Raw genomic sequence first — 230686 nt, forward strand, 5'->3', positions numbered from 1 at the left:
TTATTTTCGGGGCACAGAAGCTGGGGCAGCTTCCCCCGCAGACCCTGCCGGAAATTGCGTTTGCCGGGCGTTCCAATGTGGGCAAGTCCAGCCTTGTGAATGCGTTGACGGGGCGCAAGACACTGGCTCGCGCTTCTTCCGAACCGGGCCGCACCAAACAGTTGAACTTCTTCAATCTGGCGGATCGGCTGATGCTGGTGGATATGCCGGGGTACGGATACGCCAAGGCTGCCAAATCCGTGAAGGAAGACTGGCAGGAAATGATGTTTGATTACCTGCGGGGCCGTCCCGGCCTGAAGCGGGTGATGTTGCTGCTGGATGCGCGGATTGAACTCAAGCCGCATGATGAAGAGGTCATGAAACTGCTGGATCGCGCTGCGGTCAGCTTTCAGATCGTTCTGACCAAGTGCGATGCCGTGAAGCCAGCCCCTCTGGCCCGCAAGGAAGAAGCCATACTGGCTGTGGCACGCCGTCATGCCGCGGCCTGCCCGTTTCTCTCCCTCTCCAGCAGTGAGACAGGGCAGGGTATTGAACAGTTGAGAGCGGAACTGGCGGAATTCGCGCTGCCGTCGCAGTCCTTCTAGTTTCGGCAGGTTTGAGAGCAGGAAATTACACCATGACCATCGCCAAGCCTCCCATTATGGAGCCGCATCAGGAAGCGGCCATTCTGGCCGGTGCGCTGCCCTATCTGCGCCGCTATGCCGGTGACACCATTGTGGTGAAATACGGCGGTCATGCCATGGGTGACCCGGAACTGGCGCAGACCTTCGGGCGGGATATCGCCTTGCTGAAGCTGGTTGGCATCAACCCCGTGGTGGTGCATGGCGGCGGCCCCCAGATCAACAGCATGCTCAAGCGGCTGGATATCAAATCCACCTTTGTGGACGGCCTGCGGGTGACAGACGCCAACATGGTGGATGTGATCGAAATGGTGCTGGCCGGTTCCGTCAACAAGGAAGTGGCGGAACTGATCAGTCAGGCTGGCGCGCTGGCGGTTGGTATCTCCGGGAAGGATGGCAAGCTGATTACGGCCCGCAAGCTGCAACGCACCGTGCGGGATAATGACAGCCAGATTGAACGGGTGCTTGATCTGGGCTTTGTGGGCGAGCCCGTGAAGGTGGACCCTCGTGTCATCTATGCGCTTTCCGGTTCGGGCCTGATTCCGGTTATTGCTCCCGTTGGGTTGGGGGAAGACGGCGCAACCTACAATATCAATGCCGATACGGCGGCTGGCGCTATTGCCGGGGCCGTGCACGCTACCCGTCTGCTGATGCTGACAGACGTTCCCGGCGTGCTGGATGCAAACGGCAAGTTGATTCCTGAACTGACAGCCGAGCAGGCGCGTCAGGCCATTGCAGACGGTGTGATTACCGGCGGCATGATTCCCAAGGTTGAAACCTGCATTCAGGCCGTGCAGGCCGGTGCGCGTGCTGCGGTGATCATCAACGGCCGTATTCCGCACGCGTGCCTGCTGGAACTGTTCACCGCTTCCGGCTCCGGCACACTCATCCGGGCGGACTAAGCCCCATGCACGGCGGCTGGCGGTAGTGCCTGAGGCACTGCCGGATGGCTGTCCGTGTGTCATGATGCGTTGACAGGCATCGGCCCTGTCCGCATGGTCCATCCGTATTTTTCGTATCGGGTCGGCCTGCCCCGATTGGTTCCATCATGTCTGACGGTGTCTTATGACTGAAGCTACTCTCCGCGCTCATATTGAAACTCTGTGGGAAGCACGTGACCGTGTGTCTTCCGCTACCGTCGGTGAAGACCGCAAAGCCATTGAAGACGCTCTGGAAGCTCTGGATTCCGGTCGTCTGCGTGTTGCTGCCCCCAGTGAAGATGGCTGGGTGGTGCATGAATGGCTGAAAAAGGCGGTTCTGCTGTCCTTCCGGCTGAATGACAGTGTTGTCATTCCGGGGGCTGCGGCTGGTGCTCCGGCTTATGACAAAGTGCCCGTCAAGTTTCAGGGGTGGGACCAGGCCCGTTTTGAAAAAGCCGGTTTCCGCGTGGTGCCGGGTGCCGTGGTGCGTTATTCCGCCCACATTGCCCCCGGTGCGGTGCTGATGCCCAGCTTTGTGAATGTGGGTGCCAACGTTGGCAGCGGCACCATGGTGGATACCTGGGCTACAGTGGGAAGCTGCGCACAGATTGGCAAAAACTGTCATATCAGTGGTGGTGCCGGTATTGGCGGTGTGCTTGAACCGCTTCAGGCTGCTCCGGTCATTATTGAAGATAACTGCTTCATTGGTGCCCGTTCAGAAGTGGCAGAAGGCGTGATTGTTGAACGTGGGTCTGTTCTGTCCATGGGGGTATTCCTCGGGGCTTCCACCAAAATTGTGGACCGTGCTACGGGGGAAATTTTCATGGGTCGCGTTCCGGCCTATTCCGTTGTGGTGCCGGGCACGCTGCCGTCTTCCAACCCCATTGGCGCGGATGGCAAGCCCAACCCGCAGTTGGCCTGTGCTGTGATTGTAAAGCGCGTTGATGAACGCACCCGTTCAAAAACGTCTATCAACGATCTCCTGCGCGACTAAGCAGCGGGACGGAGAGAGCATGAGCGGATCAGAAGCTGAGCAGACTATACCCGCTACGGCGGCAAAGGCCGATCAGGGCAATGCGCAGGTTCTTCCTACGCCAACTGACCCGATTGCCGTTGCGCAGGCGTTGATCCGCCACCCTTCAGTGTGCCCAGACCCCGGGCCAGCTCAGCAGATGCTTGCCGCTATGCTGGAAAAGCTGGGGTTTGAGGTCTGGCACCTTCCTTATGGGGAAGGGCCGGAACGGACCCCCAATTTTTTCGCGCGATTGGGTAAATCTGACCCGCATATCTGCTTTGCCGGGCATACCGATGTTGTGCCGCCGGGGGCGGAGGCTGCGTGGGCTCACCCGCCTTATGCGGCCGAGATTGAAGACGGCATACTGTATGGCCGTGGTGCGTGTGACATGAAGGGCGGTATTGCTGCCTTTGTGGCTGCTGTTGCCCGGTTCACAGGCAAGGGGCATCAGGTAGGCTCCATCAGTTTTCTGATTACCGGAGATGAAGAAGGCCCAGCCACCTACGGCACCAAAAAGGTGCTGGAATGGATGGCGCAGGAAGGTCAGATTCCTGATTATTGCGTGGTGGGGGAGCCCACCAATCCTGCAGCCATGGGCGATATGGTCAAAATTGGCCGTCGCGGTAGTCTGAATGCCCATATTGTGGTTGAGGGGGTGCAGGGGCATGTGGCTTATCCCCATCGGGCGGATAATCCGGTGCATCGGCTTCTGACCATTCTTGCTGCTTTGCAGGCCCAGCCCTTGGATAACGGATCTGACTGGTTTGAACCTTCCAGTTTGCAGGTGACCAGTGTGGATGTGGGTAATTCTTCCACCAATGTAATTCCTGCTCAGGCCGAAGCGCGCCTGAATATTCGGTTTAATGATCTGCATACGGGGGAAGGACTGACTGGCTGGTTACGTACAGTCTGCCAGCAGCACGCTCCCAACGTGCGTGTGGTCGTCAAGATTAGTGGGGAGTCGTTTCTTACTGCTCCGGGTGCTGCAACAGATGCTCTGGTGAAAGCCATTGAGCACGTAACGCAGCGCACACCCAAGCTGGATACGGGTGGCGGCACATCTGATGCCCGCTTTATTGCGCAATACTGCCCGGTATCCGAGTTCGGGTTGGTGGGGGCCAGCATCCATAAGGTGGATGAGCAGACCTCGGTGGCAGACCTGGAAACACTTACCCAAATATATGAGACCTTTCTGGAAGGGGTCATGGCGTGATTTCTAATTCGGGTAAAATGGGAAGTGGCCGCAGAATTCTACAAGGCATGCTGTTGCTGGCCAGTGGGCGGCGTGAAGGCATAGCATGCTTTGAGGGTACGCCGGATGCGTTCGGGGCAGCTCTTGCGCCACAACTGGCTATGCTGATTGTGGGTGTGCTGCAGGTGTTTGTGGTGCCTGACAAGCTTCTGGGCCTGACCAAAATCCTGCTTTCCCTCTGCGTTGTTTTGCTGCCTGCTGTGGTGTCACAGTTCTATGCGCATCGCTGGGGGCGGGATGTTCTGTGGCTGCGCTATATAACAGCAGCCACATGGTGCAACTGGGTTGTGCTGCTTATTTCCCTTGGGGCCACCATTCTGGCCGGTCTGCTGTTTCCGGCCATTCTTACCCAGCCCGGTTTCATGGGGGCTCTGGTTCTGAGTGTGGCCGTGTATGAAATGTGGCTGCAATGGTATGTGGCCCGTGTCGGGCTTGGCCTGAGCCGTGGGCGGGCGTTGTTGCTGTATGCTTCAATCCTTGCCGCAACGTTGGCGCTTTATGTTTTTGCCGCTCTTTTGCCGCCGCATTACATCGTGCTGAAGGATCTGCTTCAGCCGATGATCAACATGAAGAATAGCTGAGGTTTGGGGTTAGAGCCGACCCAGAGCTTTCCGCTTTTTGGCTTTGACGACCGCTGTGTCCAGTGCGGAAAGAAAGGTGGAGCGGTCTGAACGGGTAAAGCCGCGCCCACCTTGTGTAATGGCCCCCGTGTTCCGTAAATCTTCCATTAGGTTCCGCATAGCCAGCGCCATGCCGATGGCATTTTCATCGAGAATACGGCCGCGCGGGTCAAGAACGCACGCACCTTTTGCTACACAGCGTGCAGCAAGCGGAATGTCAGCAGAAATGACAATATCATGAGCCATGACCTGATCGGCAATCCAGTTGTCCGCCACATCCATTCCCTCTGTCACAACAATACGTTCAATCAGAGAAGAGGCTGGAATAGCGATCATTTTGTTGGAGACAACAAAAGTGTGCAGCCCATAGCGTGCGGCTACGCGGTAGGTTTCGTCCCGAACAGGGCAGGCATCGGCATCAATAAAAATACGAATCATGCTGCGAGTGTAGCACAGGTTATCTGACCTATAAGGAAAGCCTGTATGACGGACTGGCAAAGTGAGATCCCAATCATCCGCCCGTAGCAGACAGGGCACGGTTAACCCTTAGCCAATGTTATGTGTGGTGATTAGCCGAAAGGATCTGGCTCGTATCCTACGCCGGTAAGATACAGGCCTTCAGGGGGAGCGGTGGGGCCAGCCGCACAGCGGGATTTCGCTTCAAGAGCGTGCGCAATGCGTTCAGGTTTCCAGCGACCCTGTCCTACCAGGCTGAGTGTGCCGACCATGTTGCGTACCTGATGGTGTAAGAAAGAGCGCGCTTTGGCGATGATCCACACTTCCTCGCCATGACGTTCTACTCTCAGGATATCCAAAGTACGCAAGGGGCTTCTGGCCTGACAGGCCACAGCACGGAAGGACGTGAAATCGTGTGACCCAATCAGATAATTGGCTCCTTCCTGCATCAGATCAATATCCAATGGTGAACGAAGATGCCACACGTGGGAAGCTCCCAGAGCCGGGCGTGAGGGGCGGTTGAGAATGCGGTAGCGATAGGAACGCCATGTTGCGGAAAAGCGTGCGCTCCAGTCCAGCCCGACTTGGGCGGCCTCAATGACTGCTACAGCATGGGGCTTTAGGTGATAGCTTAATCCGTCCCTTACCCGGTAAGGGAGAAGCGGCATGTCAGTCGGAAAATCCAGATGCGCAACTTGTCCTGTGGCGTGCACACCGGAGTCCGTTCGTCCGGCCGTAATGCTAGTGACTCGCCGGCCGCCAGCCATGCGTGTGGCGGCTTCCTCCAGAAGCGCCTGCACGGAAAGGCCGCTGGTCTGACGTTGCCAGCCTACAAGGCCCGTGCCGTCATATTCAAGTTTGACCGCCCATCTCTGATAAGCTGGGGCTCGGTCGCGCTCGGCCTGAAGTTCGTCAACCAGCAGATCAGACATAAGGGCAGGACCGCGGAAAAAAAGGAATCATTTGGAATGCGCAGATGGAGCATCATCATCCTGCGCAGTAAGCAGAACGGTACCAGCAGGGATCGAATGCCCCCGTAGGAAGGCCTCAGCCTCCATCATGCCCCGACCGGGCTTTTGCAGACGAGTGAGGCGTACAGCACCTTCACCACAGGCCACTGTTAAAGTGTTGTCCAGAAGAGTGCCGGGCCTGGCGGTGTGATGAAACTGCGGAAGAGGGGTGGCCGCTCCGATCTTGATAATCATGCCATCGTTCAGCACAGTGAATGTGCCAGGCCACGGGGTAAGGGCTCGGATGCGGCGATCTATGGCACTGGCGCTCTCCTGCCAGTTGATACGTCCATCTTCGCGTGTCAGCTTCTGGGCATAGGTCACGCCATCTTCCGGCTGCGGGGTAGGGAGCGGAGTTTCCGTCAGCGTGCGCACAACCAGCGATCCACCCAGAGCGCTCAGAGCGTCATGCAACGATGTGGCGGTTGTCTGGCTGGTAATGGGCACGGCCCCGCGCAGCAACATTGGGCCGGTATCTAACCCGGCTTCCATCTGCATGATGGTCACGCCACTTTCCGTATCGCCAGCCAGAATGGCGCTCTGGATAGGAGAAGCGCCCCGCCAACGCGGTAAAAGGCTTGCGTGAATATTCAGGCAACCAAGACGAGGCGTATCCAGCATGCTCTGGGGCAGGATGAGGCCGTAGGCCGCAACCACGGCCACATCTGCCTGAAAGCCATCAAAAACGGCCCATTCCTCAGTATTTTTGCGCAGGGAAACAGGATGCCTTACCGGCAACCCGAGTTTATCGGCGGCTTGATGTACGGGTGAGGCCCGGAGGGCTTTGCCGCGACCAGCGGGCCGAGGCGGCTGCGTGTAAACGGCAACAATATCATGACCGGCAGCATGGAGGGCGTGTAGGGCCGGCACGGCAAAATCCGGGGTGCCCATAAAAATGACGCGCATCGGCCTCGCCTCCGGCTTTAGGAACGCTTCATTTTCTGTTCCTTGGCCAGCCGCCGCAGAATCATGTTCCGGCGCAAGGTGGACAGATGGTCCACAAACAGCACGCCTTCCAGATGGTCGATTTCATGTTGCATGCAGGTGGCCAGCAGACCGTCCACTTCACGCTCCATGAGGTCCCCGTCAACATTCCGCCATTGTACACGGACCTGTTCAGGGCGAGTGACTTCTGCATACTGGTTAGGCAGGGAGAGACAGCCTTCTTCCCGTGCGGCCAATGTTTCTGACTCTGCCACAACTTCCGGGTTGATCATGATAATGGGCTCGCGGGCATCTTTTTCACCCAGATCCACCAATGCAAAGCGCAGGCTAAGGCCAACCTGCGGTGCAGCCAGGCCGATGCCGGGCGCTTCATACATGGCAGAGAACATGCTGGGCAGAATACGGCGGATTTCTGCCATATCTTCGGGTTTGACCTCGCGCGTTTTGCGCCGCAGCACGGCATGCGGGGCAACGAGGATCGGCATGGGCGCGGCCTCGGCCGCTGCAGCGGCAATGGCTGCGTCTGTCAGAGCTGCGTTTGTCATATGCTCGATTTAGCGCCCCCGGCTTCAGGATGCCAGAGGCAACAACAGCATGGCGGCACAAAACGTGTGAAATATGCCGCACTGTGGCACGGAATGTTCACAAATGGTCCAAAAGGAGAGCCTGAGAGCGTGTGGTAAGGCGCGCGCCGTCTTGCGTTGCGGCGCAGGTCTCCCATATCGTGAAGAAACCGGATGCCATCAGGGTCCGGTCCTGTCTCGCTCAGAAAGGAGGAGGCTCTATGTCAGGCAGAGTATTTGGCTCGCCCATGTTTCTGGGGTTTGATCATCTTGAACAGATGCTTGAGCGCGCCAGCAAAGGGGCAAGTGACGGTTATCCGCCCTACAATATTGAGCAGATGGCCCCCAACAAGCTGCGGATCACGCTGGCGGTTGCCGGCTTCCGGATGGATGATCTGCAAATCACGCAGGAAGACAACCAGCTTGTTATCCGTGGTCGGCAGGTGGAAGACGCGGAAGAGCGTATTTTTCTGCATCGGGGGATTGCATCCCGCCAGTTTCAAAAGGCTTTCGTGCTGGCTGAAGGCATAGAGATAGGCGGCGCATGGCTTGATAACGGACTTTTGCATATTGATCTGTTCCGTCCGCAGCCGGAAGTGCGTGTAAAGCGGATCGAGATCATGCAGGCTGGCCAGAAGGCGCATCCTGTTAACGGCGCAGCCGCCCTGAAACCGCGTTCGGCCCGTGTGCTGCATACGGTGGATGAAAGAGAGGGCAACTGAAGGCCTTGCTCGCCCTTTTTGTGAAAGGAAAAGGGGATGGAAGGTGGTTGCAGTATTGGTTTTGGCAAGGATTGAGGAGGGCACTATGAGAGTCACGACCCAGAATGGACGTGTTGAGCTTGTGCCAGATCAGTCGGAAACCCCGGTTGATGTCCACCAGCTTTCTGAAAATCAGTTCCGGTCTCTAGGGCTGGAAAATGTTGCGTACATCCGCCCCGCTCTAACAGAAGATGGCGAGGAAGGATGCGCCATTCATGCCGCCGACGGCTCCCCTCTGGCCGTGGTGGATGATATGGAAACGGCATGGGGAATTATCCTTCACCATGACATGATCCCTGCCAGCCTACAGTAACAATTCCTTTGAACTATAAGCTATCTAGAGTGCGTACACTGAACCATGAATCGTGTGGGTGACATGGGGCATGGATGACGCTATGAACAGCGATATTTTTCAGCCCTATGTTAGAGCATGATCTCGTGCCGACGCTGAGCCTAGGGGATATCGTCGCGCTGGACAATCTGCCCGCCCACAAGGTTGCGGGGGCGCGAAAGGCGATCGAACGAATGGGGGACAGATGATGTTCCTGTCTCCCTATAGTCCCGATTTCAACCCGAGCAAAATGTGAGCCTGAATAAAGTGGACATGCTCTAGCTAACATTCTTGCCGCTGTCGTTTATATATTGTTTATTTAGAATTATTGTTATCCCATTCTATTTTTTCGTATACTATTTTTGCTGGATTATAGCCTAGTAAAGTCATTGTATCTACAACTCCAGGTAAACTTAAACCAGAAGCAATATCATCCGTAGATAAATGGCGAAGCCAAGCATCATCAGAACGTTGTGTAGGTGATGCTGGAGATAAATTCTTTTCAAATAATTCTTGGATTGTCGAATTGCGATTTTCTTTCAGTTCTTTATTTAAGTAGTCTGTAAAATTAAAATTTGGATATTTAAGAAAAGAGCCAACATTTCCTCCCAAAGCATGACAGGGATACTGGTAGAAATGATTGTAATCTACGCTTCCTGAAAGTTGAAGGAAATAAAGAATTTTTGAAAAAAAATTATCAGCATCATTAAGTAAGTCAGAGTGTTTCAATGATAATAATGGGATTCCTCGACTTAAGACTACTCGTAAACAATGATCGTAGATATTGCGCCATGCTTCAATTCCTTGCCAAAAAGGAAAGCCTGTTGCTTTAAAGTGACTATATGCAAAAGAAAAAGGGTTTCTTGATAAAATAATAGAAGAGCATGTATCCAATCCTCCCTCCCATAACAGGGTAAGCCAGTCCGCATTTTTGGAACTGTCTAAAATAATTTCCTTCTTTGAATTTTTGGCTAGATTATAATATGCAGAAACTATCTTTTCCTTTGATTCCAGTGGTTCGGTGGGATAATTGTTCCATACAGTACAGTTATTGATAGAGGTTTGTAAACTACATAAAGAGCACCCATTCACAGTGAGATGAGCATCGTGGTTTCGATATCTGGAAAAAATGGCTAGACGATCGACTTCACCAGCGTGAAAAATATGTTCGTGGCTATTGAGCATATTGCCAACCGCAGTTGAACCGCAAAAGGGTGAACCTAAAATAAAAACAAAACGCATATAGCAATCCTATATTCAATAGATAAAAAGTATTATACAGAATTTAAATAAAATTTCTCTATGGATTTTATATGAAATTAAAAAACCTTTCGAATTCGCCATTTTTTTCATTTCTGGCAATAGGAAAATTGAGGCGAGAGAAAATCAAGAAATAGCATCAGGATCACATATAAAAATCAATATATTGGTAAAAAGCCTAAAAAGGGTACTCCACCTACGAAATTGTTCCGCTATGAAGGAAAAAATTTCATACTTAGCTGGATTGGATAGATGACAGAAATATCAATTTTGGTTAGAGCTAAGCACGATGCAGCTTTAAATAAAACGATTAAAAGTATCGTGCAGCAAAACGTAAAATTATGTAATATATTTATAATAAACTATGGGCTTCCACAGAAAAGTCTTGATGATGTGCAAAATAATCTTAAAGATTGTGGGTATTTACAGATTGTAAATACTCAAGGCTGTTGGGCTTCAGACTTAAATATGGCTCTGGCTGACGTTGTAACGCCTTATTGTATAATTTGTAATGAGGGGACAGAATGGAGTCCTGACTATTTTAGAATGTCTTGTGTTGACTTGAAAACTATACAAAAAAAATATAATTCTATTGCCGCATATGTGTGTCGTGGAACAGAGAATTATGGTTACTATGTTCAGAATATTTTTAGAAATGAAGAAACCCATCATATTCAGCCAGCATTAGAAGAAGGCTTTGTAAATATTAGTGATATGATATTTAGAAATCAATTTTCATTAGATCAAGCTATATTCAGCACAAGTTTTGTTAAAAAAGGAAAATTTAATCCAGAACTGGGACACTATGCATACTGGGATTTCTTTTTGCAACTTATATTTCAAGGAAATATATACGCTACTAATCAACAGCACGCATTTTTACACTATGACTATAAAGAGCCATCCCCTCCTTGGGCTCAAAATAATATTTTGCAACAAGTGGATAAAAATGCAGAGACAGCTTTCCATAATCACATTTTTCGAAACGGAATAATGCCAGAATCAGCCTTTTATAATCGTGTGGCGACTGAGCGAGGATTTGGCCACGTGTATCATTTGGTTCACAATGTTACGGAGAAAATGAGTTGTTTAAACGATACCCTTATTCAGCATGAAAAGAGAATTGACTGTTTGGATAATGAACTAAATTCTATAAAAATAAATTCACATACCATGTCGGCTTTATTGAAAAAGCAAGAAGGAGTGATGGAAGATATAAGGGGAGTGTCTCAATCTATATCTTATAATGCTTTTCTACTTAAGGCGGGAAAGGTATTTGATGGTCTGGGGAAAATAAAAAGAAAATTTTTGAAAGGTGAGCACTAACATGAATGCTAAAAAACAGAATTTTCTTTTGTTCAATAAAATGTGGCGGAAGAAGGTTGAAAGTTTTGTTGAGGGGGCTGATGTTGTTTCCTGTGATGTTTTTGATACACTAATTCATCGAAAGGTTCGCAAACCAATTGATGTGTTTAGAATAGTCTCTGAGCAGATCCTAAAAGAAGAGAAATATCTGGATGAGGTAGAGGTAGTTTTTTCATTTCCCAGTTTGAGAGTATATGCGGAAAATAAGGCAAGAGAGCATGTATTTGCGCAATATGGTCATCATGAAGTATCGCTTGATGAGATATATGTAAATTTTCAAAAAATCACAAATTGTACGGATTCTCTAAGAAATTATTTAAGTGAAAAAGAAATATTTGTAGAGAATAGTATTACCTATGCTAATCCAATAATGCTAGAAATAGTAAAAAAAGCGTTAAGGGATGGGAAGAAGATTGTACTTTGTTCTGATATGTATTCTTCTTCTACAGAAATTTCAGATCGAGTGATTAATGCTGGTTACCCTGCAGGGTTGCCTGTAATTGTATCTTGTGAAAACGGATGCAGTAAACATGATGGATTTTTGTTTGATATTTTAAAAAAGAATTTTTCGACTGATGAAAAAATAGTACATATAGGAGACAATATTCATGCAGACATTAACATGGCACAAGAAAATGAGATTGATTGTCTCCATTTTACTTATAAAGATGAAATAGACGAAATATTTTTCTCTCATTTTTCTAAAGAAGAGAACGATTTCGCGAACTGTTTGTCACACGGGTTTGCCCGGTTTATTTTAATTTCTGATCCAGAGAAAGCCCATGACATTTGGTATCAAAGCGGCGTTACCGTTTTTGGTCCTCTTTTCCTAGGGTATTTTTTCTGGTTACTTGATAATCTCCAAAAAGGAGAATTTTCGAAAATTCTTTTTCTTGCTCGGGATGGATATTTTTTCAATAAAATGTTTGCAAAATGGAGCACTTCTTTAGGGGTAAATATTCCTTCAGAATATATTTATGTTTCAAGAGGCACTTTACTATACCCTAGCTTATCAGATTTGAATTGGGATCGTCTGTGGTTTCAGTTCGGAGGAAGGCGAAATAAAACATTAAATGGCATATGTAAAAAATTGGGTATACCTCTTTATTTATATTTAGAAGAAGCTGAAAGGTCAGGTATTTCAGATATAAATGAGAGCATAGAAAGTGGGGATGCTCGTATACACAAATTTTTCGTTTTGGTAGGAAAAAATTTACTTAAGGATGCTCAAAATAAAAGGAAGATTTCTAGAGAATATCTAGAAAATTATATTTCGGAAGGAGAAAAAATTGCTTTGTGTGATATTGGTTGGGCAGGAAATATTCAAGGTAGTATATCACGTATAATGCGAAGTGGCGGGATTTCCGTTGATTTGGAAGGTTTTTATTTTGGTATTTTTCCCTGGAGTCAAATGAATAATGGATTGAGAGATGTTTTTCATGGGTATTTAGTCAATGGAAGCTCTGTTCAAAATTTAAATGAAGTCTTATTAAATGGGGGTGTTGAACTTTTAGAATTTGCTACGACAGCTCCTCATGGAACAACTTTAAGCTATACAGAAAAAAACAATCAAATTTTTCCTGTGTTAGAGCAGAGTGATGATGATAAACGTGTTCAAACGCTAAGTGCTTCCATACAGGAAGGTGCATGGGATTTTGTTTCCTCTATGATGGATCTTCTTATAACTATGGATAAAAAGATCTTCCTTAGTCGTTCATGGGCTGAAGCATTCATAAATTTTGTGCAGCAACCCACCTTAGAGGAAGCACGTACTTTTGGTATAGTTACGCATTCGGATGCTCCTGGAGCAACTCTTGAGCGTAGTCATCTTGTATCGACACCCGCCTCGGAAACCCCAGAAGACGTAGAAAAAGCTAAGGAGAAATCATTTTGGAAATATGCTTTTCAAAAACTTTATGAACTGCAGGATTTATGACGGTGGGAGCAGGAGAAAGATAATTTCTCCTGCTTGTTCTTTTTGTAGTTTTTTAAAAAGAAGGTTTTTTATCAATATTTTGTTTGTACATTTCAATTATTTCATCTCTGTCTTGTATCCATCTATCTCTGTCTTGTATCCATCTATCTCTATCGACAATTTGCTGCTGAAGCGTTTTAATAAGATTATCTCTGTCTTGTATCCACTGATCTCTATCCTTTATCCATGTATTCCGATCGTTTACCCACTTATCTCTTTCACTTATCTGACATTCCAAAAGGTTTATGGAATTTAACTGTTTTTGCAATAATTCTTTTTGAGATAATATATTTCTGTCGGCATTTTCTAAGTGGTTAAGAGTGTTTTGCAATGGACGAATAAATAGTGGTCTGGCATGATTTTCATTGTTGATGGCAAGAACCGGATATTCTGATTGTTTTTCTCTATATGTGCAAAGGTGTTTGTTAATTATTTCTGAAAAACTTGGCTTATTCAAACGCCAAATGTAATATTCCTTAGAAAAAAGAAAATCGTAAGGTATTAAGTATCTTGTAAAAAACCATGTGTAAAAAATATCTTTTTCGTTTTCTTCTAAAGAAATAAAAGTTTCTACTGGGCTATTCCCAAAAAAAACTACAGGAATATTCCAAAATATGGCTTCAATTCCCAGACTGGAGTTTATGGTCCATAACTCTTTAACGTTAGAAAGAAAGACCAAAGGGTTAGGGTCCCTATCAGTAAGGCCACTGTATAAGGCTTTACCATTGGGATGATATCTGACTAGAATTTTATCTAAATTCAAGCGTGTGCGAGCGTGCTCTATGAGAGATAAATTGTTCCAGCCACGGTTGAAAACCAAAGCGTTAGAATCCGTCTCAATCTGTAGTGCTATTCCTAAAGGATACTGGGGAGTAGAGTGAGTAATAGAAACATTGGCTATAAGCGATCGTATTGTTTCAGGCTGAATGTGTAATTCATTATGTGTAAACCACTCTTTAAAAGGAGTTTTTTCGGAAGCCCATAAGGTGGCAACATTTGTGTCTCCATTTACCCCATGAGTATCCCAATAAGCTGTTTGTTTGTAATAGGGTTTTCGCAAAGGGCCAATTTCATTGAAAATAAGTTGTATATTTTCTTTTTTTGCTGCATCCCTTAATGAGGCGTTATTAACCCAGGATACTAAAACAAGAGATTCACCAAAAGATTTCTTTATTTCATTTATGGTTTTTTTATAAAATAAAAACAAATCATAGCAATTGTTCTTGACGGAAAATTTGAAGCTCTCGCTTATCGAAGATTTATTTTCTATTTCTGAGAGAAAAGGGTAATAGTATATATTTTTGTGATCATTATTGCGGAGGTATGTGGGAGCATATTGATGAAATTTTTTTGACCATTCTCCAAATTCCCACCGATTTTGATCGTAAAAAGCCGTTTTATAGTAAGTCGGCATAATAATAGTTGTGGTTTCGTTCTTAAATTCGTGCAGCCATTTTTGAAGAACCCAAAAGTAATGAGCCGATGCACCCACCGGTGAAATGGGAGGTAAGACAAGGACAAAATGATGAGTCATAATACTATGGGTTCTTGTTCGCAGTTTATGCCAAGTTTTTTCATACACATTTTTTAAGGTAAAATTCTGTCGTAATTTTGAGTTAATGATATAATATTATTGGTACCATTCATTAAAAAAATTGGAAAGGCCAGCGTTACGCTGGCCCCGTATCAACCCAGCCGATATTTCCGTCGTCGCGTCGGAACACCAGATTGATCTGTTGGTTTTTGCGGTTTCGGAATAGCAGGATATTACTTGCAGCCAAATCCAGCCGCATGACAGCTTCACTCACGCTCAGGTGAGGAATGTCCGTAGTGTGTTCCGCAATAATAGCGGCGTATGTTTCCTGTTCCTCGGCTTCGTCCGTGGTTGCCTGTGTTTTGTGCGCGTGACCGTCTGCTTTGGCTTTTTTGCCACTAACGGGCTGCTGTAGCACGTAAGAGCGACCGGTTTCGGGAATGGCATCGCTTTTGGTGGCGCGGGCGTGAGAGGTAACCCGCCGGTGGTAGCGCCGCAGGCGTTTGGCAATATGTTCAGCCGCGTCATCAAAAGCTGCATTGGCGTCCGCCGCTTCACCTTCACCACGTAAGGTCAGACCGCGCCCAGCATGGACGTTGATATCGCATGTGAAAAAGGAGCGCGCCTTGCTGAACGTGACTTTGGCTTCTAGTGCCTTATCAAAGTATCGGTCGGCCAGGTTCCCCATATGGGTATTGACCCGGTGTTTGAGGGCATCGGACAGATCAATCTGTTTGCCGGAAACATGGATATGCATTCGGATGTCCTTTCTTGTCTGTTACAAGCAGGACCGTCGCACCTGAACCAAGAGCCACACTTTGCTGCGGCCCGTTCTCTCAGGCGCTGGCGGCTTTAACCGTCAACCATGCCAGTCTAAGAGGCTGTGCATGATCTGATTCTCATTTGGGCATGCTCTGTGGGGTGTGTCCATTCTTTTGTTACATATTTAATGCACCATCCACACTGACGGTTCCCTCGCAGTTTGGCCTCTTTTGAAAGCGGCGCAAAAAACTGCGCGTGTGGGGTTGCTGCCTCCACGGGCTACCGCATACAAACGAAGCAGCGTTGCAAACCAGACAGGACATCATGCTTCTACGTTCAAGCCCACCTGCCAATATGCCTAAAATGCGTCGGAGTTGGCGGGCCAAACTTGTGGTGCTTGGTGTTCTGGCGGCAGGATACGGCGTCTTCATGTGGCACATGATGCATAGCAAGCCGCCGGTTATCATGGAGCGCGTGGTTATTCCTGTGGAAGTGGTCAAAAACAAGACCGGGACAGAGCAGGCTGCGCCGCCAGCACCTTCCATTCCTCTGATTCAGCCTCCGCATGTGGATATTCCGCCGCCTGTTATCCGGCGCTGACCCCTTTCCCTACAAAAGCGTAATTGCGTGACAGGGGAAGAGGGCGATCGGGCGAGAGTGCCTGTAAGCCAATGATTGCCCGTGAGGAGGAGAGTCCTGAAAAACCCTCCTTTTCGGTTATATCTTAGTTATAACCCATTGATATTGTTAGAGGCAGAAAGGCGTGGAGATGGGGTCTTCGCCCCCTAATGAGCCTGTCTCCTTCATCGGTAACAGCACTTCGGCACGGTGAGATACGCTCTTGGTACGGGCTGTTGGAGGCCGAATGATCCTGATAAGGCGTGTAAGCTGTTTCCCTGAATAATTACAGAGAGAAGCTTTCGCCCAGATAGACGCGACGCACGTCTTCATGAGCCACAATTTCTTCCGGCACGCCCTGCATCAGTACCTGTCCGCTATGCATGATGTAAGCGCGGTCAATAACTTCCAGTGTTTCACGCACGTTGTGGTCTGTAATCAGCACGCCGATGCCACGGTCTTTCAGGTGAGACACAAGATCACGAATTTCGCCCACGGCAATGGGGTCAATCCCGGCCAGAGGTTCATCCAGCAGGATGTAATGCGGCTGGCTGGCCAAAGCACGCGCAATTTCCAGACGCCGACGTTCCCCGCCCGAGAGTGCGAGAGAAGGAGAGCGACGAAGGTGAGAAATACCGAATTCGCTCAGAAGGCCATCCAGCATCACTTCCCGTTTGTCCGGGTCCTGCTCCACCACTTCCAGAGCCGCCATAATGTTCTGTTCAACATTCAGGCCGCGGAAAATGCTGGCTTCCTGTGGCAGGTAGCCAATTCCCAACCGGGCGCGGCGGTACATGGGCAACTGCGTAATATCGGCTCCGTCCAGCGTGATGGAGCCTGTATCTGGCTGCACAAGGCCCACAATCATGTAGAAACTGGTGGTTTTCCCGGCCCCGTTTGGCCCCAGCAGACCAACGGCTTCCCCCCGATGCACTTCAATGGAAACATTCTTCACCACTTCGCGCTTCTTGTAGGATTTGCCTATTCCGTGCGCGAAGAGCCCATGCCCCGGCTTATGCAGGGCATTCAAGGTGGCCGGTTCCGGCCCGATAATGCGTTCTTCCACTGTTTCTTCAGCGGTCCAGGTAATTTCCTGAGTCATCCTTATTTCCTGTCTGACCCATCGCTGTTATTGGGCACCACAACACCGCTCACCCGGCTGCCGGGATGTTCGGTCATGGTCGCTAGGCCTGTATGCATATTAATAATGGCTGCCGCACCCTGGATCTGGTTGGCACCGCGGGTGATATGCACGTTCCCAACAATCCGTGCAATGCCGGTATCCGGCACGTAAACGCCCCGATCCCCGGTAACAATTTCTGTCTGGGTTCTGACCCACACATGGCCAAAGGCGTTCACTTTTTCCAGCTTGCCGGAGCCGCTGCTCAGTGGATCACCGGATGCCTGTTTACCTGCATCCTGCTGCCCATTCTGCGGCTGTGTCGTGTTATCAGGCGGGGCACTGTATCCGACCAGTACGTCGGCGCGGATCTGCCGTCCGTCATTGGTGGTAACGGTTGCGTTGCCGCGTCCAATGGAAATCCGCTGCTGGGAATAATATTCCATGGAATCGCGAGCCGTAAGCAGATCCTGCGGGGTCACCAGCTTCATGGCTTTCCCGTTCATGACCAATACGGCCTGATCCATATCATATACGGCTTTATCCCCCCATGCCTGATCGGTCTGGGTGTAGATATGGACATGCCCGATCGCTTCCAGCCGATAAATCTCGTTTGCACCGGAGGAATCGGGGTCTCCTCCTGCTGTGGTTGGTTGCGCAGGTTGGGAGGGTGCGGGTGAAGCGCCGGGGGCCGTATTGGCTGGGGCAGGTGGTTTCTGGTCCGTTCCGGTATCGGGTGCCGGGGCCGCGCCATCGGGCTGGGTTTTCTTGCGGTAATAGGCAATCAGTTTATCAGCCGTTACCGTAACATCCCCACGGATGGCTTTTGCCTGATCATAGGCGGTGACTTTTTTCTGGTTCTGATCCCAGTCAAACCCACCTACGGCCGTTACCGTAATCTGCCCCCCATGCGAGAGATCAATGGACTGGGCCTGTGCCAGTCCGGGCAGGCAGGACGCCAGCAGGACGGCCCCCATAGCCACATGCGGGCGGGCGAGCAGAAGAGGGGCCGCCTTCAGGCGCGCCAAAGCAACAGACAGCATGATCAGGACGCTTTCCCATCAGCAGGATGACTGCCGCGATCATCATTGAGAATAAGGCGGCCGGGTCCACGGAACTGGGCAATGCCTTCATGCTGGGAGAGGAGGTAGCCTTTTGCATCCAGCACACCAAACGGACCTTCCGCACGCACCCAGGAATCAGACGCAATAATGCTGCGTTTGATATCAATGTCCGCTACGGGACTATGCATCATCAGGCCATCATCACGATACAGGGTTACTTCTCCTGTCAGATCAAGAATATCCGCATGCTGCATGTAAACGCCTTTTTGTGAGCGCACCAGAATCCAGTCTCCGCCCTGTGTCAGAATATCGGCGGCGGGGTTTGTCAGGTCCATCCGTTCCGGGTTGGCTTGATGTGCGCTGTCTGATGTCACCATGAAGGGGCGATCATGTTCATCCACCCCCCGATAGGTGGCGCCTACCAGATTGCCGCTTTCAATCTTGACCTTGGAAATTTCCCGAATGGCGGCGCTGTTGGCGTTGATCAGCCGGTCTACTTCGGGCCACACGGCAATGGAACTCAGCAGCAGCAGGGCGGTGGCGGGCAGAACCCACTTGGCCCAGCGCAGTAGGGTGCGGCGACGGGCGAGGGTTCCTGCATCCGGGGCTACGCGGCGCTGTTGGGCCGGGGCCAGCCGTTCACGCTGCTGGCGGATTGTTTCTTCTGAACGGGCAAAGTCATCCCGTTGAGGTGTTTTTCTGGGTGGTTCTGTCATCCCACACCTGCCCTTAGCAGGTCATGCACATGCACCACGCCCAGAGGTTTGCCCTCGGCACCCAGCACAAACAGGGAGGTAATGGGTCGGTCACGCTCGTTCATCAGGCGCAGGGCGTCCGCCGCAAAAACATCAGGCCCGATAGTGAGCGGAGTGCGGTTCATGACATCCTTTGCCTGCGTGATGGTAAGATCAAGGTCCAACGCCCGGCGCAGGTCGCCATCCGTGATCAGCCCCGCCAGCTTGCCATTATGGTCCAGAATACCAATGCAGCCTAGGGCTTTGCATGTCATTTCCACAATCACGTCCCGCATGGGCGTATTTTCCTGCCCGATTGGCAGGGAACTGCCGGTCCGCATGAGATCCTGCACGGTGCGCAACCGCATGCCCAGCCGCCCGCCGGGATGAAAATTCCCGAAATCGTTCGCCGTAAAGCCCCGTTGCTGGAGCAGCGCAACGGCCAGCGCATCGCCCAGGGCAAGCTGCATGATGGTGCTGGTGGTTGGGGCCAGTCCCATGGGGCAGGCTTCCGGCATGGAGGGGAGGGTGAGCGCAATATCGGCCGCCGTGGCCAGCGTGGAGGTTGCTCTGCTGGTAACGGCCAGCAAAGGCAGCCCACAGCGGCGCGTATGAGCGGCAATATCGCCCAGTTCCGTGGTTTCACCTGAATTGGAAAAGGCCAGAACGGCGTCACCGTCCTGCACCATGCCCAGATCCCCGTGGGAGGCTTCTGCCGGATGCACAAACAGGGCTGGGGTGCCGGTAGAAGCCAGTGTGGCCTGCACCTTGCGCGCAATATGCCCGGATTTACCAATGCCCGTTACAACCAGCCGTCCGGAGAGAGTGCTGATGAGGGACACGGCCTGCGCAAATGCCTGCCCCAGCCCGTTCGGGTCTTGCAGGGCGTGTTCCAGTGCATCCAGCCCCGCGCGTTCTGTTTGCAAAACCGCTACCGCGTTGGCTGTCAGCGTGGCCTGCTGGTTTGCTGCCGTTCGGGAAACGTGCGCCGAGGCGAGAAGCTCTGTCATACGAAAAAGGGTCCGGGTGAAAACGGGTTAAGACCGGTGAGAAAATATATCTGGGTCTTCATACCCCAGAAGATCAAGCTGGGCACGGGCGGGCAGAAAATCGTAACAGGCCTGCGCCAGTTCCCGCCGACCTTCCCGCTGGAGAAGGGTATCCATCTTCTCCCAAAGTGCATGCAGATACAGAACATCGGACGCCGCATAGGCCAGTTGTTCGGGCTTGAGGTCAGGCGCGCCCCAGTCAGAGGTCTGCTGGTGCTTGCTCATTTCCACCCCCAGCAGCTCCCGGCACAGGGCGGCCAGGCCATGCCGATCTGTAAAGGTGCGAACAAGGCGCGCGGCAATTTTGGTGCACACCACAGGACTGACCGTAATGCCCAGCGCATGCTGGAGAATGGCGACATCAAATCGTGCGAAATGCATGATTTTGGTCACGTTCGGATCGGCCAGAATTTTTTTCAGGTTGGGACAGTCATATCCCGTGCCGCCCAGAGAAGGAGGGATAAGCTGCACAAGATGAGCGGTGCCATCTCCGGCGGAAAGCTGCACAAGGCAGAGCCTGTCACGATAAGGCTTAAGGCCCATGGTTTCCGTATCAACGGCCACGGAGCCAGAGAACGTCACGTCATCCGGCAGATCGTTCCGATGTAATGTAATGGCACCTTCGGACGGGGGCCGGGATGAGGTCATGACCCGCTCCATATTTTTCTGTTAATCTGGCCAGAGCGATACCGCCGAGGGAAGGGATTGTCCATTCCGGCGCTCCTGCATCCTGTTTCAGGCGATTTGATGGTGAGCGCAGGATACTTTCTGTCATGATTTCTTTTGGAGAGGCTTCGTTTCGTGCTGGCTGGAGAGTCTGAAAAAATCAGCATATAGTAATTCATTTTTGTTTATAAACATTATGAAAATAATTAACCGGAAATCAATGAAATAAAGAGGTAGCCAATAAGTATTCTGTATTGTTCTGTGGGGTTATTCATTTATATACGCTCATGAAATAAAATGACTCTCTTTTCCTTTACGTATTTTTGAACTTGTGTCACATAAGCGCGCTATCTTTAATCATTAAGTTGAAGCGAAAAGTTGCTTTTCTTGCAAACAGGAAAGGCCGCTTGGCGTTGAGTTGGGTGTTGCGCAAGCCGGAGGCGCCGCACCCACGATAAATTTTGGAGGAAGAAAACCTTATGCAGGATTCTGGCACGGCGCATGCCCATTTTGGATGGTTCAAGCGCCGCAGGCAGATGAAGCCCGATGATATTACAGTGGTGGATAGCGATATGCTGAAACGTGCCGTAGGAGCAGCGGCTCTGGGCAACGCCATGGAATGGTTTGATTTTGGGGTTTATGGCTACATTGCCGTCACATTGGGGCGTGTGTTTTTTCCGTCCAATGATCCCACCGCCCAGCTTCTGGCAACATTTGCAACGTTTACGGTCGCGTTTCTGGTGCGGCCCGTGGGGGGTATGGTGTTCGGCCCGCTGGGGGACCGGTATGGGCGGCAGAAAGTGCTGGCATTCACCATGGTTCTCATGGCGCTGGGCACGTTTTCCATCGGGCTTATTCCTTCCTATCACAGCATCGGGTTAGGGGCTCCGGCGCTCTTGCTTCTGGCGCGGCTTGTGCAGGGGTTTTCGACAGGCGGCGAATATGGCGGTGCTGCCACCTTCATTGCCGAATATTCCACGGACCGCAGGCGGGGCCTGATGGGAAGCTGGCTGGAGTTCGGCACCTTGGCTGGATACGTGGCCGGAGCGGGTACGGTGACGGCCCTTCAATTGGGGCTTGAAGAAAGCCAGATGCTGGCGTGGGGCTGGCGTATTCCGTTTCTGGTGGCGGGGCCGTTGGGGCTTCTGGGGCTGTATATGCGCATGAAGCTGGAAGAAACTCCGGCCTTCCAGGCGTATGCGGAGCAGGCCGAAAGCCGCGAGCATGACAAACCCGGCTGGACGGAACTGCTGCGTGTACACTGGCCACAACTGCTGAAATGCGTGGGGCTGGTGCTGGTCTTCAACGTAACGGATTACATGCTGCTGACCTACATGCCCAGTTATCTGAGCGTCACGCTTGGCTACCCGGAAAGCAAAGGCCTGTTGCTGATCATTATTGTCATGCTGATCATGATGCCGCTGAACGTGGTGGGTGGTCTCTTTAGTGACAGATTGGGGCGCAGGCCCATGATCATCGGGGCCTGTCTGGCGATCCTGCTGTTGGCTGTTCCCTCACTTCTGCTGGTGCAGAGCCACAATAATATTCTTATTTTTCTTGGCCTTATGCTGCTTGGGCTTTCTCTGGTGTGTTTTACCAGTTCCATGCCCTCAACGCTGCCTGCTCTGTTTTATACGCCCGTGCGCTACACGGCGCTCTCTGTTGCTTTCAACCTCTCCGTTTCGCTGTTTGGGGGCACAACACCACTGGTTACAGCGTGGCTGGTGCGTACAACCGGGGATTTGATGATGCCTGCCTATTATCTGATGGGGGCTGCCGTTATTGGCATCCTGACCATGTTGACCGTGCGTGAGACAGCACGCATGCCTTTGCGTGGCTCTCCGCCTGCCGTGGCGACAGAGGCGGAAGTCAAAGCCATTCTTTCTGGCGATCACCCGATTACGGTTGATGCCACCTTGCCGCCTCTGCCCTGAAGGGGCTGGTGAGCAGAAGAAAAATGGAAATCTGAGCGGGAAGCCCAGCCGTGGCTGGTGAGGGAGAGATCAAATGACAGTTCCACGCGTTGGGTGTGGCGCGGCCATCCTGCGGGAGGGTAAACTGCTTTTGGTCCAGCGGCGGCGGAACCCGGAAGCGCATCATTGCGGGCTGCCGGGTGGGAAGGTTGATCCGTTTGAAACAGTGCCCGCAGCCGTAGCCCGTGAAATTCAGGAAGAAATCGGGTTGAGCATCACGCCACAGACGCTTCTATGCGTGGTGGACCAGATAGATCAGGCACAGGGGCAGCACTGGGTTGCCCCTGTCTATCTGGTGGAAGAGTGGCGCGGTGAACCCACGGTGCGGGAGCCGGAGGCACTGGCAGCAGTCGGCTGGTTTGCGCTGGATGCTCTGCCTGCTCCGTTGACGGAGGCTACGCAGCAGACCTTGCGTGCGTTGGCCGAGCGTGGGGCATGTTTGCAAAACCAGCGGCAAAAGGGATAGCCCCGCAACCGGAACATGCGGTAGGGGAGGGGGAAGAGTGAGAGAGATCAAAGGTTCTTATGCGTAATCCCCGTTCCGGTCGTTCGTCCCGTCATCAGCGCAACCAGTCCTCTGGCGGACGGGAAGGGGGCGGCGCACCAGCCGGGAGCTGCTGGTTGTTCGGCACGCATGCCGTTGCGGCGGCGCTGGCTAATCCGCGTCGCGTCTTTCAGCGTCTGCTGGTGACGGAGGGCGATCACCCCGCTCTGCTTGCTGCGCGTGAGGCCGGAGCCAGACTGACTATTGAGCCCGAGCTTGCGCAGCGCGCCAAACTGGATGAGCTGCTGGGGGCAGAGGCCGTGCATCAGGGCGTGGCTGCGCTGGTCAAGCTGCTGCCAAATCTTACACTGGATGAGGCGCTGGAACGGCCGGGGCCAGTGCTGGTGCTGGATCAGGTGACAGACCCGCGGAATGTAGGGGCCATTCTACGCTCTGCCGCCGCCTTTGGGGCCGCCTGCCTTGTGGTGCAGGATCGTAACGCACCGGAAGAAACCGCCGTGCTGGCCAAAGCTGCTTCAGGCGCGCTGGAAACCGTGCCCATGGTGCGGGAAGTCAATTTGTCCCGTGCGATTGAAGCCTTGCAGAAAGGCGGGTGCTGGACCGTGGGGCTGGATGCAGGTGGCGGCTTGCTGGATGGTCCTTCTTTTGAAGGCCGCCGTGTGGCGCTGGTCTTGGGGGCGGAAGGCAAGGGCCTGCGCCGCCTGACGCGCGAAAGCTGTGATGAAATTGCCGGGCTGTATATGCCCGGTGATATGGAAAGCCTGAATGTTTCTGTCGCGGCGGCCGTGGGGCTTTATGAGTTGGCCCGCGTGCGCATGCCCAGCACATACCAGCCTGCGGCAACAAAAAAGCCAACGTAATAGCCAATATCGGCCCCATTCAGCCATTTTGCGACGGGGCCGGTATAGAGCGTGCTGCTTGAAAAGAGCAGGATGGTCAGCACGGCGGTCACGGAAAAAATGGTGGCCCCGTATGTCCAGCCGGGTGGAACCGGATGCACCGTGTGGTTTCCGCAATACCAGTCCGCCAGCACAATGCCGATCCACGGCGCAATCCAGTACATGGTGACCATCAGATAATCTGTGTAAAGCGTGGTGTAGCGGCCCGCGCCTGCTACAGCGAGCACGTAGCCCAGTACGGCGGTAAGAATGGCAGCAGCCACGCGGGGCACATGCAGGCCAGCGGAAATCAGGCTATAACTGGCAGTGTTATCATTGAACGAATTGCCGGTGATGGAAGACAGCGCAATGGCTGCCAGCGCCACGGCCCCCAGAGGCCCCATGGCCTGCTGAAGCGAGGCAATAACGGCGGTGGGCGATGGGTCCGCCACACTGCCCGCCGTAAGTAAACCCAGAATCTGGAACGGAATGGCGGAACCCAGAAGCCCCGCCAACGCCAGAAGCACCACTTTTTTCGGACTGGAAGACGCTGGCAGATACCGCGTGTAATCAGAAGAATAGGATGCCCAAGACAGGTTGAAGCTGACAAGAACGCCTGTGGCCAGCAGAAAAGTCTGCCAGCTTACGGGATGATGGGCCGCTATGGGGGCCGTCCCTTCCACCGCCAGCGTAATGCCCATCAGGGCAAAGGTGATCAGCAGTATCCCGCCCAGATATTTCTGCAAAAGCTGCACAACGTGGTGCCCGTAAATGGAGGCTACCATCTGGGTTGCGGCCAGAACACCAAGAGCCAGCCAGAAAGGGGAGGAAATGCCGCCCAGCAGCAACAGCGCCATCAGGGCTGTGGCGGCGGGCACGTTGTTTACCGCATCCCACCCGACGCAATAGATCCAGTTCAGAAAGGCAGGTGGGCGGATACCAATCTGCCCCAGCGCCCGGCGGGAGGCCTCCATCTGTGTCAGCCCCATGGCGGGGCCAATGGCGGCGGCGAGGGCAACTGGTAGCGCCCCAATTATGTTGCCGAGCACAATGGCGAGCACCCCGGTCTTGAAATCCAGCCCCATGCTGGTGAGCAACGCCCCCGTCACCCAGCCGCCGGGGCCGAGGTTGGGGGAAAAATGGCTCCAGAAGACACGGTCCATCTTCATGGTCTTCAGTGCCGCGGGCACGGGTTCGCGCACGGATGCGGCTGAAAGCTCTTCCATCAGGCCACCGGGAGAAGAAGCGGAAACGGGGGTGGACTGATGGTTCATGCCGGGGAGGGTCCTCAGGCTAAAAGGGTCATGACAGGTCCGGCTCTGGCATGGTGCCCGCAGCCCCGGTGGGCTGATGGGTGTAATAGGCTTCCGCCAGCCGTATAGGCAGAAGGTCCATAAATCTGGACCCGGCTGCAAGCCATAATGGAAAAACAATGCGTCTTTCGTTGCGGCGCAGGCCACGCAGAATACGGCGGCTGGCGTTATCCACATCTGTCATGCCCGGCATGGGGAAGCGGTTTTGCGCCGTCATGGGGGTGTTGAGGAACCCGCACACCACGGAAGAACACAGAATACCTGCCTGCTTCATATTCCCGCCAGTGGCCACCATAAACCGGTCAACCGCCGCCTTCGCCGCGCCATAGGACGGCGTGCCGGGATAGGAGACCAGTCCCGCAACGGAGGAAATGGCGCAGATTCGCCCGCGCATGCCATCCGCCGCACGGGGTTGGCGGCGCATCAGCGCCATGGCGGGCAAAACAGTGTTCAGAACGCCATCCATATTGGTCGCAAAAAAGCGTCGTACCTGTTCGTCAGGCTCGTAAGGGGCATCATCCGGGGTTTCGGGCTTGCGGGTGCCCCCGGTAATGCCTGCGCAGGCCAATACCAGATCAAGCTGCCCGGTGCTTTTCACCCACTCCGCCATGGCATGCTGGTCGGCGACATCGCATCGTGCGATGTCCACACCTGCTCCGCGCGAGATGCACTGCCGGGCGGTTTCCATCAGCCGGGTCTCATTCCGTCCGCCCAGATGCAGCATGCGTCCGGGCCGTGCCAGAGTGAGGGCCAGTGAGCGCCCGAGGCCGGAGGAGGCTCCGGTTATCAGAACGGTATTATGTTTCATGGTCGCTCTCTTAACGCGAGACTGTTAGAAGGACTGCACGCCACAGGGCAAAGCGGGCATGCATGGCGGCCAAGGCCGTGCTTTCCCAAGCGTTTGCTGGCGGGTGAGCAATACGGGAGTTGGAACGCGGTATGGTGCAGGGCAGAACGTCTGAAGCAGGGGCGAGGTTGAAACGGCGCGGAGTCTGTTTTGTGATTTCCGCTCCGTCCGGGGCAGGAAAATCGACCATTGCCAACGCCTTGCGGGCCTCCGAGCCCCAGTTGCGCCACTCCGTTTCCGTCACGACGCGCCAGCCACGGCCAGGCGAGAAGGAAGGCGTGCATTACCACTTCCGCAGCATGGAGCAGTTCGAGGAAATGGCAGCAACGGGCCAGTTGCTGGAATGGGCCATTGTGTTTGGCCGTGGCTATGGCACGCCCCGCGCTCCCGTAGAGGAAGCGCTGGCTGCGGGGCAGGACATGGTGTTCGATATAGACTGGCAGGGCCACCAGCAGGTGCGTCAGGCACTGCCGGATGATGTTGTCAGCCTGTTTGTGCTGCCTCCATCGCTGGAAGAACTGGAGCGACGTCTGACCTCCCGTGCGTCTGACCATCCGGATGAAATTGCCCGGCGTATGGCGGCCGCGCGTGATGAAATTTCCCACTGGCACGAATTTGATCATGTGGTGGTGAACAAGGATCTGGACCGTGCCATTTTTGAAGCCCGCGCCATTCTGACAGCCGGACGCCTGAAAACCCGGCGGCAAACCGGGCTGGAAGAATTTGTAGGGACGTTTGGAGCCTGAGCCTGATGGATTTTTCGGCTGTTTCCATTCTGTGTGTTGGCGATGTGATGCTGGACCGTTTTTTATACGGCAGCATGGAGCGCATTTCGCCAGAAGCGCCGGTGCCGGTTCTGTTGCTGGACAAGCGGCGGGAAATGGCTGGCGGGGCCGGGAACGTGGCCAGTAACGTAACGGCATTGGGTGGCCGTGCCATTCTGGTGGGGCTGGTGGGGAATGATGAGGCCGGAGGCCTGTTAAGGAGCGCTCTGGCAGCACGCCCGAATGTGGTGGATGCTACCGTGAGCACCACCAGTCGGCCCACAATCTGCAAAACCCGGTTCATAGCCGCCCATCAGCAGGTGGTGCGGACGGACGAGGAAAGCCGTCTGCCTTTGCAGGCGAGCGAAGCTGCGGATTTATGCGCGGCTCTTGAAGCACGTATTGAAGGCGTGCAGGCCGTTGTGGTGTCTGATTACGGCAAAGGGGTTTGCAGCCCGCAGGTGCTGGAAACCGTGTTCCGTGCCGCAAAGGCCCGGAATATCCCGGTGTTTGTGGACTCAAAATCTCCAGATTATCGCCTCTATTGCGGGGCCACCTGCATTACACCCAATGCCCGTGAACTGGCTGAGGCTTCAGGTCTGCCGGTGGAAACCGAGGCGATGGTAGAAGCCGCAGCCCGCAAGGTGATGGCGGATGCGGAGGCCGACGCCATTCTGGCCACGCGTTCTGAAAAAGGCATGATGCTGGTGCAGCGGAATGGCGCGGTTGTCTCCATTCCCACCCGCGCACGGGAAGTGTTTGATGTCTCCGGCGCTGGCGATACGGTGATCGCCACCATGGCGCTGGCGGTTGGCTCCGGCCTCTCGTTCGAGCAGGCCATGCGGGTGGCTAATGCCGCCGCAGGGGTTGTGGTGGGCAAACTGGGTACCGCCACGGCGGATATTCAGGAAGTGCTGCATGAACTGGATGAACAGTCCGGTCCTGATGAAGCCCCTCATCTGTTGCCGCTGGCAGCGGCGCGGGCACAGGTTCAGCGTTGGCAGGCGCGTGGGTTGAAGGTGGGGTTCACCAATGGCTGCTTTGATATTCTGCACCCCGGCCATGTCAGCCTGCTGGCGGAAGCCCGTGCTGCGTGTGACAGACTGGTGGTGGCCCTGAACACGGATGCCAGCATCAGCCGCCTGAAAGGGCCGGAACGCCCGGTCAACACGCTGGATTCCCGTGCGCGGGTGATGGCTGCCGTGCGGTATGTGGACGCAGTTGTGGCGTTTGAGGAAGATACGCCTCTGGAAACCATCAAGGCGCTGATGCCGGATGTGTTGATCAAAGGGGCGGACTACAAACCGGAAGACGTGGTGGGGGTCGATGTGGTCACCGCCGCCGGAGGCAGGCTGGTGCTGGCGGATCTGGCACAGGGCCATTCCACAACATCCACCATTGGCCGGATTCGCGGTGCGTGATGCCACAGGGTCTTCAAAGAGCCCCCATCGGTTCGTCAGTTGCTTCCGGGCAGGGGACTGCTTTGCAGACAGTGCGGGACCGTTTTCAGCGCTGGCTGTTTGAGCAGGCTTTGCCGTTCTGGGCCTCAACCGGCTGTGATGGAACGCTGAGCCACCCGGCCATGCGGGGAGCACAGGAAAGCCTGACCCTGGCCGGTGTGCCTGCATTGCCCCCTTTCAAGCGCGTGCGCGTGCAGGCCCGGCAGCTTTTTGTGTTTTCATGGGCCAGTTTGCAGGGCTGGAAGCAGGCGGAGGCGTGCGCAGCAGGGATTTTCGACTTTCTGCTAAAAGCACGCACCCCGGATGGAGGATGGGTGTGCCGCCTGACGCCGGAGGGAAGCGTGCTGGATGCCACAGCGGATCTGTATGATCTTGCTTTCGTGGTGTTTGCTCTGGCGTGGTACGGCAGACTGGACAAGAGCGGTCATGCCGTGGCGTTGGCACGGGAGACCCTGTGCTGGATTCAGGCCCATATGGGCGCGCCTACTGGTGGCTTTTTCAATACGCTGCCGAAAAAGGATGCTCCCCGTCAGCAGAACCCCCATATGCATCTGCTGGAAGCCGTTCTGGCCTTGTATGAAACCACCCGAGACACGGCAGATCTGGCAATGGCGCATGATCTGTATGCGTTGTTCAGCACGCGTTTTCAGGATGCTGAAACAGGCATATTGGGGGAGTTTTTTACGGAGAACTGGCAACCTGCCACCGGAGAAGCCGGAAACTGGGTGGAGCCCGGCCATCATTTTGAATGGGTATGGCTGCTGCATGAATACACACGGTGGAGCGGGGTGCAGACAGCGCACCAAAGTCAGCGCCTCTACGCGTTTGCGCTGCAGCATGGGGTGAATGTTCACACCGCTTTTGCGTATGACGGCATAGGGCGGGATGGGACAGTCCTGAAAGCCTCGTCCCGTTTGTGGGTGCAGGGGGAGGCTCTGCGTGGTGTGTTGACCGTCAACCCGCAGGACACCGCAGATCATTTGGCCGCGCGGATGGCGGACACTCTGCTGACCCGCTATTTCACCGGCTGCCCGGAGGGTACGTGGCTGGACCAGTTGGATGCGGCAGGCCAGCCAGCCGTAACGGCCATCCCAACCAGTTCACTCTACCATATCGTCACCGCATTTGATGCGCTTGATCAGGCGGCCTCTCGCTTGTGAATCGAGGAAGCGGTGGGGGCCTTTGATCAGGTGAGTGTACTGATGAGAGGCCTGATAGCCCTTATAATATTTAAGCTAGGCATCGCTTGACTTTGGGTGCGGAAACCAACCCCCTTGTGTGGCGTGAAAGCTGCCACAACGTATGCAGACGTCATAATGAAGACCTGTTAGAACCAACGGCGTGAGTATGACCAAAACAGCCCCCGCGCGGCCGGAAGACGAAACGCTCCTGTCGCTCTCTCTTCGCCAGCCGCCTGCCAACCTTGAAGCGGAGCAGGCGCTGCTTGGCGCGTTGCTGACCAACAACCGCGCGTATGATCGCGTGTCTGATTTTCTGACCGGCGCACACTTTGCCAACGAAGTGAATGGCCGCATTTATGATGCCATTGCCCGCCGCATTGAAAATGGCCAGTTGGCAGACCCGGTTACTTTGCGGGCGGAACTGGAAAACTCGGGTATCCTCTCCGAGGTGGGTGGCATGGCCTATATGGGCAAGCTGCTGACCTCCATGGTGGGGATCATCAATGCCGGGGATTACGGGCGCGCCATTCATGATGCATGGATTCGGCGGCAACTGATTGATATTGGCGAGGGCGTGGTCAACAACGCCTTCGGTGCAACGTCTGATCTGTCGGGCCCGGACCAGATTGCAGCAGGGGAAGAGGCGCTTTTCCGGCTGGCAACTGAAAAAGGGCAGGATGGCGGTTTTGTCGGTTTTGACCGTGCGCTGGCCAACGCCATTCATACGGCGGAGCAGGCGTTCAAGAACGAAGGACACGTCTCCGGCCTGACCTCCGGCTTGCGTGATTTTGATAAGAAAACCGGCGGCCTGCACCCCTCTGATCTTCTGATTCTTGCCGGACGTCCCGCCATGGGGAAGACGGCGCTGGCCACCAAGATTGCGTTCTCTGCTGCACGCGCTCTGATGCAGGATGCCGAGGATAAAGGGCCGGGGGTGCAGCCCAAAGGGGCCGTTGCCATTTTCTCGCTGGAAATGTCGGCGGAACAGCTTGCCGCCCGTATTCTGTCAGAGCAGTCTGAGGTTTCCAGCGAACGTATCCGTCGTGGTGATATTGGGCAGAAGGAGTTTGACCGGTTTGTGCGCGTGAGCCGCGAACTGGCGCGCCTGCCGCTGGTGATTGATGATACACCGGCCATTTCCCTTTCCGCCATGCGGACACGCTGCCGCCGATTGAAGCGGACCAAGGGCCTAAGCCTTGTGGTGGTCGATTACCTTCAGCTGATGCGTCCTTCCGTGGGAACGCGTCCTGAAAGCCGCGTGCTGGAAATTTCGATGATCACGCAGGGGCTGAAAGCCATTGCAAAGGAACTGGAAGTGCCGGTTATTGCACTTTCCCAGCTCTCGCGTCAGGTGGAAAGCCGGGAAGACAAGCGCCCCATGCTGTCTGACTTGCGTGAATCCGGCTCGATCGAGCAGGACGCCGATGCCGTGATGTTTGTCTATCGTGATGAATATTATCTGCAGCAGCGCATGCCCAAGGAAACGGCCTTCGATTCCATGGATAAATACTCAGCGGCCCTTGATGACTGGCAGCGCAAGATGGGGCTGGTGCATAACAAGGCAGAATTGATTCTGGAAAAACAGAGACATGGACCAACCGGCACCGTACATCTGTATTTTGAAGGCGAATACACACGCTTTACAGATCTGGATACCATTCACGAAGACCAGATCCGGTAATTAATGGTATGGGAGAGTGCACATGCTCTCAGTCCAGACCTGTTGCCGTATCATGACCTGTTTGTGGAAACTGGAAAGAAAAAGCCGGGCTCAGAAGGCCCGGCTTTTTTGTCAGCTTTTGGGTAAGGCAAGAGAAGCGGGCATCGATATGGGAATTTGGTGTTCCTGAAACGCTTGCCACAGATCATACAGCGCCTCACTCCGTACGGCAGCCGTATCCAGCCCCGAGCGGGCGCGGGCCGTGCCGGTCAGCAATGCTGAGCCATCTGTTACGGATGAGATGCTTGCGGTCGGGGCCAGTTGCGGGTCAACATTTTTGCAGGCGGCAAGTGTGGCCACCACCACATCCATGGCTTTTTGCAGATCAGAGGCAAACGGTAGCTGAAGGGTGACGGTAAACACGCCCGGTTTTTCAGCTCGCGTGGCGTTGCGCACGGCAGAGGTTATGAACTGGGAGTTCGGCACAATCATGGTGGAGCCGTCCGCCAGCTTGATGTTGGTGGATCGCACGCTGATACGGGCAACCTCACCATGGGCGCCGGCAATATCCACCACATCCCCAATGGAGACGGGGCGTTCGGCCATCAGGATAATGCCAGAGACAAAGTTCTGCACAATGGATTGCAGGCCAAAACCAATCCCCACGGAGAGGGCGCTGACCACCCATGTCATGCTCTTCATGGTGACACCAAGGGCAGACGCTATGCTCAGCCCCACCAGAATCCATGCGGAATAGGTAATGATGCTCAGGATGGAGGCCTGCGCCCCGATATCCAGCCGGGTGGTTGGGAAGAAGCGCTGCCGGAACCAGTTTTTAAGAGTGCGGATAGCGTAGTGCCCAATGATCGGCAAAATCGCACACAGTAGGATGGTATCCAGCGAGATGTGGAAACTGCCTTCCGCCGTGCTTGTGCCGTTTTGCCCCCGAAAGACATACAGAATGCGGTTGCCGACCTGAGCCGGGTCAAAATCCGCACCAGCCGTTGCCACGGAAAACGCCACAACCAGCAGAAACACGCTGATCAACCCCGGAACGACAACACTGGCCTGATCCACCAGCCTAGCGGCGAGGCCAAGTTGCACCAGATGCTGCCCGATTGGCCCATGGGATGGAAAAACGCTGCTGCCCAGAGCAGTAGCCAGAAGAGCCAGGAGCAGCAGGCCTGTCATGGTGATGGCCATGACCGAAACCCAAGAAATAATGGTGTAAGCCAACGGAATATAGCCAGAAAGAACGGCCAGCCAGCAGACAATACAGATGGTCATGGCAACCGTGCGCAGGAAAGGTGCCACCGTGGGGTGGCTACCCGAACCTTCTTCTGCGGAAATGCGCAGTTGGCGGGGAATGGCAAACAGCAGCGGGCTGACTGCCAGCGTGTAAAGGCCGTCCAGCAACTGTACTGGCAGAATGCTCAGGCCGCTTTTGGTGTCCACATAGCGCAGGATACCGCGCACAATCAGCGCAACGGCAAACCAGATGGGAAACAGCCGCAGATTGTGTGCAACCTTGTCCGGCATGGGAAACACCCGCCATTCCGGCTTGCTGGCCAGCAGGCTGATGCCCAGTTCAATAACAAAGCCGCACAGGGGCACCTGAGTGGCCACCATATCGGCCAGTGTATCCAGATCTTCCCCCAACGCCGGATTATTGAGCGCAATGGTGCCCCACACAATACGGAAGGCAAAAGCCCATGCGGCAACACTGATAGCGGCACACACAACAGTAGCGGCGATCGGGCGGATGCGGCCCGTGGGCAGAAACCGGGCTACCAGCATGCGCACCGGATTATGGCAGAAAAAATAAAGTGTCAGCAGCAGGCCGCCTGCAATCAGGCCGCCTAAGGTCCAGAGGGCATGGGTGCCCCGGAAGGCTTCAACCAGAACCGCACTTCCTTCCTGCGCAAGGCTGGTAAGGCGGTCCACATCATCCCCGGATGTGGCAATAAGTTGGGTCCAGAACGTGATGCCCAGAGGAGAGGGGAAACGTTGGGTAAGGGTGGCCTGCTGAATGGCCGTGCCGTGCTGGCGCAGTTCATCCACCAGTTGCTGGGCTTCAAGCTGGTAGAGTTTCAGCCGCGTAATCCGTCCGGAAATATCGCGCTGCTTGGCCGTCAGAGCCCTGCGCTGCTCCGTGATGGAAGCTGCCTCAGGCGGTGCATCCTTGGCGGGGGGCTTTCCCAGAATATCCAGAAAACTCTGATACACGGACTCGTACGGTTTAATCTTGGCAAGCAGTGCGTCTGTGCGGGCTGAAACAGTGGAGGCGCGTTTGAGAAGAGATGCAAAAACGGCTGCGTTTTCGCCCTTTGAGTAGTTTTTCAGGCTGTCCTGATAGATGCTCCGGATCTCGTTATTGATCTGATCCAGCGTGGCATCCGTGGCGACGGCGGAAATATCCGAGATAAGGGGAGTAGCCGGTGTGGCGGGCTGAGAGGCCTGTTTGGTATCAGCCTCCGCCGCCCAGACCTGTGTAGGAGAAGAGAGAGGGGAGACTGCCAGCCCCAGAAACAGGACGGCAAGAGCAGGAAAAAATGCACGAAACGGCTTGATGATCATCAGTCTTCTCTACACCTCACCACACACAATACTCCCTTGCCAAACGTGGCAGCTAACAAGGGGGTTGCGCTCTCATAAGGTGAAAAAAGCGGATAACGCTATGGAATACCTCAGAATCAGCGTTGGCAGTGGGCGAATGAGCAGGAAAAAGGCCCTGCTTTTCCAAACCCCGTTCCCGTTCTTGAGCGGGGTGCGGGAAAGAGAAGATGCCAAAGGCGAGCAGGGTAAAAGAACAGAAACGCTCTTAAAAAGCCTGCTTATTTATGGTTGCTGTGCAGATGATCGTGATAGCCGTATTTTTCCCACTGGGCCGGGGTGGTCAGGTGCTTGGGTTCGCTTTTGAACATGCCACAGGCTGAGAGCGCAAAAGCACATACCAGCATCATAACCGCGTGTTTCATGGTCTCTTTCCTGAAAGGATCTGTTCCTGCTTCTATCTCATTCGCAAGGAAGGCGGGCAAGCAGGCACGATAAAAAAGCGAAAGAAAATCTATGGAAGGGCCTTGGAAGAAGGCAGAAAGAAGGCCCCCTTATTTACGCAATTCCATGGTGATGGGGCCTTCCCGGCGACCATGGGTAAACTGGTCCACCATGGCGTTGCCGCTGTGCATGAGGGACGAGGCTGGTCCTTGCCAGATCAACTGCCCCTTGTAGAGCATGGCGGCTTCATCCCCGATCCGTTGGGCAGACGCCATGTCATGCGTGATGGCAATGGCGGTGGAGCCCAGCTTTTTCACGCAGTCCACAATCAGGCCATCGATGACCGCGCCCATGATCGGGTCCAGCCCGGTGGTGGGTTCATCAAAGAACAGAATGTCCGGCGTTGCGGCAATGGCGCGGGCAAGCCCCACGCGCTTCTGCATCCCACCAGAAAGTTCGGAGGGGTAGAGATCACCCACGGAAGGGTCCAGCCCCATCTGTGCCAGAATAGACCCGGCATGGTCCCGCGCCTGTGGGCGCTTGAGCCGCTTACGGGCCAGCAGGCCGAAGGTCACGTTCTCCCACACCGGCAGACTGTCAAACAAGGCTGCGTTCTGGAAAAGCATGCCAATTTCACCGCGCAGAGCTTCCCGGCGTTTGTCCGTGGCAGTGAGAATGTTTTCGCCATCAATCTCAATGGTGCCGGAATCGGGAATGATCAGGCCCAGAATGCAGCGCAGCAGCACGGATTTCCCGCTGCCAGACCCGCCGATGATGACAAAGGATGTGCCCTGCGCCACGTCCAGATTGACGCCATCCAGCACTTTTTTGGTGCCGAAGGATTTGTGCAGATCGCGGATGCGGATCTTGGGAAGGTTCGCGCTCATTGTGAGAAAAACAGATCTGTCAGGAGGTAATCAAAGGCCAGCAACAGAATGGAGGCCACAACCACCGCCGCTGTTGTGGCGGAGCCAACGCCTTCTGCGCCGCCCTTGCTGTTGTAGCCGTAGTAGCAGCCCATCAGCGCAATCAGGAACCCGAACAGAGCGGCCTTGACCAGCCCGACCGTGACATCAATGGCTTTCAGGGAGTTCAGGGTAGAGGTGATATAGGCGTTGGGGGAGAAGCCCAGCTTCATGACACATACGGTAAAACCGCCAGCAACCCCCAGAACATCCGCCACCAGCACCAGCAGAGGCAGGGCAATCAGGCCCGCCAGCAGGCGTGGGGCCACCAGATATTTCATGGGGTTGGTGGAGAGGGTGGTCAGGGCGTCAATCTGATCTGTGACGCGCATGGTGCCAATCTGTGCTGCCATGGCGGCCCCTACGCGGCCCGCTACCATCAGGCCCGCCAGAACGGGGCCGAGTTCACGGGTTACGGCCAGCACCACAATTCCAGCAATGGCGCTTTGCACATGATACTGCGCAAACCCAGTATAGGATTGCAGCGCAATAACGCCGCCTGAAAACAGGGCTGTCAGCGCTACCACGGGCAGCGAGAAAAAGCCGGTTTCCAGAAAAGCGCCCAGAAAGACGCGCCCGTAAAATGGAGGGCGCACAATGTGGGAAAGGCCTTCAAGCGCGAACAGAGCCAAAGAGCCCGCGGCCCGTATCAAGGCAAGAGTGCCGCGACCCAGTCCGGCCACGAGATTGAGCAACATATCCATCCGGTCTGGTTGTCCGCTCCTGTTGGCGAGTGTCAAGGCACGTTCTAGCTGCCGTAGCCTGACAATGGGGGGTGCGTCAAAGTCTGAAGTCTGTTTTCAGCCTCGTCCTTCTCCGTTTAGCCAAGAAAGAAGGCCATAAAGCGTATGCAAAACGTGCCTATTGCAGGGCTGCCCCATTGCAGGGCGCGGCGTGTGAGGGCATTGGTGTGGCACAGAAAATATGCCTCCCCATAAATCCGGTAAGGGTTAGGGGCGGCAAAAGTCAGAAGGCGGGAGGACAGAAAGTGCGCATAGCCATGATCGGCGGCGGATATGTCGGGCTTGTATCTGGAGCGTGTTTTGCCGAATTCGGCATCAATGTTTCCATTGTTGAAACCAATCCGGCGCGACTGTCCGCCCTGCGGGATGGCCGTATTCCCATCTACGAACCGGGGTTGGATGCACTTGTGTCCTCTAACAGTCAGGCTGGGCGTCTGACATTTGGGGATGATATTGCCCAGGCGGTGACCGGGGCGGAAGCGGTGTTTATTGCGGTTGGCACGCCCCCTCGGAATGGTGACGGCGCTGCGGACCTTCAATACGTGCACGCTGCTGCGCGCCAGATTGCGGAAGCCCTGACGGGCTATGCGGTAATTGTCACGAAATCCACCGTGCCCGTGGGCACCAGCCGCCGGATTGCGGAAATTATTCGCCAGACGCGCCCTGATGCCGATTTTGATGTGGCTTCCAACCCGGAATTCCTGCGCGAAGGCAATGCTATTGGGGATTTCATGCGGCCTGACCGGGTGATTATCGGGCTTGATCAGCGTCAGCCGGAACGGGCCAGCCGGGCGGAACAAGTGCTGCGGCAGGTGTATCGTCCGCTTTCCGTGGTTGAAGCGCCGCTGTTGTTCACAGGGCTGGAAACAGCGGAACTGACCAAATACGCGTCCAATTCCTTTCTTGCCATGAAGATTTCCTTCATCAATGAAATGGCGGATCTGTGCGAAAAACTGGGTGCGAATGTGCATGATCTTGCCCGGGGCATGGGCATGGACAAGCGTATTGGCCGGGATTTTCTGCAGCCCGGTCCGGGGTACGGTGGCTCCTGCTTCCCCAAGGATACGCTGGCGCTCTCCCGCATTGCTCAGGAAGCGCATAGTGCATGCCGCTTGGTAGAAACCACCGTACAGGTGAATGAAGCCCGTAAGGCAGGTATGGCCGGGCGTATTGCGGCTGCGTGTGGTGGGTCCGTTGCAGGCAAGACGGTTGGCGTGCTGGGGCTGACTTTCAAACCCGAGACAGACGACATGCGCGAATCTGCCTCCATCCCGATTCTGCATCGTCTGGCAGAAGCGGGCGCGACGATCCGCGCGTATGATCCTGTTGGCATGGCTGCCGCCAAGCCGCTTCTGCCGCAGGATGTGGTGTACTGCACCGATGCGCTGGAAGTAGCAGAAGGGGCCGATGTGCTGGTGGTGCTGACGGAATGGAACATGTTCCGCGCGCTCTCTCCGGCAGAACTGGCCAAGCGGATGCGCAATGGTGTGATTGTTGATCTGCGCAATATTTTTGATCCGGCTGCTATGCGGGCGGCGGGCCTGACCTACGAGTCTGTTGGTCGCCCTTGAGCCTTGGATGTTTTAGCCTTACATCATTCTGAATGAGAACAAGGATAGAACATCGTGGCTAAAAAACCGTCCCGCCAGTTTGTCTGCCGGGCCTGTGGGGCGGTGTATCCCAAATGGATCGGCCAGTGCGAAGCGTGTGGAGAATGGAACACGCTGGTGGAGGAAACGGCTGAACCTCTAGCGGCGTCCTCACCCCGTGCGGCTGGCAAGGGGCGCCGGGTGAAGCTTGAAGGGTTGGAGGGCATGGCTGCTCCTCCGCCCCGTACCCAGACCGGCATTGTGGAACTTGACCGTGTGCTGGGGGGCGGACTGGTCCCGGCTTCGGTCGTGCTGGTGGGGGGAGACCCCGGTATTGGCAAGTCCACGCTGCTGCTTCAGGCGGCGTGTCGTCTGGCGGGCAAGGGCGAGCGTGTTCTCTATATTTCAGGCGAAGAAGCGGTCGATCAGATTCGTCTGCGTGCTCTGCGTCTTGGCGTTGGCACCGCCACGCTGGATCTGGCAGCGTCCATCAATGTGATGGATATTGTGGCCACGCTGGAAGCCGAGCCTGATGTGCGGGCGGTGGTAATCGATTCCATTCAGACCATGTGGCTTGAAACGGTGGAAAGTGCCCCCGGCACTGTTTCTCAGGTGAGGGCCTGTGCGTTTGAACTCATTCGTCTGGCCAAGCGCCGTGGGTTCAGCCTGATACTGGTTGGGCATGTTACCAAGGAAGGCGCGTTGGCGGGCCCGCGTGTGCTGGAGCACATGGTGGACGCCGTCATGTATTTTGAAGGCGACCGAGGACACCAGTTCCGTATTTTGCGCGCCGCGAAGAACCGTTTTGGCGCAACGGATGAAATTGGCGTGTTTGCCATGACGGACAGAGGGCTTGAGGAAGTGAGCAATCCTTCCGCCCTGTTTCTGGCCGAGCGGCGCGGCAATATTGCCGGATCTGCCGTTTTTGCCGGGTTGGAGGGCACGCGCCCCGTACTGCTTGAAGTGCAGGCGCTGCTTTCTCCCAAAAGTGGAGATGGGGCGCCCCGCCGGGCCGTGGTGGGGTGGGATAGTGGCAGGCTGAACATGCTGCTGGCCGTGCTGGAAACACGCTGTGGCCTGAAACTCTCCGGCATGGATGTCTATCTGAATGTGGCCGGGGGACTGAAAGTGGCGGAGCCAGCGGCAGATCTTGCCGTGGCGGCAGCCCTGATTTCCGCAGCCAGCGGTGTGCCTACCAGTTCTGGTGAAGTCTATTTTGGTGAAGTGGGATTGTCAGGAGAAATCCGGCAGGTGGCGCAGGCAGATGCGCGCCTGAAGGAAGCCGCCAAATTGGGGTTTGATCGTGCCGTGCTGCCCCGCCGTATTGCGCGCGGCAGTGCGCGCAGCAAACCACCAGAAGGGCTTGCCCTGCGCGAGATTGGCCACCTGTCAGACCTGATCAGCGCGGAAATGGAAGCCGAATAGCTCTGTCAGGTCAAAAACCGGATTGTCAGAGGCACTGGGCATCGCTATAGTGCGCACCACAGAACGCGGATGTAGTTCAATGGTAGAACGGCAGCTTCCCAAGCTGCATACGGGGGTTCGATTCCCCTCATCCGCTCCAACTGTAGTTTCCCCAATGAAAACAATGACTTGCAAACATCAGCAGGAAGCAACTTATACCGTGCTGGTAGTAGTTCAGCGGTAGTCCTTTTATGGCCAAGAAGGACGCTGATATGTTTGGGTTGAAGCAGACTGGTGGGAATGGTTAGCCCGTCTCACTAATCCCCGTGACTGTCAGAGGAACGTGGGTGAAGCCTTCGGAACAAAGTCAGGCATCAAACAGGATGCCATCATGTCTCTCCAAACACGGGACAAGAATGAAGCCATCCAGCGCCGTGGGGCTGTATTGGAAACCCTCCGCTCTCAGGTGAATGATGAGAAGCTGGTAGCCATAGGCAAGCGGCCCCCCTTGGAGGCACGCACAGTCACGGAGCGGGCTGTGAATGATGCCTTGTTAGCCAAGAAGGCGATTGAAGAAGCCAGCACGCTTATTCCCCAGACAGAAATGCTGACGGCACAGTGAATGAGAACGTGTCAGCCAAGGAGCGGGACCACCTGCACCTGTGCTGGCCAGTCAGACACAGGGAGTGGCTCCATTATCGGGACGCTTCACGCTTGCCTGCGGTTTTTCCCCTAGGTGTCGGAGAGAGGAGGGATAGCCTGCGCGCTGCAGGCATATCCCTCATGGTCCAAGAAAAGCTGATTGCTAAAACCCGTTAGCGCAGAAACGGAATATTGGTTTTGGCAACATCAATAATCTCATCACCCCGACCGTTCATGATGGCTTTGAGAGCGTAAAGACTGAAGCCGGTAATCTGGGATTTTTCAATTTTGGGTGGCATGGCCAGTTCCTGCGTGTTGGTGACGGCATCCAGCACGGCAGGGCCGGGGTGGTTGAGGATGTTGTCTACAGCAGCAGGCAATTCGGCGGGTGTTTCTGCACGCACAGCATGAATGCCCATGGCACGGCACATGGCGGCAAAATCCGGGTTCTGCAGGGACACGCCTGTTTCCAGATATCCGGCGGCTTTCATTTCCATAGCCACAAAGCCAAGAGTGCCATTATTGTAAATGATAAGCTTGATCGGAAGTTTTTCCTGAACCAGTGTCAGAAGGTCTCCCATTAGCATGGTAAAACCACCATCACCTGAGAGGCTGATAATCTGACGGTTGGGTTGCGCCACCTGTGCCCCAATGGCCTGCGGCAGGGCGTTGGCCATGGACCCATGGACAAAGGACCCCATCAAGCGTCGCTGCCCATTCATTTTCAGGTAGCGTGCAGCCCACACCGTAGGGGTGCCGACATCTGCCGTGAAAATGGCGTCACGTGTCGCGGTTTCATTGATCAGACGGGTGAGGTATTGCGGGTGGATGGGTTTTTTGGTGCCACCGGTTGCCAGATCATCCAGCCCCTGACGTGCTTTTTTGTAAAGTTCCAGACATTTATCCAGATGGGCGCGGTCAGTGCGGGCCGTCAGCCGAGGCAACAGCGCGGTCAGGGTGTGTTTCACATCCCCCACCAAGCCAAGGGCAAGGGGGCAGCGTCGGCCAAGCTGTTGGGGCCGAATATCAATCTGCGCGATCTTTGCGTCTTCTGGATAGAACTGGCGGTAAGGGAAGTCCGTGCCCAGCATCAGCACGACATCGGCGGCCAGCAGCGAATGATAACCGGAGGAGAACCCGATCAGTCCTGTCATGCCCACATCGTACGGGTTGTCATATTCCACATGTTCCTTCCCACCGAGGGCGTGAACAATGGGAGCTTTGAGGGTTTCGGCCAGCCGGATGAGTTCGGCATGGGCACCAGCGCAACCGCGCCCGGCCAGAATGGTAATGCGCTTTCCGCTTTTCAGAAGATCTATCAAAGCGGCCAGATCGTCTTCTGGCGGAACAACAACCGGCTCTTTAGGCAGCAGGGCTATTTTTTCGGAAATAACGGTATTGACCGCTGCCTTCAGCGCCACATCCCCGGGGATGGCAATGACCGCTACCCCTTTTTGACCCACTGCGGCGCGAATGGCGGCTTCAACCACGCGTGGGGCCTGCTCGGGTGAGGAAATGGTTTCACAATAATGGCTACATTCACGGAAGAGGGCTTCCGGCCGGGTTTCCTGAAAATAGCCCGATCCAATTTCCGGGCTGGGAATTTGGGCTGCAATGGCCAGAACCGGCACGCGGGAGCGGTGGGCATCATACAGTCCATTGATCAGATGCAGGTTGCCGGGTCCACATGAGCCCGCGCAAACAGCCAGCTTGCCGGTAACATGCGCCGCGCCGGCAGCGGCAAAGGCAGCAACTTCTTCATGCCGGACATGGACCCAGCGGATGGTCTTGCGTTTGAGCAGGCTGTCCGTAATGCCGTTCAGGCTGTCGCCCACCACGCCATAAATAGAGTCGACACCAGCCTGTTCGAGCGTTTGTACCAGAATATCCGCAACATTGGGTTTCGCCATACTCTTCAGTCCTTAGTCCATGGAAGGGGCAGTGCATTCTAAAAAACCTCTGGGAGAAGGAGGTTCCCCCGGACCAAGAGATGAACGGGATGGACGGTGGACAGGAGAGGCCGCTGTGGCTCGATAATGGTATGGAAAACGAACGGGATGAATATTTCATTACGGGTAAGGAATACTTGTGCAGTTTTCTGAATGCAGGCAGAGACTGTTTATTTTAGAAAGCGGTTAAACAACCAGAATAAGGACGAGAAACATCTGGTGTCAGGGTGAGGTGGGAAGGCAACGTATTGTTTTGGAATAATTATAAAGAAAATAGGATGTGGCTTTTAGGCTATATAAGGGCGATATTCACAATTTTGTGTCTACAAAAATGAACAAAAGATCGTCTCCAGCTTTTTGGCGACATCAACGTATTTTATAAATAATAAGATCATTTATCCGGTATGGGACGAAAATCAGCAGTTTTCTGCCGCATAGTTTAAAGCGTATCCGTGCCTGAACGTTGCTGTTCAGGCATGTTTTCCTCTCGTTACTATAGAAATAATATGATTTTTACAGTAACGGGATCGGTAATGTTCAAAAAGAATATGCCTTGAAAATATTATATTATAATGTAAATTTTATAACATATTCGAGATTATCTGGATCTCGGAATGCTGTGAGCCATATGGCTCTGGGTCAAAATCCTGATGGTCAACCATCTTATTAAGGGTGCTTGACCCTCCACTATGGAGAAAGGGCGTGATGTCCACTGTCTGTGTCTTGCGATGTGCCGGGTGGTGTTGAGCCGATATGCGTTTTTGTGTTTATCCGCTTGTTCTGCTTTGTTGCTCTGTGGTGATGGTATCTGCTGCCCGAGCTGAAAAAACGCTGGTTTCCGTCAAGGACATAACTATTGAAGGTGGTCTTGATATCGGCGGCTCAGCTTTCTATCTTCCTAATGTCAATTTTGGCGCAGGCTCTTATGCCGCCCGTTCTGGTGGCCGCTATAACAGGGCGCAAAGTCCGACCTATGGTGAGCTATACGGCAAACCCATTCTTTCTGGCCGGTGGGATCTTGGGCAGGGTATCTCCATTATCGGCAAGGCCTCCGCACTGGGGGCGGCTACTCTGGGGCATGGGGATGCACAGGAAATTTCCCAGACATCGGGAACACCACGTTCCATCTATCTGGAAGAAGCCAATATCGGTGTAACATTGCCAGTGCATCTGGCAGGAAAAAGCCAGCAGCTTACCGTTCTGGGCGGCCGACAGGCTTTTGCTGTTGATGATGGCTTTCTTATAGGCAAAGGCACTTATAGCGCTGGCAGTCGTGGCGCATGGTGGTATGCGCCACGTTTTGCATTCTCAGGCCCGGGTGTGATCAAGCTGGAAGGCAATCCGGTGCGGGCGGATATCTTCATGCTGGAAAGCAATGCGGATAACGATATCGACTGGGGAAATGATCGACCCAAAACCAAATTTGTCGGGTTCGATGTCAGTTGGTTCCGCAATACGCCGGGTGGGCATGGTGAAAGCACATACGCAGACCGTGCGGCCTACGTCACCTTGACTTATTTTCATGTGCGGGACGCTGATACGTCTTCCCATTACGATTATTCTGCCCGTGGAGATCGCAACGGCATGAATGTCGCCTCGCTGAGTTGGGGTGGCACGCTGGTGCCCTTCCGGCCTCTGGATATTTCAAAAAACTTTACTTTTTACGGGAGTTTTGTGTCTCAACAGAATTCTCATGCCGGGAATGGTTACAAATCGGTAGAAGCCTATGGCATGTATTTTGAACCCGGATACCGGTTCACCATGCTCCCTTGGCAGCCGCAGATTTTTTATCGCTATACCCGTTATGGGGGGAACAAGAACCCTAACGGAACTGTCAAACATAGCTATGATACGTTCTTCCTGTACGATGGAAAACGCTACACCTACGGCGGGTACTGGCCAGGTGAAATTGTAGGGATGTATCTTGCTCCTCTTTCTGATCTGGAAGTGCATCAGCTTGATCTGACGGCGACCCCACCAGTGCATCTGTTCAGCAAAGGGGATAGCCTGAAGCTGGGGCTGCACTATTATGATCTCTCACTGCTTTATCCCTCTGGTGTCGGGCTGAAATCAGGAGGGCGTCATATTTCTGACGAACTGGATGCCACGGCAGAATACACACTGAACGCCACTACATCCGCCGCCTTGGCAGGTGGGGTTGCGTTCTCTGGCCCTGCGGGCCGGGCGTTGGCGCATGCAGGTGTACCAGGCGGTTATCCGGTGCCAGATGTTGGCCATCATGCAGGAATCATAGAGGCGTATTTTTACAAACACTTCTGAAACGCTTATCTATCCAAGGAAATTACCAAGTTTTTTCCGTTAGGTTAATGATCTACATTGGTAATGAAATGAAAGGATGCCATGCACATGGTTGAACAAGACAGCTCTCCAGCCACAACACCTGCCGCGGGTTTACGGAATCGCCATATCGCGATGATCGCCCTCGGAGGGGTAATTGGTGCGGGGCTGTTTGTCGGGAGCGGGGCTGCCATAGCGGCGACCGGTCCGGCCGTGTTGCTGGCTTTTCTGGTGGTGGGCGCGCTTGTTATTCTGGTTATGCGCATGCTGGGTGAAATGGTGGTGGCCAGCCCCGGCCGTGGTTCCTTTGTTGAATACATTCGCATGTCATGCGGAGACCGCGCGGGCTTTACCGCCGGATGGCTCTACTGGTTCTTCTGGGTGGTGGTGCTGGGGAGTGAGGCCATAGCCGGCGCCCTTGTGATTGAGGACTGGATTAAGCTGCCTGTGTGGGTGCTGGCGATCGGCCTGATTATTGCGCTCAAGCTGATCAATTTTGCCGCCCCCCGTGTGTTTGGGGAATGCGAGTTCTGGCTTTCTCTGGTCAAGGTTGTCAGCATTATCGCCTTTATTCTGATGGCGGGCCTCTATGTTCTGCATCTGTTTGGCCCGGGCACAACGCCGGTGCAGAATTTTCTTGGGCATGGCGGTTTTTTTCCGCATGGGTTTGTGGCCGTTCTGTCCATTATTCCCACCATCCTGTTCACCATGATGGGCTCGGAAATTGCAACAGTCGCGGCTGCGGAATCGTCTGAGCCCGGCAAGAACGTGGCGCGGGTGACGCGCAGCATCGGCACACGCGTGACCCTGTTCTATCTGGTCTCTGTCGCCATGATCCTGCTGGTGGTGCCATGGACCAGTATTGTGCCCGGTAAATCTCCATTTGTGTCGGCCATGGATGCCATGGGTATTCCTGGCGCAGGTCTTGTTATGCGTATTGTGGTGTTGAGCGCCATTATTTCCTGCCTGAACTCCAGCATGTACATCACATCCCGTATTCTGACCGAACTGGCAGCCAGTGGGGATGCCCCGCCATCTCTGGCGCGGGAATCAACCACGGATGCGCCGCGTCTGGCCATTGTGGTCAGTAGTGTGGCGGGTACAGTGGTGGCGTTCTCCTCCATTCTGGCACCCGACACCATTTTCGCTTTTTTGCTCAGTTGTAGTGGTGGCGTTATTCTGGTGGTGTATTCCATGATCGTGGCTGCCTACATCAAGGCAAGAGAGGCCGCCCAGAAAGCGGGTGAAGCGGATGGTTACAACCTGCCGTTTTTTCCGTATTGCAACTACGTGGCGCTGATTGCTGTGGTGCTGGTGTTTGTAGCCATGCTGCTCAACCCTGCTGAACGGATGACGGCTGTTGCCAGCATTGGCACATCGGTTGTGTGCTATGGGCTCGCTTCTTTTCGCACGGGGCGTCGTGCCAGTTCAGCGGCGCTCTAATGCGCCAGAAGAGCGGGGAGGTTTACGAGCCGTGTAAAGCGCGGTCATGAACCGCCGCTCCACTATCCCCCCAAATTCCTGATCTGCCAGTTTTGCCAACTCATGCAGGATATGGGTCTTTACGGCAGGATCAGCCGCGCTGATTTGCGAGAAGGTTGCGGCCAGCGCACTGATCTGCGCGGTGGTCATTGTGATGTTCCATCGCAGAAAAAATGCTTCCACATCCTGAAATCCTGCGGCGTGAAGGTCGTCCAGACGCGCTGTGCGATTCAGGGCAAACGGGAGTTGGCCCTGTTGCCAACTCCGGCTTTCCCCGAGTTGGGCAAAGAGAGGGCTGGCCTTCAGATGAAACGCATCAGGTTCATTTGGGTCTCCAAACACGTTCCACCACATTGCCCACCATCCTCCCGGTTTGAGAGCGCGATGGACTTTGCGTAAGGCTTCTGCCTGAGGCAGCCAATGGAACGCAGTTGCCGCAATGCCGAGATCATACGTGCCCGCTTCGATGGGTGCATCTTCCCAACTGGCTGGGATTACAGTCAGATGCGGTGCTGTTGGAGCCAGATATTCTGCAAGATACGCACAGAGCCGTGGGTCGGGTTCAATGGCTGTCAGTTCTTCTGGTTGATGGTCCAGCAGGATACGGGTTGCCTGTCCTGTACCAGGCCCGATTTCAAAGATGCGTGCTCCAGCAAAAGGTATGCAGGCCCTCAGGTGATCATAAACGACCGCAGGATAAGGGGGGCGTGCCTCCTGATACGCGGCTGCATTTTCACCAAACGTCGTTCGCCTGTTGCGGAATGATGGGGTTTCCAAAAAATTTGTCCTGTGTGCCAAAGGCTGTTGGGGAGCGCTCTCGTGTTCCTTTATGGTTTTCCTGTCTGCACATAATCGGATGGTTGGAATGGCGGCGCGGTGAGCGCGTAAAAACGCAGCACACTTTGCGGAGCGGCAGCAATTCGGTGGCGGCTTCTTGCAACAAGACGCACAATATCTCCCGCTTTTACCGTGTGGGGCGTGCCTTCAAGCCAGACGGTGCCATGGCCCTCTTTGATGAGAAAAAATTCTTCGGCGGTTTTGTTGTAGCTTTCCGGATAAGAGATGCCGGGTTTGAGCGTAAACAAGGCAATACTCAGCTTTCCCGAAGGAAGGGCAGCATTTTGTCCTACAAGTTCCTGTAGCGTGCTTCCTGCGGAGGGGGTGATTTCTGGGACCTGTGCGGGTGTGAGTGTCTGCGCGCGCGCAATGACACTAGAAAAAGCGGCCAGCGTGATAAGAGTAGAAAACACTGTCTTCATGGGGTGATCGCTTTCTCACGGGTCAAGGCCGTGATCTCTTGGCTGGCAGAAGGATAAAGGCGGGAAAGTTGGGCGCGGTTTCCGGGTTCAAAATCGTTGGGGATAAAACCGGGGGCCATGGTGGTTCCAGCAAAGGCCCAGCCAAGGGGGCCTTCGGGTGCTGACCCTTGCCACACACCTTCCGGTACAACAAAGGCGGGGTTTGCTGCGTTCAATTTCACATGCCTGATGCTGGCATCGGGGTAAAGCAGCAGAAGGTGAATGGTATCGCCTTTATAAAAATGCCAGACCTCAGCTGTTCTCAATCGGTGCAATGCTGAAAATCCACTTCGGGTTTCCAGTAACAGAATGGCTGTGGAAATGGGGTGCGTAACGCCTGCATAACGGGCGGGAAGCGCTGCACCGGGAATGGTTTCCGGTGTTCTTTGTAGTTGAGAAAACCAGCCTCCTTCAACCGGGATAGGCTGCATATGATACTGCATCATCAGGGAGCGTGCTGCCGGAGGCATGGAACCATCTGTGTCCGCCAGCGTGGGGTGAACGGTTCCCAACAGGCAGATCAGGGCAGCGGCACAGACAGGCAGGCCGGATGAGGGCGACGAAAACCACCACATGGATTTTTTTTCAAACATCTTACCTCACATGCCTGCACGCGCAGGTGGCGCTATGTAGTGTGCGATTGCAGGGGAAGGGCAGGGAGAACTTTGTAAGACATAGTGTGCAAACAAGGTTCTTTTGGTTGAGCCAGGGGAAGTGGTGAAAATTTCCCATGTCATATGCGCCCCCTGCGTCCTTTGTATCGTTACGATACGATTATCATCTCGATACAGAGGAAGCGCAAGCCGCAAGGCAGAGGGCGTGATGTGTGTTGGTGCATTCAGCCAGACAGAGTGATGCAACTAGGTAGGGTAGTCTGAACGCTCTTACTGGAGCCCTCAACGGATACCTGTCTCTTTCAGCTTTTAGTGGATGGTCAGGCTGTCCAGATGGATCAGCAGACCATGTTCGCGCAGGTAGAGCAGCGCACCTGCCGAAAGAATGGTGGCTCCAGCAATGGCGATGGAGAGGGATATGCTGTGGCTGGAAACCAGTGTGCCGATAACAGCCCCGACAAACAGGCTGCCAATGGCTGCCAGCCTGCGCCAGGTGCCCGGATTGGAGCCTCCGGCAATGCTGCTGTTGTGGGCCAGACCATGCAGGAGCATGGTTGCGGCCGGCAGGCTCATATCCGCGACCTTTGCGTGGCGGGTGGCAGAGGTCTGCATGCCCATGGCAAAGGCAAGCAGGCCGAGCGTAATATAGGTGCGGCCGGGTGGGTTGGCAGCCCAGACCAGTGCGGTCAGACCCACCAGCAGGCCTACACGCAGCAGAATATCCCCTACCGCATAGCGTACAGTGCGGTCCCGGCGCGTCAGGCGTCCCCCGGTAACGGCCCCCAGCAGATACAGGCCAATCGCTTCAAAGCCGGATAAGACCACGGTTTCCGATGTTGCAATATGCACAGCCATCAGCAGGATGGTGGCGGTCATGTAGCCCGCAAAAATTTTGAGATGCAGCAGGGATACGGCATCAAGCATGCCCATGGCCATGGTTACCAGAATAATGGCGGCAACCAGTCGGGGGTCGTGGCCTGCGCGGGTGGTCATGAAGTCTCCGAAAAACAAATAGCTGAATAAAGAAGGGTGGGGGGTCTCATATCATTTTTTCACGTTTTTGTGTGTTTCTGTTGTCAAGGCTCCTATGGGGCTGTTGCACGGCTTTTGTCGGCCTGAGCGCATAAAAGAAACGGTAGATGAAAAAAGAAGTTTGTCTGCTCTTGATTTTTTGATTTGCGGATATCTCTTCGGCCACACACACCCTTCAGGCTTATGATACCAGTAGGGTGACAAAATCATGGGTCAGAAACGCGCAAATTGTATCGGGTTATGGTCACTCTGTGCTGGCATGGTGGTGGCGGTAGTGTCGCATTCCGTAGCCTGTGCACAAAGCCACATTGTTTCCTTGCAAAAGCTGGACTGGTCCACGGCCGAACATCTTGCATCGGAAGCTGTTCGAGTGTGTCAGGCGCAGGGATATTCCGTTACCGCCACCGTTGTGGATACCACGGGGCACCAGCAGGTTGTTATCAAAGGCGATACAGTGCCCTTGCAGTCTCTCTCGGTTTCTTATCGGAAGGCTTATACGGCATATTCCTATGGGCTGGCGTTTAACAAAAATACAACCAGTGAACTGATTGCCGCCAAAGTGACCGGTCCCGCCAATGGGGCATTGAACACCATTCCTGAAGTTTTGTTTGTGCCGGGGGGTGTCACAGTGCGTACAGCCTCAGGCGGTACTGTTCTGGGGGGCCTTGGTGTGTCTGGAGCACCGGGTGGAGAGAAGGATGAAGCCTGCGCTCTGGCTGCGGTTAAAAAATTCCAGGCAGAATTCCATTAGAACAAGGCGGTCAAAAGAAAGACGTCTGGCTATCCTACAAAAAAGATAAGCAGGGCTGAAGAGACTGATCATGTGAGACTACACATCTCCAATGATGTGTGTGCGTTTTCTCTCATTCCGTAGTAGCTTTTTCAAAATCTCGGTGCGCCTTCAGTCCTCACTATAAGACAAATGCAGATGTGGCTGTGTTGTGTTTGAAAACAGGTCTGGCAGGAAAAAATTGTTTATCGGAGGCCAGAGGAGAGACTGAGATACAGAAAGGTTTTTTCTGCATCTCAGTTTCTTACTTTTAAGCACTCTCCGCCTTAGCCGAGCGTCATGAGGCTGGCGTTTCCTCCGGCAGCAGTTGTGTTGATGCTGCGGGATTGTTCTTCCAGAACACATTCAGCAGAAGGCAGCTCATTGCCCGTAATCCATGAGGAAGCAATGGGGGCGGTGTTGCTGCCAGCCAAGGCTTGCCGGGCTGCGGCAAAGGCGGCGTCATCACGCTCGCTGAGCACAATGGCGCATGGTTCTGCCGTGGCGCTTGCAACCAGCTTCACTTTGGTGCGGATTGCGTCTGGCAGACTGATATACCAGCTTGAAATTGAGGCATCGGCCAGAATGAGCGCTGTATTCCCGCCGCTGAGCGCCAGAGAGATCTGGTTATACAGCCCTGTTTTGGTGGTAGGGATACATAGCACATTGCCCCGTGGTGTCAGGCTGTAAAGGTTTTTCTCGCCTACCGGGCCGGGTAGCGCTATTTCTCCACCCACCAGAGGTAGCCGGGTAAGAGAGGCGGCTGTTGTGGCTGAAGTGCTTTCCCCCTGGCCACGCAACCAGTCGGTCCAGGCTGTCATGGCGGCGGGAACGCGGCCACGCATCAGGTGTGGCGCGGTCGGAGCCTGCGCCAACAGGCGGCGCAGGATCAGCGGGCCACCGGCTTTGGGGCCGGTGCCTGAAAGCCCACGTCCACCAAAGGGCTGCACACCTACCACGGCACCAATAGTGTTGCGGTTTACGTACAGATTGCCCGCCTCAACATGAGAGAGAACATGCTGCACGGTCGATTCAATGCGTGTATGCAGGCCAAAGGTCAGGCCGTAACCCGTTGAGTTGATGTCGGCCAAAAGCTGATCCAGCTTGCTGCGGGAATAGCGCAGCACATGCAGCACGGGACCGAACACTTCCGCACCCATTTCTCGCACATTGGCAATTTCAATCAGCGTGGGGGGGATAAAACTGCCATTGGCACAGGCTTGGGGCACATCAAGAGCAAAAACGGACGCTTTTTTCTGGCGGAAGTGTTCAATATGCTTGGTGATGCCTTCGGCAGCTTCTGCAGTAATCACCGGGCCCACATCGGTTGAAAGCAGGGCAGGGTTCCCCATGCTCAACTCCCGCATGGCACCGCGCAGCATGGTCAGAATGTGGTCAGCGCAGTCTTCCTGCACGCAGAGCAGACGCAGGGCGGAACAACGCTGGCCTGCGCTATCAAAGGCTGAGGCCACAACATCGGCTACAACCTGCTCGGCCAGTGCGGAAGAATCCACAATCATGGCGTTCTGGCCACCCGTTTCCGCAATCAGTGGTACGGGTTGGCCCCTGTGGGTACGGCGGGTTTCAAGCTGGCGATTGATGGCCTGCGCAACAACGGTGGAGCCGGTGAACATCACGCCGGAGATGCGCTCATCCCCGACCAGTGCTGCGCCAATATCTCCTTCACCGGTCAGCAGTTGCAGTGCGCCAGCAGGCACACCGGCTTCGTGCAGGACACCAACGGCCAGTGCGGCAATCAGGGGCGTTTCTTCTGCCGGTTTGGCCAGCACCACGTTGCCCGCAGCCAGTGCTGCGGCAATCTGGCCGGTGAAAATGGCTAACGGAAAGTTCCAGGGGCTGATACAGACCACACTGCCCAGGGGCACATGGGTGCTATTATCAAATTCCCGGCGGACGGTTGCCCCGTAATAGCGGAGGAAGTCTACTGCTTCACGCACTTCCGCAATACCGTTGGGCAGGGATTTTCCTGCTTCACGGGAAAGCAGAGCCAATAGCTCATCCTGCCGGGCTTCCAGAAGGTCAGATGCTTTTTCCAGAATATCCGCCCGTGCAGAAGCTGGTGTTTCTGCCCACGCTTTTTTGGCTTTTTCTGCTGCTGTTACAGCTTTTTTGGCTACCTCCGGCGTTGCCAGCACCACGGAACCCACAACATCCTGACGATTGGCAGGATTGGTAACAGGCATGGCTGTGCCTTTGGGCTTCTGACCTGTGATGATTGGTGCCGCTTTCCATGTTTCTGGTGCGTTTTTCAAGCCTTCCGCAAGGGAGGCCAGAATCTGATCGTCGGCCAGATCCGTTCCTGTGGAATTGCGGCGTTCTTCACCAAATAGCTCTGCGGGTTTACGGATTTCAGAATGAGATGCGCCGTAAGGTGTAAAGCTATGGGCAGTTTCGAGCGGATCTTCTACCAGAGCGGACACAGGAATGGTTTCATCGCCAATCTGGTTCACAAAGGATGAGTTGGCACCGTTTTCCAGCAGACGACGCACCAAATAGGCCAGTAGGGTTTCATGTGTGCCTACCGGGGCATAAATACGGGCCGGACGGCCAAGTTTGTCCGCCCCCACAACCTGTTTGTAAAGGGGTTCGCCCATGCCATGCAGGCATTGGAACTCATATGACCCAATCTCAAACTTTTCATCTGCGAGAGTATAGATGGTGGAAAGCGTGCGGGCATTATGGGTGGCAAATTGCGGGAAGATAACATCCCGTGCGGTCAACAGTTTGCGGGCGCAGGCAATGTAGCTGATATCTGTGTGGCTCTTGCGGGTATAAACCGGGAAATCAGATAGGCCATCGACCTGTGCTTTCTTGATTTCACTGTCCCAGTAAGCGCCTTTAACAAGCCGAACCATCAGCCTGCGGTTGGTGCGGCGTGCAAGGTCAATAATGAAGTCCAGCACGTATGGGCAGCGTTTTCCGTAAGCCTGCACCACAAAGCCGATGCCGTTCCAGCCTTCCAGGCCGGGGGTCTGGCAAAGCGCTTCCAGCAGATCAAGCGAGATATCCAGTCTTTCGCTTTCTTCCGCATCAATATTGATGCCAATGTCATAGCTGCGGGCAAGCAGGGTGAGTTCCTGCACAACAGCCAGCAATTCTGTCATAACCCGTTCGCGTTGTGCGCGGGCGTAGCGCGGGTGTAGGGCGGAAAGCTTGATGGAAATGCCCGGGCGTTCATACACATTTGCGCCTTTGGCACTGCGGCCAATGGCATGAATGGCGTTGATGTAATCCTGCCGGTAGCGGTTGGCGTCCTGTGCGGTAAAGGCGGCTTCTCCCAACATGTCATAGGAATAGGAAAAACCGATCTCTTCCAGCTTTGTGCTGTTTTTACGGGCCTGTTCAATGGTTTCGCCCAGCACGAACTGCTCGCCCATCAGGCGCATGGCGGCATCAACGGCTTTGCGGATAACCGGCTTGGTGGCGCGGTTTACAAAGCCCAGCAATGCACTTGCCAGATCTTTCTCGTCCCGCTCGGCCACCAGTCCGCCTGTCAGCGCCAGCCCCCATGCCGCCGCATTGGCAAAGAGCGGGCGGCCACGGGAGGCATGGGCCAGCCAATCGCCCTCGCCAATCTTGTCCTGAATCAGGGCGTCTCGTGTGGCAGTGTCAGGAATGCGAAGCAGCGCTTCGGCCAGGCACATCAGAGCCACACCCTCAGTAGAAGAGAGGGAGAATTCCTGTACAAGGGTTTCCACCAAGCCGGGGTTGCGCTCTGCGCGCAGCTTTTCAGCCAGACCGGTAGCTAGAGTGGTGGTGGCGCGGCTTTGTGCTTCGGTAAGCGTTGCGGCCGGGGTAAGAGCGTGCACGCACTCGGCTTCGGGCTTACGAATAGCCTCAACAATAGCCTTGCGCAGGGGCGTGCGGGAAGAAAACGCGGGGGCGAAAGTGTCATACACTGACATGGGCTTCTGTTCCGGCATGTGGCGAGCCTGCGCTTCCCGTTCTTCAGACTCAGGAAGTTTTGGCTCCATAACGTTTTTCGTCCTTCGCACGATAATATATGATTTGCAAGATTATATATTCTCTATGTGAGCAGCAGGGAGAACGGGGCATCCGGGCGCAGGGCATGGGTAACTGCGCACGGTCTAAAACGGGCGAATTTTGAAAGGAATGATCAGCCGGAGAGAAAGGGGCAGAGCGCATGTGCGCGCTTTGCCAATGTCGGGTAGGGGGTGTTTTTTAGCTGGCTTTGGTGTGCGGTGTTTTGGCGCGGAAGACTTCAACGGAGATGTTGGCCGCTTCCAGAATATGGGTACGGGTCAGGCGTGCAGCCAGATCTGCATCCCGCGTGCGGCAGGCTTCCAGAATAGCCAGATGTTCTTCATCCGTCGTGGCCTTGCGCCCTTCAATCCGAAGGTGGCCCCGGATATAGCGGTCCAGCTTGTTGTGCAGATCATCAATCATTTCCAGCAGACGCGGCTTGCCTGCGGCGGCGTAGATTGCATTATGAAAGGCTCGGTTCAGTGCACCTGATTTTATGGCGCCATCAGGGCCGCTGACACCTTCCACAAAAGCTTCGTAGGCATCTTCTATACGGGCCAGATCCACGCGGGTCATGTTCCGCACGGCCTCGCCTGCCGCCTGTTCTTCCAGCAGGGCGCGGATATGCGAATATTCAAGAATATCCGCTTCATTCATGCCCACCACGGTTGCGCCGCGGTTGGGCAGAAAGGCCACCAACCCTTCAGCTTCCAGATGTTTTAGCGCTTCCCTGACCGGAATGATGCTGACACCAAACCCGTTTGCCAGTTCAGATTGCGGCAGGGCGCGTCCGGCTTCCAATGTGTCATTGAGAATCGCCTTCCGCAGCGCCGCGCAAATGGTTTCAGACGCCGTGCCATGGCCTGCAAATTCCGTTTTGACAAAAAGACTTGCAGGCAACATCCGTGCAGAGCTCCAGAAAATAGATCAGCAACATGCGTCTCCATCATAGAGAGCGTCCATCTGTTATGCCAACCCGTCTCGTCATGGAAACGAAAAGAGGACCGTGGGAGGGCGTGTCATGGGCTGGCAGGAAGACACGTTTGGCAGGGCAGCCGAAGGAGGCACCGGTGTTATCTCTGGTCACTATATCGTGAACAGTCGTTTGATAAGGATTAGGCAGGAGGGAGGAAGGGCCGCCGGAAGCCTCCCTGTAGGAAGCGCAGGAGGGAGGCCCGCCACCCTATCATGGAGGGGCATGGGCCCTCGTGTTGATGTGTTTTTATAGTGCAATGAAAACCCGGAAAATGATGGTGAGCACATTACGTTTTCCATAAATCAAGCGTGAAAGGGGAGTGGCTGGTTTGTCTGCCGGGGCGACAAGGCTTTTCGTGAGGCAGGCGTATCGTGCCCGATATTGGCCTGGCGTGAAGGGGAAATAGGGGTGCCTGAACAGAAAAAGCTGAGTGATATCTGAGGTCTGCCATGCTTGAGATGCGCAGAGGGCTGGCTTGATCTTTCTGTGGTTTGCAGGGCAGTTTGGCGCTTATTCCGCTAGGGAGATTCTGAATGAAACTGATTTCCGTACGTGCCCTGTCGGCGCTTGCTGTTACAACAATGCTGGCTGGCGCGCCTGTGTTTGCTCACGCTGCCGATACCCCTGCTCCGGTTTCCAAGGGTGGTGAACAGGCTGAAGCCGGTGGCAAAGGCGCTATCCAGACAGATGCCGATCTGTCCGGTTATGTGGGGTCCATCAATCCGGTTGAAGTGGCCGGGCTGCTGAACTACTGCACCCAGGGCAACTATGTTGACTATGATGATGGCTTCAAGGTGCTGCAGTCTTACAACCAGAAGACCAACGCCGTGCCGGATGGCCAGGAAGGCAACATGTATTACGCCCGTGGCACAGCCGGGCAGCTTCAGGCCAATGGCAAGACCTATTCCATTGCAACATCCAGCATTCCGGTGCGCCAGAAAACCTGCGCGGCAGTTCTGTCTCGCGCCAAGGCTGCACTGTAAGACACAGGTTCTCAGGTCTTTCCTGCGGGTTCAGGCCTTGTAGGGTAAGAGTTGTAAAAAGGGGGAAGGTCGGCTGCGCAAAGCAGTCGGCCTTTTTTCTTGTTATTATAAACCAAGTTTAATCTGGCCGTATCGGGCGGCATACCTTTCCCCAATCGCGTTAATGTGATGAAACCGTTTCGGCTTCGAACATTGGGTCTCGAGCGGCAAAACAAGAAGAAAGGGCGGGAGAACGTGTCAGACGCGTTTGTAACCCCCGGTGGCGCAACGCTGTCTGCCGGGCAATATGATGGCATGGTGCGGGAAGCGCACACAAATCCTGAAGTCTTCTGGCTTCAGCAGGCTCGCCGCCTGACATGGCAAACCCCGCCCACGCAGGCCTCCCGCTCGGACTTCACACAGGATGTTCGCATAGAGTGGTATGCTGACGGATTTCTGAACGCTTCAGAAAACTGTCTGGACCGCCATGTGCGCACACAGCCGGAGAAAACAGCCCTGATCTGGGAAGGGCAGGAAGCCGGCCAGCGGGAAGTGTTGTCCTACCGGCACCTGTATGAACGTGTCTGCCGGTTGGCCAATGTTCTGCGCAGGCTGGGTGTTAAAAAAGGGGACTGTGTCGCCATTCATCTGCCTATGGTGGCGGAAGGGATCATCGCCATGCTGGCGTGTGCCCGCGTGGGTGCTGTGCATGTGGTGCTGTTTGGCGGTTTCTCAGCCGAAGGGTTGGCCGAACGTCTGACTGATAGTGCCGCCGTTGTGGTGCTGACGGCCGATGTTGCGCGCCGGGGTGGCAAGCGTATTCCCAGCAAGACGACAATGGATGAGGCCATTGCACGGTGTGGCGCAGCCAGTGCTGTGCGGCATGTGCTTGTGGTGCCTGTTACCGGGGCAGACGTGCCCATGCAGCCCGGGCGCGACCTGCGTTATGCGGAGGAAGTGGCGAAGGAAGCCGCAGATTGCCCGGCAGAGCGCATGAATGCTCTGGACCCGTTGTTTCTGCTTTATACCTCTGGCAGCACCGGCCGTCCCAAAGGGTTGGTGCATGGCACGGGCGGCTACCTGACCTGGGCCGCATTTACCCATGCTGTGGTGTTTGACTACAAACCAGACGATATTTTCTGGTGTACAGCGGATGTCAGTTGGATTACCGGCCACACCTATGTGGTGTATGGCCCGTTGGCCAATGGCGCGACCATTATGGTGTATGAAGGTCTGCCGTCATGGCCAGAGCCCGGGCAGTGGTGGGATGTGATTGACCGGAACGGTGTGACTGTCTTTTACACATCGCCCACGGTTGTAAGAGCGGCCATGCGTGAAGATGAAGCCGTTGTGCGGAGCCGTTCCCTCAAAAGCCTGCGGATTCTGGGAACAGTGGGCGAGCCGATCAGCCCGGAGGCATGGCACTGGTTCCATGATGAAGTGGGCAAAGGCCACTGCGCTGTGGTGGATACCTGGTGGCAGACTGAAACCGGCGGCGTGATGATTACGGCTGCGGCCGGATGTGTGGTTCCTCGCCCCGGTGCGGCTGCGCGGCCTTTGCCGGGCGTGGAGGCTGTGCTGCTGGATACGCAGGGTAAGGAAGTCACTGGTGCGGGTGAGGGCCTGCTGTGCATGGCCCAATCCTGGCCGGGTCAGGCCATGTCCATCTGGGGGGATCATGACCGTTTCCGGCAGACTTACTTTACAACCTGTCCGGGTCATTACTTTACTGGGGACGGCGCACGGCGAGAGGAAGATGGGTATTACTGGATAACCGGCCGTGTGGATGATGTGGTTAATGTTTCGGGCCACAGAATTGGCACGGCAGAAATTGAAGATGCCATAGCCACAGACCATGAAGTTGTGGAAAGTGCTGCTGTTGGCATCCCTCATGACCTGAAAGGACAGGGGTTAGTGGTATTTGTGGTACCCCGTGAACAGGGTGTTTTTCACCCGTCCGCTGTGAATACCGCTGTAGCCGCAGGCGTAGGGCGCTACGCCGTGCCGGAAAAAATATATGTTGTGCGCGATCTGCCAAAAACTCGTTCAGGCAAGATCGTGCGGCGTCTGCTGCGCAAGATTGCCGCGCATGACCTGGAAGGGCTGGGAGATCTCTCCACGTTGGCCGACCCGGATATTGTGGACGAACTGATTGCAACCGTGAAAGCGCAGGAAAGCTGAGTTTCAGACGTCTTTGCGTTCCGTCAGTCTGGACGGGATATAAAAAAGGGCCTGACATAGCCGTCAGGCCCCTTTTTTCGTGCTTGGTGGTGAGAGATTACTTGCTGCTGGAAGCGCCACCTGCCGGGGTGAGCTGCGCACGCACTTCCCCGTGCGGATGCGCTGCCGTGCCAAGGCTGATGTAAAGCTGACCATTGCGATACTGCTCAATTTCATCCGCGCTTAGCGTAATGGTGCCACTCAGAGGAGACGTGAACGGCCCTTTCAGAGGTTCCACCTTGTCCGCCGTATCCGTCAGAGATTTGGCAGCCAGAAGCTCTGCCGCCACAACGGGGCCTGAAAGGTTATTCCACGTAATGGTGTAGCTCAGCTGATTATTGCGCGTTTCAAGCGTTGCACGCACCCCACCCGTGGCTTCTGCGCCCGCAGCTTTTTGAGCGGCAAAATGGCCTTCGGATGAAATGGTTTCAGCGTGAGCCAGCACAGGTGAAATGGCCAGAACGCCAGTAAGAAGGGCGGCGCTGAAAGTAATGGTGCGTTTGGAAATCATGTTTCGCTCCTGATAAAAACTATAATGTCGTTACAGGCAATAAAAACGCACCCTTTGAGAAAAGGTTCCCGCCTGAATGCAGTGCATTTTCAGCGCTGTGTTATCTGGAAGCTGATTTGTTGTTTGAATAAAGAAAACAAAGGTTACTTAATGATTTGATTTCGTAACTATTTTGGTCTGTTTTATTCAATAAAGGTAAAGCGTGGTGTGCCGTTTACATGCTCCTGCCACATGCTGAGGGGCCGCACCCAATAGCTGCCCAGCGCTTCACTGCGGTAGGTGACAAGCCATTCTTCAGTCTCGCTGTGGCGTCCGACACAAATAACGGTGTACAGTCCCCCTTTGTAATGTCGGTACAGGCCGGGGCGTGGGTGTTCCGGTGTGGTGGTGTCGATCATATTTTGAGCGTGAGTATTCATGATAAACAGATGTTCCACAGCTTGCGGAGGGATCGCAACCTTGAACCGTTCTTTCATTCTGGGCCATGCCCTTGCAGGGGTATTGTTGCTAGCTGCTCCCTCTCTGGCGCATGCTGCAAAGCGGAGCCACAGCACGGTGCAGAAAGGAGGAGACCCCGTTATCCTGACTCACCAGCCGGGAAGTGGACTGGATGCCGAGGCCCGTAAACTGAATACGGATGATCTGGCAGCCGCTGCCCGGCACCATGAAACCCCTTTGATACTGATTGGCTCTGCCCCGCTTTCTCCCGATGGCAAAAATATTGCGTTGTTTGTGCAGGTACAATCGGCCAGCTTGTGCGGGTCAGCAGGATGCTCAACAGATGTGTATCTGAAGCGTGGCAGCAACTGGACCAAAATTCTGGATTCTGTCAGCGGCCCCATCAGCCTGCTGCCCACCAAGCATGGTGGTATGCGGGATATTATGGTGGATAGTTCCGACCGATGGATCTGGAAAAACGGAACCTATGTGGACACACTGACCGCAACCGACCTTCCGGGCTTTAAAACGTCCATCAAGCGGCATCAGGCGGAAATGCGCAAGAAAGGCCAGACCGTACCCCACTAAGCGGGAGGCACGGTGTGCCTGATGACAGTTTATGCTGATTTCAAGGATCTCAATGCGTAAAGAAAAACCCTCTTTGGCTGTATCGGGCAGTTTGAAGCAGACCCTTATTAAAACAGCCAGCACCGTAGCGTTGACGGTGCTGCTTATTGCGCTGCTGCGCGAACTGCTCAGAATCCTGCCGTGGCTTGATCAGGTAACGGGTCTGCATGCGGGGGCCAGTATTTTGCAGACACTGGCTGCTGGGGGCGTGACGCAACAACAGCAGATGATTGCTGCTGGTTTAATGCTATTATGTTTTCTGGTGGCTGTTGTGCTGGTGCGGGTAGGGGAGAAAGTGTTCACCCGTTCCTGAGCTTTATCGCCACGCATGCAGAACGTGTGCACTCGCCTGCCGCTGCTCTGGCCGAGGAATAGTACTGCCAAAATAGGCTGCCAGATCATACCGGTCTCGGTCCGTGATGTGTGTAAAACCTGAGTTGCGGAGCAAGGAGGCTATCTCTTCCGGTTGGAAGCGCGAGTGCCACGGTTCCCCCAGAGCGGCCACGGCGCGTTCCCGTGCCAATGTCTTCTCACGGTCTTGGCCGGTATAATTGGAAACAGGCTCATTGTAATCAAACACCACGTTTGCGTGCGGAAGAGTGCCAATAAAATCTAGCGTGGCAGTGATGGCAGAGCGCGTGAGATAGGGAATCACGCCAAGCCAGACGAAAAAAGCGGGCTGGCTTGAGTCGAATCCTCCTTTTCCCAGTTTCTGGCTAAGGCTTTCCGTTTCAAAATTGACAGCCACATATGTCAGGGATGGGGGAACAGGCAGGCCCAGTTTTCCAATCTGTTCGCGCTTCCATGCCTGCATATGGGGTTCATCAACTTCAAAAACGCGCAGGTCATGAGTTTCAAAAGGGTTTCTGATGCCGAATGTGTCCAGTCCGGCTCCCAGAATAACGGCTTGGCGCATACCGTGTTCAACGGCTTTGTTTAAGGCATCTTCCGCAATGCGCTGGCGGGCGACCACAAAATGGCGCAACCGGGTCTTGGCGATTTCCCTTTCAGAAAAAGCAAGAGTTCGCGCGTTTTCTCCCAGAATGGGCAAGGCAAGAGGGTCTGAAAACAGGCGGCCTTGTTCGTGTATCTGGTGCAGGGCGCGTTGCCGCGCCACGTGGAGCGCGGTGGTGCTGGGGCAGGGAGCCTGAAGCAAGGGCATGAGCCACCATGTTTTTCTGGTGATGAAATAGTCTCCAAGCCTACGTCATAATGCGTTCTGCCAGCCGTGCAACGTGAACAGGGGAGCGTTTCACGTGGGTGCAGGATGAGCGGACATCAGGCGGCAGGTTTGGTCCAGAAAAATGTCAGCTCATGTTTATTCTGTGCCAGATGTGCGAGGCTGCCCCCGGGAATGGCTTCAAAAGCGGCAACAATTTCGTGGTCTGTTTCGCCCTGAAATTTCACTGTCAGTACAAGGTGCTTGGCACGGCCCGCGTTAATCCAGCGGGTTGCGAGAGCCAGCAGCCGCTTTGGATAAGCAATAATATCTGAAAATACCCAGTCTGCTTCAGGCATCTCCTCAGGTTCCAGCCCAAAGGCGCTGCCTTGCTGAAAGGTAACGGTGGGCATAGCCGCTACACGCGGGTCTAGTGGTGCGCGGTCAATGGCAGTTACGTTTGCACCAAGCATGGCAATGGCCCATGTCCAACCGCCTGGGGTAGCGCCAAGGTCAAAACAGGTTTCACCCGGCTGAGGCCACTGGCCAAGGCGTGTACAGGCTTCCCACAATTTCAGATAGGCACGGGAAGGCGGCCCGATGCGGTCTTCTATAAAATGTGGCGTACCATTTACAAAAGGGCTGCTTTTGCGGGCGGAAAACAGAAGCGTATTGGCATCCAGCAGCGTCCATGCACCTAATGGGCTTGTGGGGGGTGCTGTGGGGAAGGTGATTGGTGCGGCTTTTACAGGGGGAAGCCGCTCTTCTATCAGCGCTGCACGCCGGAAGCAGTCTGCTGCGTAAAGGCTCCAGTTGCGCTGACGAGCACGGAGAATTTCCGATGCGTTGCGAATGGAGGTGATGGACACACGTTCCGGCTCCTGCCATATATCCAGCGCCCAAGGTGAAAAAACAGATGGCTGGGCAGAAAGAGCCAGTTGACCGTGCCAGCGGTCAATTGTCACCCCACGACGCGCCAGATCCTGCTCCAGAACAGTTTCAAGTCCTTCTGGTGCAAGCCATGCACCATGAATGATCTGGGTCATGCGCGTAATGCCCATCCAAGAGCCAGACAAAGCCATGACAGGATAAGAATACTGCCTCCGGTAGGAGCAATGTGGGCTGCGTGATGGCCGGAAAAAGCGGTATAATAAACGCCGCCACAAAACAACACTGTGCCAAGCAGTAAGCCACATCCGCCAATGGCCAGTAAGCGGGTTGGTTTTGGGGTTGCGGTCAGGCCAAGCGCTAGCAGCGCAAGCGCGTGCCACATCTGCATTTCCATGGCACCGTGCGCCATGGCGCGTCCTCCCACGCCAAAGCGCGCGTCAGGCATGTGGGCGATCAGCGCCCCCATTATGGTGCCGGTACCAGCAAACAGTGCGCCACAGATGCGCCACACACGGGGGATAACAGGAGAAAATAGCATGATAGGTTTTCTATAAGCATATCGTGCGCGGTCGGAAACAGAAAAACCGATCTGGCGGCATTTGGTTTTGCGCGAACCGTTTTATCTTTTTAAAGAGACAGGCAAATAGCTGCGGCATAAGGCGAGAGAAGCAGTTTTGATGCCGCGTAGCGCAATGCAGGCTGGGGGGCGCAGTCAGGTAGATGTGTCACCGGCTTCACCAATCAAGGGCAGAATACATGAGCATACGAATAGATACCGTTGTTACGCGCGGTGGAGATGCCGGACAAACCTCGTTAGGTGATGGTCAGCGTGTTTCCAAAAGTAGCGCGCGGATTGAAGCTATGGGCTGTCTGGATGAACTGAATGCTGTTGTCGGTCTGTTACAGACACAGACCAAGGCGGGGTGTGTTGTTCGTCAGGAATTGCAGCGGGTGCAGAATCTGCTTTTTGATATGGGAGCGGATTTGTGTCAGCCAGATGGTCCTAAAACCGAAAAGGCACGACGAGTAACCGGACAGGTCGTTGTGCATCTTGAGGGCTGGATTGAGCAGTTGCGGCAGAAACAGGCCCCGCTGACCAGTTTTGTTTTGCCGGGAGGCAGTGTTGCCGCAGCATGGGCGCATCTGGCGCGAACGCAGGTCCGCACAACGGAAAGGCGCGTGGTGGCGCTGGCCCAGCAGGAAACTGTGAATCCTGAACTTTTAAAAATTCTTAATAGACTTTCTGATTATTTCTTCGTTCTGGCGCGTCATTTTAATGCGGATGGTCAGGACGATATTCTCTGGACGCCTGGTTAAGGTTGGCTATTCATTCTTATTGTGAATATTAAATGAAAATTAATAGTATCTGAAGAATGCAGCTCAAGTTTGGTTCATTCCTTTTGTAATGACGCAAAAGTAATGGAATGTGATCTTAGGGTATGGCGCATATGATCTGAGCGCGGGTGGAAAAGTTTTTTCTTGTGTTCTGACGGTGTTGGAAATAGCAATTAGATGTGTTAGAGCAACTTTGGAAAGAAAAGATTCTGCCAGCGTAAAAAAGTGCAGAATGTTTCTTCGCCACTATATCCCATGTAGCCTGTTGGGTTTTTATCTGCCCGCCAAAGGCAAAAAGAGTAGCTTATGATTTTTCCTGATATTTTCAGACTTGTTCTGGAAGCATCGTGTATGTGGAAAACTCAGGTAACTGTTTGCAGAGTCAGGAAAGTATAAAGCAGAGTGACTTCCGAATTCATGAAGACACCGTCCTTTTTATCAACGCCCGTGGCTGAAAAAAGTCAGGACGAAGCATTTGAGGAAGCATCCCTCCGTAACGCTTTGGAGCGGTTGGGGTCTTCTTCCCGTCCGCGGCCGCAACAAACCGCACGGCCTTCTGCCGAAGCTGCGCAGGGCAAACGTCGTCGTTTTGTAAAAGATGGTGATGTACAGGTCGAGAAACATTCTCTGGCCCGCACCAAACCCCGCACGCTAGCCATGCCGGGCAAGATGTCAACGTCACGCGCGTTGCACTTCACCGATGAAGAAAATGGTGAAGTTTCCAAACTGCGCCGCCAGCTTGCAGAGGAAAAACTGAGAGCTGAAGAAGCAGAACAGCAGGTAGAAGCGTTGCAGAACGCACAAAAGAGCATGGAAACCCGTCAGGTTCATGCTGATCTGATGGTGCGTGAACTGAAAGAAAAGCTGCAACAGCGTGAAGCTGAACTGGCGGAGCACGCGCGGGAGTTGCGCAGCGTCCAGCGCGAGATTGCTGCGCTGGAAGAAGAGAAAGAAGAGCTTCGCAAAAAAGCGGAAGCGCGCCCGCGTGGCCGCCCCCGTACCCGCCCGGTTGAGGACTACGCCATGGCGGACGAAGTGCGGGAAGAGGAACTGGATGTGGAAGAGCCTCAGCCCGTGAAATGGTGGAAAGACTAACTAACATTTCGCCATATTTTGGCTTAGGGTGCGGGGTATGAAAAATGCTTCCGTAACCCCCGCTCTTGTCTTCTTGATAGCCGATGCTGCGGTTGGGGTAGCCTTTGTGTTGCTGCCCCCCTTGGTTATGGGTTTTCTATTGTTGCTGAAGGATGTGTTCGGCGTGCTTGTGCTGCCGTTCACCTTCCTGTTCGGTCTGGCCGGATGGTCGTCCGATATGTCATCACTTGATAGCGTGATGGGAGGGTTGACGCCTAACGTCCTGCGTCATCCCTTCCGTGCCATTTCAGCCGCTATCATGATCGCCGTTGGCGGCCTGTGCTCTGTGCTTGCATGCGGTAGCCCGCGTGCTGCCGTGGTTGAGCGGCGCATAGCCCCGCTCTTTACCCTTGGCGCCGTGGTGCTGATGGGGCCGGAACTGGGGCTGATCATGTTGCCAGCGTTTCTACTGCAACTGGCAGCTCTGCGGCGTCCGGAAATGGATTTCTTTTCCCGTAACAAGTAACCCGCTCTTCTCACCCGTTATGTCTTGAGCAGAAGCCCCCTGAAGCCGGTGAAACAGGCTTCAGGAGGGTGCTTTCTTAATGTGCCGGGAAGATCTTGCCGGGGTTCATCAGGTTCTTCGGGTCCAGTGCCAGCTTGATCTTGCGCATGGTTTCAAGCTCCGCGCCACCGCGCCAAGACGGCATCATGTAGGTTTTCAACTGCCCCACACCGTGCTCGGCCGAGAACGAACCGCCGAGTTTGCGCACAATTTCCGCTACCGTATCCATTATGGCGTGATCCTGCGCGAGAAAGGCTTTGGGGTCTGCTCCTTCTGGCTGCACCAGATTGAAATGGATGTTGCCATCTCCAATATGCCCAAAAGGCGCAACCCTTATGCCCGGGATCAGGGTTTCACAGGCCTTTGTGGCGTCTTCAAGAAACGCGGGAATGGCCGCAAGCGGCACAGACACGTCATTTTTAACGGAAGCGCCAGCTCGTTTCTGGGCTTCTGCATGTTCTTCGCGAATCATCCAGATATTCTGGCGCTGGGTTTCGCTTTCCGCCAGAACGGCATCTGTTACCAGTCCGTCTTCCAGCGCCTGCCCCAGCACATCTTCCATCAGGGTGCGCAGGCTTTCATCTTCGCGCGGGCTGGCCAGTTCCACCAAGGCATAAGCTGGCGCGGGCTCTGATAGGGGGAGTGGGCAGCTTTCAATCAGGCTGTTCACCAGTGCCATGCTGGTGCCAGACATATATTCAAAAGCCTGAATGGCCGCAGGGTCCTGCTTGCGGAAGGCCGCGAATAAAGCTAGAGCGCTCTTGGCATCGGCCACAGCACATAGCGCTGTCTCACGCGAGCGGGGGCGGGGCTGAAGCTGGATGACGGCGGTCGTGATAAGCCCTAGCGTTCCTTCTGACCCGACCAGCAACTGCCGTAAGGCATAACCTGTATTGTCCTTGCGCAGTTTGCGCATCAGATTCAGCACAGACCCATCCGGCAGCACCGCCTCCAGCCCCAGGGCCAGTTCACGGGCATTGCCATAGCGCACGGTATTGTTGCCGCCGGCATTGGTGGCCAGAATGCCGCCAATGTCGGCTGATCCTTCTGAGGAAATGGAAAGAGGCAGCAACAGGTCTTCCGCCCAAGCGGCATCCTGTGCAGCCTTGAGCGTAACACCCGCTTCCACCGTCATGGTCAGATCAGCATGGTCAATGTTCAGAATGCGCGTCATACGGGTGGTGGAGATCACCACTGCCTTACCGCTTTCATCTGGTGTGGCGCCGCCTACCATGCTGGTGTTACCGCCCTGAGGCACCATAGGCACGTTGTGCTCGGCGCATAAAGCAACGGCTTTTGCACACTCTTCGGTGGTAGCAGGCCGCAGCACGGCGGCACAATGACCATGATACAGCATCCGCCAGTCCATGCAGAAGGAAGCGGTGTCGCTTGCATCGGTCAGGAAACCGGCAGGCCCCAACAGGTTTGCAAGGGCATCGTGCAGGGTAGGGGGCAGAGACGTATCAGGCATAGGCAGACCTTGTGTGGAAACAGGACCCAACGAAAGGGGGCGGAAAAGGCTCAGGACTGTAAAATCAGATGATGTATGGCATTGGAAAAGCGCTACAGCATATTTTCTCAGTAAAGATAACGTGCATTGTCCGCAGCATTGCAGACGGTGTGTTGAAAGAGGTGGAATACTTCCGTCCCGGCAATACCGCTCAGTAACCCAGCCCCCACGGCCATGAAGATAATCATCAAGCGGGGATAGCGAGCATCGGTTTGCGCCTGCGAGAGCAATGCGAGGGTTTCCGCTCTGGCCTGCTGTGTCAGATAGAGTTGAGATTTCAGGGTCTCGTTCTGTGCGCGGGCTGAACGCAGATCCCGATCCAGCTTGTTGATGCTTTCCGCCATCTGCCGCAACTGAGTGCGGTGCTCATCCATAGGTGTGGTGGTGCGGGAGGCTCGGCTGCTGCGGGTGGTGGTGCGGGCCTGAGATGGATCAGGCGCTATGGCCTGAAACAGATTTTTCAGTGCCCCACCGGTCATGTTGTTGCGCCGCGCGCGGTTCTTGATAGCTTCCAGAGCAGTGGCGGACTGGCCGGGCTGATCCTCCAGCACCAGCGCCAGAATATCAGAGAGAATTTTGAGTTCTTTGGGGTCAAATGTGCTCATGGATGGCTCAAAGTGCTGGCCGGGGTGCTGCAGCGCGGCGCAGACGGTCCTGAATGGCAAGGCCCAGACCATGCGCAGGCACAGGCTGTACGGCTACTCCCGTCAGGCCCAGTAAGGCCCCTTGTTTGTCTAGATATCGTAAGCCGGAAAAGAGGCGCGCCGCAGCTTCTTCCAGATTGCCTGTCTGGCTGAGGTTCCAGACGGCTCCAGCTCCGGCAAGAGGGGTTGGCCCAAACGCCAGCAATCCTTCCGTGGGGCTGACAGAAAGTGCGTTCAGGCGCACCGGCAGGGCAGGCGCGTAATGGGAGAGCATTCGGCCGGGAGAAGCGGGCGCAGTCTCGGTCTCGCTTTCCGGGTAGGCGAGGGGACCGCAAATCTCTTCCAGAGCTTCGGCGGGAATCCCACCGGGGCGCAGTAGCATTGGGCGGCCTTCTGCCGTGAGGTCAAGGACCGTACTTTCCAACCCTACCTGACTCGGGCCACTGTCCAGCACGGCATCAATCCGGCCTTCCAGTTCTTCTAGAACATGGCTGGCATCAGAGGGGCTGATACGGCCGGAGCGGTTGGCAGACGGTGCGGCAACAGGACGCCCAACAGCCCGCAATAAGGCCTGTACGCTCTCTCCTTTAGGCACCCGCACAGCAAGGGACTCCAGCCCGTCAGCCGCAAGATCAGACACTGTGCTGGTAGAGGCGCGGGGGAGAACCAGGGTAAGAGGCCCCGGCCAGAAGGCATGAGCCAGCCTGCGCGCCAGAGGGGTGGCCACAACCTGCTCAAATGCAGCTTCCGCCGTGGCGAAATGGCTGATGAGCGGATTGAAGCGGGGTCGGTTCTTGGCCTCGAAAATACGGGCGACGGCTGCTGGCTGTGTGGCATCCCCACCAAGGCCGTAAACGGTCTCGGTTCCAAACGCCACAAGCCCTCCGTCCCGCAGAATGCGGGCGGCGGTTTCAAGGCCGGAAGGTGTGGCGGCAAGGCGCAGGGTCATGCAGGTCCGTCTAACGCTCTCAAGTCCCCTAAAAGCTGGGGAGCTTATCTTTTAACAGAGTTCAGGCTTTTCTGGCGTGTAAGGGGAAAGCCGTAGCGCCAGAGGCCCGATGAAGGAGGAAACTACAGCGTTCCGGTACAGAGGAAAGGCGGATTTTTCCAGTCCGGCTTGCCATAAAGTAGAGGGGAGCCATCCAACTGGGTGATATGCCCGCCGGCGGCTTCTACAATAGCTTGGGGTGCTGCGGTATCCCATTCCATGGTCGGGCCGAGGCGAGGGTAAAAATCCACAGCCCCTTCGGCCACGCGGGCAAATTTCACAGCGGAGCCGATATTCCCGATAGAAGCAATGCGGCGCTCACCCAGATAGGCGGCCAGCCGAGGGTCATCCGCATAATGCCGTGATGCCAGAACACTCAGGCCTTCTGCGGGTGGCGTACGGGTATGGATACGGTGTGTGCCCGTGCGGTCCTTGCGTTCCGCAGGCGCGTTGATGCCGCCGGTATAAAGCTGATGGTAAGCGGGCAGGGCCATGGCGCCCAGCACGGCGCGCCCATCACGCACCAACCCGATATTAACGGTAAAATCATCCCGTCCGGCCGCAAATTCCCGCGTGCCATCCAGCGGGTCCACCAGCCAGTAGGAAGGGGATACCGCCCCCCGCAGGCCGGATGCCACTTCTTCTTCCGCAATGACGGGAATATCCGGCACGGCAGAGCGCAATCCTTTGAGGATATGGGCTTCCGCTGCGTGGTCGGCTTCGGTCACGGGCGAGGCATCTGTTTTGGTCAGTGTCTCAAACCCGCGGGCGCGGATGGTGCGGATAATCTCCGCGGCTTCTTCCGCCAGACGGGCGGCCAGAGCCAGAAGGTCTGCATCTGTGTGGCTGGTCATGGCCCGCACCATACGCCAAGTGGAGAAGTCCGTCATGCCCCAGAGACTCTGATTCTGTGCAAAAAACGGAGATGATCGCCTGCGGCATTCAGGAAGCAGGCGGAGCGGATGTGACCTGCTTAGAGGCTGCCAGTGGCAGAGTGAGGCGTGAGGTGCGGTTTTTTCCAGGCTGACGAGGGCTCCCTATTGCCAAGGGCGCAGGGGAGACGTACGCAGTTTGCCCAGAATAGCTGTGCAAGGGAAGTCCGCACCTTCAAGTTGGGCTGTTTTCAGCCGGACCACTGGCAAGAGAGTTATGCCGGAGGGGGCGACGGTTGACCATGCACGGCCACTTTAAAAAGAAAGCATGAGGAGTCCAGATTTTATGCTTGAGATTTCATTTTCTGCAGAAACACTACCGCAAGGTGGCGCGCTGGCTCTGCTGGTGCCAGAGGGCGCTGAAACACCTGCGCTGTTCAAAAGCCTGGATGATGCAACACAGGGTGCCCTCAGCCGTGCCGTCAAGGTCGATGAGTTTACCGGCAAGGAAGGGGCTTCCACCGTTGTACTGGCTCCGGGTGCCGGCTTTGATCGCGTTGTGCTGATTGGTGTGGGGCGTACAGAGGCTTTTGGTGTCAAAGAGGCGGAAAAAGCAGGCGGGATAGCCGCAACCGCTTTGGGGCGGGTTGAGAAAGCAGCTCTGTCTGTAGGGAGCCTGCCTCACGCTGCTCATGTGGCACTGGGTGCCGTGCTGGGGGCCTATCATTTCTCCTTGTATCACGGTACGCCGGAAGACAATAAAACGCATCGTCTGGCGGCTCTTGCTGTTCTGGCGGCGGACCCAGCACAGGCGGAAGCCGCTTGGCCAGCCCTCTCCGCCGTGGCACGGGGAGTGGTGTTGACGCGGGATCTAGTGACGGAACCCGCCAATGTGCTGAATCCGGTGGAGTTTGCTGAACGTGTCAGCACCCTGCGTAGCCTCGGTCTGGACGTGGAAGTGCTGGATCAGCCCGCAATGGAAAAGCTGGGCTTTGGCGCACTGCTGGGTGTGGCGCAAGGCAGTGATGCCGAACCCCGCACTGTTATCATGCGCTGGAACGGGGGCGAGAAAGACGATGCGCCTCTGGCCTTTATTGGCAAGGGGGTCACGTTCGATTCCGGCGGTATTTCCATTAAGCCCGCAGCGGGTATGGAGGAAATGAAGTGGGATATGGCAGGCGCCGCTACCGTAACGGGGCTGATGGCTGCACTGGCGGGCCGTAAGGCCAAGGTGAACGCAGTTGGCGTGATCGGGCTGGTGGAGAACATGGTTTCTGGCAACGCGCAGCGGCCGGGCGATGTTGTGCGCAGTGCGTCTGGGCAGACCATTGAAGTTCTGAATACGGATGCGGAGGGGCGTCTGGTTCTGGCGGATATTCTTTGGTACGCTCGTGAACGTTTTGCACCGAAACTGATGGTTGATCTGGCAACGCTGACCGGAGCCATTATCATCAGCCTTGGGCATGAGTATGCCGGTCTGTTCTCCAATGATGATACCCTTGCTGGCGGCTTGGCTCAGGCGGGTGAAGTCACAGGGGACAAGCTGTGGCGCATGCCGATGGGCAAGGAGTATGACGCTCTGCTGAAGTCCGACATCGCGGATATGAAGAACATTGGTGGTCGCCCCGGTGGCTCCATTACGGCGGCTCAGTTCCTCAAGCGTTTTGTGGGAGAAACGCCGTGGGCGCATCTGGATATTGCAGGTACGGCGTGGTCCAGTAAGCCACGCAATGGTCAGCCTAAAGGGGCAACCGGCTTTGGTGTTCGGTTGCTGGATACATTTGTGCGTACACAGCACGAAAAGGCCTGATCGGCCTCTCTTGTTAAGCTCGGATTATTTCTGATCCGGGTGAAGGAAAAGATGCCTCTCTTCTTGAGTGAAGAGAGGCATTTTGCGTTACTAAAGGCAGAAGGTATGGTTACCTTTTACGCTAGACTATAATTTCGTTCTATTTTTCATAACTGAATAGCACCGACAATCTTACCTTTTCATCAAAGGATGGCTTGGTCCCTGTGAGCCAATCTGGCATGAGGGGAGCAGTCTGACGAAACGGTCATGCGAGTGGCTGCTGTTTATGGGCGCAGCCCTTTCACGGTCTGCCATGCTGGTTATGAAAACTGGGGGATTGGATGTCTTTTTGCGTTGTGGGTGCCGGGTTTAGTGGTGCCATTATTGCGCGTCACCTTGCGGAACGCGGGCACAAGGTCACGGTTGTGGATGAGCGTTCGCACATTGGCGGGAACTGCCATACGGAGCGTGATGCCGAAACCGGGGTAATGGTGCATAAATATGGCCCCCACATTTTCCATACGGCAGATCAGCGCGCATGGGACTACGTGCAGCGTTTTGGCGCGTTCAAGCCGTATGTAAACCGGGTGAAAGCCATTTCCCAGGGGCGTGTCTATACGCTTCCGGTGAACCTGCTGACCATCAACCAGTTCTTTGGCACCACCATGGGGCCAAAGGAAGCGCGCGCCTTTATTGAAGCCAAAGCGGATAAAACCATCACCAACCCCCGCTCGTTTGAAGAGCAGGCGTTGAGCATGATCGGGCCGGAACTGTATCGGGCCTTTTTCCATGGCTACACCCGCAAGCAGTGGGGGCTTGAGCCGACGGAACTGCCTGCGTCCATTCTGAAGCGCCTTCCCCTACGCTTCAATTATGACGACAACTATTTCAACCATCCCTATCAGGGTATGCCGGAGGAAGGCTATACGGCCATTGTCCAGAATATTCTGAATGTTGAGGGGATTGATCTTCGGCTGGGCTGTTCGTTTGAAAGCCTGGAAGAAAAATTCCAGCACGTTTTCTATACAGGCCCGATTGATCGCTTCTTCCAGTTCAAACTGGGCCGTCTGGGCTACAGAACGCTCGATTTTGAACGGTTTGTAGATGAAGGGGACCATCAGGGCACGGCTGTCATCAATTACTGTGATGAAAACATTCCGTTCACCCGTATTTCCGAGCACAAGCATTTTGCCCCATGGGAGCAGGACAAATTCTCCAAGACAGTCTGCTTCCGCGAATACAGCCGTCTGGCAGGCGAGAAGGATGTGCCGTACTACCCAATTCGTCTGGTGAACGAAAAGCAGATGCTGGAGAGCTATATTGGCCTCGCTCGCGCAGAGAAGAGGGTGTCTTTCCTTGGGCGCCTTGGCACCTACCGTTATCTGGATATGGATGTCACCATCACGGAAGCCCTCGCCGCGTGTGATCGGATTGATGCAGCGTTGCAGGCGAAAGAACTGGATCTGCCCGCCTTCTTTGTTGATCCAAGCTGATAAAACACTTTCAAGTGTAGAAAAAAGCCTGCCTTTCTCCGTAGAGGCAGGCTTTTTTTATGGCGCGATGGACCTGAAGAAAAATTTTGCTGATATCGAAAGGGTCTAATGATAAAAAAGAAAAAAACCAGCTTGGTGCGAAAATGCAGAAAACGGATAAGATACTAAAAAATGGAACGATAGCCGTCTTATATTCGGTTCTTGTTTCCGTTTTTGTTGTTGCTTTGTGTGAAATCAGATTTAAATCTTTCTTCACACTTGATGATTCCTATAATGAATATCTAGGGTTTATGCGTCAATACGGTCAGTCCTGGCTGTCTGGTGAAATCCCTTTTATTACAAAAAACATCATGATTGGCGGCAACGCCATGGTGGAGTTGCAGCGCGCAATTTTTGCACCGCAAAATATTCTTGCGTCCCTGATTGCAGCCAAGAGCGCAAACCCGCTTGCACCCGGCCTGTTTTACGCTTTCATCAATATCTTTCTTTCGTGCCTTTCTGGGTATTCTATTGGGAAATCTTTTGGAATTTCTCGGAATTTGAGTCTTGTTCTGGGGTTCTTTATCGCCATTAACCCCATCTTTCTTTACCAATATGCAGGCCCATGGTGGAACGCCGCCAATGGCCATACTTGGTCGCTGGTGGCGATAGCAACGTTTTGTCTGTTACGGCAAAGCATGACGGCCTGGCGTGTGGTGGCCAATTTTCTTGCTACTCTCATTCTGCTCTCTTCTGGCTGGCCGCACGGTATTATCGGGTATTTTGTGATTGTCGGCTGTATCAGTTTGGTGGATCTGCGATACGGAGAAGCCTTTAATCTGGTTGTAAAGAGGTGCCTTCCCCTTGTGTTGGCAGGCATTGCCGCTATTCCAGTCTATTCAGAATTTATTGTGCTGTCTGGTTTGGTTAATCGTCCATCCGGTTGGAATAACGCCGGTAACTTCATGGTGCCCAGCGTTACCCAGTTACTTCTGACATTTTCTCCCACATATTTTGAATTCATGAACTATTTCGGCGGGTTCAAATCTTTTTTTGTGCCAGTCGGGTTTTCAACCGTATTCTTTCTGCTTGCTTTGTTTTTTTACAGAGTTTCTTTTCTGGATAAGAATATCGTTCTTTTTGCGGTAATTCTTGCAGCAACCCTCTGTCTGTCCATGCTCCCCTCCCAGACGGGTATGTTGCGGTGGCCCATCCGATTTGTGCCTTATTTTTCCGTTTTTGCATCTGTCGCCACATTTTATGTCATGTCGCGTGGGGAAAAGTGAACAGTCTTGTTCGGAAAAACGGCTTCCTTAGCATTGTTCTTGTGCTTTTTGTTGTTTCCGCTTTCCGGAATATTTTTGAGCGGCCAAAGGTTGTTTTGCTGGAAGCGGGAACAAGTCTGCTCCTTGTCGGGCTCTGGTTCTTTTGTGTGGAAAAGAGAAAGCCCGTGGATATTGCCTCGTCATCGTGGGTGAAGGCGGCAACGGTGCCCGCATTCTGTCTGGCGTTGATGCTGGCTTGTATGCCTTCTCTCGGTAAGGTTTATCTTCCGGTTCATACCCTTCCTTCACATATGGCGTTGCCTGAAAATGTGAATTGGGATGGAAATTTCGCATCTTTTACGGGGTGGGCACCGGAAGAACCGGTAGAGCCCGGAGAACTGCAATCCGCTCTGTTTGGATACTATGATATCCGCAGCATTAATGGCTCATCTCCCAATGGTCATAAATATCTTGATCAGGTTCTGGCGTATTACAGTTCTCATGCCGTGTTACAGCCTGAGGAAAGCATGGCCAACTTAAGCCAGGCCGTCCCCGGTCTTGAAAACGTTTGCTGGTTTAATCTGTTTGGCGTCAGCAGTCTTGCCATTCGGGCTGATATTCAGGAAGACGTTGGCAGCGGGTTGGAAGGCTGCGGCTATCACCCCGCTCAGTTGTCTCATGATCAATCAGTTCTGTACTATTCCTCTGATCAGCATTACCCCACAACATTGACTTACACGACCAACCCGAACGTAAAGGTTGCGCGTGAGACAAATGATTCTGTTACGCTTACCGTTCCGGAGCATACAGATCCGCTCAAGCTTGTTTTTTCTCGTGTCTGGTGGCCTGGCTATGTTGCGCACGGTCTGACCTGTCCTGTGACGATTCACGGCTTTGGCACTATGCTTCTGGGCGCTGATATTCCCGCAGGATGCTCAGGAGAACTGAAGGTTTCCTATTTCCCGGTTACATGGGCCTATACGCTTTACTGCCCTGTGCTGGCAGTAATCGGGTTGGGACTTTTGTTGTTGCAGATACGAAGAAACCAGAAATTGCGTAGGATTCTGGAAGATCTGTGAACCAGTAAAAAACCCCACCAATTGGTGGGGTTTTTTATTAAACGTTCTTTCTGTTTCAGTCCTTGAGTTCTTTCTCATAGACATGCCGCCAGAATTCTTCTGTAGTCATGCCGGGCAGGGCCTTTACATAAGCTTGTTGTAGCTCGGGCAGCATCCGTCCAAACCGGATGGAGAGCGCAATGCCTTCTTTCCACAAGGTGAAAAACTGCTTGCGATCCAATGAGGCCACGTAGCCTGTGCGGCTGGCTTCGTGATAGTACAGAACCTGACTGTAGCGGAAAATATCACGGAAAGCCGCATTGAAGTTTTTCGTTTGAAAACGCAGATCATCGCGCGTCAGGGATGCGGGAAGAAGATTGCCGTTTAGTGTTGCCAGCCGGACAAGGCGGCGTAGCTTGCCATCTGGGTGATGGTTGTGAGCAACCTCCACATCCTTCAGGTCATAAGGCTGCATTTTCTCGCTTGGCTTGAGTGCGCCCACTTCTGCGCGGACCGCAGCCATATCCATGTTGCGAAGGAAGAATTCAGGACCTTCCATCACGTTTTCCATGGCCATAAGCAAGGCTTTGGCGCTGGCATAGTTGTAGGAGAACAGAACCCCCCGGAACCAGGTCAGGAACGTGTGAAGGTAAGGTTTGGGCTTGGTCTGTCCGTTCAGCATCATGAGGACCATGGTCGCGCGCAGGCCCAGATAGCGCGTCATTGGACTTTCCTTGACGCTGAAATCTTCCGCCATGGAGCAGATGCCGTTCATGGTGATGAGCGGGAATTTGTTCTGCAGGGAAAACTGGGCATCATCCCCACGCACAAAGAACGGGTATGGGAAATGACGCACGGCAGAGATGGGGAAGGCAAAGAACCACCAGCCGCCATAATTAGGGGCGGCATCGTTCATTTCCGCCTGTAGCAGGTGGTGCACATCTCGCATGTCGAGCAGATGTTTGCGGGCCAGCCAACGACCGTTGATGAAGCGGGCTCCGGCTTCATGAAGCTGCCATGGCACCGTTTCCCGAAGCTGGGCCCCGATCACGGCAGCCCTTTGCTCAGTTGTGTAGCTGAGAAGCATATAGGCGCGTCTTACAGCTTCAAAATCACAGCTCGCATCATCATCCATGAAGAGGCAATGCGTATAGCCATGATCTTTTGCATACAGCAGACCACGGGTGAACCCGCCAGCGCCGCCCAGATTCTTGTTGGGAATAACAAGAGCGCCGCAGGCTTCTTCCTCGGTTACGTTCTGTGAATTGTCGATAACAATCACGCGCAGGCGTTCAGACCAGACCGGATCAACCTTTAAGGCATGCGCAAGTTTTTGAAGGGCCGGCAGCAGGAACGGCTTGCGGTTGAAGTGCGTGATAATAACTGCAAGGTTAACGTCTCTAAGCGGCTTTTGGGTGGTGGTGAGCCTGCCACCCAAAAGATGACCGTCTTCCAAGGCTTCTACCCACAGATACAGCATTCCATTCTGAAGATCAGGCCAGAAGGGAAGGTCCAGTTCAACACGTTCACCTTCTGTCAGGGAGACTGTTTTTTCCAGAAGCCAGCGATGCGGCAGCCCAAGCTGGTGTAGTCCGATGCGCACCACAAAACGGCCAGCCCCTTCCAGTTCCAGGGCAACGTTTTCAATCGCGCAAAGCTCTCGCCAGCGTTCGATCGTAACGCCATTGAAGTAGGTATCAAAAGAAACGCGGCCCCCTTCCTTTACATAAAGGATTTCAGGTTCAGCGCGGGAGAGTTCGACTTTTTCATTATGTGGGCGGAAATACAACCCCTCAGGAATAACAGACTGCAGGTTGGGGAAAATGATGTTCTGCAGAATAAAACCGTCCGTACGGTCCTGTTTTGAAGAAGTAATAATCTCCTTCGTGCGGGCGTTCATGAATGGGCGTTCCTTGCCATTTTTTGAAAAAGACGTTTCTTTTTAACTCTACGGTATAGGGACGCAAGCCCGGCGCAAATGAAAACAAGGGTTTTTTGATCTTAATGGCTGCTTATAAGAGAGGCATATTTTTGTGTGTCAGCTAAAAAAATATGTGTTTGGTATATTGCAACCGTATATTACAGCCTGTTGAAAAAATTGATCGGCCTGATGTGCTTTAACTTCTGTCTTTTCAATCAACCAATTAAGAGAAAAAGTATTCTTTCCTGCTGCGTGTATAGATATAAAAGACAGCAAGTCAGGGATCTGTGGTTGGGTCTTTTAACCAAGGAAAATATTTTTGCCTGTTTCAGCTCTACCCTCTCTTAGTGTGGTTGTGCCTTGCTATAATGAGCAGGTTGTTTTGCCAGAATTCCACCAGCGGTTATCGGCCGTGATGGATCGTATCGGGCGGCCGTGGGAGGTGGTGTATGTGAACGATGGTTCCAAAGACCAGACTCTCACCATTATGCGTGGCCTGGAGCAGCAGGATAATCGGGTCTCCAGCGTAAATCTTTCCCGTAATTTTGGTAAGGAAATAGCGCTGACGGCCGGGCTGGATCACGCGCGCGGAACTCATGGCGTTATTGTGATTGATGCGGACCTACAGGACCCGCCAGAAGTTATTCAAGATCTGGTGAGCGCATGGTCTGACGATGTCGATATGGTCTATGCCCGCAGGCGTGCGCGGGAAGGAGAGAGTGTTCCCAAGCGCTTGACGGCATGGATGTTTTATCGCGTCATGGCGAAACTGGGGAACCGTATTGTCATTCCTCCAGATACTGGCGATTTTCGACTTTTAAGCCGCCGGGCGCTGGATAGCCTGTTGCAGATGCGTGAACGGCATCGGTTCATGAAGGGGCTGTTTGCGTGGGTGGGGTATCCCTCCAAGGCGGTGTTGTATGATCGTGCGCCACGGGCCGGTGGAACCACCAGCTTCAATTATTGGTCCTTATGGAACTTCGCGCTGGAAGGCATTACCTCGTTCTCCGTTGTGCCCTTGCAGTTGGGAACATATCTGGGGTTTGTCATTTCCTTGCTGGCTGTCCTGTATGGGGGATGGATTGTGCTGAACACACTTTTGTTCGGTTCCCATGTGCCAGGCTATCCAAGTCTGATGAGTGTGATCCTGTTTCTGGGCGGTGTTCAACTCATGACGTTGGGGCTGATAGGCGAATATATTGGTCGCATTTTCAACGAGACAAAAAATCGTCCTCTCTATTTTGTTGAATCCTACCACGTGGAGGGGGTGCGACAGGAAGGCGTGAAGACCGTTTGAGCCTTACCAATAACAGAGTTGCCGCAGGTGGGGTTTATCGGTCCTGTTTCAGAAGGTTTACTGCTTGAAAGGAAGCAAAGGAAAAGGGTGGTTCATTGCCTGAAGGAGCAGAACTGGCGGAAACGCTGACACTTATCGTGCCCTGCTATAATGAACAGCCCATCCTGTTGCAGTCTGCTCATGTTCTGGAAAAACAGCTTCAGGCACTGATTAAGGCTGGCTTGGTGGCGCAGCAGAGCAAGATCCTGTTTGTGGATGATGGCAGCACGGACCAGACATGGGCCGTGATTGCTGATCTGGCGGCCCGGTCCTCTTCTTTTTCTGGCGTGAAGCTGTCACGCAATGTAGGGCACCAGAATGCGCTTCTAGCTGGGCTGATGGCCGTGCAGGTGGGGGCCTGTATCACCATAGATGCAGACCTGCAGGACCCTGTAGATGTAATGAATGATATGGTCGCGCATTATCGGGGTGGCTGCCAGGTTGTGTATGGCATCCGTCAGGACCGAACCTCTGACACGTTTTTCAAGCGCACCACTGCGCGCTTTTTTTATCGGTTCATGACCATAATGGGCGTGGAAAGCATTGAAAATCACGCGGATTATCGGCTGTTGGGGCCGAAGGCCCGCAAGGCAGTCCTCTCCTTTACGGAAGAAAATCTGTATTTGCGCGGTATTGTTCCCTTGGTCGGGTTCCAGACAGCAAGCGTCTATTATACGCGAGCCCCCCGAGTGGGCGGAAAGTCCAAGTATACCTTGCTTAGAATGGTGGCCCTGGCCCTACGGGGCGTGACATCGTTCTCTGTCGTGCCGTTACGGATGATAGCTCTTCTGGGTGTCAGTGTTTTTCTGCTGGGGCTTTTGAGTATGGTCTGGAGTGTGGTGGACAAGCTGTTTTTTCAGCCTGCGGTGGGATGGGCTTCTCTTAACGCAGTAATCTGTCTGATTGGTGGGTTACAGATGCTGGCGCTGGGGATTGTTGGAGAATATATCGGCTGTATCTATACCGAGGTGAAGCGCCGCCCCCGTTTTTTTGTGGAGCAGACCCTCTGAGAGCGGGCTGAACGCCTTTTCCCACTCCGTCTCTGTTTTCGGTGCAGGGCGGGGGGAAGGGGCTCTGATGGTCATGCGGTATGCCATTTTCCGCCTTGACGCCGCACGGTTCCGGCCTCATTCCTCCCGTCATGCGAGTTGCTGCCATTCTTCTGGCTGCCGGAACAGGCAGCCGTTACGCCGCTACCAGCGGGTCTGATACGCCAAAGCAATATGTGCTTCTGGCGGGCCTGCCGGTTATCCGTCACGCTGCGGAAGCCCTGATGCCGCATGTGACCTGCCTGCAACCAGTCGGGCATCTGGACTCCCTGCGGGATGCGCTGGACGGGCTTGAAACCCTGCCGCCGGTAGCGGGGGGAGAAACCCGCCAGGCCAGTGTGCGGGCCGGGCTTGAAGCGCTGGACAAGCTGCCGGAAGATCAGAAGCCTGATCTGGTGCTGGTGCATGATGGTGCGCGTCCCTATGTGACCGCGACCGTAATCCAGAACGTGATTTCAGCCCTGAGCGAACATCCGGGGGCAATACCGGCAGTGCCGGTGGCTGATACGCTCAAGCGGGAAGACAATGGGGTTATTGCGGGCACAGTCTCGCGTGATCACCTGTTCCGCGCGCAAACACCTCAGGGGTTCCGCTTCGGGCTGTTTCGTGACCTGCATCGTTCGGCTTCTTCCCAGAGTGCGACGGACGATGCCAAGCTGCTGGAAGATGCCGGGTTCAGCGTGGCGCTGGTGCGTGGCGATGAAGACAACATTAAGCTGACTTATGAGGATGATCTCGTGCGTCTTGAACGATTGATCGGCCCGACCCTTTTGCCGCGCGTGGGGCTTGGGTATGACGTGCATGCGTTTGAAGAAGGGCGTCCGCTTATTCTGTGCGGCATTACTGTGCCGCACACCAAAGGGCTCGCTGGTCACTCTGACGCAGATGTCGGGATACACGCGCTGTGTGACGCCATTTATGGTGCGCTGGCTGAAGGCGATATCGGGCGCCATTTTCCGCCTAGCCAGAACGAATGGAAAGATGCCGACAGTGCGCGTTTTCTGGTGCATGCCGGTCAGCGTATTCGTGAGCGCGGGGGCATGCTGATTAATGCGGATCTGACGTTGATCTGCGAGCGTCCCAAAATTGGCCCGCATGCAGAAGCCATGCGCCAGCGGTTGGCGGATTTGTTGCAGGTGGATATTGGCCGCATTTCCGTGAAGGCGACAACCTCCGAGCGTCTGGGCTTTACGGGACGTGAAGAAGGCATTGCCTGCACGGCGGCGGTTTCCGTTCTGGTGCCCTGATCCGAAGGGCATTTTTGCGCTGCTTGAGGCCAGAAAGGCACTCTGCTCCGTAAGGAGGAGTGCCTTTTTTCTGTTGAAGAGGCCTGAGCAAGATAGTCTTGAAGCTGGCTGGCCAGGTGACTATAACCCGCGTTACAACATGTAAGGCCCGGTTATAAAACCGTTGGGAAACTGAGCTTTTTGTTGTCCTGAAGCGTTAGAATGTTTCGGATATAAAAGATTGATTCCGGGGCGGGAAAACGCTATTCCTGCCTAAATCATAGGCAATGTGGAAAAGATAGTGCAAACGCAACCGTTAGTGCGGCCTATTGAGTTGGGCGGCGGCATCCGTATTGAAACGCCTGTTATTCTGGCCCCCATGTCTGGCGTGACAGATCTGCCGTTTCGGCGTCTGGCGCGCAAGCTGGGTGCTGGGCTTGTGGTTTCAGAAATGATCGCCTCCTGGGCCATGGTGCGTGAGAACGACACAACCCTCCGCATGGCCGAGGTTGCAGACGCGGGCGGCCCCAATGCCGTGCAGCTTGCCGGGTGTGATCCTGATGCCATGGCGGAAGCAGCACGCATTGCCGTTGGCCGCGGTGCGGACATGATTGATATCAATTTTGGCTGCCCGGTGAAGAAAGTGGCCGTGGGCCAGATGGCCGGTTCGGCCCTTATGCGGGATGAGGTGGCTGCGGGCCGCCTGCTGGAAGCCACGGTCAAAGCCGTAGATGTGCCAGTTACCCTGAAAATGCGGATGGGGTGGGATCATCAGCATCTGAATGCGCCGGTTCTGGCCCGTATTGCGCAGCAGGCTGGTATTCGCATGATCACGGTGCATGGGCGTACCCGGCAGCAATTCTATAACGGCACGGCAAACTGGGCCTTTGTGCGCACAGTGAAGGACGCCGTTGATCTGCCTGTTATTGTGAATGGCGATATCCTGACCCTTGATGATGCCAGAACCGCCCTAGCGGAATCAGGTGCGGATGGAGTGATGATCGGCCGAGGCTGCTATGGACGGCCGTGGTTTCTGGCACAGGTGGCGCAGGCCCTGCTTACGGGTGAAAACGTGCCTGACCCTGATCTGCCTACAGAAAAAGCCATTGTGCTTGAACATTATGACATGATGCTCCGCCATTTTGGCGAACGTCCGGGCCTGCGGTTGGCCCGTAAACATGTGGCTTGGTATTCTGCTGGCCTGCCGAATTCCGCCGGTTTCCGGGCTGCGTTCAACCGGGTTGATAACGCGCCCGAAGCCATTGCCATGATGACTGATTTTTACGATCAGCAGATTGCAGCAGGCGCAGTGCGTGAGCCACGCGTTTCCCGCCATGCAGAAGCGGCGGAGCAGGCTCAGGCCTGCGCTGCGTGATCAGGTCTGCATGAAACCCGGCGCTCTTTCGGCAACAGAAAGGTCAGACCCCGGCGTTCTTCTGGATAGTCTGCCTGTGCCAGTGCTGGAACTTGGCCCGGATGATGGCATTCGTTTTGCCAATTCAGCGGCGGAAGAGTTTTTTGCCATGTCCCGGCATCAGTTGTGTCAGGGCGCCTTGCAGGATCTGGTTCCTTCTGATCACCCGCTTTTTCTGTTGGTGCAGCATCTCCGGCGTGAAGGTGGAAGTGTAACCGAGCATGAATTGGCCTTCAGCAGTCCGCGCTTCCATCGGGAAGGGGTGACGGTGCAGGGGGCGGATGTTCCTGATTGCCCCGGTTCTATTTTGCTGACGGTGTATGACTCCTCCACGGCCCGCACGCTCGACCGGCAGATGGCGTTTCGGTCTGCGGCGCGTAGTGTGTCAGGCATGGCGGCCATGCTGGCGCATGAAGTGCGTAATCCCCTTTCAGGCATAAAAGGGGCGGCGCAAATTCTGGAAAATGCGGTTTCCGATCAGGATCGGGAACTGGCTACCCTGATCTGTGATGAAGTGGACCGCATTGATGCGCTGGTTGAGCGGATGGGGATGTTTGGAGAAGCGCCAACCGAATATCGTTCCCTCAATATCCATCGTATTCTTGAGCATGTGAAACTGCTGGCAAATCAGGGGTTTGCGGCCGGTATTCGTATTGTGGAGCGGTATGATCCCTCCCTGCCACATGTGTGGGGTGACCGCGACCAACTTGTGCAGGTGCTCATCAATCTGGTGAAAAACGCTGCCGAAGCCATTCGGGAAACGGGCAAGCCGGGCGAGATTACGCTGATGACAAGCTATCGCCCCGGTATTCGCATGGCCGTGCCGGGCACCACGCAATGGCGGCATTTGCCATTGGTGGTCACTGTGCGCGATACCGGACCGGGCATCTCCGAGACTATTCGTCCCCATCTGTTTGAGCCGTTTCTGAGTACCAAAATGAGCGGAAGCGGCTTGGGGCTGGCGCTTGTGGGCAAGATCATGGATGACCACGGCGGCGTGATCGAAGTGGAAAGCCGTCCTGGCCGAACGGAAATAAGCCTGTATCTGCCTGTTGTGTCTGAAGACCACGTAATCGCCTGAACGGGGCCTTTTCCCGGCTTCCCGAGTTAACTGATTTCAACGTTGCTGAATGTGACCCTCCCGCCATGACGCCTCTGCCCACTATTCTTGTTGCTGATGATGACCGCTCCATTCGTACCGTCTTGGGGCAGGCTTTGGGCCGGGCCGGGTATCAGGTGCAGTCCACCCCCAATGCAGCCACGTTGTGGCAATGGGTGGAGGAAGGCGAGGGAGATCTGGTGATCACGGATGTGGTCATGCCGGATGGTAGCGGTCTGGATCTCATCCCGCGTATCCGGCAGGCCCGGCCTGATTTGCGCATTATTGTCATGAGTGCGCAGTCCAACCTGATGACTGCGGTGAAGGCTACTCAGCGGGGAGCTTTTGAATATCTGGCAAAGCCGTTTGACCTGAAAGAACTTCTCAGCGTTGTGGGGCGTGCCTTGGCTGCCCCTGCGCAGGAAGCAGACAAACCTGCGGTAAGCGCCAGCCCGGAAGAGCGCCTGCCATTGATTGGTCAGTCCGTGGTGATGCAGAGCATTTATCGCAGCATTGCCCGACTGACCACGTCTGATCTGACCGTAATGATCAGCGGGGAAAGTGGCACGGGTAAGGAACTGGTGGCTCGCGCCCTGCATGAATACGGGCGCAGACGTGGGGGAGCATTTATTGCCGTCAATATGGCAGCTATCCCGCGGGACCAGATTGAAAGCGAACTGTTCGGGCAGGAACGGACAGCAGGCGGACGCAGTCCCGGTCGGTTTGAGCAAGCTGCTGGCGGCACCCTGTTTCTGGACGAAATTGGCGATATGCCGCCGGAAGCCCAGACACGTTTGTTGCGCGTGTTGCAGGATGGTGAGTTCACAACCGTGGGGGGGCGCGCGCCTATTCGGGCCGATGTGCGGATTATTGCTGCAACGCACCGTGATCTGCGGCAGGCCATTCGCGCCGGAACGTTCCGTGAGGATCTTTACTACCGTCTGAACGTGGTGCCGGTGCGTCTGCCGCCGCTGCGGGAACGGTTGGAGGATATTCCGCTGCTGGCCCGTCATTTTCTGGTGCAATGCCGGGATGCAGGCGGTCCCTCCAAAGTGTTGGATGAGTCCGCTATCGAGCGTTTGCAGTCCTGGCGCTGGCCCGGCAACGTGCGGGAACTGGAAAACCTCATCCGCCGTATTGTGGCCCTTTATCCCCAGGAAACAATCGGCAGTGATCTGATTGATGCGGAACTTGCCGAACCTCTGGCAAACGAAGCTCTGGTGGAAAAACCGGCCGTGGAGGAACCTCTGACGGATGCGGTTTCCCGCCATATCCTGCGCTATCTTGTCGCGGGGCGGGAGGGGATGCCTCTGAACGATCTGTACTCCCGCGTGATTACGGAAGTGGAGCGCCCCCTTATTCAGATGACGTTAGCTGAAACGCGCGGCAATCAGATCAAGGCTGCTTCCATGCTGGGCCTGAACCGCAATACGCTGCGTAAAAAGATACGCGAACTGGAAATTCCGGTTGTGCGCGGCGTGGTCTGACGCTGGCGCATGAAGCATTTTCTCTCCGTGCTGAAGGCGCTACTCTCCCGCACCCGGCTACATTGGCTTCTGCGGTCTCTGGAGCGGAAGAGTGTGGCGCTGACATTGGCCGCACTGGCTCTCTGTCTGGGTTTTGCAACCTTTGTGGCCCTTTCTGGCGGAATGTCTTTTGGGCATTACGCCATCATAGAGCCGCTCATTCTGCTGGTGAACAGCCTTGTGCTGGGCTTGCTGGTACTGGCGTTGGTAATGCGCGTTGGCCCTATGTTGGCAGAACACCGCAAAGGGTTGGCGGGAGCACGCCTGCATGTGCGGCTGGTCACCCTTTTTGGTATTGTGGCGGTGGCCCCCACGCTGGTTGTAGGCGTGTTTGCCACATTGTTTTTTCACTACGGTATTCAGATCTGGTTTGCAGACCGGGTCAATACGGCGCTCACAGAAGCTCTTGAGGCATCCCGCGGCTATCTGACAGAACATAACGCCAATATCCGGACAGATGCGTTTTCAATGGCCAACTATATTACCAGTGCGGAAAACGAACTGGCGGCCAGCGGCATGAATCTGTTGCAGGACCCGGATGCGCTGGGCCAGATGCTGGATAGTCAGGCGACAATGCGTGGGCTGACTGAAGCCTTGGTGTATGATCCCATCACCAACAAGGTGGTGGCAGCGGGTGGATTAATGAGCCGTACCGGCTATATGCAGGACCTCCCACCGCCGGCTGCTACGCTTATGGCGCGCACCAATGATGTGGCTATTCTGGATTCACCCGATGAGCGGCGCGTGCGGGCCGTTGTGGAACTCTCCCAGACTCCGGCGCTGATGCTGGTGATTACCCGGTTGGTGGACCCCACCATTCTGGAGCACATGCACCGTACTGAAAAAGTGGTGGCGGATTACAAGCGCCTGAATGACAACAAGGCGAAAATCCAGCTTACCTTCATCATGATTTTCGCGCTGGTGGCGTTGCTGGTGCTGGCTGCGGCGGCGCTGATCGGGCTGGCGCTGGCTAACCAGATTGCCAAGCCGCTGGGGCTTTTGATTCTGGCGGCACGCCGTATCAGTGAGGGCGATCTGGGTGTACATGTGCCTGAAGCCAACCGGGATGATGAAGTCACCAGCCTGTCCCGCGCCTTCAACCGCATGACGGAGCAGCTTGCCAGCCAGCGTTCAGAACTGATGGCGGCCTACGGACAGATTAATGAACGCCGCCGGTTTACGGAGGCGGTTCTGTCGGGTGTGTCCGCCGGTGTGATCGGGCTGGATGTAGAGCAGCGGATTGAACTGCCCAACCGTGCGGCCTGCCTGTTGCTCCAGACAGACCTGATGGATGCCATTGGGGAGCCTCTTTCCGTGCGCGTGCCGGATTTTGCAGATATTCTGATGGAAGCGCGCCATGCCCCGGATCAGGTCATTACGCGGGAAGTGCAGACAGGCCCGATAGCCAATCGCCGTATGTTGCTGGTACGTGTAGGCGCAGAGTTGCGAGGTACGGTGACAGAAGGCTACGTGATCACGTTTGACGACATTACAGCCCTGCAGCTTGCGCAGCGCAAGGCGGCCTGGGCTGATGTGGCCCGTCGTATTGCTCATGAAATCAAGAATCCGCTCACTCCTATTCAGCTTGCGGCAGAACGGTTGAAGCGCCGCTTCCTGAGAGAGATTACGTCCGACCCTGAAACATTTGCCCAGTGTGCGGACACCATTGTGCGGCAGGTGGGCGATATCGGGCGGATGGTGGATGAATTTTCCGCCTTTGCGCGGATGCCTCAGCCTGTGATGACACAGGAAGATCTGTCCCGGATTGTGCGCGAAGTTCTGGTGCTGCAACGCAATGCCCACCCTGAGATCACCTACCATGTCAGGCTACCAGACAGGGGACCGATTGTCCGGTGTGACCGACGTTTGATCAGTCAGGCGTTAATCAACCTGTTACAGAATGCGGCAGATGCCATTGCCATGACGGCAAAACAGGGTGATGCTGAAGAACATGGCGTAAACGTGGCAGGCGCGATATGGATTGGTCTGCAAGAGGAGCAGGACGAGGTTGAAATTTCAGTTGCGGATAATGGCGTGGGGCTGCCTTCAGATGACAGGCATCGCCTGACGGAACCCTATGTGACACACAAGGCCAAAGGCACCGGACTGGGGCTGGCCATTGTGAAAAAAATCATGGAAGACCATGGGGGTGCAGTGCGTCTGGAAGACAGGGCGGAGGAAACAGGAACTGTGGCTATTCTGATGTTGCCGATGAAGGACGACCATGGCTCATGAAATCCTGATTGTTGATGATGAGCCTGATATTCGGATGCTCATTGAGGGCATCCTTGAAGATGAGGGATACGAAACGCGGGTTGCCGGGAATTCCGATGCGGCAATAGCGGCGTTTCGTGCACGCAGGCCGTCTCTGGTTGTGCTGGATGTGTGGTTACAGGGCTCCAAGCTGGATGGGCTTGGTATCCTTAATGTCCTGCACGCGGAAGAACCTTCCGTGCCGGTGATCATGATCTCCGGGCACGGCACGATTGAAACAGCCGTGGCGGCGTTACAGCACGGCGCTTATGACTTCATTGAAAAGCCGTTTCAGGCGGACCGGCTGCTGGTTGTGGTGCGGCGAGCGCTTGAAGCGTCCCGGCTGGCCAAGGAAAATGAAGAACTGAGGCTGCGTGCCGGGCAGGACACGGAACTGTTTGGTAACAGCGCCCTGATTTCAGCCGTGCGTGGGCAGATTGAACGGGTAGCCCCCACAGGTTCCCGCGTGTTGATTACGGGTGGCCCCGGTTCCGGCAAGGAAGTGGCTGCGCGGATGATTCATGCGCGCTCACGCCGGGCTGATGGTCCTTTTGTAGCCCTGAACTGCGCGATTCTGGCTCCCGGCCGATTTGAGGAAGAACTGTTCGGGCTGGAAGGTGCGCCAGATGGCACAGGCCGCCGCACCGGGGTTCTGGAACGCGCCCATGGCGGCACGCTGGTGCTGGATGAAGTGGCGGATATGCCGCTTGAGACACAGGGCAAGATTGTCCGTGCCTTGCAGGATCAGACGTTTGAGCGTCTGGGCGGTTCTACGCGTGTAAAGGTCGATGTGCGTGTTCTGGCGACCACAAACCGGGATTTACAGGCCGAAATCATGGCGGGGCGCTTCCGTGAGGACCTGTATTACCGGCTGGCGGTTGTGCCCCTGAGCGTGCCGGGCCTGCGGGAGCGGCGGGATGATATTCCGGGCCTTGCGGAACTGTTTCTGCGGCGGGCCGCTGAAATGGCCGGGTTGCCCAAACGGGAACTCTCGGCCGATGCCATAGCCGCCCTTCAGGCATATGACTGGCCCGGTAACGCGCGTGAACTGCGGAACCTGATGGAACGGGTGTTGATCATGCTGCCGGGCAATACGGTGGAGCCCATTCGGGCGGACATGTTGCCCTCCACCATCGGGGAGGGTGCGCCAGCCCTGCTGAAGTTTGATGCCGCGGCGGATGTCATGAGCCTTCCGCTACGTGAAGCGCGAGATATGTTTGAAACCCAGTACCTTCAGGCGCAGTTATTACGTTTTGGCGGCAATATCAGCCGTACGGCCATATTTGTTGGCATGGAACGCAGCGCATTGCATCGCAAACTGAAACAGCTTGGTGTAACATCTGAAGAACGAGGGGCGGGCTAGGGCGATTGCAGCGTACACTGCACGCGGGTTCCGACTTTAACAAAAAACGAGAATAGGGCCTCACACTGTGGAAAAGGAAACCGGGTATAACGTGCAAGATGCGTTCTTGAGCCAGATTCGTCGCTCACGTGCGTCTGTTACGGTATTTTTGGTCAATGGCGTCAAATTACAGGGCAACATTACGTGGTTTGACGAGACGACCGTTCTGCTAAAGCGGGACGAGCATACCCAGCTCATTTACAAGCATGCCATCAGCACGGTCATGCCTTCCATACCAGTCAATATATTTGAAACCCCGGCGTCTGGCGCGTCGGCAGACAGAGAAGCAACTCTTGGCGACGACTTTATCTGATACAAAACCCTCCGCCACGCGCGGCGCCGTTATCCTGCCGTGGGAAAAATCCTCCCATGATCAGGATATCCGGGCGGCAGAAGCCCGGCTTGAAGAAGCTGTGGGCCTTGCAGCCTCCATCGGTCTGGTCATTGTCCGGCAGGCAGTGCTGCTGGTACGGGCCAAACGGTCTGCCACCCTGTTGGGAAGCGGGCAGGTCGACTCGCTCAAGGTCGCCGTCAAAGCGGACAAGATTGATGTGCTGGTGGTGGATGCCCGGCTTACCCCCGGCCAGCAGCGAAATCTGGAAACGGAATTTGGCTGCAAGGTGATCGACCGGACGGGCCTTATTCTTGATATTTTCGGGGCGCGCGCTGCCACCAAGGAAGGCACGCTTCAGGTTGAACTGGCGCATCTGGAATATCAGCGCTCGCGCCTGGTGCGGCTGTGGACTCACCTTGAACGTCAGCGCGGGGGCTTCGGCTTTCTTGGCGGCCCCGGTGAAACGCAGATCGAAGCTGACCGCCGGATGATTGGTGACCGCATTGTGCGGTTGAAAAAGGAGCTGGAGCAGGTTCGGCGTACCCGTGGCTTGCACCGGCAGGCCCGTAAGCGTGTGCCTTTCCCGGTTGTTGCTCTTGTGGGCTATACCAACGCAGGCAAATCGACCCTGTTCAATGCCCTGACCGGGGCCACGGTGTATGCCAAGGATCAGCTTTTTGCCACGCTGGACCCTACCATGCGGGCCATTACGCTGCCGTCTGGGCGTCGTATCATCCTTTCCGACACTGTGGGCTTTATCAGTGATCTGCCAACCGAACTGATTGCGGCCTTCCGTGCCACGCTGGAAGAAGTGGCGGAGGCAGATATTATTCTGCATGTGCGCGATATTGCTCACCCGGATAGTGCTGCCCAGAAAAAAGACGTGTTTGGCGTGCTGGATGGCATGGCGCGGGATGACATGATTGAGTCTGACTGGGCCAGTCGCATGATTGAAGTCATGAACAAGGCCGATCTTCTGGGCGGGCCCGATGCCGTGCCCCAGACAGAAGATACCGTTGCTATTTCCGCCATTACAGGGGATGGCCTGCCTGCTTTGATGGACGTAATCGATCGGCGCATTACCTCTTCCATGGAGACAGTGCGGTATCGGCTTCCACTTTCTGATGGGGCTGCTTCAGCATGGCTCTATCAGCATGGTGAAGTGACGGACCGGCAGGATGATGACGCTTTCACAACCATTACGGTGCGATTATTGACAGAAGACCGTGCCCGGTTTGAAAGCCTTTTCAAACATGCTGAACCACTGATTGCCTGATTTTTCCCTCAAGGTACGACAATAGGAATACAGCCAGTTCCTATAGGAGCTGGCTGTTTTTTTGTTCTAGGCTCTCTATAACGTCTGCCTGATGTCCGAGCGTGGAACCGCCGGATGAGAGATCAGTTCATCCGAAGGGGGCATGTACAACCAACATCAAGGTCTCCCATGCAAGGGAAGATGGTTATGACGCTAGCAAAAAAGCATTGAGCGCACGCAGCACATTGCCGTCGATATGGATAGCCGACTGATTCTGGTCAGGCTGACCACTGCCGATTATTTTTCGGAGCGTGCAGGGTGACTGATAATTTGGGATGCCATCCGTAAATGTTGGCCGCCAAAAGTTTCATGCCGCGCCGAAATACTCATCTGTGAATTTCCAAAAGGGTTCTTAGGCAAAGAGGGTTTGCCCTTGAACAGAGAAGGCCTCTTGCCTCAATGTTTTTGGTATTCACACAAAAGCAAAGAGGAGGGCTGTTTTCATGGGGAATGGCAAGCTTGCCTCTTGTAAAATGGGTGTAAGGTTTTTCTGAAAACTTGACAGCAAGGGAGAGAAGCGATGCGCATTGCAGTCATAGGGGCAGGGGCAGTTGGCTGTTACGTGGGTGGCCTGCTGGCCCTTGCTGGGCATGATGTTACGTTACTGGGTCGTGCCGTGCATGTTGATGCAATTCAGGCGCATGGGCTGTCGCTGGATATGCCTGATGGTACAAGGCGAATTGACGTAAAGGCTATAACCAGAGCGGCTGATCTTTCTCCTGCAGATGTTGTGCTGGTGTGTGTCAAATCAGCAGATACGGAAGAGGCCGGGCGTGAACTTGCCCCGGCTTTGCAGGAGGGAACCGTTATTCTCAGCCTTCAGAATGGTGTTGATAATGCTGAAAAGCTGAGCGCTGTTACCGGGCGTTTGGTTATCCCCGCAGTAGTGTATGTGGCGGTGGATATGACGGGGCCGGGCCATGTGGGGTACCATGGAGGAGGCCGGTTGTTGATTGGAACCACTCCGCAAAGTGAGGAGATTGCTTCTGTATTTACGCAGGCTGGGGTGCCGACCATTGTGTCGGGTCATGTCATGGATGCGTTATGGACCAAGCTGACAATAAACTGTGCTTATAACGCCCTTTCTGCGGTAGCGCAGATTTCCTATGCCTCTATGCTCACAGTGGAAGGTGTGACCGGAGTCATGGCGCAGGTTGTGCAGGAATGTCAGGATGTGGCGGCTGCATGCCAAGTCTGGCTACCCGAAACACTACTTGCGCAGGTGCTGGATATTGCAAAGCTCATGCCAGATCAGAAGTCCTCCACTGCCCAGGATCTCAAACGAGGCAAACCTACAGAAATTGATTTTCTGAATGGCTATGTTGTTCGCAAAGGCGCGGAGTTTGGTATTGCTACTCCTGTCAATCAAGCCTTGCAGGTGATGGTCAAACTGGCAGAAAAAAGCCGCAGTGTTGCCAAGCCGTGAGCCGTAAAAAGAAGAATAAGCACGCTCAATTTTTAGGGTGGTGGAAAAAAGTTCTCTGCTTTATGCGCCCGTATCCCGATGCGGGCTGGTGCACTTTCCCTGAAGAGAAGATCATCCTTTTTAGATAATGACTTCTGAAATAATGGTGCCTCCTACCTGACAAAATAAACGAACTGCTCGCCGTTGGGTGGGGTTTTGCCTCTTAACAGCAGGTGTATAGCCTTACATAAGCAGGGTTGGCGTTAAGGCTTGTGGGAGTCTGACATTCCTCTGTAATCAGTCAAACTCTGTGGGCAAGCTTGGGTCCGCGCGGTGCGCAAACAGGCGTTCAATCTGGTGCGGTAATATGCGGCCTGTAGAAAGATCTTGTGGAATCTGATCTTTTGCAAAGAAGCGGACTTCACTGGTCTCAACGCTGGTTGTGGCTTCTCCGCCTGTAATTTGGCCCAGAAAGAAAAGCTTGGTTACGGAAAATCCTTCTGGCGGCTGGTGGTCTTGGGTTGAGCGGTCAAGCACCATAGCCAGTTTTGTTATGTGCACGGTGTATCCCGTTTCTTCCCACACTTCCTTGGCGGCACATTGGCTTGCGGTCAGGTTCACATCTGTCCAGCCGCCCGGCACGGTCCACCGGTTTTTATCCAGCACTTCACGCACCATCAGAATGCGGCCCTCAGCGTCAAACACACCAACACGTACTTCCAGCTTGGGGGTAGCGTATCCATCCTGCTGGCTGAACAGGGTGAGAAGCGTATCTTCCAATTCTGCACTGCCTGCCGTCATCATGCGGGCAGATAAAGCCCGCAGCATTTCATAGCGTTCTTTGTCAAAGGGATCTGTGGCGTATGTCAGCCCGGTTTGAGAAATGGCCTGAATTTCACGTGCCCAGACAAGCCATGCGGGTTCTGACATTCTTCTCTCCTTAAAACAGGTTAGTGGTGCATTCATCGTGTAAGGCAAGGATACGGCACCTGCGCGCTACAAACAAAAACGGGAAGGCCGAGGCCCTCCCGTTTCACTAGCCATATGTGGCTGATCTTATCAGGCCATAACGGCTGCGGCTTCCTGACCGTTGATCAGCAACCCATCTCCGTTAGCCGAGATGGTGATGGTTTCACCATCATGGATGGTGCCTTGCAGCAGCAGTTCAGCCAGCGGGTTCTGCAGGCTGCGCTGTATAACCCGTTTGAGCGGACGAGCACCGTAAACCGGATCATACCCTTCATTGGCGAGCCATGCGTGGGCCAGTTCATCCAGCTTGAGCGTAATCTTGCGATCATCCAGCAGTTTCTGAAGACGACCGATCTGGATATCGACAATTTTCGTCATGTCCGCTTTCTGCAAGCGCGAGAACAGGATGATTTCATCAAGCCGGTTCAGGAATTCCGGGCGGAAGTGCTCACGCACCACCTTCATGACCTGTGCCTGCACCATATCCGTAGATTCACCATCTGGCTGATGGGCCAGAACATCCGAACCAAGGTTACTGGTCAGCACAATAATGGTGTTACGGAAGTCCACTGTCCGACCCTGACCATCCGTCAGGCGACCATCATCAAGAACCTGAAGCAGAATGTTGAAAACGTCCTCATGGGCTTTTTCAACTTCGTCAAACAGGATGACCTGATACGGCCGCCGCCGCACAGCTTCTGTCAGCACGCCGCCTTCTTCATACCCCACATAGCCCGGAGGGGCACCAATCAGACGGGCTACGGCGTGTTTTTCCATGAATTCACTCATGTCCACACGCAGCAGCGCTTTTTCATCATCAAACAGGAAGCGGGCCAGCGCTTTGGTCAGCTCGGTTTTCCCGACACCCGTTGGGCCGAGGAACAGGAAGGAGCCAATCGGTCGATTGGGGTCCTGCAAGCCTGCACGGGCACGGCGCACCGCGTTGGAAACAGCCTTGAGGGCGGGTTCCTGACCAACCACGGATTTCCGCAGCTCATCTTCCATACGGAGCAGTTTGGCGCGTTCGCCTTCCAGCATGCGGTCAACCGGCACACCCGTCCAGCGGGAGACAACTGAGGCCACACCCTGATCTGTCACGGCTTCAGATACAAGATCGGTCTTGCCGGCTTCAGACTGGGTTTCCTGCGCCTGCGCAATCTGGGCCTGAAGGTTGGGAATAACGCCATACATCAGCTCGGATGCTTTGCCGAGATCGCCTTTACGTTGCGCGACTTCCACTTCAGAACGCGCCTGATCAAGCTGTTCCTGAAGTTTCTGCACAGCGTTCACACGGTCTTTTTCCGCATGCCAGGATGCGCTCATGGCATCGGATTTTTCTTCAAGGTCGGCCAGTTCCGCTTCCACGGCTTCCAGGCGGTCCTTGCTGGCGCTGTCATCTTCCTTGCGCAGAGCTTCCCGCTCAATCTTGAGCTGGATGATACGCCGATCAAGTTCGTCCAGTTCTTCCGGCTTGCTGTCAATCTGCATGCGCAGGCGGCTGGCCGCCTCGTCAATCAGGTCGATAGCTTTATCCGGCAGGAAACGGTCTGTGATGTAGCGGTTGGAAAGCGTTGCCGCTGCCACCAGTGCGCCATCCGTAATACGGACCCCGTGATGGAGTTCATATTTTTCCTTGATGCCACGCAGAATGGAGATGGTGTCCGCAACCGAAGGCTCACCCACAAATACAGGCTGGAACCGGCGGGCAAGTGCCGCATCCTTTTCAATGTATTTGCGATATTCATCCAGCGTGGTCGCGCCAATGCAGTGCAGGGTGCCACGGGCCAGTTCCGGCTTGATGAGGTTGGAGGCATCCATGGCGCCATCCGTCCGGCCAGCGCCCACCAGCGTATGCATTTCATCAATAAAGAGAATGATCTGCCCCTCGGCGGATTCAATCTCTTTCAGCACGGCTTTCAGGCGTTCTTCAAACTCACCGCGGTATTTGGCACCTGCTACCAGAGCGCCCATGTCGAGTGAGAGCAGTTTCTTGTTTTTCAGGGCTTCCGGAACGTCACCGTTCACAATGCGCTGGGCAAGCCCTTCCACAATGGCCGTTTTACCCACACCGGGTTCACCAATCAGCACGGGGTTGTTCTTGCTGCGGCGGGCCAGAACCTGAATGGCACGACGAATTTCTTCATCACGACCAATAACAGGGTCCAGTTTGCCTGCCTGAGCAACTTCCGTCACATCGCGGGCATATTTTTTCAAGGCATCAAAATTGGCTTCAGCGTTTTCGCTGGTCACGGTGCGTCCTTTACGGATGGCGGCAACGGCTTTTTCCAAAGCATCAGGCGTTGCGCCGTTTTCTTTTAAGGCACGGCCTGCTGGCGTGTCAGACTGGGCAATACCAATCAGCAGACGGTCCTGTGCAACAAAGGAATCCCCTGCTTTCTGGGCGGCCTGTTCGGCTCCATCCAGCAGGCGCACAAGGTCAGGTGTGGCCTGAGGCTGGCCTGCACCGCCGCCCTGTACCTTGGGCAGCTTGGCCAAAGCCTGTTCCGTTGCGGCCTTTACCGCTTCCGGCTTGCCACCTGCCGCGCGGATAAGAGAGGAGGCAGCGCCTTCCTCATCATCCAGCATGGCTTTCAGCAGATGTTCGGGTGTGAGCTGCTGGTTGAAGTCACGAATGCAGATGGTTTGCGCAGCCTGCAGAAAACCCCGTGACCGTTCTGTAAATTTTGCGATATCCATAGTTCCCTCGTGTCCCTTTCTCTTAGGCGACTGAAGGCCGTATCACCGCCCCATTCTGGCAACGGCAACATGGTCTTTTCTCGCTAACAAAGATTGGAACGCTCGTTGCAACAATCAAGAGGGAAGTGGGCAGGTCTGACCAGAAGAAAATGAGGGCAAAGGCATGTCCTATACCCTGCGCGCTTCTGCTTCCGGCCTATTCTGCGGGCCGGAAGTGACTGAGATCATAGAAAAAAAATTCCGACACGCTTGATAGTCAGAAAATCAGGCGTGTTACTGGCCGGGCTCTCCAAACAGGGTGCCGACAATATGTGCGATATCTGTTTTGCCGGGCTGTAACCCCTCCGGATTGACCTGAGCCAGAAGCATTATTCCCTCTACACATGCCAGCAGAAATGTGGCGCGGGCGGCGTCATTTTCCGGGCTTTCCTCCGGGTTGGAGACAAGGCGGCTGTTTATCCATGTGGTCCAGGACCGCACGACCGTTCGGGCGATGTCATCATACGGTTTCACGCCACGTGCGCCGTGGGCAATGACATCTGTCCATATCTGCATGAAAGGCGCAATGGCGGGATCAGACACCATGGGCATAACGCGGGAGAGAAACTGGGTAGCCGTTACACGTGGCCCGGTGCTCTGCGCTGCAAGGATGGTGGTCAGCCGGTTATTGACTTCGTCCAGAACTGTACGGACCAGAAGATCTTTGGTCTTGAAATAATACAGCAGCATTCGGTCGCTTGTGTCCATCCGTGCGGCCAACGCCCGCAAGGAGAGATTATTGAGCCCTTCTGCCAACACGATATCCGCCATCTGCATGATCATCTGTTGCTTGCGCAGCGTGGGGTCCGTGTCTGACTGATGGCTTGGCGAGGTGGGAGAGGAGGATGTCTTGTGCATCGGAATCTTGTAGCACGCGCTACATGACGTGTGATATGTAGTGCCTGCTACATTGAAGGGAAATGATGATGACGCTCACATTCCGGCAGGTCTGCATCTGCGTTCTTCTGGCGACCATTTTCTGGGGGCTGGCGACGTTGTTCATACGGTTTGTTCCAGACTCGTTCACTGATCCTGTCTGGGGAACAATGGGCTTTATAACGGCGCTGCCCGTGGGGTTCTTCTGTGTCTGGCTGATATGTCGACTGGCGAATCTGTCACCCGAGCAAAGTCTTGCCGGATGTTTTGTAGTTATTGCCGATTCCATGCTGATGGACGGTATCGCCCTGCGCTGGTTTCCGGCCCTGTATGCGGCTGATGATCATGTGGCGCGGCTGGGGGCTGCCTGGTTGCTATGGGGTTACGGTGCCAGCGCATGGATTGGTTTGATGAGCGCAACCTTCCGGCAGAGGATGGCATCAAGTGGGGCCCATGCAGGTGGATGACCCTGTTCTACCTGTTGTTGGTTCCAGCACATGCATGGACGGCCCACGTCACGCTTGAGGCTCTGTGCTGTAGCGCGGCAGGAAAAATCCTGCCCGTTGGCAGAGCAGGAAAATGCGTCTGCCCTGTAAACTGATGCCAATCATGATGCCAAGACTGACAGTGCCGATAACGGAACGGAGCATCAGGGCGCGGGGCAATGGAAAATAGGTTAGAAGCCAGAAATACAGGATGGCCTTGGCTGCGAAATAGAGAGCCCAGACAAGCGTAAGAGATTTAAAATAAGCACGGATTTCCTGCCGCTCAGGTGGAAAAGGAAAACCTTGCTGTTCCTCTACCAGTTCCTGAATGGGCGTAGTTGCACCGAACGCGCCAACAGCAAAGGAGAGGGCGATAATCAGGTTTGTCAGCACGCCTTCATACCGGATCATGAAAGGGGTGATCGAGATCAGATCAATCACCCCAAACACGATGGCCAGTGTATTGCTGATAATCCATAAGCGCGGAAAAGTCCGCTTGCCCAGATAACGGTGCACGCCATCACACAGAATGAAAACAAATGTGCCAGCAATGGCGATACGCACGGAATAAAACGAGGCCAGCACCCAGAACACCAGCAAACTTCCGAAATCCAGTACTATTCTGGAAAAAAGAAAAAAGCGGGCCATGACTATTCCTTTGACGACTTTGAGGCGTGCCTGTTCCTCGTGGCGCGGGGTACGGAGACGTGACGTATGTCTGTCATATTTACATTGTAAAGATTGATGACGCCTTGATGGGTGTCAAGAAAAATATACACTGTAAAGTTTGAGGGGAAGCTGAAAAAATATGGTCAGAGCGACAACGGAGCGTGGCAAGGAGGGGTATCATCACGGCAATCTGCGGGTTGCCCTCTTGGCTTCAGCGCGGGAAATGCTGGAGACGCAAGGGGTCGGTGCGCTGAAACTGCGGGCCATTACCCGGCAGGTGGGGGTGTCTCCCATGGCCGTAGCGCCGCATTTCGGGAACTTATGCGGTCTGCTGACAGCACTTGCCACCCAAGGGTTCGAGGAACTGGCTCATGCCATAAAAACGGGGAAGGCTCGGTCCCTGAAAGATGCGGGATTGGCCTATATTTATTTTGCCATCCGTAATCCGGGCTTGTTCACACTGATGTTTCGTGGAGATGCAATAGACAGAAGCGATCCTGCTTTTGCTGGGGCTGCGGAAGACAGCTTTGCGTTACTGGGCGCTTGGGCAGGCACAAGTGGCAAAGCGGCAGGGTTTGCCCCTCAGATTGCGGAAGCGGTGATGTGGGGAAAAGTGCATGGACTGGCGATTCTCGCCATTGATGGGCTGCTTACACCGTTGGTGCAGGTTACAGATCCACACATTGATCTGGAACAGTTTCTTGAACAGGCGCTGGATTACATGAAGGCGGCAGCCAGCGGATAATCCGCCATCAAGATCAAATTATCAGAGAATAATAATACCAAGGGCGCTTATGGCCCCGGAGGGGCCGGACTCCGATGGCGGAGTCCGGCTTTGACTCAAGCAGCGCTCAGTTGCGCTTCAGCGAATTCATAGTTCGCCAGCTTGTCCAGGTAGTTGGTGATGTAGTCCGGGCGACGGTTGCGGAAATCAAGGTAGTAAGCGTGTTCCCACACGTCCAGACCCAGCAGCACCTTGCCCTGGCCTTCGGCCAGCGGGTTGGAGCCATTGGCCGTTTTGGTCACAGCCAGCTTGCCGTCCTGACCCAGAACCAGCCATGCCCAGCCGGAGCCGAACTGCGTGGTGGCGGCCTTCTTGAATTCTTCCTTGAAGGCATCAACGCTGCCGAAGTCACCGTTGATCTTGGCGGCCAGTTTGTCCGGAATGGCACCACCAGCCGGAGAGAGGTTCTGCCAGAACAGAATGTGGTTCCAATGCTGGCCAGCGTTATTGAAGACAGGAGCCTGGCTGCTGTCGCCTTTAACGGCCAGAATGATTTCATCCAGGGACTTGCCCTGAAGTTCCGGCTTGGCGGAAACAAAGTTGTTCAGCGCCGTGACATAAGCCTGATGGTGCTTGTCATGATGCAGTTCAAGCGTTTCCTGGCACATGCCACGTGCGGCCAGTGCATTGTAGGAATAGGGAAGAGCTGGCAGTTCAAAAGCCATGACATACTCCGTTAAAAATCAGGGCGGAAATGCGCCGTCTCCCAGAGCTATGGGGCGACGGCGGATGCGTCAAGGGACCACGGCGTGACAAATGCCGCTTAATGGCCGCCTCACACATTCTTGCCCATGGGCGTGGTGTGTCCTGCTAACGCATAAGGTAGAAAAAGGATGCGGCAGGGCTGATCTGTCCATGGACGGTGAAAAATGCCTATGAGGCAGGAAAGACAGGTGCGGGAGCAGAATGACAGGGTCTAGACAGCAAAAGAAGGCTCTGACAGCCATGCCGCAGGGGCAGGAATTGGAAGATCGTGTAAGGCGGGTTGATCCTGACCGGGCCCTGTGTGCCCGCTTTTTGCCAGATACGGTGCAGCCAGCCGTATTTGGGCTGATAGCGTTTCATGATGAGTTGGTGCGGGCCTTGGCACCTGCGCGGTCCGCTGCGGTAGCAGGCCCTATGGCAGGATTCGTACGGCTGCAATGGTGGCGCGATGTGCTGGAAGGTACGCGCGCGCCGGACCATGAAGTAGCCCCTCCGATTATATCGGCTCTCAGAAACGGCACCTTCCAGCCGGACACTCTGCTCCGGGTGATTGACGCGCGTGAAGCTGAACTTGCGCCGAAAGCGGATGTTTGCATTTGGCGGAACATGATGCGGAACGGGGCAGGCGCTTTGCAACGGGCGGTGGGAGAAGCTCTTGGTATTGAAGATGAAGCCCTGTTGGACCGAATTGAGGCGGCAGGTGCGGCATATGGTGCAGGAGCCATGGCCCGGCATTGGCCGAGAATGCAGCAGAGCGGCCGGTATCTTTTTCCGGGTGATGAGGCTGCCCTCATAAAGGAGGGGCATGCGTTTCTGGTAGAAGCGGATGTGCGGTCTCTGCCCCGCAACGCACGTCTTGCCGCGTTGTCCGCAGTGTTAGCCGCGCGGGATTTGGGGCGGGACAGCAGGCAGGCAGGCCTGCCGCGTGGAGTGGGGGACAGACTGGCCGTTATGGTGGCAGCGTTGAAGGTAGGCTGAGAAGGGGGCTTTACTTAATGAGCAAACATGCCTGATAGCCGTTATCTGTAAAGGTAAAGCGGCCCAGTCCTGCATCAGGTCTTTCCTGCATGAGCCAGCCATTGCTCATGGGGGAGAATGGCTGGCGCCTCAATCAGGCATCGTTGGCGACAATTTTTTCCATCACGCCAATCAGAGCGGAATAATCAGCATCTTCGGCGGCGCGGCGGGTGAGGGAAAGCTGTTGCGTGGTGGCGGCCAAGGTAGGCGCCGGTACAGCCAGACGGGCTGCGGCATCCATCAGCAGCCGCATATCTTTCTGCATGAGGCGGGTTGGGAACTGCGGGGAGAAATCTCCAGCTTTGGCTGCGCGGATTTTACGTTTGTGGTGCGGGGAGATCACGGCCACTTCATCCAGCGCATCAAAAAGCATGGAGCGGTCAAGCCCGGCAGCCAGACCATAGGCAATGGTTTCTGCCACAGCCGCCAGCCCGGCGCCCATAATGCCGTTGATAACCAGCTTCAGCCGTGCGCCGCTGCCAGACGGCCCTGCATGGATAGTGGTTTTGCCAATGGCGTCAAAAATGGGTTTGGCGCGGGCAATGGCAGCATCTTCGCCCCCGGCAAGCACCACCAGGTTGCCGCCCTCGGCTTCAGGCGTGCTGCCGGAAACCGGACAGTCAATAACAACATAGTTTTTCTCTTGTCCGGCTTTTAACAGGGCATCCGCTGCTTCCGGTGAAACAGAACTGGTATTGAGCAGAAGCTGATCAGCCTTCATGCCTGCCAATGCGCCTGTGGGGCCATACATGGAGGCCGCCAGTGCGTCATCATCCGGCACGCAGACAAGAACAATATCTGCTTTCTGTGCCACCTCGGCAGGAGAAGCCAGGAAAGGCGTGCTCCCATTTCCACCTTTGCCGGAGGGAGTATAGGCAATGGCTGCGTATCCGGCTTTTTCAAGGTTGGCAGCCATGCGGCTGGCCATAGCGCCAAAACCAATAAAGCCAATGGTCTGTTGAGTAGTCATTTTTGAATAAATCCTTTCTCTTCCTGCCTTGGTTTGTGCCACAAACGAAAGATACGCCAGCCGGGTTTCTTGTCCAGCATGCGTGGCTGAGGGGCGTCTGCCGTTTCCTGAGATGTAATTTTATAGTGAATTAAAGGGCTTACAGCTATGGCGGCTTATCGATACCCTCAACCGAGGGCTTCAGAAATTACGCCACGCTCATATTTTCTGTCCCGCCGGGCAGTTATGGCCGGGGTTGTCGGCACCACACTTGCTCTGGCAGGCAGCGAACAGGTTGCACAGGCTGCTACCGGGACGGCACAGAACGCCTCCGGCTGGCCCGCACCAGAAAAACCCACACCTCAGAATGATGTTACACACTATAACAATTTTTACGAATTTGGTACGGATAAGGGAGATCCTGCCGAATTGTCAGGTGCGTTCAAACCTCTGCCGTGGAGTGTGCAGATAGATGGTCTGGTGGATAATCCGCGCACATGGGCTCTTGAAGATCTGCTCAAACAGTTTGGGCAGGAGGAACGTCTCTATCGCATGCGGTGTGTTGAAGCATGGTCCATGGTTATTCCGTGGAATGGCTTTTCTCTGGCCGCGTTATTGAAAGCTGCGGCACCAAAAATGGGTGCACGATATGTGGCGTTTACTTCTGTCCTGCGTCCTTCTGAAATGCCGGGTCAGCGAAGAGGCCTGTTTGCGCTGAAATGGCCTTATGTAGAGGGATTGCGGCTGGATGAGGCTATGCATCCTCTCACATTGTTGGCAACAGGGGTCTATGGCGAAACGCTACCCACTCAGAATGGCGCTCCCATTCGGTTGGTGGTGCCGTGGAAGTACGGATTTAAAGGAATTAAATCCATTACGCGCATTACCGTAACGGACAGACAACCCCCTACAAGCTGGAACCTGATGGCGCCGGAAGAATATGGATTTTATGCCAACGTGAATCCTGCGGTGGATCATCCCCGCTGGAGCCAGGCGAGCGAACAGATTATCGGCGAGGGCAGCCTGTTCCGTACGGCCAGAAAACCAACGCAGCTTTTCAATGGTTATGCTGAGCAGGTGGCGGACCTGTATCAGGGAATGGACTTACGGAAGGATTTTTAAGCCGCATGTCTTCTATACCGTCCCCGCGCCGCAGGCGTTCCCGTTTTTCGCCTGTCACGCGGCAGGTTTTGCTGTATCTGTTTTTTCTGCTTCCGGCGGCTATGGATATTGCGCAGGGCATGGCGGGAACACTGGGACCTAATCCCACTTCGGCGTGCCTGCATGATTTCGGGCGATATGCGTTTCGTTTTTTGTTGGTCTCTCTGGCTGTCACACCGCTCAAGCGTTTTGTAGGCGTGGATATCATGCTGTATCGGCGGCCTTTGGGGTTGCTGGCGTTTACCTATGCAGCGTTGCATGTCTTTTTTTATGTTGTTGTCGCACGGCATCTTGATACGCATATCCTGTGGCAGGACTTCAGCTCCCGTCCATTTTTGACCTTTGGTGTGCTGACTTTTCTGATCTTGGCTGCATTGGCGTCCACCTCTACGCGGCGTGCTATCCGGGCATTGGGTCGAAAATGGGCCCCCCTGCATAAGTTGGCTTATCTGGCCATGATTTTTGCCTGTATTCATTATAGCATCGCGTTTAAAACCTGGCATGTAGAGCCGTTTATTTATACTGTTATTGCTATCTGTGTTCTGGCATTGCGGATGGTGCCCCGATCTGCGCGTAGAAAAGTATGAGAAGAGAAAATACTTTATCTAGAAAATAAATTCTTGAACCCACAGTATAAAGAAAACCTGATAGCTATTCTTCAGAATGATCCTGTCAGGATGAAGTGTTTGCATCTGGTAAAGGCTCTCACCTTACCAGACTGTTGGGTGGCCGCCGGTTTTGTCCGTGATGCCGTGTGGGATTCCCTGCATGGTCTTTCTATGATGTCCCCTTGGGGCGATAGTGATGTTGTGTGGTTTGATGCCGGGCAAACACAGGTGGCAACGGACGGCTTGATAGAACGGGCCTTGCGGAAGCAGGCACCTGAGAGACGGTGGTCGGTAAAAAATCAGGCACGGATGCATATCCGCAATCATGATGCCCCTTATACAAATGTGGCGCATGCCATGCGCCATTGGCCGGAAACAGCAACAGCGATTGCTGTACGCCTGAATAATGATGGACACATAGAGGTGAATGCGCCGTTTGGGCTGACGGATCTTTTTCAGTTGACGTTGAGGCCCGGCCCCTCTTTTCAAGGCGCAAAGAAGCCGGTTTTTGACGAACGGGTGAGAAAGAAAAAATGGCTTTTCCGGTATCCACAGCTTCAATTAGTCCGCGAGATACCCTGACCGTCACCCTACAAGGCAACCGCCTCCCTGCATGAACGTCCTTGTTCAGAGAGAGTTAACTCGGGAGGGGCCGTCATGAACAAGGCGTATGACCTGATAGTTATTGGCAGTGGTCCATCAGGGCGGCGGGCAGCAGTGCAGGCCTCCAAGTTCGGGAAATCCGTATTGGTAATAGAGCGGGAGGGCAGAATAGGGGGTGTTTCTGTCCATACTGGCACTATTCCCTCCAAAACCTTGCGGGAAACGGTGCTTAATCTGACCGGCTGGCGGGAGCGTGGCATTTACGGCTTCAGCTATCGCGTCAAGCAACATATCAATGCGCACGATCTGGGCAGGCGTATGGGTAAAACACTTTCTGATAAAATTGATGTTCTGGAGCATCAGTTTTCACGCAATGGAATTGAGGTGGCGTACGGTGCAGCCCGTTTTGTTGATCCGCATACAGTTGAGATTACAGGAGACGGGGTAGCACCTCGGCGTGTGAGCGGCAGGGCTATGGTGATTGCTGTCGGCTCGGTTCCGCATCGGCCTGACCATATTCCGTTTGATGGAAAATATGTCATTGATAGCGATGGCATGGTCTGTCTGGAGCACATTCCGCGCTCTCTTGTTGTGATTGGGGGGGGCGTGATCGGAATTGAATATGCCACCATTTTCAGCGCTCTTGATGTGCGCGTTACCATTGTGGATCAGCGTGACCACATTCTGGATTTTATAGACCGGGAAATTGTTCAGGATTTTGTGCAGCAGTTGCGAGACAGGGGTGTGAATTTTCGTCTGGGATGTGCTCTGGAATCAATCGTGATTGAGGACGAGCAGCCTGTAGCTCTGCTTGAAGGTGGGCGGCGCGTGCGCGGGGAACTGCTTCTTTATACCGGTGGACGCCAAGGGGCGACGGCTGACCTTAATCTGGCTGCCGCGGGTTTGAGCGCGGACGGGCGAGGACGTTTGAAAGTGGATGCCCACTCCTTTCAGACCGAAGTGCCACATATTTATGCAACAGGAGACGTGATTGGCTTCCCGGCCCTGGCATCCACTTCCATGGAGCAAGGGCGGATAGCGGCCTGTCATGCCTGTGGATACGCTGTGCCGCCAGCACCAACGTTTTTCCCGTATGGTATTTATTCAGTGCCAGAAATTTCCACGGTTGGTTTGGCAGAAGAAGAAGTTCAGAAAAAGAAGATCGCTTATGAAACCGGTATAGCGCGTTTTCGTGAAACATCGCGCGGCCAGATCATGGGAGAAACGGCAGGGTTTCTGAAAATTATTGTCTGTCTTGAAACTCATCGGCTTCTTGGTGTGCATATTGTAGGAGAGGCAGCAACAGAACTGATCCATATCGGCCAGGCTGTTCTGAACTTTGGTGGCAGTTTTGAATATTTTATTGAAGCCACTTTCAATTACCCAACATTTGCCGAAGCTTATAAAATTGCTGCATTGGATGTCTGGAACCGTATGACACCTCGGCAGGATGGAGAGCCGCCTGCCATAGCCCCAGAAACATCTGCGCCTGAAAGAGGTGCAAAAATGGACTGAGAAGATCAAGAACAATAAGAAAAGCCGGACCTCGTGGGAAACATGGTCCGGCTTTTTTGCATAAGAGAGGTATGTAGGCTGTTTTTTACGCGGCCTGCGTATCAGCCAGCAACGTATCATGTCCCAGCGCCTTTAGTAAGCGGGCTGCGCGTTCATCCGCATGGATAATCTGCACAGTTTTTCCGCGAGCCTGTAGACGCGAGACCAGTTTTTCCAGAGCATCTGCGGCGCTGATGTCCCATAGGCGGGCAGCGCCTAAATCCAGGATCACATGCCGGGCAGTATCCTGAAAATCAATGGCATCTGTCAGAATGGTTGTGGATGCAAAAAAGAGTTGTCCGTGAACATGATAGGTTCGCGTCCCTCCGTCCGGGCTCAGGCTGGTATTAATCTGCAAAAGCTGCATGACCTGAAAGGAAAAAAACAGGCCGCTTAGCAGAACGCCGCAAGCGACGCCGGCTGCAAGGTCATGCGTCAATACCACCACTATGACCGTTGCCAGCATAACTGTGGAAGACAGCCGCGGGTGGCGGATAAGATCATGCAGGGAAGACCAGGAAAATGTGCTGACAGATACCATGATCATAATGGCAACCAGCGCTGCAACGGGCACCTGAGCCACAAAATTATGGAGCACGACAAGCAACAGAAGAAGAAAAGCCCCTGCGGTAAAGGTGGAAAGCCGTCCCCGTCCCCCGTAGCGTAGGTTGCCCACCGTCTGCCCGATCATGCCACATCCAGCCATGCCGCCGAACAGACCAACCAGAATATTGGAAATACCAAGCCCGGTGCATTCCATGCGTTTATTGCTGTGCGTGTCGGTCATTTCATCAACTACGCCTGCTGTCATGAGAGATTCCAGCACACCCACCATGGCCATGGCGAATGCGTAGGGCAGCACAATTTTGACTGTTTCCAGCGTGAGCGGAACATGCGGCAGGGTGAAGGAAGGCAGCCCTGTTGGCAGCGGGCCCAGATCAGCCACCACATGCACGGGCATGGGGTACGCCATGGTCAGGCCGGTCAGCACCACAATGCAGATGAGCGGGGAGGGGATGCGTGTTGTAAGGCGCGGCAGCAAATAAACAATGCCAAGCCCCAGAGCGATCAGTGCATAAGTTTGCCAGCTTACATGGACCATTTGCGGAATCTGGGCCGAAAAAATCAGGATGGCCAGCGCGTTGACAAAGCCGGTGGCCACTTCACGCGAGACAAAACGCATCATGTTCTGAAGTTTGAACAGGCCGAACAGGACCTGTATGGCCCCAGCCAGTAACGTGGCCAGCAGCAGATATTGAAAACCATGGCCGTGCACCAAATCTGCCGCCACCAGAGCAACAGAACCCGCCGCGCCTGAAATCATGCCTGGTCTACCACCCGTAATGGCGATGGCGACGCTGATAACAAAAGAAGCATACAGCCCAACTTCAGGCGCTACACCGGCAGCATAGGAAAACGCAATGACTTCCGGAATAAGTGCGAAGGTGCCCACCATGCCCGCAAGCACGTTTCTGACGGGATCTTCCGTCCACTCTTTCAGGTATTGGCTAACAGTCACGAGAGTCCTTTCTCAGGAAATGGAGCCGTTAAGGTCATGGGAGTAAAAGGAGGCTCTGTTTATCTTGGAACAGCACGAAATGTAAGGGAAAGCACTGAATGGCCATTTTGGTGTTTCCATGGAATAAAGTGAATGAACAGTGCTCATTCACTGTCTCAGGATGCAGAGGTCAGGCCAGATTTCAGAATGACACCCTTCTTTCTTGTTTATTATGAGTGGGTTTTAGTGTCTGCCATCATCAGGGACATGATAAGACGCAAGAGAGACATCCTGTTTCTCATTGTGCTTCTGGTTGTAAGCAGTTTGGGCGTGGCAGCTTGGTCTGCCAGCCAACCCCGTCATTTCATTCCTGCTGAAGTGGTGTTGGCTGTGTGTGCTGCCACAAACGTGGTGGCGAATATGATGATCACCTCCCGAGTACGACGCTTGGAGGGGCATTCTGTTGTCACCGTTGCCATACTGAATGTGCGGCAGCGGATGGCCTATCGTATCGTGGCAAATATAGGGGCATTTGCATTTGTGAGCACGGCTGCTTGTTTATCGCATGTTTCCATAACGGCACCTGTGGCATGGGGATGCCTTGGGGTATGGTTTTTCGGTCTGGGATTTTTTCTTGCACTGGAACCACAGTTTTTCGCTCAGAAAATGGGCAGAGTTCTTCCTTCTGAGGATAAATCTTCTCAGCCTAATAGGCAGTTTAGGGTACAGGGCCTGCCTAAATGGACTTCTTTGCCATGGATGTGTGGCGTTATTGCCTTCATCGCGGTGGGATTGGGGATAACGGGGCAGTGGTATTTTACTCACTCCCTTTGGTTAGTGTTCTTCATCGGATACGGGGTCATTCCGTTTGTTGTTCTTCCGGCACAGAGTGGGGAGCGGGCTGCATTTGGTACCATGATGGGTGAACCAATGGCCACGGTTGTCAAAGCCATGGTGAAGCGGCTGGCTGTAGTAAGTGGTGCTGCGCTTCTCCCGGTTATTCTGTTTCCGGCCTGCCTTCTGGTGGCCGTGCAGGCATGGCTTGTTCTATCTGGTCTTGCGCTGTTCTTTTCCGTTTTTGTGACCCTTCATTATCGTGTTTTTCCCAAAAACCGAGCAGAAATGGCCCTTGGGTTTTCTGGTGCCTTAGCTGTCTTGTGTGTGACTATTTCCTCTGGTCTACTGGTTTTGGTGGCTTTGTTCCGACTTGCTTATCTCTGGCGGCGTAATCAGCAGCGTTTATGGATGGCCCTTTCATGACTGCATTTCCTCCTTCGCTAACAGTAGTGCTGCATGATGTGATCTGCGGGGCTGGTGGCCAGGCGCTGGTGCAGATTGAGCAGCTTGAAATGGCAGGACCGGGCTGGGTCGGTATTATTGGGGCCAACGGATCTGGCAAAACGACCCTGTTAAAGAGTCTGGGTGGCCGCCTTTCCTTGCTATCGGGTAGTATTCTCCTCGACGGAGAAGCGCATGAGGCATCCCGTAGCGCGCTGGCGCAGCGGATTGGATTCATGCCAGACGCAGCGTGCCTCCCGTCTGATCTGACGGGCCGTATGGTTTCTGATCTGGTGGCGGCGCAGACGGCAGAGGCAGATCAGACACAGGCTCTTGCGGCATTGCGGGAGGCCTTAGGGCTCGAACGGTTCTGGGCGCGGCCCGTGGCACATTATTCCGCAGGCATGAAACAGAGGCTGGCGCTGTATTGCGCGTTTGTGGGCGGGCAACGCATTGTGCTGCTGGATGAGCCTTTCAACTGGCTGGACCCTGTCTCGCTGTTTGATCTGAAGCAGGTTTTACGGGACATGGCGCAGTCAGACTATTTGCTGATTACAACCCTGCATGAGCCCACAATCTTACTAACATCCTGCACCTATGGTCTGCTTCTGGAAGGTGGGCGTGTGCGCATGACATTGAAGCAGGCAGATTTACAGCGTTTTTCCCAGAATCCGGCAGGATTTGAGGCGTATGTGGTTTCGGCCCTGCGCACGGGGGTGCCGGGTATGGAACGGGCGGTCATTGCCTGACCCCATTGTGCCATGCCGGACAGCACTTTATGGCTGAAGGTATGGCAGACCAATCTTCTTCTCCCCTTATCTGGATTCTGGCAGGCGAGGCCAGTGGTGATGTATTGGGCGCACGCCTGATGCAGGCTCTGCGCACACGTAATCCCGCTGTGCGGTTTGTGGGTGTGGGCGGGGTGCGGATGGAGGAGCAGGGGCTGCGTAGCCTGTTTCCCATGCGTGATCTGGCTGTCATGGGGCTGGTGGAAATACTGCCCCGACTTCGCGCACTTTCCGCTCGGCTGAACGAGGCTGTAGATGATATTGCTGCCCGAAAGCCTGATCTGGTAATCACCATTGATAGCCCCGGTTTTGCGTTGCGGTTGCTTAGGCGTATTGCCGATAAAGGGATTTTGCGGGTTCATTACGTGGCTCCGCAGGTTTGGGCATGGCGGCAAAAACGCGTCAAAGAGTTCCCTGGCCTTTGGGATGAATTGCTGTGCCTGCTTCCCTTTGAAGAAGCGTTTTTCAGTCGGCATGGACTGTTGACCCGTTTTGTGGGGCACCCCGTTCTTCAGTCTGGCGCGCAGGATGGAGATGGTGCCCGCTTTCACCAACGGCACAAGCTGGAGCCCACGGCGCGCGTGCTGGTGTTGATGCCAGGTAGCCGACGGTCCGAAGCCCCGCGGCTGTTGCCGGTTTTTGGCAAGATGCTGGCCCTGCTCCGTAAGGATATGCCCGATCTGGTGCCGGTTATTCCTGTCTCTCCCGTGGTGGCCGCCACCGTTGAGCGTGAAACGGCAAACTGGCCTGTTAGGCCGGTAATTGTGACGGATGTTCAGGACAAGCATGATGCGTTTGCGGCAGCAGGGGCTGCGTTGACCAAATCAGGCACATCCACCCTTGAACTGGCGTTGGCAGGCGTGCCGATGGCGGTCACGTATAGGGTCAATCCCATTACGGCCTTTATGGCGCGGCGGCTTATCCGGGTGCCGTATGTGGCCATGGTCAATCTACTGGCCGGGCGAGCAGTGGTGCCGGAGCTTTTGCAGGAGCAATGCACGCCTTCCGTTCTGGCTAACGCGGTAAAGGCTCTTTTTGAAAACCCTGACATGGCAAACAGTCAGAAAGAGGCTTTCAAAACGGTTCTGAATGGTTTGCAGGGGCCAGGAGGAAAATTGCCTGCGGATGCTGCTGCCGAGGCTGTGCTGACCCTATTGGCGGAACGACGGGGGGTGATCCCTGTGCTATGGTAAATATGAATTGTTTAAGCAAGTTGGAGTGAGATTTTAAGTTTAATTGCGATGCTCTGATAGAATAAAAAACATCATAAATTTATTTCGCTTAATATAAATATATAAAAATTCTATAGAAGATTAAATGTAATGCTGCTTTCGTGGTATAGGCATTTTTTTGCACCATGTTAAATGTTGGCCCGCTTCCTTATTGTAAACTTCTCTGGGTTCCAGACTAAATTCCAAGAAATTTACATCCGAAAATGACAGTTGATTTGAAAAAAATTGGAGAAAATGGAGGCGGCGACCGCATTGTTTGCTCAAATTTTAAAATATCATTGATAGTATAAGGAGCTGGTGCGTCCGTTCCCTTCCCCTGAAACTGGAACAGTTTGGGAACGAACAAAAGGAGCCGCCTACTTGTGTGGCTGGTTGCAGCGCGTGGTTTCAAAGATATCAATGTTACGGGTAGAACCAACTTATTCAAAAGTCAAAGCGTATTTTGTCTATTTCATTTTTCGGTCATTAAGTCATGTGTTTAAGATTTGAGGTGCCGCTGGGTCTTAAATATGAGGCCACTTTATAGGGCTCTGCTATGATTTTTAGAAATTGTTCTGTCTCAGGGCGTCATTCATAAACCTGTATTCACAACAGGGGTAGCTTCGCGGTCTCCTATCAGGACAATCAGGAGGTTGGAGATCATGGCGGCGCGTTGTTGGGGGGGGCAGTTGGTGGCCCATGCGGGCTTCAAGGTCTGCCAGTGCATCGTCAATAATGGAGACGGCACCCTGGGTGATGACGCGGCGAGCGGCTATAACGGCGTTGGCGGCCTGTTTGCGCAGCATTGCGCCTGCAATTTCCGGTGCATAGGCCAAGTGAGAAATGCGCGCCTCCACAACATCTATCCCAACGGCTGCCATGCGGAGTTGCAATTCCTGCAGGAGAATACTGGCCAGAACATCGCTTCCATCACGCAGGGTTATTGATGAAAGCGCTTCAGTAAAAGCCGGCGTACCAGTGCCAGTGCCAGTGCCAGTGTCCCTCGTCGGTAGCGCATCCTGTTGTTCGGTGGGGTCATAGGGGTGGCGGCTGGCAAGCAGGCGGAGGGCTGTTTCGCTCTGGGCGGAGACGTAAAGGCCGTAATTATCCACTTCCAGCGTAGCGCGTGCTGCTTCTGATACACGCCAGATGATAACAGCACCAATCTCTACCGGATTCCCTACGGCATCATTTACTTTCAGGGGGCCGGTTTCCTGGGTCTTGAGCCGCAGCGAGAGTTTCTGGCGTGTATAAAGTGGATTAAGCCAACAGAAACCGGCCTGCGTGAGCGTGCCCTTGTAGCGTCCAAACAACAGGCAGACTGCAGCTTCATTCGGTTGAAGAATGATCAGGCCCTTGAGTAGGAAAAAAGCCAGTAGAAAGCAGGCAATGCCGATAATGGGGAGGCCGGGTGAGGGCACAATGTGCTGGCCCACAAGATAGAACAGCCACGCTCCGGCAATACCCAATGCCAGACACGTTGCCAGAACAGGCCATGCGCTGATGGCGCGGAACGTATGTTCAGTAATGTGCCCGGACCGGGTGGTTGTGTTGCCCTCGAGCCGTCCTGTGGGAGGGGACTGTGTGGCTGAGAGCATGGGCACATCCTTTAATTTATAACGGTGCAGAGATGAGGTGTTCAGGCTCCCGCATCAGGAATGCATGTGCCCATAAAGTTGGTTGGGATCAATTTCCGGTTTTGTCAGTTCTACCAGTCCATCCTGCTCAAATGCACGATAAAAGCAGCTTCTTCGTCCTGTGTGACAGGCTACGCCAATCTGGTTGACCAGCAGCAGCACGGCGTCTGCATCGCAATCCAGACGGGCTTCATGCAGATGCTGCACCTGCCCGGATGTTTCGCCTTTGCGCCAGAGCTTCTTGCGGCTGCGGGAGTAATAACAGACGCGGCCTGTTTGCAGGGTTTCCTGCAGGGCTTCACGCGTCATCCATGCAATCATCAGCACCTCGCCCGTATCGTGCTGCTGGGCAATGGCGGCAATCAGGCCGGAGGCGTCAAACGAGACGGCATCCAGCATGGTTTCAAGTGCTACGGGGGCAGGGGGAGTGTAGGTCATGAACGCTCGGGAGTTTCTGGGTTGGAGGAGGAATTGGCGGCATCCAGCGCAGCCGCCAGCCACGCCGGAGGGCGAGGGACCAGCTTATGACCATCACACAGCAATGTCTTTTCAAGTGCTGCTGTTTTCAGGAGCGCGAGCCCGATATGATCCTGTGAGGACCGCAGCGTGCCTACTTCCACTCCATCGGCCAGAACAGGCGTACCCGGTGCAGGGAGTGGAGCCGTGCTGGCAATAGGCACCAGCCGCTTTTTGACCAAGGTGCGGTAATGCATGCGCGCCGTAACTTCCTGACCCATATAGCATCCCTTCGTCCAGGAAACCCCGCCGAGAAGATCCATATTGGCTTCTGCCACTAGCGTGCGGCCAACTTCACAGTCTTGCACGCCATCGGGCAGCCCCAGCACCAGCCTGTGCAGATTATAATCCTGTTCTGTTGCTGTCAGTGTGGTTTCGGGGGGAGCATCCAGCAAACGCCAGCCTGCGGCTTCCACACGGGGGTCAGCAAAGGTAATGGCGTTTTCCAGCAGGGCGGCTTCCGGGCGTTCGCCCCATGCGGCCAGCACACGCATACCAGTGGGTTCCAGTTGCACATCAGACCTCAGGCGGAAACGCAATAACTGGCTGCGTAGGCTTTCAGCCTGTTCGGTTGCGCACTCCAGCAGCAGGCAGGTGTCGTCCGGGTCAGCCAGCACAAAAAAATCCGCGTGCCAGCGGCCCTGCGGAGTCAGGCAGGCAGACCATGCGGCGCTCCCCGGTGTTAAGGCGGCAATATCGGCTGTAACCAGTCCCTGCAAAAACTTGACCCGGTCTGCGCCAGACAGCTTCAGAACGGTTCTGTTTTCAAGCAGGGCAACATGCGTGACGGATGGCATGGCGTCTTCTCCCAAAAGCATGATGGTCTTCTTGAAATGAGGTTACTGGCTTAACGTTTCAAATACATCCCCGGTGGGGGCAAGGCCACGTATGTGTGTGCGGTGCCACAGGGCATAGAACAACAGCGTCCATGCGGCATGGCCGGTTTTCCGGCCGCCAGCGGCTTGAAACAGGGCACGTACACGTTCTGGCCGGGCAATTTCCTGAATACAGTCCTGCTGCGCTACCAGAGTGCCAAGGCGTTCACCTTGTTCCGCAATCCAGGCCCCGATGGGCACGGTGAAGCCCTGTTTGGGGGCAAACGGTTTTGCTGCCGGACAATGCTGTTCAAGCCAGCGGCGCAGAAGCCATTTGCCCTTGTCTCCGCGCACTCGCAATGTGTCTGGCAGCCGCCACGCAACATCCGCCACCACCGGGTCCAGAAGGGGCGTGCGGCCTTCCAGTCCGTGCGCCATAAGGCAACGGTCCAGCTTGAGGAGGAGGTCGTTCGGCAGCCATTCCGCACAATCAACTGCCTGCGCCGCAGCAAGACGTGATGGCTCACTGGCGGCGTTGACCTCCGCCGCCATAATGCCGTCCCGCCAGTCAGCGGGGTGGGTGCGCAGCACATTCAGGCCATCAAACATGCCGCGCCGCCACATGCGGCGCCCCCCGCGCCACCACGGGCGGATGGCGGACCGATACCGGCCATAGCCACAGAACAGTTCATCCCCGCCTTCACCGGAGAGGATAACCCGCACATCCTGCGCTGCCTTTTGGGCCAGAAACCATGTGGGGATAATGGCGTAATCGGCGGCTGGGTCATCCATGCAGGCAACAATGGCGGGCAGATGTTGCCAGACCATGGAGGCTGTAATCCGCACGGTTTCATGCTCCGCCTGCACGCCACGGGCTAGGTCGGCTGCGGCATCCGCTTCATCTGCCGCATTGCGGGCTTCAAAAACTGCCGTCCATGTGCGGAGTTTTTCTGGGCGGGGGAGCCGCGCCATGGCTGTAAGGAGGCTGGCGCTGTCTATGCCACCGGATAGGAACAGGCCAAACGGCACATCAGACCGTTCATGCGCCTGCACGCTGTTCATCAGCGCGGCATCAAGCTGGTGAAGAGCATCTTCTTCTGTCAGCGGAGGCTGATTGGGCACTAGGTCGGGCAGGGGCGAACGGTGTTGCCGGTCCAGAATGCGGCCTTGCACCACGCGCACTGTTTCTCCGGGCATAACGCGGTGAATGGTGCTGAAAATGGTTTCCCGTCCGGTAGTGAACTGAAGTTGCAGCAGTTCATCCCGTGCGGAGGGGCGCATTGTGCGGGGAGCAAGCCCTGCGGCCAGCAGAACGCCAGGTTCTGATGCAAATGCCAGGCCACCTTCAAATTCCGTGACATAGAGTGGCTTTATGCCAAACGGATCACGGCTGAGCAGGAGTTCTTCCTGTGCGCTGTCATACAGTGCAATGGCGTACATCCCTCGCAGGCCACGGGCGTAGTCCGTGCCGTTGCGTTCCCATAACAGGAGGGGGGATTCACAGTCACTGCCGGTTTTGAAATGGCTTTGCCCGATCTGCTGGCGGATCTGGGGGTCATTATAAATCTCGCCATTGGCAATAAGGGTGCCAGTGCCTGCGGAAAGAGGCTGATCTCCTCCTGCCAGATCAATAATGGACAGGCGGGTATGCACGAGGTCCGCATGCGGCAGGCGGGCAAAATGGGCTCCGTCCGGACCACGGTGCCTCAGGGCTGCTGCCATTCGGTCCAGCACAGTTTGAGGCTGAGGGAATGTGCCGCGTGTGTAAACCAGTCCGCCAATGCCGCACATCAGGGAGCCTCCACGGAGGAGAGAAACTGCTGCCAGGCGGCCAGAACCGGCCCGGTGGCGAAGATCTGGTCATAATCCGCCCGTCCGGCAAGGGCCAGCTTGTGGGCAAGGGCAGGATCTTCCAGCACCGCGCCAAGCTGGCGGGCAAGAGCCTGCGCATCCTCAACAGGAGCCAGCAGGCCGTTTGCTCCAGAACGGATCAGTTCCGTTGGCCCTTGAGAGGCTGCCGCGACGACGGGTTTTGTGGCGGAAAAACCTTCAATCACAACGTTGCCCAACGGTTCATGGCGTGAGGGGCAGACCAGCACGGAGCACGCACGGATCAGCCTGCCCGGTTGTGTGGACCACCCCGGCATCAGCACACGGTCGGCCACGCCTTCCTGTCTGGCGAGCGTTTCAAGGGCTTCACGCTCTGGGCCTTCTCCGCAGATAACCAGCCATTGGCCGGGCAGATGGCGCATGGCGCGGATCAGCACATCAAACGCTTTGTTCTTATGCAGGCGGCCAAGCGCCAGAATAAAGGGCGCATCAGGCGGCACGCCATCCGGACGGACGGGAGCAGTGGTGGCAAGGTCCGTGGCGAAATTGGGTAGATAGTGCACGCGGTTTTCGGGCCAGCCCTGTTCTTTCATCCAACGGACTAACCCACGGGTGTTGCCAATCAGATGATCGCACCGCCGATAATAGGACAGATCATAAAACCCGCCGAGCCGCCCCGCCAGAATCCAGTTGCCTTGTGGCGTGAAACGGGCCGCGCGATTCATCCACGCCACTGTCACACGTGGTACAAAGGATGTGAGCGCCTGTTTTAGCCGCAAGCGCGTGGTTAGATCAGCCAAACCGCCAAAGCGGAGTTCCGTTGGGGCAATGCCTCCGGCCCGCATCCGCTGTGCGCGGGCACCTTCCCGTCGGATAATGGGAAGCACCGAGAGGCCGGAGGCCGCCTGCGCTATGCAAAGCCGTTCAAAAAACAGCTCTGCTCCGCCTGTTGCCGCGCCCGCCATAACATGCGCTACCCGGAGCGGTTGCGTATTGGAGGAGGGGGCATGGGCAGAAATGGGGGACATTGTGGGGCTCATGAGTGTGTTTCTGCCAGCAGGCGTGCAGCAGCTTGGGCGACGGTGGCAACGCTCAGGCCCGCAATAGGGGCCTCACCTTCTGGGCCGGGAGCAACTACCCATGCCGTCTGTTTGCCTGACGGCGCATATTCTGATGCGCGAGAGGGGCCAAACAGACCCAGTGTGGGGGTACCTGCGGCAGCCGCCAGATGCATCAGCCCGGAATCGTTACCGATATACAGGCGGCAACGGGCCAGCATGGCGGCAACCTGCGGCAGGGAAAAATGGCCCCCTGCATCAACAGCATTTGGCAGTGCGTTCAGAACCGGGGCAGCCAGCGCCTGCTCCTGTGGGCCAGGACCATAAAAGATGACAGGCCGGGCATTGGGTATGGCGGCAGAAAGAGCTTTCCATAACGGCAGATAACGCTCAGTCGGCCAGATTTTGCCGGTCCAGTTGGCAGTTGGGCCAAGAGCAATCAGGGGACCCTGTGCCGGCAAGGTTGTGGCAGCAATAGCGTGATCCGCCTTGCTGAGCCAGACGGTGGGCAACGGCGGCGGGGTAAGGTTCAGCAGTTTGGCCAGATGGGTAAGGCGCAAACCTGGCCGCCGTCCGCCGCGCATGATCAACCGCTTGCGCGAGCGCAGGAACAGTGTGGTGGCTGAACCGCGCAGATCTATCGTCAGATCCCATTTCTGCCCCACACAGGCTTTCCATAAATCCAGCCAGTGCAGATCATATTTGCGCTTGTCCATTACCAATATAGCATCGAGTCCCGGCAGATTCTCAAACAGCCCGGCAGCAACGGGGCCGCAGGCAATGGTAAAGCGGGCATCCGGGATGGTGCGTATCAGATGTGCCAGCAGGCCTGTGGAGAGCACGGCATCGCCCAGGCGTGTGGCCGTGATGAAGAGAATACGCATTAGGCCACTGTTATACCGCCCTTTTGTTTTTTCCAAGGCGGGGGATAAGCAGAGAGAAGCGCTCATGCATCAGGAGCGGTATGGACATTTATGCCATGTGTGCCATGAACCCGGCGTTGCAGCGGCCGCCTGATTTTTACCTTTGTGGTGTGTCAGGCAGGAGAGGTTGCTTATCACAGGGAATAAAAAGAATGAGGAAAGGTTTTTTTCTAGTTTGTGGCGTAGCCGTTATGGCGAGCCTGCCGACTGCGGGCGGTAAGGCGCAGGCCGCCACCACCGCCTGGACGGCATCAGCCTGCGGTGCTGAGCCCACCATGCCTTCCATGGATGTCTCCTCGGTCGAACATTATAACGCCAGCGTTGACAAAGCCACGGCCTACGAAAAAGCGGCCCGCGCCTATAACAGTTGTGTTGCGCGTACTGCCAACAAGGAAGAAACAGCCATCAGCAATGAAGCGCGTGAAAAAATTGCGCACATTCATGAAGGCAGTGCCGCGGTACAGAAGCGCATTGCCACCAATTTCAGCCGTATGACAGCCTCCCTTAAGGCTGGCAGCAGCAAATTCGGTGGGGGGTCTCACTGAAGTAAAGCCTGCGTAGGGCTCTCTGGCCGGGAGAATGCCCGGCCAGCAGAAGCAGAAAAACGCACGGGATGCACGGCTGTTAGGGACTGTCTTTCCGGGCTGGTGCCTTGTATGATGCGTGCAGGTAGGGCAGATATGCCCGTTACGCACTTATTGAGTTAGCCAGAACGGGAACGGGCCAGACGTGGCAGAAGATGTTTTCAAGGAAGTTGATGACGAACTGAAGGCAGAGCGCCTACGGCAGGCCGCCCGTCGTTATGCGGGGTTGGGGCTTGGGGTGCTGGTGGTAGTTCTGGCGGGTGCAGGCGCATGGTCCTGGCATCTTTCAAGCCAGAAATCCGCCTCTCTTGCTGCGACAGGGGCTTATCTGACCGCCCTGCGGCAGACGGATCATCTGCCTCCTGCCTCCGCAAATCTCACCCCCTTAGGTGAAACCGCCAAGACAGGCCTTGCCTCCCTTCAGCAGCTTGCAGCGAAAAGCCCCGGTGGCCTTGCAACCTTGGCACGTTTGCAGGAAGGCGCGGTGCAGGCGGCTCATGGTGATATAAAAGCGGCGCTGGCGGCATGGGATGCCGTGCAGACTGACCAGAAGGCAGATCCGCTTTTGCGCCAGCTTGCCATGTTACTGTGGTGCCAGAAACAGATTGATGCGGGAGACATTCCAAGCCTGCGTTCCCGCCTTTCCCTGCTGACGGGTAAGGATAAGGCATGGCATGGGCTGGCAACGGAAGCGCTTGCTACGCTGGATGTGCGAGAAGGGCATATGGATGATGCCCGTAAGAAATTTGCAGAACTGGCTGCGGCGGATGATGTGCCCTCTGGCGTAAGAAGCCGGGCGCAGGCAATGACCCAGGCACTGGATCCTTCGGCAGGGTGAGGCACTTCATGACCAAGACGCGCTCTTCTAACATAGTGCGGGCTCCGCTGGGGCGCCGGAAACTTCTGGCGGGAGCGGCTCTTGCGCCTGCTCTGGCCGGATGCAGCCTGTTTGATGAGGATGAAAAGCCAATTCTGGCCGGGCACAGGACAGATGTACTGTCCTCAGGTTCCGGGTTGGAAGTGGATAAGGAAGACCACACCCCCATTACGCTGCCAGAGCCGATTACGGTTTCTGACTGGCCGCTGGTGGGTCGGGTTGGGTCTCATGTGGGCAGCAACTATAAATGGGCGGGCCTGCGTGAGCGGTGGTCCAAATCCATTGGTGCCGGTATTTCCGAGCCTGATATGCTGGCCTGGGCGGCTCTGGGTGGTTTTGGCCGGGGGCTGATCCAGTCTTCGCCGGTTATTCTGAATGGCCGTCTGTTCATTATGGATGCGCAGGGCGTTGTGCGTGCGTTCTCGTGGCCGCGCATGTCTCATCTTTGGACCATTGACCCCAAGCCGAAAAAGATGCGGTCCAGCAATCTGGGCGGTGGCGTGGCTGTGGATGGAGACACTGTCTATATTGTCAGTGCTATTTCAGAAGCGCTGGCGGTGGATGCGACAACAGGGAAAGTAAAGTGGCGTTCAGATATCGGCACCCCCGGCCGTTCTGCTCCCACGGTTGTTGATGGCCGTGTCTTCTTTGGCACGATTGATGAACGCTTTTTTGCGCTGGATGCCGCAACGGGCCGTCAGCTCTGGTCCTATGGGGCCACGCAGGCAGACACAACGGTGTTTGGGCTGCCGGCACCAGCCTATGCCAACGGGGTGGTGATTGGCGGTTTTGGCGGGGGTGATCTTATCGCTTTCCGTGCTGAAACTGGTGAGGTTGTCTGGAGTGAAATGCTTGGCAACGTGAACAGCCAGGCCAGCACCCTGAACCTGACCTGTGTACGTGGCCTGCCTGTAGTGGTGGACAGCACGGTCTATGCTGTCAGCATGGCGCAGGTTCTGGCCGCCGTGGATATCCGGACCGGGCGTCGGCTGTGGGAACGTGCGGTTGCAAGCCAGAACAGCATTCTGTGCGTAGGGGACTGGCTGTTTGTGGTGTCTCTGGACGAGCAGTTGACCTGCATTGATCGTCTTTCCGGCCATGTGCGCTGGATTACGCAGTTGCGCCGCTTCCGCCGTGTGGATGTGAGCAAAGATATCATAACGTGGATTGGCCCCGTTATGGCTGGTGGGCAACTGGTCTGCATCAGCACTCTGCCGGGTAATGGTGTGGTGCGGGTTAACCCAGTAACTGGCGGTATTATCTCCGTTGATTCTTCTGATGCGGTTTCTTTCGTGCCGCCTATTGTTGTTGATGAGCAAATGTTGATTGTAACGAACGACGGAAAGCTACGCTCTTATGGCTGATCGCCGTCGGCCTATGCGGCCAGTGGCGCCGCTTCCTTCGGGTGACCTCCCGGTTGTGGCCATTGTAGGCCGCCCCAATGTTGGAAAATCCACTCTTTTTAATCGGTTGGTCGGGCGGCGTCAGGCTCTGGTGGCAGATACCCCCGGCGTGACACGTGACCGTAAGGAAGGCCTTGCCATTGTGCGCGGGCGGCATATCCGCCTGATTGATACCGCCGGGCTGGAAGAAGCTGCGCCTGATACGTTGTTTGGCCGTATGCGGTCTTCTTCAGAAGGCGCAATGGTTAATGCGGCTCTGGTGCTGTTCTGTGTGGATGCCCGTGCGGGCATTACACCTGCAGATGAACATTTTGCCCAATGGGTGCGCCGTCAGGGCCGTCCAGTGTTGCTGGTGGCCAACAAGGCTGAAGGCCGGTCTGGTGCTGCTTCTGCTATGGAAGCCTATGCACTTGGGTTGGGTGAACCGGTTGCGGTTTCTGCCGAGCATGGGGAAGGTCTTGCTGACCTCATGTCTGAAATTGTGGAGCATTTGCCTCCCGAACCGGAACCGGAAGAAGAAGAGCTTCCGGAAGATGGGTTTTCTGCTGAGGGAGTGGATGTGCCAGAGGGTGAGGAGGTTCTTGAAGCTCGCCCCAAAGGCCCTATGCGTCTTGCCATTGTTGGCCGTCCTAATGCGGGAAAATCGACTCTGATGAATGCCCTTCTGGGCGAAGAGCGGATGATTACCGGCCCGGAACCCGGCCTGACCCGCGATTCGGTTGCTGTTACGCTTTATGATGATGGCGATGAGTTCGAGGTTGTTGATACAGCCGGTCTGCGCCGAAAGGCGCGGATTGATGAGGCGTTGGAAAAAATGTCCGTTTCGGCTTCCATCGAAGCGCTAAAAATGGCGGAAGTGGCTGTGCTGGTGCTTGATGCCACGCTGGGCGTGCATGAGCAGGATTTGCAGATTGCCCGCCTGATTGAGCGCGAAGGCCGTGCATGCGTTCTGGCGCTCAATAAATGGGATATGGTGGAAGACCGGATAGGCACCCGTAAGGCCATTCTGGATCGGCTGAGCATTTCTCTGGCGCAGATGCGTGGCGTGCCCGTGGTGACTTTTTCCGCCCTGACGGGTGCAGGTCTGCGCCGCCTGTTGCCTGCCGTGCGGGATGCCTGGACAGTCTGGAACGCCCGTGTGCCGACAGGTGAACTGAACCGCTGGTTTGAAGCTGCGCTTGAACGCCATACGCCCCCCTTGGTGGAAGGTCGCCGCCTGAAGCTGCGTTATATGACGCAGGTGAAGTCCCGTCCGCCAACGTTTGTTATTTTCGGCACCCGTGCGGAATTGCTGCCAGAAGATTACAAGCGGTATCTGATCAATGGCCTGCGTGAAACGTTCGATCTGCCGGGCGTGCCTATTCGTTTGCAGTTGCGTGGTACAAAGAATCCTTACGCAGACCGCTGAGCAAGTGCATTTCTCATTCTTGGTTTTTCTGAAAGATGCTTTCTTCCGATGGGAGGAAAGCATTTTTCGTTTTTGAGCAGATTTTCCTGAAAGAACCTCTCAAAATCTAAACCGTTTTTATGGCAGGTAATGAAGCCATATTAAGGAAGGATATTTTTATGGGATATGACGTCACCATTACCCGTGAAGCCTTTATGTGGCCTGATGCTGGCCGGCCTTTGTTACAGCTTACGCAGGATATGGTTTATGCTGTGGTGGCTACAGATCCGTCGCTTGCTTATGAAGCAGAGAGAAACAAAGACGGTGTCGAAATTGAGGGCCAAGGCACTATAATTTATGTCGGCCATCCGGACAGAGAAATTGTGGAAAGAGGGGAAAATACTCTTTGGTATTATCCTGGCACGATATCCGCCAAGTATCCAGACGATCATCTTATCAAAAAAATGGCCGAAATTGGCGCCAAATTAAAGTGCTTTGTGGTTGGAGATAACGCAGAGGCTTATTTTATAGATGATAAAGGTGAACTTGTTACTGATGATACAGGAGAAAAATTCAAATATATTGTTGGGGATACAGGCAAACGATATGAGATTGATGGTGAGGGACGGTTTGTAAACCTCAACCAGATACCGGATTATCTTGCTGAAAACCGTCATTCCTTTACCCCGGAGGATCAGGCACGATTTATAACGTCAGCACCGCCCTCCCAAGAAAGTCCGAAGATATACGGTTTGGGCATTACGCGATGCGAAGAATTTGCCCAGATGCATGAGCAAAAGAAAATGGACGGAGTGTATTATTATTACACTTGGTACCAGGGCTTCATAAGTGGGCTCAATGTGGTAAGTGGCGCGTACAAGAAAAAAGCGCTGAATTATGCAACGTCTAACCAAGTGTTGGATGAAGACATTACCTTCTTGTATGCCTACAGCAAAGCCAATCCTAAAATGAGTTTTCTGAGTGCCTGTGAAGCCCTTCTGCGTATGCGGAATGCGCGCCACTCCTCTTGATGCGTGTGCTGCAGAGGGGCATGTGGCAACGCGTTAGTGGATAATCCAAGACAAGGGCAGGCAGATCAGCAGCCCGAGTATGGCGATCAGGGTTTCTATAACCGTCCAGCTACGTAGGGTCTGGCTGAGGTTCATGCCCAGATATTCCTTCATCTGCCAAAAGCCCGCATCATTCATCAGACTGAACCCGACAGATCCCGCACCAGTCACCAGCACCAGAAGCTCGGGAGAGACAGTGGGGGAAGAGGCCAGAATGGGGCCGACAATGCCTGATGCTGTGGTGGTGGCGACGGTAGCTGAGCCTGTGGCAATGCGGACCAGAAGCGCGAGCAGCCATGCCAGCACCAGTAGGGGGACATGAGCCCCCAGCGCCATGTCCGTAATGGAATGAGACAGGCCACTATCAATCAGTTCCCGGCCAAAACCGCCGCCTGCGCCAATCAGCAGCATGATGGTGGCGGTGGGGGCAAGACATTCATTTGAAAATCGCAGAATGGTTTCGCGGGAAAGACCACTGATGCTGCCAAGCAGCCAGAAGGACATCAATGTGGCGACCAGCAGCGCAATATCTGTATTTCCGAGAAAGTGAAGTACACGATACGGCCATGCTGTGGCGGGCCAAATCATCTCCGCCACAGCGCCACCCAGCATGAGAACAACCGGCACTAGCAGCGTAAGGCAGGAAAGAGCGAAAGAAGGGAGCTTCTGCGGTGTGGAGGCACGGGAAAACTGGGCGGCCAGAGCCGTGGGGGCAATGTCTCCCAAGCGTGGCACAATGTAATAGGCGTATAGCGGGCCAGCAATTGCGGCGATAGGTGTGCCGATCAGGATGCCCCAGAATAACGTGCGTGCCGTATGGGCATGGTAGGCCGAAATGGCCAGAAGCGTGGCGGGGTGCGGGGGTACCATAGCGTGCGTGACGGAAAGTGCCGCCGCCATGGGAAATGCCAGCATGGGCAGGGGCAGGTTGTTCTGGCGGGACAGAACAACAGCCAGCGGGATAAGCAAAACGAACCCGACCTCATAAAACACAGGCAGGCCGACCAGCAGGCCAATGACCATCATGGCCCAGTTCAGCCGTTTTTTGCCAGCGAGACGGGAGATGGTGAGCGCAATCTGATCAGCTCCTCCGGTTTCGGCCAGAATTTTCCCCAGCATGGTGCCCAGCGCCATGACTCCCGCCACATGCCCGAGCACATGGCCCATGCCTGTTTCAAACGAGGCAATGGCTTTTTCCGCAGGCATGCCCGCCACCAGAGCTAACCCGACCGAGACAATAAACAATGTCATGAATGGGTTAAGGCGCACCCATCCAATCAGTAAGACCAGTGTCAGGATGGCGGCGGCTGTCAGCATCGTAGCGAGAAGAGGCGTCATGGTCTGAGGATGGAGCGAGCCGGGAGGGCGCTGTCAACTCCTTGATTGAAGGGACGATGCCTCTGATGCGGCGTTGTGTGACAAACTTCGGGCACAAGGGCGTGAAAACCCGGAGAATACTCCATCGGGGAAAACCGGGCGTGTTATAGCAAGCCTGTTGCACGTTTTCGTGTGAAGGGATGCCTCACAGGCGCGGCGGATAAAATACTTTCTCTTTCGGAAGAGGAATGGCACAGAGGCGCGCAGCGCAAGATCATGACGTTAATGAAACAGGAGCTTTGTAGCCCATGGCAGACCTTGCGCATCCGGATGAGCGCTTAAATATTTCTTCTTCAGCGGATGGCCTGCAAGGGTCGGCGCGCACAATGGCTGTGATTGCCGTCTCTCTTTCCGTGCTACTGGCCTTGCTTGATTACGCCATTGCCAATGTGGCGTTGCCCGACATAGCACGAGATCTCAAGGCTTCTGCTTCCGCTTCCATCTGGGTGGTGAACGCCTATCAGCTTGCCAGTCTGGTTTCCCTGCTGCCTCTGGCGTCCTTAGGGAACAAGGTCGGGTTTTCGCGGTTGTGCCGGGCCGGGATCATGGTGTTCATGACATCTTCCCTGCTGTGCGCCACGGCAACGTCTCTGCCTATGCTGGCGGGTGCGCGGGTGCTTCAGGGTATTGGGGGCGCCTGCATCATGAGCGTGAATATTGCTTTGTTGCGCTTTATCTATCCTCATGCGGAAATCGGGCGCGGTATTGCTCTTAACGGGGTTGTAGTGGCTGTGGGCGTGGCTCTTGGCCCTACGGCAGCAGCGGTTATTCTCAGTGTAGCGTCATGGCCGTGGCTGTTCTGGGTCAATCTGCCATTAGGGGCTTTGGCGTTGATTATGGCTTTCAAAGCGCTGCCGGAAACACCCCGCAGTAACCAGAAATCTGACACTCTGGGCAGTTTTTTGTGCATTCTGGGCGTAGGTGCCTTGGTGATGGGGTGTGACGAACTTTCCCATCACGGTAACGTGGCACTTTCCGTCTGCCTGATTGTCATAGGACTTGGTGCAGGCGTGGTGCTGGTGCGGCGCGAGGCAGAAGCGCCTCAGCCCATTCTGCCCGTTGATCTGCTGGCCAGACCGGACTTTGCCGTGGCGTTTGCTACAGGCTTTCTGGGGTTTGTGGCCTCCAACTTCTACATCATTTCCATGCCGTTCACCTTGCATGATGAACTGGGCCTGAGTGCTGCGCTGACAGGCTTGCTGATTACCCCATGGCCTATTGGTATCATGTGTGCGGCCCCTGTAGTAAGGCGGGTGGCGGATAGTGTTTCTGCCGGTGTACTCTCATCCATCGGGCTGTCTGTTACCGCCACGGGCTTTCTGTTGTTGTGGCTCCTGCCATTGCAGCCGTCCGTTTTGGATATTGCCTGGCGTACAGCCCTTGCCGGGTGGGGGTTTGGTTTTTTTCAGCCGCCTAATAATCGCGCCATGATGGTTTCGGTTTCGCATGCCCGTGCGGGCGGAGCCAGCGGCATGGTGCAGGTGGCCCGGCAGGCAGGGCAGGCATTCGGCGCGATGGGGGTTGCAGCGTTCTTTGCCCAGTTCGCGCATGAGGGCGCGCGGGCCTGCCTGCTGGCTGCCACCTGTGTGGCAGCCAGTGCGGCGGCTTTAAGTGCAAGCCGCCTGTTTATGCGTGGGTAATCAGATCTCGCTTTCCAGGAAGATACGGTTGGTATCGCCCATCCATGCGCCGTAATAGCGGTCCAGCCACCGTTCAGCCTGCGTGGGGGCACCAGCGGCAAGAGCGGTGAGGGGGGCCAGATAGGCCCACTCTTCCACGCCATTGTCATCCACAATGCCGCGGCCTTGCAAGCCATCCATGGCAATGCCGATCATCTGTGCGGCCAGATCGCGCACCGTGCCGTCGCCCCATGGTGTGTCCAGTGCCTGCATGGGCACAAGGCTGCGCAGCTTCACGTAATCTTCCCACGGGCGTTCGCGCACCAGTTCGTAAGCGGCTTCCAGCGCGGCGTCATCATACAGCAGGCCCACCCACAGGGCGGACTGCGCCATCATCATTTCAAAGGAGCCTGCATCGGCTCCCCGCATTTCCAGAAACTGTTTAAGGCGCACATCCGGGAAGGCTGTAGTCAGGTGATCTTCAAAATCACCCAGCGTGGGGGTGACATCATCCAGTCCGTCCTGATGCTCTCCATTCATCCAGGCACGGAAAGACCGGCCCGCCACGTTGCGCATTTTGCCATTGCGCATGATGAAATACATGGGAACATCAAGCGCCCATTCCGCATAGCGTTCAAAACTGAAGTCTTTTTCAAACACACAGGCGGGCATGCCGGAGCGGGCGTTGTCCGTATCTGTCCAGATTCGTGCCCGGTTTGAGAGAAAGTTATTGGGCTTGCCCTCGACAAACGGCGAGTTGGCGAACAGCGCGGTCGCCACAGGTTGCAGGGCCAGCGAGACCTGCATCTTGCGGACCATGTCCTGTTCAGAGCCAAAATCCAGATTGACCTGCACGGTGCAGGTGCGCTGCATCATGTCCAGCCCCAGCTTGCCCACCTTGGGCATGTAATCCCGCATGATGGCGTAGCGGGATTTGGGCATCCAGGGTTGGTCGTCACGGGAGGCTGTGGGATGAAAGCCCAGGGGTGCGAAGCCCAGCCCCAGCTTGCGGGCCAGTGGGCGCACGGCCTCGTAATGGTCGTTTAGTTCCTGTGCGGTTTCATGCAAGGTCCGCAAGGGCGCGCCGGAGAGTTCAAACTGCCCTGCCGGTTCAAGCGAAATGCCAGCTCCTTTGGCGTCATTCTGCCCTTTCAGGCCGATAATGCTGCCTGCATCCAGAATAGGTTGCCAGTCATCGGGCGCGCTTTTCTGTAGCCCGATCAGCAGGTCCTCAATGCCCGCAGGGGCATAGGGTGGGGCGGCGTAGGCCGGGCGGCCCCCCTGTGGGTTACTGCCATTGTTGGCGGCTTCCGGGCGGATGAAGCCAAATTTCTCATGTTCGGTGCCAATGCGCCATGCGTCTCGAGGTTTGCATCCCTGCGCCAGAATTTCGGCCAACTGCGAAACAGAGCGGACAGGCGTATCGTCTAGGGCACCAGCGTTGGACATGAGAGCGTATTGTTCCTTGAAAGTCGGTCCGTGGCGCTGCACGGCTCAGAACGGAGAAGTACGGTTATTGTGACTGATCCTGTGTAGAGCGCAAGCCGTCACTCATCAAAGCCAGTCCCGACGCCACGGCGGTATCCGCACGAAGCACCAATGCGCCCAGTGAGACAGGGGCAACAAAGGGGCGCGCAAGGAGGGCCTGACATTCCGCATCACTCAGGCCGCCTTCCGGACCAATCAGCAATCCATCACCGGCGCGGGCATCCCGAAACGTTACGTTTGGAGTGAGCCCGCGGTCCTGTGTGCGCTCTATTGCAGCAAACAGGCGGTGGTTTTCCGGCCAGGAACCAAGCAGCGTTGTCAACAGGCATGGTTCGGCAACATGCGGAATATCCATCCGCTCACATTGCTCGGCGGCTTCCGTGGCAATGGCGGTCAGCCGGTCAAGATTGACGCGATGCGTATTGGTTCGCTCTGTTATCAGCGGTTGGAAGCTGGTCACACCAAGCTCCGTGCCCATGCGCAGGACCAGATCTGTGGCATCCCGCTTCAGGAGAGCAAAGGCAAGCACAAGAGCGGGTGGGGGCGGCGGTGCGCGTAAGCGTTCAGCTAACAGGAGGCTGCCTTTATCCTTGCGGATGTGGGCGAGCGTTGCCAGCCATTCGCCCATGCTGCCGTTGAAAATGCGTACGGAATCGCCTGCCTGCTTGCGCAGCACAGTCCCCAGATACCGGGCCTGCGCAGGCGGCAGCGGGCAGGACGCGCCCGGAGCGGCTACCGGCAACGTGTCGGCTGGTATGTAAAGGCGAGGAAGGTGGGCGTGGGCGCTCATGCTCTGATGATCTGGCTGAAAAAGGGGAGCGGGCAGGGTACCCACAGAATGAGGAGGTCACATTTAGGCGCGAACGGCCTGTTATGCAAAGGTCTTCATGAGGAACCAGTTTGTGACATCCCTTCAATCGTCGTATGAGGGCCGGGATAGGGCTTTCTGCATTCGCTATCATGCGGAGGGATCAGGATAGCCCCGTCATGGCGTGTTCTCGGCCCCCGCAGCATGTAGGCTCTGGGTTTGCAGGGTGGGTGGGGCTGTAAAGGGTGCTCAGGCAGTTTTTTACGGGAATTGCCCATGGAAATGTTTCAGCAATCAGGGATAAATCAGCCCCGTGTCCGTATCAGCCTCCTCTTCTCATACTGATATCAAAACCACGGGGTGGATTAGCCGCCTTCCTGCTGGCTTGCAGGCGTATGCCCTGCTGGCGCGGCTGGATCGGCCCATTGGCACGTGGTTATTGTTCCTGCCCGGCGTGTGGGGAATCCTGCTGCCGCGTGATGTGATGGTGGCGGAGCGGGTGCGGCTGATCATCCTGTTTGGCATTGGCAGTCTTGTCATGCGCGCTGCGGGCTGCGTGGTGAATGACATGTGGGACCGTGATATTGACCGTCAGGTGGTGCGCACGGCAGGCCGTCCGCTGGCGTCCGGCGCATTGAGCATGCGGCAGGCGGTCCTGTTCCTGCTGCTGCTGCTGCTGATCGGGCTGGCGGTTCTGGTGCAGTTGAACGGCTTATCCTGTCTGCTTGGTGTGTCTTCTCTGGTGCTGGTGGCCCTTTATCCGTTGGCAAAGCGGTTTACGTGGTGGCCGCAACTGGTGATGGGCTTCACGTTCGGGTTTGGCGCGCCCATGGGTTATGCTGCCGCTGCGGGTTCTCTTTCCTGGGCGCAGGCGGCGCTCTATGGCGCGACCATTCTGTGGCAGCTGGGCTTTGACACCATATATGGTTTTCAGGACATGGAGGACGATGCCCGCATTGGTGTGAAGTCTACGTCCCGACTGTGGGTGTCACAGGCGCGCGGATTTATCGGGGCGTGCTACGCAGGTATGGTAGGGCTGCTGGCTGTTGCCGGTGGGCTGGCGGGAGTTGGTCTGCTGTTCTGGCCTGCGCTGCTTCTGCCGGTTGTGCTGCTGGCGCGGCAGGCGACCACGGTAAACCCCGCAGATCCGGCTCTCTGCCTCACGCAATTCCGCTTCAGCCGCGAAATTGGGCTGGCTGTTGCTTTGGCGCTCGTGTTGGGGCGTGTCGCTGTCTGAGGAATACGTGGGAGGAAGGTCCTGTGGTGGGTTTAAAGGGCACGAAAGCAGCCGTGTTATGCGGCGCGCTTGCTTTGATGTTCGCGTAATGGCTTTCCTTAGTCTTTCTGAGAATTTTCCCTTCCCATACATCCGACATTGTCTGCATGGCGCGTTAGACCGGGGAGGGAGGAGGTACGATTAGCGTATGGCCCAAGAATGTCATGCCGCAGGAAGGGATTCCCGAGAGTGCCGCCATCGTCCCTGTTACAGTTGGCGGGAGAGTGCCATAATAATGGCGTGAGAGGACGGTCTGATAGCGGGCTCCGTCCTCAATAGGTCCCAGTAGGAATATCAGAACATATGACCATGGTTTCACGCGCCTTTTCCTCATTTCGGCATGGGTTGGTGGCTGGTGCGGTGCTCCTGCTGCCGGTTATTGCCGGAGGCAGTGTTTCTGTGGCGTCAGCCCAAGAAGCTGGCGCGCGGATGTCCGTGCCGCAGCAGGAGGCTGCCGCCCCAGAGTCTGCGCCGCTTTCCGACTCTGATCGGGCATGGTTGGCAAAGATTGAGCAGGCGTTGAACAGCGCCACCACCTTTCAGGCGCGGATGCAGCAACTGGATGCCGACGGTAAACGTACAACGGGTGTGGTGTGGATGAAGCGGCCTGGCCAGATGCGTTTGGCGTATGATCCACCCACCCCGCTTTTGCTGGTGGCGAACGACGGAAAGGTAGTGTTCCGTGATAATCAGTTGGATCAGACCACGGTTATTCCCATGGAGCGTACTCCGTTAGGCTTGCTGTTGCGTCAGCATGTCAGTCTCTCTGACGATGTGACCATTACCGGCTTCGCTCATGAAGGCGGGCTGGTGCAGGTCTCATTGGTAAGAACATCCTCTCCGGGCGATGGCAGCCTGACATTGGTGTTCCATGACAAACCTGTGTCACTGCGCTCATGGAGTGTGTTGGATTCGCAAGGACGGGAGACACGTGTGACACTATTTGATGTGCATACTGGCATCAGCATTCCCGCTAATACATTTACTCTCCCCGCTCAGCCTGAATAAAAAACGGCAGGAAGAGCCTTCAGGAGCTTCGGCTTCCGTAGTTTGCAGCCGTTGATTTTGCCTCTGGGTGGCATGGCAAGGAGCGTCGAATTCGGCTTTTTCATAGCCGCCCTGAGCGTGTTTGGGTCGGAGCGGGCCACTATAGGCTGGCGGTGTGAACCCAGAGCAAAATCTGCTTGCTAGAGTCCTCACACTCCAGATTCGGAAAGATGCGGACAGCCATGCGGGAGAGAGGGCAGTTTTCTGGGCCAGTGTGACTGGAAAATGCCGGGCCTCAGAGCGATATAAGAAGCCGGAATGACAAACTGCGTCGGCTGTTTGCAAAGCAGGGGCAGTAGCGCGGACCAGGACAGAACAAGGCGATAAGGGTATGGCGGCACGGCGGACAACGCCCATGGCGGGAGATCTTTTTGGGGAGGATGCGCCTCCGCCGAATTTTGATGCCGATTCCGCCCATGCCTCGGCACGTCCTGCCCCTAACCAACCGCTGGCGGACAGGCTTCGGCCCAACCGGCTGGAAGATGTGGTGGGGCAGGGCCATTTGCTGGGGCCGGATGGCAGCCTTACCCGCATGCTGGAAAGGGGCTCTCTGGCTAGTCTGATTCTGTGGGGTGGCCCGGGTGTGGGGAAAACCACCATTGCCCGCCTTCTTGCACAGGCGGCTGGTTTGAAGTTTGTGCAGCTTTCAGCCGTGTTTTCCGGCGTGGCAGACCTGAAGAAAGCGTTTGAAAATGCGCGGCGGCAGGCGGAAGCCGGTGGCGGTACACTGTTGTTTGTAGATGAAATTCATCGTTTCAACCGTGCCCAGCAGGACGGGTTTCTGCCTGTGGTGGAAGACGGCACCATTGTGCTGGTCGGGGCGACAACCGAGAATCCGTCTTTTGCGTTGAACTCGGCACTTTTGTCGCGCTGTCAGGTGATGGTGCTGAACCGGCTGGACGATTCCGCTATGGAAGCCCTGCTGGTGCGCGCAGAAGAGGAAACGGGGCGGCCGCTCCCCCTCACGGAAGAAGGGCGCGCCACACTGCGGGCCATGGCGGATGGGGATGGCCGTTATTTGCTGAACATGGTTGAGCAGCTTCTCAGCCTGAAAACGGAACAGCCGCTGGATGCGCAGGCGCTCGCCCGGCTGCTGGCCAAGCGGGCCGTGTTGTATGACCGGGACCGTGAAGAACATTACAATCTGATTTCCGCCCTGCACAAATCTCTGCGCGGGTCAGACCCGGATGCGGCGTTGTACTGGTTCGCCCGGATGCTGGAAGGTGGGGAGGACCCCCGTTATCTGGCTCGCCGGTTGACACGTTTTGCTGCGGAAGATGTTGGCATGGCAGACCCGCACGCCCTGCCGTTGGCTATTGCCGCGTGGGAAACGTACGAACGGCTTGGTTCGCCGGAGGGAGAACTGGCGCTGGCCCAGCTTGTGGTGCATCTGGCCACGGCCCCCAAATCAAACGCCGTCTATAAAGCTTATGGTGCGGTGCGCCGTGCCGCCAAGGCGACAGGTAGCCTGATGCCGCCGGCCCATATTCTGAATGCGCCCACACGGCTGATGCAGGATATCGGCTACGGCAAGGGGTATGAATATGATCATGACGCGGAAGAAGGCTTCTCCGGCCAGAATTATTTTCCGGACGGGATGAAGCGCCAGACCTTCTATAATCCTACCGGCAGGGGGTATGAACGGGAGGTCCGACACCGGCTTGAAACATGGGCCCGCTTGCGGGATCGGCGTCAGTCGTGAATATCGTGCCATGAGTGTTGTGATTCTGACCGTAAGCGAGGACGAGGCGGACATTCGCCTTGATCGCTATTTCCGCCGCCATTACCCGCATTTAACGCAGGGCGCGCTCCAGAAACTGTGCCGTACAGGGCAGATTCGGGTGGAGGGCAAACGTGTGGAGGCCTCTACGCGCCTGCAACCGGGGCAGTCCGTGCGGGTGCCGCCTATCCCCAAGGCTGTTAAACCAGCGCCAGATACGCCCCGTCAGCTTGATGAACGGCTGGTGCGTGAAATCAAGGGTATGGTCCTGTATCAGGACAAGCAGGTGATTGTGCTGAACAAACCTGCCGGTCTGGCTGTGCAGGGTGGCCCCGGCATTACCAAGCATGTGGATATGATGCTGGATGGCCTGCGGGCGGAAGCGGATGACCCGCGCCCCCGGCTTGTGCATCGGATCGACAGGGATACCTCTGGCCTGTTGCTGCTGGCCCGGACTCCGGGTGTGGCCGCAAAGCTGGCGGAGGCGTTCCGTGGGCGGGATGTAAAAAAAACCTATTGGGCCGTCGTGGTCGGCCGTCCTGATCCGCTGGCTGGTGAAATTGATCAGCCTCTCGCCCGGCTGGGTGCGGGTGCCAATGCTATTATGGTGGCGGCAGACCGCAAGGATGAGGATGCGCAATATGCGCGCTCCACGTACGAGGTGGTGGATGCCGCGGCCCGGAAGTTCTCGTGGCTGGCTCTTTCGCCGCTCACGGGCCGTACGCATCAGTTGCGCGTTCATTGCGAGTCCCTTGGCACGCCCATTCTGGGTGACCCGAAATATGGCGGTGCAATCGCGCATGTGGACGGGTTCAAGGATCAGCTTCATCTGCATGCCCGTGAACTGGACATGCCGCACCCTGCGGGAGGACGCCTGGTGGTCACAGCCGAATTGCCGCCGCATATGCGTGAGACCTTCCGTGCTCTGGGCTTTACGCCGGGTTCAACGCCCAAGCCTGTTCGCCGGGGCGGGTAAAGGGGCAGGGCTTCGCTATCAGGAGAGACGTCTATGCGGCTGAAATGGAAGCTGGGTCTGCTGGCCGGTGCTGCTGTGCTTCTGGTGGGGGGCGGCAGCGTTGTGTCCTCCATGCAGGATGCAAACTGGATGCGTGTCAGGCTGACCGAGGCAGTAGAAGCCCGGACGGGCCGCCATCTGGCCATTGACCATCTGCATGTCTGGATTTTGCCATTCCCTTGGGTGGAAGCCCGAGGTGTTCGGTTTTCCGGCGTGGAAGAGGGCGGGCCGGATATGCTCACCGCAGGCGAAATCCGTGCCCGGCTGGCGCTCATGCCGCTCTTTCATCATCGGATCGTGCTGAATGATGTAAGCATTATTGAGCCGCATATTTCTGTGCGGCGTTTGATGGATGGCCGGGCTGACTGGCATTTTACCCCCAGACCCGAGACCGCGCAGGAGACAACACCCGGCAAGCCGTCTTCCGGTTCCATGCACTGGAATCTGGGCGTGACAGGTGTGCATATCACCAAGGCTGATGTGCAATGGCAGGATATGCTGCGGCATCGGTCCGGGTGGTTACCCCTTGATGTGGTTCGGGCCCGCAATCTTGAGGGCAGCAAGCCCGAGTTCGAGGTCAAGGCAAGCAAGGGCAAGGGGCAGTTCCTGCTGACCGCCCAAACAGGCCAGTTTCTGCCTGATGCAGCGCAGACTCTGCCAGTGCAGGCCAGAATGACCTTTACTGTGGATGGACATCCTGCCGGGCTTGCGCATCTGGATGGCACCATTGCCGACCCTGATGGAAAGCGGGCCTACACGCTGAACTTTGGCAGTTCAGTGGGGCAGCTTCAAACGCTGGAAACCTTCTTCCCGCACGCCGCGCTGCCAGACGGACAGAATATCTCCATTGATGCCATAATTGGTGGTCAGGGCGATCAGCCGCAGGTGCAGGGGCTGCATGTGCGCACGGGGCCGGTTGATGCCAGCCGTCTTGTGCCGGGGGCTGCGATCAGCCGCATGACCCTGGATGCCACCCGTCCGGAAGACCGGCTGGCCGTGCTGGTCGATGGCAAGTTGGGCGCACAGGCGCTGGGCCTGCGGGGCACGGTTGGCACACTGGCGCAGATCACGGCGCTGGCGCTCAACCCAGAGCAGACCGATATGCCTGCGGATCTGATGATCATGGATGGGGCCTCCAGCCTTCGGGTGGCAGGCACCTTGGGCGGAGGTCGGTCCACGTTGGATGGCCACGGTGTGCTTGATCATCTGGCGTTGGGAGATGGCCGCCCCACCGTGGAAAATCTGAAGGTAGACGGCCATGTAGAGGCTGCCAACACCCTGGCGCTGGTGCACGAGCATGACGTGCAACAGGTTATCCGTGGGGTGACGGCGGCAGTGGATGTGCAGGCCCCGCAGGTGGTGTGGCGGGGGCTGACATGGACCCAGGTTTCCGCCCATGTCACCGTGCAGAGCGGCAAACTGACGGCGGACCCGATCAAGGCAGAAGGCTCTGGCGTTCAGCAGTCAGGCCGATTTGCCTATGATGCGTCTGGCGCTGTGCCGCAGGTTGATATGGCGGCGCACCCGGTGGTGTTGCCGGTTGAATTTGTGCAGGAATGGACTGGCGCCCCCGCGCTTCTGCAAGGCGCGATGACAGTGGTGGGGGCTGTATCTGTTCAGGGAACAGATGCCTCTACCCAGCGCCGGACAATTACGGGGCACATCGGCGCATCTGTTGTAGATGGCAGCATTGGTGGCCCGGCGTTGCGCACGCTTCTGGGGCCTAATGTGCCGCTTAAAGGAAAAATGCCCGTGCGCTGCTTTGGCACCCACATGCAGGTGGGTGATGGGGTGGCCCGAGTGGATATGCTGGGGTTGGAGAGTGATTTTCTCTCTCTGCATGGCCACGGGACTGTGGGGTTGGAAAATCAGGCGCTTGATCTGCATCTCTCGCCCCGCGTGGCGCTGGGGGGCGCATCCGCCGCGTCTGACGTGCGGGTGACAGGTACATTTGCCGCCCCCGTGCCGCAGATGGAACCCACTTATGGCGGCCGTTATGGCATCAATATCGGTGGGGATGATGGCGGCGGGGATAATTGCCCGGCCCTGCTTTCCTCCGCACGGGAAGGGGGCACAGGCCCGGCGCCTTCTGCGCCAAAGGCGGGGAAGGAAGGGAAGGTCATGAACATGTTGCGCGGGCTGGGGTTGTTCAAGTGAGTGAAAATGCAAAGGCCGTAGCAGCATCGGCTGGGCGCAAGCGCTTCTGGAAGCAGGCCAGTGTGGTGCCCGATGGGGCAGGCTATGCCGTGCAGCTTGACGGCAGGCCCGTAAGGTTGCCGGAGCGCACGCCGCTGCGGGTAGCAAGCCGGGCGCTGGCAGATGCGCTGGCAGAGGAATGGCAGGCAGCAGGTAAGGAAGCGGGGGGGCTCTTTCGGCCGGAAGATCTGCCGCTTACCGGTATCGTGGGGTCCATGCTTGAACGTATTCCCGCCCAACGGGAAGGGGTGGTGGAAAGCCTGCTCGCATACGCCGGAAGTGATCTGCTGTGCTATCGGGCCGAAAACTGGTCCGATCTGGCGCGGTTGCAGAAGGAGCAATGGACGCCGTGGCTGGACTGGTGCTGCAAGCGGTTTGATGCACCGCTTGAGGTTTCCGAGGGCATCATGCCCATCGCTCAGCCGGCAGAAACATTTAATGCACTGCGGCGCGTGCTTGAGCAGGCAACGCCAGCACAGCTTGCTGCGTTAAGTGTAGCCGTGCCGGCACTTGGCAGCCTTGTGCTGGGTCTGGCGTTGGTAGAACAGCAGGCCGATCCGGAAACACTGGTGGCATGCGCAACGCTTGATGAGCGTGCGCAGATGCAACGGTGGGGAGAAGATACGGAAATAACGGACCGTATCGCAGCGTTGGTGCGTGAAGTGTCAGATGCAGCCCGGTTTCTGGCGTTGTCGCGCCAGAACTAACGGGGCAAAGCAGAGAGGCTTCGGCAATTTGTCGGTATTGCCATGAATTTGCCGCGGTGTGTTTCTAGATCGCATTAGGTCATGCAGCAGGAAGAATGAACGACCTGCAACTATGCTGTCATGTTGCCAGATAAGGAGAACGTGATGCGATCTGACTCTGATACAGACGATATGCTACGCCAGCGTATGTCATCATCCGGTGGAAAAGCGCGCGTGCAGGCGCGTGCCGCTCATCTTTTTGCAACCTGCGCCATGGGATCATGGTTTCTGCTTGGTATTATCCCGATAGTGGTTATTCTTTATTCCATGACGTAAAAAGCCTTTTGCTGGTTTATGATCGCTCGGCAAAGGGTATGCGCAGAAGAATAGGCCTGCGGATGCGTGACGAACGGGATTTTCAGGAAAGGTTTGCAACCAGATGTCATACAAAAATGGATTTCTCGCTGCGGCTGCCGTGACAGGGCTTCTCTGCGCCGTGCTGCCTGCCTCCGCCAATGCCCGGCCGCCCCATCCGCCCAAGGGCGCTCATGGTGGATCTTCGTTGTGGAGCGCGCAGGGTGGTCCTGACATGCTGGAAGGGATCAGCCTGACCAAGCAGCAGCGCAAGCAGATCGACGCCATTCTGAGCGATGCGCACGATCAGGATCAGACGGATAGTATCCGTAATGACATGGGGAAGCTCCATGAGCAGATCCAGGATCAGTTGACAACGCCGGGCCCGATCAACAAGGACCAGATCAACACCCTGCTTCAGCAGCAGGCCTCTTTGCGGGCCCAGCAGGAAGCCCGCCATCTTGATGTGGCCGAGCGTATTCATGATGTGCTGACAGATGATCAGCTTGCGCAGATCAAGGCCCGTCAGACCAAAATCCGGGATCTGATGGAGCAGTTGCGGGAAGTGCAGCATCCGGAACCGACTGACGCCAGCAAGTAACAGACAGAAGTTTCTTGACTCATGGGAAGGGGTGGCTTAACCCCTTCCCCAATTCAGGACCGCCACCCCGCGAGTGTTCGCGCAGTGGCGCGTTTTCTTATGGGGTGGTACGCTATTGTTCGAGGCTCTCTCAGGCAGGCTTTCCGGAGTTTTTGATGGACTCGCCAAACGTGGCGCGCTGTCAGAAGCTGACGTTATGGAGGCAATGCGCGAGGTCCGTCTGGCTATGCTGGACGCAGACGTTGCGCTGCCTGTGGTCAAGGACTTCGTCAACAAGGTTAAAGAGCGTGCAGTGGGTGCGGAGGTGCTGGAAAGCATTTCTCCCGGCCAGGCCGTTGCCAAGATTGTCAATGATGCCCTGATTGATGCGCTGGGCGGCGCTGGTGCCGTCCCGCTCAATCTGAATGCCGTGCCGCCTGTGCCCATTCTGATGGTGGGTTTGCAGGGCTCTGGTAAAACCACCACATCCGGCAAGATCGCGCTGCGTCTGAAAACGCGTGAACGCAAGAAAGTGCTTCTGGCCTCTCTTGATACGCAGCGTCCTGCCGCGCAGTTGCAGTTGGCGCAGTTGGCAGAGCAGGCCGGTGTGCCGTCTCTGCCGATTGTCGCGGGCCAGACTCCGGTTGAAATTGCGCATCGCGCGTTGGATACCGCCCGGCGGGAAGGGTTTGACGTTGTCATTCTCGACACCGCGGGCCGTCTGTCCATTGATGAAGCGCTGATGGAAGAAGTGCGGCAGGTTCGCGCTGTAACCCATCCTGCCGAAACGCTGCTGGTTGTGGATGCCATGACCGGGCAGGATGCCGTGAACACCGCCAAGGCCTTTAACGAGGCTGTTGGCGTGACCGGCGTTGTCATGACCCGTATGGATGGTGATGCGCGCGGTGGTGCCGCCCTGTCCATGAAGGCCATTACCGGCGCGCCAATCAAGCTGACTGGCTCTGGCGAAAAGCTGGATGCGCTGGAAGAATTCCACCCCGAACGTGTTGCCGGCCGTATCCTTGGTCTGGGTGACATCGCCGGGTTGGTGGAAAAAGCGGCTGATACGCTGGATCATGAAGAAGGCGAACGCCTGGCCAAGAAGATGATGGCCGGCAAGTTCGATCTTGATGACTATGCGTCCCAGATCCGGCAGATCAACAAGCTGGGGTCTATCTCCGGTATTGTTGGCATGCTGCCTGGAATGGGAAAGCTGAAAGAGGCGCTGGGGGACAAGGATCTGGATACGTCCGTCCTTAAAAAGCACCTCGCCATTATTTCATCCATGACCAAGGGCGAGCGGAAGAAGCCTGCTATTATCAAGGCATCCCGCAAGAAGCGTATTGCCGCCGGGTCTGGAACCACGGTTCAGGAAGTCAACAAGCTGCTCAAGCAGTTTGATATGATGTCCGACATGATGAAGCGCTTTAACAAGCTGGGCGTGAAAGGTCTCATGCGCCAGGGAATGTCCGCGCTCATGCCTAAAGGAATGGGAGGAGGGCCGCCGGGTGGTGGCCGTCCCTTCCGCTAAGCGGCCTGTTTCTCTTTCAAGTTTTTCTGGGTTTGGAGTGATCTGAATGAGTGTTAAAATTCGTCTTGCCCGCGCAGGTGCAAAAAAGCGTCCGTACTACCACATTGTTGTGGCAGACAGCCGTTCCCCGCGTGATGGCCGTTTTATTGAAAAGGTTGGCGCGTACAACCCGATGCTGCCGTCTGACCACGCAGATCGCGTGCGTCTGGTGAACGAACGCATCACGCATTGGCTGTCTCAGGGCGCACAGCCCACGGACCGTGTGGCCCGCTTCCTGGGTAATGCTGGTCTGGCTCCGAAGCCTGCTTATGCAGAACAGCCCAAGCAGTCTGCGCCGAAGAAGAAGGCCCAGGCTCGCGCAGAAGCTGCTGCCAAAGCTGCTGAAGCCGCTGCCTGAGTCTGAAAAGCACTGAGCAGACCGGATCATGCGTCCTGACCTTATCCTGATAGGCGTTGTAGGAAGACCCCATGGTGTGCGCGGCCTTGTGCGCGTGCACAGCTATGCGGATGATCCTGCAGCACTTGAGGGGTTCAAGGCTCTGGTGGATGATCAAGGCCGTAACTGGTCTTTGCGGTGGCGTGGGGCTGATGGTGTGGCGGAACTGCGTGATGCGCAGGGGCAGGCACTGGCGGACCGTACGGCAGCGCAAGGGGTGGTGAACACGCGTCTTTACGTTCCGCGCGATGCTCTGCCCGAGCCGGAAGAGGAAGAATTCTACCATGCTGATCTGATTGGCATGGAGGCACGGGAAAACGGACAGTCTCTGGGGCGGGTGGTCATGGTGCATGACTACGGTGCTGGAGCCAGTCTGGAGCTTGCCGGGGGGATGCTGGTTCCGTTTACGCGGGCCTGCGTGCCGGAGATTGATCAGGCTAACCGTGTTCTGACCGTTATCCGCCCTGTAGAGGTTGCGGGTGAGGAAGGACGTGGGGTCGGTAGCCCTAAAATGCCGGAGCCTTCAGCGTGAGCTGGCAGGCAACAATCCTGACACTGTTTCCGGAAATGTTTCCGGGGCCGTTGGGGTTGTCTCTGGCCGGAAAGGCGCTGGGTGGTGGTGTGTGGTCATGCCAGACGCATGATCTGCGCCAGCATGGTCTGGGGCGGCATCGTGCTGTTGATGATACGCCGTTTGGTGGTGGAGCAGGCATGGTGATCCGGGCGGATGTGGTTGATGCCGCACTGTCTGCCATTCAGGCTCCGGAAGGTGCGCCGCGCGTGTTTTTGACGCCCCGTGGCCGCCCTCTGCGTCAGCAGGACGTCAGTCGTTACGCGCAGGGGCCCGGTGTGGTGTTGCTGTGCGGGCGGTTTGAAGGCGTGGACGAGCGTGTGCTTGAAGCTCGGGGTATCGAACAGGTCTCCATCGGAGACTATGTTCTTTCCGGGGGTGAGACGGCTGCTCTGGTGTTGCTGGACGCATGTGTCCGGCTGTTGCCCGGTGTTATGGGAAGTGATGAAAGCGGCGTGGAGGAAAGTTTTTCCGACGGGCTGCTGGAATATCCCCATTACACCCGCCCTGCATCATGGGACGGGCGAGACGTGCCGGAAGTCCTGCTCTCTGGTAATCATGCGGCAATCGCGGCATGGCGGCAGAAACAGGCTGAAGAAATAACGCGGGAAAGACGGCCGGACCTGTGGTCTGCCTGGCTGGATCGCAGGGAAAGAAATGAGGCTGCTGCCGGAAGGTCCGGACAGTCAGGCCGAACTGGGGTTTGAGGAAGGATACGGATATGAACATTATTCAGCAGTATGAAGCTGCCGAAATCGCGCGTCTGACAGCTCAGCGCGCCGTGCCGGAATTTGCTGCGGGTGACACCGTTCGCGTTTCCGTTCGCGTTGTTGAAGGTGAACGCCAGCGTCTGCAGGCTTTTGAAGGTGTGGTGATTGCCCGCTCCAACAAGGGTCTGAACAGCAACTTCACCGTGCGCAAGATCTCCAATGGTGAAGGTGTGGAACGTGTGTTCCCGCTGTATGCGCCGACCATTGCTGAAATCAAGGTTGTGCGTCGCGGTAAAGTGCGTCGCGCGAAGCTGTACTACCTGCGTGGCCGTAGCGGTAAGTCTGCCCGTATTGCTGAACGTCCGCGTGACGTTGTGGCACCGGCTGCTGCTGCCAACTAAAAAACAGGCTGACCAGCCTGCGGGCTGGTCTGACTTTTCAAAACCCGGTCGGGCCTGTGCCCGCCGGGTCTTTGCGATGCTGAGAAGATGAAGGCGCGGTTCTTTTCGTCTGTCAGATAGCTGTTTTGCCTTCCGTCCAGCATGCCGCGTCATGGCTGGATGAACACCGCAGAAGCATAAGCCTTGCTCTGCTGGTTGTGGTATTGCAGATGCCTCTGCGCGAATCCGCACTGTTTCACGAAAGGGGAGGGCCATGGCGCCGCGTACGTTGTTCGACAAGATCTGGGACCACCATGTTGTCGAGACTCTGCCGGATGGTACCTCTATCCTTTATATTGATCGTCACCTCCTCCATGAAGTGACAAGCCCGCAGGCGTTTGAAGGCCTGCGTCTTGCTGGCCGCCGTCTGCGTCACCCGGAAATGACAGTTGCCGTTGTAGACCACAACGTGCCGACATCTGACCGCACGCAGCCGATTGAAGAGCCGGAAAGCCGCAATCAGATTGAAACGCTGGAACGGAACGTCAAGGAATTTGGCGTGCCGTATATTCCGCTGCTGTCCGCCAATCAGGGCATTGTGCATGTGGTCGGGCCGGAGCAGGGCATTTCCCTGCCGGGCATGACCATTGTGTGTGGGGACTCTCATACCTCAACCCACGGCGCCATGGGGGCGTTGGCCTTCGGGATCGGTACGTCTGAAGTTGAGCATGTCATGGCCACGCAGACCATTCTGCAGCGTCCCGCCAAGAACATGCGCGTGACTGTGGAAGGAACGCTGGGGACCGGGGTTTCCGCCAAGGACGTCATGCTGGCCATTATCGGGCATATCGGCACGGCTGGCGGCACCGGGCATGTGATCGAGTTTGCCGGGTCTGCCATCCGTGGGCTGGATATGGCTGGCCGTATGACCATCTGCAACATGTCCATCGAGGCAGGGGCACGTGCTGGTCTGGTTGCGCCTGATGATGTGACGTTCGAATATGTGCGCGGTCGTCCGTTTGCCCCCAAAGGGGACGATTTTGAAAAGGCCGTGGCGTATTGGCGCACGCTTTCTTCTGATGAAGGCGCGCATTTTGATACGGAAGTGACGCTGCGGGCGGAAGATATCGCACCCAGCCTGACATGGGGCACCAGCCCGGAAACCGTGCTGCCCATTACCGCCACTGTGCCTGACCCTGCTCAGGAACCAGACGAAGCCAAGCGTGTGCAGATGCAACGCATGCTGGACTATATGGGGCTGGAAGCTGGGCAGAAAATTGCCGGAACACCGGTTGACGTTGTTTTCATCGGCTCCTGCACCAACAGCCGGATTGAAGACCTGCGCGCAGCCGCTGAAGTGGCCGCAGGCCGCAAGGTGGCAGACGGTGTGCGGGCCATGATTGTGCCCGGCTCTGGTCTGGTGAAGCGGCAGGCGGAAGAGGAAGGTCTGGACAAGATCTTCCTTGATGCCGGGTTTGAATGGCGTGAGGCAGGATGCTCCATGTGTCTGGGTATGAACCCTGACCGGCTGACGCCGGGCCAGCGGTGTGCCTCCACCTCCAACCGTAATTTTGAAGGGCGTCAGGGGCCCGGTGGGCGGACGCATCTGCTCTCTCCCGCCATGGCCGCGGCCGCGGCTGTTACAGGCTGCCTGACGGATGTAAGGGAGCTGGCATAATGGATAAGTTCACGGTTCTGTCTGCTGTGGCTGCGGCACTGCCGGAAGCCAATATTGATACAGACAAGATCATCCCGGCCCGCTTCCTGAAAACCACGCGCCGCACGGGCCTTGGCAAACATGCGTTTGACAGCATGCGTTACCTGCCGGATGGCTCTGAAAATCCTGATTTTGTGCTGAACAAGCAGCCGTGGCGTCAGGCTGAAATTCTTGTCACGTATGACAATCTGGGTTGTGGTTCTTCACGCGAGCATGCGCCGTGGGCTCTGCTTGATTTTGGTATCCGTTGCGTTATTGCGCCCTCTTTCGCGGACATCTTTTTCAACAACTGCTTCAAGAACGGCATTCTGCCCATCCGTCTGCCGCGTGAGGTGTGTGATGCGCTGATGGCGGATGCCGCCATGGGCAGCAATGCAAAGCTGACGGTTGATCTGCCGCGTCAGGTTGTTATCCGTCCCGATGGGCAGGAAGTGCCGTTTGAGATTGATCCGTTCCGCAAGCATATGTTGCTGGAGGGGCTGGATGATATTGGTCAGACGCTTAAACATGAGGGTGAGATTGAAACCTTTGAAAGCAGCGTAGCCAAGGAACTGCCCTGGATGCCCAAAATTTCCTTCGATTGATGAGCTTGGAGAACCCCATGACTGCTCAGCCAGCCAAAAAGCTGCTTGTTCTGCCCGGAGACGGGATTGGCCCGGAAGTAATGCGCGAAGTCGGGCGCATCATCACATGGCTGGAAGAAAAGCGGGGGCTCTCTTTCGAGATTACAGAAGATCTGGTGGGTGGGGCTTCTCTGGCCGAATATGGTGAGCCCATCCGTGATGAAGTGATTGAAAAGGCACGCGCTGCGGATGCCGTGCTGTTCGGTTCCGTGGGGGATCCGCGCTGGAACCATGTGGGTTTTGAAAAGCGCCCAGAACTGGCCATCCTCAAGCTGCGTCAGGAACTGGCCCTGTTTGCCAACCTGCGCCCCGCCAAGGTGTTTGATGCTCTGGTGGACGCCAGCACCCTCAAACCCGATGTGGTGCGCGGGCTGGATATCATGATCGTGCGTGAAACCGTGGGGGGTATTTACTTCGGTAACCCGCGCGGGATTGAAACCCTGCCTGATGGCAGCAAGCGTGGGATCAATACGGAAGTTTATACCACATCAGAAATTGAGCGCGTCGCCCGTGTAGCCTTTGATCTGGCCCGCAAGCGCTCTGGCCGTGTCTGTTCCGTTGAAAAATGCAACGTGATGGAAAGCGGCCTGTTGTGGAAAGAGGTTGTGACAGACCTGCATGCGCGTGAATATCAGGATGTGGAGCTTTCCCACATGCTTGCCGATAACTGCGCCATGCAGTTGGTGCGTAACCCGCGCCAGTTTGATGTGATTGTTACCGGCAACCTGTTTGGGGATCTGCTGTCTGATCTGGCTTCCATGCTAACCGGCAGCCTGGGCATGCTGCCCTCCGCCACGCTGGGCGCGCCGGGCGCTAATGGCAAAACACCCGCACTGTATGAACCCATCCATGGCAGTGCGCCGGATATTGCCGGGCAGGGCATTGCCAACCCGATTGCGCAGATCCTCTCCTTCGCCATGCTGCTGCGTTATTCCTTTGATCTGCAGGAAGAAGGGCAGTTGATTGAAGATGCTGTCTCCAACGTACTGGCCAGCGGCCTGCGTACGGCGGACATCATGAGCGAAGGTATGGCCCGCGTTGGCACGTCCGTTATGGGTGAAGCCATTGTGCGTGAACTGGACAAGTTCCAGAAATAAAAGCGTTTGCTTTCCAGATATCACTCTGGAAGCATGAAAAAACGGAAGGATAAAATGCCTTCCGTTTTCTATTCTCCCCTTTTTGTGTCATGGCCACAAGGAGGGTGCAGAACGGGAAGGCCAAGACAAATTGTCTTCTTTCCGATACAAAATAAAACCCGTTGAAATGTGACAGTAGAATAAGAGGACAGTCTTGATGCGTCTTGGACGTTGGATACTGACATGCGCGGCATCAGCGCTTGTTATGGCAGGGGCAGCAAGTCACGGGGTTGCTCAAACTGACGGGATGGGAAAAGACGCCTCTTTTCTGAATGACATTCACGGAGCAAAAGCGCTGGCCTGGGTCAGGGGGCAGAACCATCATACAACGTCAACTCTTGAAAAAGACAAGCGTTATCAAGGGTTCTATAAAAATACGCTATCAGTTCTTCAGGCGTCAGACCGCCTTGCCATGCCGGAGATTCTGGGCGGAGATATCTGGAATTTCTGGCAGGACGCACATCATCCTCATGGATTGTGGCGGATGACCAATCGGTCTTCCTATCTGACAAAGCAGCCAAAATGGCAGACCCGGTTGGATGTGGATGCTCTGGCAGCCAAGGAGCACATGAACTGGGTTTTCGAAGGGGCAGACTGCCTTGCCCCGGAAGATGAGCATTGTCTGGTAACGCTCTCTAACGGGGGCGAGGATGCCAACACCCTGCGCGAGTTCAATACCAAGACAGGGCAGTTTGTGCCCAACGGCTTTGTTTTTTCACGTTCTAAGCAGACGGCGGCGTGGGTTGATCAGGATACGATCCTGCTGGCGCGGGATTGGGATGGTAAAGGCACGACCCTCACGCCATCCGGTTATCCGTTTGTTGTGAAGAAGATGGTGCGCGGTGGCCCAGAAGGGCAGGCGGTTGAACTGTACCGGGGTGAGAAATCAGACATGATTGTCTCCCCCATGGTGCTGACGGACGGAGACGGCCATAAGCTGGTGCTTATTCAGAGGAATGTAACCTTTTTTGAAACCCATTACGCGGTCGTTGAAGGGGACAAACTGCGCTGGCTGGACATACCCGCCAAAAGTGAAATTCATGGTCTCCTGAAGGGGCGCCTTGTTTTGTCCGTTCAGGAAGACTGGCATCCTCAGGGCTTGCCCGTGGTGCCAGAGGGCAGTTTGGTCTCCATAGACCCGGCAGCGCCGGAGAGCGGTGTGGAAGTTATTTTTACCCCCGGGCCGTCCCAATCGATTGATGAAGTGGGGGTGACCAAAAATACGGTTCTGGTCAGTCTGTTTGATAACGTGCGCGGTCGCGCCATGCGCTTTACGGAAATGCAGCCGGGGCGTCCATGGAATGGTGAGGCGCTGGATCTGCCAGACATGACCTCCATTCATATTGTGACGACAGATCATGCCTCAGATACTGCGTATCTGAGCGTGGAGGGGTATCTTGAGCCCCAACAACTCTGGCTGGTGGACGAGACAACAGCTCCCCGTAAGGTGAAGGCAGCACCTGCGCGCTTCAATACGGCGGGCCTGACCACGGAACAGTTCTGGGCGAAGTCCACAGATGGAACACGTATTCCTTATTTTGTGGTGCACAGAAAGAACATGAAACTGAATGGGGCCAACCCCACGCTGCTGACAGCATATGGTGGTTTTCAGGTGTCTTATACGCCCACCTATGCGCCGGAAATCGGCAAGCTGTGGCTGGAGCGCGGCGGTGTGTATGTTGTCGCCAATATCCGTGGCGGGGGGGAGTTTGGACCTGCTTGGCATGAAGCTGGCCGTAAATCAGGCAGACAGAGCGTTTATGATGATTTTGCCGCAGTGGGGCAGGATCTGGTTTCACGGAAAATAACCACGCCGCGTCACCTCGGTATTCGGGGGCGTTCTAATGGTGGTTTGCTGGCGGGTGTACAGATGGTGCAGCATCCGGATATGTGGAACGCGGTGATTATTGGTGTGCCGCTTCTGGACATGGAACATTTTGAAACCATGTCCGCCGGGGCATCGTGGGCGGATGAATATGGGTCCATGTCCGTTCCTGCTGAGGCAGCTTTTCTTAAAAAGATATCACCCGTGCAGCATCTCAAGGCTGAGGTGACTTACCCCACACCATTTATTTTTACGGCCACGAGTGATGACAGGGTGGGGCCGGTTCATGCCCGCCGGTTTGCGGCGCGGCTGGAAGCTCTGGGCAAGCCGTTCTTCTATTATGAAGATATTGAGGGCGGTCATTCCGGTACAGTCAATGCGCCGGAAGTGGCCCATGAGCGTGCGTTGGAAGCCGTCTATCTGTCTCATCGGCTGATGGATGCACACTGAATGATCTGACAACCGGCCCCTGTCTTCCAAGGGGCCGGTTTGAGACAGTGGGGCAGAGAGGGTTTGCTCCCTAAAGAAAAGGCCGGGCACCTTGCGGTGCACCGGCCTTTTTCTGGCGTATGAAGCGGAAGCTTAGAAGCCTTCGCGTTCCAGACGCTTGCGTTCCATTTTGCGAGCGCGGCGCACGGCCTCAGCAGACTCACGGGCTTTACGCTCGGACGGCTTTTCAAAATGACGACGCAGCTTCATTTCACGGAAGATCCCTTCGCGCTGCATTTTCTTTTTGAGTGCCTTGAGAGCCTGATCGACATTGTTGTCACGGACGAGAACGTGCACTTGGCCACTAACCCCTGTTTCAGAAAACCCGGATAACCCCGGTTTTGAAGTGATATGAAAAAAGAACCGATCCAGCACCAGCGCGCTGCCGATTCCTCTATTGGCGGCGTCTATAGCACGGGCTGATGCAAAGACACAATTCGTTCTTGCTTCTTGCCAACAAACTCTTGTGACACAGTTCTTTCAGAAAGGGAGTGTGGAATGGCTGTACTGAAAATTGCCCGGATGGGGCATCCTGTGTTGCTGAAAAAGGCGGAGGAGGTGGAAGATGGCACCGCGCCAGATATTCAGCGCCTTATTGATGATATGATAGAAACATTGGCTGATGCTGGCGGTGTAGGGCTGGCCGCGCCACAAGTTCATGTTTCGAAAAGGCTTTTTCTCTATTCTGTTCCGGAAAGTCGGAGCGAAGGAGTGGACGATCCTGCCCTGGATGTGCAGGTGATCATCAATCCTGAGCTTGAACCGGTGGATGAAGAGATGATTCCGCGGTTTGAAGGATGCCTGTCCATTCCCGGATGGCGGGGCGAAGTGCCGCGTTACAAGCGGGTCCGCTATGCTGGTTACGACAGAACAGGAAATCGCGTGGAGGGTGTGGCCTCCGGATTCCGGGCGCATGTCATGCAGCATGAAATGGACCATCTGAACGGGATTCTCTATCCCATGCGGATGACGGATCTTGGCAAGTTGGGTTTTGAGGCCGAAATGGCGCGATATGGAGTGCGGGCATGAGCGGAGTGGGCATAAAGGTACAGCAGGCAATTTCTCTGGCTGTGGCAGGGCTCGCTGCAGGAAGTATGCCTGCGGCAATAGAGCGGGACCCTGTGCGAGACGCAGCCTTGAAAAAGCTGGCCTCTGTTGCGGGAGAGCGGGGCTGGAGTGTGGCGGTGCTACGCGACGTTGCCGGACCTGAAGCTGACCTGTTTTTCCCAGGTGGCCCTGTCGAAATGGTCGAAGCATGGTCTGACCTGTGTGATCGGGAGATGATGACGGCCATGGCGGAGACGGAAGAGCCCCGCCTGAGCCAGCGTGTCAAACAGGCGCTTTTGATTCGGTTGCCCGTTGACCCCGCCATGCGGAGTGGGGCGAGAAAGGGGTTTGGCGTTCTGGCTGCTCCTTGCGGTCGTGGCGCACTGCGTCGCTCCCTGATGCGCACAGTGAACGCCATCTGGCAGGCTGCGCAGGACGACTCGTCCGGCATGACCTACATGACCAAGCGTTTCACTCTGGGCGCGGTTTATGGTGCCACGCTTCTTTATTGGCTTTCCCGTGGGCAGAATGAAGCCGATCTGGCGGCCTTTGTGGAGAGACGTCTGGCGGGTGTGTTGCGGCTGGGCCACCTGAAGACACGCCTGAGTGGCGGCCATAAAGCTGCCAGACACGCAGAGCCTTATGCTGCCTCAGCCTGATGTGAGAGCGGGAATAACAGGATGAGCGGGTATCGCCCGAATGATGATGCCGGGGCAGGGCTGCTCTTTCTGCGTGAAGAGCAGATTCGGTTGGCACAGACCATGATGCTGTTGGCAGGGCGGGACATGGCGGAAGCCATGGAGCCGATTCTGGCGGAGCGGTCTCTGGGGCGGGCGCATTATCGGGTGTTGCAGGTGCTGGCTTTTAGCCCCGGTCTTTCTGTCAGCCGTCTGCAGGAGATTCTTGGCGTGACCAAGCAAAGCCTCGGGCGCACGCTGGGGGAGTTGACCGAACGGGGATATCTGGAAAGCGAGTCCTGCATGCGAGACCGGCGGCAGAGGCTTTTAAGGCTGAGCAAAGAAGGCCAGAGTGTTGAGGCGTGTTTGTTTGCCGTGGTGCGGCACCGGCTGGTTGCTGCGTATCGGGAAGCTGGTGGTGCTGCGGTGGAAGGGTTTCGCCGTGTGATGTGGGGCATGCTCTCTGAAAGCAGCCGCACATTGGTGGCTGAGGATGCCGCCGGACGAAAGAAGGGACGCCATGGTTCATAATCTGCGCGATGATATCATGCAGGAAGAAGGAATGGCGCCGCATGTGATTGTTGTGGATGATGATCCGCGACTGCGACGTTTGCTCCAACGTTACCTGTCCGAGCATGGATTTCGGATCAGCGTGGCGGCCAGTGCAGCAGAGGCACGCCAGGCGTTGGGGGGAATTCAGCCGGATGCCATGGTGTTGGACGTGACAATGCCGGGAGAAAACGGGCTCGAACTCACGCGGGCCTTGCGCGATACAGGGCAGGAATTTCCCATCCTGCTGCTGACAGCACGAGGTGAGCCGGCAGACCGTATTTCCGGGCTTGAAGCCGGTGCGGATGATTATTTGGGAAAGCCGTTTGAGCCTCGGGAACTTCTTTTGCGGCTCAAGGCGCATTTGCGGCGTCTGGCACCTGCGCCCGCCACCGATAATCTGCGGATTATCCGGCTGGGTGAACTGGAGTTTGATCCGGTGCGGGCGCTGCTTTCCGGCCCGGAAGGAAACATTCATCTCACGGGGGGAGAGGCTGCTCTGCTGTCCGTGCTTGCGCGCCGTCCCAACGAGGTTTTTACGCGAGACGAAATTGCCAGAGCACTTGATATGGCTGAAATTGGCGAACGGGCTGTAGATGTGCAGGTCACCCGTTTGCGTCGCCGTATCGAACCAGACCCACGTGAACCGCGCTTTCTGCATACCATTCGTGGGCGTGGCTATGTGTTGAAACCGGGTGTGCAATAAGGCTGATGAGCCGGAGAGCGCTCAGGCTGTTTCCGTCACGGATATGGAAATCCCGTCGGGTGGAGAAATCCATGCGGCGGGTTCTACCGCGTTCCCTGCTTGGCCGGTCGCTCCTGATTGTGTTCATTCCGCTGCTGGTAACGCAGGCAATTTCTCTGGAGCTGTTTTACGGAAACTTTCTCAAGGTTGTATCGCGCCGTCTGTCAGACAGTGTGAGTTCCGAAATTGTGCTTTCGCTCAATGCGTTGGAGCGGTTGCACAAACAAAGCGACAAGGAATGGTTTGTCGAACAGGCGCGTGACCACCTGCAACTGGTGGAAACCTGGCACGCGGGAGCCAAGCTGCGACGCATTGGTTTCAATCACGTACTGGGCCCGATGGATGAGGATCTGGCTCATGCGCTGGAAAGCGCCATCGACCATCCATTTTTTGTGAATTGGCGGAGTGATCCTCATACCGTGAAAATTTCCATCCAACTGAGTGATGGGGTGCTTGAGGTGGAAGCGCCCCGCAAACGGCTGGATATGGGGCAGATCTGGCTGTTTGTGGCATGGGCTTTAGGCAGTTCTCTGTTGCTGTTTATCATTGCCAGCCTGTTCATGCGTAATCAGGTGCGGGCTATCAGGCGGCTGGCGCATGCGGCCGAACAATTTGGTCTGGGACGGGATATCGGGCCCATCAAACCGGAAGGGGCGCAGGAAGTGCGTAAGGCTTCTGTAGCCTTCAACCGCATGCAGGACCGGATCTTCCGATTTGTGTCTCAACGGACAGGCGTTCTGGCTGGTGTATCGCACGATCTGCGCACACCGTTGACGCGCATTCGTCTCTCATTGGCCATGATGCCACGCACAGGGGTGGTGAAGGCGGAAGATCTGCGCGGGGATGTGGATGACATGATCGGTGATGTGGTTGAAATGGAACACATGATCGACAGTTATCTGGCGTTCGCACGCGGCGAGGGCGCTGAAACACCTCTGATGGTGGAATTTGCACCGTTTGTGGAAGACGTTGTGGCGGCGGCGCGGAGAGCGGGGGCACGGGTGCGGGCGGTGAGCGTGCAGAAAGGGCTGCACGTCATGATACGTCCGGACGCAGTGAGGCGTGCATTAACCAACCTGCTGGATAATGCACGCAGGCATGGCGGTGCGATAACAATAACAGCGCGCTCTGTAGCGGAAGGGGCGTGTATTCTGGTGGATGATGATGGTCCGGGCATCAGTCCGGAGCGGCGCGAAGCGGTTTTCCGGGCCTTTGAAAGCGGCCGGGGGGGCGGCACAGGTTTGGGCCTGACCATCTCCCGTGACATTGTCCGCGCCCATGGTGGAGAGATGGAACTGGATGTCTCCCCTTCAGGCGGATTGCGCGTGCGCATTCTCTTGCCATAAAAGGTGCAGGGTATTTTGAGAGGCTGGGTGCTGACGGCTGAATAGGTCAGGCGTTCAGATTCACCGCTTTTGGAACTTCAGAATAATCCGGTAGCATGGAGTTCTGTTTAGGAGAGCCCAAAAGACTCTCCTGTTAAACAGCCACTACTCTTAAAGCGTATTGCCGGAGCCAAAGTGGCCGGGGCCACTGTTGTTGCCCATCATGCCGTTGCCGGATGTGCTGCCGCCGCCCATCATGTTCTGCATAGGGTTGTAACGGCCCACGTTACCCAGAATCTGCTGAAGGATGTTAATGCTGGTGCCCGGGGTTGGCGTTACCTGGCTGATCATCGCCACGGGGCGCGCATCCCGGCGGCTGAGGGTCCGCAGGCTTTCCAATGTACCGTTGCCACCAAACTTGAGAACAACAACCTGCTGTTTCTTGATGCCCGGAAAATCTATGGGGCGCAGATAGGTGGCCATGGAAATATAAATCCATGTGTTGTCGTCAAAGGCCCCCTTGGTCGTGGCGGAGCCGAGAAGATCGACCGCATCAGCCCGTGTGCTCGTGCCGGGAATAAGCTGATTGTAGTCATCAGCTTCAATCAGGGAGCCACGGGGGATAGGGGTGGGGCGGAACACATTGCAGCCAGAAAGAACGCACAGGGCTGCCAATAACCCGCACTTTGCGCGGACATTGGCAATTTTTCTTGAGCGTTGCGGCATCATGTCAGTAAAGCACCCCGGTTTGTGCAGTCACTCTAACGTGTCGAGACAAAAAAAGACAGGGCTGCCCACACGCAGGCACCTGCTTCTGTCGGATGCCCGAACAGGCGGAGGGCGTCAATTCCTGAATTCCATCATAGGGGTGTTTTACAGGAAAGCCCATGTTCCGCCCTTACGGAACGCAGGCTTTGTGATAGGGCTGTCAGTGTCTGTTCCCTGCAAATACAGCGGTGGCAGCGTGTTTGAATTAAACATCAGAGATGTCTTTGTTTCAGGAGGCTCCCATGGCCGCTAAACCGGAATTTTCCCGCCTGACGGCCGTACGCCGAATCGCGCCGGGAGGGCTGGATGTGACTGTTGAGGCAACACCTGAGGAATGCGAGCAGATTGCCGTGCGCCTCGGGTTGCCTGAAGTCAGCATGGTGCGGTGCAAATATCACCTGACCGCTACGGGGCGGGACTGCGTTACCGCGCACGGCGCACTGGCAGCCCGGTTCAAGCAGACCTGTGTAGTTACCCTTGAACCGTTTGAGGATGTTCTGGCGGGATCTTTTGTGGTGCAGTTTGTGCCTGCTGAAGATTTTGAAGAAAGTGCCGAGCCTGATCTGGAAGCGATTGATGAAATTCCTTATGAAGGAGACTCCATTGATCTTGGAGAAGCGGCTGTAGAGCAGTTTGCTCTGGATCTGGAGCCTTATCCTCATGCGCCGGATGCAGTTTTGCCCCCCGGACTTGTGATGACCGAGGAAGAGGCGGAGAAACGGGCGCAGGAAGAGGCGCGTGCCAGAGGAAACACGCCATTTTCCGCGCTTGAACAGTTGCGCCGTAAAGATAGCTGACCTGTTGGGGGCGGATTTCTTGCAGTGTTGCTTGCGAAAGGGGCAGCTCTCTGCTAGAGCCCGCCCTCAATCTGGTGATTAACCTGTTTTGTCTTGCTGGCGGCATGGCCTGAGTGTTGTGGCGCCGGTGGTCTTTAGATCTGTTTGGAGGGGCTCGGGCCCATGGCTGTACCCAAAAGAAAAACCTCGCCTTCACGTCGTGGCATGCGTCGCAGCCATGAAGCCCTGCGTGTGGAGGCCTATGCTGAATGCTCCAACTGTGGTGAGCTGAAGCGTCCGCACAACATTTGCAGCCACTGTGGTCATTATGATGGCCGTGAAGTGATTGCTGCGGGCAAAGCGCTGAAAGTCGCTGTGCGCGCCTGAAAATGAAAGTGCTCGTCTCTCCCTGAGGAGAGAGAGCACAATGCGGGGGTAAGGCATCTGCAGCATGGCAGAGAAGCAGGCATGAGCAAGAAAGAGAGTCCAGATATTTCCATTTCAGAACAGAGTGAGGTGTTCAGCCTTGCTGTTGATGGAATGGGAGGCGATGGAGCTCCTGATGTGGTTGTCGCTGGGCTTGCTATAGCTGCTGATCGTCATCCCGGCATGCGGGTGCTGCTGACAGGAGATGAAGCAAAGCTTCGTCCACTTTTGGCCAAGCACCCCAAGGCTGAGTCCATCTGCACCATCTGGCATACGGATGAGGCCGTGCCGATGGACATGAAGCCAACCGCCGCCCTGCGCGTGCGGAAATCTTCCATGCGTCTTGGCATGGATGCTGTGGCAAGCGGTCGGGCCAGAGGCGTTGTTTCCGCTGGTAACAGCGGGGCCATGCTGGCATTGGCCAAGATTGTGGTCAAAACCATGCCCGGCATTTCCCGTCCTGCCATGGCGGCCATCAGCCCCACAATCAAAGGCGACGTGGTCATGCTTGACCTCGGTGCCAATGTGGCGTGCGACTGGCGTAATCTGGTGGAATTTGCGGTGATGGGGGAAGCCTTTGCAAAGGCTGTTCTTGGTCTTCCCGCTCCACGGATCGGTCTCCTCAATATCGGTTCAGAGGAACTTAAAGGCGACGAGAAGCTGCGTATCGCTTCTGAAGTCCTGCGGGAAAGCCCGCTGGCGTCCCAGTTCCATGGCTTTATTGAAGGCCACGATATTACAGCCGGCACTACAGATGTTGTGGTGACGGACGGCTTTACAGGAAATGTCGCGCTGAAAACGGGGGAAGGGGTGCTGAAAATGGCAACCTCCCTTCTGCGCCAGGTTTTCAGCCGCGGTATTGTCGCCAAGATTGGTTATCTTCTGGTTCGGCCCGGCCTTGAGCGGATGAAAGAGTGGCTTGATCCCCGCCGCTATAACGGAGCCGTGTTTGTTGGTCTGAACGGCGTGGTTGTAAAATCCCACGGCGGCACGGATGCGGAAGGCTTTGCTGCCGCAGTTGATGTTGCCATGGATATGGTCACCCACGGCTTCAATGATGGTATTCGCGAGCGTCTGACCCATATGGGGGCGCTTCTATCCCACCAGCAGGCTTCCATGGAACGTGAACCCGCCGTGACGGCGTCCTGACAGGATAGAATAGCACAGCATTGATGCCCGTGTGGTAGCCGGTGCTGGATAATGAAAGAGCAGAGATGGCGAGACGTTCGCTTCTGGTAGGGTTTGGTGGGTTCCTGCCAGACCGTGTCGTGACTAACGATGAACTGGCAGCCCAGCTTGATACATCCGATGACTGGATCAAAACCCGCACTGGCATAACCCGGCGTCATATTGCGGGGCCGAATGATACGGCAACCAGTATGGGGGCTCAGGCGGCCCGTCGTGCTCTGGATTATGCAGGCCTGACTCCGGCAGATATTGATGCGGTCATTGTTGGAACGTCCACGCCTGATCAGGCTTTCCCGGCTACGGCGGTCAGAATTCAGGCCGAACTGGGCATGCAGCAGGGATTCGGGTTTGACCTCGCAGCGGCCTGCTCTGGATTTATTTTTGCTCTTTCAACAGCAGATGCGTTTATACGCAGCGGCCAGGCCCGCAATGTACTGGTGATTGGCAGCGAGGTTTATTCCCGTATTGTCGATTGGTCAGACCGCGGAACGTGTGTGCTGTTTGGCGATGGTGCTGGGGCAGTCGTTTTGTCTGGCACTGATGAGCCTGGTGAGGCTGGTCTCCTTTCTACCCATCTGCATTCTGATGGGACGGCAGGTGATCTGTTGTATGTGGACGGCGCCGTAGGCCGCCGGGAAATGAGCGGGCATCTGAAAATGAGCGGGCGGGATGTGTTTCGTCACGCCGTGGCCAAGCTTTCTTCTTCCGTGGACGAAGCATTGAAAGCCGAAGGGCTGGAATATGGCGATGTCTCCTGGTTGGTGCCGCATCAGGCCAATATCCGTATCATCGAAGGGGTGGCCAAAAAGCTGAACCTTCCGCCAGAACGGGTGGTGATCACGGTTGACCGTCACGCCAATACGTCCGCAGCCTCGATTCCGCTGGCGCTGGACGAAGCCGTAAGGGACGGGCGTATCCAGAAAGGCGATCTGGTGTTGATGGAAGCCTTGGGTGGCGGCCTCACATGGGGGTCTGCTCTGGCTCGTTTCTAGTTTTTGATCAGGGAAGGAGGAGTCGTCGTTCAGTTTGAATTGACGAGGTCCGCCAACATGTTACCTTCTCTTTTATGGAAACTGTCACGCGTGCATCTCTGGTAGAGCAGATCTATCAGCAGGTTGGGCTGTCCCGAAAAGAATCCGCTGTTCTTCTGGAAGATATTCTGGAAACGGTAATGGTAGCGCTTGAACAAGGTGAAAGCGTGAAAATTAGCGGCTTTGGCACTTTTTCTGTCAGACAGAAAGGCCAGCGCAGTGGGCGTAATCCCAAAACGGGTGAGGAAGTCCCAATTCTTCCACGTTCGGTTCTGGTCTTCCGCCCCAGCCAGCTTTTGCGGGCAGAAGTGAATCACGAATCTCTTGATGCAGGTGTGGATGACGATAATGACTGAAGGCACGTTTTCTTCACCGGAAGACTCGATTCCCACACAGTCTGAAGAAGACACTTTCTCCCGGTCAGAAAAAGGGCCTCTGGCGTTCCGGACAATCAGTGAAGTAGCAGACGAACTGCATGTTCCACAGCATGTGCTTCGCTTCTGGGAAACACGGTTCGAGCAGGTTCGTCCGCTTAAGCGTGGCGGTGGCCGCCGCTATTATCGCCCTACAGATATTGAACTGCTGCGCTATATTGCAGACCTGCTTTATAGCAAAGGCTACACCGTAAAAGGCGTGCAGCGCCTGCTGCGGGAAGGCAATCATTCCGTAGAAATGCCTCAGGTAGAAACGACACCGCCACAGGGAGTGGAGGAGCCGGTCGCAGGTGAAGCAACGGTCGAGCCTGAACTGTCAGAGCCTCTCGTGCTTGAAACAGTCGAGCCTGTTGCTGCGGTTGCGGTAGCCGAATTTTCTGAAACGGCTGCTAGACCAGAGAGCGCGAAGACCGAAGAAGCAGACGCTGGCCCAGTTGTTCCTGAACCTGAAGAAGGTGTTGTGGTACAACGCGTTGAGGTCATTGAGAGCGTAGAAAATGTTTCTTCTCCGGCTGACACCACTCCGGCAGACCTGCCGCTGCAGGAAGGTGAGCCAGAAGCGCACGCTCAGTTGGAGAGTATTGCAGAAACGGAAGTGGTTGAGCCGCGAGAAGACGTTTCTTCTGAACCAGTAGGCACAGTTACCGAAGGCGATGTGCGGGCCGCGTTTGGTGAAGAAGAACCTACAGCGACAGATGATACAGCCGAAGCAGAGCCCACTGCTGATCCTTTGCCTGATGAAGGTGAGGCGGGAGTTCAGGATGCAGGCCAGAATGTTGTGCAGTTGAAAAGGCAGAATACACGGCTGCGTAATGATCTGGCCGATATCCTGCTTGAACTGCAAGCATTGCGCAGTCGCCTTTCTGCATAAAAAACAGATCAGGTGGCTTGTGCGGATAGCATGAGGCTGCTAAAGACCTCACACCAAGCAAACGGGCAGTAGCGCAGTCTGGTAGCGCATCAGTCTGGGGGACTGGGGGTCGTGGGTTCGAATCCCGCCTGCCCGATATCTTGTTTGCTAAAGGTTTTCTTAAAAATCAAAAAGCAATGCCGGGTGTTCAGTTTTTGGACACCCTTTATTTGTTGTCTACATAATCCTGTTGAAAACATGGGTACTATAGGCAGCGGTCGCTTTAATGCTCTGTTCTGCCTGTGCGGGCCTCTCTTTCGATCCGCTGTACCGCACGCATAGTATGTAACCTTCTTTTGCGATATGCCGCTTGTTCACTGAGCCTTTATGCTGGCGGTAGGGGAGGCTCAGGCCGTTCGCTCCCAGTGGTCCAGCGCCGCCACAACAGGTCCAGAGCAGCCATGGCAGCGGGGCCGACGAACAACCCAAGAAGCCCCCACGTTTCGGCTCCTCCCAAAATACCCAACAGAACCCACAGAAACGGAAGTTTTGTGCTCCCGCCAATCAGAACGGGGCGCACAAAGTGGTCAGCAACAAAAATAACCACGGCACCTATGCAGAACGTGGCAATACCGGCCACGGAAGCGCCTTGTGCCAGAATAAGAAGAGACACCAACCCAACGGCAATCATGGCACAGAAGGGGATCATGGCAGCCACGGCGGTTATAACGCCGAACAACGCCGGGTGGGGGGCGCCACAAAGAAAATAGACAACGCCCATCAACAGCCCTTCGGCCATGCCGACCAGCACCAATCCCTGCACGGTGCCATGGATGGAGGCTACAATCTGGCGGGCTATGGTTTCTCCACGCTTGCCAAAGGCACGGCGAGAGGCAACGCGACATTGCCGGATAACGGAGACGCCATCTTTATAAAGAAAGAAAAGCGTGACGATGGAAAAACAGAACAGGGTGCCGCGGTGAGCAATCTGCGACCCTACGGCTTTGGTCAGGGCAACGCCTTTGCTGTCCAAAGCACCCGTCAGGCCGGAAACATCTTGCGGATTGGCAAGATGAGCCTGCCACCAGGAGGTAAGTGTCTGGCTTCCAAATGGTAGGTGAGAAACAGCCTGTGGCACCGGAACGCCAGATTGACGGGCCTTTTCCAGCCATGCCAGTGCGCTCTGTGCTTCTCCCACGGCTTCCAGCGTGATGAGCATCATGGGAATGACAAAAATCAGTGCCATGGCTGCTGTGAAAATAAACGGTAGCAAAAGCCCTTTTGCTGCCTGCGGCCATGCCCTGCGCGCCCGGGTGTAAAGTGGCCAGGTGGCGATGGCAAACACACAGCCCCAAACCAGCGCAGGCAGAAAACCGTGAATGGTGTAAAGAGCAATGGCTAGAATGAAAAACGCCAGAACAGCCCGCGCCACTTCCTGTCCTCGCCGAGACCGCTGACTGGGCTTGACGAGAACACAACGCGGCGGCCCGGAAAGAGAGGGCAGGTTGTGATGATCTGGCATGAAGGGCGCGTCTCCTCGGGTAGCAAAAAAATCATGTTGCGCCGGGCAGATGGCGCGGTCGAGTAAGAATATAGGTATGCTCAGTGATCTGAGTAACATAATTGCTGCTTTTTGGTGCCGTATTGCGCTGAATATTTTGGCTTTGCCGCTTTAACTCCTCTATCTCTCTGCAACAGGCTCCTCTTATAAGCGGCAATCATGCTCAGAAATTTTCTTACAGTCGGCGGCTGGACCATGCTCAGCCGTATCCTAGGTCTGGTGCGCGACCAGCTTCTGGCTGCCTTCATGGGGGCCGGTGCCTTGCAGGATGCGTATCAGGTGGCATTCCGCCTGCCCAACATGTTTCGGCGGCTATTTGGGGAAGGCGCTTTTAACGCGGCCTTTGTTCCCCTGTTTTCCTCAGTTCTGGCGCAGGAAGGGGAAGAACCAGCACGTAATTTTGCACGGCGTGCGCTGGGGGTGATGCTGGCATGGCTGATTTTTCTGTGTGTGGTGGGGGAAGTCTTCATGCCGCAGGTTTTGCGGCTTATTGCTCCAGGTTTTTTGCAGACGGGTGATCGTTACGCTCTTGGTGTTAGCCTGAGCCGTATTACCTTTCCCTATCTGGTATTGATCTGTGCTGCGGCACTTGTGGCCGGGGTGCTGAATGGCCTGCATAAGTTCAGCATGGCTGCGGCGGCTTATCTGGCCTTCAATGTGGTCGGCATTGCCGCCATTCTGTTTGTTTCTCCATTTATGCCGAATGTGGCGTATGCCGCCGCGTGGGGCGTTACCGCTTCCGGGGTGGTGCAGTTAGGGTTGCTGCTTTGGTCGTGCCATCGGGCCGGCTTTGGGCTTATGCCACTGTGGCCGCAACTTACACCGCGTATTCGGTTGCTGGTACGCCGCATGGTGCCGGGATTGGTAGGGAGCGGGGTAGGGCAGATCAATCTGACAATCGATACGATCATTGCCACCTTGTTGCCCGCTGGCAGCGTTTCTTTGATGTATTTTGCAGATCGTATCAATCAGTTGCCCTTGGGGGTACTCGGGGCTGCGGCGGGCACCACACTTCTGCCAGTTCTCACCCGTCATCTTGCAGCGGGGGATCATGAAGCCGCCCGTGCCGCACAAAACCGTTCCATTGAATATGTCTTGCTGCTGACTCTTCCTGCGGTGGCAGGATTACTGGTTCTGGCAGGGCCAATTATGGTTGTGCTGTTTGGTCATGGTTCTTTCACGGAACATGATGCCCTACTTTCAGCGCAGGCGTTGCGGGCTTATGCCATTGGTCTGCCTGCGTTTGTGATGGTGAAAGTACTATCGCCTGCCTTTTTCGCGCGGGGAGACACGCGGACGCCAGTTTATGTGGGCATCAGCATTCTGGTCTTCAATTTTATTCTGAACCTGCTGTTCATGAAACCTCTTCTGCATGTCGGACCGCCGCTTGCCAGCAGTGTTGCAGCTTTTCTGAACGTAGCTTTTCTCTCGATTCTTCTGCTGCGACGCGATGCTTTGCAACTGGAGCCGAAAACAGGCCGCAATATGGTTCTGACAATCGGTGCTTCTGTATTAATGGCGGGTGGTCTGCTGTGCCTGGAGGCCGTTGTGGGTTTTCCATCTGGCTTACTGCTGCGCATGATCTGGCTGGGCAGCATGATTGTTCTGGGTGCAGTCCTTTACGGGGTGCTGATGCATGCCTTTGGTATTATTGATGGGGCAAGTGTTCTGGCACGTCTTCGGCGTCGTTTTGGGAAGAAGGGCGTTTAAAAGGGTGTCAGTATAGGAAAGGAAGAGCGTGACCCAAATTCTTCTGGCGCATCAGGTTGATCTGGCAACATGGCGGCGGGCTACGCGGTATCACGTGTTTGCAGGAACACGCCCAGAAGATATCACATGGCTGGTGCAGCCTTCGGAGGCGCTGTTTCATCCCTCCTCTACGGACCCACAGACACTCTTCTCCACACCTGATGAGGGTAAGGGAGAGCTTCTTCGTCTTCCGCGTCGTTTGGTCGAGCGGTTGGTGCTGGCAATTCAGGCACATGAGCCCGAGCGGTTTTCGTTGCTTTATCGGCTTGTTTTCCGTGTTGTGCATGAACAGTTGGATATTCGCGCTGCGGTGGGTGATCCTGATGTGAAACAACTGGACGCGCTGGCTGAGGTCGTTACTGAGGAAACTCATAGGTTCCGTGCTGATTTTGCGGCCACCTTTCGCCATGATAGGCGGGGTGCGTGGGAGTACGAGCCCGCCCATTATATTATTGAGGCCAATGCCGCCTATTGTCTGGAGCGTGTTGCAGAGCCTTGGGCTGTGCAGGCGGGATATAGGCGAATGCAGTGGGATGGGCATATTATCCAGTTCGGCCCCGGTAGCGAAGAAGGGCAGAATGCTCCTCTTTCCTGGCAAAGAGATGGGGCGGGTGTGTGGCAAGGATATCCCAAAACTGTATTGCCTCCCACGGCAGATGAGGTCGCCAAAACGCGTACGCTGGACCAACTGGGCAGCGAAGCTATGGACTGCCGTGCCTGTGCTTTGTGGGAGCCTGCAACGCGAACAGTGTTTGGAGAGGGGCCGGTAACCGCGCGTGTCATGCTGGTAGGCGAGCAACCGGGAGATCAGGAAGATCTGGCTGGGCATCCTTTTGTAGGGCCAGCAGGGCAGGTGCTTGATCGGGCTTTACGAGAAGCAGAGATTGAACGGCCAGACGTGTATGTAACAAATGCCGTCAAGCATTTCCGGTTTGTATGGAGAAATACCCGGCGCCTGCATCAAAAGCCTGACCAAGAGGCTGTTGACGCCTGTCGCATCTGGTTGAACGCAGAACGACGTCTCATTCAGCCTATATTGGTTGTGATGATGGGCGTTACGGCGGCCCAAAGCCTGCTCAAACGTCCTGTCACGATTTCTCGTGAGCGATCACGTATTTTTCCGCTGGAAGATGGCAGCCATGGATTGGTAACCGTGCACCCATCCTATCTGCTTCGTTTACCGAATGAGGCAGACAAACAGCGCGAGTATCAGCGTTTTCTGGAAGATTTGCGGCAGGTGAAACGGTTTATGGAAGAGAGCCAGAGCACTCAGCCGAGTGTTCTTTAGCTTTCGCGCGCCTTGTTAATGCGGGCGTGCAGCTCTTTTCCTGTTTTGAAAAACGGAATGAACTTTTTGGAAACCTGAACCTGCTCCCCGGTCTTGGGGTTGCGGCCAACACGGGGATCGCGCTCCTTGATGGAAAACGCCCCGAATCCGCGAAGCTCTACACGGTTGTTATCGGCAAGACTTTTGGAAATGGCCCCAAATACAGTGTTGACGATAAGATTGATGTCTTTGAGCTGAAGGTGTGGATGCTTTCTCATGAGAGCAGCAATGAGCTCAGATTTCGTCATACTTACCTTCCGGACTCACTTATGATCTGACCACATTATGGAGTGGGTAATCTAGGCGCTCTCTTTTTTTCAGAGAATACCACCACTAAAACCAAAATGCGTATCCTGTGACATCAAACCAGATTACGCATTTAAGCTTTCACTATGGTGGTATTGTTCGTCAATACCTAAAAACCCCGTCAGCACGAACCAGAGGAATGCTCACGGGGTTCTGTCCTATCCTCAGGCAGATGCTTTCTTGGTGCGACGACCGCGACCATTTGCATCTTCCCCTTCCGGAGTGGCGTGGATCTTGCGGCCGAGGCCAATTTCACGGGCCAGAGTGGAACGACGTTCCGCATAGTTTGGAGCAACCATGGGGTAATCGGCAGGCAGGCCCCAGCGTTCACGGTACTGTTCAGGGGTCATGCCGTAAGCGCTTTGCAGGTGGCGCTTAAGCATTTTCAGTTTTTTACCATCTTCCAGACAGATGATGTAGTCAGGGAAAACGGAGCGCTTGACCGGAACGGCAGGCTGCAGTTTTTCAGGTTCGCTGACCGGCTGATCCGCTGATTTCAGAGCCTGATAAACATCTTTTATCAGGGCTGGGATCGTTGCCGGGTCCGTTGCGTTATTGGAGACGTGGGCAGAAACAATTTCCGCAACCAGGTCGAGAATGATGGGGTAGCTCTGGTTCTCAGTCATGATGGATCCATTTTTATTTTATCGGCTGATATGCAGTAACACATACTATCAGTATTCTTGTTTGTGAATAGAAAATATTGAAATGGCGCTGAATAAAGCGTCTTTTCTTTATCGAGTAGCCATTTTGTGGGAAGGGCAAAGATAAACGTCAAGTAAAATAAACGTTTTGTAATCTCTGTTTCTGCGTGCTGTGGAAACGTCTGAAGAATGAGTAGTCATTTTTTGCAACCATAACCATCTGATCGGCGTTGTGCTGGTATTTTAAGGCAGGATGATCAGCTTTCATCAGGGGGCTATTAAGGCCGGTCTCAGGCTGTACGCTGTTTATCTTGAAGTTTGCCCGAGACAATGCTGAACAACAGTGGCGATTTGTCAGAACATAAAAACAAGGACTGTAAAAATGGGGCAGGGCGGTAAGACGGAATCAGGCATTGTGCCTGTCGTGTTGTCTGGTGGGACCGGGAGCCGTCTCTGGCCCATGTCTCGAGCCAGTTTTCCCAAGCAGCTCTGGGCATTACTGAGTGAGCGCAGCATGCTGCAGGAAACAGTCCTGCGGGGACATTCTGCTGGTTTTGCGCCCCCTGTTATTGTTTGCAATGAAGAACACCGTTTTCTTATTGCAGAGCAGTTGCGTGAAGTGATGGTTGAAAGACCAAGTATTCTGCTTGAGCCGGTAGGGCGTAATTCAGCCCCTGCCATTGCGGCGGCAGCTCTGCTGGTGGCCCAGACAAACCCGCAGGCCATTCTGTGGATGATGCCAGCGGATGCGGAAATCAAAAATCATCCTGCGCTGCAAACCGTTATGGAAAAAGCGGTTGAAGCTGCCCGGCTCGGGCGGATTGTCACATTCGGCATGACTCCCACACGCCCGGAAACGGGTTATGGCTATATTGAAAAAGGCGAGCCGCTGCCCGGAGTGGACGGAGCGTTTGTTATTCGTTCGTTTCGTGAAAAACCGTCGGCAGATGTAGCCAAAGGTTTTGTGGAGGATGGAAACTATTTCTGGAATTCAGGCATGTTCGTCTTCCGCGCGGATGTATTGCTGGAAGAGATGCGCAAATATGCCCCGCAGGTGCTGGAGCATGTGCAGGCTGCTTTTGAAAAGCGAACAACGGATCTGGACTTTATCCGGCTTGATAAAGACGCGTTTGCTCAGGCACCGGATATTTCCATCGATTACGCCATTGCTGAAAAAACCGATGTTTCAGCCGTTATCCCGGCAGATCTGGGCTGGTCTGACGTAGGAAGTTGGGATGCCCTGTGGGATATCAGTTCCAAGGATGCGGACAATAACGTTCTGATTGGGGATGTTCTGACGGAAGGAGCGCACGGGTGTTACGTTCGCTCGGAAGGGATGCTCACTGCTGTATCCGGTCTGGATGATGTGGTTGTGGTGGTGACGTCTGACGCAGTGCTGGTGACGCATAAAAGCCAGGCGCAGAACGTTAAGAAACTGGTGGATCAGTTGAAGCGGGACGGGCGCTCAGAAGCCTTTACGCACCAGAGATGTTACCGGCCCTGGGGGTTTTATGAAGGGTTGATCTGTAACGACCGTTTTCAGGTAAAGCGGATTGTGGTGAACCCCGGCGGCAAGCTTTCCTTGCAGAAACATTTCCATCGCTCCGAGCACTGGGTGGTAGTGGCGGGTGTGGCTCTGGTAACGCGGGATGAAGAGCAGCTTTTGCTGCGCGAAAATGAGAGTGTGTATTTGCCGCAGGGATGCACGCACCGGCTGGAAAATCCGGGAAAGATCCCATTGACGCTGATTGAGGTGCAATCAGGTGCATATTTGGGAGAAGACGATATTATCCGTATTGAAGACAGTTATAATAGAAACTGATAAATAAAAGCACAAATAACAAAAAAGCTCCCCCGAAGGGGAGCTTTTTTGGAAGGAAATGAAAGCAGAAACGCTGCTTTTAGCGGATTCCCAATTCGCTCATCAGGAAGTCACGGAACACGGCTACACGCTTGGAGCTCCGAAGCTCTTCCGGATAGACAAAATAGGCGTCCACTGTTGGCGTGGCAACTTCAGGAAGAATCTGAACCAGATCCGGAAATTCTTTTGCCGCGTAAGCGGGAATGGAGCCTATACCCAAGCCGGATGCGATGGCGGATGCCATGGCGGCCATGCTGTTGACTTCCAGCCGGGCCTGTTGCTTGGTGCCATTGTGACGGACTGCTTCAGACAGCCAGTTGATATGCGCTACCGGCGGATGATGTTCTCCGAAAAGAACAAGCTGGTGTGTGCTGATATCTTCAATGGATTTGGGCGTACCATACTTTTCTATATAAAGTGGGGCCGCAAAAATAGGCAGATGGAAATCCGCCAGATGCCGCTGAATGAGGTCAGGCTGGCGTGGGGCATGCATACGCACGGCCACATCGGCTTCTCTCATGCCAAGATCAAGATCGTTATCTTCCAGAATCAGGCAGATATCGATATCGGGATTGGCGGACATAAACTTGTGCAGCCGTGGCATAAGCCAGCAATTGCCAAAGCCTGTAGTGGTTGTAACCCGTAGCCGACCGGCTGCCTTTTCCTTGCTTTCGGTTAAAAGCGTTTGGGTCATTTCAAGTTTTGAAAAGACTTCGCGCACCGTCTTATGCAGCGTCTCGCCCTGTTCAGTGAGGATCAGTCCCCGGGCGTGGCGGTGAAAAAGAGGAACCTGAAGAACGTCCTCCAGAGCCGAAATCTGCCGAGAAACAGCAGATTGGCTCAGGTTCAGGACATCTCCAGCGTGGGTAAAGGAACCCGCTTCGGCTACAGCATGGAAAACCCGGAGTTTGTCCCAGTCCACGCATGCCTCCTGCAATATTGAATAAAGTGATTAACGGTATGAATTCATACCATTCGTTCATTACGTGCAGTAATTGTAAGGCGTGGTCAAGAGACCTGCTGTGATTAGTCCTGTATTTCAGCCAGATAGCGCTCGGCATCCAGCGCCGCCATGCAGCCGCTTCCCGCTGCCGTTACGGCCTGACGGTAGATCTTGTCCTGTACGTCGCCTGCGGCAAATACGCCGGGCACGGATGTGCGGGTCGAGCCGGGGGTGGTCAGAATATAGCCTTCGTCATCCAGTGAAAGCTGGTTTGCGAAAACGCCCGTGTTGGGAGAATGCCCAATAGCGATGAAAACACCATCCGTAGGATAAACGGTTGTTGTGTTGTCCTGTGTGTTGCGGAGCTTGATGCCCGAGACAACGGCTGGCGTACCATCGGCCAGAATGTCCTCCACTACACTGTTCCAGATAATGGAAGTTTTCGGGTTGGCGAAGAAACGGTCCTGCAGGATTTTTTCAGCCCGCAGCGTATCGCGCCGGTGCACAAGGGTAACGTGTGCTGCGTGGTGCGTCAGATACAGGGCTTCTTCAACGGCAGTGTTGCCGCCGCCCACTACCACCACGTTTTTGCCACGGTAGAAAAACCCATCGCATGTTGCGCAGGCGGAAACACCAGCCCCTTGCAGACGCTTCTCACTGGGCAGGCCCAGCCATTTTGCCTGTGCGCCGGTGGCGATAATCACGGATTTTGCAACATACTGCGTACCGGAATCTCCCACCATCTGGAAAGGGGAGCCAGCTTGGAAATCCACCGAAGTAATGATGTCGTGCTGAATACGGGCTCCCACATGTTCGGCTTGCGCCGCCATCTGTTCCATCAGCCACGGGCCTTGCACGGCCTCGGCAAAGCCGGGATAGTTTTCAACATCGGTCGTGATCATGAGCTGGCCACCGGGCTGAAGACCCGCCACAAGAACTGGCTTGAGATTTGCACGGGCTGCGTAAATGGCCGCCGTGTAGCCAGCAGGGCCAGCGCCAATAACCAGCAGTTCAGTTGTAATGGTCTCAGTCATTGTTCAGGCAGGCCTTCCTGGTGAATGTCAGTGTGAAGCAGCGCGTGGCACGCACCTTAATATTCCTGCTTGCGATATGGCGGGAGCCTTCCGTTTGGGCAAGAGGCGTAAGTGGTTTGCGAGCCATGCAGACGCATGGCATATACGGGGCAAGATGTTCAGGAAAAGGCTGCGGCGTAAAATGGAACAGATAAGGTGACAGAACTTGACGCTGTTGACCTGCGTATTGTGGCGGAACTGCAAGACGATGGCCGGATGACCAATGTGGAGCTGGCGCGGCGTGTGGGGATATCGGCCCCGCCGTGCCTGCGGCGCGTGCGGCGGCTGGAGGAACTGGGGGTTATTCGCGGCTACCACGCCGAGCCAGATGCCGGAATGCTGGGCTGGCCGATTACGTTTTTCGCGCTGATTGGTCTGGATAGCCAGAAAGAGGCCATTCTTTCCGCGTTTGAGCAGGAGCTGGCCCAGTGGCCGGAAGTGCGCGAATGCCACATGATTCGCGGTGGAGGTGATTTTCTGGTGCGCCTGATTGCGCGGGATGCCGCCCATGAAAACCAGTTGACCCGACGGCTGACCGAAGGACCACACGTTATCCGGGTGCAGACTTTGCAAACCATTCGCACAAGTCTGGAGAGAACCGGGGTGCCGCTCGTTGTCGGATCGGAAGGTAGTCGTCCGTGATTTCAGACGTTCCGGCATTGCCGGGCGCTGCGCGTGGCGGTCCTGACATCAGTGTCATTATTCCTTGCTATAATGAAGTCAGGAATATTGCGCCGTTGGTGGCGGCTCTGGATCGTGCGCTGGCTGGCCGCCATTGGGAAGTGGTGTTTGTGGATGACAATTCACCTGATGGCACCACGCAGGCCGTAAGGGCGCTTGCCCAAAAGGATGCGCGGGTGCGCGGCCTTTGCCGGGTTGGGCGGCGCGGCCTTTCCTCCGCAGTTATTGAAGGAGCTTTGTCGTCCTCCGCCCAGATTGTGGCGGTGATGGACGGAGACCTTCAGCACGACGACTCCCGTCTTGGCGCGCTGATTGACGCCGTGCAAAGCGGCGAGTGTGATATTGCTGTCGGAAGCCGCCATGTTGAAGGTGGCAACAATGCCGGACTGGCAAACGCATGGCGCCACGCGCTTTCTGACGGTGGAATAAAGCTGGCGCAGATGGTTCTGCCCGTCCGGTTAAGTGACCCGATGAGTGGCTTTTTCGCGTTACGGCAGGATGTGTTTGCGGCTGTTGCCCCACGCCTTTCCGGAACCGGGTTCAAGATTTTACTGGATCTTCTGCTGTCTTCTTCCAAGCCGTTGCGCGTGCAGGAAGTGCCCTGTGGGTTCCGGGCCAGACTTGCCGGTGAGAGCAAACTGGATGCGCTGGTCATGCTCCAATTTCTGGCGCTGGTGTTGGACAAGCTTTGTCGCGGCTGGTTGCCATTGCGTTTTGTGGCATTCTGTCTGGTGGGTTCTGTAGGGGTGGGCGTCAATCTGGCGGTCATGCAGAGCATTCGTACCATGGGGGGCGATTTTCCCGTGGCGCAAGGGGTTGGCACAGTTGTCGCCATGATCCTCAATTTTGTGCTCGATAATAACATCACCTATCGGGATAAGCGCCTGCGTGGTCTTCGGTTTGTGGGTGGCCTACTGGCTTTCATGCTGGTGTGTTCCATAGGTGCGGTGGCCAACGTGGGCGTCGCGCAAATGCTGTTCCAGGCGCATGAGGGGCTGACCCAAGCCAGTGTGGCGGGTGCCATTCTGGCGGTTGTATGGAACTATGCCGTCTCCTCTACCGTCGTCTGGCGCGTGTGAGCTTCTTCCCCATGCATCTGAAGTCTCCCTATTATGGGTGGGGGCTGGCACTGTTGGTGCTTACCGCCATCCGAATTGTCATGGGGGCTGTGGTGCCTCTCACGCCGGACGAAGCCTATTACCGCCTGTGGGCCTTGGCGCCTGCTGCCGGATATCTCGATCATCCTCCAATGGTGGCGGTGTTTATCAAGCTTGGTTTGTTGGTAGCAGGAGATAATGCCTGTGGCGTAAGGTTCTTGGGGCCTTTGTCCGCTGCAGTCGGCACGATTCTGCTGGCAATGGCAACGCGGGACTGGTTACAGCATCTGGCGGGTTACAGTGCGAAAGATGCTCAAAGAGCAGGGGTGCGTACCGCAGTTTTGCTGAACGGAACTGTAGCGCTTGGTGTTGGCACACTGTTGATGACGCCGGATACCCCCCTCCTGCTTTTCATGACGCTGATGGTGTGGAGTCTTGGGCGTCTTTGCGTAACCGGCAACGGTGCATGGTGGTTGCTGGTTGGGGCTGCCGTGGGGCTTGGGTTTGACAGTAAATACACAGCGCTTCTTCCCGCAGGTGGCATGGGGGTATGGCTTCTCGCTACTCAGGCGGGCAGGGGGTGGTTGAAAACGTGGTGGCCATGGCTGGGCGGTGCTGTGGCCGCTGTGTGTGTCAGTCCGGTTGTCTGGTGGAATGCCACGCATCACTGGGCCAGCTTCATGAAGCAGGGAGGCCGCACCGGAGACTGGCATCCTGCCAGAATGCTGACCTATTTCAGCGAGTTGGTGGGCGGACAGGTCGGGTTGATGTCCCCCGGTGTATTCCTGTTTTTTATCGGCGGCTGCGTGGTGCTGTGGAAACAGCGGGACTCGTTCTCGCGCCTGCTGCTGTGCATGATTTTGGTGCCACTGGCTGTATTTGTGCAGCATGCCGTAGGAGCGCGGGTGCAGGCAAACTGGCCTGTGGTTCTTTATCCGGCACTGGCCATGGCGGCGGCGCTGCCCCGTTGGCGCGGGTGGAAGGTCGCCAGCGGGGTGGGTATTGCCCTTGTGGCTCTGATTGTCATTCAGGCGGTGGCGTCCCCGCTTAAACTTTCTCCGCATTTGGACATGACATTACGCCAGATGGGGGGATGGCCGGATTTTGGCCGGATTGTTGTGGCGCACGTGCCTGCCGACTCTGTTCTGATTGCGGATGAATATGGTCTGGCTGCTGAACTGGCGTTTTATGCCCCTGTAGGCCGCCCGGTTGTGGCGGTTGAACCCCGGTGGAGTCTGTTTACCTTTCCGAAGGCTGCGTGTGGGGAAGGATACCTCATCCGTAGTCGGCGGCGGCATGACATGCCGGATACCGCACTGTTCACAGTGCTTTCACAGGAACAGGATCTTGCGCGGGAACGTGATGGCGCGGTGGGTGAGCGATATGCGCTCTACCACGTGCGGACGCAGTGTGATGCCGCAGGCCATGGCCAGAATGCCGTTTTGCTGCCGTCTCGACACTAAAGAGAAAGAGACGTGCTTTCGTGCCTTGGACAGCCGGACAGAACAGCGATACGGTAATGGATAGTCATCTCATTTGACCCTGAAATTCTAAGGAAAGCGGGCGCGTATGTCATCTCCATTGAATGTTGCTGTCCAGATGGACCCCCTGGAGCATGTTGATATCAACGGAGATTCTACGTTCGCGTTGATGCTGGAGGCGCAGGGGCGCGGCCACAAGCTGTTTGTGTATGAAGTTCCGTCCCTGGCGCTTGGGGAGGGAACAACCTCGCCGGGTGGTGCAACCTCTACCCATGTCAGCGCCTCCCTACGTTCTGTCACGGTGCGGCGGGAGCAGGGTAATCACGCCACGTTTGGCGAGCCTGTTCGTCGGTCCCTGGGGGAGATGGATGTGGTGCTGATGCGGCAGGACCCGCCATTTGATATGGCCTATATCACCGCGACACACCTGCTGGACCACGTGCATGGGATTGGTCCGGGCAAGGCGCTCGTGGTCAATGATCCTCGCTGGGTGCGGGATTCTCCCGAAAAACTGTTGGTAACGCATTTCCCGCACCTCATGCCCCCTACGCTGGTCACATGGGATGTCGGGCAAATCCGGGCTTTTCGTGCGCATTGGCGGGATATCATTGTCAAACCGCTTTTCGGCAATGGTGGCAGCGGCATCTTTCGTATCAAGGAAGATGATCAAAATCTGAACGCTCTGCTGGAAATGCACTTTGCGCGCTCTCGTGAACCGCTGATGATCCAGCGTTACGAACCCGCCGTAAAGCAGGGGGACAAGCGCATTATTCTGGTTGATGGCCTGCCTGTAGGCGCGATTAACCGTGTGCCATCAGGAGATGATCACCGCTCCAACATGCATGTTGGGGGTGTGGCGCGCAAAGTGGCCCTGACAGAGCGAGACAAGGAGATCTGTGCTGCCATCGGGCCGTTCCTGAAGGAACACGGTCTGATTTTTGTGGGCATAGATGTGATTGGTGATTACCTGACGGAAATCAATGTGACTTCTCCTACCGGCCTTCAGGAACTGGAGCGTTTTGATGGCGTCAACGGAGCGGGTGCCATATGGGACTGCATTGAAGCAAAGCTGAAAAAGGGGGCCTGAAAAACGGTTAGGCTTCTTTGACCGGTTCGGATGCTTCCGGCTGTTGAGTGTTGGGCGCTGAAAAAGTCGGCTCCGCTCGGTCGGCAGCCTTGTCATCCAGAGGGGGGAGGACGGTATCTTTGCCGAAGCGGTTGTCGAGCCAGCTAAAAATAGAGTCTCGGAAATAGAAAACGAAAATCGATGACCAGATAATAAGGCTGAGGACGGCAAGCAGGAATTCCAGCATGTCTCTTTTCTTCTAAAACAGTTCCAGGCAGACGGAAGGTAAGGGGACAATGGGCATGGAGACAAGGGCGCTTTTATGGCGCATTTTATTTAAAACAAAGGAAGATGCGTTGTGGCTCTTGAAGAAATTGCCGCCAGCGGGCAGAGAGAAACCATGAGTGACGTTCTCCACAAATGCTCGCCCGGTCAGGGTGAAGATCCGGCTCCGTCGCGCTCAGCGCTGGATGCCGAGGCCGTAAAGGTCGCTTACCGCCGGTGGGCAGGTGTGTATGACACCGTGTTTGGTGGCGTTTCTGGCTTTGGTCGCCGTCGAGCGGTTGAAGCTGTCAATGCCCTGCCCGGTACTGGCGTTCTTGAAGTTGGTGTTGGTACTGGGCTCGCTCTCCCGCACTATCGCAAGGACAAGCATATTACCGGCATTGATCTGTCTGGTGACATGCTGGCCCGTGCGCGTGAACGCGTACAGAAAGAGCATCTGAATAATGTCGATGCCCTTCTGGAAATGGATGCCGAAGAGACAACGTTCGAGGACGACTCCTTCGATATTGCTGTCGCCATGTTTGTGGCGTCCGTTGTGCCGCATCCCCGCAGGCTGCTGCGTGAACTCAAACGGGTGGTCAAACCCGGCGGTCACATCCTGTTTGTAAACCACTTTCTGGCTCCCGGCGGTGTTCGTGGCGCTGTGGAACGTGGTATGGCGCGCGCGTCCCGTTCTTTGGGCTGGCATCCTGATTTTGCCATGGAATCCCTTCTGCCGCCGGAAGATCTGGTGCGGGCGAGAATTCAGCCGGTGCCACCGGCCGGCCTTTTTACCCTCGTCACGCTTGAAAACATCTGATCACACTTCCGTGCTGTCGCCCTTTCTACACAGGGCAGGGGCGATAGGCATGCGGAGCTAAATGGGTCGTTAAGCTACAGGAAAGCCGCTATAGAAGGGGCTCTCAGGGGGGCGTCTCGTCACCCGGAACACATCTGTTAAAGGCGTGGGGTGCGAACATGGCATCTGCTTGTGCGGAACAAGGCCAGAATAAGGGAAATAGCATGCTACGGCAGACTGCATCGGTTGATGGTGTAGGAGCAGGCTATCTGCTGGTTGCTGCTCTGGCAGGTCTGCTTGGAGGCGGTGTTTCTGCATTTCAGCAGCTTGGCATGGTGCCGCATACGGGTTTGTGGGCCGGAATTGAACAGGCTCATGGTGCCCTTATGCTGCTGTTTGTGGTTGTTCCAGCGCTGGTGTGTGGCTTTGGCACTTTGTGGCTGCCACGTGCTCTTCAGCGTGAAGGCACGGTTCTTCCCGGGCTGAATAAGCTTTCTCTGGCCAGTGTCTCAGCCGCAGGCGTGCTGATGGTGGCGTCTCCGTGGCAGACTGAAGCCGCTTTGTTGTGGTGCGTAGGCACCCTGCTGGCAGTGATGGTTGTTCTGGCTACCATTTTTGACAGCCGCGCCGATTCCGCTCCCCGCGCTCCGTTCTCTCCCTTTGTGTGGGGGGAAATGCTGGCGTCTGCCGTGCTTTTGCTTACGGTGCCGGTGTTGGCCGCCGTTCTCAGCCATCAAGTGTGGAGTAGTGCCGCCTTTACGCCTTCTGTGCTGGATGGTTTTGCTGAGCCCATTATGCTGGTCACGCTGCTGGCCGGGTTTGGAATTGTTTTTGAAACAGGCGCAAAGGTTGCCCGTTTTTCTCCTTTTCCTGTTGCCGGGGTCATGAGTGCTTCTGCGGCTGCAGGGAGCATTCTATGGGTTAAAAGCGTTTTTGCGCACGGGCTGGCGGGGGCCGCGACTGTCGCCACCCTGCTGTCTGCCCAGACACTGGTGTTAAGTGCTGCTACTCTGGCTTCCGTATTGCTGGCTGCCTTGTGGATGGCGGGTACGTGGCGCGCAAGCATGACAGTCAAAATCCCCATGCTGTGGGGGCTTGGGTTTCTGGTTGTGGTCTCTACTGGCTGGATCAGCCAATTCATGCAGGGGGATGGTCTGCATTCCGCTCTACAGGTAGGCACACTTTATGCAGTGTTCTGCGGTCTGTATCTCTGGCGTGGAGAAGGGTGTGGCCGCTGGTATCCCACGCCTTTGGCTGCCGTGCAGTTCGGGTTGATGGCAGCAGGTACGGCGTTGGCAGTTCCCGCTCTTCCGGTCGCCTGTCAGATGTGGAGCGGCGGATTGCTCGGTGCTTCCGTGCTCTGTTTCCTGCTGACCATGGGTTTGAGCTTTGTGCAGAACCGTCCGATGGTCGAAAAAATAGCCGGAAAAGATGTTGCCTTTGAGCCTGAAGAAACAATGGTGCGGTCATGAGCGAGACAACAGCTCAGGTTTCTGCTTCTGGGCGGATACGTTTCAAGGCTGACCGTGTTGGCACTACTGCGAAAGACTGGGTGCAGCTCCTCAAACCACGGGTGATATCACTGGTGGTGTTTACAGGGGCTGCTGGCATGGTCATGGCCCCTGGGCATCTTTCGCTATTTGAAGCTGCCGTGGCCATTCTGTGCATCTGCATGGCGTCTGGTGCCGCTGGGGCTATCAATATGTGGTATGACCGCGATATTGATGCCGTGATGCAACGCACCATCACCCGGCCTATTCCCGGTGGGCGTATTCCTGAACAGGAAGCGCTGGCCTATGGCGTTGGCCTGTCCTGCCTGTCAGTCTGCCTCATGTGGATGGCAACCAATGCTTTGGCAGCGGGTATTCTGGCATTCTCCATTTTCTTTTACGCTGTCATTTATACCATGTGGCTTAAGCGCTCTACGCCACAGAATATTGTGATTGGCGGGGCAGCGGGTGCTTTTCCGCCGATGATCGGGTGGGCAGCGGCCACTGGCCATATGGCGGTGCTGCCGATTGTAATGTTTGGTATCGTGTTTTTCTGGACACCCCCGCATTTCTGGTCTCTCTCCCTGTATGCATGCAAGGATTATGGGCGGGCCGGAATTCCCATGCTGCCAGTGGTTAAAGGTGCCCGTCACACCCGCTGGAATATTTTTGTCTACACACTGGTGCTGCTGGCTATCTCTCTTATTCCGTCCATGCTGCATCTGTGTGGTTGGCTTTATACTGCTACGGCATTGGTTCTGGGGCTGGGCTTTGTTCTGTGTGCTATCCGTGTTCTGCGCGAACCGCAGGATGAAAACGGCGTAAGCCTGGCAGGAGATAAAGCGGCCCGTATTTCTTTCCGGTTTTCTCTGGCCTACCTATTCCTGCTGTTTTGCGGGTTGCTGGCAGACCATATGCTGCAAGGGTGGATTTGATGGAAACAACACAAATCACATTGAGCCAGCCTGAACTGGCTGAGAAGCAGCGCAGGCAGAAAGAGCGTCTGAAGGCTATGGTCGGCTTCATGATTCTGATTGCCGGGGTCATGTATGGTCTGACCCTCACTCATCTTTAACAAAACCGCGATCTTGCAAAGACTGGAGAGATCGCTTTTTTCTACCCTCTCAGAATGTCCTGTCTTCTTGAGATATCAGGGAGAGGGTTTTCAGGCTGACGTTCTGGGAGAGCAAAGACTTCGGAAAAGCTTTATATCCGACGTCTTAATTTTTTAAGAATTTCCCATAAAATATTTTGCCAGCTCACGGCGAGGAACTCAGGCTTTTTCTTTTTTAGAAGAGGTTCGGGCGGCATTGAGCACTGTATCCATTTGCACCTTAATGCCTTTTTCCTGAAGCTTCGTAATTTCTGCTTCTAGGTCCGCAACTTTTCGTTTGTTCCAGAAGTGCAGAAAAATGCTGAAGCCAGTGGCGGATACAGCCACAAGCAGGGTGACAATTTCAAGCGCAAGCATGGGGGTGTCCTGCCAAAGGAATGAGGCCGTTAGGGGACGGGACAGAAGAAAAGCTCCCGGTTCACATGATAAGATGTGACCGGGAGGAAAATGCAGGTTTTAGCTGCGTGTCTGCTGAATACCGGAAAGCAGCCAGCGCCCGCCGCGAGACGGACGAGTGAAGGTCCACAATTCGGTTATTGTCACCGGTTCAGTGGAGCTGCCTTCAATAACCTGGCCGGTGGCGTTGGTTGTCAGATCAATTAGGCTGTAGCGCATGGCAACGGTCGCGTAATCCATGCCGCCTTCCTGCCACGCCTCCGCCAGATCGCCCTGAATGAAATGAACATCAGAGACAACATTGCGGGCCCCCTGAGCGGCCAGTGTTGCAAGCTGCTGATTGAAATAAGAGACCATCTCCGGCGTGGCCATCTGCTGCATGGCTGGAATATTCTGCTGGTTCCACGCAGTCTGGATATCCAGCAATGTCTGCTGGAAAGCCTGATAGTCACTGGTGGTAATAGGCAGAGTGCCGGATCTTGCTGCGGGCGTTCCGCCAGCGGAGGGAGGGGGAGAGCTGGTTCCCGGCGTAAAGCCCAGCCCGCCTCCGGCACTACTCGCCGTACGGTTGCCGGAGAACCGCCGTACCAGCCACATGATGATCCACACAACCAGAGCAATCTGGAGCATGAGACCGATCAGCCCGAAAAAGCTGTGAACCCCACCAAAGAATCCATGGCCGGACAGCAGCCCGAAAAGACCTGCGCCCAGCATCCCGCCAGCAAAGCCGGTCAGGAACGGGTGGCGCGGGCGCATGGCCTGATTGAACATACCCTGCTGATAAGGGGCCTGCGCCCCGTATCCCCTTTGCCCGGGTGTGCGCGGCGTAATGGAACGATCCATCGGCGCAGCCCCGTAAGGCGTGGTGCGTGTGGGCGGGGGAGCGCTCCAGGTCCGGCTCCCGCGGCTGCCCATGGAGCCGCCTTGTCCGGGCCGCGCATCAGCATGATAAGCCAGTGGGCCACTGAGCAGGCTCACGGTCATCAAGGCGGCAAGAGCGGAAGAGAGAGTGCGCTTTTTCACGAGGTCTTGTGTCTCCAGACGGTCATCACGCCCCGGCAATACTCAGGGCTTCTACCCTTAATGTGGGGGCGTCGGTGCCAAAACGGAACTGTAAATCGTTCGCTAAAGTAAGGGACGCGAAAATTTCCAGCAGGTTCCCAGCCAGAGTGAACTCGGCTGCGGATTCGGCAACTTGGCCATCACGGATCATGAAGCCGGATGCGCCTCGGCTGTAGTCGCCCGTCAGACCATTGATGGAGGAGCCCATCATTTCAGTAATGAACAGCCCTTCCTTGATATCCGCCATCAACTCTTCTGGGCTGAGCGTGCCGGGACCGAAGGACAGATTGGTGGCAGAAGGGGAAGGCGGGCCAGACGTGCCACGCGCCGCGCGTCCATTGCTTTCCAAGCCAAGATGGCGGGCGCTGCGCGTATCCAGAATCCACGTTTGCAGCACGCCGTCACGCACCAACTCCAGTGGCGCCACTGGCATTGCTTCGCCGTCAAACGGACGAGAGCGCAGCCCACGGTGGCGCGTGGGATCATCCGTTATGGTGACGCCTTCAGCAAACAGACGCTGGCCCAGTTTTTCTTTCAGAAAAGACGTACCACGGGCGATGGAGGAACCATTGATGGCACCAATAAAATGCCCCAGAAAACTGTTGGCCACGCGCGGATGAAACACCACCGGGTAGCGGCCTGTACGGGGACGGACGGGATTAACGCGAGCTACCGCTTTTTCGCCTGCGCTACGGCCCAGAACAGCAGCGTTGTCCAGATCAGCCAGATGCACCGTGCCGTGGTAATCGTAATCGCGCTGCATGGTCTCACCTTTGCCCGCCAGTACGCAGACAGAGGTGGAATGGCGGGTGCGGGCATAAGTGCCTGCAAAATCCTGCGAGGTGACCAGCGCGATGTCCGTGCGCCCCCAGGATGCACTGCTACCAGCGCTGTTGGTCACGCCATTGACGGCCAGAGCAGCTTCTTCCCCCTCACGGGCGCGGGCCAGCAGGGCATTGGCATCTGGCTCGGCCGTATCGGTCAGGTCCAGCGTGTTGGAGGTAAGCGTGCCGGTAAGCGCATGCGGGGCCAGACCGGAAAAACGGTCTTCAGGTAGCACACGGGCCATGGCAAGGGCCTGTTCCACCAAGCCAGCAAACCGGCTGGGATCAAGCGTGGTGGTGGAAACAATGGCAGATTTCCGGCCTGTGAAGACACGCAGGCCCAGATCTGTTGTTTCTGATCGCTCCAGTTCTTCCGTAACCCCGTTACGGACCCCCGCGCCTATGGCGGTGCTGGAGACAAAGACTGCATCGGCAGCATCGGCTCCGGCAGTGCGCGCACGGCGGACAAGATCAGAGATCTTTTCGAGGGTTTGTGCGCTCATGCTGCAAGCTTCTCCGCAATGGTGTTCAGGGGCAGCACATGGCTGACCGGGCCAAGGGCGGCCAAGGTGGGCTGCTGGGTAAAGATACGGCCAGCCACGCGGCAGATATCGGCCGGGGTTACGGCTTCAACCCGTGCCACGGTTTCCGCAACCGGGATGATACGGCCAAAAAGCTGAAGCTGGCGTGCAATCTGCTCACACCGGCTGCCTGTGCTTTCCAGAGACATCAGCAGGGAGGCTTTCAACTGTGCCCGTGCCCGGAGCAATTCATCCTGCCCGACCGAAAGCTGGACCTTGCGGAGTTCTTCCAAGGTTACAGGCACCAACTCGGCACACTGTTTTTCACCCGTGCCCGCGTAAATGCCGAACAGGCCGCCATCAATGAAGGGGGCGCTGAAGGAATAGACGGAATAAACCAGCCCACGTTTTTCCCGGATTTCCTGAAACAGGCGGGAGGACATGCCGCCGCCCAGAACCATGGAAAGTAGCAGTGTGGCGTAATAATCCGGGTCATTATACCCTACGGACGGGAAGCCCAGAACCACATGGGCCTGATCCAGATCCTTTTCCTGACGGAATTCGCCTCCACCATAAAGCGAGGGTGGGGTTGGAATCTGCGATGTCAGCGGCAGGTCTGCAAAATGGCGCTGCACGCGTTCTACAACGTCTTCATGGTGCAGGTTGCCAGCAGCCGCCACCACCATGTTTTCAGCCGTATAATGTGTGCGCATGTAGGACATGAGCGTATCACGGCTCATGGACTGGATCAGATCTTCCGTACCCAGCGTGGGGCGGCCCATGGGCTGGTCAGGGAAGGCTGTGGCCTGAAAATGGTCAAACACCACATCATCCGGCGTATCATTTGCCTGGCCGATTTCCTGAAGGATCACGCCGCGTTCCCGCTCGATCTCAGTCGGATCAAAGGTGGAGTGGGTAAGGATATCACCAATGATATCAACGCCCAGATCCATGTTTTCCTTCAGCAGCTTGACGTAGAAGGCTGTCTGTTCCCGCGCGGTGTAGGCGTTGATATGGCCGCCCACATTTTCAATTTCTTCCGCAATCTGCAGGGCGGAGCGGCTTGTGGTGCCTTTGAACGCCATGTGTTCCAGAAAGTGGGACACACCATTTTCTTCCGCCGTTTCATCGCGCGTGCCGGTGGACACATACGCCCCGAATGAAACGGTTTCTACCCGTTCCATTCGTTCAGTTACAATGGTCAGGCCGGAGGGCAGACGGGTCAGATTGATCGGGTCAGTCATTCTTGTCCTGAAAGGAAAGGCCGCGGGGAGGCGGCCTGAAAAAGAAAGAAATTATGCAGCGTTAGACAGAACAGCGGCGCGCACCGCATCTTTTACGGCATCTGGCGTGGCCGGAACGGTGCGATACCGTTCTTCGCGCGAGAAAAGGTCTTCCAGATGCACGGGCAGGGCGGGATGAATCCCTGTTGCCGCAACCATGGCATCCGGGAATTTGGCCGGGTGAGCGGTTGCCATGGCCACCATAGGAACACCTGGTTCACGGAAGCGTCGGCCTGCGGCAATGCCAATGGCGCTGTGCGGGTCTGCCAGATAGTTGGAACGCTGGTGCAGGGTCCTGATTTCGGTTTCCGTCCCTGCATCGTCAAGGGCCAGACCGGAAAAGAGTTCTCGCGCCGTATTCCATGCTTCAGCCGGGACGTCCATGTGCCCGCTGGTGCGGAAGGTGGTCATGATCCGGGCACAGGCTTCGGCATCACGCCCCAGCAGCTCAAACAGCAGCCGTTCAAAGTTGGAAGAAACCTGAATGTCCATGGAGGGCGAGAGGCTGGGAACAACCTCTTTCATGGTCATGTCATTAGCGTTCAGGAAGCGGGTCAGAATATCGTTGCGGTTGGAGCCTACGCACAGATGGCGCACGGGCAGGCCCATCTTGCGGGCAGTCCATGCGGCCAGAATGTTGCCGAAGTTCCCTGTGGGCACGGCAAAAGAGACTTCCCGTTCCGGCGCGCCGAAGTTCAGGGCGGCATACACATAGTAGGGCACCTGCGCGGCGATACGGGCCCAGTTGATGGAATTGACGGCGGAAAGATGCATGTCCTGCCGGAAAGGTGCATCGGCAAAGCAGGCTTTGACCAGATCCTGACAATCATCAAACGTGCCTTCAACGGCCAGATTGGTGATATTGGCGTCCAGAACGGTGGTCATCTGGCGGCGCTGCACCTCGGAGGTACGACCCTTGGGGTGCAGAATGACCACGGAAAGCCGTTTGCGTCCGCGGCAGGCTTCAATAGCAGCCGACCCGGTATCCCCTGATGTTGCACCCACAATGGTGACGTGGCTGTCACGCTGGGTCAGCACATGTTCAAACAACTGGCCCAGCACCTGCATGGCCATGTCTTTGAAGGCCAGTGTGGGGCCGTGGAACAGTTCCTGCACAAACAGGCCATCTTCCACCTGTGTCAGTGGTACAATGGCGGGGTGGTCAAACCCGGCATAAGCCTGTGCGCACAGGCGGCGCAGGGTGGCTTCATCAATATCGTCCCCCACAAACGGCGCCAGAACACGGGCTGCCAGTTCAGGGTAGGGCAGCCCACGCATGGCCTGCCATTCTGACAGGGAGAACGAGGGCCAGGTTTCCGGTAGATACAGGCCGCCATCTTCGGCCAGACCTGCCAGCAGGACATCGGAAAACGAAAGAGCGGGAGCCTTCCCCCGGGTCGAGATATAGCGCATGCGCGGGTTATACCCTGAATAAAGAGTGGCGCGAAGTAGGCTTCTGCACTGTTTGCGTCACCCTTTTGCGGGCTGGCATGACGCCACACTCTTCCCGACTTCAGGGTAGGGTCGGAACAGAGAGAAGCGCGAGACGGCAGGAGGCGTGAAACCTGCTGCGCTTACGTGGGTGGCGAGGTGGTGGGCAGCGTCAGTTTGTAAACGGTTACCGGCCATTCGACTGAGGATTTCCCGTTCTGGAAGGCTGCCGTGTGGTTCAGTTGGGCGGCAGGAACATACAGATGGCCGGTTGTGTCCAGACCAGGTGTGGCGGGCCATTTCAGGCGTGGGTCGGTTATCAAACGCCGTGGAATACGGCCTATTGTATAGCTGAGAATGCTGCCGGTGCTGATATCTGACCAGTATAGTGTGCCGTCCGGCCCGATGGTCATGCCACCCAGAGACGGCGTTTTATACCACTGCGTCACGCTTTCTTCCATGGCGGCAGGGGTGACATCCGGGTCTGTGAAAATGGTTGTTTCCACTCGGGAGAGGTAGCCACCGGGGGGCTGCACCACAATCCATTTTCCGTCCGGGCTGACGGCGATCATGCTGGAATCAATGGCCAGCAGATTTCCGTTTGCCGTGGTAACCGGGCCATCGGGCGTCACGATGGGGCGTGTCGCGCTGATGGCGGGATGCCGGTCCAGAAAACGGTGGGCGGAGGCGGAGGGAAGGTCAATCACCAGCACACCCGCAACGCCAGAATCGGCCACATAGGCCGTGTTTTCGTGCACGGCCACGCCCGAGAGAACGCTGTCCGTGTGCAGGGCCGAGGCTTCAATGGGTACAACACGCACCACGGTATTCTGTCTGGTATCAATCTGGATCAGTTTGGCCGGGGCAACAGCAGCGGCTTTATGATTGGGCACGCCACTATCCAGCACCCACAAGGTGCCATCTGCCAGAAGGGTCATGCCCGCAATGGAGACAATGCGTTTGCTGGCGTCGCCGTTTTCCGCGTTCCATGTGGCGTCAGGATAAGGCGCAAAACTGCCATCAGCAGAGCGTACGGATAACTGTGGTCCGGTATTGCCTACCCAGATTGGGGCTTCCAGCAGCGCACGGCCATCCGGCAGCATGACCACGGCGTCCCAAACCTGTTTGTCAGATTGCGTGAACGGTTCCAGCGCGGAGGCAGGAAGCTCCGCCACTTTGGGCATATGCACAGCAAGAGCCGGACGTGCCGGCTGCAACAGCGTGAGGCTGACGGTGGCGAGGGCAGCCAGAACGACACGGCCTGCCGTGCGGGATGAGGGCTGAACGGAGCAGAGATCAGGGAGCGCCTTATGGCGTGTCGGCAGAAGCATGGGTGTAGTCTCAGCCTGTTTTGATGTCTCCCACAACCGCATTCTTCGCATGGCGCACGGGAGCACAGCGAAGAAGCGGCTGGAGACGCAGAGACTCAGGCGTCTGGTGCATGATCCAGATAGCGGCGGCGCACATGTGCCAGATAGGCATCCGCGCTGAGAGGGGCACCCGTTGCTGCCCGGATGATCTCCGGCATGGACGCACTGCTGGCGCGGCTGTGGACATTGGTACGCAGCCACTGCATCAGCGGCGCAAAATTACCTTGCGCGATGGCAGGAGCCAAGCTGGCATCCTGCTGATACGCGGCCGTGCGCAACTGTGCGGATGCCAGAGCACCAAGAGCATAACAGGGGAAGTAACCAAACAGCCCCTCGGGCCAGTGGATATCCTGCAAACAACCTCGCCGGTCATCGGGCACACTCAAACCCAGCAGACTGTGGATTCCGTCATTGAAAGCGGCAGGCAGATCACGCAGCGCAAGATCTCCCTTTATCATCGCTTTTTCGAGGTCATAGCGGATGAGAATATGGGCCGGGTACGTTACTTCATCCGCGTCCACCCGGATCAGGCCCGGCTGAACGTGGGTCAGCAGACGGTGCAGATTGTCTGGCTGCCACGCTGGGGTGGTTTCTGCTACCTCAAAAGTCTGACGCAACAGAGGGGCAACCCACTCAACAAACGCGCGGGATCGGCAGACCTGCATTTCAACCATCAGGGACTGGCTTTCGTGCACGGTCATGCCAGCGGCCTGCCCTACAGGCTGCGAGAGCCAGTTCTGCGGCAGGCCCTGTTCATACATGGCGTGCCCGGTTTCATGCAGCACACCCATCATGGCCGGAATGAAGTCTTCTTCTTCATACCGGGTAGTCAGGCGGACATCGTGGGTGGCCCCTCCGCAGAAGGGGTGTGCACTCACGTCCAGCCGCCCACGGGTCATGTCAAACCCAAGCTGCTGCATCAGTCTGCGCCCGAGTGCCTCCTGCCGTGCAATGGGGAACGGGCCTTCAAGGGGAATGCTGGCAGGCAGGGAAGCCTGTTTTTCCAGCACCGCGGCAATCAGGCCGGGCAGTTCCGTGCGCAGGCGGGCAAAAATGGGGTCAATATCTGTCTGCCGCGTGCCGGGATCAAACGAATCCAGCAAGGCATCGTAGGGGGAAAGGCCCAGAGCAGCCCCCTTGGCCTCTCCTACCTGTCGGGTGAGGTTCAGCACTTCGGTCAGATGCGGCAGAAAACCGGCAAAGTCACTGTTCTGCCGGGCTTCGCGCCACGCCATCTCACTCCGTGTTGTGGCTTGGGTGCAGGCTTCCACCAGATCGCCCGGCAGGGCCGTGGCGTGGGTATGAACGCGGCGCATTTCGGCCAGATTGGCGCGTTGCCATGGGTCCTCACCAGCGTCGGCCTCGGCCAGAAGGTCGGCCATTTCCGGTGCTGTCAGGATTTCGTGACGCAATCCTTCCAGAATGGCCAGATTATCCGCACGGCGGTCTGCCGTGCCGTGGGGCATCATCACTTCCTTGTCCCAGCACAGGATGCCAAGGGCATCGCTCAGGGAGGAAAGACGGGCAAAGTGGCGCTCAAGGCTCTGATAGGCTTTATTCATGGGAGCGGATCATAAATCAGGAACCTGTCGGACGGAATGACCTGAACGGGACAAACCGACTAAAAACGCGGCAGGTGTGTTGCGCGCTGCATAGTTACCAAGGAGCCCCACTGCTTATGCCCTTTCGCTCCCAGACCACTACAGAACCCTCCGTTTCTGCTGCTCTGGCGTTGCTGGCGGTGGGCAACGCGGAGAAAGCGGCCGAGATGCTGCGTGGCCTGCTGCGTGACAACAGCGCAGATGCCGAAGCATGGCATGCCATGGCTTGCGTTGCGCGGGCAGGGGGAGAAAACCAGTCTGCCGTTGGGCTTGCTGGCCGGGCTATCCAGATCAGCCCCGAGCCGCATTTTCATATTACTTTGGGGTTGGCGTTGCTGGCGCTGGGGCATCAGGAAGCGGCCCGTGCGGCTGTGCATGTTGCTGTATTGGGCACGCCGCGAGACCCCCGTGCGCATCAGGCCATGGCAGAGGTTCTGGAGGCGCAGGGGCGCGTGGACGATGCCGGGCAGGCTTTGCGCAATGCCTTGCGGCTTCGGCCCCTGGAGGCCGTAAGGCATCTGGAGCTTGCAGCTTTTCTGGCCCGGCATGGGCAGACCGGGGAGGCAGTGAGCGTCTCGGAAAAAGCCGTAGCACTCGCGCCGCAGGATACTTTCACACAAAACCAGCATGCCCTGTTGCTGGAGCGCACGGGCCGCATGGCGGAAGCGGAGCCTTATTTTGCAGCTGTTGCCGCCGCACTACCGCATGATGCTGCTGCACTTGCCAATTACGGGGCTGCTCTCTTCTCCACCGGGGCGTTTGAGACGGCTCGTTCCGTGCTGGAGGAGGCAATTGCGCTCAGGTCAGACTCTGCAGAAACGCGCGGCAATCTGGGGTTGGTGCTTATGGCGCTGGGGGCACTGCCACAGGCCGCGGAAGAACTGAAGGCCGCTCACAAACTGCGGCCCGAGGATGTGCGGTTGGCGGTGAATTACGGCACCGTTCTGGCTGATCTGGGCAGACGCGATGAAGCAGAGGCACTGTTCCGGAACGGTATGGCTTCGGCAGCATCAGAGCAGGATAGGGCGCGGGCGGTGTTCAATCTGGGCACGCTTCTGCTGGCGGAAGGGCGCTTTCATGAAGGGTGGCTGCGTTTTGAAGCGCGCAAGCTGATATTGCCTGCGGGTAGGACGGAAAATCTGCCATCATGGAATGGCCAACCGCAGCAGGCTCCTGTGCTGATTTATGCCGAACAGGGGTTGGGCGATACACTCCAGTTTCTGCGTTATGTCCTCCCGGCTGCCGCGCGTGCTCCCGTCATTCTGGCTGTGCCGGACGGGTTGCAAACTCTGGTGGCCGCAACGGCATATGGGCAACACCCGAAAGTGACAGTGTTGCCCGTTAGAGCAAAAGCGCAGGATCTTGGCGCGATTGCTGCGTGTTCGCTGCTGAGCCTGCCTCATGTGCTGGGGCTTGATGCGCCTCTGCCATGGCAGAATGTGTGCGATCCTGAGATTTGGGCCGACACAGATACCCAGAGCGATGACGAAACACCTTTTAAGGTTGGTCTGTGTTGGTCAGGTAACCCCAATTACCGTTTTGATCGTCGTCGTTCACTTACGCCGGATGTGCTTGCTCCTCTGGCGCACGTGGAAGGGCTGAGTTTTCAGTCTCTCCAGAAACAGGGGGCGCTTCCAGATTTTCCCGTAACGCCTTTGCCGGAGGGAGACATGCTGGTTACGGCCCGCGTGATAGCCGGGCTGGATGTCGTGATTACGGTGGATACGGTTATTGCCCATCTGGCAGGCATGATGGGAAAGCCCGTCTGGTTGCTCAACCGTTTTGGTGGAGACTGGCGATGGGAAAAAGGATCGACCGCGATAGGCGCAGACGGTCAGCCTCATAATCTCTGGTACCCGAGTCTGCGTGTATTCGGGCAATCCGAGCCAGGGGAAGGAGCCTCTCCGTGGCAGCAGCCAGTCGAGGCCGTAACGCAGGCCTTGCGCGCTCTTGTGCGCGAGAGTGCAGGAAGGCGGTTGCTCCGCCAGAAGACGCCCTTATGATAATGGGATGAAACGTTATTCTCCTGAGGGCGCCACCCCCGCCATGGCGCAATGGTTTGCGCTGAAGGCGGAAAATCCTGAAGCCCTGCTGTTTTTTCGCATGGGCGATTTTTACGAACTGTTTTTTGACGATGCGACAGCCGCAGCCGCAGCGCTGGATATCGCGCTGACAGCACGCGGCACCCATGCTGGTGAGCCAATCTCCATGTGCGGTGTGCCGGTTGCAGCGGCTCCCGCCTATCTGGCGCGCCTGATTCGCCGGGGCTTCCGTGTGGCTGTGGCCGAACAGACGGAGGCGCCGCGCAAGGGGAAAGGCGCGGCCAAAGGCCCATTGGCGCGTGCTGTGGTGCGGGTTGTCACCCCCGGCACGTTGACGGAAGATGAACTGCTGGAACCCGGCCGTTCCAATCTGCTGCTGGCGCTGGTGGAAGGTCCGGCCTCCACAGGCCGAGGCCGCAAAGGCAAGGGCGCGGAAAAAGCTCAGAAAGTGCAGGCGGATACGCCGCTTGGGGCTGCGTGGATTGATGTGTCCACAGGTTTGTTTGAAACGGCAAGTGTAACGCAGGCTTCCCTTGCAGGTCTGCTCGGGCGGTTGGACCCGGCAGAAATTCTGGCCCCAGCCGATCTGGCGCTGGGAGATTTTGACGCCTGTCGTGCGCCGGAGGTTCTGGTGCCGGGGGTAGAAGCCGCCCGCCAACGGCTGGCGTCCGCATTTGATGTCGCCAGCGTAGATGCGTTCGGCACATTTTCGGATGAGGAAGCCATGGCCGCCGCCGTGGCCGTGGATTACGTGCAGCGCAGTCAGGCCGGAAAGCTGCCCCGGTTGACGCACCCTACACCGCAGACGGATGGTGGTATTCTGGGTATAGATCCGGCCACCCGCGCCAGCCTTGATCTGCTGCGCGCGCGTGATGGCGGGATGGAACACACGCTGTTCTCCGCAGTGAACCAGACCGTAACAGCCGCAGGTGCGCGGCTGATGGCGGAATGGCTTTCGGCTCCTCTCACCGATGTTGGTCGTATTGCAGCCCGTCAGGACGGTTGGTGCTGGCTGCGGGACTCCGCCAGTTGTCGCACGGCGTTGCGGGATGCCCTGAAAAAAGCGCCGGATGTTGCGCGCGCCTTAGGGCGGCTGTCTCTGGGGCGCGGGCAACCGCGTGATCTTTCTGCCATTCGGGATGCCCTGCACGCGGCGCGGGCAGCCGCAGCAGCTTTGGGTGATGTCTCTCGCCTGCCGCCCTATCTGGCGAAAGCAGCAGCAAGCCTTGGCGGTGCGCAGGAACTGGAGGCCGAACTTGTTCGGGCGTTGGCGGAAGACCTCCCGGCCCGGTTGGATGATGGCGGCGTGATTGCAGCGGGCTATGATGGAGAGCTGGATGGCTACCGTGGTCTGCGTGACAATTCCCGCCGTATCGTGGCCGGATTGCAGACCGAGTATGCGTCCCGCTACGGCGTAGCGAGTCTGAAAATCAAACATCATGCGCAGCTTGGCTATGTGATTGAGGTCCCTGTAGGGGCAAGCAGCCGCATGAAAGACCGGGACGATCTGATGTTCCGGCAAGGCACGGCCAGCAATGCCCGTTTCTCCACGGAAGAACTGGCTGGGCTGGATGCCCGTATTGCCGAAGCTGCCGAGCGGGCTGCGGCACGTGAAAAGGCGGTTTTCAATGCGTTGGTAGAGGCCATTCTGGTGGAGCAGACCCTGCCGGTTCTGGCCAAGGCACTGGCTGTTCTGGATGTGATGCAGTCCTGCGCCATGCTGACGGCTGGCGGAAGCTGGTGCCGCCCCGATGTGACAGATGATACCGCGTTTGATCTTCAGGCCTGCCGCCATCCGGTTGTGGAATCCGCCCTGCCTAAAGGCACGCGGTTTACGCCCAACGGCTGTGATCTTTCTCCCAATCGGCGTGTAATGTTGCTTACCGGGCCGAATATGGCTGGTAAATCCACCTTTTTGCGGCAGACAGCCCTTGCCGTCATTCTGGCGCAGGGCGGTTTTCCGGTGGCGGCGGAAAAAGCCACCATCGGCGTGGTCGACCAGCTTTTTTCTCGTGTTGGGGCATCGGATGATCTGGCACGGGGCCGCTCCACCTTTATGGTGGAAATGACAGAAACCGCCGCCATTCTGAATCAGGCGGGGCCACGGTCACTGGTGGTAGTGGATGAAATTGGGCGTGGCACTGCCACGCTAGATGGACTGGCCATTGCATGGGCGGTGCTGGAGGCTCTGCATTCAACAGTGCGCTGCCGTGCAATTTTTGCAACGCATTTCCACGAACTGGCCGATCTTGTGGATACCCTGCCACGTTTGGCTCCGCACACCATGGCGGTGCGGGAATGGCGCGGGCAGATCGTTTTTCTGCACGAAGTCCTTGTGGGATCAGCAAAAAAAAGCTGGGGTGTGCATGTGGCGCGGTTGGCAGGTGTGCCTGCATCCGTTGTGGACCGTGCTGGACGACTGCTGAAGGAACTGGAACGCGAGCATGCCACAGGCCCCAAACCGCTACCCTTGTTCGACACGCAGAAGATATTACCGCATGAAGAAGAAAATACGTTAAGAAAGCGTTTGTCAGAGGTAGATCCGGATACCCTTACACCGCGTGCGGCGCTAGATATTCTGTACGAGCTTCATAAACAGGCCGTTCAGGAAGAAGGCAGTCCCGTTCAGGGGTAATTCGGACTTCCATAAAAAAGACTGTCCTCAGGAGCAGAATCCGACCGCAATGTCGACTTCCCCCGCACCAGCTGCCTTCGGGCAGCCCGATGTCACCGCACTCGCTCTCCTGACCCCGGAGGGGCTGGCGGCTTGCCTTGCCCGGGAATTGAGGGACGCCACACCAGACGACGCGGCTATTCCACCGCGTGATGAAGCCGTTGCCATTTTTCGTCGGCATCTGGGGCGCTATCAGGCGGATGTCCGCAGCCGGTTTGAGCAGCATGTGCTCAAGGGCACAGGGGCGGCCAAGCTGATTGCCGCGTTTACGGATGTGATGCTCCGCAGCATTGTCGATCTGGCTTTGCGGGCCACAGGGCAAGCGAATGGGGCTGAAGAAAAAGAAGCGGATCATCGTCCGGCGGGCCGCCTAGTTGTAGCGGCCACCGGGGGGTATGGACGCGGACTTCTTGCCCCGTTCAGCGACATTGATCTTCTGTTTCTGACAGAAGAAGATAATGTGGAAGCTGCCCACCGGCTGGTGGAATATGTTCTCTATTTTTTGTGGGATCTGGGCGTAAAAGTCGGGCACGCCACGCGCACCATCAGCGAATGCATTGAAGAAGCGCGCAAGGACACTACGGTGCGTACCGCCTTGCTGGATGCGCGCCTGCTGGCGGGTGATGCGGCGCTCTTTGCCATGTTTGAAGCCCGCTACATTGTCGCGTGCGTGGAAGCCGGACCGGCAGGTTTTATTCAGGATAAACGGCGTGAGCGGCTGGAACGACACCGCCGGTTTGGAGACAGCCCCTATCTGGTCGAGCCCAATATCAAGGAAGGGCGCGGCGGCCTGCGGGATCTGCAAACGCTGTACTGGATGTGCCGCAACACGTTTGGCACGCGCCATGTGACAGACCTGCTGGCCCAGGACTTTATCTGGATGGGGATTCTGACCGAGCAGGAAGCCGCCCGTGCGCGTCGCTCGTGGGATTTCCTGTGGACGGTGCGGTTGCATCTTCACTATGTGGCCGGTCGTGCGGAAGAGCGGCTGACCTTTGACATGCAACCCGTTATCGGCGCGCGCATGGGCTATACGCGCCATGGCCGCCAGAACGGCGTTGAGCGCTTCATGCGCCATTACTTCCTGACTGCGCGTGAAGTCATGCGGCTGACCCATGTGCTTGAACCAGCCGTGCTGCGGCAGGCACAGGGGCCGGTTGCCACGGCTGCCAAGCCGGATGAGGCCATGCGGGAAGCAGGCTTTACGTTGCTGGATGGGCAGATTCTGCCCGAACGGGGCATCTCGTTCGATCAGGAACCCATCAGAATGATGCAGTTGCTTGACTGGGCACGCCTGAGGCGCAGACCGCTGCATCCTCTGGCCCGGCATCAGTTGATCCGCTGGGAGCGCCGGGCTGTTGCGTTGCGTGATGACCCGGAAGCAGCGCGTATTTTTCTGGATTTGCTGTGCGGGGAGACGCCTTCTCCAGAGCTACCGCGCCGTCGCAAGGAGGCGGTCGTTCCAGAAAGTGAAACCGGGGCCATCCCGGTTCCGTCTTATGAGCAACCCACACCACCCGGTCACGCCCATTGGCTACATATCCTTAATGAAACCGGTATTTTTGGTCGTCTTATCCCAGATTGGGCCCGTATTGTGGGCCAGATGCAGTTTGATACCTATCATGTGTTTACCGTGGATGAGCACACGATAGAGGCCGTCCGCATCATGGATGAAGTGGCCTCAGGCCGCATGGCGGACGAAATTCCGGTTGCGTATGAGTTGGTAAAGGGGCTGCATTCCCGCCGGGCGCTGTATATGGCCGTGCTGCTGCATGACATTGCCAAGGGCCGGGGCGGCGATCATTCGGAGATTGGTTCGGAAATAGCCGCCGATCTTTGCCCTCGGCTGGGGATGTCTGGCGAGGAAACGGAAACGGTTTCCTGGCTTGTGCTGCATCATCTGCTGCTGAGCCATACTGCGTTCCAGCGCGATATTGATGACCCCAAAACCATTCTGGACGTTGCGGATATCGTGCAGTCACCGGAACGGCTGCGCCTGCTGTTGCTGCTGACCATTGTAGATATGCGCGCCGTCAGTTCCCGTGTGTGGAATGCGTGGAAAGCCACGCTACTGCGGGAGCTTTATGTGCGTGTGGCGGAAGTGCTGGCGGGTGGGCTGGCCACAACCGAGCGCGATGTGCGTGTACGCCATGCCAAGGAAATAACGGCTGAAATTCTGGCCGAAGACGGTGTGCCGGAAAGCGACATCAACCGCTTTCTTGATCTGGGCTATGCCGGTTACTGGCTCTCCTTTGATCATGAGACACACAAACGCCATGCCCGTCTGATCCGCGAGGCTGATGCCAAGGATGCGCCGCTGACGGTTGAGGTGCTGCCTCTGCCTGCGCGCGGAGTGACGGAAGTGACCGTCTATACCATCGACGTTCCCGGCCTGTTTTCAAAAATTGCTGGGGCATTGGCGTTGGCCGGCGCGTCCATTGTGGATGCGCGTATTCATACCATGATGCACGGCATGGCACTGGATACCTTCTGGATTCAGGATACGGCAGGCAGCGCGTATGAGGAAACGCATCGGCTTGCGCGTCTGTCTTCCCTTATTGAACAGGCCTTGAGCGGTCAGCTTGATATCGGGACGGAAATTGCGCGGGCCGGGTTTGGCCATATGCCGCTGCGGATGCGGGCCATCCACGTGCCGCCGCGTGTGGTGATCGATAACGGGGCATCCAATACGTACACCGTGATCGAGATTAACGGGCGGGACCGCCCCGGCCTGCTGCATGACGTTACAGCGGCCATGAGCGAGGAAAACCTTCAGATCGCCTCAGCCCATATTACCACTTATGGCGTGCGGGCTGTTGACGTTTTCTATGTGAAAGATCTGTTCGGGCTCAAAATTACAGACAAGAAGCGGCTGGACGAAATCCGTGACCGTTTGCTGTCCTGCATGAAAGCAGCCGAAGCAGAAGCCAAGGCGCTGCTGGACGCGCGCCTGTCTGCCTGAGCGGTGGCATAAGACTGTATGAAAAAGGGCAGTAGCACCCGGATGAGTGCTCTGCCCTTTTTCTTGAGGTCTGTCTGCCGTTTCAGGCAGGTACTGTGACATGCTCCTTGCCCGGACTCGCCGGGGAGAGGCCACGCGCCAGCCCGTTCTGCAAGGCACGGCCCTCGGCGGAGTGTGGGTCAATCAGCCCATGGCGTAGGAAGAGATCAATCAGCACGAGGTTCACGTTGAATTTGAACTCGTCGGTGTCCCGCACCAGTGCCAGCACGTCTTCCAGCTTCATCAGGCTGAAGGATTCCACTTCTCCGTCAGCTGCAACGGGCTCAAAGCTTTCCGGCAGAAACAGATCATAGCAATACAGGATATCGCGCCGCAGCCCTTCAGGGCGGTTGAGAGCGTAGAGAATCCGCCCCACTTCCTTGGCGTGTGCGGCCAGTTCCGGGCCAATGCTCGCTTCTTCAGCCGCTTCTTTCAGCAAAGCCTCAGCAGGGGAATGGCCCGCTGGTACCCCGCCTGCCACCAGATGGTCCAGCTTGCCGGGGTCCAAGCGCTTGTTGCGGGCGCGGCGGCCTGTCCACAGATAAAGTCCGTCCGATTTGCGGACCAGCCCGTTCATATGCACGCCGATTGCCACCAAACCGAACAGTGGCAGGGCCCCCCGGTCAATACGGGCAATCACAGGCTGGTCCAGATCAGTCATCACATCAAACAGTTCATGATGTGATCGGTAAAACCCTTCCTGAGCCAGTTTTTCCCCCAGCGCTTCCAGTTCCGCCGGGTTGGCAAGGGCAAATCCCTTGGCGCGGGAGCCGAGACCTTCCTGCTCAAGCCGATCGGCGATGGCCGGGTCAATCCAGCCAGCCGGTTTGCCACCAAGCGAGAAAGGAAAACGGTCTCCAGGCACGACGGCGGTGTTGCACAGCCTGAGATGACGAAGAAAAGGCATATCGTCGGACGGCATTCAGAATCCTGTCGTGCTGGTGAAGAAAAAAGAGGATTACGCAACTTTATATCTGGTCTGCGCGCGGCAGTGGCAAGGTGCAGCGGGGTTGCAAAATACGGAAGGCATGTCACATCCGGCTTATGTCACCTCGTCAACGTCGTATTTCCGGGCCGCCAGAACAGTCGGCTTCCGTCACGCTCTCTCGTCTCTTGCCGTATCTCTGGCCCCGTGAAAACCGGAGCCTGCGGTGGCGCGTCATTCTGGTCCTGCTGGTCATGGTGGGGGGGGAACTGGCGACCCTTGCCGTGCCTCTGGCCTACAGCAAGGTGGTGGACCGGCTTTCCCATCCGCAGAGTCTGGCCTTGGCGCCTGTTGCCCTGATTATCGGATACGGGCTGGTCAGGCTGGTTTCGGCCGCCCTGACCAACCTGCGCGATTCCCTTTTTGCCCCTGTGCGCTTCCGCGTGGCACGGCAGGCCGCCTTCCGCAGCTTTGAGCATATGCACAAGCTCTCCCTGCGCTTCCATCTTGACCGCCGCACCGGTGGCGTGACCCGTGCCATTGAACGCGGCACGGAAGGGGTGGAAACCCTGTTGCGCATGGGCATGTCTCTTTCCCCCACCATCTTGCAGGCCCTGTTGGTGGCTGTGGTGATCTGGCGGGTGTTTGACTGGCGCTATGTGGTGCTGATCGGGGTGATGATCGCCGCTTATATCGGCTTTACGGTGAAGTTCACCGCATGGCGTCTGGGCATCCGCCGCGAGATGAACGAAACGAATAGTGAAGCAACCGGCAAAGCGCTGGACAGCCTGCTGAATTATGAAACCGTCAAGTATTTTGGCAACGAGGCCCATGAGGCAAAACGGTATGATAATGCACAGGCCCGTTATGAGCAGGCGGCCCGCAAGACCCAGTATTCCCTTGGCCTACTGAACTTTGGGCAGGCCGCCATTATTGCGGTTGCTCTCACGCTTATCATGCTGCTGGCCGGACGGGATGTGGAAGCCGGGCGAATCAGCGTGGGGCAGTTCGTGATGGTGAACACCTATCTGCTGCAGCTTTATGGGCCACTGAATTTTCTGGGGTCTGTCTATTCAGCCATACGCACCGCCATGGTTGATCTGGAGCACATGTTTGGGCTGGTGGAAGAAGATGTGGAGGTCGCTGATCCTCTTCATCCGCTGCCCATTGCCGCGCACCTTCAGGATTCGGACGCCGCGGAAGTGGAATTCCGGGATGTGCGTTTTGGATACGGCCCAGAACGCGAGATTTTGCATGGGGTCAGCTTTGTTGCCCAACCTGGCAAGAAACTGGCGATTGTGGGTTCCACAGGGGCTGGCAAATCAACCATCAGCCGCTTGCTGTTCCGGTTTTATGATGTCTGGTCCGGCGCGGTGATGGTGGACGGTCATGATGTCCGGGCCTACCGGCAGGCGGATCTGCGTGCGGCCATTGGGGTGGTGCCGCAGGATACCGTCCTGTTTAACGAGACCATAGGCTACAACATTGCCTATGGTCGCCTTGATGCAAGCCCGAGCGCGGTGGAGCAGGCAGCACGGCTGGCCCAGATTCACGATTTCATCATGTCCCTGCCTGAGGGGTATAATACGCAGGTGGGCGAGCGTGGGTTGAAGCTTTCTGGCGGTGAAAAGCAGCGCGTGGCCATTGCCCGAACGATTTTGAAAGACCCACGCGTTCTTGTGCTTGACGAGGCCACAAGCGCGTTGGACACACATACCGAACAGGAGATTCAGGTTGCTCTGAAAACCGTCTCCGCACGGCGCACCACACTTGTGATTGCTCACCGACTGTCCACCATTGTGGACGCGGATGAGATTCTGGTGATGGGGCAGGGGCGTGTGCTTGAACGTGGCACGCATGAGGCCCTGCTTGCCGCAGGAGGGCACTATGCAGCCATGTGGGCTGCTCAGGGTGCGGAAGGTGTTACAGAGCGTCTGGCAGAGGCTGTGTCCCGCTAGGGGGACGGCCCGCATGGAGACGAATCGCAAGGCGGCGGGAAGGCTCGGCGTATCCTTGCTAGGAAAGAAAAGGACGAAGATTTCATGACGGATACGGCAGGAAATACACCCGCGTCTGGCACTACTCCCGAAGTGCCTGATGATCTGGCCCGGTGCGCTGTGGTCATTGAAAGTGCGGTTGAGCACCTGATCAAGGAAAAGCAGCCCCCGCTGGCTATTGCCTCAGCCTTGCTGGGCGGTTCGCTGGGTTTGCTTGCGCGCAGCATGGACAAGGATACCATTCTGCGCATTCTTGATTCAGCCGCTCAGAGTGTGCGCTCAGGGGATGTTCATGCTTCCATGGCCGGAGAAAACGGCCCTGAAAGCGAGAAAGCCTGAGGTCAACCCTTGACGGAAGGCCGTGGCTCAGCCATAAGCCGCGCCAATCCTGAATGTGGTCGCCGGGCAAAATCTGTCTCGGCCCTCTGTTTCTATTAGACAAGGATGAGACAATGTCCCGTCGCTGCCAGATTACCGGCAAAGGCGTGCTGACCGGCAATAACGTCAGCCATGCCAACAACAAATCCCGTCGTCGCTTCCTGCCTAACCTGCAGGAAGCGTCCCTGACCTCTGAAACGCTGGGCACTGCTGTGCGTATGCGTGTCAGCACCCGCGGCCTGCGCACCATTGAGCACAATGGTGGCCTTGACGCCTTCCTGACCAGCACGCCTAACCGCAAGCTGCCGGAAGAAGCACAGGTGATCAAACGCCGTGTGCTGCGCGTTCAGGCTAAAAAGCAGGCTGCTGCTGGCGCCTGATTCAGGGGTTCTGCCTAATTCTGCAGTTTCCGGACCTGTCATGATCTGACCGGCCCGGTTTCTGTGGTTCAGGCGTCTGGCAGGGTGTCAGCGCCTTACGTCTATCGGCCGGTTTCCGGCAGCCGGGCTATCTGGGTTTCTCAGGTGCCAGCACGGTGTTCGGCGGCCACAGGCGCGAAGGAAATTCCATCGCGCCTGACCTGTTTTCTGGAGGTTTTCGTGTCCGCCAAATCCGAACTGTCAAAGATCCGCAATATCGGGATCACCGCGCATATTGACGCGGGCAAGACAACCACGACTGAACGTATCCTTTACTACACCGGCGTGTCTCACAAAATTGGTGAAGTGCACGAAGGCAACACCACCACTGACTACATGGCCCAGGAACGTGAACGCGGTATCACGATTACCTCCGCTGCCGTGACCTGTGTGTGGAACGACCACCGCATCAACATCATCGATACCCCCGGACACATCGACTTCAACATCGAAGTGAACCGTTCGCTGCGCGTGCTCGATGGTGCCGTGTTCATCATTGAAGGTGTGGCCGGTGTTCAGCCGCAGTCTGAAACCAACTGGCGTCTGGCTGACCGCTACAAGGTGCCGCGCATCATCTTCATCAACAAGCTGGACCGTACCGGTGCAGACTTCTACCGTGCATTCGACACGCTGAAAGAAAAGCTGGATATCGTTGCTATCCCGCTGCAGCTGCCGATTGGTGCGGAAGACCAGTTCCTCGGCGTGGTGGACCTTGTTGAAATGAAGGCCATCGTCTGGGAAGGCGGTGAACTGGGCGCGAAGTTCCATGATGAGGAAATTCCGGCTGATCTGAAGGAAAAGGCTGCTGAAGCCCGCCAGAACCTGCTCGACACCGCTCTGGCTGTCGATGACAAGGCTATGGAAGAGTACTTTGAAAACGGCGATGTTTCTGTTGAAACGCTGAAGCGCTGCATCAAGAAGGGTGCCATCTCCGGCGAATTCCGTCCGGTTCTGTGTGGCACGGCCTTCAAGAACAAGGGCGTTCAGCCGCTTCTTGACGCCATTATCGATTACCTGCCGGCTCCTGATGATGTTGAAGGCATTCGTTGCGCTCCGCCGGAAGGTGAAGAAGAAAACGAAAACGCCCAGCCCATCATCCCGGTTGACCCCGATGGCAAGTTTGCTGGTCTTGCGTTCAAGATCATCAACGACAAATACGGCACGCTGACCTTTGTGCGCGTCTATCGTGGCGTTCTGAAAACGGGTGATACCGTGCTGAACACCACCAAAGGCCACAAGGAACGTATTGGCCGTATCTATCAGATGCATGCTGACAAGCGTGAAGAACTGACTGAAGTTCACGCTGGTGATATTGCTGCGTTTGTTGGCCTGAAAGACAGCCAGACGGGTGATACGCTGGCTGATCCGGCTGATCCGGTTATCCTTGAACGCATGACCTTCCCGGTTCCGGTTATCGACATCTCTGTTGAACCGAAAACGAAGGACGCCGTGGAAAAGATGACACTGGCCCTGCAGAAGCTGGCTGGTGAAGATCCTTCCCTGCAGTTGAAGACCGATCAGGAAACGGGTCAAACCATTCTGTCTGGTATGGGTGAACTGCACCTCGACATCATCATCGACCGTCTGCGTCGTGAATATGGTGTGGATGCAAACGTTGGTGCGCCGCAGGTGGCGTATCGTGAAACCATCACCAAGCCGCATACTGAAACCTACACCCACAAGAAGCAGTCTGGTGGTTCCGGTCAGTTCGCTGAAGTGAAGATTGCTTTCGAACCGCTTGAACGGAACGAAGACATCCAGTTTGAAAACAAGGTTGTCGGCGGCACCGTGCCGAAGGAATATATTCCTGCGGTTGAAAAAGGTATTCGCGTTCAGTCTTCCACGGGTGTTCTGGCAGGCTTCCAGACGGTGGACTTCAAGTTCACGCTGCTTGACGGTAAGTACCATGACGTTGACTCGTCCGCTCTGGCGTTCGAAATCGCGGCAAAGGCTTGCTTCCGTGAAGGCATGAAGCATGCTGGTCCGGTTATCCTTGAACCGATCATGGATGTGGAAGTGACCACCCCGAACGATCACGTTGGTGACGTGGTGGGTGATATCAACCGTCGTCGTGGCATGATCCAGAGCCAGGAAACCTCCGGTTCCACGGTTATGGTGCGTGCTCATGTGCCGCTGAAGGAAATGTTCGGTTACATTTCTCACCTGCGTTCCATGACCAAGGGCCGTGCGTCCTTCACCATGCAGTTCCATCACTACGATCCCGTGCCGCGCAACGTGGCAGAAGAAATCATGGCTCAGTCCAAGTAATCTTCTTTCTGGTGACAGAGTTTCAGAAAAGCCGCTCCATTTGGAGCGGCTTTTTTTGTATCTGCATTACCTGTTGTTTCTTTTCCATTGTCAGAACAGGATGTTCCTGGTTGTGAGAGTCTTCGCTCCTCAAAAAATCCTTTTCCTATTTGCGTGGCTTAGCGTCCTGTTGGTGTTAGTCCTTTATGCCGGGCTGACCCCTCTGGCCCGCTGGCAGGGGGATGAATACGGTCTTGGAGTAATGCTGCGTGAGCAGGGGTTGGCCGGGGTGCTTGGGCGGATCACATCCTGGAGCCCCAGGCCGATAGGGGAGATGGTAAGCGCCAGTTACCTCTGGCTGGCAGACTGGCATGGCGCTCCTCTTGTCGCTCCGTTTCTGCTGGCTGTGTGGGGTGGGGCAGTGGCTCTTCTCTGGTGGGTGGGAAGAGTAAGCCATCAGGCAAAAGCCGGACTTCTGGCCTGCGTTCTACTCGCTGTTTCTTTGCTGCTCTGCGGGCAGGCAGAAATGTTTTACTGGCCCATGGGAGCCGCCAGCTATGTGCCATGCTGGGCCACATTGGCGGCGGCAAGTATCCTGCACAGGGGCGATGCCACCAGACACCGTTGGGTCATGGTGTTTGTATTGGTGGTTGCTGCATGGAGTCAGGAGGCCGGGGCCTTGACCGTGCTGATTTATACCATGGCTTGCATGGTGCTGTACGGAGTGCGCACGTCCCGTTATGGACGGGCCATGTGTTTCCCATTTCTGGCGGCTGCGTTTGTCGTTTTGGTGAATGCAACGCATCGGCTGGGCACCAAAAGCGAAGTGTTTGATCCAGCCAGTGGCCTGGGGGGGCACTGGATGCCCAGCATGCTGAAAGCAACGCGCAGTTTCCTGTTCGAAATCCTGCACATTCCCGGCTTGTCTTTGTGGGTGTCTCTTGCAGTGATCGTTTTTCTGCTGATTTTTATGCTGGGCCAAAACCGGGAGGTTCCTCGGAATCGCGCCTGCTGGTTGTGGATCGGTGCCCTGTTGGGCGGAGCCTATAGCACCATTGTGCTCGGCTATTATGAGTTCGGTACATTATGCTGCACTCGCCACAACAACCTGCGTGAGGCCGCCTATTTTCTGGCTCTTGTAACATTGGGCGGTGTAACGGTTTCCAGCCGTATGCGTGCCGTTACGTATGGAGCGTTGATTGCTGCTCTTGCCTGCCTGCTGGCTTACAGGCTGCCTGACATCAGGGCGGATTGGCAGATGCGGCAGCAGGTCATCGCAGATCGGGCAGATACATGGCAGTCCGGACATGGGGCAGGTCAGGCAATGACCCTCTACATGCCGCCAACAGGCCATGTGACCAATTCAGATTCTCTCATGACAGGGGAGTTTGATTTGAACACGGCACCTTGGTGGGTTGAGGGAATCCTGCATTATTTCGATAAACAGCATCTGACCTTAGTGTGGCGCTAAGACACCAGTTTGAGATGTGCTTCTTGATGATCTGATAGAGGATCTAAAAAACCTTCTTTTTTCGATCACATCACACTCATAACCCGTTGATAATTGCAAAAGGCAGAAAGTCTGGAGAGAGGTTTTTCAAAACCTTCATTTGATGCTTCGTTCCTGAAAGTATTTGCTTTTCTGCCCATGTGAATAGGATTTAGGAAACGCCTTTTGCTGCCCTCAAAGGTAGGGGCTCGCTCTTCTGTCGTTTGTGTGGAACCGACAATCAAGAACTTAAGAGGCTGTTTCAACGGTCTAAGGGTGAGAGCAGATCTGGCACCGTAGAGCTTAAAAAGCGGCTCCGCGATCACGGTCCGGCGTTAGTGGGTCAAAAAGACATCGTGTTCAGGTGTCAAAAGGGGTACCAATTTCAACGTCGATGTTTTGAAGCTCCCTTTAACACACTCTGGAACTGTCTCGTTTCTGACACTCACATGCAGATCTTGTGAAAGAGTGTTACAGGGGAAGTTGTTTTTATTAGTGGTTAAGGAAGCTCCCGCACTTTCTGGGTCACCCCCTGTTCAGCAGAAGGAATGACCCAGCATACAAAGTGGTTTGTCTATTTCTTGAGCTTTGCCTCCCATGCTGCCCGTACTTCCGCAGGTGTCATGTGTTTCTGCCCTGTTTTCTTGTTCTGGCTGGAGGCTGCTTTCTTGTCGTCAACCGTGCGGGTTTTGGTGGAAGAAGGTACCTTTTGTTTCCCCGCCGAACCACGGGCATGGGAAAGGGCTCCGGGAGCAATGCCGGCAGCGGGATTAGTATTTACTTCCTGAACAGCGCGGCTGCACAGAGATTTGTCGCCTACGCCAATCTGAATGGTTGGAAGCAAGGCAAGCGGGGGAAAGACAAATCCAAGTCCGGTCGCTGCGGCGGCGCGGCCAAGAATTTCAGCGCCGGGAAGAACAGTGGGGGATTTAATAGGGCCGGTAATATGAAAGGCGCCGGGTAGGGACGCGATTGTCGGCTTCTGTGAGCGCGTGGTCAGGGCGTAATCCAGCTTGTTCGTGCGGAAATTGATGGTGCCTTTGCCAAGTGTGCGGGCTTCTCCGGTTTCAAGCAGCAGGGTATTGGTTGAAACAATGCCGTTCCTGAGCGGCATATCCGCAATAAAGCAGCGGATATCTGTATGGGACGGCAAGCCCAGTGCGCTGAGAACGGCGTTCGCTAGTTGCAGGCCCAGCACATTGGGCAGGATGGCGGTAATATCTCCCCCCTGATCCAGAACCAGCGTAAGGCCGCCATTGCCGGCCGCCATCAGCGAGGCAATGGAATTGCCCTTTGCCTTGAGGGTCATATGGCCGCCAATAATACCCTGTGCTTTTGAATCGGCGGTGGCCTGCATGATGCGCGAAAGGTCAATGCGGGCAAAATCAATCCGCGCCGTGGTATCAAACAGCTTGCCGTCTGGTTTCAGCGTAGCGGAACTGGCCAGAGTGCCCTGCCCAACCGCAAAATTCAGGCGTTTCAGATCAATGGCGCCATCAGTAACAAAAAATTCGGCGTCAATATTATCAAGCGGCACTTTCTGATTTTCGATATGCGCTCCACGATAGGTGACGTGTGCGTTCACGGCATTCAGTTTAGGAATATTGATGGGGGTATCAGGCAGCACCGTATTGCTTTTGGCTTCCGCTTTTTCTTCGGCCTTTGTCTTGTTTGGCTTCGCGCCAATAAAGCCACCCAGATCAACAAGGTTCACTTGTTTGGAATGGAGGTTTGCCTGCACAGACATGGGCTTTTCATGAGGGTTGACCTCAATGGTGCCTCCAATGTCACTGGTGCCCATCTTGCCTTCAAAATCCTTGAAAACAATATGATCGCGGGCATAGTTCAGGGTGCCAGCAATGCTGTAGGCCGGGGTGCGGGGAATGGGCACGCCGGTCAGCGGATACAGTAAGGACATATCTGGCCCGGCAAAATGCAGTTTAAGCCGAGCCCCGCCGAGTGTGAGTGGGTGAACAACGTCCCCTTTCAGGGTAGCCGTCGTGGGGCCATTTTGTACAAACAGATCAACCGGATAAGGCTCTTTATCCGCAACAAAGGAAAGAACCGTTCCGCCTACAAAACGCGCCGTAATAGGCTGCTGAGCGTAACGTCCTTTGGCGGTGAGGCGCAGTGAGCCGCGGTTATTGCCCTCTGGCCGCGTGGTTTCCACTCCCATCTGCATGTCAGCCTGTAAGGGATCATGCCGAACATGCAACGCACCATTGGTAATGCGTAACTCCCCAATATCAGGGAGGCTACTGGCTTGATCCGTCTTCTTCTCGTTTGCCGGCGCGGGTTTGCCATCTTCAGTGAAGGTATAATTGTTTTCGCCGTTCTTGCGGGCGAGAATGTCTGCCTTGGGGTCTGTAAGGGCTATGAGGGGGATATGAAGTGCGCGATGCCACAGGTAGGACCAGACATCAACTGAAACGGCAAGTTCCTTGGACTCAGCAAACAGATTTTTTTCCTGAGCAAAGGTCTTTGGTTGCTCAATCTTGAGGTTTTCCACCCGAATGGTCGTGACGCGCCCGAGCGCAACATGCAGATGCTCAATGGTGGTCTTGCGATGAAGGATTGCACTGGCACGGGAATTGACCAATGGGACAAACCAGTCCCAAGACCAGAATATAATCAGTAGAATAATGGCCAGCAGGAAGGAGCCTAACCCTATCAGCACTGGATGCGATTTTGCGCGTGTCTGAGGGGGTGTTTCAGTCATAGTGGAGGCTCCTTGCAGGCGTGAAGCGAGAAAAAGATAAAAAATCAAAATATTCGAGGGATAAGGAGGTTTATCCCGGCGTTGCATCTATATGACAAGGCAAACGCTACGTTTGGCTGAGGGGTTCCGGTTGCTGACTCGTGTGGCGCGTTATGGATGCCAGAGAACGGTGGCAGGTAAGGTGTCTTTATAAAAAAGACACTGGCCCTGCTTGTGGAAGGTCGCTTAATCTTGAGCAGGAGAGCCTGTCGGCAGGAGAGGTAGAAAGTGGCGGAAAAAACAGAGCGGCCTGCATCCCAGTCAGGAGAAAACCAGCACGGGCAATCCCTTGCAGTCGTGGGCGGAGCAGCGGAAAGAAAGGGCGATTTCCGCCTTTTTGACCGCAGACAGGCATTGCGGCGTCTTTTGACGACAAGCCTGGGTGCGGCGGGAGTAATGGCAGCGCAGCGCGCGTATGCGCAGCAAATGTCTCTTCCATTGGCATCGTCTTCTCCAGATAGATTGCCTCCCATTAATGGTGTGTATGATTGGCATGCGCTGCCCCCCACGCCCACCCCACTGGAGAACGAGGCTGGTGGGCAGCAGGTGGATACAGGGTTTGTGCCCGGGCAGGGGCGTGCCCAGATCTATTTTGTCTCTGCCGGGCAAGGTGTTCCGGTGATCCTGCTGCATGATGGTCTGGCCAATTCTGACTACATGAGTGATCTTGCCCGCTCTCTGTTGCGGGCGCGGTGCCGCGTGGTGGTGATGGATGCACGGGGCCACGGCCGTAGTACCATGGGAACACTGCCATTAAGTTATGATCTTTTGGCCGATGATGTGGTCACGTTAATGGCCTATCTCCGGCTTCGGAACGCCGCCTTTGTGGGGTGGGGAGATGGAGCCGTACAAGCCATGAATGTAGCTATGAGACATCCGGGCACGGTTTCACGGGTTTTCGCATTTGCGCCCCGCATGACACCTGATGGACTGCTGGCCTCAGGCGAGAATGCACAGGCGATCAAGTCTTTCATGGGCCGTGCAAAAGCAGACTATAAACGTTTGTCACGGTCGGGCAGTTTTTCAGATCTGCGAGATGATTTGCGGGCTTTGCATCGGCAGGCTCCGCAGTGGACCAATGCGGATCTTGTGCGCATTACAGCACCATTATGGGCTGTTGCGGCGGATCATGATGAAGTGGTGGACCGTACACAGGTGGAGCAGATTGCCGCTGCAATTGAAAATGCCGGTCTCGCTATACTGCCTTCTACCAGTCATTTTGCGTTGCTGCAGAATCCTCTTTTGTTTTCTCTGTCCGTGGAAAGTTTTCTGGGTGGTCGTTAGGCATGTAGGAAGATGGTTGAATGAAAAAAGCCCCCGGATTTTCCGGGGGCCTTTTTCTTTGTAAGAAAACGGTGTGAGAGGCGGGCTGTTCAGCCAAAGGCTCCAATATCGTGCATGACTGCGACACTGATTTCACGAACAAGTTCAAAAATCTCGCGCATGGGAATGAAAATTTCCCGATGTTCACGAATATAGATGCTTTCTTCCCGTGGGCCGCGGGGTTCATAAAAATCAAGGTCTGACGCGGCAGTGCCGGAAGGAAAAATATGATCCATTTCTTTCAAAACAGCCGGAATTTCCAGACACAGGATCTGCTGCATCATGGCCTCCCGGTTAAAGCCGCTGCGCGGCATGAAGAAAGGAATCCGGCACGCCAGAAGCCAGATACGTTCAATAAGCGCGATACGCACCGCATGAAGCACCCGGAGGCGGTCTGATCCATGAGGTGCATCTTCCCATGCTTCACGCAGGGCAAGATGATCGGCCTGAATCCGGCGGAACATGGCTTGCAGATCGGCGGAGAAATTCAGCTTTTCCAGATCTTTCATAAGGGAAAGGAAAGCCGCACGCCGCGCTTTGGATGGCTCTGCTGTGGCGCGGTCCAGCCAGAAGCCTGGGTCCAAAAGCTGAATGACACATTTCAGAACGCGATCATCAGAACTGGCGAGTGCGTGCTGTGCAAAATCAAGCGCTCTATGAAAACGTGGGCTGGAGGTATTGAACGTTTCAAATGTATCCGGATGCCTGCGGGCAGCGGAACCCAGCCCCTGCAAAGTGTTTGCACACCAGCCTAGCTGTTGCAGAATGGCGTTGTTGGGTATGGCGCGTAGCTGGCTGGGATGGCTCAGGCGGGACCCTGTGGCAGATTCCGCACTTTGCCGGGCTGGAGGACGAGACCCAGTGCGATCTATAAGAGCCGGGCCAAAAGCCCCCAGCAGGGCAGCATATCCGGGGTCCGCCACCAGAGCCGTCATGCCTTCAGAAATACTGGAAAAGAAATCAGCGGAGAAGTCGGGCTGTTCATAAACCGGGTCGCTTGCTGAACTCAGCGGTGTGAAAAGATTTTCCGCAATGGATGCAATGGTTGCTCCGGCCAGTTCCGGGGTTCCAAACAGAAGGTAGCCATCGCCTCCCTGAAAAGCCGTTTCTTCCCGACAGATAATGCCAGTTTCGGAAAATTTCTCCCGCACATATGGGGGTGAGAGATAATGCAATCTGTCCGCCATCCGGAAAGGATGGGCGCCACGGCCAATGCTCTCGCCGTGAGTATCAAAGAAAATAACTGTAACATCTTGCAGGTTCCACAAAACAAGCTGTTCGTGGATTTTCAGGCGAAGTCGCTCGATCAGGTTTGTTGCGGCAAGTTGGCCGATATAACGGCCAGAATCAGAATAGCCGAACTGGAAGCTTATGCGGCCCGTGCGGCGTATATAGTCTCGCCAGGAGGGGGAGCGCAGTGCTTCTTCTACAATACGCTCACCATTTGCCAGAGCGTCTTCAGTTTCAAATAGAGGGGAAATTTCGATCTTGTCTGCAATGCCAAAATGCGTTGCAGCCCAAAGGGCAGCAAGCAGGGTGTAACCCGTTTCCGTTTCCGCAATCAGGAAGCGTACTGGCGTATCAGCATCAATATGCTTGATGATCTGGGCAATGGTCATCATCAGGCGCCCGGCTGTGGCTGGGTCGGACAGGAGTGCACCGAAATCCACCGCCACCGGCGTAACCTGTGTCAGCGCTTCATTGACACGGTTTAACAGCGCCCTGCGATGTGCCGGGTTGCCGGGATCATCACGAAGATTCAGTTTCTGGCGCACAAAATTATGAATTTGCGTGGCGTTCAGGCGCACATGTGTGTGCGCCAGTGCCAGACCATGCGCCAGAAAACCTGCGCGGGCGACGGCCAGAGGCAATTGAGCCTGTGGTTCTGCGGCAGCAATGGCGTCTTGTAGGTCCGTTGCCAGTTCTGAAGCGCTTTGCAGGGCTGTTGCGTGGTGGTTGACCAACAGATCTGCAAACCGGGCAACTGCCTGCGGGTCCGGGCTGGCGGGCGTTGCTTCAATCTGTTCGTTCACTATGCTGATGGCCCGGCTCAGACGGGCCTGAAGGGCAGGCGCCGAGGCACCGCTTACCGTGAGCTGCTGTGCCAGCCGCTCAAGCTGAAATAGCTTCATGCGTAGGCGTAGGCGCAGCGTATCCCACCAACCAATATCCGTACGACCGTCAGTATCATACCCCACCCAACTGGTGACAATAATGGGTTGCGGGGCAAGTGTGTGCCAGCTTTCGGGCCAGCGCTTTCTGGCGGCAGACAGCAACTGGGCCGTGAACAGATCAATGGCGTCCCGTGCACGGGCAATGGCCTGCGTGGCCAGGTCAAATTCTTCATTAAGAGTAGGCGGCGCACTTCGCCGATGCGTTTCAAAGTAAGGGGCTTTGTCCGGCAGCACGGGTTGAGAAGCGCACTCTGCCAGCGCGGCATAGACATCATTATTAACAGCAAAGGTGGGGTGAGCCGTAAAAACCGCCGCAAACCGGGTTGGGGAGACTGCTTGGGCAAAGGCTTCTGGGGTATTGGCAGGCAGATTTGCCAGAAGGGTTTCCACACACATCTTTAGTCTCTGGTGTGTGGCGTCCTGTCCTGCGCCACCTACATAGCGGTGTAGTCGCCCCGCCCGCCGTAAAAAAGCGGCATCCCGCAAGGTGCGTACCAGCTCGGCAATGTCCTCATGGCCTAATCTGCCATCGTCCAGCGCCATTCCAACCATGTGCGCCATGGCCATAACAGGGTTGGAGGCATCATCGGCATCCCTCCGTATGGTTGTCAGGAGGGAGGCAAGAGCAGGCGGAAAAGAACTATAGTCCATGAGGCGTCGTCCACTGTTTGGCAATTATTTATGAGGTAACCGACCAGCTTACAGTTTCATGTCTGCTCATTGCCCGCAACTGCTTCACACACTCTTGGGGTGAGGGATGGGGAGTGCTATCCAAGATGTCATGACGTCATACCCTCAGAATGATAGCGATCTTGCTGCCCGAAAAACCCTGAAACGCTACCAGCGTGCCGCAACAGGCCTGCTGGTTTTCATGGGTGGGCTTACGGTTGTCGGTTATGCCGCACCTGCTGCTGGATGGGTGAAGGATGGAGTCTGGTTGGAAATGCTGCGTGCCGGGGCGCGGGCAGGTGTGGTTGGTGGTCTGGCGGACTGGTTTGCCGTTGTGGCGCTGTTTCGGCACCCCATGGGGCTGCCTATTCCGCATACCGCGATTCTGCCAGCCCAGAAGGAGCGGCTTGGCCGGGCGTTGGGGCGCTTTGTCTCCGGGCAGGTCTTTACAGAAAAAGAAGTCTCCAACGTGCTGGGGCAGGTGGACGTGCCCAGCTTTCTTGCGAACATGCTGGATGATCCGGCGGTAAGGGAGACCATAACGCGGTCACTGCTTTCTTCCATGCCGCAGATGCTGGACCGGCTGGAAGATGGCCGTGCCAGTGGGGCCATTGGCAAGGTGTTTCCCCGTCTGCTGGGCGGCAGCAATCTGGCTCCCATTGTGGCCAAGGCTCTGCGCAGTCTGGTGGATGATGACCGGCATCAGGAAGTGCTGTCTTACCTGCTGGGGCAGATCAAGGATGGTTTGCAGGCAAAGGAAGGCGCTTTGCGCACCATGATTGAAGACAGGGTGCGGGAGCAGGGAGGGCGTATTCTCGGGTGGGCCATTGGCGGCTCCATCGCGACCCGTGTGCTGATGGCGGCCAGCAAGGAACTGGAGCGGGTAGACCCCCAGAACTCTACGCTGCGTGAGGGCTTTACTACCTGGGTGCGTGGGCAGATTGACCGTATTGAAACAGACCCGGAGCGGGGGAAGGAAATTTCTCAGGCTGTTCTGGGGGTTCTGTCGCACGAGAGTGTGGTGGTCTGGTGGGCTGATATATGGCAGCGCTTCCGCAGACTGGTGGAAGCCGATGTGGAAGACCCCAATGGCCGTATTGCCTCCATTGTGGAAGAAGCTCTCTCCCGCATGGCCACGCAGGCGCGGCATGATCCGGTGCTGCGCAAACGTATTATGGATGGCGTTGCCAAAGCCACCTTCAAGACGCTCCCTTTTGTAAGGGAGCGTATGGCGGACTTCATCGCGCGTGTGGTGGCTGGCTGGGATGCCGTGCAGATTGCGGAAAAGCTGGAGCTGCGCGTGGGCAAGGACCTTCAATACGTGCGCTTCAATGGAACGTTGGTCGGATTCGGGGTGGGAGCTCTGCTGTTTGCCGTTCTGCGCCTGCTGTTCGGGCTGAATGCACAATAGAGGCATGGATGGCTCATCACGTTCGCGCGCCTTGGATATATGCGTTCGTTTTGGGTTGACGTTTGGTGTCCTTGGCTCCATGTGTCTGAAACAGGACCTGACAGGTCTCCAATCAGGTGATGCAGGATAATGCTGAAACTTTCCCGGCTGGCTGACTATGCGGTCGTTATACTTGTGAACCTTGGTGAGCAGGATGGCGTTGTAACCTCTCCTGCGCTGGCGGCTGAAACCGGCGTGCCGGAACCAACTGTGGCCAAGGTGCTCAAGGTTTTATCGGCCCACAAATTTGTTTTGTCCCAGCGGGGGGCAAAAGGCGGTTATCGGCTGGCGCGTCCGCTGTCCGAGATTTCCGTGGCCAGTGTCATTGCCGCAGTGGATGGCAAGATTGCGCTCACCGCGTGTGTGGATGGTGGAGAATGTGATACCGGCGTGTCCTGCGGGATGTGCGGGACATGGGACACCATCAACCAGGCCATTCGGGACACTCTGGAGGCCATTTCGTTGGAAACGATGCGTCAGAAAAGCGGGTGCGGTTCTACGTTCCTGAAACCGAATGTGCAGACCTGCGCCAATGCAGAACGTGAGGGGGCTTGAGTTATGCCAGCAGTAACCGAAACGCGTGAAGCAGTCGAAAAACTGGGGCAGTCCTCCTATAAATGGGGGTTCGAGACCGACATTGACATGGATCTCGCCCCCAAGGGCCTGAATGAAGACACCATCCGCCTGATCTCCGCCCGCAAGGAAGAACCGGAATGGTTGCTGGAATGGCGGCTTGCGGCCTTCAGTGCGTGGCAGCAGATGGAAGAGCCCAAATGGGCCAAGGTTGCCTATCCTCCGATTGATTATCAGGATGCGCATTACTACGCCGCTCCCCGGAAGAAGCCCGGCCCCAAATCGTTAGAAGAAGTTGATCCGGAACTGCTGCGGACCTACGAGAAACTGGGCATTCCGTTGCATGAACAGGCACTTCTGGCCGGTGTGGAATTGCCGGAAGGTGAAACTGCCCGCCCGCCTGTGGCGGTGGATGCGGTGTTTGACAGTGTTTCCGTGGTCACCACCTTCCGCAAAACGCTTGAAGAAGCTGGCGTGATTTTCTGCCCCATTTCCGAGGCCGTGAAAGAGCACCCGGATCTTGTGCGTAAATACCTGGGCACCGTGGTTCCTGCCGGGGACAATTTCTATGCAGCTCTGAATTCGGCCGTGTTTACGGATGGCTCTTTTGTGTACGTGCCCAAAGGGGTGCGGTGCCCGATGGAGCTTTCCACCTACTTCCGGATCAATGCCCGTAACACCGGGCAGTTCGAACGCACGCTGATTGTGGTGGAAGACGGTGCATCCGTCTCTTACCTGGAAGGCTGTACAGCCCCCATGCGGGACGAGAACCAGCTTCACGCAGCCGTGGTGGAACTGGTGGCCATGGAAGATGCCTCCATCAAATATTCCACAGTGCAGAACTGGTATCCGGGCGATGAAAATGGCCGGGGTGGCATTTATAACTTTGTGACCAAACGTGGAGCATGCCGTGGTGCGCGCTCCAAGATTTCCTGGACACAGGTTGAAACAGGTTCCGCTATCACATGGAAATACCCGTCCTGTATTCTGCAGGGCGAAGGGTCTGTGGGTGAGTTCTATTCAGTTGCGGTTACAAACAACCATCAGCAGGCTGATACGGGCACCAAGATGATCCATATCGGGCGCAACACGCGCTCGACCATCATCGCCAAGACCATCAGTGCCGGGCAGTCTGACAGCACATATCGCGGATTGGTGCGGGTATTGCCCAAGGCGTATGGTGCGCGCAATTTTACGCAGTGTGACAGCCTTCTGATTGGTGACCGCTGTGGTGCGCACACCGTGCCTTATATTGAAAACCGCAACATGGGCGCGCGTATCGAACACGAAGCAACAACCTCCAAGATCTCGGAAGATCAGCTTTTCTACTGCCGTCAGCGTGGCTTGTCGGAAGAAGATGCAGTCGGGCTGATTGTGAACGGGTTCTGCCGGGATGTGCTGAAAGAGCTGCCCATGGAATTTGCGGTTGAAGCTCAGAAATTGTTGCAGATCAGCCTTGAAGGCAGCGTAGGGTAAGGAGGGGCAAGACATGACCCAGTTTTTGGATATTTCCGGTCTGTGTGCCCGGATTGATGCTGACGGGCAGGAAAAGGAAATTCTGCGCGGTGTGGATCTGAGCATCCCGCCGGGTGAGGTCCATGCCATCATGGGGCCGAACGGCTCCGGCAAGTCCACGCTCTCCTACGTGCTTGCTGGCCGTGAAGATTATGAAGTGACTGCGGGCAGCGTGACCTTCCAAGGCAAGGATCTGCTGGAAATGGAGCCCGAAGAGCGGGCTGCTGCCGGTCTGTTCCTGGCGTTTCAGTCTCCCATAGAACTGCCGGGCGTAAACAACGCCAACTTCCTTCGGACTGCGGTTAACGCCGTGCGTCGCGCTCGCGGGCAGGAAGAGCTGGATGCAGTCGCGTTCCTGAAAACGGCGCGTGAGGCGGCAAAGGCCCTTTCCATGGCGCCGGATATGTTGAAGCGGAACGTGAATGTCGGCTTCTCCGGCGGTGAAAAAAAGCGCAATGAAGTCTTGCAGATGACACTTTTGCAGCCATCTTTCGCCATTCTGGATGAAACAGATAGCGGGCTGGACGTGGATGCCCTGCGTATCGTGGCAGAAGGTGTGAACCGCCTGCGTTCTCCGGACTTTTCTGCACTGGTTATCACTCACCATCAGCGCTTGCTGGATTATCTGGTGCCAGACCGCATTCACGTGATGGCCAAAGGGCGGATCATCCATTCTGGTGGTCCTGAACTGGCCAAGCAGATTGATAGTGAAGGCTATACCCGGTTTCTTGCGGAGGCGGCGTGAACGCAATTATCAAACAGCCCTCAGCAACCCTTGTGCCGTTCAAGGCGCGTCTTGACGCGATAACAGATCCGGCACGGAAAGCTGCTTTGGGCGCTCTGCACAGGAGCGGTCTGCCTGATCGCCGTGTAGAGGCATGGAAATACACCAGCCTGCGTTTTCTGAATGAAACCCCGCTTGTTGCTCCGTCAGAAGAGTTTGATGCGGCAAAGGCCCGTGCCGAACTTGATCGGCTGGGACTGACAGCGGGAGAAGGTGCAGATCTTCCGCGGCTGGTCTTTGTGAATGGGCGTTACGCGCCTGATCTGTCCGTTCCGCCCCAGAATGTGGGTCTGTCTTTCTTCGGCAAGATGGAAGCGTTTGGAACCTTATCCAGCCCGGATCGTGATGCACTGACAGCCCTGAATGCGGCCTTGGCGACGGATGGTGCTGAAATCACGGTCGCGGCGGGGGTGGATGCGGGCCGGGTGCTGCTGGTTTCTCTCGGATTGGCTGATGAGCCCGTTTCTTTCCACCCGCGCCATAGCGTGACGGTTGAAGAAGGCGCGCGCCTGTCCCTTATCTGTGTTCAGGGTGGGCAGGGGCGTTATCTGCACAATCCGGTCATGGAACTTTCGGTTGCGGCAAACGCCACGCTGAATCATGTCACAATCCAGACCGAAAGTGACAATGCCGCCTGTCTGGCGACGTTGTATGCCCAGATTGAAGAACGAGGCTCTTACGACAGTTTTGTTCTGGGGCTGGGTGCAGCTCTTTCCCGGCATGAAGTCCATGCCCGGCTGAACGCCCCCCATGCGGAAGTGCATGTGAATGGTGCGCAGCGCTTGCTGGGGCGTCAGGTGGGGGATGTGACAAGTGTCATTACCCATGCAGCGCCTGATTGCCGCTCCCGTCAGACGGTGCGGAATGTGCTGGATGGACAGTCTCGCGGTGTGTTTCAGGGGAAAGTGCTGGTTGAGCGTATTGCCCAGAAGACCGATGGCTATCAGATGAATCAGGCGCTTCTGCTTTCCGAGCAGGCCGAGATTGATGCCAAGCCAGAGCTGGAAATTTACGCTGATGATGTCAAATGCAGCCATGGGGCCACCGTTGGCGCGCTGGATGACGAACAGATGTTCTATCTGCGCAGCCGCGGCGTGCCAGAAGCAGAAGCTCGGCAGATCCTGATTCACGCCTTTCTGGCGGAAGCTCTGGCTCTGATTCCGGATGCTGTGGCACAGACCTTGGCAGCGCACATTATGGAAATTCGCTTTCCGGTAACGGGAGAGGAATAACAATGTCTGCGATTTTGGAAAAAGGGCCGGTGCATCAGTTTGATAGTGCTGCCATCCGCCAGCAGTTCCCCATCCTTGCGCAGAAAGTGCATGATCGGCCGCTGGTGTTTCTTGATAGTGCTGCCTCGGCCCAGAAGCCAAACGCTGTTATTGACTGCATGGCTGACACCATGCGGACCCAGTATGCCAACATCCATCGCGGTCTGCATTGGATGAGCGAACGCACGACCGAAGCGTATGAAGGCGTGCGGGATCAGGTGGCGGCTTTTCTGAACGCGCCGTCTCGTGAAGAAATTGTTTTTACGCGCAACAGCACGGAAGCCATCAATCTGGTGGCGTATTCCTTCGGTGCGCTGCTCAAGCCTGGTCAGGCTGTTGTGATTTCCGAAATGGAACATCACGCCAATCTGGTGCCATGGCAGATGCTGCGGGACCGCGCTGGCATAGAGCTCCGCATTGCCCCCATTACGGATGAGGGCGATCTAGATCTTGATGCGTTGCAGGACATTCTGTCCGATGGGCAGGTTGCTCTTGTGGCCATTACCCATATGTCCAACGTGCTGGGCAGCGTGACCCCGGCGCGTCAGATTGCCGATATGGCGCATGCCGCCGGGGCGCAGGTCCTTTTTGATGGCAGCCAGTTTGTGGTCCATCGCAAAACGGACGTTCAGGCTCTGGGCGCTGATTTCTATACCTTCACCGGCCATAAACTCTATGGGCCCACGGGTATTGGCATTTTGTGGGCACGCAAGGCCCTGCTGGATGCCATGCCGCCGTTCATGGGCGGAGGAGACATGATCTCCACGGTCACGTTCGAGCGTTCCACCTGGGCGCATGTGCCGCACAAGTTTGAGGCGGGTACGCCTGCCATTATCGAGGCTATTGGCCTTGGGGCGGCTATTTCCTGGGTTGAAAAAGTCGGCATGGAAGCCATTACGGCTCACGAGGCTGCGTTGACCTCCTATGCCCTGACCCGACTGGCTGATGTACCGGGCCTGAAAGTAATTGGCGCACCAAAAGACCGTGGCGGCGTTATCTCTTTCACTATGGATGATGTCCACCCGCATGATATCGCCACCCTGCTCGACAGGAACGGTGTTGCAGTGCGTGCAGGGCACCATTGTGCGGAGCCGTTAATGCGCCGCCTTGGTTTGACCGCCACCGCGCGGGCCAGTTTTGGCATCTATACCGTGCAGGAAGAAATTGACGTGCTGGCGGATACGCTGGTGCGGATCAGGAACTTTTTTGTGTGACCATGCCGGTGGATAGCGGCGCGCTCTATGATCGCCTGATTGTTGAGCGCGCTCGCAAACCTCTTTTTGCCGGACGGCTGGAAAACCCCGAAAAGATCGGGGAAGGCAAAAATCCGCTCTGCGGAGATAAAACGCGGGTGGAACTTCAGCTTGATCAGGACCATATCAGTCTGGTTCGGCATCACACCCGCGGCTGCGCCATCTGTCTGGCGGCAGCGGATCTGATGGCCGAGCGGATAACGGGCCTGAACATTGCTCAGGCTGAAGGGGTTGGGCGTCAGTTTTCCGCCATGCTGGTGGAGAAGGATGGTCAGCCTGCAACAAGTGCAACCGCAGGAACGCCCGCTCTGGAGCAGCTTGAAGCCTTTGCTCCGCTGCGTGCGCATCGGGCTCGTATCCGGTGTGCGGAACTACCGTGGGTCGCTTTAAAGGAGGCGCTTTCTCATGTCGACGTCTGAAAAGCTGCATGCTCCTGACGTGCTGGAAACAAATCATGCCGTGGATTCAGTTTCTCAGGAGGTGCTGGATGAAGACCGGCAGCCGGATGAGGCTGAAAAGCCACGTGTAGAAAGCTGGACCCCGGATGGCGTGGTCCCTGAAGCTGCCAGCTCTCCGGAGGGCGCAGCATCTGAAGACGCCGTTATCGAAGCAATCGCCACGGTGCATGATCCGGAAATTCCGGTGAACATTTATGAACTTGGACTGATTTACGCCATTGATCTGTATGACGATGGCCGCGTGAAAATTGAAATGACACTCACCGCTCCAAACTGCCCCAGCGCGCAGGAACTGCCAGTGCAGGTAAAGGAAGCGGTGGAGAAGGTTCCCGGCGTGACCTCAGCCGATGTTGAGGTGGTGTGGGACCCACCATGGGATATGTCACGCATGAGTGATGAAGCCCGTCTCGCCTTGAATATGTTCTGAACAGGAAAGGACGGAACGATGTCTCAGACCACAGTTGCGTCACCTGCCAAAAGGGCTCTGCCTCCGCTCATGCGTCTGAGCGATGCAGCAGCACGGCAACTTACCCACCTGTACAAAACAGCCCATGCGGGCCAGTTGCTTCGCATTTCCGTCACCACCAAAGGGTGCTCAGGCAAAGCCTACGATATGGAATTTGTGGATGCGCCAACTGCTGGGGATGAAGTGATCAAGGACAAGGACGTCACCCTGCTGGTGGATCGCAAGGCGACCCTGTTCCTGATCGGGTCGGAAATGGACTTTCAGCAGTCGGACTTTGAAGAAGGGTTTGTGTTTATCAACCCGAACGAGAAAGGCCGCTGCGGCTGCGGCGAGAGCTTTCATGTGTGAAGCCGCATACGGCTTCCACCTCGGCTGACCATAAAAACTGATCAATCACACTGATGCTGCTCAGGCTGTACCCAGCAGAAAATAGCGCTGTTGCATCTTTTGCCAGTGCGGCCGGGTTACAGCTTACATAGACAACGGATTTGGGCTTGCCTGCGGCAATTTGCGTCATTTGCAATTTGGCGCCAGCGTGGGGTGGGTCCAGCACAACGGCGGCGGCCGTGTTGAGCGTTTTCCCCATGATGGGCCGCCGGTTCAGATCCCGACATTCAGCAGTCACGCGTGTGCCGCCTGTGGCTGCTTGCAGGCATGAGGCCGCCGCCGCGTGCCCCTCATAGGCAAGGACGCGTGCACGACTGGCTAAGGGAAAGCTGAGCGTTCCACACCCTGCATACAGCTCAATAAGAGTATCGCGTTTACCCAATTTTTTGGGGAGAGCCGCTATGACGCTCTCCTGAATCCATGCCTCACTCTCTGCGGTGGCCTGTAGAAAGGCACCGGCAGGAGGAGCAACCGTTGCTGAGCCAAAGCTGTGGCGTACGCTACCGCGTTGGACCACGTTTTCAGGTTCCGCATTGCTTGATACGGACCGCCAACTGATGCGGGGGATGGAAAGCGAATCGGCAAATGCCGCCAGCCGGGTTCGATCGCCTGTAGAAAGCGGCCCATCAGTGGCGAGAAGCACGTCTATCCCCGATTCCAGAAGATTGATGTGCAGATCTCCGGCCTGCCGCAAGCCTTCAAGGCTACGCAGCACCTGACGGAAAGCGGGAAGGGCGCTCACTACTGTTGGATGCAGCACGGAGCACTCGGTCAAATCCACCACGGCGTGGCTACTGCGCGCATGAAGGCCCAGAAGAATATCCTTCCCATTCCGGCGGATGGCCAGATCAGCCCGCCGTCGGGAATGGGATTTCACCTGATGCTGTTCTGCTGTGGGAAGCGTTTGGAAGCCGGCTTTTTTTAACGCGGCGTTAACACGTTCACTCTTCCATGCCAGCAAGGCAGGAAGTGCCATATGCTGAAGTGTACACCCCCCACAATTGCCAAAAAGAGAGCAGGGTGGGTCAACACGGTCAGGAGAGTGCGTCAGGATTTCTTTGAGTGTCCAGCGCCCCCCCTTATCCTGCGTCAGACGAACCAGTTCTCCTGGCAGGGTATAGGGCACATGCACCGCGCTGCCATCGGGCAAAGAGGCAACCCCATCCCCCTGAGCCCCCAAAGACCGAATGGAGACATCAAGGGTTGTAGGCTCATCATGAGCCGCTGTTGATTGGGTCACGAGTTAATGCAGCTTTACAGCTTCTTCCTCGGTGACAGAGACATCACCCGTCGGTGCTGGCAGATCAGCCAGCACGGTGGTACGGCGTGGCAGAAGCATGAAAGACGGCACATCCTTGCCAAAGCCGACCACTTCACCGGCAGGCATGGGGGGCGCTTCATCACGCACACGGCGTTCCCGCTGTGGTTTGGGGGCATTGGCGCGCGGAGTCTGTTCTGCGGGAGGAGTAGGCCGGTTGCTGGCCCGTTCCTGTTCCGGAGCGGCGTCACGCGCTGCGGGAGCCCGATTGCGGTTCCGGTTGCCAGACTGGCTTTCTGCCCGACCTTCACGGCCCTGCCGGTCTTTGTCCCGCCGGTTGTTATTGCGGGGAGGACGTTTTTCCTCAGACCATTCCAACTGTTCAATTCCGTCCAGTTCAAGGCGCGGAATCGGTTTGCCGGTCAGGGTTTCAATGGCTTCAGCCAGAGCTTTGTCATACGGCGTGGCCAAGCTGTAGGCGTGGCCTTCGCGCCCGGCGCGTCCGGTGCGGCCAATACGGTGCACGTAATCTTCTGCATGGAACGGCAGATCAAAGTTGAACACGTGGGACAGGCCACCAATGTCAATGCCGCGTGCCGCAACATCGGAGCAGACCAGAACCTTCAGTTCGCCACTTTTGAATTTTTCCAGCGTTGCAAAGCGTACGGACTGGGGCAGATCCCCATGCAGAGCGCCTACGGCAAAACCATGTTTGGTGAGCGACCGTGTCAGAACATCCACATCGCGCTTGCGGTTACAGAACACAATAGCGTTCTGCATTCCCGGGTCACGCAGCAGGCGGCGCAGGGTTTCACGCTTGTTGTATTCATCCACAATCACCAGACCAGCTTCGATGGTCGTGGCAACAGAGGAGGCGCGGGAAACCGTTATCTCTTTTGGCGTATGCAGGAAGGCATCAGCCAACTGCCGAATGGCTGGTGCCATGGTGGCGGAGAAGAACAGCGTCTGCCTATTGGCAGGCAGCAGCCCCACAATTTTTTCAATGTCGGGAATGAAGCCCATGTCCAGCATGCGGTCGGCTTCATCAATCACCAGAATCCGGGTCTGGTTCAGCAGAAGCCCACCACGCTCAAACAGGTCAAGCAGGCGGCCCGGCGTTGCAATCAGAACATCCACGCCACGGTTCAGCACTTCTTTCTGATCCGCCATGCTTTCACCGCCAATCAGCAGTGCATGGGTCAGCTTCAGATATTTGCCATACTGAACAAAGTTCTCTGCAACCTGCAGGGCCAGTTCGCGGGTGGGCTCCAGAATCAGGGAGCGCGGCATGCGGGCACGGGCTCTCGAGTCGGAGAGGATTTCAAGCATCGGCAGCGTGAAGGATGCCGTTTTCCCGGTGCCCGTCTGCGCTACCCCCAGTACGTCCCGCGCCATCAGAATGGCCGGGATCGCCTGTTCCTGAATGGGGGTGGGATGCGTGTATCCCATATCTGCAATGGCCTGCAGGATAGGCTGGGAGAGTTCCAGATCAGCAAAAGTCGTTTTTTTGTCAGCCTCAGCCTCAGCCTCAGCCTCAGCCTCAGCCTCAGCCTCAGCCTCAGCCTCAGCTGGCGCTATTTCCGCCACAATTGTGGGCTCAGCTACCACAGGTTCGGCAGCCGCAACCGGAACATCGGGCTCGGCCAACAATTCACTTTGAACGGGCTCTTCTGGAGCCGGTTCAGCAGCAGGGGCTTTTTTCGCCCGAGTTGAACGGGTTGTCGTTGTTTTGCGGCGTGTGCGGCGCGGCTTGGGCTCTGCGGGTTCAGCCGCCGATTCACCGGTCGCTTCTGCTTCAGTGGCAACGGGTTCGGCTGCGCCAAGAGCTTCGGTTTCGCTCACCTCTGCCGCTGCAGGAGCTGCCTTGGCCTTTGTCGTGCGGCGTCGGCGGACGGTTTTTTTGACAGGTTCAGCCTCCACGGGCGCTTCCGCGGCGGTTTCAGAGACATCAGCCCCGGTTTCTGCGGGTACGTCAGAGGCTGCCGTAGTCACCGTCTTGCGGCTGCGTGTCGTTGTTCTGCGGGGGCGGGCGGGTGTTTTTGCTGTCAATATGCTCTCGGGGATGCTTCAGTCGTTTACTTAGCATGGACCGACTGGCCCTTGGTTCTTGCCCGCCCCCTGTGTGGTGGACGGTTACAAACTGAAGCCGGTCAGGCGCATGCTCCGATAAAGGGATTCCGTAAGAGAATCAAGTTTTCCTGAAGTTCTACCTGTTTTTACAGGAACGGGTGGCCCAGTGACGCGACCAGAATGGTCAGAAGCCCAAGCGCCATGATGACCAGGATCTGATTGCGGATCGAGTCGAAGGTGGCGGGCTGGGGGCGGATGGCACGACGTACTTTCTGGTAAGGCCCCATCTGCAACCGAACAAACAGGCCAGCCATGATCAGGCCCATCAGCTGCATGGCGTTGGTGGTCCATGGTGCGTTGGCAAACCCGCCTTCATGAATGATCATCAACCAGCCCGTAATCAGCACGGTAGGGATGACATGCATCAGCATGCGGAAGAAGCGGCCAAGCGTTTGCAGATGCACGGAATTACGCTGCGTGGTGTCCAGCAGGTTCAGGCTGGGGCGCAGGATGATGGTCGCGTAAGCAGCACCGCCAACCCATACGACAATGCTGATGATGTGGAGTGCGAGAATTAGGCTCCACAGAATGGAATGAGACATGCAGACTCCGCTCACAGAAAATGAAAGATGGCTTTCAAAAAGCACTATGCCTCAAGGCCAGCGAATGGTCATGGGCGTGCAACAGGGAGCCTGATTGCCAAGGGGGTGGCCGAGGTGCAAGTCAGTATTCTGGCTTTTGCTTCCCGTTCATGCCGCACAGGAGGGCTTTAATGGCGTTCACTTCTCATTCCTCTCTCGCTCTTTATACCCCCGAAGAGATGGGACAGATTGACCGCCTGGCGTCTGCTTCCGTGCCGGTGGCTGTATTGATGGATGCTGCAGGGCGTGCCGTTGCGCGTGCCGTGCGGCGTTTTTTTAAGCCGTGCAGGGTCTTGGTGCTGTGCGGGCCCGGCAATAACGGGGGCGATGGTTATGTGGCCGCTCGTTATCTTTATGATGCAGGGTGGCCAGTAACTGTGGCTGAGATGTCGTCCCCACATGCAGACTCGCCCGCCGGTCATGCTTCCGCACTTTTTGGCGGGATACGGGTGCCGTTTACCGCAGAGGAAGCGCAGCGCGCAGATCTGGTTATAGATGCGGTGTTTGGTGCGGGGTTGAGCCGAGATGTGACTGGCCTCCCTGCGGAAGTGCTGGCTGCCGCGCGCAAAGTGGTGGCGGTAGATATCCCCTCCGGTATTGATGGTGAAACGGGGCAGGTGCGAGGCCATGCCCCCTACGCGCAGATGACCGTTACCTTCGTGCGCTTCAAGCCGGGGCATCTGATGTATCCTGGGCGTGCCCATATGGGGCGGCTGGTGCTGGCTGATATCGGTATGCCTGCTTCCGCGCTTGATCAGGTCGCGCCACAGGCGTGGCAGAACGCTCCAGGTTTGTGGACTCTGCCGGTTCCGGGGCCGGAAAGCCATAAATACAGCCGCGGGGTGGTCAGCATCTGTGCGGGTGAGACCATGCCTGGAGCAGCACGCTTATGTGCGGGTGGGGCACGGGCGGCAGGCGCAGGGCTGGTGCGGGTTGCCGCAGGAACTGGAGCGCCGGCTTACAGGCTCGGGGCACCGGGGCTGGTGGTGGATGATGGCCCCTTGCCGGAACTTCTGGAAGATAAGCGGCGCGCTGTCTGGGTTTGTGGGCCGGGGCTGACAGAGCAGGAAGTAAGCAAAGCCCTGCCTGTATTGCTGGAGGCGAAAAAAACTGTTCTGGCCGACGCTGGCGCACTTTCTGCTTTTGCGGGCAAGCCTGAGGTGCTGCACGGCGTTGCAGTCATTACGCCGCATATCGGAGAGTTCACAAAACTGTTTGGCGCCCCCGGAGATAATCCTTCAGCAGCCGTGCGAGCGGCCGCTCAGCGGCTTAATGCGGTTGTTGTCCTGAAGGGGGCGTCAACCCTTGTGGCTGCCCCGGATGGCCGACTGGTGATCAATGATCACGCGAGTCCGGCGTTGGGAACGGCGGGCTCTGGTGATACGCTTTCTGGGGTGATTGCCGCCTTGCTGGCGGCAGGCATGCCCGTGTGGGAAGCTGCCTGTGCGGGTGTGTGGCTGCATGGAGAAGCCGGTTTGGAGGCTGGAACATGGCCCATAGCCGAGGATCTGGACCGTTATCTGGGCCTTGCGCGGGAAAAAGCGACCAGATTGCAGTCTCAGGACAAGAGATATGCATCGGGCATCTTGCCGTGAGCCACGCTCTGGGCTAAGTGCTCGCAACTCACGACGGGGTTTTGACCGTGCGGGTGTGGTGGAATTGGTAGACACGCCAGATTTAGGTTCTGGTGGCGCAAGCCGTGGGGGTTCAAGTCCCTCCACCCGTACCAATTATTTGGTGCCCCCGTCCTGTTTCGCAGCAGCTTCCGCAGCAGCCTTTCGGCACGATGCGGGGTGTTTAAGTTTGTACCGAAAGGAAGGCCTGGCCGATGCAGGTTACCGAGACCCTTTCCGAAGGGCTGAAGCGTGGTTTTACCATTACGATTCCGGCAGCGGATCTTAAGACGAAGCAGGATGCTCGTCTCAAGGAAGTGGCCGCCAGCCTGAAGCTTCCGGGCTTCCGTCCGGGTAAGGTTCCCGTCACCATTGCGCGCCAGCGTTATGGTGAAGGCGTTCGCGCTGAAGTGCTTGAACAGGCCGTGTCTGAAGCGCTCCGCACCACGCTGGACGAGCGTGGTCTGCGCCCGGCTGGTCAGCCGCAGGTTGATCTGGTTTCCGGTCAGGAAGATGCTGACAAGGACCTGGAATTCAAGGTGGAAACGGAGATCCTGCCTGACATCACGGTTCCGGATCTCTCCGGTCTCAGCTTGACTCGCCTGAAGGCGACCGCCAGCGATGAAGCCATTGACAAGATCGTGGCAGACATCGCCAAGCGTCAGCGCACGTTTGAAACGCTTGAGGAAGATCGCCCCGCAGTAAAGGGTGATGTTGTCAGCGTTGATTTTGTTGGCAAGCGTGACGGTGTGCCCTTTGACGGTGGCACGGCTGAAGATGTGAACGTTGAAATCGGTGGTGAAGGCTTTATCCCCGGTTTTGCCGAGCAGATTGAAGGCATGAAGCCCGGTGAAGAAAAAGTCATCACCGTGACCTTCCCGGAAAATTACGGCGCTGAAGAACTTGCTGGCAAGGAAGCGACGTTCGACATCAAGGTGCGTGAGCTGAAAAAAGCTGTTGATGCGCCGATTGATGATGAACTGGCCAAGAAGCTGGGTTTTGAAACGCTCGAACAGCTTCGTGATCTGGTGCGTAAGCAGGTTGAAGGCGAGTACGATCAGCTTTCCCGTCTGCGTATCAAGCGTGAACTGCTGGACGCTCTGGCTGCAAAAACCGATTTCCCCGCTCCGGGGGGAATGGTTGATGCGGAATTCAACCAGATCTGGCAGCGCGTTGATGCGGACCGCAAGGCCGGTGAGCTTGACGACGAAGATAAAGATAAGGACGAAGAAACCCTTCGGTCCGACTATCGCAAGATTGCGGAACGCCGGGTGAAACTGGGCCTGCTTCTGGCAGAAATTGGCCGTAAGAACGCCATTACCGTCACGCAGGATGAACTGGCACGGGCAATGCGGGCAGAAGCCATGCGTTACCAGGGCCAGGAACAGCAGGTGTTCCAGTTCTTCCAGAACAATCCGCAGGCCATAGAATCCCTTCGCGGTCCGATTTTCGAGAACAAGGTTGTCGATTATCTGATTGAACTCGCGAAAGTGGAGGATAAGGAAGTTACTCCAGAAGAGCTGTCGGACATTCCTCCGGCTGATATCTGAGACCTTTCTGTCCCGCCAGTGTGAACTGGCGGGACGCTCTTTTTCAGACTGTTTTTCTTTTCCGGGGTGGCATCTTGCCACTTTATCTCTATCTTGAGTGAGAGTGCCTGAACCGACTTCCTAGGTTTTGATGGAAGGAGGCAAGGGCTGGTGCAGGTTTTTTACGGGAATGACTAACATGAGGGATCGTGATCCCGTTGAGATTTTCAGCAACGCTTTGGTGCCCATGGTGGTCGAGCAGACCTCACGGGGGGAGCGGGCATTCGATATCTATTCCCGCCTGCTTCAGGAGCGGATTATTTTTCTGACAGGCCCTGTCTATGATCAGGTGGCCTCTCTTATTTCCGCACAGCTTCTCTATCTTGAAAGTGTGAACCCCACGAAGGAAATCTCCTTCTATATCAACAGCCCTGGCGGCGTTGTGTCTGCCGGTCTGGCAATTTATGACACCATGCAGTACATCCGCAGCCCCGTTAGCACCGTGTGCATCGGTCAGGCGGCTTCCATGGGGTCTTTATTGCTGGCTGGGGGCGAGAAGGGGCACCGTTATGCGCTGCCTAATGCTCGTGTCATGGTGCATCAGCCTTCTGGCGGTGCACAGGGACAGGCCAGCGATATTGAAATTCAGGCCAAGGAAATCCTTATTATCCGTCAGCGCCTGAATGAGATCTATCGCGAACATACCGGCCAGACGCTTGAGGATATCGAGCAGAAGCTGGAACGTGATAGCTATATGTCTGCCGAGGAAGCACAGTCTTTCGGTATTGTTGACAAGGTAATCAGTCATCACAAGGCAGCAGAAGAAACTGGAAAGAAGGATAAAGACCATCCTTAATCTGGTGAACACCAACACCCCCGTTACAGTGCGGGGGTGGTCTGTCGTAAGGAAGGCAGATAAAGTCTGGAATACGGCTCTCGGGAGTCTGAAGCCTGGGATGATCGAGGGAGTGGGCTCATGAACGCGAAGTCCGGTGATTCCAAAAATACGCTTTACTGCTCATTCTGCGGCAAATCGCAGCATGAAGTGCGGAAGCTTATTGCTGGTCCAACCGTTTTCATCTGCGATGAATGCGTAGAACTCTGCATGGATATCATCCGTGAAGAGCACAAGACCACGCTTGTCAAATCGCGTGAAGGCGTGCCCACGCCCAAAGAGATCTGCAAGGTTCTTGATGATTATGTGATCGGGCAGTTTGAGGCCAAGAAGGTTCTCTCTGTTGCCGTGCATAACCATTACAAACGTCTGACCCAGTCAGCCAAGAACAATGATGTCGAGATTGCAAAGTCCAACATCCTGCTGATTGGCCCGACAGGCTCCGGTAAGACCCTGCTGGCGCAGACTTTGGCGCGTATTCTGGATGTTCCGTTCACCATGGCGGACGCCACCACGCTGACAGAAGCCGGATATGTGGGGGAAGATGTTGAAAACATCATCCTCAAACTGTTGCAGGCTTCTGATTATAATGTGGAACGGGCGCAGCGCGGCATCGTTTACATTGACGAGATCGATAAAATCTCACGCAAGTCAGACAATCCTTCCATCACGCGTGACGTCAGTGGGGAAGGTGTTCAGCAGGCTCTGCTGAAACTGATGGAAGGGACTGTGGCATCTGTTCCGCCGCAGGGTGGCCGTAAGCATCCGCAGCAGGAATTCCTGCAGGTGGATACCACCAATATGCTGTTCATCTGCGGTGGTGCTTTCGCCGGGTTGGACAAAATTATTGCCGCTCGCGGGAAAGGCACGGGGATTGGCTTCGGTGCCGATGTTCGTTCTCCCGATGATCGTCGGATGGGAGAAATCCTGCACGATGTAGAGCCGGAAGATCTGATGAAATTCGGGTTGATCCCCGAATTTATTGGTCGTCTGCCAGTGCTGGCTACTCTGGGTGATCTGGATGAAGCGGCGTTGATCCGTATTCTGACAGAACCCAAGAATGCGCTGGTTAAGCAGTATCAGCGCCTGTTCCAGATGGAAGATGTGCAGCTTTCTTTTACGGATGATGCATTGAAAGCCATTGCGGACCGCGCCATCAAACGCAAGACCGGTGCCCGTGGGCTACGCTCCATTATGGAGAGCATCCTGATGTCCACAATGTTTGACCTTCCTGGTCTGGACAATGTGGAAGAAGTGGTTGTGAACCGTGATGTGGCGGAGGAAAAAACCAGTCCGGTTTACGTCTACGGCAAACGGAAAGAGATCCCGGCTGAGCAATCAGCCTGAAAAACGGGGTAAGACATTATAGGGGCGGCGGATCGGAAAGGTCTGTCGCCTCTCTTTTCTGGTTAACCCATTGTGAAATGGGACATTCGTAACGACATAGTAGAGGCAGGGACTGTTTGGTGTCTCTACGGGCCCAGGGGCATGCCGCAGGGCGGGTGTCCGGCCTGGATCGTCCTTGAAGGAGGTCATGGTTATGGCTGATAATGAAAAACCACCAGTAAAACGTAAACGGAAGTCACCAGCCAAAACGCAGGCGGCAACTCCTGAAACTGTTGTGCCAGCGAACGTTTCCCCCGCAGAAGAGGGAACGGCTGTTCAGCAGAAACCGCAAAGCGAGAACCGCGTGGCTGTTCTGCCGCTGCGTGATATTGTTGTCTTCCCGCATATGATCGTGCCGTTGTTTGTCGGCCGTGAAAAATCCGTCAAGGCGCTTGAATCCGTTACGCGTGATGACCGGCAGATCCTGCTGATTGCGCAGAAAGATGCAGCACAGGACGATCCGGGCATTGATGACGTTTACCGTTTTGGCACGGTATCCACCATTCTGCAGTTGCTGAAATTGCCGGATGGCACCGTCAAGGTGTTGGTGGAAGGTGTCCGCCGCGCCAAGGTAAAAACACTGCACGATGTTGACGGACATTTTGAAGCTGAAATTGAAGATGTGGTGGAAACTGCTGCGGTCGGCCCGGATGCCGAAGCGCTTGGCCGTTCCATTATTTCGCAGTTTGAGCAATATATAAAACTCAACAAGAAAATTGCGTCTGAAGTCCTGGTTTCCCTGAACCAGATTACGGATCTGTCCAAGCTGGTGGATACGGTGGCAAGCCACCTGAACCTCAAGATTTCCGAAAAACAGGAAATTCTTGAAGCTCCTTCTGTCATGCTTCAGCTTGAAAAGGTTTTTGCCCACATTGAGGCGGAAATCGGTGTGTTGCAGGTTGAGAAGAAAATTCGCAACCGCGTAAAGCGCCAGATGGAGAAAACCCAGCGCGAGTACTATCTGAACGAGCAACTGAAAGCCATTCAGAAGGAACTGGGCGAAGGCGAAGACGGTAAGGACGAAACCACCGAGATTGAGGAGCGCATCGCTAAAACCAAGCTTTCAAAAGAAGCGCGGGAAAAGGCGGTAGCGGAACTCAAAAAGCTGCGTGGCATGAGCGCCATGTCAGCCGAGTCGACCGTGGTGCGTAATTATCTGGATTGGCTGCTGGGTATTCCGTGGAAGAAGCGGACCAAGGTCCGTCATGATCTGGCAGAAGCGGAAAAAATTCTGGATACCGATCACTACGCGCTGGATAAGGTCAAGGAGCGTATCCTTGAATATCTGGCGGTGCAGAGTCGTTCCCAGAAACTGAAAGGCCCGATCCTGTGTCTGGTGGGGCCGCCGGGTGTTGGTAAAACGTCTCTGGCACGGTCCATTGCCAAGGCAACAGGTCGCCATTACGTGCGGATGTCGCTGGGTGGCGTGCGGGATGAAGCCGAAATTCGCGGGCATCGCCGCACGTATATCGGTTCCATGCCAGGCAAGATCATTCAGGGCATGAAGAAGGCGAAGGTGTCCAACCCGCTCTTCCTGCTGGATGAAATTGACAAGCTGGGTGCAGATTGGCGTGGTGATCCGGCTTCGGCATTGTTGGAAGTGCTGGACCCGGAACAGAACAGCACATTCGCTGATCATTATCTGGAAGTGGATTATGATCTGTCCGATGTGATGTTTGTCACGACGGCGAACAGCCTCAACATGCCGCAGCCGCTGCTGGACCGGATGGAGATCATCCGTCTGTCTGGCTACACGGAAGATGAGAAGGTGGAAATCAGCCGCCGTCATCTGATTGCCAAGCAGGGTGAGGCCCATAACCTCAAGCCGGATGAATGGTCCATCAGTGATGACGCCCTGCGAGATCTGATCCGTTATTACACGCGTGAAGCGGGCGTACGTAGCCTTGAGCGCGAGATTGCCAATCTGGCGCGTAAGGTTGTGAAAGAGATTGTGACCGGCAAAGCCAAGAAAGTGGCCATTACCGTCCGCAACCTCGAAAAACTGGCTGGCGTGAAACGCTTCCGTTACGGCGAGACCGAAGCGGAAGATATGGTGGGCATTGTCACCGGGTTGGCATGGACCGAAGTGGGCGGAGAAATTCTGACCATTGAAAGTGTCATGGTGCCCGGTAAGGGCGGCATTGTGGAAACTGGCAAGCTGGGTGACGTCATGAAGGAAAGCGTCTCCGCTGCGTTTTCCTACGTGCGAAGCCGGGCAACTACCTTTGGTGTGGCGCCGACTCTGTTTGATAAGCGGAGCTTCCACGTGCACGTTCCTGAAGGCGCGACTCCGAAAGATGGGCCTTCTGCGGGCGTTGCCATGGCGACATCTCTGGTGAGTGTGCTGACTGGTATTCCCATCCGGCGGGATGTTGCCATGACAGGCGAGATCACGTTGCGCGGGCGTGTGCTGCCCATTGGTGGCCTGAAAGAGAAGCTGCTGGCAGCAGTGCGGGCCGGTATTCGCACGGTCTTTATCCCCAAGGATAACGAAAAGGATCTGGCGGAAATTCCTGAATCTGTGAAGAAAGATTTGGAAATCGTACCCGTTTCGCATGTGGATGAAGTGCTGGCGCGTGCGCTGGTGCGGCAGCCGCAGCCAATCCATTGGGAAGAAGTGCCGGAAGCTGTTCCGGGTGCGGAAGGGGCTGCCCGCGTTTCCGTGCTGCCGCACTGAGATAAAAAACACTCTGAAGCCGAAGTTTGCTGTTGATCGGTTGACGTGGCAAAAAACGGCTTCATAGTGCGAGCGGGAAGCGGAGAGGCGGACGCAATGCCGCCCGCCGCTCCACCAAAGTTATATATTATTGAGAAAGGCGTAATATGGAGAAGCCGCTTAACAAGCAGGAACTCGTGGCGGCAGTGGCCGACGAGGCTGCTCTGCCCAAGGCTAAGGCTGGAGAAGTGGTCGACGCCGTATTCGGTGCTATCGAGAAGGCTCTGTCTCGTAAGCAGGAAGTTCGTCTGGTTGGGTTCGGTACGTTTGTAACCGCAACACGTAAGGCGGCTAAGGGTCGTAACCCGCGCACGGGTGAAGAAATCGACATTCCGGCTTCCACCTCTGTCCGTTTCAAACCGGGCAAGGCACTGAAGGACGCCGTAAGCTAAATCCCTGCGGGAAATAGTTTTTCGGCTTTCGGGCGGTAAATCCCAAAAAGGGGGTTGCCGCCCGTTTTTATTTGTGACACATAAGCGGCGGGCGATTAGCTCAGCGGTAGAGCGTCTCGTTTACACCGAGATGGTCGGGGGTTCGATCCCCTCATCGCCCACCAAACCATTTTGTCTGTAAGGCATAATGGTTCCCCCTCGGGGCCAAGAGCTCTCGATTTCCTGATAAAAGAAAAAAGTCCGGTTTTCTCCTGTAATAACCGGATATCTCAAGTAATCACGTGAAAGTGGCTGTAACGAGCGGCCTGTAGCCATGGTTGTTCGTCCCGCTTGGGGGTAGGTTGTCTGCATGATGTTTGGTTTACGCGACCTTTCTCGTGCAGGAGCCCCCCGATGCAATCTGTCCTTGGTGATTACGCGCCAGTTCTTATTTTCGGTGCCCTCTCCGTGGTCATTGCCGCTGCGATGCTGGGTATGGCGCTGATAAGTGGACACCAAAAGCCTTATCCTGAAAAAACAACAGCATATGAATGTGGTTTTGAGGCATTTGATGATGCCCGTCGCCGCTTTGATGTGCGGTTTTATCTGGTGGCTATCCTCTTCATTATTTTCGATCTTGAAGTCGCATTCCTGTTCCCGTGGGCAGTCAGTCTCTCCCGCATAGGGTTGTTCGGCTTTCTTTCTATGCTGGGGTTCCTGAGCGTGCTGGGGATCGGTTTTCTGTATGAGTGGCGCAAAGGCGCGCTGGACTGGGATTAAGGGGAAAGCGCCTATGTCTACGAATTCACAAGAAGATGCTGTTCTCTGGAACAGGGAGGCTCTGCCGCCGGGGCCTGAGCAGGATGCCGTTGTGCGCGGCATTACGGGCGCCATAGCCGAGAAAGGCTTTGTGGTTGCCAATCTGGACAAGCTGGTAAACTGGGGGCGTACAGGTAGTCTGTGGCCCATGTCTTTCGGGTTGGCGTGCTGCGCCGTGGAAATGATCCATGCGTACATGCCCCGATACGATCTGGACCGTATGGGGGTTATTCCTCGCGGTTCTCCGCGTCAGTCTGATGTCATGATTGTTGCAGGCACGCTGACCAACAAGATGGCGCCTGTGCTGCGCCGTTTGTATGAGCAGATGGCAGAACCCCGCTGGGTTATCTCCATGGGCTCCTGCGCCAATGGTGGGGGGTATTACCACTATTCCTATTCCGTGGTGCGCGGCTGTGACCGCATTGTGCCGGTTGATGTGTACGTGCCCGGCTGTCCGCCCACTGCAGAAGCGTTGATTTACGGCATCATGCTTTTGCAGAAGAAAATTCGCCGCACGGGGACCATTCTTCGTGGCTGAGCTTCCTGTTAATCCACAGCAGAACCGCCTGCAGGGGCAAGTGGGCTCCATGGCGTTTACGCTTGCCACGTCTCTGCCTGGCATTCATTCGGCCGCGGTTGAAAAGGGCGAACTGGTGGTGCGTACAGTGCGTGACCAGCTTCTCCCGCTCATGACGTTGCTTCGTGATGATCCTCGGTATCGTTTTGAACAGTTGATGGATCTGTGCGGTGTTGATTTCCCGGGAAGGGAAGAGCGGTTTGAGGTCGTGTATAACCTTCTTTCCGTCTCCCATAACCACCGCATCCGCGTGATTGTCACAACAGATGAGACAACGCCGGTTCCGTCCGTGCATCACCTCTGGCCGTGCGCCACGTGGTGGGAACGTGAATGTTATGATCTGTTTGGCGTTCTCTTTTCCGGGCAGCCGGATTTGCGCCGGATTTTGACTGACATCGGTTTTGAAGGCTTCCCGTTGCGCAAGGATTTCCCGCTGACGGGTTACGAAGAAGTCCGATACGATGTTGAGCTGCGCAAGGTTGTGAAAGAACCCGTTTCCCTGACACAGGATTTCCGGGATTTTGATTTTGTTTCTCCGTGGGAAGGGATGCTGACCCTGCCCGGAGACGAAAAGGCGCATGAAGTCAGGCAAGGTATCAAGAGGTCCCGCGGATGACCGATATGAAACAGCCCCGTGCCGTGGATGTTGAAGAAACATTCCTGAAAAACGATATTCCTGAAAGCCTTTTGCCTGAACAGAAGCTTCAGGAAACTGAACGGCGAACAGTTGAAATTGATTCCCATGCCCTGAATTTCGGGCCTCAGCATCCATCAGCTCATGGTGTGTTGCGTCTTGTGCTGGAAATGGAAGGCGAGGTTGTGGCGCGGGCCGTGCCCCATATCGGCCTTTTGCATCGTGGCACGGAAAAGCTGATAGAATACAAAACCTATCATAAGGCGCTGCCGTATTTTGACCGGCTGGATTACGTTTCTCCCATGTGTGAGGAGCAGGCGTTTGCGCTGGCCACGGAAAAGCTTCTGGGCATAGACATTCCTGAACGGGCTAAATGGCTGCGGGTTATGTTTGCGGAAATTACCCGTATTTTAAATCATATCCTCAATATTACCGCCATGGGGCTGGACTGCGGAGCGGTAACGCCCGCTTTGTGGGGATATGAGGAACGGGAAAAACTGTTGGAGTTTTATGAAGCAGCGTCTGGTGCGCGGTTTCATGCCAACTATTTTCGCCCCGGCGGTGTGGCGCGCGATATTCCAGCTGAATTGGAAGATCGGATTGGCGCGTGGGCCAAGGAATTTCCGGCGTGGATTGATGATCTTGAAGGTCTGCTGACGGAAAACCGTATCTGGAAACAGCGTACGGTTGGCATTGGCATTTTCACAACCGAGCAGGCTCTGGCATGGGGGTTCAGTGGCCCGTGCCTTCGGGCTTCCGGTGTGCCGTGGGATCTTCGGCGCAGTCAGCCGTATGACAATTACCACAAAGTTGACTTCAAGGTGCCTGTTACCCGGCAGGGCGACTGCTATGATCGGTATCTCGTGCGCATGGAAGAAATGCGCGAGAGTGTGAAGATTATCGAACAGTGCCTGGCGCAGATTCAGCCCGGAGATGTGAAAGTGCAGGACCCAAAGTTCACGCCGCCACGGCGTGCAGACATGAAGCGGTCCATGGAAGCACTGATCCATCACTTCAAGCTGTTCAGTGAAGGGTATCATGTGCCGCCGGGAGCCACTTATACAGCCGTTGAAAGCCCGAAGGGTGAATTTGGCGTGTATCTTGTGGCAGACGGCAGCAACCGCCCGTATCGCTGCAAAATACGGCCTACGGGTTTTTCCCATTTGCAGGCCATAGATGAACTGTCACGCCGGGCCATGCTGGCAGATATGGTGGCGGTCATTGGCTCTCTTGATCTTGTGTTTGGGGAGGTGGACCGTTGAACACCCCATGGAAACCGGCAGAGCAGCCGGACAAATTTTCATTTGATGCAGCATCTGAAGCGGAAATCGCAAAAGTGCTCGTCAAATATCCGGAAGCGCGTAAGGCCAGTGCCGTCATGCCCATGCTTTATATTGCCCAGCGGCAGATGGGACGGGAAACCGGGAGTGCATGGGTGCCTGTTGCCGCCATGGATGAAATTGCGCGGCGGTTGGACATGGCGCCCATCCGTGTGTACGAGGTCGCATCCTTTTATACCATGTTCAATACGCGCCCGATCGGGCGGTATCATCTTCAGGTTTGCACGACGACATCCTGCTGGCTTCGAGGCTCAGATGATGTTGTGCATGCCTGCAAAAAAGCAGCCGGCGTCGGTGGCTTTGGTGAGACAAGCGAAGATGGTCTGTTCACACTAACGCAGGTTGAATGTCTGGGAGCATGCGCCAACGCTCCCATTCTGCAGGTGGATGATGATTTCTATGAAGATATGGATGGTCCGCGCACGGAAGCCCTGATTGCAGCGCTCCGTGCAGGAGAAAGACCTCCGGCAGGACCGACCGTAAACCGGTGCGGGTCCGCCCCCGAAGGGGGACGCAAGACCCTGCTTGTAACGCCGGAAGCGGCGTCTGAAAACCAATAGGAGAGACGGCCATGTTGCAGGACAAAGACCGGATCTTCACCAATCTTTATGGTCAGGATGATTGGAAGCTGGAGGGAGCCCGCAAGCGCGGAGACTGGGATAATACGGCAGCTATCCTCGCCAAGGGGCGGGATGGTGTTGTGGCGGAAATGAAAGCGTCCGGTCTGCGCGGGCGTGGCGGGGCAGGCTTCCCCACCGGGCTGAAATGGTCCTTCATGCCCAAGCAGTCAGACGGTCGGCCACATTATCTGGTGATTAACGGCGATGAATCCGAACCGGGCACATGCAAGGACCGCGAAGTCATGCGGCATGAGCCGCATAAGCTGATTGAAAGTGCGCTGATTGCTTCGTTCGCCATGGGGGCCCATGCCGCTTATATCTACATTCGCGGTGAGTTCTTTCGTGAAGCCGAACATCTCCAGTATGCAGTCGATGAAGCTTACGCGGCCGGGTTGCTTGGAAAAAATGCAGCCGGGGCCGGATGGGATTTTGATTTCTACATTCATCGTGGCGCAGGGGCTTATATCTGCGGGGAAGAAACAGCCCTGCTGGAAAGCCTGGAAGGCAAAAAAGGCCAGCCACGTATGAAACCGCCTTTCCCTGCCGGGGTAGGGTTGTATGGCTGCCCGACCACGGTGAACAACGTGGAAAGTATTTCAGTTGCCTCTACGATCATGCGGCGTGGGGCAAGCTGGTTTGCCGGGCTTGGGCGGCCCAATAATGCGGGTAGCAAACTCATGGCAATTTCCGGTCATGTGAATACGCCCTGCGTGTTTGAAGAAGAACTTGGCGTTCCGTTGAAGGACATTATTGAAAAGCATGGCGGTGGCGTAAGGGGCGGATGGGATAATCTGCTGGCCGTTATTCCCGGTGGCTGCTCCGTTCCGGTCCTGCCGAAATCCATCTGCGAAACAGTGTTGATGGATTATGACAGTTTACGCGCTGAGCGCTCTGGTCTGGGGACAGCGTGCATGATTGTCATGGATAAATCGACAGACATTATTGAAGCTATCGCCCGCTTCTCCCGCTTTTTCAAACATGAAAGCTGCGGACAGTGCACACCGTGCCGCGAAGGTACCGGGTGGATGATGCGCATGATGGACCGGATGGTGCAGGGGCGTGCCGAGCTTGAAGAAATTGATCTGCTTGAGCAGGTCACGCGGCAGGTAGAAGGGCATACCATCTGCGCGCTGGGTGATGCGGCGGCATGGCCTATTCAGGGGCTGATCCGCCATTTTCGCCCTGAAATGGAAGCCCGTATTCGTCAGTACAAAGCCGCACTTGGCGGAACCGGTCTGGTGCAGGTGCCCGCGCACGGCATGCCAGTGGCAGCGGAGTAAAAGCCATGGTGAGGGTTATTGTTGATGGAACGCCGGTTGATGTTGCTCCCGGTTCTTCCGCTCTTCAGGCGTGTGAAGCCGCAGGGAAGGAAATTCCCCGCTTCTGCTATCATGAACGTCTTTCCGTAGCAGGTAACTGCCGTATGTGCCTCGTGCAGGTTGTGCGTGCGCCAAAGCCAGTTGCATCCTGTGGTTTTCCGGTTTCGGAAGGAATGGAAATTCTTACGGATACGGATGTGGTGCGCCGCGCCCGTCGGGCCGTAATGGAATTCCTGCTGATCAATCATCCGCTTGATTGCCCGATCTGTGATCAGGGTGGTGAATGTGATTTGCAGGACCAAGCCTATGGTTACGGCACCGGTATCTCCCGCTACCATGAAGACAAGCGCGCGGTAACGGACAAGAACCTCGGTCCGTTGGTGAAAACGGTAATGACGCGCTGCATTCAATGCACACGGTGCGTTCGTTTCACAACGGAAGTGGCGGGCACTCCTGAACTTGGCATGGTGTCGCGCGGTGAAAACGCGGAAATTACCACCTATGTGGAAAAGGCCCTGACATCCGAGCTTTCAGGTAATCTGATTGATATCTGTCCTGTTGGTGCGCTGACAGCCAAACCCACGGCGTTTCATGCACGGTCCTGGGAATACAAAAAGACGGACAGCATTGATGTGCTGGATGCGCTGGGTACCAACATTCAGGTTCAGGCGCGCGGCGGCGAAGTAATGCGCATTGTGCCCCGTGTGAATGATGAAGTGAATGAAGAATGGCTGTCAGACAAGGCCCGTTTTTCAGTTGATGGTCTGAAGCGTCGGCGGCTTGATAAGCCGTGGGTGCGAGTGCATGGCAAACTTCATGCAGCCTCATGGCAGGATGCTTTTGTCTCTCTGGCTCGCAGGCTGGATGGTGTGTCCGGAGACAGGATTGGTGCAGTAGCCGGTGATCTGTGTGACGCAGAAAGCCTGTGCGCTTTAAAAGATCTTATGTCTGCACTGGGGTCTTCCAACATAGACTGCCGTCAGGATGGAGCATGGTATGATACCAGTGCCCGTGAAGGCTATCTGTTCAATAGTGATATTGTCGGAATTGATGAGGCAGATGCACTTCTGATTGTGGGCTCAGTGCCTCGGCATGAAGCGCCTGTGCTGAACGCCCGTATCCGCAAGCGGTTTCTGCGGGCAGGGCGTGGCGGCTTCCCGATTGCGATGATCGGCGCATCCTCCGCTGACCCGACTTATGATGTCACCTTCCTTGGGGATGGGCCGGATGTTCTGACTTCTCTGCTTGATGGTAGCATTCCTTTTGCAGAAACACTGAAGTCAGCAAAGCGCCCCATGATCATTCTGGGGCATGGCGCGCTGACGCGGCGGGATGCTCAGGCGGTTTATGAAGCCTGTCGCACCCTGGCGGAACAGAGCGGTGCTATTGCGGATGGATGGAACGGGTTCAACATTCTGCACACCGCGGCTTCTCGAGTAGGGGCGCTTGATCTTGGTTTTCTGCCGGGGCCACGTGGTCTGGCCGCAGCCAATATGCTGCGGGGCGGAGTGGATGTTCTCTGGCTGATGGGTGCCGACGAATTCCCGATCGATAAAATCGCTCCCGAGACATTTGTGGTCTATCAGGGACACCACGGAGACGCTGCTGCCGCCCGTGCTGACATTATCCTGCCAGGGGCGGCTTATACCGAAAAACCGGGCACGTATGTCAATATGGCAGGGCGTGTTCAACGGGCATTCCGTGCGGTGTTCCCTCCGGGTGATGCACGGGAAGATTGGCGTATTATTCGGGCCTTTTCAGAAGTGGTCGGGCACACATTGCCGTATGACACACTAGAGGCTTTGCGCGCCAGAATGGTGGAGGTGAACCCCGTGTTTGCGTCCATTGGTTCTGTGGCGACACCACAGGCCCGCCTTCCGGCACAGGCCGAAGGGACTGCACAAAAAACAACAGCCGAGTTCAGTGCTGGTGCGTTCCGTCCGGCTATTGATGGTTATTACCAGACAAACCCCATAAGCCGGGCTAGCCCGACCATGGCGGAATGTTCGCGCATTTACGCACCAGTGCGCGCAGTGGCGGCGGAGTAAGGGCTGATGGCGCAGTTTTTTTATCATACGCTGATAGGCCAGATTATTCTGATGGTTCTGGAAACGCTGGCCGTTCTGGTTCCGCTGCTGATTGGTGTAGCGTACCTCACATTGATGGAACGCAAGGTGATGGCCGCAATGCAGATGCGGCGCGGCCCGAACGTGAATGGTCTTTTTGGGCTGCTTCAGGCTTTTGCTGATGCCATCAAGATGATTTTCAAGGAAACGGTTATTCCCGCAGGTGCCAATCGGGCGCTGTTTCTATTTGCACCGTTTCTAACATTCTCTCTGGCCATGCTGGCGTGGGCGGTTATTCCCACGGGGAATGGTCTGGCCGTTGCGAATATCAATGTTGGTATTCTGTATCTGCTGGCTATTTCTTCATTGGGTGTTTACGGTATGCTCATTGCCGGGTGGGCGTCCAATTCAAAATACGCCTTTCTCGGTGGTCTGCGGTCCGCAGCGCAGATGGTCTCCTACGAAGTGTCGATCGGGCTTGTCATCGTCTCCGTTCTGTTGGCGGTGGGCAGCCTGAACCTGAACGACATTGTGCTGGCGCAACGGCATGTGTGGTTCTGCCTGCCCATGTTCCCGATGTTCATCGTGTTTTTTATCTCAGCGCTGGCAGAAACCAACCGGGCACCATTTGACCTTCCTGAAGGGGAAAGTGAACTGGTAGCCGGGTTCTTTGTTGAATATTCCTCGCTGGCATTTGGTCTCTTCTTCCTTGGCGAATATGCCAACATGATCCTGATGTCGGCCATGGTCAGCATTCTTTTCCTTGGCGGCTGGATGCCTCCGCTGGGTATTGCGCCGTTCACATGGGTACCTGGCCCCCTGTGGCTGATTTGCAAAATCCTGTTCTGCCTGTTCGTGTTTATCTGGGTGCGGGCCACATTCCCCCGTTATCGGTATGACCAGCTTATGCGGTTGGGCTGGAAGGTTTTCCTACCGTTCTCCCTACTGTGGATGATTGGAACCGCAGGCTTCCTTATGGCTACGGGCCTGCTGCCTCAGGCTGGAGGTGTAAACTGATGAGTGCTCTTGGAAAAACCTTCCGGTCCTTTCTGTTGGCCGAACTGGCGGCAGGCATGGCGTCCACTTTCAAGATGATGTTCAAGCCGAAAGTCACGCTGAACTATCCTTATGAAAAAGGGCCGCTGTCTCCGCGTTTTCGCGGCGAGCATGCATTGCGCCGTTATCCCAATGGGGAAGAACGCTGCATTGCCTGCAAGCTGTGCGAAGCCACATGCCCCGCTGAAGCCATTACAATTGAGGCTGAAGAACGGGACGATGGTTCCCGCCGCACCACACGCTATGACATTGACATGACCAAATGCATCTATTGCGGTCTGTGCGAGGAAGCGTGCCCGGTTGACGCCATTGTTGAAGGCCCGAACTACGAATTTGCAACCGAAACGCGTGAAGAGCTGATGTACAACAAGGACAAGCTGCTCGCGAATGGAGACCGTTGGGAGGCTCTGCTGGCCCGACGGTTGGAACTTGATGCGCCTTATCGCTGAGATGATGCAGGCCATGTCCTGGCAGGAGGTAAGCTGATGATACCGCAGCTTGTATTTTACGTTTTTGCGACGGTGCTGCTTGTATCCGCCACAAT

Annotated in this window: 206 protein-coding genes, 4 tRNA genes and 1 pseudogene (2 of these 211 cut by a window edge); 139 read left to right on the plus strand and 72 right to left on the minus strand. The window is 55.8% G+C overall.

What is annotated here, in order from left to right:
* The 5 genes from yihA to QWU00_RS13425 all read left to right on the plus strand — a co-directional run.
* Positions 1-584 carry the 3' portion of a ribosome biogenesis GTP-binding protein YihA/YsxC gene (gene yihA / locus QWU00_RS13405; protein WP_006559465.1) on the plus strand. Its footprint begins 100 nt before the window's first position, so only the last 584 of its 684 coding nucleotides appear in the window; the start codon falls outside the window, past its left edge; it ends in the stop codon at positions 582-584.
* 32 nt (positions 585-616) lie between these two features.
* Complete coding sequence (argB, locus tag QWU00_RS13410) at positions 617-1522, plus strand: acetylglutamate kinase (RefSeq protein ID WP_006559464.1); 906 nt, start codon at positions 617-619, stop codon at positions 1520-1522.
* Positions 1523-1685: 163 nt separating this feature from the next.
* Entirely contained in the window at positions 1686-2534 is an 849-nt protein-coding gene (gene dapD / locus QWU00_RS13415; protein WP_035378104.1) for a 2,3,4,5-tetrahydropyridine-2,6-dicarboxylate N-succinyltransferase, read from the plus strand.
* Positions 2535-2553: 19 nt separating this feature from the next.
* Complete coding sequence (gene dapE / locus QWU00_RS13420) at positions 2554-3768, plus strand: succinyl-diaminopimelate desuccinylase (protein ID WP_081938953.1); 1215 nt, start codon at positions 2554-2556, stop codon at positions 3766-3768.
* Complete coding sequence (locus QWU00_RS13425; protein WP_052051165.1) at positions 3765-4388, plus strand: hypothetical protein; 624 nt, start codon at positions 3765-3767, stop codon at positions 4386-4388. Before dapE ends, QWU00_RS13425 begins: the two co-directional genes overlap by 4 nt.
* Positions 4389-4397: 9 nt before the next feature.
* Here the strand turns inward: QWU00_RS13425 and QWU00_RS13430 are convergent, their stop codons facing one another.
* From QWU00_RS13430 to def (QWU00_RS13445), 4 genes are all read right to left on the minus strand, one after another.
* Positions 4398-4865, minus strand: a complete 468-nt coding sequence (locus tag QWU00_RS13430) for a YaiI/YqxD family protein (protein WP_035378107.1) — start codon at positions 4863-4865, stop codon at positions 4398-4400.
* 131 nt (positions 4866-4996) lie between these two features.
* Positions 4997-5815 carry a tRNA pseudouridine(38-40) synthase TruA gene (truA, locus tag QWU00_RS13435; RefSeq protein WP_035378109.1) on the minus strand — a complete coding sequence of 273 codons (819 nt, stop codon included), beginning with the start codon at positions 5813-5815 and terminating at the stop codon, positions 4997-4999.
* A gap of 27 nt (positions 5816-5842) precedes the next feature.
* The gene (fmt, locus tag QWU00_RS13440) at positions 5843-6799 is read right to left on the minus strand and encodes a methionyl-tRNA formyltransferase (protein ID WP_035378111.1); all 957 of its coding nucleotides are present in this window, start codon (positions 6797-6799) and stop codon (positions 5843-5845) included.
* A 17-nt stretch (positions 6800-6816) separates the two neighbouring features.
* Positions 6817-7383 (minus strand): peptide deformylase, encoded by a 567-nt coding sequence (gene def / locus QWU00_RS13445; RefSeq protein ID WP_052051166.1) that lies wholly within the window; start codon positions 7381-7383, stop codon positions 6817-6819.
* A gap of 239 nt (positions 7384-7622) precedes the next feature.
* Here def (QWU00_RS13445) and QWU00_RS13450 point away from each other — a divergent pair, with 239 nt between their 5' ends.
* The 3 genes and pseudogenes from QWU00_RS13450 to QWU00_RS13460 all read left to right on the plus strand — a co-directional run.
* Positions 7623-8123: an Hsp20 family protein gene (locus QWU00_RS13450; protein ID WP_035378112.1), complete on the plus strand. Its 501-nt coding sequence runs from the start codon at positions 7623-7625 to the stop codon at positions 8121-8123.
* 85 nt (positions 8124-8208) lie between these two features.
* On the plus strand, positions 8209-8475 hold the full coding sequence (locus QWU00_RS13455) for a DUF1150 family protein (RefSeq protein WP_006560106.1): 267 nt from the start codon (positions 8209-8211) through the stop codon (positions 8473-8475).
* 73 nt (positions 8476-8548) lie between these two features.
* Positions 8549-8737, plus strand: a pseudogene (locus tag QWU00_RS13460) (transposase); the annotation flags it as partial.
* A 71-nt stretch (positions 8738-8808) separates the two neighbouring features.
* Here QWU00_RS13460 and QWU00_RS13465 read toward each other — a convergent pair.
* Positions 8809-9735: a sulfotransferase gene (locus QWU00_RS13465; protein ID WP_150395563.1), complete on the minus strand. Its 927-nt coding sequence runs from the start codon at positions 9733-9735 to the stop codon at positions 8809-8811.
* Between the two features lie 270 nt (positions 9736-10005).
* Here QWU00_RS13465 and QWU00_RS13470 point away from each other — a divergent pair, with 270 nt between their 5' ends.
* Both QWU00_RS13470 and QWU00_RS13475 read left to right on the plus strand, forming a co-directional pair.
* A complete protein-coding gene (locus QWU00_RS13470; protein ID WP_035378115.1) occupies positions 10006-11079 on the plus strand; it encodes a hypothetical protein in 1074 nt (357 codons plus the stop codon).
* 1 nt (position 11080) lies between these two features.
* Positions 11081-13054: an HAD-IA family hydrolase gene (locus QWU00_RS13475; RefSeq protein ID WP_035378116.1), complete on the plus strand. Its 1974-nt coding sequence runs from the start codon at positions 11081-11083 to the stop codon at positions 13052-13054.
* Between the two features lie 52 nt (positions 13055-13106).
* Here QWU00_RS13475 and QWU00_RS13480 read toward each other — a convergent pair whose 3' ends face one another.
* Both QWU00_RS13480 and hpf read right to left on the minus strand, forming a co-directional pair.
* On the minus strand, positions 13107-14627 hold the full coding sequence (locus QWU00_RS13480; RefSeq protein ID WP_035378117.1) for a GT99 family glycosyltransferase N-terminal domain-containing protein: 1521 nt from the start codon (positions 14625-14627) through the stop codon (positions 13107-13109).
* A gap of 136 nt (positions 14628-14763) precedes the next feature.
* Positions 14764-15384: a ribosome hibernation-promoting factor, HPF/YfiA family gene (gene hpf, locus QWU00_RS13485; protein ID WP_035378118.1), complete on the minus strand. Its 621-nt coding sequence runs from the start codon at positions 15382-15384 to the stop codon at positions 14764-14766.
* Positions 15385-15713: 329 nt separating this feature from the next.
* Between hpf and QWU00_RS13490 the strand changes: the two genes are divergently transcribed.
* Positions 15714-15989 (plus strand): hypothetical protein, encoded by a 276-nt coding sequence (locus QWU00_RS13490; protein ID WP_061138862.1) that lies wholly within the window; start codon positions 15714-15716, stop codon positions 15987-15989.
* A gap of 304 nt (positions 15990-16293) precedes the next feature.
* Here the strand turns inward: QWU00_RS13490 and lptB are convergent, their stop codons facing one another.
* The 5 genes from lptB to QWU00_RS13515 are packed head-to-tail and all read right to left on the minus strand — an operon-like array spanning position 16294 to position 20622.
* A complete protein-coding gene (gene lptB / locus QWU00_RS13495) occupies positions 16294-17109 on the minus strand; it encodes an LPS export ABC transporter ATP-binding protein (protein ID WP_045542145.1) in 816 nt (271 codons plus the stop codon).
* A 2-nt stretch (positions 17110-17111) separates the two neighbouring features.
* Positions 17112-18170 carry an LptA/OstA family protein gene (locus QWU00_RS13500; RefSeq protein WP_035378120.1) on the minus strand — a complete coding sequence of 353 codons (1059 nt, stop codon included), beginning with the start codon at positions 18168-18170 and terminating at the stop codon, positions 17112-17114.
* 2 nt (positions 18171-18172) lie between these two features.
* Positions 18173-18907 carry an LPS export ABC transporter periplasmic protein LptC gene (lptC, locus tag QWU00_RS13505; protein ID WP_035378121.1) on the minus strand — a complete coding sequence of 245 codons (735 nt, stop codon included), beginning with the start codon at positions 18905-18907 and terminating at the stop codon, positions 18173-18175.
* Positions 18904-19935, minus strand: a complete 1032-nt coding sequence (locus QWU00_RS13510) for a KpsF/GutQ family sugar-phosphate isomerase (protein WP_035378122.1) — start codon at positions 19933-19935, stop codon at positions 18904-18906. Before QWU00_RS13510 ends, lptC begins: the two co-directional genes overlap by 4 nt.
* 27 nt (positions 19936-19962) lie before the next feature.
* Positions 19963-20622: a ribonuclease D gene (locus tag QWU00_RS13515; RefSeq protein ID WP_035378251.1), complete on the minus strand. Its 660-nt coding sequence runs from the start codon at positions 20620-20622 to the stop codon at positions 19963-19965.
* 497 nt (positions 20623-21119) lie between these two features.
* Here QWU00_RS13515 and proP point away from each other — a divergent pair, with 497 nt between their 5' ends.
* The 3 genes from proP (at position 21120) to rlmB (ending at position 23978) form a co-directional block, all read left to right on the plus strand.
* The gene (proP, locus tag QWU00_RS13520; RefSeq protein WP_035378123.1) at positions 21120-22574 is read left to right on the plus strand and encodes a glycine betaine/L-proline transporter ProP; all 1455 of its coding nucleotides are present in this window, start codon (positions 21120-21122) and stop codon (positions 22572-22574) included.
* Positions 22575-22647: 73 nt separating this feature from the next.
* Positions 22648-23079 carry an NUDIX hydrolase gene (locus QWU00_RS13525; protein ID WP_035378125.1) on the plus strand — a complete coding sequence of 144 codons (432 nt, stop codon included), beginning with the start codon at positions 22648-22650 and terminating at the stop codon, positions 23077-23079.
* A gap of 59 nt (positions 23080-23138) precedes the next feature.
* Entirely contained in the window at positions 23139-23978 is an 840-nt protein-coding gene (gene rlmB / locus QWU00_RS13530; protein WP_035378126.1) for a 23S rRNA (guanosine(2251)-2'-O)-methyltransferase RlmB, read from the plus strand.
* On the opposite strand, the gene QWU00_RS13535 is transcribed toward rlmB, so the two are convergent.
* Positions 23912-25270: a purine-cytosine permease family protein gene (locus tag QWU00_RS13535; RefSeq protein WP_035378128.1), complete on the minus strand. Its 1359-nt coding sequence runs from the start codon at positions 25268-25270 to the stop codon at positions 23912-23914. The two genes, rlmB and QWU00_RS13535, sit on opposite strands and share 67 nt — an antisense overlap.
* A gap of 28 nt (positions 25271-25298) precedes the next feature.
* A complete protein-coding gene (locus tag QWU00_RS13540; protein ID WP_006560271.1) occupies positions 25299-26117 on the minus strand; it encodes an SDR family NAD(P)-dependent oxidoreductase in 819 nt (272 codons plus the stop codon).
* Positions 26118-26248: 131 nt separating this feature from the next.
* On the opposite strand from QWU00_RS13540, the gene gmk reads away from it, so the two are divergent.
* From gmk to QWU00_RS13560, 4 genes are all read left to right on the plus strand, one after another.
* Positions 26249-26902, plus strand: coding sequence for a guanylate kinase (gmk, locus tag QWU00_RS13545; protein ID WP_035378130.1), 654 nt, complete (start codon positions 26249-26251; stop codon positions 26900-26902).
* A gap of 5 nt (positions 26903-26907) precedes the next feature.
* A complete protein-coding gene (gene rfaE1, locus QWU00_RS13550; RefSeq protein ID WP_035378131.1) occupies positions 26908-28341 on the plus strand; it encodes a D-glycero-beta-D-manno-heptose-7-phosphate kinase in 1434 nt (477 codons plus the stop codon).
* The gene (locus tag QWU00_RS13555) at positions 28341-29540 is read left to right on the plus strand and encodes an AGE family epimerase/isomerase (protein ID WP_231551602.1); all 1200 of its coding nucleotides are present in this window, start codon (positions 28341-28343) and stop codon (positions 29538-29540) included. Before rfaE1 ends, QWU00_RS13555 begins: the two co-directional genes overlap by 1 nt.
* 187 nt (positions 29541-29727) lie before the next feature.
* Entirely contained in the window at positions 29728-31242 is a 1515-nt protein-coding gene (locus QWU00_RS13560) for a replicative DNA helicase (RefSeq protein WP_006559781.1), read from the plus strand.
* A 111-nt stretch (positions 31243-31353) separates the two neighbouring features.
* On the opposite strand, the gene QWU00_RS13565 is transcribed toward QWU00_RS13560, so the two are convergent.
* From QWU00_RS13565 to QWU00_RS13580, 4 genes are all read right to left on the minus strand, one after another.
* Positions 31354-33798 (minus strand): DUF3772 domain-containing protein, encoded by a 2445-nt coding sequence (locus QWU00_RS13565; RefSeq protein WP_035378135.1) that lies wholly within the window; start codon positions 33796-33798, stop codon positions 31354-31356.
* A 257-nt stretch (positions 33799-34055) separates the two neighbouring features.
* Positions 34056-34199 (minus strand): hypothetical protein, encoded by a 144-nt coding sequence (locus QWU00_RS13570; RefSeq protein ID WP_166443760.1) that lies wholly within the window; start codon positions 34197-34199, stop codon positions 34056-34058.
* 129 nt (positions 34200-34328) lie between these two features.
* Positions 34329-35105 (minus strand): ABC transporter ATP-binding protein, encoded by a 777-nt coding sequence (locus QWU00_RS13575; protein ID WP_035378137.1) that lies wholly within the window; start codon positions 35103-35105, stop codon positions 34329-34331.
* Positions 35102-35887, minus strand: coding sequence for an MlaE family ABC transporter permease (locus QWU00_RS13580; protein ID WP_035378138.1), 786 nt, complete (start codon positions 35885-35887; stop codon positions 35102-35104). The genes QWU00_RS13575 and QWU00_RS13580 overlap by 4 nt, the downstream gene beginning before the upstream one ends.
* 296 nt (positions 35888-36183) lie before the next feature.
* Here QWU00_RS13580 and QWU00_RS13585 point away from each other — a divergent pair, with 296 nt between their 5' ends.
* The 4 genes from QWU00_RS13585 to QWU00_RS13600 all read left to right on the plus strand — a co-directional run bounded on the left by QWU00_RS13585 (position 36184) and on the right by QWU00_RS13600 (position 39541).
* Entirely contained in the window at positions 36184-37497 is a 1314-nt protein-coding gene (locus QWU00_RS13585; RefSeq protein WP_035378140.1) for a UDP-glucose dehydrogenase family protein, read from the plus strand.
* 54 nt (positions 37498-37551) lie between these two features.
* Positions 37552-38940 carry a DNA repair protein RadA gene (radA, locus tag QWU00_RS13590; protein ID WP_035378142.1) on the plus strand — a complete coding sequence of 463 codons (1389 nt, stop codon included), beginning with the start codon at positions 37552-37554 and terminating at the stop codon, positions 38938-38940.
* Positions 38941-39005: 65 nt separating this feature from the next.
* Positions 39006-39079: transfer RNA gene (locus tag QWU00_RS13595), tRNA-Gly, on the plus strand.
* 231 nt (positions 39080-39310) lie between these two features.
* Entirely contained in the window at positions 39311-39541 is a 231-nt protein-coding gene (locus tag QWU00_RS13600) for a hypothetical protein (protein ID WP_150395564.1), read from the plus strand.
* Between the two features lie 193 nt (positions 39542-39734).
* Here the strand turns inward: QWU00_RS13600 and poxB are convergent, their stop codons facing one another.
* A complete protein-coding gene (gene poxB, locus QWU00_RS13605; RefSeq protein ID WP_035378147.1) occupies positions 39735-41471 on the minus strand; it encodes a ubiquinone-dependent pyruvate dehydrogenase in 1737 nt (578 codons plus the stop codon).
* Between the two features lie 840 nt (positions 41472-42311).
* Here poxB and QWU00_RS13610 point away from each other — a divergent pair.
* Entirely contained in the window at positions 42312-43790 is a 1479-nt protein-coding gene (locus tag QWU00_RS13610; RefSeq protein ID WP_238706750.1) for an alginate export family protein, read from the plus strand.
* A gap of 87 nt (positions 43791-43877) precedes the next feature.
* Positions 43878-45251, plus strand: a complete 1374-nt coding sequence (locus QWU00_RS13615) for an amino acid permease (protein WP_045543552.1) — start codon at positions 43878-43880, stop codon at positions 45249-45251.
* On the opposite strand, the gene QWU00_RS13620 is transcribed toward QWU00_RS13615, so the two are convergent.
* The 4 genes from QWU00_RS13620 to QWU00_RS13635 form a co-directional block, all read right to left on the minus strand.
* Positions 45237-46067, minus strand: coding sequence for a class I SAM-dependent methyltransferase (locus tag QWU00_RS13620; protein WP_052051413.1), 831 nt, complete (start codon positions 46065-46067; stop codon positions 45237-45239). The two genes, QWU00_RS13615 and QWU00_RS13620, sit on opposite strands and share 15 nt — an antisense overlap.
* A gap of 50 nt (positions 46068-46117) precedes the next feature.
* On the minus strand, positions 46118-46549 hold the full coding sequence (locus QWU00_RS13625) for a cupin domain-containing protein (RefSeq protein WP_035381036.1): 432 nt from the start codon (positions 46547-46549) through the stop codon (positions 46118-46120).
* Positions 46546-47181 (minus strand): cupin domain-containing protein, encoded by a 636-nt coding sequence (locus tag QWU00_RS13630; RefSeq protein WP_035381034.1) that lies wholly within the window; start codon positions 47179-47181, stop codon positions 46546-46548. The genes QWU00_RS13625 and QWU00_RS13630 overlap by 4 nt, the downstream gene beginning before the upstream one ends.
* Positions 47182-47511: 330 nt before the next feature.
* Complete coding sequence (locus tag QWU00_RS13635) at positions 47512-48195, minus strand: YoaK family protein (RefSeq protein WP_035381032.1); 684 nt, start codon at positions 48193-48195, stop codon at positions 47512-47514.
* Positions 48196-48493: 298 nt separating this feature from the next.
* Here QWU00_RS13635 and QWU00_RS13640 point away from each other — a divergent pair, with 298 nt between their 5' ends.
* On the plus strand, positions 48494-48985 hold the full coding sequence (locus QWU00_RS13640; protein WP_052051420.1) for a GlcG/HbpS family heme-binding protein: 492 nt from the start codon (positions 48494-48496) through the stop codon (positions 48983-48985).
* A gap of 305 nt (positions 48986-49290) precedes the next feature.
* Here the strand turns inward: QWU00_RS13640 and putA are convergent, their stop codons facing one another.
* Together putA and QWU00_RS13650 are read right to left on the minus strand one after the other, a co-directional pair.
* Entirely contained in the window at positions 49291-52947 is a 3657-nt protein-coding gene (gene putA, locus QWU00_RS13645) for a bifunctional proline dehydrogenase/L-glutamate gamma-semialdehyde dehydrogenase PutA (protein WP_231551806.1), read from the minus strand.
* 259 nt (positions 52948-53206) lie between these two features.
* Entirely contained in the window at positions 53207-53911 is a 705-nt protein-coding gene (locus QWU00_RS13650) for a GntR family transcriptional regulator (RefSeq protein ID WP_035381030.1), read from the minus strand.
* A 606-nt stretch (positions 53912-54517) separates the two neighbouring features.
* On the opposite strand from QWU00_RS13650, the gene QWU00_RS13655 reads away from it, so the two are divergent.
* Both QWU00_RS13655 and acs read left to right on the plus strand, forming a co-directional pair.
* Positions 54518-54967: a DUF2501 domain-containing protein gene (locus tag QWU00_RS13655; protein ID WP_006560090.1), complete on the plus strand. Its 450-nt coding sequence runs from the start codon at positions 54518-54520 to the stop codon at positions 54965-54967.
* 234 nt (positions 54968-55201) lie between these two features.
* Positions 55202-57127, plus strand: a complete 1926-nt coding sequence (gene acs / locus QWU00_RS13660; RefSeq protein ID WP_081939083.1) for an acetate--CoA ligase — start codon at positions 55202-55204, stop codon at positions 57125-57127.
* Between the two features lie 97 nt (positions 57128-57224).
* On the opposite strand, the gene QWU00_RS13665 is transcribed toward acs, so the two are convergent.
* On the minus strand, positions 57225-57677 hold the full coding sequence (locus QWU00_RS13665) for a CHRD domain-containing protein (RefSeq protein ID WP_035381028.1): 453 nt from the start codon (positions 57675-57677) through the stop codon (positions 57225-57227).
* Positions 57678-57859: 182 nt separating this feature from the next.
* A complete protein-coding gene (locus QWU00_RS13670) occupies positions 57860-58096 on the minus strand; it encodes a DUF1653 domain-containing protein (RefSeq protein ID WP_179946511.1) in 237 nt (78 codons plus the stop codon).
* Between the two features lie 40 nt (positions 58097-58136).
* On the opposite strand from QWU00_RS13670, the gene QWU00_RS13675 reads away from it, so the two are divergent.
* The gene (locus tag QWU00_RS13675; protein ID WP_035381026.1) at positions 58137-58703 is read left to right on the plus strand and encodes a hypothetical protein; all 567 of its coding nucleotides are present in this window, start codon (positions 58137-58139) and stop codon (positions 58701-58703) included.
* Positions 58704-58755: 52 nt separating this feature from the next.
* Positions 58756-59055, plus strand: a complete 300-nt coding sequence (locus QWU00_RS13680; protein WP_035381024.1) for a hypothetical protein — start codon at positions 58756-58758, stop codon at positions 59053-59055.
* Positions 59056-59058: 3 nt separating this feature from the next.
* On the opposite strand, the gene QWU00_RS13685 is transcribed toward QWU00_RS13680, so the two are convergent.
* The 3 genes from QWU00_RS13685 to QWU00_RS13695 form a co-directional block, all read right to left on the minus strand.
* Positions 59059-59904 (minus strand): class I SAM-dependent methyltransferase, encoded by an 846-nt coding sequence (locus QWU00_RS13685; protein WP_035381022.1) that lies wholly within the window; start codon positions 59902-59904, stop codon positions 59059-59061.
* Positions 59905-60020: 116 nt separating this feature from the next.
* Positions 60021-60962, minus strand: coding sequence for an SAM-dependent methyltransferase (locus tag QWU00_RS13690; protein ID WP_086641161.1), 942 nt, complete (start codon positions 60960-60962; stop codon positions 60021-60023).
* A complete protein-coding gene (locus QWU00_RS13695) occupies positions 60944-61330 on the minus strand; it encodes a DUF423 domain-containing protein (protein ID WP_052051412.1) in 387 nt (128 codons plus the stop codon). The genes QWU00_RS13690 and QWU00_RS13695 overlap by 19 nt, the downstream gene beginning before the upstream one ends.
* A 218-nt stretch (positions 61331-61548) precedes the next feature.
* Here QWU00_RS13695 and QWU00_RS13700 point away from each other — a divergent pair, with 218 nt between their 5' ends.
* From QWU00_RS13700 to QWU00_RS13710, 3 genes are all read left to right on the plus strand, one after another.
* The gene (locus QWU00_RS13700) at positions 61549-62109 is read left to right on the plus strand and encodes a cob(I)yrinic acid a,c-diamide adenosyltransferase (RefSeq protein ID WP_035381020.1); all 561 of its coding nucleotides are present in this window, start codon (positions 61549-61551) and stop codon (positions 62107-62109) included.
* A 420-nt stretch (positions 62110-62529) separates the two neighbouring features.
* Complete coding sequence (locus QWU00_RS13705; RefSeq protein ID WP_231551800.1) at positions 62530-63222, plus strand: hypothetical protein; 693 nt, start codon at positions 62530-62532, stop codon at positions 63220-63222.
* A 37-nt stretch (positions 63223-63259) separates the two neighbouring features.
* Positions 63260-63727: a hypothetical protein gene (locus tag QWU00_RS13710; RefSeq protein ID WP_035381100.1), complete on the plus strand. Its 468-nt coding sequence runs from the start codon at positions 63260-63262 to the stop codon at positions 63725-63727.
* 76 nt (positions 63728-63803) lie between these two features.
* Here the strand turns inward: QWU00_RS13710 and QWU00_RS13715 are convergent, their stop codons facing one another.
* The 4 genes from QWU00_RS13715 to cysQ form a co-directional block, all read right to left on the minus strand.
* Positions 63804-65237: an FAD-binding oxidoreductase gene (locus tag QWU00_RS13715; protein ID WP_035381016.1), complete on the minus strand. Its 1434-nt coding sequence runs from the start codon at positions 65235-65237 to the stop codon at positions 63804-63806.
* A gap of 107 nt (positions 65238-65344) precedes the next feature.
* Positions 65345-65881 (minus strand): hypothetical protein, encoded by a 537-nt coding sequence (locus QWU00_RS13720; protein WP_035381014.1) that lies wholly within the window; start codon positions 65879-65881, stop codon positions 65345-65347.
* Between the two features lie 7 nt (positions 65882-65888).
* Complete coding sequence (locus QWU00_RS13725; protein WP_035381012.1) at positions 65889-66869, minus strand: L-threonylcarbamoyladenylate synthase; 981 nt, start codon at positions 66867-66869, stop codon at positions 65889-65891.
* A 122-nt stretch (positions 66870-66991) separates the two neighbouring features.
* On the minus strand, positions 66992-67762 hold the full coding sequence (gene cysQ / locus QWU00_RS13730) for a 3'(2'),5'-bisphosphate nucleotidase CysQ (RefSeq protein WP_176364827.1): 771 nt from the start codon (positions 67760-67762) through the stop codon (positions 66992-66994).
* Positions 67763-68126: 364 nt separating this feature from the next.
* Here cysQ and QWU00_RS13735 point away from each other — a divergent pair, with 364 nt between their 5' ends.
* The 4 genes from QWU00_RS13735 to QWU00_RS13750 all read left to right on the plus strand — a co-directional run bounded on the left by QWU00_RS13735 (position 68127) and on the right by QWU00_RS13750 (position 73385).
* Entirely contained in the window at positions 68127-69590 is a 1464-nt protein-coding gene (locus QWU00_RS13735) for a leucyl aminopeptidase (protein WP_035381010.1), read from the plus strand.
* A gap of 320 nt (positions 69591-69910) precedes the next feature.
* The gene (glf, locus tag QWU00_RS13740; protein WP_035381007.1) at positions 69911-71062 is read left to right on the plus strand and encodes a UDP-galactopyranose mutase; all 1152 of its coding nucleotides are present in this window, start codon (positions 69911-69913) and stop codon (positions 71060-71062) included.
* A gap of 290 nt (positions 71063-71352) precedes the next feature.
* A complete protein-coding gene (locus tag QWU00_RS13745) occupies positions 71353-72327 on the plus strand; it encodes a hypothetical protein (protein ID WP_231551798.1) in 975 nt (324 codons plus the stop codon).
* Complete coding sequence (locus QWU00_RS13750; RefSeq protein ID WP_231551796.1) at positions 72324-73385, plus strand: hypothetical protein; 1062 nt, start codon at positions 72324-72326, stop codon at positions 73383-73385. Before QWU00_RS13745 ends, QWU00_RS13750 begins: the two co-directional genes overlap by 4 nt.
* 55 nt (positions 73386-73440) lie before the next feature.
* Here the strand turns inward: QWU00_RS13750 and QWU00_RS13755 are convergent, their stop codons facing one another.
* Positions 73441-75264 carry a glycosyltransferase gene (locus QWU00_RS13755; protein WP_035381005.1) on the minus strand — a complete coding sequence of 608 codons (1824 nt, stop codon included), beginning with the start codon at positions 75262-75264 and terminating at the stop codon, positions 73441-73443.
* Positions 75265-75604: 340 nt separating this feature from the next.
* Between QWU00_RS13755 and QWU00_RS13760 the strand changes: the two genes are divergently transcribed.
* The 11 genes from QWU00_RS13760 (at position 75605) to QWU00_RS13810 (ending at position 89665) form a co-directional block, all read left to right on the plus strand.
* Positions 75605-76582, plus strand: a complete 978-nt coding sequence (locus tag QWU00_RS13760; RefSeq protein WP_187668528.1) for a glycosyltransferase family 2 protein — start codon at positions 75605-75607, stop codon at positions 76580-76582.
* A 95-nt stretch (positions 76583-76677) separates the two neighbouring features.
* The gene (locus QWU00_RS13765; protein ID WP_197056325.1) at positions 76678-77631 is read left to right on the plus strand and encodes a glycosyltransferase family 2 protein; all 954 of its coding nucleotides are present in this window, start codon (positions 76678-76680) and stop codon (positions 77629-77631) included.
* Between the two features lie 131 nt (positions 77632-77762).
* Positions 77763-78917 (plus strand): 2-C-methyl-D-erythritol 2,4-cyclodiphosphate synthase, encoded by a 1155-nt coding sequence (gene ispF / locus QWU00_RS13770; protein ID WP_035381093.1) that lies wholly within the window; start codon positions 77763-77765, stop codon positions 78915-78917.
* A gap of 280 nt (positions 78918-79197) precedes the next feature.
* Positions 79198-80271 carry a tRNA dihydrouridine synthase DusB gene (gene dusB / locus QWU00_RS13775; protein ID WP_035381003.1) on the plus strand — a complete coding sequence of 358 codons (1074 nt, stop codon included), beginning with the start codon at positions 79198-79200 and terminating at the stop codon, positions 80269-80271.
* Between the two features lie 10 nt (positions 80272-80281).
* Positions 80282-81391, plus strand: a complete 1110-nt coding sequence (locus tag QWU00_RS13780; protein ID WP_035381092.1) for a two-component system sensor histidine kinase NtrB — start codon at positions 80282-80284, stop codon at positions 81389-81391.
* A gap of 65 nt (positions 81392-81456) precedes the next feature.
* On the plus strand, positions 81457-82896 hold the full coding sequence (ntrC, locus tag QWU00_RS13785) for a nitrogen regulation protein NR(I) (protein ID WP_035381001.1): 1440 nt from the start codon (positions 81457-81459) through the stop codon (positions 82894-82896).
* A gap of 9 nt (positions 82897-82905) precedes the next feature.
* Positions 82906-85170, plus strand: a complete 2265-nt coding sequence (locus QWU00_RS13790) for a sensor histidine kinase NtrY-like (protein WP_035380999.1) — start codon at positions 82906-82908, stop codon at positions 85168-85170.
* Entirely contained in the window at positions 85160-86551 is a 1392-nt protein-coding gene (ntrX, locus tag QWU00_RS13795; protein WP_006559673.1) for a nitrogen assimilation response regulator NtrX, read from the plus strand. The genes QWU00_RS13790 and ntrX overlap by 11 nt, the downstream gene beginning before the upstream one ends.
* A 67-nt stretch (positions 86552-86618) precedes the next feature.
* A complete protein-coding gene (gene hfq, locus QWU00_RS13800; protein ID WP_006559672.1) occupies positions 86619-86903 on the plus strand; it encodes an RNA chaperone Hfq in 285 nt (94 codons plus the stop codon).
* Entirely contained in the window at positions 86884-88200 is a 1317-nt protein-coding gene (gene hflX / locus QWU00_RS13805; protein WP_035380997.1) for a GTPase HflX, read from the plus strand. Before hfq ends, hflX begins: the two co-directional genes overlap by 20 nt.
* Positions 88201-88759: 559 nt before the next feature.
* The gene (locus QWU00_RS13810; RefSeq protein WP_035380996.1) at positions 88760-89665 is read left to right on the plus strand and encodes a ketopantoate reductase family protein; all 906 of its coding nucleotides are present in this window, start codon (positions 88760-88762) and stop codon (positions 89663-89665) included.
* A 276-nt stretch (positions 89666-89941) separates the two neighbouring features.
* Here QWU00_RS13810 and QWU00_RS13815 read toward each other — a convergent pair whose 3' ends face one another.
* From QWU00_RS13815 to QWU00_RS13825, 3 genes are all read right to left on the minus strand, one after another.
* Positions 89942-90574 carry an NUDIX hydrolase gene (locus QWU00_RS13815; protein ID WP_035380994.1) on the minus strand — a complete coding sequence of 211 codons (633 nt, stop codon included), beginning with the start codon at positions 90572-90574 and terminating at the stop codon, positions 89942-89944.
* A gap of 129 nt (positions 90575-90703) precedes the next feature.
* Positions 90704-93310, minus strand: coding sequence for an ATP-dependent chaperone ClpB (gene clpB, locus QWU00_RS13820; RefSeq protein ID WP_035380992.1), 2607 nt, complete (start codon positions 93308-93310; stop codon positions 90704-90706).
* A gap of 273 nt (positions 93311-93583) precedes the next feature.
* Positions 93584-94207, minus strand: a complete 624-nt coding sequence (locus tag QWU00_RS13825; RefSeq protein ID WP_052051411.1) for a TetR/AcrR family transcriptional regulator — start codon at positions 94205-94207, stop codon at positions 93584-93586.
* A 62-nt stretch (positions 94208-94269) separates the two neighbouring features.
* Between QWU00_RS13825 and QWU00_RS13830 the strand changes: the two genes are divergently transcribed.
* A complete protein-coding gene (locus QWU00_RS13830; protein ID WP_052051410.1) occupies positions 94270-94692 on the plus strand; it encodes a DUF5367 family protein in 423 nt (140 codons plus the stop codon).
* Positions 94693-94740: 48 nt separating this feature from the next.
* On the opposite strand, the gene QWU00_RS13835 is transcribed toward QWU00_RS13830, so the two are convergent.
* Complete coding sequence (locus QWU00_RS13835; RefSeq protein ID WP_035380990.1) at positions 94741-95358, minus strand: septation protein IspZ; 618 nt, start codon at positions 95356-95358, stop codon at positions 94741-94743.
* A gap of 160 nt (positions 95359-95518) precedes the next feature.
* Here QWU00_RS13835 and QWU00_RS13840 point away from each other — a divergent pair, with 160 nt between their 5' ends.
* Positions 95519-96124, plus strand: coding sequence for a TetR/AcrR family transcriptional regulator (locus tag QWU00_RS13840; protein WP_035380987.1), 606 nt, complete (start codon positions 95519-95521; stop codon positions 96122-96124).
* Positions 96125-96219: 95 nt separating this feature from the next.
* On the opposite strand, the gene QWU00_RS13845 is transcribed toward QWU00_RS13840, so the two are convergent.
* Positions 96220-96828 carry a superoxide dismutase gene (locus QWU00_RS13845; RefSeq protein ID WP_035380985.1) on the minus strand — a complete coding sequence of 203 codons (609 nt, stop codon included), beginning with the start codon at positions 96826-96828 and terminating at the stop codon, positions 96220-96222.
* Between the two features lie 241 nt (positions 96829-97069).
* On the opposite strand from QWU00_RS13845, the gene QWU00_RS13850 reads away from it, so the two are divergent.
* A complete protein-coding gene (locus tag QWU00_RS13850; protein ID WP_035380983.1) occupies positions 97070-97846 on the plus strand; it encodes a squalene/phytoene synthase family protein in 777 nt (258 codons plus the stop codon).
* Between the two features lie 133 nt (positions 97847-97979).
* Here the strand turns inward: QWU00_RS13850 and QWU00_RS13855 are convergent, their stop codons facing one another.
* Positions 97980-98897, minus strand: a complete 918-nt coding sequence (locus QWU00_RS13855) for an NAD(P)-dependent oxidoreductase (RefSeq protein WP_331280072.1) — start codon at positions 98895-98897, stop codon at positions 97980-97982.
* A 105-nt stretch (positions 98898-99002) separates the two neighbouring features.
* Here QWU00_RS13855 and msrP point away from each other — a divergent pair, with 105 nt between their 5' ends.
* From msrP to sthA, 4 genes are all read left to right on the plus strand, one after another.
* Positions 99003-99956, plus strand: a complete 954-nt coding sequence (msrP, locus tag QWU00_RS13860) for a protein-methionine-sulfoxide reductase catalytic subunit MsrP (protein WP_035380979.1) — start codon at positions 99003-99005, stop codon at positions 99954-99956.
* Between the two features lie 5 nt (positions 99957-99961).
* A complete protein-coding gene (locus QWU00_RS13865) occupies positions 99962-100582 on the plus strand; it encodes a protein-methionine-sulfoxide reductase heme-binding subunit MsrQ (RefSeq protein WP_035380977.1) in 621 nt (206 codons plus the stop codon).
* Positions 100583-100672: 90 nt separating this feature from the next.
* The gene (locus QWU00_RS13870; protein WP_052051409.1) at positions 100673-101185 is read left to right on the plus strand and encodes a nucleotidyltransferase family protein; all 513 of its coding nucleotides are present in this window, start codon (positions 100673-100675) and stop codon (positions 101183-101185) included.
* Positions 101186-101260: 75 nt separating this feature from the next.
* Complete coding sequence (gene sthA / locus QWU00_RS13875) at positions 101261-102721, plus strand: Si-specific NAD(P)(+) transhydrogenase (RefSeq protein WP_035380973.1); 1461 nt, start codon at positions 101261-101263, stop codon at positions 102719-102721.
* A gap of 85 nt (positions 102722-102806) precedes the next feature.
* Here the strand turns inward: sthA and QWU00_RS13880 are convergent, their stop codons facing one another.
* On the minus strand, positions 102807-104279 hold the full coding sequence (locus QWU00_RS13880; protein WP_035380972.1) for a SulP family inorganic anion transporter: 1473 nt from the start codon (positions 104277-104279) through the stop codon (positions 102807-102809).
* A gap of 186 nt (positions 104280-104465) precedes the next feature.
* Here QWU00_RS13880 and QWU00_RS13885 point away from each other — a divergent pair, with 186 nt between their 5' ends.
* The 3 genes from QWU00_RS13885 to lpxB are packed head-to-tail and all read left to right on the plus strand — an operon-like array spanning position 104466 to position 107517.
* Positions 104466-105518, plus strand: coding sequence for a hypothetical protein (locus tag QWU00_RS13885; RefSeq protein ID WP_035380970.1), 1053 nt, complete (start codon positions 104466-104468; stop codon positions 105516-105518).
* Positions 105515-106285 (plus strand): ATP-binding cassette domain-containing protein, encoded by a 771-nt coding sequence (locus QWU00_RS13890; RefSeq protein WP_166443762.1) that lies wholly within the window; start codon positions 105515-105517, stop codon positions 106283-106285. Before QWU00_RS13885 ends, QWU00_RS13890 begins: the two co-directional genes overlap by 4 nt.
* 41 nt (positions 106286-106326) lie before the next feature.
* Positions 106327-107517 (plus strand): lipid-A-disaccharide synthase, encoded by a 1191-nt coding sequence (gene lpxB / locus QWU00_RS13895; RefSeq protein WP_035381084.1) that lies wholly within the window; start codon positions 106327-106329, stop codon positions 107515-107517.
* Between the two features lie 581 nt (positions 107518-108098).
* On the opposite strand, the gene QWU00_RS13900 is transcribed toward lpxB, so the two are convergent.
* Genes QWU00_RS13900 through QWU00_RS13925 form a run of 6 tightly spaced genes read right to left on the minus strand, consistent with a single transcriptional unit; the run spans position 108099 to position 114275 of the window.
* Complete coding sequence (locus QWU00_RS13900) at positions 108099-109133, minus strand: SPFH domain-containing protein (protein ID WP_052051407.1); 1035 nt, start codon at positions 109131-109133, stop codon at positions 108099-108101.
* 54 nt (positions 109134-109187) lie between these two features.
* Entirely contained in the window at positions 109188-109610 is a 423-nt protein-coding gene (hisI, locus tag QWU00_RS13905) for a phosphoribosyl-AMP cyclohydrolase (protein WP_035380968.1), read from the minus strand.
* A complete protein-coding gene (gene ygfZ, locus QWU00_RS13910; protein WP_035381082.1) occupies positions 109607-110485 on the minus strand; it encodes a CAF17-like 4Fe-4S cluster assembly/insertion protein YgfZ in 879 nt (292 codons plus the stop codon). The genes hisI and ygfZ overlap by 4 nt, the downstream gene beginning before the upstream one ends.
* A gap of 42 nt (positions 110486-110527) precedes the next feature.
* Positions 110528-112294, minus strand: a complete 1767-nt coding sequence (gene asnB, locus QWU00_RS13915) for an asparagine synthase (glutamine-hydrolyzing) (RefSeq protein ID WP_035380966.1) — start codon at positions 112292-112294, stop codon at positions 110528-110530.
* The gene (locus tag QWU00_RS13920; RefSeq protein ID WP_035381080.1) at positions 112294-113361 is read right to left on the minus strand and encodes a glycosyltransferase; all 1068 of its coding nucleotides are present in this window, start codon (positions 113359-113361) and stop codon (positions 112294-112296) included. The genes asnB and QWU00_RS13920 overlap by 1 nt, the downstream gene beginning before the upstream one ends.
* A gap of 8 nt (positions 113362-113369) precedes the next feature.
* Positions 113370-114275, minus strand: coding sequence for a glycosyltransferase family 9 protein (locus QWU00_RS13925; RefSeq protein WP_035380964.1), 906 nt, complete (start codon positions 114273-114275; stop codon positions 113370-113372).
* A 191-nt stretch (positions 114276-114466) separates the two neighbouring features.
* Between QWU00_RS13925 and QWU00_RS13930 the strand changes: the two genes are divergently transcribed.
* The 5 genes from QWU00_RS13930 to QWU00_RS13950 all read left to right on the plus strand — a co-directional run bounded on the left by QWU00_RS13930 (position 114467) and on the right by QWU00_RS13950 (position 119596).
* On the plus strand, positions 114467-114859 hold the full coding sequence (locus tag QWU00_RS13930; RefSeq protein ID WP_035380962.1) for a hypothetical protein: 393 nt from the start codon (positions 114467-114469) through the stop codon (positions 114857-114859).
* Positions 114860-115043: 184 nt separating this feature from the next.
* A complete protein-coding gene (locus QWU00_RS13935; protein ID WP_035380960.1) occupies positions 115044-115736 on the plus strand; it encodes a tetratricopeptide repeat protein in 693 nt (230 codons plus the stop codon).
* An 8-nt stretch (positions 115737-115744) separates the two neighbouring features.
* Entirely contained in the window at positions 115745-117139 is a 1395-nt protein-coding gene (locus QWU00_RS13940; protein ID WP_045542030.1) for a PQQ-like beta-propeller repeat protein, read from the plus strand.
* A complete protein-coding gene (gene der / locus QWU00_RS13945) occupies positions 117132-118586 on the plus strand; it encodes a ribosome biogenesis GTPase Der (RefSeq protein ID WP_081939082.1) in 1455 nt (484 codons plus the stop codon). The genes QWU00_RS13940 and der overlap by 8 nt, the downstream gene beginning before the upstream one ends.
* Positions 118587-118744: 158 nt before the next feature.
* Positions 118745-119596, plus strand: coding sequence for a hypothetical protein (locus QWU00_RS13950; RefSeq protein WP_035380958.1), 852 nt, complete (start codon positions 118745-118747; stop codon positions 119594-119596).
* 33 nt (positions 119597-119629) lie between these two features.
* Here the strand turns inward: QWU00_RS13950 and QWU00_RS13955 are convergent, their stop codons facing one another.
* Complete coding sequence (locus QWU00_RS13955) at positions 119630-120973, minus strand: GntT/GntP/DsdX family permease (protein WP_035380956.1); 1344 nt, start codon at positions 120971-120973, stop codon at positions 119630-119632.
* Between the two features lie 287 nt (positions 120974-121260).
* Here QWU00_RS13955 and QWU00_RS13960 point away from each other — a divergent pair, with 287 nt between their 5' ends.
* Positions 121261-122652 carry an MFS transporter gene (locus QWU00_RS13960; protein ID WP_035380954.1) on the plus strand — a complete coding sequence of 464 codons (1392 nt, stop codon included), beginning with the start codon at positions 121261-121263 and terminating at the stop codon, positions 122650-122652.
* Here the strand turns inward: QWU00_RS13960 and QWU00_RS13965 are convergent, their stop codons facing one another.
* Both QWU00_RS13965 and QWU00_RS13970 read right to left on the minus strand, forming a co-directional pair.
* Complete coding sequence (locus QWU00_RS13965; protein WP_035380951.1) at positions 122653-124080, minus strand: glutamate--cysteine ligase; 1428 nt, start codon at positions 124078-124080, stop codon at positions 122653-122655.
* Positions 124081-124144: 64 nt separating this feature from the next.
* Positions 124145-124909 carry a 16S rRNA (uracil(1498)-N(3))-methyltransferase gene (locus QWU00_RS13970; protein WP_035381074.1) on the minus strand — a complete coding sequence of 255 codons (765 nt, stop codon included), beginning with the start codon at positions 124907-124909 and terminating at the stop codon, positions 124145-124147.
* A 331-nt stretch (positions 124910-125240) separates the two neighbouring features.
* Here QWU00_RS13970 and ubiA point away from each other — a divergent pair, with 331 nt between their 5' ends.
* The 17 genes from ubiA to QWU00_RS14055 all read left to right on the plus strand — a co-directional run bounded on the left by ubiA (position 125241) and on the right by QWU00_RS14055 (position 143180).
* On the plus strand, positions 125241-126164 hold the full coding sequence (ubiA, locus tag QWU00_RS13975; protein WP_035380949.1) for a 4-hydroxybenzoate octaprenyltransferase: 924 nt from the start codon (positions 125241-125243) through the stop codon (positions 126162-126164).
* A gap of 468 nt (positions 126165-126632) precedes the next feature.
* The gene (locus tag QWU00_RS13980) at positions 126633-127211 is read left to right on the plus strand and encodes a LolA family protein (RefSeq protein WP_392388273.1); all 579 of its coding nucleotides are present in this window, start codon (positions 126633-126635) and stop codon (positions 127209-127211) included.
* Positions 127212-127581: 370 nt separating this feature from the next.
* Complete coding sequence (locus tag QWU00_RS13985) at positions 127582-128952, plus strand: replication-associated recombination protein A (RefSeq protein ID WP_035380947.1); 1371 nt, start codon at positions 127582-127584, stop codon at positions 128950-128952.
* Positions 128953-128962: 10 nt separating this feature from the next.
* Complete coding sequence (locus QWU00_RS13990; protein WP_035380945.1) at positions 128963-129946, plus strand: RluA family pseudouridine synthase; 984 nt, start codon at positions 128963-128965, stop codon at positions 129944-129946.
* A gap of 33 nt (positions 129947-129979) precedes the next feature.
* Positions 129980-132142 carry an AsmA family protein gene (locus tag QWU00_RS13995; protein WP_035380943.1) on the plus strand — a complete coding sequence of 721 codons (2163 nt, stop codon included), beginning with the start codon at positions 129980-129982 and terminating at the stop codon, positions 132140-132142.
* Positions 132139-132888, plus strand: a complete 750-nt coding sequence (locus QWU00_RS14000) for an ATP12 family chaperone protein (RefSeq protein WP_035380941.1) — start codon at positions 132139-132141, stop codon at positions 132886-132888. Before QWU00_RS13995 ends, QWU00_RS14000 begins: the two co-directional genes overlap by 4 nt.
* Before the next feature lie 144 nt (positions 132889-133032).
* Entirely contained in the window at positions 133033-133203 is a 171-nt protein-coding gene (locus QWU00_RS14005; protein ID WP_156105420.1) for a hypothetical protein, read from the plus strand.
* A 103-nt stretch (positions 133204-133306) separates the two neighbouring features.
* On the plus strand, positions 133307-133822 hold the full coding sequence (locus QWU00_RS14010; RefSeq protein WP_035380937.1) for a Spy/CpxP family protein refolding chaperone: 516 nt from the start codon (positions 133307-133309) through the stop codon (positions 133820-133822).
* A 115-nt stretch (positions 133823-133937) separates the two neighbouring features.
* The gene (gene ffh / locus QWU00_RS14015) at positions 133938-135332 is read left to right on the plus strand and encodes a signal recognition particle protein (protein WP_035381070.1); all 1395 of its coding nucleotides are present in this window, start codon (positions 133938-133940) and stop codon (positions 135330-135332) included.
* Between the two features lie 46 nt (positions 135333-135378).
* A complete protein-coding gene (rpsP, locus tag QWU00_RS14020; protein WP_006557532.1) occupies positions 135379-135729 on the plus strand; it encodes a 30S ribosomal protein S16 in 351 nt (116 codons plus the stop codon).
* 28 nt (positions 135730-135757) lie between these two features.
* Entirely contained in the window at positions 135758-136300 is a 543-nt protein-coding gene (rimM, locus tag QWU00_RS14025) for a ribosome maturation factor RimM (protein WP_035380936.1), read from the plus strand.
* On the plus strand, positions 136297-137046 hold the full coding sequence (trmD, locus tag QWU00_RS14030) for a tRNA (guanosine(37)-N1)-methyltransferase TrmD (protein ID WP_035380935.1): 750 nt from the start codon (positions 136297-136299) through the stop codon (positions 137044-137046). Before rimM ends, trmD begins: the two co-directional genes overlap by 4 nt.
* A 14-nt stretch (positions 137047-137060) precedes the next feature.
* Complete coding sequence (gene rplS / locus QWU00_RS14035) at positions 137061-137450, plus strand: 50S ribosomal protein L19 (RefSeq protein WP_006557529.1); 390 nt, start codon at positions 137061-137063, stop codon at positions 137448-137450.
* A 253-nt stretch (positions 137451-137703) separates the two neighbouring features.
* Positions 137704-139107 carry a 3-isopropylmalate dehydratase large subunit gene (gene leuC / locus QWU00_RS14040; RefSeq protein ID WP_035380934.1) on the plus strand — a complete coding sequence of 468 codons (1404 nt, stop codon included), beginning with the start codon at positions 137704-137706 and terminating at the stop codon, positions 139105-139107.
* Entirely contained in the window at positions 139107-139730 is a 624-nt protein-coding gene (leuD, locus tag QWU00_RS14045) for a 3-isopropylmalate dehydratase small subunit (RefSeq protein WP_006557527.1), read from the plus strand. The genes leuC and leuD overlap by 1 nt, the downstream gene beginning before the upstream one ends.
* 17 nt (positions 139731-139747) lie before the next feature.
* Positions 139748-140866: a 3-isopropylmalate dehydrogenase gene (gene leuB, locus QWU00_RS14050; protein ID WP_035380933.1), complete on the plus strand. Its 1119-nt coding sequence runs from the start codon at positions 139748-139750 to the stop codon at positions 140864-140866.
* A 196-nt stretch (positions 140867-141062) separates the two neighbouring features.
* Positions 141063-143180 carry a prolyl oligopeptidase family serine peptidase gene (locus QWU00_RS14055; protein WP_231551774.1) on the plus strand — a complete coding sequence of 706 codons (2118 nt, stop codon included), beginning with the start codon at positions 141063-141065 and terminating at the stop codon, positions 143178-143180.
* A gap of 132 nt (positions 143181-143312) precedes the next feature.
* Here QWU00_RS14055 and rpsU read toward each other — a convergent pair whose 3' ends face one another.
* Positions 143313-143516 carry a 30S ribosomal protein S21 gene (gene rpsU, locus QWU00_RS14060; RefSeq protein WP_006557524.1) on the minus strand — a complete coding sequence of 68 codons (204 nt, stop codon included), beginning with the start codon at positions 143514-143516 and terminating at the stop codon, positions 143313-143315.
* A 201-nt stretch (positions 143517-143717) separates the two neighbouring features.
* Here rpsU and def (QWU00_RS14065) point away from each other — a divergent pair, with 201 nt between their 5' ends.
* The 5 genes from def (QWU00_RS14065) to QWU00_RS14085 are packed head-to-tail and all read left to right on the plus strand — an operon-like array spanning position 143718 to position 147583.
* Positions 143718-144248, plus strand: coding sequence for a peptide deformylase (gene def, locus QWU00_RS14065; protein WP_035380931.1), 531 nt, complete (start codon positions 143718-143720; stop codon positions 144246-144248).
* Positions 144245-144925 carry a ubiquinone biosynthesis protein COQ9 gene (locus QWU00_RS14070; RefSeq protein WP_035380929.1) on the plus strand — a complete coding sequence of 227 codons (681 nt, stop codon included), beginning with the start codon at positions 144245-144247 and terminating at the stop codon, positions 144923-144925. Before def (QWU00_RS14065) ends, QWU00_RS14070 begins: the two co-directional genes overlap by 4 nt.
* Before the next feature lie 21 nt (positions 144926-144946).
* Positions 144947-145474 (plus strand): MarR family winged helix-turn-helix transcriptional regulator, encoded by a 528-nt coding sequence (locus tag QWU00_RS14075; protein ID WP_035380927.1) that lies wholly within the window; start codon positions 144947-144949, stop codon positions 145472-145474.
* Positions 145464-146198 carry a response regulator gene (locus QWU00_RS14080; RefSeq protein WP_035380925.1) on the plus strand — a complete coding sequence of 245 codons (735 nt, stop codon included), beginning with the start codon at positions 145464-145466 and terminating at the stop codon, positions 146196-146198. The genes QWU00_RS14075 and QWU00_RS14080 overlap by 11 nt, the downstream gene beginning before the upstream one ends.
* Positions 146199-146203: 5 nt before the next feature.
* A complete protein-coding gene (locus tag QWU00_RS14085; RefSeq protein ID WP_035380923.1) occupies positions 146204-147583 on the plus strand; it encodes an ATP-binding protein in 1380 nt (459 codons plus the stop codon).
* A 150-nt stretch (positions 147584-147733) separates the two neighbouring features.
* Here the strand turns inward: QWU00_RS14085 and QWU00_RS14090 are convergent, their stop codons facing one another.
* Complete coding sequence (locus QWU00_RS14090) at positions 147734-148291, minus strand: outer membrane protein assembly factor BamE (protein WP_035380921.1); 558 nt, start codon at positions 148289-148291, stop codon at positions 147734-147736.
* Positions 148292-148572: 281 nt separating this feature from the next.
* Between QWU00_RS14090 and QWU00_RS14095 the strand changes: the two genes are divergently transcribed.
* The 7 genes from QWU00_RS14095 (at position 148573) to QWU00_RS14125 (ending at position 153192) form a co-directional block, all read left to right on the plus strand.
* Positions 148573-149127, plus strand: coding sequence for a YceD family protein (locus tag QWU00_RS14095; protein WP_035380919.1), 555 nt, complete (start codon positions 148573-148575; stop codon positions 149125-149127).
* Between the two features lie 162 nt (positions 149128-149289).
* Positions 149290-149493, plus strand: a complete 204-nt coding sequence (gene rpmF / locus QWU00_RS14100; RefSeq protein WP_035380917.1) for a 50S ribosomal protein L32 — start codon at positions 149290-149292, stop codon at positions 149491-149493.
* 81 nt (positions 149494-149574) lie between these two features.
* Positions 149575-150681 (plus strand): phosphate acyltransferase PlsX, encoded by a 1107-nt coding sequence (gene plsX, locus QWU00_RS14105; RefSeq protein ID WP_035380916.1) that lies wholly within the window; start codon positions 149575-149577, stop codon positions 150679-150681.
* 65 nt (positions 150682-150746) lie between these two features.
* The gene (locus QWU00_RS14110; protein WP_035380914.1) at positions 150747-151712 is read left to right on the plus strand and encodes a beta-ketoacyl-ACP synthase III; all 966 of its coding nucleotides are present in this window, start codon (positions 150747-150749) and stop codon (positions 151710-151712) included.
* 38 nt (positions 151713-151750) lie between these two features.
* The gene (locus tag QWU00_RS14115; RefSeq protein ID WP_254906989.1) at positions 151751-152107 is read left to right on the plus strand and encodes an integration host factor subunit alpha; all 357 of its coding nucleotides are present in this window, start codon (positions 151751-151753) and stop codon (positions 152105-152107) included.
* Positions 152100-153056 carry a MerR family transcriptional regulator gene (locus QWU00_RS14120; protein WP_035380912.1) on the plus strand — a complete coding sequence of 319 codons (957 nt, stop codon included), beginning with the start codon at positions 152100-152102 and terminating at the stop codon, positions 153054-153056. The genes QWU00_RS14115 and QWU00_RS14120 overlap by 8 nt, the downstream gene beginning before the upstream one ends.
* Before the next feature lie 62 nt (positions 153057-153118).
* Positions 153119-153192: transfer RNA gene (locus QWU00_RS14125), tRNA-Pro, on the plus strand.
* Between the two features lie 228 nt (positions 153193-153420).
* Here the strand turns inward: QWU00_RS14125 and QWU00_RS14130 are convergent.
* Entirely contained in the window at positions 153421-154557 is a 1137-nt protein-coding gene (locus QWU00_RS14130; protein ID WP_035380910.1) for an AI-2E family transporter, read from the minus strand.
* 198 nt (positions 154558-154755) lie between these two features.
* On the opposite strand from QWU00_RS14130, the gene murJ reads away from it, so the two are divergent.
* Positions 154756-156306: a murein biosynthesis integral membrane protein MurJ gene (murJ, locus tag QWU00_RS14135; protein ID WP_035380908.1), complete on the plus strand. Its 1551-nt coding sequence runs from the start codon at positions 154756-154758 to the stop codon at positions 156304-156306.
* Positions 156307-156334: 28 nt separating this feature from the next.
* The gene (locus QWU00_RS14140) at positions 156335-157633 is read left to right on the plus strand and encodes a UdgX family uracil-DNA binding protein (RefSeq protein ID WP_035380906.1); all 1299 of its coding nucleotides are present in this window, start codon (positions 156335-156337) and stop codon (positions 157631-157633) included.
* Here QWU00_RS14140 and QWU00_RS14145 read toward each other — a convergent pair.
* A complete protein-coding gene (locus QWU00_RS14145; RefSeq protein WP_035380904.1) occupies positions 157630-157920 on the minus strand; it encodes an integration host factor subunit beta in 291 nt (96 codons plus the stop codon). The two genes, QWU00_RS14140 and QWU00_RS14145, sit on opposite strands and share 4 nt — an antisense overlap.
* A gap of 222 nt (positions 157921-158142) precedes the next feature.
* Positions 158143-158604: a MucR family transcriptional regulator gene (locus QWU00_RS14150; RefSeq protein ID WP_035380902.1), complete on the minus strand. Its 462-nt coding sequence runs from the start codon at positions 158602-158604 to the stop codon at positions 158143-158145.
* Between the two features lie 400 nt (positions 158605-159004).
* On the opposite strand from QWU00_RS14150, the gene QWU00_RS14155 reads away from it, so the two are divergent.
* On the plus strand, positions 159005-160444 hold the full coding sequence (locus QWU00_RS14155) for a mannose-1-phosphate guanylyltransferase/mannose-6-phosphate isomerase (RefSeq protein WP_035380901.1): 1440 nt from the start codon (positions 159005-159007) through the stop codon (positions 160442-160444).
* A gap of 79 nt (positions 160445-160523) precedes the next feature.
* Here QWU00_RS14155 and QWU00_RS14160 read toward each other — a convergent pair whose 3' ends face one another.
* Entirely contained in the window at positions 160524-161405 is an 882-nt protein-coding gene (locus tag QWU00_RS14160) for a LysR family transcriptional regulator (RefSeq protein ID WP_035380899.1), read from the minus strand.
* A gap of 104 nt (positions 161406-161509) precedes the next feature.
* Complete coding sequence (trxB, locus tag QWU00_RS14165; protein WP_035380897.1) at positions 161510-162460, minus strand: thioredoxin-disulfide reductase; 951 nt, start codon at positions 162458-162460, stop codon at positions 161510-161512.
* A gap of 255 nt (positions 162461-162715) precedes the next feature.
* Here trxB and QWU00_RS14170 point away from each other — a divergent pair, with 255 nt between their 5' ends.
* The 4 genes from QWU00_RS14170 (at position 162716) to gshB (ending at position 166845) form a co-directional block, all read left to right on the plus strand.
* On the plus strand, positions 162716-163141 hold the full coding sequence (locus QWU00_RS14170; RefSeq protein WP_262411384.1) for an Lrp/AsnC family transcriptional regulator: 426 nt from the start codon (positions 162716-162718) through the stop codon (positions 163139-163141).
* A complete protein-coding gene (locus QWU00_RS14175) occupies positions 163138-164259 on the plus strand; it encodes a glycosyltransferase (RefSeq protein ID WP_035380893.1) in 1122 nt (373 codons plus the stop codon). The genes QWU00_RS14170 and QWU00_RS14175 overlap by 4 nt, the downstream gene beginning before the upstream one ends.
* On the plus strand, positions 164217-165740 hold the full coding sequence (locus QWU00_RS14180) for a glycosyltransferase family 39 protein (protein ID WP_231551762.1): 1524 nt from the start codon (positions 164217-164219) through the stop codon (positions 165738-165740). The genes QWU00_RS14175 and QWU00_RS14180 overlap by 43 nt, the downstream gene beginning before the upstream one ends.
* A gap of 106 nt (positions 165741-165846) precedes the next feature.
* Positions 165847-166845 carry a glutathione synthase gene (gene gshB, locus QWU00_RS14185; protein ID WP_035380891.1) on the plus strand — a complete coding sequence of 333 codons (999 nt, stop codon included), beginning with the start codon at positions 165847-165849 and terminating at the stop codon, positions 166843-166845.
* 7 nt (positions 166846-166852) lie between these two features.
* On the opposite strand, the gene QWU00_RS14190 is transcribed toward gshB, so the two are convergent.
* On the minus strand, positions 166853-167071 hold the full coding sequence (locus QWU00_RS14190; RefSeq protein ID WP_035380889.1) for a hypothetical protein: 219 nt from the start codon (positions 167069-167071) through the stop codon (positions 166853-166855).
* 153 nt (positions 167072-167224) lie between these two features.
* On the opposite strand from QWU00_RS14190, the gene QWU00_RS14195 reads away from it, so the two are divergent.
* The 4 genes from QWU00_RS14195 (at position 167225) to QWU00_RS14210 (ending at position 170452) form a co-directional block, all read left to right on the plus strand.
* Entirely contained in the window at positions 167225-167908 is a 684-nt protein-coding gene (locus QWU00_RS14195) for a class I SAM-dependent methyltransferase (RefSeq protein WP_035381063.1), read from the plus strand.
* Between the two features lie 203 nt (positions 167909-168111).
* A complete protein-coding gene (locus QWU00_RS14200; RefSeq protein ID WP_052051405.1) occupies positions 168112-169359 on the plus strand; it encodes a heme-copper oxidase family protein in 1248 nt (415 codons plus the stop codon).
* Positions 169356-170312 (plus strand): heme o synthase, encoded by a 957-nt coding sequence (locus tag QWU00_RS14205; protein WP_035380887.1) that lies wholly within the window; start codon positions 169356-169358, stop codon positions 170310-170312. Before QWU00_RS14200 ends, QWU00_RS14205 begins: the two co-directional genes overlap by 4 nt.
* On the plus strand, positions 170312-170452 hold the full coding sequence (locus QWU00_RS14210) for a hypothetical protein (RefSeq protein ID WP_166443763.1): 141 nt from the start codon (positions 170312-170314) through the stop codon (positions 170450-170452). Before QWU00_RS14205 ends, QWU00_RS14210 begins: the two co-directional genes overlap by 1 nt.
* A gap of 198 nt (positions 170453-170650) precedes the next feature.
* On the opposite strand, the gene QWU00_RS14215 is transcribed toward QWU00_RS14210, so the two are convergent.
* From QWU00_RS14215 to QWU00_RS14245, 7 genes are all read right to left on the minus strand, one after another.
* Positions 170651-170848: a hypothetical protein gene (locus QWU00_RS14215; protein WP_035380885.1), complete on the minus strand. Its 198-nt coding sequence runs from the start codon at positions 170846-170848 to the stop codon at positions 170651-170653.
* A gap of 99 nt (positions 170849-170947) precedes the next feature.
* Entirely contained in the window at positions 170948-171910 is a 963-nt protein-coding gene (locus QWU00_RS14220) for a Tim44 domain-containing protein (RefSeq protein ID WP_035381059.1), read from the minus strand.
* A gap of 25 nt (positions 171911-171935) precedes the next feature.
* Positions 171936-173276: a TldD/PmbA family protein gene (locus QWU00_RS14225; RefSeq protein ID WP_035380884.1), complete on the minus strand. Its 1341-nt coding sequence runs from the start codon at positions 173274-173276 to the stop codon at positions 171936-171938.
* Complete coding sequence (locus QWU00_RS14230) at positions 173273-174538, minus strand: M16 family metallopeptidase (RefSeq protein ID WP_006559744.1); 1266 nt, start codon at positions 174536-174538, stop codon at positions 173273-173275. Before QWU00_RS14230 ends, QWU00_RS14225 begins: the two co-directional genes overlap by 4 nt.
* 51 nt (positions 174539-174589) lie before the next feature.
* Positions 174590-175990: a threonine synthase gene (gene thrC / locus QWU00_RS14235; protein WP_035380883.1), complete on the minus strand. Its 1401-nt coding sequence runs from the start codon at positions 175988-175990 to the stop codon at positions 174590-174592.
* A 161-nt stretch (positions 175991-176151) separates the two neighbouring features.
* Entirely contained in the window at positions 176152-177339 is a 1188-nt protein-coding gene (locus tag QWU00_RS14240) for an L-dopachrome tautomerase-related protein (protein WP_035380882.1), read from the minus strand.
* A 95-nt stretch (positions 177340-177434) separates the two neighbouring features.
* The gene (locus tag QWU00_RS14245; protein ID WP_035380880.1) at positions 177435-178940 is read right to left on the minus strand and encodes a carboxypeptidase M32; all 1506 of its coding nucleotides are present in this window, start codon (positions 178938-178940) and stop codon (positions 177435-177437) included.
* 116 nt (positions 178941-179056) lie between these two features.
* Here QWU00_RS14245 and QWU00_RS14250 point away from each other — a divergent pair, with 116 nt between their 5' ends.
* Genes QWU00_RS14250 through QWU00_RS14260 form a run of 3 tightly spaced genes read left to right on the plus strand, consistent with a single transcriptional unit; the run spans position 179057 to position 186657 of the window.
* A complete protein-coding gene (locus tag QWU00_RS14250; protein ID WP_052051404.1) occupies positions 179057-180982 on the plus strand; it encodes a tetratricopeptide repeat protein in 1926 nt (641 codons plus the stop codon).
* A 7-nt stretch (positions 180983-180989) separates the two neighbouring features.
* Complete coding sequence (mutS, locus tag QWU00_RS14255; RefSeq protein ID WP_035380879.1) at positions 180990-183656, plus strand: DNA mismatch repair protein MutS; 2667 nt, start codon at positions 180990-180992, stop codon at positions 183654-183656.
* Between the two features lie 49 nt (positions 183657-183705).
* Positions 183706-186657 carry a [protein-PII] uridylyltransferase gene (locus QWU00_RS14260; RefSeq protein WP_035380878.1) on the plus strand — a complete coding sequence of 984 codons (2952 nt, stop codon included), beginning with the start codon at positions 183706-183708 and terminating at the stop codon, positions 186655-186657.
* Positions 186658-186739: 82 nt separating this feature from the next.
* Here the strand turns inward: QWU00_RS14260 and QWU00_RS14265 are convergent, their stop codons facing one another.
* Positions 186740-187618 carry an NUDIX hydrolase gene (locus tag QWU00_RS14265; RefSeq protein WP_035380877.1) on the minus strand — a complete coding sequence of 293 codons (879 nt, stop codon included), beginning with the start codon at positions 187616-187618 and terminating at the stop codon, positions 186740-186742.
* Between the two features lie 122 nt (positions 187619-187740).
* On the opposite strand from QWU00_RS14265, the gene QWU00_RS14270 reads away from it, so the two are divergent.
* The 5 genes from QWU00_RS14270 to QWU00_RS14290 all read left to right on the plus strand — a co-directional run bounded on the left by QWU00_RS14270 (position 187741) and on the right by QWU00_RS14290 (position 194133).
* Entirely contained in the window at positions 187741-189579 is a 1839-nt protein-coding gene (locus QWU00_RS14270) for an ABCB family ABC transporter ATP-binding protein/permease (protein WP_058989354.1), read from the plus strand.
* Positions 189580-189663: 84 nt separating this feature from the next.
* Positions 189664-189957: a hypothetical protein gene (locus QWU00_RS14275; RefSeq protein WP_035380876.1), complete on the plus strand. Its 294-nt coding sequence runs from the start codon at positions 189664-189666 to the stop codon at positions 189955-189957.
* Between the two features lie 113 nt (positions 189958-190070).
* Positions 190071-190376 carry a 50S ribosomal protein L28 gene (gene rpmB, locus QWU00_RS14280; RefSeq protein WP_006558293.1) on the plus strand — a complete coding sequence of 102 codons (306 nt, stop codon included), beginning with the start codon at positions 190071-190073 and terminating at the stop codon, positions 190374-190376.
* Between the two features lie 219 nt (positions 190377-190595).
* Entirely contained in the window at positions 190596-192683 is a 2088-nt protein-coding gene (gene fusA / locus QWU00_RS14285) for an elongation factor G (protein ID WP_035381054.1), read from the plus strand.
* 169 nt (positions 192684-192852) lie between these two features.
* Positions 192853-194133 (plus strand): hypothetical protein, encoded by a 1281-nt coding sequence (locus tag QWU00_RS14290; protein WP_150395566.1) that lies wholly within the window; start codon positions 192853-192855, stop codon positions 194131-194133.
* Between the two features lie 592 nt (positions 194134-194725).
* On the opposite strand, the gene QWU00_RS14295 is transcribed toward QWU00_RS14290, so the two are convergent.
* The gene (locus tag QWU00_RS14295) at positions 194726-196870 is read right to left on the minus strand and encodes an AsmA family protein (RefSeq protein WP_035381053.1); all 2145 of its coding nucleotides are present in this window, start codon (positions 196868-196870) and stop codon (positions 194726-194728) included.
* 267 nt (positions 196871-197137) lie between these two features.
* Between QWU00_RS14295 and QWU00_RS14300 the strand changes: the two genes are divergently transcribed.
* Entirely contained in the window at positions 197138-198193 is a 1056-nt protein-coding gene (locus QWU00_RS14300) for an alpha/beta fold hydrolase (RefSeq protein ID WP_035380872.1), read from the plus strand.
* Positions 198194-198282: 89 nt separating this feature from the next.
* On the opposite strand, the gene QWU00_RS14305 is transcribed toward QWU00_RS14300, so the two are convergent.
* Positions 198283-201057 (minus strand): phosphoenolpyruvate carboxylase, encoded by a 2775-nt coding sequence (locus QWU00_RS14305; protein WP_035380870.1) that lies wholly within the window; start codon positions 201055-201057, stop codon positions 198283-198285.
* Positions 201058-201187: 130 nt separating this feature from the next.
* Here QWU00_RS14305 and QWU00_RS14310 point away from each other — a divergent pair, with 130 nt between their 5' ends.
* The 9 genes from QWU00_RS14310 to QWU00_RS14350 all read left to right on the plus strand — a co-directional run bounded on the left by QWU00_RS14310 (position 201188) and on the right by QWU00_RS14350 (position 209193).
* On the plus strand, positions 201188-202486 hold the full coding sequence (locus tag QWU00_RS14310) for a DUF445 domain-containing protein (protein WP_035380868.1): 1299 nt from the start codon (positions 201188-201190) through the stop codon (positions 202484-202486).
* A 129-nt stretch (positions 202487-202615) separates the two neighbouring features.
* Positions 202616-203080 (plus strand): SUF system Fe-S cluster assembly regulator, encoded by a 465-nt coding sequence (locus tag QWU00_RS14315; RefSeq protein WP_006558285.1) that lies wholly within the window; start codon positions 202616-202618, stop codon positions 203078-203080.
* Positions 203081-203083: 3 nt separating this feature from the next.
* Positions 203084-204574, plus strand: a complete 1491-nt coding sequence (sufB, locus tag QWU00_RS14320) for a Fe-S cluster assembly protein SufB (protein ID WP_006558284.1) — start codon at positions 203084-203086, stop codon at positions 204572-204574.
* A 13-nt stretch (positions 204575-204587) separates the two neighbouring features.
* Positions 204588-205358, plus strand: a complete 771-nt coding sequence (gene sufC, locus QWU00_RS14325) for a Fe-S cluster assembly ATPase SufC (RefSeq protein WP_006558283.1) — start codon at positions 204588-204590, stop codon at positions 205356-205358.
* Positions 205355-206629 (plus strand): Fe-S cluster assembly protein SufD, encoded by a 1275-nt coding sequence (gene sufD, locus QWU00_RS14330; protein WP_035380865.1) that lies wholly within the window; start codon positions 205355-205357, stop codon positions 206627-206629. Before sufC ends, sufD begins: the two co-directional genes overlap by 4 nt.
* A 2-nt stretch (positions 206630-206631) precedes the next feature.
* Complete coding sequence (locus QWU00_RS14335; RefSeq protein ID WP_052051402.1) at positions 206632-207882, plus strand: aminotransferase class V-fold PLP-dependent enzyme; 1251 nt, start codon at positions 206632-206634, stop codon at positions 207880-207882.
* 2 nt (positions 207883-207884) lie between these two features.
* Positions 207885-208340: a Fe-S cluster assembly sulfur transfer protein SufU gene (gene sufU / locus QWU00_RS14340; protein WP_035380863.1), complete on the plus strand. Its 456-nt coding sequence runs from the start codon at positions 207885-207887 to the stop codon at positions 208338-208340.
* A complete protein-coding gene (locus tag QWU00_RS14345) occupies positions 208327-208806 on the plus strand; it encodes an SUF system Fe-S cluster assembly protein (protein ID WP_035380861.1) in 480 nt (159 codons plus the stop codon). The genes sufU and QWU00_RS14345 overlap by 14 nt, the downstream gene beginning before the upstream one ends.
* Positions 208807-208824: 18 nt before the next feature.
* Complete coding sequence (locus QWU00_RS14350) at positions 208825-209193, plus strand: HesB/IscA family protein (RefSeq protein WP_035380859.1); 369 nt, start codon at positions 208825-208827, stop codon at positions 209191-209193.
* On the opposite strand, the gene QWU00_RS14355 is transcribed toward QWU00_RS14350, so the two are convergent.
* The 3 genes from QWU00_RS14355 to QWU00_RS14365 all read right to left on the minus strand — a co-directional run bounded on the left by QWU00_RS14355 (position 209141) and on the right by QWU00_RS14365 (position 213162).
* Positions 209141-210472 (minus strand): class I SAM-dependent RNA methyltransferase, encoded by a 1332-nt coding sequence (locus QWU00_RS14355; RefSeq protein ID WP_392388272.1) that lies wholly within the window; start codon positions 210470-210472, stop codon positions 209141-209143. The two genes, QWU00_RS14350 and QWU00_RS14355, sit on opposite strands and share 53 nt — an antisense overlap.
* 3 nt (positions 210473-210475) lie before the next feature.
* The gene (locus QWU00_RS14360) at positions 210476-212482 is read right to left on the minus strand and encodes a DEAD/DEAH box helicase (RefSeq protein WP_456304113.1); all 2007 of its coding nucleotides are present in this window, start codon (positions 212480-212482) and stop codon (positions 210476-210478) included.
* Positions 212483-212706: 224 nt separating this feature from the next.
* Positions 212707-213162 (minus strand): CopD family protein, encoded by a 456-nt coding sequence (locus tag QWU00_RS14365; protein WP_035380855.1) that lies wholly within the window; start codon positions 213160-213162, stop codon positions 212707-212709.
* A 170-nt stretch (positions 213163-213332) separates the two neighbouring features.
* On the opposite strand from QWU00_RS14365, the gene QWU00_RS14370 reads away from it, so the two are divergent.
* The 18 genes from QWU00_RS14370 to QWU00_RS14455 form a co-directional block, all read left to right on the plus strand.
* Positions 213333-214796: a bifunctional ADP-dependent NAD(P)H-hydrate dehydratase/NAD(P)H-hydrate epimerase gene (locus QWU00_RS14370; RefSeq protein ID WP_035380853.1), complete on the plus strand. Its 1464-nt coding sequence runs from the start codon at positions 213333-213335 to the stop codon at positions 214794-214796.
* Between the two features lie 49 nt (positions 214797-214845).
* Positions 214846-214930: transfer RNA gene (locus tag QWU00_RS14375), tRNA-Leu, on the plus strand.
* Between the two features lie 99 nt (positions 214931-215029).
* Positions 215030-216364 (plus strand): trigger factor, encoded by a 1335-nt coding sequence (gene tig / locus QWU00_RS14380; RefSeq protein ID WP_035380851.1) that lies wholly within the window; start codon positions 215030-215032, stop codon positions 216362-216364.
* 169 nt (positions 216365-216533) lie between these two features.
* Positions 216534-217199, plus strand: a complete 666-nt coding sequence (gene clpP / locus QWU00_RS14385) for an ATP-dependent Clp endopeptidase proteolytic subunit ClpP (RefSeq protein WP_174766843.1) — start codon at positions 216534-216536, stop codon at positions 217197-217199.
* A gap of 120 nt (positions 217200-217319) precedes the next feature.
* The gene (clpX, locus tag QWU00_RS14390) at positions 217320-218585 is read left to right on the plus strand and encodes an ATP-dependent Clp protease ATP-binding subunit ClpX (protein WP_006559065.1); all 1266 of its coding nucleotides are present in this window, start codon (positions 217320-217322) and stop codon (positions 218583-218585) included.
* Positions 218586-218778: 193 nt separating this feature from the next.
* Positions 218779-221301 (plus strand): endopeptidase La, encoded by a 2523-nt coding sequence (lon, locus tag QWU00_RS14395; protein ID WP_035380849.1) that lies wholly within the window; start codon positions 218779-218781, stop codon positions 221299-221301.
* Positions 221302-221447: 146 nt separating this feature from the next.
* Entirely contained in the window at positions 221448-221732 is a 285-nt protein-coding gene (locus tag QWU00_RS14400) for an HU family DNA-binding protein (RefSeq protein WP_006559067.1), read from the plus strand.
* Positions 221733-221821: 89 nt separating this feature from the next.
* Positions 221822-221896, plus strand: a tRNA-Val gene (locus tag QWU00_RS14405).
* 229 nt (positions 221897-222125) lie between these two features.
* Entirely contained in the window at positions 222126-222491 is a 366-nt protein-coding gene (locus QWU00_RS14410) for an NADH-quinone oxidoreductase subunit A (RefSeq protein ID WP_006559069.1), read from the plus strand.
* 13 nt (positions 222492-222504) lie between these two features.
* Entirely contained in the window at positions 222505-223068 is a 564-nt protein-coding gene (locus QWU00_RS14415; RefSeq protein WP_035380847.1) for a NuoB/complex I 20 kDa subunit family protein, read from the plus strand.
* Positions 223061-223723, plus strand: coding sequence for an NADH-quinone oxidoreductase subunit C (locus QWU00_RS14420; protein WP_052051400.1), 663 nt, complete (start codon positions 223061-223063; stop codon positions 223721-223723). The genes QWU00_RS14415 and QWU00_RS14420 overlap by 8 nt, the downstream gene beginning before the upstream one ends.
* Positions 223724-223728: 5 nt before the next feature.
* A complete protein-coding gene (locus QWU00_RS14425) occupies positions 223729-225003 on the plus strand; it encodes an NADH-quinone oxidoreductase subunit D (protein ID WP_375600761.1) in 1275 nt (424 codons plus the stop codon).
* On the plus strand, positions 225000-225641 hold the full coding sequence (locus QWU00_RS14430) for a complex I 24 kDa subunit family protein (protein WP_035380844.1): 642 nt from the start codon (positions 225000-225002) through the stop codon (positions 225639-225641). Before QWU00_RS14425 ends, QWU00_RS14430 begins: the two co-directional genes overlap by 4 nt.
* Before the next feature lie 11 nt (positions 225642-225652).
* Entirely contained in the window at positions 225653-226981 is a 1329-nt protein-coding gene (nuoF, locus tag QWU00_RS14435; protein WP_035380843.1) for an NADH-quinone oxidoreductase subunit NuoF, read from the plus strand.
* A gap of 5 nt (positions 226982-226986) precedes the next feature.
* A complete protein-coding gene (gene nuoG / locus QWU00_RS14440) occupies positions 226987-229068 on the plus strand; it encodes an NADH-quinone oxidoreductase subunit NuoG (RefSeq protein ID WP_035380841.1) in 2082 nt (693 codons plus the stop codon).
* A gap of 6 nt (positions 229069-229074) precedes the next feature.
* Positions 229075-230103 carry an NADH-quinone oxidoreductase subunit NuoH gene (nuoH, locus tag QWU00_RS14445; RefSeq protein ID WP_035380839.1) on the plus strand — a complete coding sequence of 343 codons (1029 nt, stop codon included), beginning with the start codon at positions 229075-229077 and terminating at the stop codon, positions 230101-230103.
* Positions 230103-230591: an NADH-quinone oxidoreductase subunit NuoI gene (gene nuoI / locus QWU00_RS14450; RefSeq protein WP_006558247.1), complete on the plus strand. Its 489-nt coding sequence runs from the start codon at positions 230103-230105 to the stop codon at positions 230589-230591. Before nuoH ends, nuoI begins: the two co-directional genes overlap by 1 nt.
* A gap of 36 nt (positions 230592-230627) precedes the next feature.
* Positions 230628-230686 carry the start of an NADH-quinone oxidoreductase subunit J gene (locus QWU00_RS14455; protein WP_035380837.1) on the plus strand. Its footprint extends 655 nt past the window's final position, so the window shows 59 of its 714 coding nt (coding positions 1-59); its start codon is at positions 230628-230630; its stop codon lies beyond the right edge, outside the window.

Origin of the sequence: Acetobacter tropicalis (assembly GCF_030644465.1) — a bacterium.
Classification (GTDB): Bacteria; Pseudomonadota; Alphaproteobacteria; order Acetobacterales; family Acetobacteraceae; genus Acetobacter; species Acetobacter tropicalis.

What these genes read in the sequence shown, in the direction of transcription:
- QWU00_RS14080 (WP_035380925.1), top strand. Translation starts at nt 145,464, where the DNA reads ATGGTTCATAATCTGCGCGATGATATCATGCAGGAAGAAGGAATGGCG.
- QWU00_RS13615 (WP_045543552.1), top strand. Translation starts at nt 43,878, where the DNA reads ATGGTTGAACAAGACAGCTCTCCAGCCACAACACCTGCCGCGGGTTTA.
- ygfZ (WP_035381082.1), bottom strand. Translation starts at nt 110,485, where the DNA reads ATGCCATCCGTCACGCATGTTGCCCTGCTTGAAAACAGAACCGTTCTG.
- QWU00_RS13720 (WP_035381014.1), bottom strand. Translation starts at nt 65,881, where the DNA reads ATGAGCACATTTGACCCCAAAGAACTCAAAATTCTCTCTGATATTCTG.
- fmt (WP_035378111.1), bottom strand. Translation starts at nt 6,799, where the DNA reads ATGCGCGTCATTTTTATGGGCACCCCGGATTTTGCCGTGCCGGCCCTA.
- sufU (WP_035380863.1), top strand. Translation starts at nt 207,885, where the DNA reads ATGCCGGTGGATAGCGGCGCGCTCTATGATCGCCTGATTGTTGAGCGC.
- QWU00_RS14260 (WP_035380878.1), top strand. Translation starts at nt 183,706, where the DNA reads ATGTCGACTTCCCCCGCACCAGCTGCCTTCGGGCAGCCCGATGTCACC.
- putA (WP_231551806.1), bottom strand. Translation starts at nt 52,947, where the DNA reads ATGCCGGAACAGAAGCCCATGTCAGTGTATGACACTTTCGCCCCCGCG.
- QWU00_RS14250 (WP_052051404.1), top strand. Translation starts at nt 179,057, where the DNA reads ATGCCCTTTCGCTCCCAGACCACTACAGAACCCTCCGTTTCTGCTGCT.
- QWU00_RS13680 (WP_035381024.1), top strand. Translation starts at nt 58,756, where the DNA reads ATGCGTAAAGAAAAACCCTCTTTGGCTGTATCGGGCAGTTTGAAGCAG.
- rplS (WP_006557529.1), top strand. Translation starts at nt 137,061, where the DNA reads ATGAACATTATTCAGCAGTATGAAGCTGCCGAAATCGCGCGTCTGACA.
- QWU00_RS13430 (WP_035378107.1), bottom strand. Translation starts at nt 4,865, where the DNA reads ATGATTCGTATTTTTATTGATGCCGATGCCTGCCCTGTTCGGGACGAA.
- QWU00_RS14210 (WP_166443763.1), top strand. Translation starts at nt 170,312, where the DNA reads ATGGAAACAACACAAATCACATTGAGCCAGCCTGAACTGGCTGAGAAG.
- QWU00_RS13565 (WP_035378135.1), bottom strand. Translation starts at nt 33,798, where the DNA reads ATGATCATCAAGCCGTTTCGTGCATTTTTTCCTGCTCTTGCCGTCCTG.
- QWU00_RS14190 (WP_035380889.1), bottom strand. Translation starts at nt 167,071, where the DNA reads ATGCTGGAATTCCTGCTTGCCGTCCTCAGCCTTATTATCTGGTCATCG.
- nuoI (WP_006558247.1), top strand. Translation starts at nt 230,103, where the DNA reads ATGAGTGCTCTTGGAAAAACCTTCCGGTCCTTTCTGTTGGCCGAACTG.
- QWU00_RS13755 (WP_035381005.1), bottom strand. Translation starts at nt 75,264, where the DNA reads ATGAACGCCCGCACGAAGGAGATTATTACTTCTTCAAAACAGGACCGT.
- QWU00_RS13560 (WP_006559781.1), top strand. Translation starts at nt 29,728, where the DNA reads ATGACCAAAACAGCCCCCGCGCGGCCGGAAGACGAAACGCTCCTGTCG.
- QWU00_RS13570 (WP_166443760.1), bottom strand. Translation starts at nt 34,199, where the DNA reads ATGAAACACGCGGTTATGATGCTGGTATGTGCTTTTGCGCTCTCAGCC.
- QWU00_RS13585 (WP_035378140.1), top strand. Translation starts at nt 36,184, where the DNA reads ATGATCGGCGGCGGATATGTCGGGCTTGTATCTGGAGCGTGTTTTGCC.
- rimM (WP_035380936.1), top strand. Translation starts at nt 135,758, where the DNA reads ATGCGTCCTGACCTTATCCTGATAGGCGTTGTAGGAAGACCCCATGGT.
- sufB (WP_006558284.1), top strand. Translation starts at nt 203,084, where the DNA reads ATGCCAGCAGTAACCGAAACGCGTGAAGCAGTCGAAAAACTGGGGCAG.
- QWU00_RS13830 (WP_052051410.1), top strand. Translation starts at nt 94,270, where the DNA reads ATGATGATGACGCTCACATTCCGGCAGGTCTGCATCTGCGTTCTTCTG.
- QWU00_RS13850 (WP_035380983.1), top strand. Translation starts at nt 97,070, where the DNA reads ATGACAGGGTCTAGACAGCAAAAGAAGGCTCTGACAGCCATGCCGCAG.
- QWU00_RS13900 (WP_052051407.1), bottom strand. Translation starts at nt 109,133, where the DNA reads ATGCTCTCAGCCACACAGTCCCCTCCCACAGGACGGCTCGAGGGCAAC.
- QWU00_RS14400 (WP_006559067.1), top strand. Translation starts at nt 221,448, where the DNA reads ATGGAGAAGCCGCTTAACAAGCAGGAACTCGTGGCGGCAGTGGCCGAC.
- QWU00_RS13515 (WP_035378251.1), bottom strand. Translation starts at nt 20,622, where the DNA reads ATGACCTCATCCCGGCCCCCGTCCGAAGGTGCCATTACATTACATCGG.
- QWU00_RS13575 (WP_035378137.1), bottom strand. Translation starts at nt 35,105, where the DNA reads ATGAGCGCGAACCTTCCCAAGATCCGCATCCGCGATCTGCACAAATCC.
- sufC (WP_006558283.1), top strand. Translation starts at nt 204,588, where the DNA reads ATGACCCAGTTTTTGGATATTTCCGGTCTGTGTGCCCGGATTGATGCT.
- QWU00_RS13840 (WP_035380987.1), top strand. Translation starts at nt 95,519, where the DNA reads ATGGTCAGAGCGACAACGGAGCGTGGCAAGGAGGGGTATCATCACGGC.
- QWU00_RS13535 (WP_035378128.1), bottom strand. Translation starts at nt 25,270, where the DNA reads ATGAACCATCAGTCCACCCCCGTTTCCGCTTCTTCTCCCGGTGGCCTG.
- QWU00_RS14295 (WP_035381053.1), bottom strand. Translation starts at nt 196,870, where the DNA reads ATGACTGAAACACCCCCTCAGACACGCGCAAAATCGCATCCAGTGCTG.
- QWU00_RS13930 (WP_035380962.1), top strand. Translation starts at nt 114,467, where the DNA reads ATGAGGAAAGGTTTTTTTCTAGTTTGTGGCGTAGCCGTTATGGCGAGC.
- QWU00_RS13510 (WP_035378122.1), bottom strand. Translation starts at nt 19,935, where the DNA reads ATGACAGAGCTTCTCGCCTCGGCGCACGTTTCCCGAACGGCAGCAAAC.
- hpf (WP_035378118.1), bottom strand. Translation starts at nt 15,384, where the DNA reads ATGCATATCCATGTTTCCGGCAAACAGATTGATCTGTCCGATGCCCTC.
- lptC (WP_035378121.1), bottom strand. Translation starts at nt 18,907, where the DNA reads ATGACAGAACCACCCAGAAAAACACCTCAACGGGATGACTTTGCCCGT.
- mutS (WP_035380879.1), top strand. Translation starts at nt 180,990, where the DNA reads ATGAAACGTTATTCTCCTGAGGGCGCCACCCCCGCCATGGCGCAATGG.
- QWU00_RS14095 (WP_035380919.1), top strand. Translation starts at nt 148,573, where the DNA reads ATGGCCGCTAAACCGGAATTTTCCCGCCTGACGGCCGTACGCCGAATC.
- cysQ (WP_176364827.1), bottom strand. Translation starts at nt 67,762, where the DNA reads ATGACCAGCCACACAGATGCAGACCTTCTGGCTCTGGCCGCCCGTCTG.
- QWU00_RS14070 (WP_035380929.1), top strand. Translation starts at nt 144,245, where the DNA reads ATGAGCGGAGTGGGCATAAAGGTACAGCAGGCAATTTCTCTGGCTGTG.
- glf (WP_035381007.1), top strand. Translation starts at nt 69,911, where the DNA reads ATGTCTTTTTGCGTTGTGGGTGCCGGGTTTAGTGGTGCCATTATTGCG.
- QWU00_RS13500 (WP_035378120.1), bottom strand. Translation starts at nt 18,170, where the DNA reads ATGCTGTCTGTTGCTTTGGCGCGCCTGAAGGCGGCCCCTCTTCTGCTC.
- QWU00_RS13940 (WP_045542030.1), top strand. Translation starts at nt 115,745, where the DNA reads ATGACCAAGACGCGCTCTTCTAACATAGTGCGGGCTCCGCTGGGGCGC.
- QWU00_RS14145 (WP_035380904.1), bottom strand. Translation starts at nt 157,920, where the DNA reads ATGACGAAATCTGAGCTCATTGCTGCTCTCATGAGAAAGCATCCACAC.
- nuoF (WP_035380843.1), top strand. Translation starts at nt 225,653, where the DNA reads ATGTTGCAGGACAAAGACCGGATCTTCACCAATCTTTATGGTCAGGAT.
- QWU00_RS13835 (WP_035380990.1), bottom strand. Translation starts at nt 95,358, where the DNA reads ATGGCCCGCTTTTTTCTTTTTTCCAGAATAGTACTGGATTTCGGAAGT.
- QWU00_RS13815 (WP_035380994.1), bottom strand. Translation starts at nt 90,574, where the DNA reads ATGTCAGAACCCGCATGGCTTGTCTGGGCACGTGAAATTCAGGCCATT.
- QWU00_RS14270 (WP_058989354.1), top strand. Translation starts at nt 187,741, where the DNA reads ATGTCACCTCGTCAACGTCGTATTTCCGGGCCGCCAGAACAGTCGGCT.
- QWU00_RS13525 (WP_035378125.1), top strand. Translation starts at nt 22,648, where the DNA reads ATGACAGTTCCACGCGTTGGGTGTGGCGCGGCCATCCTGCGGGAGGGT.
- poxB (WP_035378147.1), bottom strand. Translation starts at nt 41,471, where the DNA reads ATGGCGAAACCCAATGTTGCGGATATTCTGGTACAAACGCTCGAACAG.
- QWU00_RS13745 (WP_231551798.1), top strand. Translation starts at nt 71,353, where the DNA reads ATGCGTCAATACGGTCAGTCCTGGCTGTCTGGTGAAATCCCTTTTATT.
- QWU00_RS14230 (WP_006559744.1), bottom strand. Translation starts at nt 174,538, where the DNA reads ATGACTGACCCGATCAATCTGACCCGTCTGCCCTCCGGCCTGACCATT.
- QWU00_RS13690 (WP_086641161.1), bottom strand. Translation starts at nt 60,962, where the DNA reads ATGGGCATTACGCGCATGACCCAGATCATTCATGGTGCATGGCTTGCA.
- sthA (WP_035380973.1), top strand. Translation starts at nt 101,261, where the DNA reads ATGAACAAGGCGTATGACCTGATAGTTATTGGCAGTGGTCCATCAGGG.
- QWU00_RS13600 (WP_150395564.1), top strand. Translation starts at nt 39,311, where the DNA reads ATGTCTCTCCAAACACGGGACAAGAATGAAGCCATCCAGCGCCGTGGG.
- proP (WP_035378123.1), top strand. Translation starts at nt 21,120, where the DNA reads ATGCAGGATTCTGGCACGGCGCATGCCCATTTTGGATGGTTCAAGCGC.
- QWU00_RS13455 (WP_006560106.1), top strand. Translation starts at nt 8,209, where the DNA reads ATGAGAGTCACGACCCAGAATGGACGTGTTGAGCTTGTGCCAGATCAG.
- QWU00_RS14365 (WP_035380855.1), bottom strand. Translation starts at nt 213,162, where the DNA reads ATGTCTCATTCCATTCTGTGGAGCCTAATTCTCGCACTCCACATCATC.
- QWU00_RS13960 (WP_035380954.1), top strand. Translation starts at nt 121,261, where the DNA reads ATGGCAGACCTTGCGCATCCGGATGAGCGCTTAAATATTTCTTCTTCA.
- murJ (WP_035380908.1), top strand. Translation starts at nt 154,756, where the DNA reads ATGCTCAGAAATTTTCTTACAGTCGGCGGCTGGACCATGCTCAGCCGT.
- QWU00_RS13610 (WP_238706750.1), top strand. Translation starts at nt 42,312, where the DNA reads ATGGTATCTGCTGCCCGAGCTGAAAAAACGCTGGTTTCCGTCAAGGAC.
- trxB (WP_035380897.1), bottom strand. Translation starts at nt 162,460, where the DNA reads ATGACTGAGACCATTACAACTGAACTGCTGGTTATTGGCGCTGGCCCT.
- QWU00_RS13625 (WP_035381036.1), bottom strand. Translation starts at nt 46,549, where the DNA reads ATGAAGACAGTGTTTTCTACTCTTATCACGCTGGCCGCTTTTTCTAGT.
- QWU00_RS14350 (WP_035380859.1), top strand. Translation starts at nt 208,825, where the DNA reads ATGTCTCAGACCACAGTTGCGTCACCTGCCAAAAGGGCTCTGCCTCCG.
- QWU00_RS13885 (WP_035380970.1), top strand. Translation starts at nt 104,466, where the DNA reads ATGACACCCTTCTTTCTTGTTTATTATGAGTGGGTTTTAGTGTCTGCC.
- QWU00_RS14195 (WP_035381063.1), top strand. Translation starts at nt 167,225, where the DNA reads ATGAGTGACGTTCTCCACAAATGCTCGCCCGGTCAGGGTGAAGATCCG.
- QWU00_RS13710 (WP_035381100.1), top strand. Translation starts at nt 63,260, where the DNA reads ATGAAAAATGCTTCCGTAACCCCCGCTCTTGTCTTCTTGATAGCCGAT.
- QWU00_RS13700 (WP_035381020.1), top strand. Translation starts at nt 61,549, where the DNA reads ATGAGCATACGAATAGATACCGTTGTTACGCGCGGTGGAGATGCCGGA.
- def (WP_035380931.1), top strand. Translation starts at nt 143,718, where the DNA reads ATGGCTGTACTGAAAATTGCCCGGATGGGGCATCCTGTGTTGCTGAAA.
- QWU00_RS14305 (WP_035380870.1), bottom strand. Translation starts at nt 201,057, where the DNA reads ATGGACTATAGTTCTTTTCCGCCTGCTCTTGCCTCCCTCCTGACAACC.
- lon (WP_035380849.1), top strand. Translation starts at nt 218,779, where the DNA reads ATGGCTGATAATGAAAAACCACCAGTAAAACGTAAACGGAAGTCACCA.
- QWU00_RS13635 (WP_035381032.1), bottom strand. Translation starts at nt 48,195, where the DNA reads ATGACCACCCGCGCAGGCCACGACCCCCGACTGGTTGCCGCCATTATT.
- QWU00_RS14085 (WP_035380923.1), top strand. Translation starts at nt 146,204, where the DNA reads ATGAGCCGGAGAGCGCTCAGGCTGTTTCCGTCACGGATATGGAAATCC.
- QWU00_RS14225 (WP_035380884.1), bottom strand. Translation starts at nt 173,276, where the DNA reads ATGAGCGCACAAACCCTCGAAAAGATCTCTGATCTTGTCCGCCGTGCG.
- rfaE1 (WP_035378131.1), top strand. Translation starts at nt 26,908, where the DNA reads ATGGATTTTTCGGCTGTTTCCATTCTGTGTGTTGGCGATGTGATGCTG.
- der (WP_081939082.1), top strand. Translation starts at nt 117,132, where the DNA reads ATGGCTGATCGCCGTCGGCCTATGCGGCCAGTGGCGCCGCTTCCTTCG.
- QWU00_RS13950 (WP_035380958.1), top strand. Translation starts at nt 118,745, where the DNA reads ATGGGATATGACGTCACCATTACCCGTGAAGCCTTTATGTGGCCTGAT.
- QWU00_RS13955 (WP_035380956.1), bottom strand. Translation starts at nt 120,973, where the DNA reads ATGACGCCTCTTCTCGCTACGATGCTGACAGCCGCCGCCATCCTGACA.
- leuB (WP_035380933.1), top strand. Translation starts at nt 139,748, where the DNA reads ATGACTGCTCAGCCAGCCAAAAAGCTGCTTGTTCTGCCCGGAGACGGG.
- QWU00_RS14240 (WP_035380882.1), bottom strand. Translation starts at nt 177,339, where the DNA reads ATGCTTCTGCCGACACGCCATAAGGCGCTCCCTGATCTCTGCTCCGTT.
- QWU00_RS14200 (WP_052051405.1), top strand. Translation starts at nt 168,112, where the DNA reads ATGCTACGGCAGACTGCATCGGTTGATGGTGTAGGAGCAGGCTATCTG.
- gshB (WP_035380891.1), top strand. Translation starts at nt 165,847, where the DNA reads ATGTCATCTCCATTGAATGTTGCTGTCCAGATGGACCCCCTGGAGCAT.
- clpB (WP_035380992.1), bottom strand. Translation starts at nt 93,310, where the DNA reads ATGGATATCGCAAAATTTACAGAACGGTCACGGGGTTTTCTGCAGGCT.
- QWU00_RS13810 (WP_035380996.1), top strand. Translation starts at nt 88,760, where the DNA reads ATGCGCATTGCAGTCATAGGGGCAGGGGCAGTTGGCTGTTACGTGGGT.
- plsX (WP_035380916.1), top strand. Translation starts at nt 149,575, where the DNA reads ATGAGCAAGAAAGAGAGTCCAGATATTTCCATTTCAGAACAGAGTGAG.
- QWU00_RS13490 (WP_061138862.1), top strand. Translation starts at nt 15,714, where the DNA reads ATGCTTCTACGTTCAAGCCCACCTGCCAATATGCCTAAAATGCGTCGG.
- QWU00_RS13475 (WP_035378116.1), top strand. Translation starts at nt 11,081, where the DNA reads ATGAATGCTAAAAAACAGAATTTTCTTTTGTTCAATAAAATGTGGCGG.
- QWU00_RS13580 (WP_035378138.1), bottom strand. Translation starts at nt 35,887, where the DNA reads ATGGATATGTTGCTCAATCTCGTGGCCGGACTGGGTCGCGGCACTCTT.
- QWU00_RS13670 (WP_179946511.1), bottom strand. Translation starts at nt 58,096, where the DNA reads ATGAATACTCACGCTCAAAATATGATCGACACCACCACACCGGAACAC.
- QWU00_RS14415 (WP_035380847.1), top strand. Translation starts at nt 222,505, where the DNA reads ATGTCTACGAATTCACAAGAAGATGCTGTTCTCTGGAACAGGGAGGCT.
- QWU00_RS13925 (WP_035380964.1), bottom strand. Translation starts at nt 114,275, where the DNA reads ATGCGTATTCTCTTCATCACGGCCACACGCCTGGGCGATGCCGTGCTC.
- QWU00_RS14315 (WP_006558285.1), top strand. Translation starts at nt 202,616, where the DNA reads ATGCTGAAACTTTCCCGGCTGGCTGACTATGCGGTCGTTATACTTGTG.
- QWU00_RS14275 (WP_035380876.1), top strand. Translation starts at nt 189,664, where the DNA reads ATGACGGATACGGCAGGAAATACACCCGCGTCTGGCACTACTCCCGAA.
- QWU00_RS13555 (WP_231551602.1), top strand. Translation starts at nt 28,341, where the DNA reads ATGCCACAGGGTCTTCAAAGAGCCCCCATCGGTTCGTCAGTTGCTTCC.
- QWU00_RS13990 (WP_035380945.1), top strand. Translation starts at nt 128,963, where the DNA reads ATGAGTGTTGTGATTCTGACCGTAAGCGAGGACGAGGCGGACATTCGC.
- rpmB (WP_006558293.1), top strand. Translation starts at nt 190,071, where the DNA reads ATGTCCCGTCGCTGCCAGATTACCGGCAAAGGCGTGCTGACCGGCAAT.
- QWU00_RS14310 (WP_035380868.1), top strand. Translation starts at nt 201,188, where the DNA reads ATGACGTCATACCCTCAGAATGATAGCGATCTTGCTGCCCGAAAAACC.
- QWU00_RS14370 (WP_035380853.1), top strand. Translation starts at nt 213,333, where the DNA reads ATGGCGTTCACTTCTCATTCCTCTCTCGCTCTTTATACCCCCGAAGAG.
- clpX (WP_006559065.1), top strand. Translation starts at nt 217,320, where the DNA reads ATGAACGCGAAGTCCGGTGATTCCAAAAATACGCTTTACTGCTCATTC.
- thrC (WP_035380883.1), bottom strand. Translation starts at nt 175,990, where the DNA reads ATGCGCTATATCTCGACCCGGGGGAAGGCTCCCGCTCTTTCGTTTTCC.
- tig (WP_035380851.1), top strand. Translation starts at nt 215,030, where the DNA reads ATGCAGGTTACCGAGACCCTTTCCGAAGGGCTGAAGCGTGGTTTTACC.
- QWU00_RS13985 (WP_035380947.1), top strand. Translation starts at nt 127,582, where the DNA reads ATGGCGGCACGGCGGACAACGCCCATGGCGGGAGATCTTTTTGGGGAG.
- leuD (WP_006557527.1), top strand. Translation starts at nt 139,107, where the DNA reads ATGGATAAGTTCACGGTTCTGTCTGCTGTGGCTGCGGCACTGCCGGAA.
- QWU00_RS14410 (WP_006559069.1), top strand. Translation starts at nt 222,126, where the DNA reads ATGCAATCTGTCCTTGGTGATTACGCGCCAGTTCTTATTTTCGGTGCC.
- rpsP (WP_006557532.1), top strand. Translation starts at nt 135,379, where the DNA reads ATGAGTGTTAAAATTCGTCTTGCCCGCGCAGGTGCAAAAAAGCGTCCG.
- QWU00_RS13735 (WP_035381010.1), top strand. Translation starts at nt 68,127, where the DNA reads ATGCTTGAGATTTCATTTTCTGCAGAAACACTACCGCAAGGTGGCGCG.
- gmk (WP_035378130.1), top strand. Translation starts at nt 26,249, where the DNA reads ATGGTGCAGGGCAGAACGTCTGAAGCAGGGGCGAGGTTGAAACGGCGC.
- lpxB (WP_035381084.1), top strand. Translation starts at nt 106,327, where the DNA reads ATGGCAGACCAATCTTCTTCTCCCCTTATCTGGATTCTGGCAGGCGAG.
- QWU00_RS13825 (WP_052051411.1), bottom strand. Translation starts at nt 94,207, where the DNA reads ATGCACAAGACATCCTCCTCTCCCACCTCGCCAAGCCATCAGTCAGAC.
- QWU00_RS14130 (WP_035380910.1), bottom strand. Translation starts at nt 154,557, where the DNA reads ATGCCAGATCATCACAACCTGCCCTCTCTTTCCGGGCCGCCGCGTTGT.
- leuC (WP_035380934.1), top strand. Translation starts at nt 137,704, where the DNA reads ATGGCGCCGCGTACGTTGTTCGACAAGATCTGGGACCACCATGTTGTC.
- QWU00_RS13640 (WP_052051420.1), top strand. Translation starts at nt 48,494, where the DNA reads ATGGTGGTGGCGGTAGTGTCGCATTCCGTAGCCTGTGCACAAAGCCAC.
- QWU00_RS13695 (WP_052051412.1), bottom strand. Translation starts at nt 61,330, where the DNA reads ATGCTATTTTCTCCTGTTATCCCCCGTGTGTGGCGCATCTGTGGCGCA.
- ntrC (WP_035381001.1), top strand. Translation starts at nt 81,457, where the DNA reads ATGACGCCTCTGCCCACTATTCTTGTTGCTGATGATGACCGCTCCATT.
- QWU00_RS14005 (WP_156105420.1), top strand. Translation starts at nt 133,033, where the DNA reads ATGCGATCTGACTCTGATACAGACGATATGCTACGCCAGCGTATGTCA.
- QWU00_RS13685 (WP_035381022.1), bottom strand. Translation starts at nt 59,904, where the DNA reads ATGCCCTTGCTTCAGGCTCCCTGCCCCAGCACCACCGCGCTCCACGTG.
- QWU00_RS14120 (WP_035380912.1), top strand. Translation starts at nt 152,100, where the DNA reads ATGACTGAAGGCACGTTTTCTTCACCGGAAGACTCGATTCCCACACAG.
- rlmB (WP_035378126.1), top strand. Translation starts at nt 23,139, where the DNA reads ATGCGTAATCCCCGTTCCGGTCGTTCGTCCCGTCATCAGCGCAACCAG.
- msrP (WP_035380979.1), top strand. Translation starts at nt 99,003, where the DNA reads ATGGCGGCTTATCGATACCCTCAACCGAGGGCTTCAGAAATTACGCCA.
- QWU00_RS13540 (WP_006560271.1), bottom strand. Translation starts at nt 26,117, where the DNA reads ATGAAACATAATACCGTTCTGATAACCGGAGCCTCCTCCGGCCTCGGG.
- dapD (WP_035378104.1), top strand. Translation starts at nt 1,686, where the DNA reads ATGACTGAAGCTACTCTCCGCGCTCATATTGAAACTCTGTGGGAAGCA.
- QWU00_RS14245 (WP_035380880.1), bottom strand. Translation starts at nt 178,940, where the DNA reads ATGAATAAAGCCTATCAGAGCCTTGAGCGCCACTTTGCCCGTCTTTCC.
- QWU00_RS13865 (WP_035380977.1), top strand. Translation starts at nt 99,962, where the DNA reads ATGTCTTCTATACCGTCCCCGCGCCGCAGGCGTTCCCGTTTTTCGCCT.
- argB (WP_006559464.1), top strand. Translation starts at nt 617, where the DNA reads ATGACCATCGCCAAGCCTCCCATTATGGAGCCGCATCAGGAAGCGGCC.
- QWU00_RS13650 (WP_035381030.1), bottom strand. Translation starts at nt 53,911, where the DNA reads ATGTTGCCTGCAAGTCTTTTTGTCAAAACGGAATTTGCAGGCCATGGC.
- QWU00_RS13665 (WP_035381028.1), bottom strand. Translation starts at nt 57,677, where the DNA reads ATGATTTCCAAACGCACCATTACTTTCAGCGCCGCCCTTCTTACTGGC.
- QWU00_RS14010 (WP_035380937.1), top strand. Translation starts at nt 133,307, where the DNA reads ATGTCATACAAAAATGGATTTCTCGCTGCGGCTGCCGTGACAGGGCTT.
- QWU00_RS13715 (WP_035381016.1), bottom strand. Translation starts at nt 65,237, where the DNA reads ATGCCTGATACGTCTCTGCCCCCTACCCTGCACGATGCCCTTGCAAAC.
- QWU00_RS13970 (WP_035381074.1), bottom strand. Translation starts at nt 124,909, where the DNA reads ATGAGCGCCCACGCCCACCTTCCTCGCCTTTACATACCAGCCGACACG.
- QWU00_RS13980 (WP_392388273.1), top strand. Translation starts at nt 126,633, where the DNA reads ATGTCCGTGCCGCAGCAGGAGGCTGCCGCCCCAGAGTCTGCGCCGCTT.
- QWU00_RS13655 (WP_006560090.1), top strand. Translation starts at nt 54,518, where the DNA reads ATGAAACTGATTTCCGTACGTGCCCTGTCGGCGCTTGCTGTTACAACA.
- lptB (WP_045542145.1), bottom strand. Translation starts at nt 17,109, where the DNA reads ATGACTCAGGAAATTACCTGGACCGCTGAAGAAACAGTGGAAGAACGC.
- QWU00_RS13450 (WP_035378112.1), top strand. Translation starts at nt 7,623, where the DNA reads ATGTCAGGCAGAGTATTTGGCTCGCCCATGTTTCTGGGGTTTGATCAT.
- QWU00_RS14265 (WP_035380877.1), bottom strand. Translation starts at nt 187,618, where the DNA reads ATGCCGTCCGACGATATGCCTTTTCTTCGTCATCTCAGGCTGTGCAAC.
- QWU00_RS13845 (WP_035380985.1), bottom strand. Translation starts at nt 96,828, where the DNA reads ATGGCTTTTGAACTGCCAGCTCTTCCCTATTCCTACAATGCACTGGCC.
- QWU00_RS14110 (WP_035380914.1), top strand. Translation starts at nt 150,747, where the DNA reads ATGGCGAGACGTTCGCTTCTGGTAGGGTTTGGTGGGTTCCTGCCAGAC.
- QWU00_RS14155 (WP_035380901.1), top strand. Translation starts at nt 159,005, where the DNA reads ATGGGGCAGGGCGGTAAGACGGAATCAGGCATTGTGCCTGTCGTGTTG.
- rpmF (WP_035380917.1), top strand. Translation starts at nt 149,290, where the DNA reads ATGGCTGTACCCAAAAGAAAAACCTCGCCTTCACGTCGTGGCATGCGT.
- QWU00_RS13920 (WP_035381080.1), bottom strand. Translation starts at nt 113,361, where the DNA reads ATGTCCCCCATTTCTGCCCATGCCCCCTCCTCCAATACGCAACCGCTC.
- QWU00_RS13725 (WP_035381012.1), bottom strand. Translation starts at nt 66,869, where the DNA reads ATGACCCTGCGCCTTGCCGCCACACCTTCCGGCCTTGAAACCGCCGCC.
- QWU00_RS14335 (WP_052051402.1), top strand. Translation starts at nt 206,632, where the DNA reads ATGTCTGCGATTTTGGAAAAAGGGCCGGTGCATCAGTTTGATAGTGCT.
- QWU00_RS14215 (WP_035380885.1), bottom strand. Translation starts at nt 170,848, where the DNA reads ATGCTTGCGCTTGAAATTGTCACCCTGCTTGTGGCTGTATCCGCCACT.
- QWU00_RS14090 (WP_035380921.1), bottom strand. Translation starts at nt 148,291, where the DNA reads ATGATGCCGCAACGCTCAAGAAAAATTGCCAATGTCCGCGCAAAGTGC.
- QWU00_RS14170 (WP_262411384.1), top strand. Translation starts at nt 162,716, where the DNA reads ATGACCAATGTGGAGCTGGCGCGGCGTGTGGGGATATCGGCCCCGCCG.
- truA (WP_035378109.1), bottom strand. Translation starts at nt 5,815, where the DNA reads ATGTCTGATCTGCTGGTTGACGAACTTCAGGCCGAGCGCGACCGAGCC.
- def (WP_052051166.1), bottom strand. Translation starts at nt 7,383, where the DNA reads ATGACAAACGCAGCTCTGACAGACGCAGCCATTGCCGCTGCAGCGGCC.
- QWU00_RS13465 (WP_150395563.1), bottom strand. Translation starts at nt 9,735, where the DNA reads ATGCGTTTTGTTTTTATTTTAGGTTCACCCTTTTGCGGTTCAACTGCG.
- ntrX (WP_006559673.1), top strand. Translation starts at nt 85,160, where the DNA reads ATGGCTCATGAAATCCTGATTGTTGATGATGAGCCTGATATTCGGATG.
- QWU00_RS13995 (WP_035380943.1), top strand. Translation starts at nt 129,980, where the DNA reads ATGCGGCTGAAATGGAAGCTGGGTCTGCTGGCCGGTGCTGCTGTGCTT.
- QWU00_RS14345 (WP_035380861.1), top strand. Translation starts at nt 208,327, where the DNA reads ATGTCGACGTCTGAAAAGCTGCATGCTCCTGACGTGCTGGAAACAAAT.
- QWU00_RS14425 (WP_375600761.1), top strand. Translation starts at nt 223,729, where the DNA reads ATGAAACAGCCCCGTGCCGTGGATGTTGAAGAAACATTCCTGAAAAAC.
- QWU00_RS14055 (WP_231551774.1), top strand. Translation starts at nt 141,063, where the DNA reads ATGCGTCTTGGACGTTGGATACTGACATGCGCGGCATCAGCGCTTGTT.
- asnB (WP_035380966.1), bottom strand. Translation starts at nt 112,294, where the DNA reads ATGTGCGGCATTGGCGGACTGGTTTACACACGCGGCACATTCCCTCAG.
- QWU00_RS14205 (WP_035380887.1), top strand. Translation starts at nt 169,356, where the DNA reads ATGAGCGAGACAACAGCTCAGGTTTCTGCTTCTGGGCGGATACGTTTC.
- nuoG (WP_035380841.1), top strand. Translation starts at nt 226,987, where the DNA reads ATGGTGAGGGTTATTGTTGATGGAACGCCGGTTGATGTTGCTCCCGGT.
- QWU00_RS14075 (WP_035380927.1), top strand. Translation starts at nt 144,947, where the DNA reads ATGAGCGGGTATCGCCCGAATGATGATGCCGGGGCAGGGCTGCTCTTT.
- ispF (WP_035381093.1), top strand. Translation starts at nt 77,763, where the DNA reads ATGCGAGTTGCTGCCATTCTTCTGGCTGCCGGAACAGGCAGCCGTTAC.
- QWU00_RS13790 (WP_035380999.1), top strand. Translation starts at nt 82,906, where the DNA reads ATGAAGCATTTTCTCTCCGTGCTGAAGGCGCTACTCTCCCGCACCCGG.
- hisI (WP_035380968.1), bottom strand. Translation starts at nt 109,610, where the DNA reads ATGACCTACACTCCCCCTGCCCCCGTAGCACTTGAAACCATGCTGGAT.
- clpP (WP_174766843.1), top strand. Translation starts at nt 216,534, where the DNA reads ATGACTAACATGAGGGATCGTGATCCCGTTGAGATTTTCAGCAACGCT.
- QWU00_RS14180 (WP_231551762.1), top strand. Translation starts at nt 164,217, where the DNA reads ATGGAACTATGCCGTCTCCTCTACCGTCGTCTGGCGCGTGTGAGCTTC.
- dapE (WP_081938953.1), top strand. Translation starts at nt 2,554, where the DNA reads ATGAGCGGATCAGAAGCTGAGCAGACTATACCCGCTACGGCGGCAAAG.
- QWU00_RS13780 (WP_035381092.1), top strand. Translation starts at nt 80,282, where the DNA reads ATGAAACCCGGCGCTCTTTCGGCAACAGAAAGGTCAGACCCCGGCGTT.
- QWU00_RS13630 (WP_035381034.1), bottom strand. Translation starts at nt 47,181, where the DNA reads ATGTTTGAAAAAAAATCCATGTGGTGGTTTTCGTCGCCCTCATCCGGC.
- QWU00_RS13890 (WP_166443762.1), top strand. Translation starts at nt 105,515, where the DNA reads ATGACTGCATTTCCTCCTTCGCTAACAGTAGTGCTGCATGATGTGATC.
- QWU00_RS14150 (WP_035380902.1), bottom strand. Translation starts at nt 158,604, where the DNA reads ATGACTGAGAACCAGAGCTACCCCATCATTCTCGACCTGGTTGCGGAA.
- QWU00_RS13480 (WP_035378117.1), bottom strand. Translation starts at nt 14,627, where the DNA reads ATGACTCATCATTTTGTCCTTGTCTTACCTCCCATTTCACCGGTGGGT.
- QWU00_RS13870 (WP_052051409.1), top strand. Translation starts at nt 100,673, where the DNA reads ATGAAGTGTTTGCATCTGGTAAAGGCTCTCACCTTACCAGACTGTTGG.
- QWU00_RS13470 (WP_035378115.1), top strand. Translation starts at nt 10,006, where the DNA reads ATGACAGAAATATCAATTTTGGTTAGAGCTAAGCACGATGCAGCTTTA.
- QWU00_RS13965 (WP_035380951.1), bottom strand. Translation starts at nt 124,080, where the DNA reads ATGTCCAACGCTGGTGCCCTAGACGATACGCCTGTCCGCTCTGTTTCG.
- nuoH (WP_035380839.1), top strand. Translation starts at nt 229,075, where the DNA reads ATGGCGCAGTTTTTTTATCATACGCTGATAGGCCAGATTATTCTGATG.